This window comes from Agrobacterium sp. D14 (assembly GCF_001526505.1).
Classification (GTDB): domain Bacteria; phylum Pseudomonadota; class Alphaproteobacteria; order Rhizobiales; family Rhizobiaceae; genus Agrobacterium; species Agrobacterium leguminum.
Genome location: NZ_ASXX01000003.1, coordinates 1 through 186,808 on the forward strand (window position 1 = coordinate 1; position 186,808 = coordinate 186,808).

At 60.1% G+C, this 186,808-nt stretch carries 168 protein-coding genes, 1 tRNA gene, 5 pseudogenes and 1 riboswitch; of the genes and pseudogenes, 80 read left to right on the forward strand and 94 right to left on the reverse strand.

All coding sequences use genetic code 11. The annotated features are described in order from the left end of the window. Window positions 1-60 precede the first annotated feature (60 nt). Complete coding sequence (locus L901_RS03150; protein ID WP_003506856.1) at window positions 61-537, reverse strand: Lrp/AsnC family transcriptional regulator; 477 nt, start codon at window positions 535-537, stop codon at window positions 61-63. A gap of 230 nt (window positions 538-767) precedes the next feature. Here L901_RS03150 and L901_RS03155 point away from each other — a divergent pair, with 230 nt between their 5' ends. Further along, window positions 768-2,093: an FAD-binding oxidoreductase gene (locus L901_RS03155; RefSeq protein ID WP_059753390.1), complete on the forward strand. Its 1,326-nt coding sequence runs from the start codon at window positions 768-770 to the stop codon at window positions 2,091-2,093. Window positions 2,094-2,100: 7 nt separating this feature from the next. Here L901_RS03155 and L901_RS03160 read toward each other — a convergent pair whose 3' ends face one another. From L901_RS03160 to L901_RS03170, 3 genes are read right to left on the reverse strand one after another with little or no spacing between them, the layout of a single operon-like run. Beyond that, window positions 2,101-3,252 carry an FAD-binding oxidoreductase gene (locus tag L901_RS03160; RefSeq protein WP_059753392.1) on the reverse strand — a complete coding sequence of 384 codons (1,152 nt, stop codon included), beginning with the start codon at window positions 3,250-3,252 and terminating at the stop codon, window positions 2,101-2,103. After that, on the reverse strand, window positions 3,245-4,627 hold the full coding sequence (locus L901_RS03165; RefSeq protein WP_059753395.1) for an NAD(P)/FAD-dependent oxidoreductase: 1,383 nt from the start codon (window positions 4,625-4,627) through the stop codon (window positions 3,245-3,247). Before L901_RS03165 ends, L901_RS03160 begins: the two co-directional genes overlap by 8 nt. Beyond that, on the reverse strand, window positions 4,606-4,917 hold the full coding sequence (locus tag L901_RS03170) for a (2Fe-2S)-binding protein (protein WP_059753398.1): 312 nt from the start codon (window positions 4,915-4,917) through the stop codon (window positions 4,606-4,608). Before L901_RS03170 ends, L901_RS03165 begins: the two co-directional genes overlap by 22 nt. A 140-nt stretch (window positions 4,918-5,057) precedes the next feature. On the opposite strand from L901_RS03170, the gene L901_RS03175 reads away from it, so the two are divergent. After that, entirely contained in the window at window positions 5,058-5,981 is a 924-nt protein-coding gene (locus tag L901_RS03175) for a LysR family transcriptional regulator (protein ID WP_245289581.1), read from the forward strand. A 39-nt stretch (window positions 5,982-6,020) separates the two neighbouring features. Here L901_RS03175 and L901_RS03180 read toward each other — a convergent pair whose 3' ends face one another. From L901_RS03180 to L901_RS03215, 7 genes are all read right to left on the reverse strand, one after another. Next, window positions 6,021-6,956 (reverse strand): ABC transporter substrate-binding protein, encoded by a 936-nt coding sequence (locus tag L901_RS03180; RefSeq protein WP_059753403.1) that lies wholly within the window; start codon window positions 6,954-6,956, stop codon window positions 6,021-6,023. A 143-nt stretch (window positions 6,957-7,099) separates the two neighbouring features. Then, window positions 7,100-8,038, reverse strand: a complete 939-nt coding sequence (locus tag L901_RS03185) for an ABC transporter substrate-binding protein (RefSeq protein ID WP_059753404.1) — start codon at window positions 8,036-8,038, stop codon at window positions 7,100-7,102. Window positions 8,039-8,061: 23 nt separating this feature from the next. After that, window positions 8,062-9,867: an amino acid ABC transporter permease/ATP-binding protein gene (locus L901_RS27875; RefSeq protein ID WP_082710445.1), complete on the reverse strand. Its 1,806-nt coding sequence runs from the start codon at window positions 9,865-9,867 to the stop codon at window positions 8,062-8,064. A 13-nt stretch (window positions 9,868-9,880) separates the two neighbouring features. Continuing rightward, entirely contained in the window at window positions 9,881-10,435 is a 555-nt protein-coding gene (locus L901_RS03200) for a GNAT family N-acetyltransferase (RefSeq protein WP_059753407.1), read from the reverse strand. A gap of 21 nt (window positions 10,436-10,456) precedes the next feature. Next, window positions 10,457-11,644 carry a M20 aminoacylase family protein gene (locus L901_RS03205; RefSeq protein WP_020812197.1) on the reverse strand — a complete coding sequence of 396 codons (1,188 nt, stop codon included), beginning with the start codon at window positions 11,642-11,644 and terminating at the stop codon, window positions 10,457-10,459. Window positions 11,645-11,726: 82 nt separating this feature from the next. Then, window positions 11,727-13,067, reverse strand: coding sequence for an LLM class flavin-dependent oxidoreductase (locus tag L901_RS03210; protein WP_059753409.1), 1,341 nt, complete (start codon window positions 13,065-13,067; stop codon window positions 11,727-11,729). Between the two features lie 22 nt (window positions 13,068-13,089). Continuing rightward, a complete protein-coding gene (locus L901_RS03215; protein ID WP_059753412.1) occupies window positions 13,090-14,094 on the reverse strand; it encodes an LLM class flavin-dependent oxidoreductase in 1,005 nt (334 codons plus the stop codon). Between the two features lie 302 nt (window positions 14,095-14,396). Between L901_RS03215 and L901_RS03220 the strand changes: the two genes are divergently transcribed. Then, a complete protein-coding gene (locus L901_RS03220) occupies window positions 14,397-14,846 on the forward strand; it encodes an Rrf2 family transcriptional regulator (protein WP_059753414.1) in 450 nt (149 codons plus the stop codon). Window positions 14,847-14,877: 31 nt separating this feature from the next. Here the strand turns inward: L901_RS03220 and L901_RS03225 are convergent, their stop codons facing one another. From L901_RS03225 to L901_RS03255, 7 genes are all read right to left on the reverse strand, one after another. Then, complete coding sequence (locus L901_RS03225; protein WP_059753417.1) at window positions 14,878-15,822, reverse strand: acyl-CoA dehydrogenase family protein; 945 nt, start codon at window positions 15,820-15,822, stop codon at window positions 14,878-14,880. Window positions 15,823-15,872: 50 nt separating this feature from the next. Further along, window positions 15,873-16,418: a flavin reductase family protein gene (locus tag L901_RS03230; protein ID WP_003524682.1), complete on the reverse strand. Its 546-nt coding sequence runs from the start codon at window positions 16,416-16,418 to the stop codon at window positions 15,873-15,875. 189 nt (window positions 16,419-16,607) lie between these two features. After that, window positions 16,608-17,777 (reverse strand): FMNH2-dependent alkanesulfonate monooxygenase, encoded by a 1,170-nt coding sequence (gene ssuD / locus L901_RS03235; protein WP_059753420.1) that lies wholly within the window; start codon window positions 17,775-17,777, stop codon window positions 16,608-16,610. 167 nt (window positions 17,778-17,944) lie between these two features. Continuing rightward, on the reverse strand, window positions 17,945-18,142 hold the full coding sequence (locus tag L901_RS27315) for a hypothetical protein (protein ID WP_003524684.1): 198 nt from the start codon (window positions 18,140-18,142) through the stop codon (window positions 17,945-17,947). 207 nt (window positions 18,143-18,349) lie between these two features. Then, the gene (locus L901_RS03245; RefSeq protein ID WP_059753422.1) at window positions 18,350-19,531 is read right to left on the reverse strand and encodes a YeeE/YedE family protein; all 1,182 of its coding nucleotides are present in this window, start codon (window positions 19,529-19,531) and stop codon (window positions 18,350-18,352) included. 78 nt (window positions 19,532-19,609) lie between these two features. Beyond that, complete coding sequence (locus tag L901_RS03250; protein WP_059753424.1) at window positions 19,610-20,539, reverse strand: sulfurtransferase; 930 nt, start codon at window positions 20,537-20,539, stop codon at window positions 19,610-19,612. A gap of 262 nt (window positions 20,540-20,801) precedes the next feature. Beyond that, window positions 20,802-21,404 (reverse strand): alpha/beta hydrolase, encoded by a 603-nt coding sequence (locus tag L901_RS03255; protein ID WP_059753426.1) that lies wholly within the window; start codon window positions 21,402-21,404, stop codon window positions 20,802-20,804. Window positions 21,405-21,802: 398 nt separating this feature from the next. Here L901_RS03255 and L901_RS03260 point away from each other — a divergent pair, with 398 nt between their 5' ends. Continuing rightward, entirely contained in the window at window positions 21,803-22,873 is a 1,071-nt protein-coding gene (locus L901_RS03260; RefSeq protein ID WP_020808888.1) for an LLM class flavin-dependent oxidoreductase, read from the forward strand. Window positions 22,874-22,933: 60 nt separating this feature from the next. On the opposite strand, the gene L901_RS03265 is transcribed toward L901_RS03260, so the two are convergent. From L901_RS03265 to L901_RS03275, 3 genes are all read right to left on the reverse strand, one after another. After that, complete coding sequence (locus tag L901_RS03265) at window positions 22,934-24,112, reverse strand: acyl-CoA dehydrogenase family protein (RefSeq protein WP_059753428.1); 1,179 nt, start codon at window positions 24,110-24,112, stop codon at window positions 22,934-22,936. Then, window positions 24,109-25,140: an ABC transporter substrate-binding protein gene (locus L901_RS03270; RefSeq protein ID WP_059753431.1), complete on the reverse strand. Its 1,032-nt coding sequence runs from the start codon at window positions 25,138-25,140 to the stop codon at window positions 24,109-24,111. Before L901_RS03270 ends, L901_RS03265 begins: the two co-directional genes overlap by 4 nt. Before the next feature lie 69 nt (window positions 25,141-25,209). Continuing rightward, complete coding sequence (locus tag L901_RS03275) at window positions 25,210-26,817, reverse strand: ABC transporter substrate-binding protein (RefSeq protein ID WP_059753432.1); 1,608 nt, start codon at window positions 26,815-26,817, stop codon at window positions 25,210-25,212. 269 nt (window positions 26,818-27,086) lie between these two features. On the opposite strand from L901_RS03275, the gene L901_RS03280 reads away from it, so the two are divergent. The 7 genes and pseudogenes from L901_RS03280 (at window position 27,087) to L901_RS03310 (ending at window position 34,366) form a co-directional block, all read left to right on the forward strand. Beyond that, window positions 27,087-28,076 (forward strand): ABC transporter permease, encoded by a 990-nt coding sequence (locus L901_RS03280; protein ID WP_059753435.1) that lies wholly within the window; start codon window positions 27,087-27,089, stop codon window positions 28,074-28,076. Beyond that, the gene (locus L901_RS03285) at window positions 28,073-29,068 is read left to right on the forward strand and encodes an ABC transporter permease (protein ID WP_059753439.1); all 996 of its coding nucleotides are present in this window, start codon (window positions 28,073-28,075) and stop codon (window positions 29,066-29,068) included. The genes L901_RS03280 and L901_RS03285 overlap by 4 nt, the downstream gene beginning before the upstream one ends. Further along, entirely contained in the window at window positions 29,065-30,063 is a 999-nt protein-coding gene (locus tag L901_RS03290) for an ABC transporter ATP-binding protein (protein WP_059753442.1), read from the forward strand. The genes L901_RS03285 and L901_RS03290 overlap by 4 nt, the downstream gene beginning before the upstream one ends. Next, entirely contained in the window at window positions 30,041-30,976 is a 936-nt protein-coding gene (locus L901_RS03295) for an ABC transporter ATP-binding protein (protein WP_059753444.1), read from the forward strand. Before L901_RS03290 ends, L901_RS03295 begins: the two co-directional genes overlap by 23 nt. Before the next feature lie 18 nt (window positions 30,977-30,994). After that, window positions 30,995-32,050 carry an aldo/keto reductase gene (locus tag L901_RS03300; protein ID WP_003524705.1) on the forward strand — a complete coding sequence of 352 codons (1,056 nt, stop codon included), beginning with the start codon at window positions 30,995-30,997 and terminating at the stop codon, window positions 32,048-32,050. Window positions 32,051-32,119: 69 nt separating this feature from the next. Next, a pseudogene (locus L901_RS03305) lies at window positions 32,120-33,357 on the forward strand (acyl-CoA dehydrogenase family protein). A gap of 37 nt (window positions 33,358-33,394) precedes the next feature. Then, window positions 33,395-34,366: a LysR substrate-binding domain-containing protein gene (locus L901_RS03310; protein WP_059753447.1), complete on the forward strand. Its 972-nt coding sequence runs from the start codon at window positions 33,395-33,397 to the stop codon at window positions 34,364-34,366. Between the two features lie 16 nt (window positions 34,367-34,382). Here the strand turns inward: L901_RS03310 and L901_RS03315 are convergent, their stop codons facing one another. From L901_RS03315 to L901_RS03350, 9 genes are all read right to left on the reverse strand, one after another. Next, window positions 34,383-35,735, reverse strand: coding sequence for an LLM class flavin-dependent oxidoreductase (locus L901_RS03315; RefSeq protein WP_059753450.1), 1,353 nt, complete (start codon window positions 35,733-35,735; stop codon window positions 34,383-34,385). A 45-nt stretch (window positions 35,736-35,780) separates the two neighbouring features. Beyond that, a complete protein-coding gene (locus L901_RS03320; RefSeq protein ID WP_059753453.1) occupies window positions 35,781-37,376 on the reverse strand; it encodes an ABC transporter substrate-binding protein in 1,596 nt (531 codons plus the stop codon). Between the two features lie 38 nt (window positions 37,377-37,414). After that, entirely contained in the window at window positions 37,415-37,765 is a 351-nt protein-coding gene (locus L901_RS03325; protein ID WP_059753456.1) for a DUF3088 domain-containing protein, read from the reverse strand. Then, window positions 37,713-38,060, reverse strand: coding sequence for a hypothetical protein (locus L901_RS26835; protein ID WP_183044121.1), 348 nt, complete (start codon window positions 38,058-38,060; stop codon window positions 37,713-37,715). The genes L901_RS03325 and L901_RS26835 overlap by 53 nt, the downstream gene beginning before the upstream one ends. 135 nt (window positions 38,061-38,195) lie before the next feature. Continuing rightward, window positions 38,196-39,785 (reverse strand): ABC transporter substrate-binding protein, encoded by a 1,590-nt coding sequence (locus L901_RS03330; RefSeq protein ID WP_020813135.1) that lies wholly within the window; start codon window positions 39,783-39,785, stop codon window positions 38,196-38,198. A 34-nt stretch (window positions 39,786-39,819) separates the two neighbouring features. Continuing rightward, window positions 39,820-41,019: a M20 aminoacylase family protein gene (locus L901_RS03335; RefSeq protein ID WP_059753459.1), complete on the reverse strand. Its 1,200-nt coding sequence runs from the start codon at window positions 41,017-41,019 to the stop codon at window positions 39,820-39,822. Window positions 41,020-41,112: 93 nt separating this feature from the next. Continuing rightward, window positions 41,113-42,297 (reverse strand): LLM class flavin-dependent oxidoreductase, encoded by a 1,185-nt coding sequence (locus L901_RS03340; RefSeq protein WP_059753463.1) that lies wholly within the window; start codon window positions 42,295-42,297, stop codon window positions 41,113-41,115. Further along, window positions 42,288-43,178 carry an NmrA family NAD(P)-binding protein gene (locus tag L901_RS03345; RefSeq protein WP_059753465.1) on the reverse strand — a complete coding sequence of 297 codons (891 nt, stop codon included), beginning with the start codon at window positions 43,176-43,178 and terminating at the stop codon, window positions 42,288-42,290. Before L901_RS03345 ends, L901_RS03340 begins: the two co-directional genes overlap by 10 nt. A gap of 7 nt (window positions 43,179-43,185) precedes the next feature. After that, window positions 43,186-44,253: an ABC transporter substrate-binding protein gene (locus L901_RS03350; RefSeq protein WP_059753468.1), complete on the reverse strand. Its 1,068-nt coding sequence runs from the start codon at window positions 44,251-44,253 to the stop codon at window positions 43,186-43,188. A 358-nt stretch (window positions 44,254-44,611) separates the two neighbouring features. Here L901_RS03350 and L901_RS03355 point away from each other — a divergent pair, with 358 nt between their 5' ends. Further along, window positions 44,612-45,919 (forward strand): NtaA/DmoA family FMN-dependent monooxygenase, encoded by a 1,308-nt coding sequence (locus L901_RS03355; RefSeq protein WP_059753471.1) that lies wholly within the window; start codon window positions 44,612-44,614, stop codon window positions 45,917-45,919. A 75-nt stretch (window positions 45,920-45,994) separates the two neighbouring features. Here the strand turns inward: L901_RS03355 and L901_RS03360 are convergent, their stop codons facing one another. Continuing rightward, the gene (locus tag L901_RS03360) at window positions 45,995-47,023 is read right to left on the reverse strand and encodes an LLM class flavin-dependent oxidoreductase (RefSeq protein WP_059753473.1); all 1,029 of its coding nucleotides are present in this window, start codon (window positions 47,021-47,023) and stop codon (window positions 45,995-45,997) included. A gap of 438 nt (window positions 47,024-47,461) precedes the next feature. On the opposite strand from L901_RS03360, the gene L901_RS03365 reads away from it, so the two are divergent. The 3 genes from L901_RS03365 to L901_RS03375 all read left to right on the forward strand — a co-directional run bounded on the left by L901_RS03365 (window position 47,462) and on the right by L901_RS03375 (window position 50,926). Continuing rightward, window positions 47,462-48,610, forward strand: a complete 1,149-nt coding sequence (locus tag L901_RS03365) for a mandelate racemase family protein (RefSeq protein ID WP_059753476.1) — start codon at window positions 47,462-47,464, stop codon at window positions 48,608-48,610. Between the two features lie 6 nt (window positions 48,611-48,616). Next, window positions 48,617-49,246: an SGNH/GDSL hydrolase family protein gene (locus tag L901_RS03370; RefSeq protein WP_059753478.1), complete on the forward strand. Its 630-nt coding sequence runs from the start codon at window positions 48,617-48,619 to the stop codon at window positions 49,244-49,246. A gap of 81 nt (window positions 49,247-49,327) precedes the next feature. Further along, window positions 49,328-50,926 carry an ABC transporter substrate-binding protein gene (locus L901_RS03375; RefSeq protein WP_059753480.1) on the forward strand — a complete coding sequence of 533 codons (1,599 nt, stop codon included), beginning with the start codon at window positions 49,328-49,330 and terminating at the stop codon, window positions 50,924-50,926. 384 nt (window positions 50,927-51,310) lie between these two features. On the opposite strand, the gene L901_RS03380 is transcribed toward L901_RS03375, so the two are convergent. Genes L901_RS03380 through L901_RS03395 form a run of 4 tightly spaced genes read right to left on the reverse strand, consistent with a single transcriptional unit; the run spans window position 51,311 to window position 54,819 of the window. Beyond that, window positions 51,311-52,069 carry an ABC transporter ATP-binding protein gene (locus L901_RS03380; RefSeq protein ID WP_059753483.1) on the reverse strand — a complete coding sequence of 253 codons (759 nt, stop codon included), beginning with the start codon at window positions 52,067-52,069 and terminating at the stop codon, window positions 51,311-51,313. After that, complete coding sequence (locus L901_RS03385) at window positions 52,069-52,905, reverse strand: ABC transporter ATP-binding protein (RefSeq protein ID WP_059753486.1); 837 nt, start codon at window positions 52,903-52,905, stop codon at window positions 52,069-52,071. Before L901_RS03385 ends, L901_RS03380 begins: the two co-directional genes overlap by 1 nt. Before the next feature lie 4 nt (window positions 52,906-52,909). After that, entirely contained in the window at window positions 52,910-53,797 is an 888-nt protein-coding gene (locus tag L901_RS03390; protein ID WP_003524723.1) for an ABC transporter permease, read from the reverse strand. Next, entirely contained in the window at window positions 53,797-54,819 is a 1,023-nt protein-coding gene (locus L901_RS03395) for an ABC transporter permease (protein ID WP_020813122.1), read from the reverse strand. The genes L901_RS03390 and L901_RS03395 overlap by 1 nt, the downstream gene beginning before the upstream one ends. Before the next feature lie 314 nt (window positions 54,820-55,133). Between L901_RS03395 and L901_RS03400 the strand changes: the two genes are divergently transcribed. Continuing rightward, window positions 55,134-55,769, forward strand: coding sequence for a LysE family translocator (locus tag L901_RS03400; protein WP_059753490.1), 636 nt, complete (start codon window positions 55,134-55,136; stop codon window positions 55,767-55,769). 27 nt (window positions 55,770-55,796) lie between these two features. On the opposite strand, the gene L901_RS03405 is transcribed toward L901_RS03400, so the two are convergent. Together L901_RS03405 and L901_RS03410 are read right to left on the reverse strand one after the other, a co-directional pair. Beyond that, a complete protein-coding gene (locus L901_RS03405; protein ID WP_059753493.1) occupies window positions 55,797-56,528 on the reverse strand; it encodes a FadR/GntR family transcriptional regulator in 732 nt (243 codons plus the stop codon). A 96-nt stretch (window positions 56,529-56,624) separates the two neighbouring features. Beyond that, window positions 56,625-57,611 carry a GlxA family transcriptional regulator gene (locus L901_RS03410; RefSeq protein ID WP_059753697.1) on the reverse strand — a complete coding sequence of 329 codons (987 nt, stop codon included), beginning with the start codon at window positions 57,609-57,611 and terminating at the stop codon, window positions 56,625-56,627. A 130-nt stretch (window positions 57,612-57,741) separates the two neighbouring features. On the opposite strand from L901_RS03410, the gene L901_RS03415 reads away from it, so the two are divergent. The 7 genes from L901_RS03415 to L901_RS03445 all read left to right on the forward strand — a co-directional run bounded on the left by L901_RS03415 (window position 57,742) and on the right by L901_RS03445 (window position 62,633). Further along, window positions 57,742-58,569, forward strand: coding sequence for an alpha/beta fold hydrolase (locus L901_RS03415; RefSeq protein ID WP_059753495.1), 828 nt, complete (start codon window positions 57,742-57,744; stop codon window positions 58,567-58,569). Between the two features lie 26 nt (window positions 58,570-58,595). Further along, the gene (locus L901_RS03420; RefSeq protein ID WP_059753497.1) at window positions 58,596-59,387 is read left to right on the forward strand and encodes an SDR family oxidoreductase; all 792 of its coding nucleotides are present in this window, start codon (window positions 58,596-58,598) and stop codon (window positions 59,385-59,387) included. 13 nt (window positions 59,388-59,400) lie between these two features. Next, window positions 59,401-59,886 carry a hypothetical protein gene (locus L901_RS03425; protein WP_059753499.1) on the forward strand — a complete coding sequence of 162 codons (486 nt, stop codon included), beginning with the start codon at window positions 59,401-59,403 and terminating at the stop codon, window positions 59,884-59,886. A gap of 263 nt (window positions 59,887-60,149) precedes the next feature. Next, a complete protein-coding gene (blh, locus tag L901_RS03430; protein ID WP_059753501.1) occupies window positions 60,150-61,445 on the forward strand; it encodes a bifunctional sulfur transferase/dioxygenase Blh in 1,296 nt (431 codons plus the stop codon). Continuing rightward, complete coding sequence (gene bigR / locus L901_RS03435; protein ID WP_059753505.1) at window positions 61,439-61,795, forward strand: sulfite-sensing transcriptional repressor BigR; 357 nt, start codon at window positions 61,439-61,441, stop codon at window positions 61,793-61,795. Before blh ends, bigR begins: the two co-directional genes overlap by 7 nt. Beyond that, complete coding sequence (locus L901_RS03440) at window positions 61,792-62,199, forward strand: YeeE/YedE family protein (RefSeq protein WP_059753508.1); 408 nt, start codon at window positions 61,792-61,794, stop codon at window positions 62,197-62,199. Before bigR ends, L901_RS03440 begins: the two co-directional genes overlap by 4 nt. Continuing rightward, window positions 62,196-62,633, forward strand: a complete 438-nt coding sequence (locus L901_RS03445; protein WP_059753509.1) for a YeeE/YedE family protein — start codon at window positions 62,196-62,198, stop codon at window positions 62,631-62,633. The genes L901_RS03440 and L901_RS03445 overlap by 4 nt, the downstream gene beginning before the upstream one ends. Window positions 62,634-62,706: 73 nt before the next feature. Here L901_RS03445 and gpmI read toward each other — a convergent pair whose 3' ends face one another. From gpmI to L901_RS03475, 6 genes and pseudogenes are all read right to left on the reverse strand, one after another. Further along, window positions 62,707-64,224, reverse strand: coding sequence for a 2,3-bisphosphoglycerate-independent phosphoglycerate mutase (gene gpmI / locus L901_RS03450; protein WP_059753512.1), 1,518 nt, complete (start codon window positions 64,222-64,224; stop codon window positions 62,707-62,709). A gap of 347 nt (window positions 64,225-64,571) precedes the next feature. Further along, window positions 64,572-65,842, reverse strand: a pseudogene (locus L901_RS03455) (dihydrolipoamide acetyltransferase family protein). Between the two features lie 2 nt (window positions 65,843-65,844). Continuing rightward, a complete protein-coding gene (locus L901_RS03460; RefSeq protein ID WP_059753514.1) occupies window positions 65,845-66,858 on the reverse strand; it encodes an alpha-ketoacid dehydrogenase subunit beta in 1,014 nt (337 codons plus the stop codon). Between the two features lie 2 nt (window positions 66,859-66,860). Then, window positions 66,861-68,099 carry a 3-methyl-2-oxobutanoate dehydrogenase (2-methylpropanoyl-transferring) subunit alpha gene (locus L901_RS03465; RefSeq protein WP_059753516.1) on the reverse strand — a complete coding sequence of 413 codons (1,239 nt, stop codon included), beginning with the start codon at window positions 68,097-68,099 and terminating at the stop codon, window positions 66,861-66,863. A gap of 44 nt (window positions 68,100-68,143) precedes the next feature. After that, window positions 68,144-69,271, reverse strand: coding sequence for an acyl-CoA dehydrogenase family protein (locus L901_RS03470; RefSeq protein WP_059753519.1), 1,128 nt, complete (start codon window positions 69,269-69,271; stop codon window positions 68,144-68,146). A gap of 12 nt (window positions 69,272-69,283) precedes the next feature. Next, the gene (locus L901_RS03475; protein ID WP_059753521.1) at window positions 69,284-70,399 is read right to left on the reverse strand and encodes an acetyl-CoA C-acyltransferase; all 1,116 of its coding nucleotides are present in this window, start codon (window positions 70,397-70,399) and stop codon (window positions 69,284-69,286) included. A 232-nt stretch (window positions 70,400-70,631) separates the two neighbouring features. Between L901_RS03475 and L901_RS03480 the strand changes: the two genes are divergently transcribed. The 8 genes from L901_RS03480 (at window position 70,632) to panB (ending at window position 79,495) form a co-directional block, all read left to right on the forward strand. Next, on the forward strand, window positions 70,632-71,105 hold the full coding sequence (locus L901_RS03480; protein ID WP_035221263.1) for an Lrp/AsnC family transcriptional regulator: 474 nt from the start codon (window positions 70,632-70,634) through the stop codon (window positions 71,103-71,105). An 80-nt stretch (window positions 71,106-71,185) separates the two neighbouring features. After that, a complete protein-coding gene (locus L901_RS03485) occupies window positions 71,186-72,358 on the forward strand; it encodes an isovaleryl-CoA dehydrogenase (RefSeq protein ID WP_059753524.1) in 1,173 nt (390 codons plus the stop codon). Between the two features lie 9 nt (window positions 72,359-72,367). Beyond that, complete coding sequence (locus L901_RS03490; RefSeq protein ID WP_059753526.1) at window positions 72,368-73,969, forward strand: carboxyl transferase domain-containing protein; 1,602 nt, start codon at window positions 72,368-72,370, stop codon at window positions 73,967-73,969. Window positions 73,970-73,976: 7 nt separating this feature from the next. Continuing rightward, window positions 73,977-75,968, forward strand: a complete 1,992-nt coding sequence (locus L901_RS03495) for an acetyl/propionyl/methylcrotonyl-CoA carboxylase subunit alpha (RefSeq protein ID WP_059753529.1) — start codon at window positions 73,977-73,979, stop codon at window positions 75,966-75,968. A gap of 1 nt (window position 75,969) precedes the next feature. Next, window positions 75,970-76,896, forward strand: a complete 927-nt coding sequence (locus L901_RS03500) for a hydroxymethylglutaryl-CoA lyase (protein WP_059753532.1) — start codon at window positions 75,970-75,972, stop codon at window positions 76,894-76,896. Then, window positions 76,886-77,662 (forward strand): enoyl-CoA hydratase-related protein, encoded by a 777-nt coding sequence (locus L901_RS03505; protein ID WP_059753535.1) that lies wholly within the window; start codon window positions 76,886-76,888, stop codon window positions 77,660-77,662. Before L901_RS03500 ends, L901_RS03505 begins: the two co-directional genes overlap by 11 nt. A 118-nt stretch (window positions 77,663-77,780) precedes the next feature. Continuing rightward, complete coding sequence (gene panC, locus L901_RS03510; protein ID WP_059753537.1) at window positions 77,781-78,659, forward strand: pantoate--beta-alanine ligase; 879 nt, start codon at window positions 77,781-77,783, stop codon at window positions 78,657-78,659. Next, complete coding sequence (panB, locus tag L901_RS03515) at window positions 78,656-79,495, forward strand: 3-methyl-2-oxobutanoate hydroxymethyltransferase (protein WP_059753539.1); 840 nt, start codon at window positions 78,656-78,658, stop codon at window positions 79,493-79,495. Before panC ends, panB begins: the two co-directional genes overlap by 4 nt. A 156-nt stretch (window positions 79,496-79,651) precedes the next feature. Here panB and rhaI read toward each other — a convergent pair whose 3' ends face one another. Then, window positions 79,652-80,944, reverse strand: coding sequence for an L-rhamnose catabolism isomerase (gene rhaI / locus L901_RS03520; protein WP_059753541.1), 1,293 nt, complete (start codon window positions 80,942-80,944; stop codon window positions 79,652-79,654). 150 nt (window positions 80,945-81,094) lie between these two features. Further along, window positions 81,095-83,191: a bifunctional rhamnulose-1-phosphate aldolase/short-chain dehydrogenase gene (locus tag L901_RS03525; RefSeq protein WP_059753543.1), complete on the reverse strand. Its 2,097-nt coding sequence runs from the start codon at window positions 83,189-83,191 to the stop codon at window positions 81,095-81,097. A gap of 200 nt (window positions 83,192-83,391) precedes the next feature. Between L901_RS03525 and L901_RS03530 the strand changes: the two genes are divergently transcribed. The 7 genes from L901_RS03530 (at window position 83,392) to L901_RS03560 (ending at window position 90,783) form a co-directional block, all read left to right on the forward strand. Next, the gene (locus L901_RS03530) at window positions 83,392-84,222 is read left to right on the forward strand and encodes a DeoR/GlpR family DNA-binding transcription regulator (protein ID WP_003522575.1); all 831 of its coding nucleotides are present in this window, start codon (window positions 83,392-83,394) and stop codon (window positions 84,220-84,222) included. 47 nt (window positions 84,223-84,269) lie between these two features. After that, window positions 84,270-85,280 carry a rhamnose ABC transporter substrate-binding protein gene (rhaS, locus tag L901_RS03535; RefSeq protein ID WP_059753546.1) on the forward strand — a complete coding sequence of 337 codons (1,011 nt, stop codon included), beginning with the start codon at window positions 84,270-84,272 and terminating at the stop codon, window positions 85,278-85,280. Window positions 85,281-85,504: 224 nt separating this feature from the next. Further along, on the forward strand, window positions 85,505-87,040 hold the full coding sequence (locus L901_RS03540; protein WP_059753549.1) for a sugar ABC transporter ATP-binding protein: 1,536 nt from the start codon (window positions 85,505-85,507) through the stop codon (window positions 87,038-87,040). A 13-nt stretch (window positions 87,041-87,053) separates the two neighbouring features. Continuing rightward, a complete protein-coding gene (locus L901_RS03545) occupies window positions 87,054-88,055 on the forward strand; it encodes an ABC transporter permease (protein WP_059753699.1) in 1,002 nt (333 codons plus the stop codon). Next, complete coding sequence (locus tag L901_RS03550) at window positions 88,052-89,062, forward strand: ABC transporter permease (RefSeq protein ID WP_059753551.1); 1,011 nt, start codon at window positions 88,052-88,054, stop codon at window positions 89,060-89,062. The genes L901_RS03545 and L901_RS03550 overlap by 4 nt, the downstream gene beginning before the upstream one ends. 18 nt (window positions 89,063-89,080) lie before the next feature. Beyond that, complete coding sequence (gene rhaM, locus L901_RS03555; protein WP_059753553.1) at window positions 89,081-89,404, forward strand: L-rhamnose mutarotase; 324 nt, start codon at window positions 89,081-89,083, stop codon at window positions 89,402-89,404. Then, a complete protein-coding gene (locus L901_RS03560; protein WP_059753555.1) occupies window positions 89,401-90,783 on the forward strand; it encodes an FGGY-family carbohydrate kinase in 1,383 nt (460 codons plus the stop codon). The genes rhaM and L901_RS03560 overlap by 4 nt, the downstream gene beginning before the upstream one ends. Before the next feature lie 55 nt (window positions 90,784-90,838). Here L901_RS03560 and L901_RS03565 read toward each other — a convergent pair whose 3' ends face one another. The 4 genes from L901_RS03565 to L901_RS03580 all read right to left on the reverse strand — a co-directional run bounded on the left by L901_RS03565 (window position 90,839) and on the right by L901_RS03580 (window position 95,230). Continuing rightward, window positions 90,839-91,675 (reverse strand): alpha/beta fold hydrolase, encoded by an 837-nt coding sequence (locus L901_RS03565; RefSeq protein WP_003522568.1) that lies wholly within the window; start codon window positions 91,673-91,675, stop codon window positions 90,839-90,841. A gap of 247 nt (window positions 91,676-91,922) precedes the next feature. Further along, a complete protein-coding gene (locus L901_RS03570; protein WP_003522567.1) occupies window positions 91,923-92,618 on the reverse strand; it encodes an FkbM family methyltransferase in 696 nt (231 codons plus the stop codon). A 161-nt stretch (window positions 92,619-92,779) separates the two neighbouring features. After that, the gene (locus tag L901_RS03575; RefSeq protein ID WP_035262519.1) at window positions 92,780-94,714 is read right to left on the reverse strand and encodes a bifunctional diguanylate cyclase/phosphodiesterase; all 1,935 of its coding nucleotides are present in this window, start codon (window positions 94,712-94,714) and stop codon (window positions 92,780-92,782) included. A 9-nt stretch (window positions 94,715-94,723) separates the two neighbouring features. After that, the gene (locus L901_RS03580; protein WP_003522565.1) at window positions 94,724-95,230 is read right to left on the reverse strand and encodes a molybdopterin-dependent oxidoreductase; all 507 of its coding nucleotides are present in this window, start codon (window positions 95,228-95,230) and stop codon (window positions 94,724-94,726) included. Between the two features lie 617 nt (window positions 95,231-95,847). On the opposite strand from L901_RS03580, the gene L901_RS03590 reads away from it, so the two are divergent. Next, a complete protein-coding gene (locus tag L901_RS03590; protein WP_059753560.1) occupies window positions 95,848-97,284 on the forward strand; it encodes an NAD-dependent succinate-semialdehyde dehydrogenase in 1,437 nt (478 codons plus the stop codon). A 241-nt stretch (window positions 97,285-97,525) separates the two neighbouring features. Next, a pseudogene (locus tag L901_RS03595) lies at window positions 97,526-98,622 on the forward strand (DNA alkylation repair protein). Window positions 98,623-98,629: 7 nt separating this feature from the next. Here L901_RS03595 and L901_RS03600 read toward each other — a convergent pair. The 5 genes from L901_RS03600 to L901_RS03620 all read right to left on the reverse strand — a co-directional run bounded on the left by L901_RS03600 (window position 98,630) and on the right by L901_RS03620 (window position 103,674). Next, window positions 98,630-99,655, reverse strand: a complete 1,026-nt coding sequence (locus tag L901_RS03600; RefSeq protein WP_059753561.1) for a sulfate/molybdate ABC transporter ATP-binding protein — start codon at window positions 99,653-99,655, stop codon at window positions 98,630-98,632. 5 nt (window positions 99,656-99,660) lie between these two features. Then, on the reverse strand, window positions 99,661-100,548 hold the full coding sequence (gene cysW, locus L901_RS03605) for a sulfate ABC transporter permease subunit CysW (RefSeq protein WP_059753564.1): 888 nt from the start codon (window positions 100,546-100,548) through the stop codon (window positions 99,661-99,663). A gap of 3 nt (window positions 100,549-100,551) precedes the next feature. Further along, entirely contained in the window at window positions 100,552-101,373 is an 822-nt protein-coding gene (cysT, locus tag L901_RS03610) for a sulfate ABC transporter permease subunit CysT (RefSeq protein ID WP_003522560.1), read from the reverse strand. 74 nt (window positions 101,374-101,447) lie between these two features. Beyond that, window positions 101,448-102,434 (reverse strand): thiosulfate ABC transporter substrate-binding protein CysP, encoded by a 987-nt coding sequence (gene cysP, locus L901_RS03615; protein WP_035264351.1) that lies wholly within the window; start codon window positions 102,432-102,434, stop codon window positions 101,448-101,450. 169 nt (window positions 102,435-102,603) lie between these two features. Further along, window positions 102,604-103,674: an enoyl-CoA hydratase/isomerase family protein gene (locus tag L901_RS03620; RefSeq protein WP_059753701.1), complete on the reverse strand. Its 1,071-nt coding sequence runs from the start codon at window positions 103,672-103,674 to the stop codon at window positions 102,604-102,606. 284 nt (window positions 103,675-103,958) lie between these two features. Between L901_RS03620 and L901_RS03625 the strand changes: the two genes are divergently transcribed. Next, window positions 103,959-104,216, forward strand: a complete 258-nt coding sequence (locus L901_RS03625) for a DUF2934 domain-containing protein (RefSeq protein WP_059753567.1) — start codon at window positions 103,959-103,961, stop codon at window positions 104,214-104,216. A gap of 66 nt (window positions 104,217-104,282) precedes the next feature. On the opposite strand, the gene L901_RS03630 is transcribed toward L901_RS03625, so the two are convergent. Next, window positions 104,283-105,047: an SH3 domain-containing protein gene (locus L901_RS03630; RefSeq protein WP_031233675.1), complete on the reverse strand. Its 765-nt coding sequence runs from the start codon at window positions 105,045-105,047 to the stop codon at window positions 104,283-104,285. A gap of 257 nt (window positions 105,048-105,304) precedes the next feature. Between L901_RS03630 and ubiG the strand changes: the two genes are divergently transcribed. Then, window positions 105,305-106,057 carry a bifunctional 2-polyprenyl-6-hydroxyphenol methylase/3-demethylubiquinol 3-O-methyltransferase UbiG gene (ubiG, locus tag L901_RS03635; protein WP_059753571.1) on the forward strand — a complete coding sequence of 251 codons (753 nt, stop codon included), beginning with the start codon at window positions 105,305-105,307 and terminating at the stop codon, window positions 106,055-106,057. A gap of 37 nt (window positions 106,058-106,094) precedes the next feature. Here the strand turns inward: ubiG and L901_RS03640 are convergent, their stop codons facing one another. The 4 genes from L901_RS03640 to L901_RS03655 are packed head-to-tail and all read right to left on the reverse strand — an operon-like array spanning window position 106,095 to window position 108,519. Then, window positions 106,095-106,523 (reverse strand): DUF1178 family protein, encoded by a 429-nt coding sequence (locus L901_RS03640; protein ID WP_059753574.1) that lies wholly within the window; start codon window positions 106,521-106,523, stop codon window positions 106,095-106,097. Then, complete coding sequence (locus L901_RS03645; protein ID WP_003522553.1) at window positions 106,520-107,380, reverse strand: carbon-nitrogen hydrolase family protein; 861 nt, start codon at window positions 107,378-107,380, stop codon at window positions 106,520-106,522. The genes L901_RS03640 and L901_RS03645 overlap by 4 nt, the downstream gene beginning before the upstream one ends. Before the next feature lie 32 nt (window positions 107,381-107,412). Continuing rightward, window positions 107,413-107,667, reverse strand: a complete 255-nt coding sequence (gene grxC / locus L901_RS03650; RefSeq protein WP_003522552.1) for a glutaredoxin 3 — start codon at window positions 107,665-107,667, stop codon at window positions 107,413-107,415. A 60-nt stretch (window positions 107,668-107,727) separates the two neighbouring features. Further along, entirely contained in the window at window positions 107,728-108,519 is a 792-nt protein-coding gene (locus tag L901_RS03655; protein ID WP_059753576.1) for a ComF family protein, read from the reverse strand. Between the two features lie 143 nt (window positions 108,520-108,662). Between L901_RS03655 and L901_RS03660 the strand changes: the two genes are divergently transcribed. Beyond that, complete coding sequence (locus L901_RS03660; protein WP_059753578.1) at window positions 108,663-109,544, forward strand: methyltransferase domain-containing protein; 882 nt, start codon at window positions 108,663-108,665, stop codon at window positions 109,542-109,544. Window positions 109,545-109,548: 4 nt separating this feature from the next. Here the strand turns inward: L901_RS03660 and L901_RS03665 are convergent, their stop codons facing one another. The 6 genes from L901_RS03665 to L901_RS03690 form a co-directional block, all read right to left on the reverse strand. Continuing rightward, entirely contained in the window at window positions 109,549-109,752 is a 204-nt protein-coding gene (locus L901_RS03665) for a Flp family type IVb pilin (RefSeq protein WP_059753579.1), read from the reverse strand. 94 nt (window positions 109,753-109,846) lie between these two features. Then, window positions 109,847-110,161 carry a hypothetical protein gene (locus tag L901_RS03670; RefSeq protein ID WP_003522548.1) on the reverse strand — a complete coding sequence of 105 codons (315 nt, stop codon included), beginning with the start codon at window positions 110,159-110,161 and terminating at the stop codon, window positions 109,847-109,849. A 172-nt stretch (window positions 110,162-110,333) separates the two neighbouring features. Further along, window positions 110,334-110,747, reverse strand: a complete 414-nt coding sequence (gene mutT / locus L901_RS03675; RefSeq protein WP_059753582.1) for an 8-oxo-dGTP diphosphatase MutT — start codon at window positions 110,745-110,747, stop codon at window positions 110,334-110,336. Continuing rightward, a complete protein-coding gene (locus tag L901_RS03680) occupies window positions 110,744-111,520 on the reverse strand; it encodes a GNAT family N-acetyltransferase (RefSeq protein WP_059753585.1) in 777 nt (258 codons plus the stop codon). Before L901_RS03680 ends, mutT begins: the two co-directional genes overlap by 4 nt. Before the next feature lie 18 nt (window positions 111,521-111,538). Then, window positions 111,539-112,780, reverse strand: coding sequence for a bifunctional glutamate N-acetyltransferase/amino-acid acetyltransferase ArgJ (gene argJ / locus L901_RS03685; RefSeq protein ID WP_059753704.1), 1,242 nt, complete (start codon window positions 112,778-112,780; stop codon window positions 111,539-111,541). Window positions 112,781-112,865: 85 nt separating this feature from the next. Continuing rightward, on the reverse strand, window positions 112,866-113,729 hold the full coding sequence (locus tag L901_RS03690) for a peptidylprolyl isomerase (RefSeq protein ID WP_035237262.1): 864 nt from the start codon (window positions 113,727-113,729) through the stop codon (window positions 112,866-112,868). 242 nt (window positions 113,730-113,971) lie between these two features. On the opposite strand from L901_RS03690, the gene secA reads away from it, so the two are divergent. The 5 genes from secA (at window position 113,972) to L901_RS03715 (ending at window position 121,755) form a co-directional block, all read left to right on the forward strand. Next, on the forward strand, window positions 113,972-116,689 hold the full coding sequence (gene secA, locus L901_RS03695; RefSeq protein ID WP_059753586.1) for a preprotein translocase subunit SecA: 2,718 nt from the start codon (window positions 113,972-113,974) through the stop codon (window positions 116,687-116,689). A gap of 135 nt (window positions 116,690-116,824) precedes the next feature. Next, on the forward strand, window positions 116,825-117,718 hold the full coding sequence (locus L901_RS03700) for a DMT family transporter (RefSeq protein ID WP_035264346.1): 894 nt from the start codon (window positions 116,825-116,827) through the stop codon (window positions 117,716-117,718). An 81-nt stretch (window positions 117,719-117,799) separates the two neighbouring features. Further along, entirely contained in the window at window positions 117,800-119,002 is a 1,203-nt protein-coding gene (gene mdoC, locus L901_RS03705) for a glucans biosynthesis protein MdoC (RefSeq protein WP_082710449.1), read from the forward strand. 57 nt (window positions 119,003-119,059) lie between these two features. Continuing rightward, window positions 119,060-120,475 carry a Wzx-type polysaccharide biosynthesis protein UppV gene (gene uppV / locus L901_RS03710; RefSeq protein WP_059753591.1) on the forward strand — a complete coding sequence of 472 codons (1,416 nt, stop codon included), beginning with the start codon at window positions 119,060-119,062 and terminating at the stop codon, window positions 120,473-120,475. 8 nt (window positions 120,476-120,483) lie between these two features. Beyond that, window positions 120,484-121,755 (forward strand): GNAT family N-acetyltransferase, encoded by a 1,272-nt coding sequence (locus tag L901_RS03715; protein WP_059753593.1) that lies wholly within the window; start codon window positions 120,484-120,486, stop codon window positions 121,753-121,755. A gap of 54 nt (window positions 121,756-121,809) precedes the next feature. Here L901_RS03715 and uppQ read toward each other — a convergent pair whose 3' ends face one another. Continuing rightward, a complete protein-coding gene (gene uppQ / locus L901_RS03720; RefSeq protein ID WP_059753596.1) occupies window positions 121,810-122,445 on the reverse strand; it encodes a polysaccharide biosynthesis GNAT family N-acetyltransferase UppQ in 636 nt (211 codons plus the stop codon). 295 nt (window positions 122,446-122,740) lie between these two features. Between uppQ and L901_RS03725 the strand changes: the two genes are divergently transcribed. Further along, a tRNA-Leu gene (locus L901_RS03725) sits at window positions 122,741-122,825 on the forward strand. 117 nt (window positions 122,826-122,942) lie between these two features. Here the strand turns inward: L901_RS03725 and L901_RS03730 are convergent. Then, window positions 122,943-123,338, reverse strand: coding sequence for a hypothetical protein (locus L901_RS03730; protein WP_147401567.1), 396 nt, complete (start codon window positions 123,336-123,338; stop codon window positions 122,943-122,945). Further along, a complete protein-coding gene (locus tag L901_RS03735; protein WP_210178998.1) occupies window positions 123,322-124,461 on the reverse strand; it encodes an ImmA/IrrE family metallo-endopeptidase in 1,140 nt (379 codons plus the stop codon). Before L901_RS03735 ends, L901_RS03730 begins: the two co-directional genes overlap by 17 nt. Before the next feature lie 41 nt (window positions 124,462-124,502). On the opposite strand from L901_RS03735, the gene L901_RS03740 reads away from it, so the two are divergent. Both L901_RS03740 and L901_RS03745 read left to right on the forward strand, forming a co-directional pair. Further along, complete coding sequence (locus L901_RS03740; protein ID WP_059753603.1) at window positions 124,503-124,973, forward strand: hypothetical protein; 471 nt, start codon at window positions 124,503-124,505, stop codon at window positions 124,971-124,973. Between the two features lie 316 nt (window positions 124,974-125,289). Continuing rightward, a complete protein-coding gene (locus tag L901_RS03745) occupies window positions 125,290-125,805 on the forward strand; it encodes a disulfide bond formation protein B (protein ID WP_059753605.1) in 516 nt (171 codons plus the stop codon). A gap of 30 nt (window positions 125,806-125,835) precedes the next feature. On the opposite strand, the gene L901_RS03750 is transcribed toward L901_RS03745, so the two are convergent. Next, complete coding sequence (locus L901_RS03750; RefSeq protein WP_003585610.1) at window positions 125,836-126,393, reverse strand: HNH endonuclease; 558 nt, start codon at window positions 126,391-126,393, stop codon at window positions 125,836-125,838. Window positions 126,394-126,741: 348 nt separating this feature from the next. Here L901_RS03750 and L901_RS03755 point away from each other — a divergent pair, with 348 nt between their 5' ends. From L901_RS03755 to L901_RS03775, 5 genes are all read left to right on the forward strand, one after another. Further along, window positions 126,742-127,041: a hypothetical protein gene (locus tag L901_RS03755; RefSeq protein ID WP_059753706.1), complete on the forward strand. Its 300-nt coding sequence runs from the start codon at window positions 126,742-126,744 to the stop codon at window positions 127,039-127,041. Window positions 127,042-127,187: 146 nt separating this feature from the next. Next, window positions 127,188-127,793, forward strand: coding sequence for a transglutaminase-like cysteine peptidase (locus L901_RS03760; protein WP_059753608.1), 606 nt, complete (start codon window positions 127,188-127,190; stop codon window positions 127,791-127,793). Between the two features lie 195 nt (window positions 127,794-127,988). Continuing rightward, window positions 127,989-128,780, forward strand: a complete 792-nt coding sequence (locus L901_RS03765) for a metallophosphoesterase family protein (protein ID WP_059753611.1) — start codon at window positions 127,989-127,991, stop codon at window positions 128,778-128,780. Window positions 128,781-128,843: 63 nt separating this feature from the next. Then, window positions 128,844-129,098, forward strand: a complete 255-nt coding sequence (locus tag L901_RS03770; protein ID WP_059753613.1) for a BrnT family toxin — start codon at window positions 128,844-128,846, stop codon at window positions 129,096-129,098. After that, window positions 129,089-129,412, forward strand: a complete 324-nt coding sequence (locus tag L901_RS03775; RefSeq protein WP_059753616.1) for a BrnA antitoxin family protein — start codon at window positions 129,089-129,091, stop codon at window positions 129,410-129,412. The genes L901_RS03770 and L901_RS03775 overlap by 10 nt, the downstream gene beginning before the upstream one ends. A gap of 82 nt (window positions 129,413-129,494) precedes the next feature. Here the strand turns inward: L901_RS03775 and L901_RS03780 are convergent, their stop codons facing one another. From L901_RS03780 to L901_RS03795, 4 genes and pseudogenes are all read right to left on the reverse strand, one after another. Beyond that, window positions 129,495-130,721, reverse strand: a complete 1,227-nt coding sequence (locus L901_RS03780) for a glycosyltransferase family 4 protein (RefSeq protein ID WP_059753617.1) — start codon at window positions 130,719-130,721, stop codon at window positions 129,495-129,497. Continuing rightward, window positions 130,718-132,054 (reverse strand): annotated as a pseudogene (locus L901_RS03785) (polysaccharide pyruvyl transferase family protein). Before L901_RS03785 ends, L901_RS03780 begins: the two are co-directional and overlap by 4 nt. Beyond that, the gene (locus L901_RS03790) at window positions 132,047-133,525 is read right to left on the reverse strand and encodes a lipopolysaccharide biosynthesis protein (protein WP_059753620.1); all 1,479 of its coding nucleotides are present in this window, start codon (window positions 133,523-133,525) and stop codon (window positions 132,047-132,049) included. The pseudogene L901_RS03785 and the gene L901_RS03790 overlap by 8 nt, the downstream one beginning before the upstream one ends. A 152-nt stretch (window positions 133,526-133,677) precedes the next feature. Beyond that, the gene (locus tag L901_RS03795; RefSeq protein ID WP_020811771.1) at window positions 133,678-134,913 is read right to left on the reverse strand and encodes a glycosyltransferase family 4 protein; all 1,236 of its coding nucleotides are present in this window, start codon (window positions 134,911-134,913) and stop codon (window positions 133,678-133,680) included. Window positions 134,914-135,407: 494 nt separating this feature from the next. Between L901_RS03795 and L901_RS03800 the strand changes: the two genes are divergently transcribed. The 7 genes from L901_RS03800 (at window position 135,408) to L901_RS03830 (ending at window position 144,992) form a co-directional block, all read left to right on the forward strand. Next, window positions 135,408-136,736 (forward strand): hypothetical protein, encoded by a 1,329-nt coding sequence (locus tag L901_RS03800; protein ID WP_059753622.1) that lies wholly within the window; start codon window positions 135,408-135,410, stop codon window positions 136,734-136,736. A gap of 144 nt (window positions 136,737-136,880) precedes the next feature. Beyond that, complete coding sequence (locus L901_RS03805; RefSeq protein WP_059753708.1) at window positions 136,881-137,993, forward strand: acyltransferase; 1,113 nt, start codon at window positions 136,881-136,883, stop codon at window positions 137,991-137,993. A 181-nt stretch (window positions 137,994-138,174) separates the two neighbouring features. Beyond that, window positions 138,175-139,032 (forward strand): hypothetical protein, encoded by an 858-nt coding sequence (locus tag L901_RS03810; protein WP_059753625.1) that lies wholly within the window; start codon window positions 138,175-138,177, stop codon window positions 139,030-139,032. 130 nt (window positions 139,033-139,162) lie between these two features. Next, a complete protein-coding gene (locus L901_RS03815) occupies window positions 139,163-141,421 on the forward strand; it encodes a polysaccharide biosynthesis tyrosine autokinase (RefSeq protein WP_059753628.1) in 2,259 nt (752 codons plus the stop codon). Then, window positions 141,408-142,085: a hypothetical protein gene (locus tag L901_RS03820; RefSeq protein WP_020811766.1), complete on the forward strand. Its 678-nt coding sequence runs from the start codon at window positions 141,408-141,410 to the stop codon at window positions 142,083-142,085. Before L901_RS03815 ends, L901_RS03820 begins: the two co-directional genes overlap by 14 nt. 79 nt (window positions 142,086-142,164) lie before the next feature. Then, window positions 142,165-143,736, forward strand: a complete 1,572-nt coding sequence (locus L901_RS03825) for an O-antigen ligase family protein (protein ID WP_059753630.1) — start codon at window positions 142,165-142,167, stop codon at window positions 143,734-143,736. A 56-nt stretch (window positions 143,737-143,792) separates the two neighbouring features. Then, window positions 143,793-144,992 (forward strand): glycosyltransferase family 4 protein, encoded by a 1,200-nt coding sequence (locus tag L901_RS03830; protein ID WP_059753632.1) that lies wholly within the window; start codon window positions 143,793-143,795, stop codon window positions 144,990-144,992. Between the two features lie 21 nt (window positions 144,993-145,013). Here the strand turns inward: L901_RS03830 and L901_RS03835 are convergent, their stop codons facing one another. Both L901_RS03835 and L901_RS03840 read right to left on the reverse strand, forming a co-directional pair. After that, the gene (locus L901_RS03835) at window positions 145,014-146,114 is read right to left on the reverse strand and encodes a glycosyltransferase family 1 protein (RefSeq protein WP_059753635.1); all 1,101 of its coding nucleotides are present in this window, start codon (window positions 146,112-146,114) and stop codon (window positions 145,014-145,016) included. A gap of 55 nt (window positions 146,115-146,169) precedes the next feature. Then, a complete protein-coding gene (locus L901_RS03840) occupies window positions 146,170-147,318 on the reverse strand; it encodes a glycosyltransferase family 4 protein (protein ID WP_059753637.1) in 1,149 nt (382 codons plus the stop codon). A gap of 414 nt (window positions 147,319-147,732) precedes the next feature. On the opposite strand from L901_RS03840, the gene L901_RS03845 reads away from it, so the two are divergent. Further along, the gene (locus L901_RS03845; RefSeq protein ID WP_059753639.1) at window positions 147,733-149,070 is read left to right on the forward strand and encodes a hypothetical protein; all 1,338 of its coding nucleotides are present in this window, start codon (window positions 147,733-147,735) and stop codon (window positions 149,068-149,070) included. Between the two features lie 130 nt (window positions 149,071-149,200). Beyond that, a complete protein-coding gene (locus tag L901_RS27320; RefSeq protein ID WP_059753640.1) occupies window positions 149,201-150,619 on the forward strand; it encodes an O-antigen ligase family protein in 1,419 nt (472 codons plus the stop codon). Window positions 150,620-150,628: 9 nt separating this feature from the next. Here L901_RS27320 and greA read toward each other — a convergent pair whose 3' ends face one another. Next, on the reverse strand, window positions 150,629-151,111 hold the full coding sequence (greA, locus tag L901_RS03855) for a transcription elongation factor GreA (protein WP_059753643.1): 483 nt from the start codon (window positions 151,109-151,111) through the stop codon (window positions 150,629-150,631). A 277-nt stretch (window positions 151,112-151,388) separates the two neighbouring features. Between greA and L901_RS03860 the strand changes: the two genes are divergently transcribed. After that, window positions 151,389-152,786, forward strand: coding sequence for a family 16 glycosylhydrolase (locus tag L901_RS03860; protein ID WP_020811758.1), 1,398 nt, complete (start codon window positions 151,389-151,391; stop codon window positions 152,784-152,786). 78 nt (window positions 152,787-152,864) lie between these two features. Here L901_RS03860 and L901_RS03865 read toward each other — a convergent pair whose 3' ends face one another. The 3 genes from L901_RS03865 to L901_RS03875 form a co-directional block, all read right to left on the reverse strand. Continuing rightward, entirely contained in the window at window positions 152,865-153,779 is a 915-nt protein-coding gene (locus tag L901_RS03865) for a TIM barrel protein (protein ID WP_059753646.1), read from the reverse strand. A gap of 423 nt (window positions 153,780-154,202) precedes the next feature. Continuing rightward, window positions 154,203-154,544, reverse strand: a complete 342-nt coding sequence (locus tag L901_RS03870; RefSeq protein ID WP_059753710.1) for a hypothetical protein — start codon at window positions 154,542-154,544, stop codon at window positions 154,203-154,205. Window positions 154,545-154,673: 129 nt separating this feature from the next. Next, the gene (locus tag L901_RS03875) at window positions 154,674-155,165 is read right to left on the reverse strand and encodes a hypothetical protein (RefSeq protein WP_035261386.1); all 492 of its coding nucleotides are present in this window, start codon (window positions 155,163-155,165) and stop codon (window positions 154,674-154,676) included. A 172-nt stretch (window positions 155,166-155,337) separates the two neighbouring features. On the opposite strand from L901_RS03875, the gene L901_RS03880 reads away from it, so the two are divergent. The 7 genes from L901_RS03880 (at window position 155,338) to L901_RS03910 (ending at window position 161,705) form a co-directional block, all read left to right on the forward strand. Further along, on the forward strand, window positions 155,338-157,290 hold the full coding sequence (locus L901_RS03880) for a BTAD domain-containing putative transcriptional regulator (RefSeq protein ID WP_059753647.1): 1,953 nt from the start codon (window positions 155,338-155,340) through the stop codon (window positions 157,288-157,290). A gap of 8 nt (window positions 157,291-157,298) precedes the next feature. Further along, a complete protein-coding gene (locus tag L901_RS03885; protein WP_059753650.1) occupies window positions 157,299-157,727 on the forward strand; it encodes a hypothetical protein in 429 nt (142 codons plus the stop codon). Between the two features lie 37 nt (window positions 157,728-157,764). Next, complete coding sequence (locus tag L901_RS03890; protein ID WP_059753713.1) at window positions 157,765-158,961, forward strand: YcaO-like family protein; 1,197 nt, start codon at window positions 157,765-157,767, stop codon at window positions 158,959-158,961. Continuing rightward, window positions 158,958-159,671 carry a TfuA-like protein gene (locus tag L901_RS03895; RefSeq protein ID WP_059753653.1) on the forward strand — a complete coding sequence of 238 codons (714 nt, stop codon included), beginning with the start codon at window positions 158,958-158,960 and terminating at the stop codon, window positions 159,669-159,671. Before L901_RS03890 ends, L901_RS03895 begins: the two co-directional genes overlap by 4 nt. After that, the gene (locus tag L901_RS03900; protein WP_082710454.1) at window positions 159,668-160,813 is read left to right on the forward strand and encodes a hypothetical protein; all 1,146 of its coding nucleotides are present in this window, start codon (window positions 159,668-159,670) and stop codon (window positions 160,811-160,813) included. Before L901_RS03895 ends, L901_RS03900 begins: the two co-directional genes overlap by 4 nt. A gap of 126 nt (window positions 160,814-160,939) precedes the next feature. After that, window positions 160,940-161,377: a helix-turn-helix domain-containing protein gene (locus tag L901_RS03905; protein WP_003520859.1), complete on the forward strand. Its 438-nt coding sequence runs from the start codon at window positions 160,940-160,942 to the stop codon at window positions 161,375-161,377. 94 nt (window positions 161,378-161,471) lie between these two features. Continuing rightward, window positions 161,472-161,705, forward strand: a complete 234-nt coding sequence (locus tag L901_RS03910; protein WP_020811749.1) for a hypothetical protein — start codon at window positions 161,472-161,474, stop codon at window positions 161,703-161,705. Window positions 161,706-161,896: 191 nt separating this feature from the next. Here L901_RS03910 and metE read toward each other — a convergent pair. The 4 genes and pseudogenes from metE to xylF all read right to left on the reverse strand — a co-directional run bounded on the left by metE (window position 161,897) and on the right by xylF (window position 168,016). Continuing rightward, window positions 161,897-164,244: pseudogene (metE, locus tag L901_RS03915) on the reverse strand (5-methyltetrahydropteroyltriglutamate--homocysteine S-methyltransferase). Between the two features lie 99 nt (window positions 164,245-164,343). Then, a riboswitch (cobalamin riboswitch) is annotated at window positions 164,344-164,556 on the reverse strand. A gap of 61 nt (window positions 164,557-164,617) precedes the next feature. Further along, complete coding sequence (locus L901_RS03920; RefSeq protein ID WP_059753655.1) at window positions 164,618-165,400, reverse strand: ATP-binding cassette domain-containing protein; 783 nt, start codon at window positions 165,398-165,400, stop codon at window positions 164,618-164,620. A gap of 18 nt (window positions 165,401-165,418) precedes the next feature. Beyond that, window positions 165,419-166,732 (reverse strand): sugar ABC transporter permease, encoded by a 1,314-nt coding sequence (locus L901_RS03925; protein WP_059753657.1) that lies wholly within the window; start codon window positions 166,730-166,732, stop codon window positions 165,419-165,421. 243 nt (window positions 166,733-166,975) lie between these two features. Then, window positions 166,976-168,016, reverse strand: a complete 1,041-nt coding sequence (gene xylF / locus L901_RS03930) for a D-xylose ABC transporter substrate-binding protein (RefSeq protein ID WP_059753660.1) — start codon at window positions 168,014-168,016, stop codon at window positions 166,976-166,978. A 243-nt stretch (window positions 168,017-168,259) separates the two neighbouring features. On the opposite strand from xylF, the gene L901_RS03935 reads away from it, so the two are divergent. Beyond that, window positions 168,260-169,492, forward strand: coding sequence for an ROK family transcriptional regulator (locus L901_RS03935; RefSeq protein WP_059753663.1), 1,233 nt, complete (start codon window positions 168,260-168,262; stop codon window positions 169,490-169,492). 19 nt (window positions 169,493-169,511) lie between these two features. Here L901_RS03935 and L901_RS03940 read toward each other — a convergent pair whose 3' ends face one another. From L901_RS03940 to L901_RS03980, 9 genes are all read right to left on the reverse strand, one after another. Next, window positions 169,512-171,056: a glycerol-3-phosphate dehydrogenase gene (locus tag L901_RS03940; protein ID WP_059753665.1), complete on the reverse strand. Its 1,545-nt coding sequence runs from the start codon at window positions 171,054-171,056 to the stop codon at window positions 169,512-169,514. A gap of 172 nt (window positions 171,057-171,228) precedes the next feature. Next, window positions 171,229-171,645 (reverse strand): methylmalonyl-CoA epimerase, encoded by a 417-nt coding sequence (gene mce, locus L901_RS03945; RefSeq protein ID WP_059753668.1) that lies wholly within the window; start codon window positions 171,643-171,645, stop codon window positions 171,229-171,231. 13 nt (window positions 171,646-171,658) lie between these two features. Further along, the gene (gene scpA / locus L901_RS03950; protein ID WP_059753671.1) at window positions 171,659-173,800 is read right to left on the reverse strand and encodes a methylmalonyl-CoA mutase; all 2,142 of its coding nucleotides are present in this window, start codon (window positions 173,798-173,800) and stop codon (window positions 171,659-171,661) included. A 133-nt stretch (window positions 173,801-173,933) separates the two neighbouring features. After that, the gene (locus L901_RS03955; RefSeq protein ID WP_059753674.1) at window positions 173,934-175,937 is read right to left on the reverse strand and encodes an acetyl/propionyl/methylcrotonyl-CoA carboxylase subunit alpha; all 2,004 of its coding nucleotides are present in this window, start codon (window positions 175,935-175,937) and stop codon (window positions 173,934-173,936) included. A 4-nt stretch (window positions 175,938-175,941) separates the two neighbouring features. Continuing rightward, window positions 175,942-176,340: a hypothetical protein gene (locus tag L901_RS03960; protein WP_082710456.1), complete on the reverse strand. Its 399-nt coding sequence runs from the start codon at window positions 176,338-176,340 to the stop codon at window positions 175,942-175,944. A 35-nt stretch (window positions 176,341-176,375) separates the two neighbouring features. After that, window positions 176,376-176,936, reverse strand: coding sequence for an RNA 2'-phosphotransferase (locus tag L901_RS03965; RefSeq protein WP_059753676.1), 561 nt, complete (start codon window positions 176,934-176,936; stop codon window positions 176,376-176,378). Between the two features lie 35 nt (window positions 176,937-176,971). Continuing rightward, window positions 176,972-177,349 (reverse strand): hypothetical protein, encoded by a 378-nt coding sequence (locus L901_RS03970; RefSeq protein ID WP_003520841.1) that lies wholly within the window; start codon window positions 177,347-177,349, stop codon window positions 176,972-176,974. 103 nt (window positions 177,350-177,452) lie between these two features. After that, window positions 177,453-178,349, reverse strand: a complete 897-nt coding sequence (yghU, locus tag L901_RS03975) for a glutathione-dependent disulfide-bond oxidoreductase (protein WP_059753679.1) — start codon at window positions 178,347-178,349, stop codon at window positions 177,453-177,455. A 92-nt stretch (window positions 178,350-178,441) separates the two neighbouring features. Beyond that, the gene (locus tag L901_RS03980; RefSeq protein WP_059753681.1) at window positions 178,442-179,974 is read right to left on the reverse strand and encodes an acyl-CoA carboxylase subunit beta; all 1,533 of its coding nucleotides are present in this window, start codon (window positions 179,972-179,974) and stop codon (window positions 178,442-178,444) included. 118 nt (window positions 179,975-180,092) lie between these two features. Between L901_RS03980 and L901_RS03985 the strand changes: the two genes are divergently transcribed. Continuing rightward, window positions 180,093-181,511, forward strand: a complete 1,419-nt coding sequence (locus L901_RS03985) for a short-chain fatty acyl-CoA regulator family protein (RefSeq protein ID WP_059753684.1) — start codon at window positions 180,093-180,095, stop codon at window positions 181,509-181,511. A gap of 6 nt (window positions 181,512-181,517) precedes the next feature. Here the strand turns inward: L901_RS03985 and L901_RS03990 are convergent, their stop codons facing one another. Continuing rightward, window positions 181,518-182,174, reverse strand: coding sequence for a DNA-3-methyladenine glycosylase (locus L901_RS03990; RefSeq protein WP_183044122.1), 657 nt, complete (start codon window positions 182,172-182,174; stop codon window positions 181,518-181,520). Between the two features lie 38 nt (window positions 182,175-182,212). Between L901_RS03990 and gluQRS the strand changes: the two genes are divergently transcribed. After that, window positions 182,213-183,112, forward strand: coding sequence for a tRNA glutamyl-Q(34) synthetase GluQRS (gene gluQRS / locus L901_RS03995; RefSeq protein ID WP_059753687.1), 900 nt, complete (start codon window positions 182,213-182,215; stop codon window positions 183,110-183,112). On the opposite strand, the gene L901_RS04000 is transcribed toward gluQRS, so the two are convergent. Then, window positions 183,080-183,997 carry a YihY/virulence factor BrkB family protein gene (locus tag L901_RS04000; RefSeq protein ID WP_059753720.1) on the reverse strand — a complete coding sequence of 306 codons (918 nt, stop codon included), beginning with the start codon at window positions 183,995-183,997 and terminating at the stop codon, window positions 183,080-183,082. The two genes, gluQRS and L901_RS04000, sit on opposite strands and share 33 nt — an antisense overlap. Window positions 183,998-184,176: 179 nt before the next feature. On the opposite strand from L901_RS04000, the gene L901_RS04005 reads away from it, so the two are divergent. From L901_RS04005 to L901_RS04020, 4 genes are read left to right on the forward strand one after another with little or no spacing between them, the layout of a single operon-like run. After that, the gene (locus tag L901_RS04005; RefSeq protein ID WP_059753690.1) at window positions 184,177-185,010 is read left to right on the forward strand and encodes an SDR family oxidoreductase; all 834 of its coding nucleotides are present in this window, start codon (window positions 184,177-184,179) and stop codon (window positions 185,008-185,010) included. Between the two features lie 16 nt (window positions 185,011-185,026). Further along, a complete protein-coding gene (locus tag L901_RS04010; protein WP_003520830.1) occupies window positions 185,027-185,224 on the forward strand; it encodes a twin transmembrane helix small protein in 198 nt (65 codons plus the stop codon). A 1-nt stretch (window position 185,225) separates the two neighbouring features. Then, window positions 185,226-185,804, forward strand: a complete 579-nt coding sequence (locus tag L901_RS04015; protein WP_059753693.1) for a cob(I)yrinic acid a,c-diamide adenosyltransferase — start codon at window positions 185,226-185,228, stop codon at window positions 185,802-185,804. Window positions 185,805-185,836: 32 nt separating this feature from the next. After that, window positions 185,837-186,610, forward strand: coding sequence for a rhomboid family intramembrane serine protease (locus L901_RS04020; protein ID WP_059753723.1), 774 nt, complete (start codon window positions 185,837-185,839; stop codon window positions 186,608-186,610). The last annotated feature ends 198 nt before the right edge of the window (window positions 186,611-186,808 follow it).

Consider the following 186,808-nt stretch of genomic DNA (forward strand, 5'->3'; position numbering starts at 1 on the left):
GTGAATGCAACGCCTTCCCAAATCCATCGGTCTGCGGATGCCTGAGGCGCTCCCTCCATTTCACAGCGGAAACAGGCTGGTCAGCGGCATATGCGATTTGATGATCGGCGATTTCAGCACCACGAAGCTGAAATATTTGTCGATGCCCACGTCCATATCGGTCAGCCGCTCCATGATCGACTGGTATTCGACGATGCCAGAGGTGACGAATTTCAGCAGGTAATCGTAACCGCCCGAAACGAGGTGGCATTCCACCACCTGGTCGATCTTTTCGACAACGCCGAGGAAGCGGGCGAAATCGATCTGGCGATGGTTCTTGAGCGTGATTTCCGTAAACACCGTCAGCGTCTGGCCGAGCTTGTTGATGTTGATCTGCGCCGAATAGCCCTCGATATAACCTTCCGCCTGCAGCTTCTTCACCCGCATCAGGCAGGGGCTTGGCGACAGATTGACAAGCTCCGCCAGCTCGACATTGGTGATGCGACCGTTTTTCTGCAATTCGTAGAGGATCTTGATATCGATCCGGTCAAGTTTCATCACGTGCGGAACCCCTTTTTTGTTTTTGGAACACGCGGCATAAAATTCTGGCGCGGCAAAAGAAATCTTACCACATGGGCGAGCCCTGTCGACGTGGGGATATTTTTTTGATGCAGCATAAAGAGTTGCAGAGGCGTCGCCCAACAGCAGGAGATTCCGGCAAGAGGCCCAGTCTGGCAGCGTTTACACGCCGGCTGAGGTAAATTAGGACGAATACAAGGAGTCCGACCATGCCCGCCCCGCTGCAACAGATCACGACATCGCCGGAACTGCCCACATCCGCAGACGCCGTCATTATCGGCGGCGGCATCGTCGGTGTCTTCGCCGCCTATTATCTTGCGCGGCGCGGCCTGAAAGTGGCGCTGGTCGAGAAAGGCCTGATCGGAGCGGAGCAATCCAGCCGCAACTGGGGCTGGTGCCGCCAGCAGAACCGCGACGCCCGCGAATTGCCGATTTCCACCAAGAGCCTGGCGCTCTGGGAAGAGTTTGGCGCAGAGAGCGGTGAGGACACGGGTTTTCGCCGCTGCGGGCTGTTTTACCTGAGCGACAATGAGGCCGAACTTGCCGGCTGGGCGCGCTGGCGCGACTTTGCCATTACCGCAGGGGTGACGACCCATATGCTGAGCGCCGATGAGGCGAGCGAACGCGGCCGATCCACGGGAAAGCGCTGGAAGGGCGGCGTATTTTCGCCGACCGACGGCACGGCCGACCCCTCCATGGCGGCGCCCGCAGTGGCGCGCGCCATCATCAAGCTGGGCGGCACGGTGCATCAGAATTGCGCCGCACGCGGGCTTGAGACGGAAGGCGGCCGGGTCAGCGCCGTCGTCACCGAAAAAGGCACGATCCGCACCAAAACCGCCATCATGTCCGGTGGGGCCTGGGCGTCGTCCTTTTGCCGGCAGCTCGGCATTCGTTTCCCACAGGCCTCTGTCCGCTCTTCCATCCTCTCCGTCACTCCGGGTGCGGAAGGGCTGCCGGATGCGCTGCACACCGCCGCCGTTTCGGCAACGAAGAGAAAAGACGGCGGCTACACGCTCGCCATCAGCGGGCTGGGGCGCATCGACCCGACAGCGCAGCAGATGCGGTTTGCCCGTGAATTCATCCCGATGTTCCTCAAGCGCTGGCGAAGCCTGCGGCCAGGCGGGCTGGAAGGCATTCGCGGCGGCCACGAGACGCTGAAACGCTGGCGGCTCGATGCGCCGACACCGATGGAACGGGTTCGTATTCTCGACCCGAAACCCAACGCCGCCGCCATCCGCGAGACCCATAGAAGGGCGCTGGAGCTTCTGCCCGCCCTCGGCAAAACGCAGATTTCCGCCGCCTGGGCCGGTTTCATCGACAGCACGCCCGATGGTGTGCCCGCCATCGGCGAAACCAGCGAATTGCCCGGCTTCATCCTCGCCGCCGGCTTCAGCGGCCACGGTTTCGGCATAGGGCCGGGCGCCGGCCATCTGATCGCCGATATCGTGACGGGCTCGAACCCGATCGTCGATGCCGCCCCCTATCACCCCAGCCGTTTTCTTGATTCGTCCTGGGGCAAGGTCGCGGATTTCTGATCCTCCCTTAATGGGATGCGACAGGCCCACCGCGGCGGAAACGGCCAATGTGAAAATCCGCAATCGGCGTCGTGGTCTTTCCGGTCGCTATCAGCTCCGCCATCACGTCGCCGACACCCGGGCCGATCTGGAAACCGTGGCCGCTGAAGCCAAAGGCATAATAAAGGCCGGAGGTTGCGGCACTGTCTCCCATGACCGGCAGATCGTCGGCCATATAGCCTTCCACGCCGGACCAGGTGCGGATCAGCCGGGCATGGCGCAAGGCGGGTGCCAGCCGCAGAAGCTGACGCAGCTGGGCATCGAGCCCGGCGGGATCGTATTTCGCCCGGCGTTCGTCCAGCGCGGCGGCGCATCGTTTCACCCCGCCGAAAATGACGTTTCCGCGCGGGATTTGCCGCATATAGATCACTTCGCCGGGAATTTTGGTGGAGACGCCAACGACCGGGTGAATGAACCATGGCAAGGGTTCCGTCACGCCCATTTGCGGGCCGGCAACCTCCAGCGGCACCGCCTCCCCCAAAGCGCCGGCAAACCCGCCGCCCCATGCGCCGCTGGCGACCAGCACCACGGGCGCGCGATAATCCCCTTCCGCCGTCATCACCCGGAAATCCTCACCGGCCTTTTCGATGGTCAGAACCTCGCAATTTTCCACGATTGTTGCACCGTCCCGCCGCGCCGCACGGGCAAAGGCGGGCGCGACGAGGCGCGGATTGGCGTGACCGTCATGCGGCGACCATGATCCGGCAACCGCTTCCGGCCCGATGAAGGGAAATTTCTGCCGGATGACCTCGCGCGGGAGGATATGCAACTCCAGACCATATTGCGCGGCATCGTCGCGGTATTTCTCGACCGTGGCGATCTGTTCTTCCGTCCAGAGAAACCGGATATGGCCGACGGGCATGAATTCCACATCCGCACCGGTCAGTTGCGGGATACGGCTCCAGATATCCCGCGATCTGTTGGCGAGCGGAAGCTGCCCGAGGTAACGGCCCTGACGGCGGACATTGCCGAAATTGGTGCCGCTCGCCTGCTGACCGACAAGGAAACGCTCCAGCAGAATGACGCTGACGCCCCGTTGCCGCAGGAAAAACGCCGTGGCGGTTCCGACAATGCCGCCGCCGACAATAATGACATCCGCCTCCGCAAGCGTGTTACGCATCATCGTCTCCCCTCGCAATCGCCAGCGGCAAGGGTTTTACCGGCGCCTGCCCGCGCAACCGTCCCGCCGATTCCACCGGCAGACCACAGGCGGCGGCGACAATCTCCTGTCCCGCCTGCCCGCAGAATCGCCCCTGGCACCGGCCCATGCCAGCCCGCGAGAAGGCTTTCGAGCGATTGACTTCCGTTGCACCTTTGCCGGTGACGCTTGCGCGTAACTCGCCCGCCGTTACCACCTCACAGCGGCAGATGATCGTGTCGTCGGCAAGCGCCTGCGCCAACTGGTGCGGCCAGGGGAAGGCTCGGGCCATTCCCTGCGCAAAGCGTCTCGTCGCTTTCAATTGTTTCCGGCAGCGGCCGATCTCCACGCGGGATGGCTTCAAGCCTTGATCCTCAAGGAGCGCGAAGGCGGCAAGCCGACCGGAGGCTTCCGCACCATCTGCACCGAGAATACGCGCGCCATCGCCCGCCAGATAGACATTCGGCACAGAACTGCGTCCCATATCGTCCACATCCGGCAACCATTGCCGGATCAGCGGATGAAAGGAGAAGCGACAACCGGCAAGATCGGCAAGCTGGCTTTCCGCCCGCAGATGATAACCCATACCGACCGCATCGCAGGCGAGGCGTTTTTCCTCACCGGACGCATCCCGATAGCAGATACCGGTCACGCCGCTCTCGGCGTCACCGAGAATCTCTAACGGCACAATGCCTCGCTCGATCCTTACCCCGCCGGCCAACAGCGCCCCAACGAGCCGCATGCCCTTGAAGAGCTGCGCCGGCCGCGCCATCATCCCCGGCAGCCCCTTGATCTGCGTGGAAAACGGCGTGGTATCCAGCACCGCCACGGGGGCCGCACCCGCCTTCATATATTGATAAGCCACGAGATAAAGCAGCGGTCCCGTGCCCATAAAAACCACCCGCCGACCTATCGCACAGGCTTGCGCTTTCAGGGATATCTGCGCAGCGCCAAGCGAAAAACATCCCGGTCTCGTCCAGCCCGGCAAAGGCATGATGCGGTCGGTCGCACCCGATGCGATGATAAGGGCATCGAAATTGAGAGCTTCGGCTGTCTCGGCGCGCTGAATATGAATGCGATTGTCGCGGATTGCCCATGCCAGCGTCTGCGGCCGGTAATCGATGTGGTCTGAAAGCCCGTCGAATGCCTCGTGCAGAGCCTTCGCCTTATCCGCTTCCGTGCCGTAAAGGGCCGTATAGGAACGCCGGAAATTTTGCGGCTGGCGGCGATAGATCTGGCCGCCGCTGCGATCTCCCTCATCGATGACGACGGGGCGGAGCCCCGCCCGCACCAACGCCTCGGCGGCACGCGTACCGGCGGGGCCGGCGCCCACGATCACGATGCGCAAATCTGCCATAACCCCTCCGGAACCTCGGTTCTGATATCCATGCCCGGGAGTACGGCGGTGGAACAGGCGCGCAGCCGCTCGCCTTCACCCGTCCAGACCCAGCAATCCTGACAGGCGCCCATCAGGCAGAACCCCGCCCGCTCGCCATCGGCGAACTCGGACAAACGGGCAAAGCCGCGCGAGAGCATCAGCGCCGTCAGCACTGTGTCTCCCTCCAGCGCCTCGACAGGCATGCCGTCGATCAGGACAGGGCAAGCCGCGCGTCGCTCTTCGGCGATGCGCCTGAATCTGGCCAGCATCCGCGTTTCCTTTCCCGAAACCTTCGCAGGCACCTCTCCTGCACCCTCACAGATTTCCACGGCAGAAGGTTTGCCGCCAATCGCAAATGGTCGCTTGAACAGAACCTTGGGTTATGGAAGAGATGACGCTGGAGGTTTCCATGAACGCCCGACAGCTTGAAATTTTCCGCGCCATCATGCGCGACGGCTCCGTGACGGCGGCCGCCAATTCGCTTGCCGTTTCCCAGCCCGGCGTCAGCAAGGCGCTGCACCATCTGGAAAGCCAGCTGGGTTACAAGCTGTTCGAGCGCATCGGCGGGCGGCTGGTGCCGACGATGGAAGCGCATCTGATCTATGAGGATGCCGACCGGGTTTTTCGCGAACTTGAGGTTCTGAAAAAGCTGACGCGCACCATCGGCGAGCGCAAGCTCGGCCTTCTGCGCATCGGCGCAAGCCTGCCGGTCACCTATTCCGTGCTGCCCGAGGCGCTGCTTGCCTTCCGGCAGGCGCATCCGACCGTCAAAATCCACCTCAACGCCCTGCCCAAAAAAGAGATTGCCGAACAATTGCTGCTGGGCGACATCGATTTTGCGGTAACGCTCTCCACCATTCAGGCGCCGACGGTGCGCAGCGAAATCCTCGCCTCCGTACCGGTCGTGGCGGTGATGCGGCATGATGATGCCCTGGCCGAAATGATGACGGTGACGCCCCGCGACCTCGCCGGCAGGCCGCTGATTTCCTATGGCAACCATGCGGACGAGATCGGCCCGCAGCTGAACGAGGTCTTCGAACGCGACGGGCTTATACGGGACGTCTCGGTGCAGGTCACCTCATCGGTCGGTGCCGTGCCGCTGGTACGCGGCGGCATCGGCATCGCCCTTGTCGACGGTCTGGTGCGCTGGAACAGTTTCGAGGGGGTGACGGTGCGCCCTTTCATGCCTGAAGTGACGATGAATGTCGCCGTTTCCACCAACACGGCCCGGCCGCTCTCGCGCTTCTTCAAACCCTTCGTCGGTGAATTGCGAAAGCTCTTCGCGCCCTTCCCGCGCAGAATTGACGGACAAAACAATACCCGCAAGGCCTGAGCCTGCGGGTATTGCAGTCCGCCGCATGTGTTCGAACGGTCAGCTTTTCGGCAGGCCGGGCGGGTTGGTCCGCGATTCCGGCAGGGCTTCTTCCGATAGCTGCCAGCGATCCAGAATCTTCGCGTAGGCGCCGCTCTTGATCAGATCGTTGGTGGCAAGCGTCAGCGCATCTGCCAGTCCCGATCCCTTGCGGGTGGTGATGGCGACATCTGACCGCTCCGGCCAGCCGGCCGAGAGCGTTCCGACACGCTTGATGGTCTTGTCGCGCGCGGCGATGAAGACCAGCTGCGCATGCGGCTGAACGATCACATCCGCCCGCCCCGCTGAAAGCGCCACAAGCCGGGTCGCTTCATCATCGTAATATTGCAGCTCGATCGGCTTCAATCCAGCGGCGACGTTTTCGTCGCTCCATTTCAGCAGAATGCGCTCCTGATTGGTGCCGGCGCCGACGATGATCCTCAAGCCGGCCGCGTCCTTCGGCTCGCGGATGGCGGTTATGCCGCTGTCTGCCTTGACGAAAAATCCGTGCAGGCCCTGACGATAGGTGGAGAAATCGAACTTCTCCTTGCGCTGCTCGGTAACGCCCACATTCGAGATCACCGCATCGTATTTGCCGGAGGCGAGCCCCAGCGGCCAGTCCGCCCAGGCAACCGCCACCAGTTCCAGCTCCAAGCCGAGGCTGTCGGCCACCGCAAGCGCATAATCGGGATCTGCACCGACCACCGTTTTTGCATCCGTCGCATAGGTCGCGAGCGGCGGTCCGCCGGGTGCGACCGCGACGGTGAGTTTGCCCGGTGTGACGAATTTGAAATCCTTCGGAACGGCGGCAATTGCGCCGGGGTCTTTCTCAACCCGGATGCGGCCGGGCTGATCCGGCGACAGGTCGAAGACATCGGTTGCGAAAGCCGACCCAAGACCGACGATGGAGAGAAAGACGCCGAGCGTGGCCGTGGCGAGACGAGAGGTGAAGGTCATTGTGGTTTCCCGATAGGATGATTGCGGGACGGAGGTGGCGCGAGCGGGAGGATGCCCGCGCCACCGGCTGAGTGATGTCCCACCTTCAACTCAGCTTTTTGGCAACTCAGCTTTTGGCAACTCAACCTTTGGAAAATCTGGCCTCAGCTCTTGGGCAGGCCGGGCGGATTGGTGCGGGATTCGGTGATGGCTTCGGAACCGAGATTCCAGCGGGCAAGAACCTTGCCGTAATTGCCGTTCTTGATCTGGGCGTTCAGCGCGGCGGTGATGGCGTCCGCTATGCCTGCGTCCTTTTTCGAAGCGACGGCGATCTCGGCCGCTTCCGGCCAGCCGCCGGAGAAGGTGCCGACAAGCTTCGTCTTCTTCTGGCTTGCCGCCTGGAAGGCAGAGGTCGCATTAGGGCCGAGATAGGTATCCGCGCGGCCGGATTGCAGGGCGACGTCAAGCACGGCCTGATCGTCGTAATATTGCACCTCGGTATCGGCAAGCCCCTTCGCCTTGTTGTCCTTGATCCATTTCAGCAGGATCTGCTCCTGATTGGTGGCGGCTCCGACGATGACCTTCAGCCCTGCGACATCCTCCGGCTTGCCGATTGATGTGACCTTGCTGTTATTGCCGACATAGAAGCCGAGCAGATCGTTGCGGTAGCTGGAAAAATCGAACTTTTCCTTGCGAGCTTCCGTCACCGTGATGTTGGAAGTAACGGCGTCATATTTGCCGGATGCAAGACCGAGCGGCCAGTCTGCCCAGGCGATGGGCACAAGCTGCAGCTCAAGGCCAAGGCTGTCGGCGACCAGCTGGGCGATGTCCGGCTCCACGCCGATCGGCGTCTTTGTGTCGCTCGCATAATCCACCAGCGGCAGGCGGAAGGGAACGGTCGCGACCGTCAGCTTTCCGTCGGCAATGAACTTGTGGCCGGCGGGCAGAAGCTTGATTGCCTCTTCCACTTTTTCGGCGCGCACCCGCCCCTTCTGTTCGGGCGACAGGTCAACCTCCTGCGCATGCGCGGCCGGGATGAGCGCAGCGGTGGCGGTGAAAAGACCGCCGGCAAGCAGGGACAATAATTTCGATGAAAATGCCATGTGAGTGTTTCCTTTGTTGTTGATTAGAGAACTTTTGCGAGAAATTCGGCCGTGCGCGGGTGGTCCGGCTTGTTGAACACTTTCTCCGGCGTGCCCGTTTCGAGAATGCGGCCCTGTTCCATGAAGACGACCCTGTCGGAGACTTCGCGGGCAAAGCCGATTTCGTGGGTGACGATGATGAGAGTGACGCCGGAGCGGGACAGCTCCTCGATGACATCCAGCACCTCATTGACCAGCTCCGGGTCGAGCGCGGATGTCGGCTCGTCGAAGAGCAGCACCTTCGGCCGCAGCGCCAGAGCCCGAGCAATCGCCACGCGCTGCTGCTGCCCGCCGGAAAGCTGGCGGGGGTAAGCGCCTGCCTTTTCGGCAAGACCGACACGGGCCAGAAGATCGCGCGCCTCGGCTTCCGCCTGTTCTTTCGATATGCCGCGAACCACGACCGGCGCTTCGGCGATGTTTTCAAGCGCCGTCAGATGCGGAAACAGGTTGAAGCTCTGGAACACCATGCCCACTTCGACGCGGCGCTTCAGAATGTCCTTTTCCTTCAGCTCATAAAGCGTGTCGCCTTTCTGGCGATATCCGACCAGTTCACCGTCGATGGCGATGAAGCCGTCGTCGACACGCTCCAGATGGTTGATGGAGCGCAGCAAGGTGGATTTGCCGGAGCCGGACTGGCCGAGAATGGTGGTGACGCTGCCTGCCGGAATGGAGAGCGTGACATCGTCCAGCACCTTCAGTGTTCCGAAGGACTTGGAAACGCCGTGGATATTGACCGAACCGCCACGATTGCCGAGCTGGAAACTTCCCGTCCTGGCGGCGGCCGGTCGTTCAGGTCTTTCAATGGCGGGCGCTGGCGTCTCCACCGCTTCCGGCAAAGGCTTGCGCGGCAGGAATGTGCGATAGAGCGTGGCAAGCAGCGAGGGCGGCGGATTGCGCAACGCGCCGCGCGAGAAGTGCCGTTCGATGTGGTGCTGAACGATGGAAAGCGCGGTCAGGATCACCAGATACCAGACGGTGGCGACCATCAGCAGCGGGATCACTTCCAGATTGCGGCGATAGATGATCTGGATCGTATAGAACAGCTCCGGCAGCGCGAGGATATAGACCTGCGACGTGCCCTTTGCGAGCAGGATTATCTCGTTGAAACCATTTGGCAAAATGGTTCGCATCGCCTGCGGCAGCACGATCCGCGAAAACTGTCGGCGGCGCGGCAAGCCGAGGGAAGCGGCCGCTTCAAGCTGGCCCTGTTCCACCGAGAGGATGCCGCCACGCACGATTTCCGATGAGAAAGCCGCGGCATGCAATGTCAGCCCCAGAACCGCTGCGGCAAAGGGTGTCATGAGCTGCGTCGTATTCCAGCTGAAGAAATTGATGCCGGTATAGGGCACGCCGATCGTCACGGTCTCGTAGAGATAACCGAGATTGTTGAGGATCAGCAAAAGCACGATCAGCGGAATGGAACGGAATATCCAGATATAGGTCCAGGAGATCGCAACCAGCAGGGGCGAACCCGAAACACGGGCGAGCGCCAGAACCGTGCCGAGCACGAAACCCAGGAAAGCGCCAAGCACGGTCAGCAGCAGTGTGCGGCCGAGCCCCACAAGCACCGGTTCGGCAAAGAACCATTCCGCAAACACGTTCCAGCCCCAGCGGGGATTGCCGAAGACGGAATGCAGGATGGCAGCAATGATGAGAACCGCAAGCACGGTGCCCGCCGTGCGCAGCGGATAGCGGGCGGGGACGACGCGAAAATGCGCGTAGCCGTGCCTGGCCGGCTCACCCTTCTGTTCGCTCACCGCAACATGCGGAAAATCGGAGGCTATTGTCATCGGAGAAAGCCTTTCAGGGATGAACCGGAGAGAGTTGCGACCGGGCGGCCTTTATTGGCGCACCATCCGGGATGGAGGTGGCCGTGTCGGAAAGAAATTTTTCGAAGGGCAACGACCGGATCGTCTCGGGATCGGCCGCGGTATCGAACAAAGCGCGATAACCATTGGTGAGATAAAGACCGACCGCTTCCGGCTGACGGAAGCCGGTGGTCAGATAAACGCGGGCATAACCCTGCCGGATCGCCTGCTGCTCCAGTTCCCGGAGCACGATTTTCGCAAGCCCCTGCCGGCGGTGGGCCGAGTGGGTCCAGACGCGCTTGAATTCGGCCGTCTCGTGGTCGTAGCGCATGAAGGCGCCGCCGGCGATCGCCTTACCGTCACGCAAAAGCAGCAGGAAATTGCCCGATGGCGGGCTGAAGGCTTCCGGCGGATATTTGTTCAGCTCGGCCTTCGCCCCTTCCGCGTTGAAAAATGTGCCGTAACGGCTGTCATATTCAAACAGCAACTCCTCCAGAAGCGGCGTTGCGAGCGGATCCTTGACCGATGTGTAGAAAAAACTGTCGCTCATGTCCTTGTCCTAATTTTCGCGTCAGGAGAGATAGGCTTCCGCCAGCCGCACCCAGAAGCGTGCTGCCGGTGCGATGATCGCGTCGTTGAAATCATAGTGGGGGCTGTGCAGCGGCGCGCTGTCGCCATTGCCGACGAAGAGATAGGAGCCGGGCCGCTCCTGCAGCATGAAGGCAAAATCCTCGCTCGCAGTGCGCGGCTGGAACGCTTCGGCAATCTGCGCGGACGGGAAATGCCTTTTGGCAACCTCACGGGCGAAGACCGTCTGCGGGGCGTGATTGATGACCGGAGGGAAACCACGGGAATAGGAGACATCGGCCCTTGCGCCAAAACTCTCCGCCTGCGCTCTGGCCAGCGCCGGAAGCCGCTCCTCCAGCCTGTCACGCACGACGGGCGAAAAGGCCCGGGCGGTGATCTGCAGCTCAACGCTCTCGGGAATGACGTTGGAGGCGGTTCCGCCATGGATGGAGCCGACCGTCAGCACCGCCATCTCGCGCGGATCGACATTGCGCGAAACGATGCTTTGCAGGGCGGTGATGAAGCTTGCCGAGGCGAGAACCGGATCGACCGTCTCATGCGGCGCCGCCCCATGCCCGCCCCTGCCGATGATCTGCACCTTCGCCTTGTCGACGGAGGCCATGGCAGGACCTTCGACGAAGCCGAACTGCCCGGTTTCGACACCCGGCCAATTGTGCAGGCCGAAGACCGCATCGACCGGAAACCGCTCGAACAGCCCGTCCTTTATCATCGCCCTTGCACCCGCACCGATCTCCTCGGCCGGTTGGAAGATCAGTGTCAGCGTGCCGGAAAAATTCGATGTTTCGGCAAGATAACGGGCGGCTGAAAGCAGGATGGTGGTATGGCCATCATGACCGCAGGCATGCATGACGCCCGACGTCTGGCTGGCATAGGCAAGGCCGGTTTCCTCGATAATAGGCAGGGCGTCGATATCGGCGCGGATTCCGAGACGTTTTTCACCATGACCGCGCTTCAACGTGGCGACGACACCGTGACCACCGACACCCTCCGCCACCTCGTATCCGAAAGACAGGAGATAACGGGCAATGAGCGCCGCCGTGCGCGTCTCCTTGAGCGAAAGCTCCGGATGCCGGTGGAGATCATGCCGGATGGCGATGCTCTCTTCGATGAAGGCAAGGATTCCCCGTTCGGCGTCGTCCTGCGGACGCGCGCCGTCAATGCGGATATTCATGGTTCTGTCTCCTGCGCGGCTCGCTACGCGCCGCGTCTTGAAATCTGCACCGGGCGGCAATCGTCTCCGCCCGGCTGCAAGCTCAGGCGATGGCCTTGTCCGACCCGTTTTCGCGGCGGGAATAGACGCTTTCCCTGAAAGGCAGGCCGAGATGGTCGCGCAGCGTCGCCCCTTCCAGATGCGGATCGAAATAACCGCGCCGTTGCAGCACCGGAATGACGAGGCGGACGAAATCGTCCAGTCCCTCGGCAATCACCGGGAAGCCCAGAATGAAGCCATCGGCCGCATCGTGCTCCACCCAGCGGATGATTTCGTCAGCCACCTTGTCCGGCGTGCCGATAAAACCTTCACGCGGGGTCGCTGCCTCCAGCGCCGCCTCGCGCAGCGTCTGGTTCTTTTCCTTTGCCCGCCGCTTGATGCGGTCGGTCGTGGAGCGGAAACTGTTCTTGCCGATCTCGCCGAGTTCGGGGAAAGGCTCATCCAGCGGATAGACGCTGAAATCATGATGATCGAAGAAACGGCCGAGATAGGCCAGCGCATCCTCGATGGTGATGAGGTTGCGAATGACGTCGTATTTCGCCTCCGCTTCCTCCTGCGTCTCGCCGACAATCGGGCCGATGCCGGGGAAAATCTTCACATCGCCAGCGGACCGGCCCTGCGCGACGGCGCTCTGTTTCACACGCTTGAGGAAGGTCTGGTTTTCCTCCAGCGAAGCGGAATTGGTGAAGACGGCATCCGCATGTTTGCCCGCAAGACCGATGCCGGCATCGGAGGAGCCGGCCTGGAACACCACCGGCTGCCCCTGCGGCGAACGCTGGATATTGAGCGGGCCTTCCACCTGGAAGAAACGACCCTTATGGCCGAGTGTGTGGAGTTTGGCGCGGTCGAAGAACTGTCCCGTCTCGCGGTTGCGCAGGAAAGCGTCGTCGTCCCAGCTATCCCACAGGCCCTTGATCACTTCGAGATATTCGTCGGCAATCTCGTAACGCAGCGCATGTTCGGGGTGGTTGCGGCTGTAGTTCTTCGCCGTACCTTCAAGCGGTGTCGTGACCGCATTCCACCCGGCGCGGCCGCCACTCAGGAGGTCGAGCGAGGCGAACTGGCGGGCAATAGTGAAGGGGTCGCTATAGGAGGTCGAAACGGTGCCGGCGAGACCGATCTTCGAGGTCACGGAGGCCAGCGCCGAAAGGATCGTCAGCGGCTCGAACCGGTTGAGGAAATGCGGGATCGACTTGTCATTGATATAGAGCCCGTCCGCCACGAAAGCGAAGGCGATGCCCGCCGCTTCCGCCTTCAGCGCGGTCTTCCTGAAGAAGTCGAAATTGACGCTGGCATCCACCGGGCTTTTGGGGTGCCGCCAGGCATTCATGTGCCCGCCGGGGCCCTGAAGCATGATGCCGAAACGGATTTTCTTTCTCGTCATGTCATTCCCTCCTCAGAGAAAATTACGCCGCCCGGGAAAGGCGATGCGTGGCAAGCAGTTCTATCGAGGCAAGCCGCTGATCGGCCCCGACATGCGGCGGCTCGATGATGAATTCCTCGATGCCGTGCTCTTCGGAAAGCGCACGAAGCGCCTTGTGAATATCCTCCGGCCCGCCATGCAGGACGTTGGGCTTGCGCTCTTCGATGCGGTAATCGGTATCGCCGGACTGGCGGGCGAATTCCTCCGCCTGTTCTCGGCGGCCGAGGTTGAACGCCCGGCCGTCGCTGAGGAATACCCGGTAGATGCGCTGACCTTCCACCTGTCTCGCAGCATGGGCGGGGTCACTGGCCGCAAAAGCCGACAAAGCAAGGATCGGAGCGCTTCCGCCGCTTTCTTCCCGGAAAGCCGAGAGGCTGCGGCGAAGAACCTCCACATCGCCATTGAGATGGCCGGCAAAGACGAAATTCCACCCCCTTGAAGCCGCAAGCCTTGCGCTTTCCGGGCTGGCGCCGAGCAAAAATCGTTCCGCAGCGACCGGCGGTACAGGTGTTGCCCGCAGCCCGGCCTGTACGTGGTCCTGCGGCGCGGCGCCGGATAGAAACGTGGTGAGTTCACTGAAGGCCGTTTCGAAATCCGGTTTACGGGCAGGGTCATAGGCCTGCTGCAAGGCCGACGTCGCCAGCGGCAACCCGCCCGGTGTCTTGCCGACGCCAAGATCGACCCGGCCGGGCGCGAGCGACGACAGCACGTTGAAAACCTCGGCGACCTTGTAAGGGCTATAGTGCTGCAACATGACGCCGCCCGAGCCGACGCGGATGTGGGAGGTCTTCGCCAATATCCACGCAACCAGCGCTTCCGGTGCGGAACCAGCAAGCTCCGGCGAATTGTGATGTTCGGCCACCCAGAAACGGCGGTAACCCAGCTCTTCGGCGCGCCTGGCAAGATTGATCGTGTCGCGGAATGCACTCGCCGCGTCCTCACCCGTTGGAACCGGGCTCTTGTCCAGCAAACTGAGCGTATACATCATCACCTCGCGTGTCTTTGATGCATACTTTGTCTACCGATTTTATATTCTAATAAAGGATGATCGTTCCACGTTGCAGCGCGATCAGAGAAAATATTGTTTTCAGTGATGTTTTCGGAAGCCAGCCCCGACAAAGCCATCGGTAAAGCCGAAGGAATGGCCCAAAAAGGCTGCAACAAGCCGTTTTCCGCGCCAAACCCGGACGAAACGGGCTTGCGCCGGAATTCGCTAAAAACTACTTAGTAAGTTAGGAATAATATGGCCCGGCGCCGTAAAACGTGCCGACTCTCTTTTCGGATCATGCGATGTTGACCAAAAAAGGCAAATACGGATTAAAGGCTCTTGTCGATCTGGCGCGGTTGCCCCAGGGCGAGACCGCCTTCGTGACCGAAATTGCAACCCGCAACAATATCCCGAAAAAATTCCTGGATACTATTCTTCTGGAGCTGCGCAATAGCGGTATTCTGCGCTCCAAGAAGGGTCCGAATGGCGGTTATTCGCTGTCGAAAATGCCATCCGAAATCATGATCGGGCAAGTCATCCGCACGCTGGACGGACCTCTGGCCCCCATCCGCTGTGCAAGCCGCACGGCCTTTGAAGCCTGTGACGACTGCGATGATCCGGAGACCTGTCAGGTCAGGGTTTCGATGACGGACGTGCGTGACGCCATCGCAACCATTCTGGACAATATGACGCTTGCGCAATTCGTGGCGAAGGACGGGCAGAACGCCCGCTCCATTCCGGCCGGCGAATAGGATTCCGCACGGCCCTTCATTCGAGCTTTGCTTATTGCCTGCGCAGATCGTCGTCCAGCGACGCGATCAGCCCGGCTTCACTGACGCCTTCGACAAGACCGAGGCGTGCCATCAGGATTTCAAGCGTGATGGCATTGTTGCGAACCGAGCGAAAGGTGACGTTTTCCGCTCCCACCTGTGCCGCATCGATATTGGCCGCAAGGCTGGATATCTGCGCCTTCAGGAGTTCGATGGCGAGAAATATTTCGCCTATCACGGGTCGCGCCGCGCCATCGCCGGCCAGCCTGTCGATCAGCAGCGCCGAAAGTTCACGCTGCTTTTGCCCCAGAGCCACGGCGGCTTTCAAAAGGGTGGAAACGGAAACGGCCAGATTTCCGGCACCCTGAGCCAGAAACACCACCTGATCGGCGCGTAACAGACCTTCCCATGACGTATTGGGGCGGTTGCGCAGAACGACGAGCAAAGGCTGCCCGGCCGTGTTGACGGCCGGCACGACGATCCAGTCCGCGTCGCCCCTCACCGACCCCGCAACGTCATCGGGAAGCCGCAGGGCATAGTCGTCTTCCGTCACCGTAACCGCCTGATCCAGATCCGCGGCAGATATTGCCAGTGCGAAGGTCTCGCCAAGATTGAGACGGGCGAAGAGCGCCTTGCGCTGATCTTCGCTGCCCGCATTCCTGATGAATTCAAGCGCGGTGAAATGTTCGACGAGATCATGCGCCGCCGCCGCATCGGCTGCGGAAATGATGGCGAGCGCCTGCGAGAGAACATCATTGGTGATGTCCGCCCCGCCGAGTTCCGTTGGAACGGAAAGAGCAAGAAGACCGGAGCGGGCGATCCGCGCTTGGATTTGCCCGGGACTTTCAACGGCGCAGTTTTCGGCGATCGTCCGGGCAACGGTCAGCACATCGACATCCGCGCCGAGGCGTGGAGGAACGAAACGAAGTCTTTCGCCGAGAGGCGTGACGGATCCCATGCTCAACTCCCTCAAAGAATGACAAAGTGAAAGCGCCGAACGACCGACGCTCAGTCCAGAGAATGATAACGCCCGTTTTGATAGAGCAGCGAATGGCCGGAGCCGATGCGGATCGCCTCCACCTTGCCGATGACGATGACATGGCTGTGCCGTTCGATCGTCTCTTCAATGGTGCAATCGATCGCGGCAACAGCATCTTCGAGAATGGGCGCACCGCTCGACAGCCGTGTCCATTCCGCACCGCGATACCGGTCCGGACCCTTCAGGCCGCCGATGCCGGCAAACTGATTGGCGACAAACTGATGGTTCGCCCCAACGATGTTGACGGCGAGATGACCGAAACGCTGCACCACCGGCCATGTGGATGAGGATCGGTTGAGCGCCACCAGAATGCGCGGCGGATCGACCGACAAAGCGGTGGCCGAGGTCACGGTCGCGCCCGTTCGTTCGTCGCCCTCACCCGCCGTAATCACGCTGACACCGCCGCCCAGCGTTCTCAGCGCCGCCTTGAGGCTGTCGGCATCCGCCGCCTTGCCGGCGACCGGGTCGCGGAGGTTGATGAATTGTTGATCCTTGGCCGCATATTGCAATGTCATCGGGTTGCTCCTGAAAACAGCTGAATTGTTCAATAGCTAGCAGCGGCGGCGGGGGGTGAAATAGACATCGTTTTCCATAATGATAATATTCTATAGAAATAATGTTTTATGTGCCGTCGCCTGATTTCGTCCCGCCGCAAGGATATCTGCCGAAAAGGTGGGAGGCACAGGTGGCCTCCCGTCGATGGATCAGGATCCGGACACCAGCTTGACGTTGCCGCCATGACCGCCGCCACCGAAAACCTGTTTCGCGCCGAAAGAAGATCGTATCTGGTTGCGAGGCCCGCCAAGCCCGATTTCCGGAAACAGCAGTTCGGATAGCCGATAGGCTTCCTCCAGATGCGGATAACCCGAGGCGATGACGGTATCGATGCCCAGCGCCTGATATTCCCTGAGCCGCGTCGCCACCGTCTTCGGCGAACCGACCAGCGCCGTGCCCGCACCCGAACGGACGAGACCGATGCCCGCCCACAAATTCGGAGAGACTTCCAGCCGGTCGCGCCGGCCATTGTGCAGCGCCTGCATTCTCGCCTGTCCGACGGAATCCGAAGCCCTGGAGAAGACCTCCTGAGCGGATGCGATGGTTTCGTCGGAGAGCTTCGAGATCAGCCGCTCGGCATCGGCCCATGCTTCCTCGTCGGTTTCACGCACGATGAAATGCAGACGGATGCCGAAGGTAACCTTGCGCCCCTTTTTGGCGGCGGCGGCGCGCACCTTGGCGATTTTTTCCGCCACCTGCGCCGGCGGCTCGCCCCAGGTGAGATATTTGTCGGTGATACCGGCTGAAAACTCGATTCCGGCATCGGAAGAGCCGCCGAAATAAAGCGGCGGGCGCGGTTCCTGCACCGGCGGCAGCCCGAGTTTCGCGTCCACTGCCTTGATATATTTGCCGTCGAGGCTTCCCTTGCCGGTTTCGATCAGCGAATTGAACACCTGGAAGAACTCATCGGCGTGATCGTAACGCTCGTCATGCGGCAGGAAAATGCCGTCACCGGCCAATTCCTGCGCGCTGCCGCCAACCACGATGTTGAGAAGCAGCCGGCCATGGGAAACGCGATCGAGCGTCGAAGCAAGCCGCGCATAATAGGCAGGCGAAGCGACGCCCGGACGGATGGCGACGAGGAATTTCAGCTTTTCGGTATAGGCAGCGAGATTGGCCGCAAGGATGAAGGATTCTTCGCAGGCGACACCGGTGGGGATGAGCACGCCTGAATAGCCGAGCCGATCGGCGGCCTGGGCTATTTCCCGAAAATAGCCAGGATCGGCAGGACGCGAAAGATCATCCGAGCCGAGATAGCTGCCATCGCCTGAGGTGGGTATGAACCACAGAAAATCGAGTGGTTTATCGGATGTGCTCATCGGCAGGTCCTTTGCAATCTGCCCTCGGGCAATGCGCTTGATGATAAAAGGGTAGCCAATTCCCCGGCACGTTTAAGAAATTTTGTTCCAATTTCCATCCGGCGAGGAGAGTTTCTCTCCCGGATAAACCGCGCTTCGAAGGGAAAAGGAGCCCTCGCTGATGGTCGTCAGAAGACCGGATAAAGGCCGAGCATCGCAAAATTCATTTCGCAAATCTCTTCCCGTTCGAGTTCGAGATCGCTTTTCTCCTGCCTGATGCGTCCGGAATGATCCAGAGGATGAAGGCTGACCTGTTCCTCTTCCCGCGGCTGACGCCGGGTCAAACCGAATAGATCGAAAGTAAACGCATGAAGTCCCTGCGGCATGTGCGCCTCCTTTGCTCAACTCCCCTTATCCTCGGGCGACCGTCCGAAATCGTCAATATTTTCCATAAAATTACTATTCTATAATTGGAGGATCGCCGGCAAATGTGGACTAAGGTTGCGGCGGCGGAAAAAAATCCGTTTCCGGCCGCCGATATGGAGCCATCGCCGCTTCATCTGGCGACAGCGGTGATTTTCAGGTGTCCGGCCTCACGGCAAGGCAAACCGGCGCTTGAGAAAAAGGCCGGCAAATGCGCCCAAACCGCAAAAAACAAGAAATACCCAGCCGGAAAGCGCGCCCGCATGGATGCCCGACAGCAGCACGCCAATTGTGCAGCCAAGCGCGGTCATACCGCCCCAGCCCATCAGCACGCCACCGGCAAACCGTGTCGCCAACCCACCGGCGGAAGGCCATGCGGGCTGAAATTTTCCTGATGAAAGCGCAGACGCGAGACTTGCAAATATCAGTCCCGAAACGAAGAGGCCGTTCGGCGACAGGATCGTCGTTTTAACGGCACTGATGCATCCCCGCACCGTGTCGAGCCCCGCAAGCGTTTCCGGCACCCAACCCGCCGCAGCCCCTGCCGTTCTGACGATGCTGCCAAGTTCGGCCGTCACCCCGAGCGGTGCGACACGGAAATAGGAAAAGGCGCTGATGGCCGCGACGAGAACCCCTGTGACGACGGGCGGCCAGCGGTCGATGAAGACGCTTCGGAATGCCTGTTGCAGCCGGTTTTCCGGGGCCGCGGTCGCAGAAGCGGGGACGGTTTTATCGAAAAACAGAACGAGAAGGATCAGAACGGTCAACACAGTGCAGGCAATCAGCAGCGCCGGGCCGTATCCCAGATGATGCGGTAACCAGATGGGCAGATCGTCAAAAACGCTGACCGTATAGAGAAAATTCCAGCTGAGAAACGCCAGCAGGAAGCCGACCCCCGCTCCCACTATGGCAAGCACGGAACCGAAAGCCCCCTCGCCCAGCCGGTAAAAATGCCCTGACAGGCAGGAGCCGGAGAGCGCTGCGCCGAAACCGAAGACGGTCGCCGCCACCGCCAGAATCCAGCCGACGGGGCCGATATGCGCATTGGGCGGCAGGCGGCCGGGTTGCGGCACCGGCATCCACGCTGCGGTGACGATCTGGTAAAACACCACCCCCGCCAGCAGGGCGACGAGAATGGCCACAACACCGTCCGAACGCCTGCCGTCGATGAAGTCACGAAAATTGCAGAGAAAGCAGAACCGTCCGCGCTGCATCACGATGCCGAAAGCGGCCCCGGCCAGAAGGGAAAATGCAAGCGGCCTGCCGTTCTCAAGCAGCTCCACTCGATAAGCAGCAACCGTCACGGCACATAAGATGGCAAGCGCCACGAGGCGGGAAAGGGTCGAGCGCATGGAATACCGGCAATGTCGGAAAAAAGGATGCCGGCGCGCCACCCGACGCGCCGGCTCACGGATGAAGGCAGCTAAGGCTTATTTGCCCGTCCAGACCGTTCCCGTCGGATTGCTGATCGGCACACCGACCGCATTTCCGTACTCGGTCCAGGAACCGTCATAATTGCGGACGTCGTAACCGAGGATCTTTTTCAGCGCGAACCAGGTGTGGCTGGAACGCTCGCCGATGCGGCAATAGGTGATGATGGGAGCCGAGCCGTCGACGCCCTTCTCGGCATAGATCGCCTTGATCTCTTCGGCCGATTTGAAGGTTCCATCCTTATTGACGATTGTGCCCCACGGAACATTGACGGCGCCGGGGATGTGGCCGGCCCGGACGGACAGTTCCTTGACGCCATCCGGCGCGAAAATCTTGCCGGAATATTCATCCGCCGAGCGGATATCCACCAGCTTGATGTTGTGCTTGCCCTCGGCCACCGCAACCACGTCCACAAAGCGCGCCCGGACCGAGGTGTCGGGCTCGGCAAGCTTCAGTTTCGTTTCGGCCTTTGCGGGTGCGGATGTGTCGAAAGGCAGTCCCTGCGCTTCCCAGAGCTTGCGGCCGCCATCCAGCAATTTCACCCGGTCGCCCAGACCGTAGGTTTCGAAAATCCACGCCCCCCAGGCGGCAAACCAGTTGTTGTTATCGCCATATAGAACGATCGTCGTATCGTCACCCACGCCCGCCTTCTGCAGCAGGGACTGGAAATTGTCGCGCGCGGCAATGTCGCGTTTTTCCTTGTCGACGAGATCCGTATGCCAGTTGAGGTTCACCGCACCGGGAATATGCCCGCGCTCATAGACGCCCGTATCGACGCTGACTTCAAAGACCCGAACTTTCGGATTGTCGAGATTTTCCTTCAGCCAGTCGGCCGTCACCAGCGCTTCCGAAGCCCCAGCCGTGGCCAACGATACCGTCGACAAAAACAACCCGCCGAGAGCCGACGTTACAAGCTTGATCCTGGACATTTCCTTACCCCTTTCCCTAATTTGATGACCAATGAAAGGTGACGGCAAAACCGACCGGCGCGAAGAAATGCTTTTCTATATTTTTTATGGAAAATAAATGCGGCCACTCAAAAACAATCTTCAGGCGAAATTCAAAATTCCATCGGTAAAAATCGCCAATAAAGCGCCCAAAGGTTGTAAATGATGCCAAAAACAAAAGAAGCGATCAACCAACCCGCACTCATCCCATTCGGCAAGGAGGCTGGAAAGCCCCGGCCTTTCTCTAAAAATGCGCGTCGCCCAGGGCAGTCAATCTGCGCAGCCTCGATCCGGCCACCGCCTTTGCAGGCGCGTCCTCTGCCTTCAACCGTTGGAGAAGAGCATAACCCTCAGGCCATCGTCCGTAGCCGCTGGCAATATTGATATGTCCGACGGCGCCGAGATTGATGAGATCGCTCCCCCACAGGCTCGCACTGCGCGCGAGCTCTTCGCAATCCATATAGGGATCGTTCATGCTGCCCACGACGAGGCTGGGAAACGCAAGCGGTTGCTGCGGAAACGCGCCGAACCGGACGATACAGGGATGCATCGCCTCAACGCGGTCGAGATGGGCGGGTGCGACCAGAAGCGCGCCCTTGATTTTGGCGGCCGAGGGGCGAGAGGCCATATTCGCCACCAGCAGGCAACCGAGGCTGTGGGCGACGATATAAGCGCTTTCGACTGTCGCCAGCGCGACCTCGAGACGATCGAGCCAGTCCTCGAGAACCGGGCATTGCCAATTGTCCTGATCGACCAGCCGCGAGTCGGGATCATCCAGCAACCAGTGCCGTTGCCAATGTCCTTCATCCGAACCATTCAGGCCAGGGACAATCAAGGTGGTACACATGCCTGCTCCATGGGTTGTGGGCGGTATGTCGCAAGCATGGTGAATTTCGCGATTTCCGTCGACTATTGCCTTGCTCACCTTTCGAAGCCTCGCGAAAAATCGATCCAGACAATTTCGATCATGCAGAAAATGCGTTCTCAGCGATGCAGATAATGTCGACCAGAGGGAATCATTTCCTCAAATTTTTTATATAGAAAATATGTGCAATATAGTCTTTCCAGACGGAAAGCTTTTCCTCCGCCGCATGACAAAAGAAACGTCGCTGCTTCGCCGGGCCGCCGCCGCTTTGCCATTCTCGCACCTGCGGAGGTTTGCGCCTCCCGTAGGCCCAAGTGGTGAAGGCCAAACGTCAGCAGGGCCACCCACCGCACCATAAAACAAAAATTCAGGCGGATAATGTGAGCAGCACAAGCGAATTTCTCTGGTACATTCCCAACGACGTCAAACCCGGCCACCGGGGCGACGCCGTCAGCGAAGACCACAACAGTCTCGATACATTGACGAGCCATGCCAGGGCGCTTGAAACCCATGGCTGGAAAGGCGCGCTGATCGGCACCGGCTGGGGACGTCCGGATACATTTACGGTGGCGGCGGCGCTTGCGGCCCGCACCACCACATTCGAGCCGCTGATCGCTATTCGTCCCGGCTACTGGAAGCCTGCCAACCTCGCATCCGCCGCCGCCACGCTCGACCAGCTTTCCGGCGGTCGAGTTCGGATCAACATCGTTTCCGGCAGGGATGAGCTTGCCGCCTATGGCGATGAAGAAGGCGATCAGGCGCAGCGTTATGCCCGCACGAAAGAATTCATGCGGCTGGTGCGGCGGCTCTGGACCGAGGAGAACGTCACTTTTAATGGCGATCATTTCCGGGTCACGAACTCCACCGTTTCGCCGCGCATCGCCGTGCGCGAAGGCCGGCCGCATCCCAAACTCTATTTCGGCGGCGCTTCCGAAGCAGCCGAGCAGGTTGCCGCAACCGAGGCCGACGTGCAGCTTTTCTGGGGAGAACCGCTCGCCGGCGTGCGTGAAAGGATCGAGCGGCTGAGAAACTTCAGCGAAAAGCTCGGCCGCGATCTGCCGCCGCTGCAATTCGGCCTGCGGATCACCACGCTGGTGCGAGAAACCACGGCCGAGGCATGGCGCGATGCGGAAGCGAAAGTTGCCGAGATGGCCGCAAACAATGGCGTACGCTGGAACGACCATCTTCAGGCCGTGGCGGTCGGCCAGCGCCGCCTGCTGGATTTGCACCGTCAGAGCGACGTACTGGACGACAATCTCTATACCGCGCCGGGCAAATTCGGCGGCGGCGGGGCCGGAACCACATGGCTTGTCGGTTCGGCGGAAGATGTCGCCGCGTCACTGCGCAAATACCGCGCGCTGGGCATCAGCCATTTTGTGCTTTCCGACACGCCCTATCTCAAGGAAATCGAACGGCAGGGCGACAGCTTGCTGCCGCTGCTGCGGGATTGATGGGCGTGGCTTGAAGATGGGCGGCCCGCCTCGGACAAGGCCGCCCTTTTGCTTCATCGGTCAACCGCCCGCCGCCTTGATGCGCTGACGGCCGAGAATCGTTCGGATCATATGGCTCTGCGGCGCATGCGCCCTTGCCGTTATGGCATCGCGGTGATGGCGCTCAAGGTCGTAGTCCCGGCGCAGGCCGCGATTGCCGCCAAGCTCCAGCGCCAGATCCGTCACCGCCACCGCATTGTCGATGACCACATGGCGAACGGCCAGTGCATCGGTTCCCACCCTCTCCCCCGCATCGACATCGCGCGCGACGGAGAGAAGGAGGCGTCGGTTCGCCGCCAGCAGCACTTCGATCTGGCCGAGACCTTCCTGAATGCGAGGGATGGAGGACAGCGGTGCGCCAAGACTTGCCGGAACATGGCCATTCAGATGGCGCAACAGATCGTCCCGCGCCGAAAGCGCGACACCGTGATAGACGGAAGCCAGCAGCACGAAGAAATTATACCCGTCCGCTTCATCGCGCCGCAGCGGCTCATCCGCCGGCTGCTCGGCGACGATATCGGCAAGCGGCACCTTCACGTCTTCCAGCACCAGATCATGGCTGGCTGTGGCGTACATGCCGGTCGCCTCCCATGCTTTTTCCTGGGCGATGCCAGCCGCATCGAGAGGGACCAGAAGCTGGATGAGGCGCGGCGTCTCTTCCGTAGTCACTGCAAGCACGATCGCCCATTTCAGGCCCGGCAGGCCGGTGACGAAGCTCTTGCGGCCATTGACCACCCAGACATCGCCCTCGATCCGCGCTGTCGTTTCCGGCAGGCCGCCATGGGCCGGCGAACCGACACCCGGCTCCGCCTGAGCATTGTTCAGGAGCGCCGGTTCCCTGCTATTGGCGGCCAGTACCTTTGCAGCAAGTGCTGCCGGCCACTTGCCGCGCCGGATCGCGGCATGAACGCTGTAATGCATGGCAAGGATGAGGGCGGTCGATGGATCGCCCCTGGCAATGGCCGTAATGACGACATGGGCCGTTTCCATGCCCTCGCCCCAGCCGCCATCCTTTTCAGCCGTGACGAGACCCAGCAGGCCGGACTTGAAGAGCACCTCGAAATTACCGGCGGCGAATTCGCCGCTTTTGTCGTGGTCCGCAGCGGTCAGGCTGAAATCCCCGGCCAGCGCGGTTGCAACGGCGGCGGGATCTGGCCGCTGCGCCGGCTCGTTCGCAACGGCGGAAAGTGCAACGCTCATGCCACCGCCCTTTCATTTGCCGTGACGAAACGGTTATCGATCCAGTCGCCCAGATCAAAGTCGTTTTCAAGGAAGCCCCATTGATGCAGGAAGTCCTTGTAATGGCCGACGGCACCGACAAGATCGGTATCGAGGCCGAGGCCAAGATGGCGATGAACATCCGGCCCGTTGGCGGCTAGAACCTGCTCTTCGGTCGCACCCGCCTCGCGTGCGATGAAACGGCGGGTTTCTTCCGGATGCTGTTCGGCCCAGAGCGAGGCCCTGGCAATTGAAGCAACCAGCCGCGCCACCAGATCTGGGCGCTCATCGGCAAGCCGTCCATCAACCGTCAGCACGCGCGGAGAACCGGAATTGATGCGTATCTTCGGATCGGGATGAAAACCGAACTCCGCCACCTGCACCGCACCGATCAGGTTCGCGGCGGCAATGCCAGCCGTTCCCTTCACGAAAATCGCATCGACCTCACCCCGCAGCAGCGCAATGATTTCCTCGCCGAAGGATTGCCGGCGCTTCAGGCCGAACAACGACGGCCCTTCCTGCGAAGCCAGCACCGAATCCTTGATGACGATGTCCTTGAGTTCGACATCCTCGACCTTCAGCCCTTCCAGCGAAAGCGCCGAAACAATGCCTTTCAGCGCCGTCGCGCGCATGAAATCGACGATGCCTTCCGGTCTGCGCGGCACGCCAAAACGGCGGCCGACGAGATCGGCGAGCGAGCGGATACCGGTCTCCGGCAGGGTGATGATTGCCTGAAACTCATCCGTCCACGTCACCCCGATGAGGCGCGTATTGCGCCCTTCCGAACGGGCGCGGATGGGCGGCACATTGCCACCGTGGCGGAAGGACCATTCCAGCGTGTGGTTGAAATGGCTTTGGCGAACCGAGCGATCCGGCGAATCGATGATGGATTTCAACGCTATGCCGACCTCTTCGAAGGTCTGCTCGAGATAACCGAGTTGTGCCGCCAGCCCCACCGGCGTGGGCACCGGGCAGCGTGTGTACCAGATTTCAGAAAGTGTCGTGCTCATGGCTTTGGCCTCGATGAAAGGGAAAGGTCCCGGCCCGCCGCAAAGGGCGAGCCGGGTCTGGCGAGACGATCAGGATGCGGCGATATGCGCAAAGGCGAGGCTTCCCGCCACACCTTCCGCGCCGATGGTGTGATCGGCAATGCGCTTGTTGAAGATGGTGATCTCCGGCGCTGCGACGATATCGATAGCCGGCACGTCCTCGACGAGAATCTGCTGGATTTCCTTCCATTGCGCGACACGCTTGTCCGGATCGATCTCGATGGCGGCGGCCTCCAGCAGCGCATCCACCTTGGGATTGCTATAGGCAGCGCCGTTGGAGAAGGGCACGCCCTTCTTGAAGTTCTTCGACCAGTAGAGCCGCTGCACGCCGACAGTCGGATCGAAGAGATTGCTCATGCCCTCATAGGCAAAATCGAAATCGCGATCCGTGTAGATGCGCTTGGTATAGGTGGCGAAATCCTGCGTCCGCACCGTCACGTCCACGCCGACCTTTGCCAGCGCCTGACGAATATAATCCGCACCGCGCGGATAGGCCTCGGTGCTCGGCACATAGTCCAGATTGAGCTTGAAACGGATGCCATCCGCACCGCGCTTGTATCCGGCTTCATCCAGCAGCGCTTCCGCCGCCTTCAGATCGATCGGATAGGTCTTCAGATCGTCGACGAACCATTTCGTCAGCTTCGGATTGATCGGCCCGGTAATCGTCGCGCCATAACCGAAATTGACGGTGTTGAAGATGACGTTACGGTCAATCACATGCGCGAAGGCGCGGCGGACGCGGACATCCTTGAACACGTCCTTTTCGAGGTTGAATTCCACGCGGCTGATCGAATTGGTATATTGATAGCCATTGGTTTCGAAGCCGAGGCTCGGCAGTTCCTTCAGCCGGTCGAGATCGCTATAGGCGACCGGCGTGCTGGGCGCGAGATCGATCTCACCGGTTTCGATGGCAATCGCCCGGGCCGACGCATCAGGAATGAAGCGAACAATCAGCTTGTCGAGATAGGGACGCGGCGCATCCCAATAATCGGCATTGCGCTCAAAAACGATATGGCTGCCGCGCACCCACTCCTTGAACTTGAACGGACCGGTGCCGATGGGTGCGAGATTGACCGGATTTTCGGTCACCTTCGTACCCTCATAAAGATGTTTCGGCACGATGGGCGTTTCGGCGGCGGCGAGCGCCGTAATCAGATAGGGCGCGGGTTTGGAAAGAACCAGAACTGCCGTCAGCTCGTCCGGCGTCTCGACAGCAGTGAGGTTCAGGAATGTATTGCGGCCGCGCGGATGCACTTCCTTGATCGTATTGATGGAGAACGCCACGTCGGCGGATGTGAATGGCTTGCCGTCATGCCACTTCACGCCGGGCCTCAGCTTGAAGGTGTAACGCAGGCCATCCGCGCTCACTTCCCATGATTTGGCCAGCAGCGGCTTGGGATTGAGGTCAAAATCATAGGTCAACAGCCCTTCGGTGACCTTGGGCGATATATAGACGGAATTATAGGCTGTGTGTGCGATCGTCGTCAGCACCGGCGGCTCCGATGAGATGAGCAGGGTGGCCGTGCCACCGCTTGCCGGCTCCGCCGCGTTGAGCTTCAGCCCCGGCAGCGACACCACGCCAAGCGCCACGGACGCCAGCAGAAATCCACGCCGCGTCGTCTGGTTGAAAACAGTCATGCAATACCCTCTCCTTGATTGAACCGGCGAAAAACCGGCAAACTGAACGGTCGCGCTTATGAAGAAGTTTGTTCCGCAGACGAGAGCGAGCTTGGCATGAAGAACCAACCATTCTCATAAACAGGAATTATCTTTTCTTTATGGCGCATATTTCCGTAAATTTCAGAAAATAATTCTATTACTCTTTGACAAATTCCATAAAATTAGTCAACTAATACCAATGCCTTCAGGGGCCGATTTCATATTTCCACGCTTACGGACTGGAGCCGATGTCGAATTCGAAACGGATTTTATCGCAGGCAAGGCGGGTGGCCATTCAGGCCATTCCGACGGTTCTCGGTATCGTCATCCTGAACTTCTTCCTGCTGCAGCTGGCGCCCGGCGACGCCGCCGATGTGCTGGCCGCGGAAGCGGGTTCAGCGACCGTCGAGACCATGGCCGAAATCCGCAATCGCTTCGGGCTCGATCTGCCGGTTCTGCATCAGCTGATGAATTATCTCGGCAATCTCGCGCAATTCAGCCTCGGCTTTTCGCCGCGTTACGGCATGCCGGTGGCAGACCTCATCGGCCAGCGTCTGCCCGGCACACTCGCCCTGATGGGCGCGGCACTCGGCATTGCGATTTTTGTCGGTGTGTTTCTCGGCTCGATCATGGCGCTTTTCTCCGGCAAGCTGCCGGACCGGATCATTTCCATCGGTTCGCTGATCTTTTATTCCGTGCCGGGTTTCTGGATCGGCCTGATGTTGATCCTGACCTTCTCAGTGAAGCTCGGCTGGCTTCCCTCCGGCGGCGACAGCACCATCGGCAGCAGCCTCACCGGTTTCGACGCCCTGCTGGACCGGCTGCGTTATATCGTTCTCCCTGCCCTATCGCTGGCGCTTTATTTTCTGGCGATCTATGCCCGCCTTACCCGCGCGGCGATGCTGGAAGTGAAATCCCAGGACTATGTGCGCACGGCGCGCGCCAAGGGCGTTTCTCCGCTCCGGCTCACCACACGCCATATTCTGCGCAATGCGCTCATCCCCATCACCACCATGGCCGGCATGCATATCGGCGGCCTGCTCGGCGGCGCGGTCGTGGTCGAAACGGTCTTCAGCTGGCCGGGTCTTGGCCGTCTTGCTTTCGAAGCCGTCATGGCGCGGGATTTCAGCGTGTTGCTCGGCATTCTGCTTCTCTCCTCCCTCGTCGTCATCATCGTCAATGCAGCCGTGGACCTGTTGCAGGCATGGCTTGACCCTCGCATCGGAGAAAGCCGATGAATACCTCCCAGACCGCCGCTGTCCTCGACACGGCCGACCTTGGCGTCGAAGAAAACAATCCCAAACCGAAGAAACCGGAAGAAAAAGCCTGGCCCTATATCCATGCGCCGGATGCGCTTTCGGCCCGTTCCGTCTCCGTGCCACGGCGCGGCCTGCGGCGGGAACTGAAAATCTTCCTCACCAATCCCAACGCCATCGTCGGGCTGCTGTTTCTCGCAACCGTCATCGTCACCGCACTGATCGCCCCCTTGATCTATCCCGGTGATCCCCTGGAAATGGTGGCCCGCCCGTTCCTGTGGCCCGGCCAGAACGCAGCCTATCCGCTCGGCACCGATTCCATGGGCCGGGATGTTCTGGCCGGCATCGTGCATGGCGCGCGTATCTCGCTCACCGTTGGGGTCGTGGCGACGCTGATCGGGCTCACGATCGGCATCGCGGTTGGCGCCTTCGCCGGTTATTTCGGCGGCGTCATTGACGATATTCTCGTCAAGCTGATCGAAATCTTCCAGACCCTGCCGAATTTCGTGTTGCTCGTCGTGCTCGTCGCCATCGCCCAGCCGTCGGTCACCACGGTTACATCGGCCATCGGCATCATCACCTGGCCGCTCGTTGCACGACTTACCCGCGCCGAATTCCGCGCCATCCGCGAGAAGGACTATGTGCTCGCCGCCCGCAGCCTCGGTTACGGCCATGCGCGCATCGTCTTTCAGGAAATTCTGCCCAATGCGCTGCCGCCGATCATCGTCACCTCCTCGGTCATGGTGGCCGGCGCGATCCTCATGGAAGCAGCACTCTCCTTCATGGGGCTTGGCGATCCCAACCGTGTCTCCTGGGGGTCGATGATCGGTTCGGGCCGCGATGTCATCCGCACCGCCTGGTATCTGACAGCCCTTCCCGGCCTCGCCATCGTCTTCACCGTCATTTCGCTGAACCTCATCAGCGATGGCCTCAACGATGCGCTCAACCCCCGTTTTTCGGAGGAACGCCGATGAGCAAACTGATCGAAGTCCATGATCTCTCCGTCAGCTTCGGCTCCGCCCAGCCGGTCAAAGGCGTCAGTTTCGATGTCAGCCCCGGCGAAATGCTGGCCATCGTCGGCGAAAGCGGCTCCGGTAAATCCCTGACCGCACTCGGTCTCATTGGCCTCCTACCCTCCCACGCCAAGACCGGCGGGCGGGTTCTGCTCGAGGGCCGCGACCTGCTGCCGCTTTCCGAGCGACAATGGCGCGGCATTCGCGGCCGGGATATCGGCATGATCTTTCAGGAGCCGATGACCTCGCTGAACCCGGTTCTCACGGTTGGCGAACAGATCATCGAGGTGCTGCGCATCCACGAGAAGATCGACCGGCATCAGGCCCGCAAACGCGCGATCGCGCTTCTGGAACTGGTCAATATTCCAGACGCCGGCCGCCGGGTGGATGATTATCCCCACCAGCTTTCCGGCGGCATGCGCCAGCGCGTGATGATCGCCATCGGCGTCGCCTGCAATCCGAAACTGCTGATCGCCGACGAAGCGACGACGGCGCTCGACGTGACGATACAGGCACAAATCCTCCAGCTGCTCGACAATCTGCGCCGCGACCTCAACATGGCCGTCATCCTCATCACCCATGATCTCGGCATCGTGGCGCAATGGGCGGACCGGGTGATGGTCATGTATGCCGGCCGCAAGGTGGAAGAGGGATTGCCGGAACCGGTTTTCTCCAATCCCTACCATCCCTATACGCGCGGCCTGCTCGCCGCCTCGCCGCGCGCGGAAGACGGCCAGCATTATCGCGACGGGCCGCTCATCGAAATTCCCGGCTCCATCGTTTCCGCCACCGGGGAACGCGGCTGCGCCTTCCGTCCGCGCTGTCCGAGCGCCCGCGGTTTCTGCGGGCAGTTCGTACCGCCGCTGCGGCAAATCTCGCAAGGCCGTTACGCCGCCTGCCCCTTCGTTGCTCCCACTTCCCACGAGGTACCCGATGGCGCTCTTGTCAGTGCATAGTCTTTCCACCCATTATGCGGGCGGACGCGGCACCGTGCGCGCTGTCGACGATGTCTCCCTCGATATCGAGGCGGGCGAGACCGTGGCGCTGGTGGGTGAATCCGGCTGCGGCAAATCCTCGCTCGGCAAATCGCTGATGCGGCTGGTCGAGCCGTCTTCCGGCAAGATTACCTTCAAGGGCGCGGATGTCACGGCAATGACATCGTCCGAACTGCGCGGCATCCGCCGCCGCATCCAGATGATTTTTCAGGACCCCTTCGCTTCGCTCAATCCGCGCCAGACGGTACGAACCATCCTTACCGGGCCGTTGAAGGTGCACGGCATCGGCGACAGGGCGCACCAGCGCGAAATCGTCGAGGCCATCGTCGCGCAGGTGGGCCTGCCGCCGGATGCGCTCGACCGTTACCCGCATGAATTTTCCGGCGGCCAGCGCCAGCGCATCGGCATTGCCCGCGCTTTGGTTCTGGAGCCGGAACTGGTGGTCTGCGACGAGCCGGTCTCGGCGCTCGATCTCTCGATACAGGCGCAGATCCTCAATCTTCTGGTGGAGATGAAGAAGCGGCTTTCGCTCTCCTATCTCTTCGTGTCCCACGACCTGTCGGTCGTGCGCTATTTTTCCGACCGCGTGCTGGTCATGTATCTTGGCAAGATCGTGGAAAGCGCGCCGACATCGGAACTCTGGGCATCGCCAAAGCACCCCTATACGCGTGCGCTTCTCGCCGCCGTTCCCGATCCCGCGCGCCGCAAGCAGGCGGCACCCATTTCCGGCGACCTGCCGAGCCCGCATAACCCGCCATCCGGCTGCCGGTTTCACACCCGCTGTCCGCTCGCCACCGATCTCTGTCGCGAAAAAGCGCCGGATTACACCCTTTTCGGCAAGAACCACGCCGTGGCCTGCCACCATGCCCAATAAACTGAAGGAGCAACCATAATGGTCGATTATCGCTATCTCGGGCGCAGCGCGCTGAAAGTTTCACCGCTGAGCCTCGGCACGATGATGTTCGGAGGCCCGACGCCGGATGACGTGGCCTTCCGCATCATCGACAAGGCACGCGAGCAGGGCATCAATTTCATCGACACAGCCGATGTCTATCACGACGGCAAGTCGGAAGAAGTCGTCGGTCGCGGCATCAAGGCCAGTCGCGATCACTGGGTTCTGGCAACGAAATTCGTCAACTCCCATACCAAGGGCCCGAATCTCGGCGGCCATTCGCGCAAATGGGTGATCGAAACCGTCGAAAATTCACTTCGCCGTCTCAACACCGACTATATCGATATCCTCTATTTCCACCGCGCCGTCTTCGACGCGCCGCTGGAAGAGCCGGTGCGCGCCATCGCCGATCTCATCCGCGCCGGCAAGCTGCGTTATTTCGGCGTGTCGAACTTCCGTGGCTGGCGTATCGCCGAAATTTCGCATCTGGCCGACCAGCTCGGCATCGACCGGCCCGTTGCCAGCCAGCCTCTCTACAACATCGTCAACCGCACGGCCGAGGCCGAGCAGTTGCCTGCGGCCAATCATTATGGCCTTGGCGTGGTCTCCTATTCGCCGCTCGCACGCGGCGTACTGACCGGCAAATACCAGCCGGGCGAACAGCCGGGCGCCGATACCCGCGTCGGCCGTGGCGACAAGCGTGTTCTGGAAACGGAATGGCGTCCGGAATCTGTCGAAATCGCCCAGAAGGTTGCAGCCCATGCCGCTTCGAAGGGCGTTTCGGCGGCGGATTTCGCGCTCGCCTGGGTGCTGAACAACAAGTTCGTCACCGCCGCCATCACCGGCCCGCGTACCGAAGAGCACTGGGACGGATATATCCGCGCGCTCGATGTGAAGATCGATGCGGAAGATGAAGCGCTGGTCGACAGCCTCGTCACCACCGGCCACCCCTCCACACCCGGTTTCAACGATCCGAGCCATCCCGTCGAAGGCCGCGTGCCGCGCAATCTCGAGCCCGCACACCGCCCGGCGCTCAAGCCGCGCGCGGTCGCCTGATCGTCCAGAAGACCATGCCTGCGGCGCGCCCGTGCCGCAGGCTCTCACATCCGCTCAGGGAAAACCGCAATGTCCACTCCGAAACTGCAGACAACCACCACCGACAATTCCGGCGTACCGAGCCGTGACGAGATTCTGGCCCGGGCAAAGGACATTGCGGCCATCGCGGCCAAGGATGCCGCCCGCCGCGAACGCCAGCGGGAACTGCCCTTCGATATCTTCGCCCTTATCAAGGAGGCGAAGATCGGCACGCTGCGCGTTCCCGAAGCCAAGGGCGGACCGGGCGGTTCGATTGCCGACTATATCGAAGTGCTGATGATCCTCGGCGAAGCCGACAGCAATATTCCGCACGCGCTTCGCAGTCATTTCAATTTCACCGAAAACCTCGCCCTTGCACCCATCGAGCTGGAAGACCGGCGGCATCTCGAACATGTGCTTGCCGGCAAGCTCTTCGCAGGCGCCAGCACCGAACAGGGCACCAAGCGCCCCGGCGAAATCACCACGCGGCTGAGTGCCGATGGCGACCGCTACCGGCTGAACGGCCGCAAATGGTATGCGACAGGCACGGCCTTTGCCGATTTCGGCACCTTCAGCGCCATTGGCGATGACGAACAACCGATCGGCGTGCTCATTCCGCTCGATCGCGCCGGCATCACCATTCTCGACGACTGGGACAGCATGGGTCAGCGCATGACGGCGAGCGGCGGGGGCTGCTTGAGAATGTCGAGGTCCTGCCGCATGAGCTGACGACCCGCAAACTCGGCACCCAGATCGGTCGCCACAGCTCGGCCATGCGGCAGCTGCATCTCGCCGCCTCGGCCGCCGGCGCCGTTCAGGGTGCGCTGAAGGACGGCGTGGAGTATGTGTTGCGTCAGGCGCGCACCACACTTCACAGCAGCGCCGAAACCGCCAATCAGGACCCGTTCGTGCAGAAGATGCTCGGCGAAATCAGCGCCGGTGCTTTCGCCGTGCAGACCCTGATCCGCGAAGCGGCGAGAACGCTCGACCGCACCGCCGCCGCCTTCGCCACCGGGGACGAAGAGGCGATAGAGGCAGCCCTGCTGGAAGGTTCGCTCGCCACAGCCCGCACCCAGATCATCGCCTCGCAGCTTTCTTTGACGGTCGCCACCAATCTCTATGAACTCGGCGGCGGCTCGGCGACATCGAGCGAGCGGAATTTCGACCGCCACTGGCGCAATATCCGCACTGTCTACAATCACAATCCGCTCGCGCACAAGGCGCGGGTGATCGGTGATTATTATCTCAACGGCACAACGACGCATCTCAGGGAAGGCCGGGTGTTCTGACCATGCGGAAGATGCAGGCGGCAAAGGAGAAACAGCAATGAGAACGGAGTTTATCGCTCCCGCCGGGAGCCGGGCGGCTTTTCGCCTGCCCACACTTTCCCGGCTGCCACCGCTGACCGCCTTGCGCGCCTTTGTCGTCGCCGCCCGCCATGCGAGCTTTTCGCGGGCGGCGGAGGAGCTGCATGTCTCGACCGCCGCCATCGGACAGCAGGTGAGAATTCTCGAAACCCATCTCGGCCAGCCGCTCTTCAGCCGCCAGCGCGGTGAATTGCTGCTGACGGATGCCGGCAGCGCGCTTTATCCCGGCCTTGCCGATGCTTTCGAGACCATGATCGGCAGTCTTTCCGACCTGATGGTTTCGAACGCCCGACCGCAACTGAAGGTTCTGGCGGAAGGTTGCTTTGCCGCCCGCTGGTTAGCGCCGCGGCTTGGCAGCATCGTTCCGGCGCTCGGAGACGTGGAGCTTTCCATTGAATCCCTAGAGAGCGAAACCATCGATCTCACCCATTTCGATGCCGATTGCGCCATCGTCGCCACCCATGCGCAGATTCCCGGCTTCATTCATGAGCCGCTTTTCGCCGATACCGTCAGCGCCGTCTGCACCCCGGAATTCGCTACTCGCCATGGGCTTGCAGACGAACCGGAGCGCTTGCGGGATCTCGGTTTCGCGATGTTGCGTGGCAATGGCCTGGACCCGGCCTTCGAATGGGCGAACTGGCTTCGCGCCTGCCGCGTTCCGCTCAGGCTTTCGGCAACCGGCCCGCGTTTTTCACGCCAGAACGCGCTAATAGAGGCAATCTCATCCGGCCACGGTATCGGCCTCGTGCGCCATTCGCTGATTTCGGAAGAGCTGAAAAACGGCCGGCTGATCGCTCCCTTTGGCGCACCGCAGCCGACCGCCAGCCGTTATCACCTGCTGACCAGTCCTGACAGGCGGCGGCTGCCGGAGGTCGCATCTCTACTCGCCCTGTTGCGCGAGGATATGCGCTCTCTCGAGGCCGCCGCCTGAACACGCCCGTCCCACCTCAGGCGCGTTCCCTTTGCAACTCTCTCGCCGCATAGATATTTTCCGGCCGGGGCAGGCCGTAGTGATCTCGCAACGTGTCGCCCTCATAATCCTCACGGAACAGCCCTCGCTGTTTGAGGATCGGCACGACCCCGTCGACGAAGTTGTCGAACCCGCCATTCAACCATGGCGGCATGATATTGAAGCCATCGGCCGCGCCCTCGCGGAACCAAGTCTCTATCCAGTCCGCCACCTGCTCCGGCGTTCCAGAAATCACCTTGTGGCCGCGCCCGCCGGCAAGCCGGTGCAGCAATTGCCGGATCGTCGGATTTTCCCGGTCTATGACATCGAGAACCAGCTGATGGCGGCTGCTATCCGCCTGTGCCCGGGTCGCCTCCACGGCTTCGTGCGGCAGCGGCTGGTCGAGATCGGCCGATGAGAGATCGATGCCGGTGATGCGCTGCAGTTGGCCGAGAGAAAAGGCCGGCTGGATGAGATCGTTGAAAGAGGCCTCGAGCCTGCGCGCCTCCTCTTCGGTTGACGCGATGAAGGGGCTGATGCCCGGCAGGATTTTCACATGGGCGGGATTGCGCCCCGTGGCCGCGACGCGCCGCTTAATGTCGGAATAAAAAGACCGCGCACTCTCCAGAGTCTGGTGCGCGGTAAAGATTGCCTCGGCATAATGGGCGGCGAAACCACGCCCTTCCTCCGAGGAGCCGGCCTGCACATAGACCGGCCGGCCCTGCGGTGAACGCGGCACGTTCAGCGCGCCTCGCACCCGATAAAATTCGCCGTCGTGATTGGCCGGATGGATGCGGTCGGTATCGGCGAAAAGGCCGCTTTCCTTATCCGCAACAATGGCGTCATCTTCCCAGCTGTCCCAGAGCTTCGTCACCACATCGACGAATTCTATCGCCTGACGGTAACGATCGGCATGCGGCGGATGCTTCTGGAGATTGAAGTTGCCGGCGGCCGCATCGGCCGAAGTCGTGACGATGTTCCAGCCCACCCGGCCGCCGCTGATATGATCGACGGACGCGAAGAGCCGCGCAAGATTATACGGCTCGTAATAGGTGGTGGAGGCCGTGGCGATGAAGCCGATCTTTTCGGTGACGGCGGCGAGGGCCGCCAGCATGGTGATCGGCTCCAGCCGGTGGCGGGCGGCATAGCGGATATTGGCGTCCAGCACCGGCGCATCGGCAAAGAAGATGGCATCCAGCTTGGCCGCCTCGGCCTTGCGGGCGATATCCTGATAGAGCTTTATATCGGTGACGCGATGCGGCTCGGAGTCCGGATGCCGCCAGGCCGCCTCGTGATGTCCGCCCGGATAGATGAAGGCATTGAGAACCAGCTTCTCGGATTTTCTGCTCATGGAAATGACCTCTTATTCGCTCTGAACCGAAGGGTTGGGAGGCTCTCACGCCTCCTTCGTCACCCAGGCCTTGGCGAGATTGCCGCTCAGCCCCTCCGCCCCGGTCGCATAATCCTTGATGCGGACGCTGCCGACGACCGGCTGGATGGGAGAAACAAGATTGATGACGGGAAGATCTTTTGCGATAACGGCCTGAAATTCCTTGAAGAAGGCGGCGCGTTTTTCGATATCCGGCTCCACCGCCGCCGCTTCCAGCAGCCGGTCCACCTCCGGATTGGCGTAGTGGCTGGCATTGGAGAATGGCAGGCCGATCTTGAAATTCTTGCTCCAGTAGACGCGCTGAACGCCGGCTGTCGGATCGAAGGTATTGGAGAGGGATTCCACCGAAAGGTCCCAGGCACGGTCGGTATAGACCACCTTCACATAGGTGCCGAAATCGAATTTCTGGATATCCGCCTCAATGCCGATCTTCGAGAGCGCCTGCGCGATGAAATCCGAATAGGTCTGCGGATTGAACGGGTTGGTGGTAACCCGGAGCTTGAAGCGCTTGCCGCCATCCTTGCGCGGGAAACCAGCCTCATCCAGCAGCTTTTCAGCCTGTGCGACATCGAACTTGGCGAAACCGATATCCGGATTGTGGAACTTCGCAAGGCCGGGGCTGATCGGCGTCGGCGATGGCACGGCGTAGCCATAAAGCACGGTATCGATGAGCGCCGGAACATCGATGGCATGGGCAATGGCCTGCCGGACCTTCAATTCCTTGAGATATTCATTCTCAAGGTTGATCACCAGCTGGTTCTGCTGGCCGGCATAGGCATAGATGCGGTCATCCACCTTCAGTGTCGGAATGGATTTCAGCCGCTCCAGATCGGCAAGAGCCACCGGGTTGGGGCCGATGTCCCCTTCCCCGGTTTCCAGCGCCGCAGCGCGGGCGCCCGCATCGTTGATGAGGCGGATGATGACGCGGTCGAGATAAAGGCGCGGCGCATCCCAGTAATCGGCATTCTTCTCCAGAAGAATATGGCTGCCCGGCACCCATTCCTTGAGCACGAAGGGGCCACTGCCGATGATCTGGGCGGGTTTCGGATTATCGGTCGGCTTGAAGGTCTCGAAGATATGCTTCGGTACGATGGGCGATTCAGACGAGGCGAGCGCGGTGATCAGGCCCGGCGCCGGCTTGGAAAGCTTCACTTTCGCGACCAGCGGATCGGAGGCATCGACACTTTCAACATGCGAGAAAGTGGCGCGACCGCGCGGATGGGCTTCCTTCAGCCGCAGAATGGAAAATTCCACATCTGCCGATGTCACCGGTTTGCCGTCATGGAACTTCGCCTTCGGCTGCAGATGGAAGACATATTCCAGTCCGTCTGCCGAAACGCTCCATTCCCGGGCGAGGCTCGGCTTGGGCGAAAGCTCGTAATCATAGGTCAAAAGCCCATCGTAAATCTTCGAACCGATAAACTGCGGACCGCCCGCACTGGTATTGATCGCCACGAGCTGGGTCGGCTCTGGAAAATAAACTATCTTGAGCGTGCCGCCCGAAACCGGCTCTTCGGCAGCGGCAAAGGAACCGCCCGGAAGGGCGACGAAAGCGCCGGCGGCAAGTGCAATTTTGTGAAACTGGCGTCTGGAAATGGTCATGTCTGTCTCCGAAAAAATCCGATAGCGGGCGCGGCAACTCAGTGCAGCTGCGGGAAACCGTGGCGCTCGGCGAGGATTTGCAAAATGCGTTTGGTGTCCTGAATGAAATGCGTCTCGCCCTTGGCCGTCACGTCGCTGGGCGCGTCGCCGGCGAAGATGAACAGCGGCAGCGACTGGTTTTCCTCTCCCACGGCGGCGATGACAGCCTCACGCGGGCGCTGGAAACCGACACGGCGGATATCGATCCCGGCGGCAAGGTCCGGAAAGGCGGCAAGCAGGCCTTCGATCTGGTTGCAATGTGGGCAGACGAAGCGGACACCGGGGTGTTTTGGGTCTTCAAAACCGGGGGCGATCAAAAAAAGCGTATCCTTGGCCATGGCATCCATCATGTGAGGGTGAGATTTCCAGCTCACAGTGCAGGTGGCCAGAGTGCGGGTCCAGAAAGCAATTCTTGCTTTGAAACGAAGAATTCCTTTGCGCTAAATTATTGATGAAACTTATTTTTTTGAAATTTTCACGGCTGGCATCGCTGTTTCGCCCGACCTGTTTCATGCGCAAAGTTTTTCCCTGAAACGGGCGTGCCGCGCGAAGATGTAAAAAAGGATGGAAGGCGGATTTCGGCAATAAAAAACCCGGCAAAATTGCCGGGTTGATGTTGATGATCGCAGATCCCTCCTCCGTCATGCCGGGCTTGACCCGGCATCCAGCCACGGCGCGTCTGCGCCGTGAGAGGAGTCTCTCGCGATCAAGGACTTAATCGCGCTGGACCCCGGATCCAGTCCGGGGTGACGGAGCTTGGATACCCCTTTTGACAAACACTCACTCGCCTTTCCAGGCCGTCGCCAGATCGCCATAGGCAATGTCGATGGTCGTCACGAGCGATTTCAGGCTGGTATTGCGCAGAATGACGGTCGGCAAAGCGACGATGGAGAAATTCGGCAGGTCATCGCCGGTGATTTTCTGGATATCGTGGAACTGCTCCGCCCGTTTCGTTTCGTCCACTTCAATCGCGGCGGCACGGAAAAGATCATCCACCTTTGGATTGTTGTAGTGGGCGGCGTTGACATAGGGCGCGGGTTTCTTGATCCCGTCGGACCAATAGAGGCGCTGCACGCCCGCTGTCGGATCGAACAACCGGCTGATGCCGTTCACCGTCAGATCAAAACCGCGCTCCGTATAGACTCGCTTGATGAAGGTGGCGAGATCGCCTTCGACAATATCCACCTTCACGCCGAGTTTGCCGAAGGAAGAGCGGAGATATTCGGAGGTCTTACGGAAGACGTCGGAAGGCAGGAAGGCCAGCCGCAGCGAAAAACGGGTGCCATCCGCACCCTTCGGGTAGCCGGCCTTGTCCAGCAATTCGTTCGCTTTGGCGAGATCGAAGGGATAGGTGAAAGGCTTCTCGTCATTATAGGCGGTGAAGACCGCCGGGATGTTTGAACCGGCAGGTTTCGCCGTCCCGAAGAAGATGGCGTCGTTGATGAAATTGCGGTCAATGGCATGCGCCAGCGCGTGCCGGACCTCCTTTTTCGCAAGGATCGGGTTCTCCAGATTGAATTCGAAGACGGCAGCATTGTTGAGATAGGAGTCGGTATAGACCTCCACGGCAAGCTTCGGATTTTGCCGCAGACGCTCCAGATCGCTGTAGGACACATCGGCGGTATAATCCGCCTCGCCCGTCTCCACGGAAATGGTGGTGGAAGCCGAATCCGCGACGAAACGGGCCACGAAACCGTCGAGATAGGGAAGATCGGCCTGCCAGTAGTTCGGGTTCTTCTTCAGTTTCACATAGCTGCCGCGCTTCCATTCCTCGAAGACGAAGGGGCCGGTGCCGACTGGCGCGTTACCATTCGGGCTTTCGTTATAATTTTCCGAAGCATAGGCGTGGGCCGGCAGGATGGGTGTTTCGCCGCCGGTCAGCGCCCGCAGGAGATAGGGCGCTGGCTTGGAAAGCACCACCACGGCCGTCAGCGGATCGGGCGTTTCGATGTCGGCAACATTGGCGAAGGTGATGCGCCCACGTGGACCGACCTTCTTGAAGGCCAGCAGGGAAAATTTGACGTCCTGCGACGTGAAATCCTTGCCATCATGCCATTTGACGCCCTTGCGCAGCCTGAAAGTGTGGCGCAGCCCGTCGGCCGATGTTTCCCAGCTTTCAGCCAGAACCGGGTGCGGTTTGAACTCGCTGTCGAACCGCACCAGCCCTTCGAGGATTTTCGTGGAAATGGCGCGGGTGCGCGTATTGGAATCGGAAAGCGGCACCAGCGTCGTCGGCTCGCCGAGACCCGCAAGGGTGACGATCCCGCCCTTTTTCGGCGTTTCCGCCGCCAGAGCCGGCAGGGAGGGCAACAGCATTGCCCCGGTTAGCGCTGCGCTCAAAAGCAATGTCTTACGTCTCGTAATATCCATGGATGTTTCCTCTTGCAGGCTTGTTTTTAAATGTTCAGGCAGGTTTCAGCCGGGTTTCCACCAACCGGGCAAACAGGGTGGCGCCGACGGGCAGAATGGCGTCGTCGACGATGAAACCGGGATTATGGGCGGGCACCGTGCCGGAATGGCCGAGGGTGAAAAACGCGCCGGGCGCGTGCTTCAGGAGATCGGCAAAGTCCTCGCTGCCCATGAAACGGCCGGGCTCGGTGGAAACGCGCTCGTCCCCCAGAACCTCGCGCGCCACGCCGGCGACGATCTCCACCGATGCATCGTCATTGGTGAGAACCGAGAATATGTCGCGAATATCCACCTCGGCGGTGAGGCCGTGCGCTGCGGCAATGTGATCGGAAATCGTGCGGATGCGCTCCCTTATGGTTTCGCGCACGCTGTCGGAGAAAGCCCGAACCGTGCCTGCAATCGCGGCCGTTTCGGGAATGACGTTATAAGCTGATCCCGCCTCGATGCGGGTGATCGACAGGACGGCAGGATCGGTCGGCGGCACGTTGCGGCTGACGATGGTTTGCAGTGCCTGGATCAGTTCACCCGTCGCCGGCACCGGATCACGCGAAACATCGGGGTGAGCAGCGTGGGCACCCCTGCCCTTCAACCGGATATCGAAGAAATCCGCACCCGCCAGAATGGTGCCGGGTGAAACCTTCAGATGATTGGGCGCAGCATGGGAGGAATTGTGCAACCCGTAAATCTCATCGACGGGGAAATCCTTGAACAGCCCGTCAGCGATCATGGCGCGCGCGCCGCCGAGACCTTCCTCGGCCGGCTGGAAAATGAACACCACCATGCCTGCAAAATCGCGGGTTTCCGCCAGATAACGGGCGGTGCCGAGCAGGATGGCGGTGTGCACATCATGCCCGCAGCCATGAAACTTGCCGGGATAGACCGACGCGTAGGGCAGCCCGGTCTCCTCCGGCATCGGCAGGGCATCCATATCCGCCCGCAGCCCGATGGAGCGGTTGCCCGCATGGCTACCACGCAGCACGCCGACCACACCGGTCTTGCCATAACCGCGATGCACCTCGATGCCCCAGGAGGCGAGCTTTTCGGCGACGATGCCGGAGGTGCGCACTTCCTCGAAGCCGATTTCCGGATGCTGGTGCAGATCGTGGCGGATGGAGACGAGTTCGGGAACAAAGGTCCCGATCCGGTCTATGATTTTAGGTACGGGCGTTTTGACGGGATCGACGGCGATATTCACGGTATCTCCTCAGGGCAAAAAAATATCGTTCTCGCAATCTCGACGATTGCGAAGTGTAGGGTTCGGGACTGGAAAGCAGAGGCGGAAGAGGCGTCAGAGCCTCAGGCCCGCCTCTTTCATCAGCGGCAGAATGCGTTCGGCGAAATAGTCGAGGTCCTCGCGGAAATCGTAGAAATTCAGCTGAACCCCATCGATCCCGGCCTTTTTCAAACCGACAAGCTGCTCTACCACCTGCTCCGGCGAACCGATGATTTCGATATTGCCGCCAAGATTGCGCCCTTGCTTGTGGCGCGCATCGCCACGGCCGCGCCAGGCATGGGCGTCGCTGTCGTAATTATTGGTGGCGAAGGCCCGCGTGCCGGGCTGCGATTTTCCGGCCTCGATGGCATCCGCATAGGCGATCGCCTCCTTCTCCGTGTCGCGGCTGACGATGATCGGATTGATGATCGTCTTCACCTGCCGGCCATAGGCCTTTGCGCGGGTTTTAATGTTTGTGACATGATCGGGAAGCGTTTCCAGCGCGCTGTCTATATGCGCGCCGCCGGGCGAGGTGACGAAAACCAGATCGGAATGACGGGCGGCGAAATCGATGCCTGCGGGCGAACCTGTCGCCGTCACCAGCGGCGGACGTCCGAAAGCAGGCTTCGGCGTGATCCAGCCATTGTTGATCGCCCAGGGATTGAGCTTGCCTTCATAGGAAAAATTCTCGGTCTCACCCCAAAGGCGATGAAGAACATCGAACAATTCGCCGGCCATGTCGTAGCGCTTGTCGTGGTCGATACGCTGCCAGCCAAACATTTCATGCTCGATGGCGCGGTGGCCGGTGACGATATTGATGCCCCAGCGCCCCTTGGCGATATGATCCAGCGTCGCGCCATATTTGGCGAGATGCAGCGGATGCAGAGGTCCATAAAGCACATGGATGGTGGAGATCAGCAGAATGTTCTTCGTGACCGCCGCCATGGCGCCAAGCGCGATGAAGCTGTCGAGCGAGGATTCGCCGTCATAACCGCCCTTGGGCAGCCATTGCGTGCGACTGAAGGCGATTTCGAAACCAAGCTCTTCCGCGCGCTTCACCAGTTCGACATTATAATCGAAGGTCCAGCTGTTGCTGGTCGGCAGGCTGGAGAAATTGATGTCCTGCAGATTAAGGAACAGGCCCAGCATCAGCGGCTGCTTCACCGCCCGGCTGAGCGGGCTGTCTTCGAAATCGGCCGGGCTTTTCAGGTCGAGACCTTTCAGCTCGGAACCTTCAGGCAGCGGAACAGTCAACGCCATGTCTTTTCTCCCTCGGAATGATCCTGCGGGGTGGTTGCCAACCGGACACGCAGATAGTCCTCCACGCTGCGGGGCAACCGGCCGGTAATCTGCTGGACGGTATTGTTGACGGACGCCGCAAGGCCTTTGCGGATGAGTTGGCCGAATTCGCCGATCGCCTTCTGTTCAAACGTGCCTATATGTGGCGGCAAGGCCGGGGCGGCATTGTCCGAAATTCCCACGGGCCGATGCTGGATGCGCGCCGCGATGCGGGCGATTTCCAGCGCCGACAGGGCTTCGCCACCGGTCAGCACCAGAGTGCCGGAAACAGGTGCGCTTGTGGTGAGCGCATGAACCGCGACATCGGCAATATCGTCCGCATCGATGAAGGAGACAGCCGCGTCGCCAAAGCGGGCGGGCACATCCTCCCCCTTGCGCAGCGCGGCAACAACGGGCTCCAGCGCAACCTGCATCCAGGCATTCGGCCGCAGCACCGTATACGCGATACCGCTTGCGGCCAGATGCCGTTCCACCTCGGCATGCGCTGCCCCCGAAATGGAATGTACGGCGTTCTCAATGGTCCAGTCGGAGCCGGATATTTTCACGATCCGCGACGCACCGGCTGAGAGGGCGGCATCAATGACCGCCTTCTGGTCCGCTACCAGCGTTTCACCGATGGGGGAAAGCAGAAAGACGGTCTCGATACCGCGCGAGGCCTCCTTCAGGCTGGCCGGATCGGAGAAATTTCCCTCCGCAATCTCGACCCTATCGCCCCAGAGCTTGAGCGCTTCCTCGCGCCTGCGGGTCAGCACCCGAACGCCTACCTGTTTTTGCAAAAGACGGCTGACGACCCGTTGCCCGAGCTTGCCGGTTGCACCCGTTACAAGAATGGTGGCTACCATGACCTTCTCATCTCCCAGCGGTATGTTGCGCGGCATCCCGCAGCGCAGAAATGGCGCGTGGATCGGCCCAGTCCTGCACATCGAAATCTTCGGGGATGAATTTCCATTCCTGCAGGAAATCCTTGAAGTGGCTGAGCGCCTCCAGTTCCGCCGGATCGAGATCGAGCCGCAGATTGCGGTGTACATCCGGGCCATTCGCAGCCAGAACCGCCTCCTCGCTGACGCCGATCTCGCGGGCGATGAAACACACGGCTTCCGCCGGATTGTCATTTGCCCATTGGGCAACCCGCTGTACGGTGGCGACGAGTTCCGCCACCAGATCGGGCCGCTCATCGGCAAAGGTGGCGTCCACCGTCAAGGGGCGCGGCGTGCCGTTGTTGATGCGGATTTTCGGATCGGGGTGAAACCCCGTCGACACCACGACCTGCGCACCGATGAGATTGGCGACGGTGACGCCTTCCGCCCCCTTGACGAAAAACGCATCGATCTGGCCCCGATGCAACGCCGCAATCTCCTCGCCATAAGGAAACCGCCGGCGCAGACCATGGAACCTGTCGTCAGAAGGATCGAGCAACACCGGCTCTTTCGCCGTGAGATCGACAAGCTCGACATCCGCAACGGCGAGGCTCGAGACCGTCAGCGCCGAAACGATGCCCTTCAGGGATGTCGCACGCTGGAAATCGATGGTTTCATTCGGCCGTTTCGGCAGGCCGATGCGCCGTCCCTTTAGGTCGCTGCCCTTGCTTATTCCGCTTGCTGGCAAAGCGATGACGGCCTGAAACTCATCGGTCCTCGTCAACCCCACCAGCCGTGTTTTCCGGCCGCCTGATTTCGCCCAGATCGGCGGAATATTGCCGCCCTGACGGAAGGACCAGTCCAGACGATGATCGAAATGGCTCTGGCGAATGGCCGGATCGGCCGCGTCGCGAATGGAGGAAACAGAGATACCATGGACGCCGAAACTGTCCTCGATCCAGCCCAGTTGCGCCGCGATGGAAAGCGGCGTGGGCGCCGGGCAGCGTGTGTACCACACGGTTACGGGTTGGGTTATCTGGCGAAGGGCGGCATCAGCCATGGCGTTCGTCCTCGAAATTGCGATCTGGACGGCACGCTACACGCCATAAAATATTTTCTATAGATAAAGTGTACTATTTCAGGCGCGATTGGGGAAATTCGTTTCCATCTTGTGAGCGCTTCGCCAAGACGACGGAATATCCTTTGGAGAATGGCAAGATTTCGGGTCGGATTCCCCAGCCTGCCTCACCCATCTCTCACATTCGACCGCCGCTTGGGTGCTGCCACGGATGAAAGTTTTTCTTCTCCGAGCAGCAAGGATTTTTAACTCGCGACCGGACCCCCGGCTGTTACGCTTCCCGCAATTGCGCCGGTCATACGGGCCGGCAATCCAACAGACCTGAAAGAAACGTGGCAGCATGAGCAAGACCAAACGCCGGCTTAATCTCAATGTCGGCATCAACACCACCGGATACCTCGCCAATGCCTGGAAATACCGGAGCGGAGACCGGCACGACATCAACGACATAGGCTATTATCGCCGGCTGACGGAGCTGGCCCATAAGGGCCGGTTCGACGCCGTTTTCCTTTCCGACCACCCGGCATTGCTGACCGACCCGGCAAGCCGCCCGTTTCACACCATCGACCCGCTCATTCTCTCGACATCGCTTGCCGCACAGGTGCCGGATATCGGCTTTGTGGCAACGGTGTCCTCCACCTATAATTCGCCCTATAATTTCGCCAGACGAACCCAATCCATCGATCTCGTTACCGGCGGCCGGCTGATCGTCAATATCGTTTCTTCCTTCAATCCCAATGTCGCCGCCAATTTCGGCAACGATCCGCTGCCGCCGCGCAGCGAGAGATATGCCAAGGCCACCGAATTTCTCGACGTGGCGAAAAAACTCTGGTCGAGCTGGGATCCGCGCCGCGAAGGCGAAGTGCCGGAAGAGCGCTTCTGGGATGCGGCGACGGCCGAGACCATCGATCACGAGGGGCAATATTTCCATGTCAAAGGCCCGCTCAACGTTCCTCGCGGGCCGCAGGGGCATCCCGTCATCGCGCAGGCCGGCGCCTCCGAAGGCGGCATCGATCTGGCGGCACGCCATGGCGAGATCATCTATTGCAACATCCTGTCACGCCCGGCAGGTCAGGCCTTCGGCAAGAAGGTCCGCGACCGCGCCGTCTCCCTCGGCCGCGATCCATCCCGCATCCGCATCGTTCCCGGCCTCGTCGTTATTCTCGGCGAGACCCGGGAAGAAGCGTTACGCAAACACGAACTGTATAGCGGAACGGGCTCCGAAGACGGTCTGCTGGCGCGCTTCGCCAAGGAAAACGGCATCGATCCCCGCGATTTCAATCCCGATGTGAAACTCGATGCGGAACGTTTCATCCCGGACCAGAACCGGCAATGGGCGGTGGGCATGGGGCTTGGCCTTTCTGACCTGTTGAGCCATGAAAAACTCACCGCCCGCGAGGCCGTGCGCCGCTCGGAGGGGCACCACCGGCTGCTGCTTGGCACGCCGGAAGAGGTGGCGGATGGGATTATCGATCTCTGGCAGGACGGCACGGTGGATGGTTACACCCTGCAGCCGCCGCGAGCACCTGACGACATTGCTGAATTCGTCGAAAAGGTCGTGCCGGTGCTGCAGGATCGCGGTGTTTACCCGCGCGAATATGAAGGCGCGACAATACGTGACCGCTATGGCCTGCCTTATCCAGATTGAACGGCAGATACGGCGCTGTTGAAGGTGTCCTCCCGCTATTCCCGCTGGAGGCGGGAATAGCGGGAACGGGGCATTTTATTGGCCCGTCGCCACTTTCAAAACGGGCCGCCTGCCGGAAAGCTGCGGCAGGACGGAGGCGAAATCCGTGACGATCTGGCGATAATCTTCCGGCTGGAACTCATAGGGCAGTTCGAGGCGGAATTCCGAGACGTGCGGCAGAACGGGATCGCGCGACAGTTTCTCCAGAATCTCGTTGGTCGTCCCAACGATATCAGGCAGGAAAAGCGTGCGGCGCGCGCCATGCGGCGAGGTCGTGCGCCTGTCACGCTCGGCGGCGAATTCCTGATAACGGCGACGGGTCGCGGGGCTTGCGCTATCGGTCGGCAGGATCACGCGGCCAAGAGCGACACGCGGCTGGCGCTCATGCGCCCATTCCTGCCGGAAGCGGCTGACCAATGCCGCCTGCGCGGTCAGAAAATCATCGGTATTTTCGCCGCTGACGATATTCCCTGTCAGAAGATTGAACCCTGCCTTCCCCGCCCAGCGCGCGGAATTCTGCGATCCGCCGCCGTACCATAGCCGATCCGTCAGCCCCTCGGCGACTGGCCGCAGGCGTGGCACCTGTGCACCCGCCGCATTGCCCGCTTCCGTCTCGCTGGATAGCGGTTCCGATCTCAAGGCCCTCGCCAGCCTTTCGGCGCGGGCGTGGCTGTAATCCGCATCGGGAACCGTATCGACATAGTCCGAAATAAGATGGGCGAAGGGCGGCGCGCCCACCGAAACCCCGACATTCAATCGCCCACGCGACAGGACATCCACGGTGGCCAGATCTTCCGCCAGCCGGAAGGGATTTTCGTAACCAAGCTGAATGACAGCGGTGCCGAGGCCGATCCGTTTCGTGCGCTGCGATGCCGCCGCGAGGAAAGTAGCTGCCGATGACACGCCCCGTTCCAGATGGCGCTGGCGAACCCAGGCACTGTGATAACCCAGCGCCTCTCCGGCTTCGAAAAGCTGCAGGGTTTCTTCCAGCCCGTCGGCAGGATCATCATCGTGATAATTGCCGGGAACCAGAAAGGCGAAGTGGGAGATATGGGAAAGGGGCATGGCTGTAAGGTCCGGAAATGAGTGTTGAAGCTCAGCAGCGCAGATGCAGCCATCCCCGTTCCGGACAGCCGTTCAATGCGGCGCATACCCACGCAGAATGCATGATGACAGGCACGGCTGGCACGGCATGTTCGTTTATAGTCCCGGCCTTTGTTGAAAGATCATTGCGCGATTCAATAGTCTACTAAAATTATGGATTACCACCCCTCCTTTGGAATAGGCCGCGCTCACGCCTCCCGCTGGACCTTCTTCTCCGAATGGCAAGATATCCCTCAGTCGCCCTCTCACATTGAAGAGCTGTGCAACACGATGCGCAAATGGCCTTGATTTTCCGCACCAACATGTAATACAGATTACCATACATGTTGACAAATAACACATACATGTATGACATTGCAGCAATCACAAACGCTGCCATACCTGCATGAGGGAGGAATTATGATCATCACCGACGTCGAGGTCCGTGTTTTCCGCACGACGACCCGTCGCCACTCGGACAGCGCCGGTCACGCGCATCCGGGGCCGGCGCATCAGGTGGAACAGGCCATGCTGACCATCCGCACGGAAGATGGTCAGGAAGGTCACTCCTTCACCGCGCCGGAGATCGTTCGCCCGCATGTCATCGAAAAATTCGTCAAGAAAGTCCTGATCGGCGAGGACCATCGCGACCGCGAACGGCTATGGCAGGACCTTGCCCATTGGCAACGTGGATCGGCCGCGCAGCTGACCGACCGCACGCTGGCGGTGGTGGATTGCGCCCTGTGGGACCTTGCCGGCCGCTCGCTCAATCAACCTGTATACAAGTTGATCGGCAGCTATCGCGACAAGGTGCTCGCCTATGGCTCCATCATGTGCGGCGACGAGCTTGAAGGCGGGCTGGCGACGCCGGAAGATTACGGCCGCTTTGCCGAAACGCTGGTGAAACGCGGTTACAAGGGCATCAAGCTGCACACCTGGATGCCGCCCGTCAGCTGGGCACCGGATGTGAAAATGGACCTCAAGGCCTGCGCCGCCGTGCGCGAGGCGGTTGGCCCCGATATTCGCCTGATGATCGACGCTTTCCACTGGTATTCCCGCACCGATGCGCTGGCGCTGGGGCGTGGCCTCGAAAAACTCGGTTTCGACTGGATCGAGGAGCCGATGGATGAACAGTCGCTGTCCTCCTACAAATGGCTTTCCGACAATCTCGATATTCCGGTCGTCGGCCCGGAAAGCGCTGCCGGCAAGCATTGGCATCGCGCCGAATGGATCAAGGCCGGCGCCTGCGATATTCTGCGCACTGGCGTCAACGATGTCGGTGGCATCACTCCGGCGCTGAAGACCATGCATCTGGCCGAGGCCTTTGGTATGGAGTGCGAAGTCCATGGTAACACGGCCATGAACCTGCACGTTGTCGCCGCCACCAAGAATTGCCGCTGGTATGAGCGCGGCCTGTTGCACCCCTTCCTCGAATATGATGACGGCCACGATTATCTGAAATCGCTGTCCGACCCGATGGACCGCGACGGCTTCGTGCATGTCCCTGATCGGCCGGGCCTTGGCGAGGACATCGATTTTACCTTCATCGACAACAACCGGGTGAGGTAACGGGCGATGAAAACGGTGCTCGCCTTCGGAGACAGCCTCACCTGGGGCGCGGACCCGGCAACGGGTCTGCGGCACCCCGCCGAACACCGCTGGCCGGAGGTGCTGGAGGCCGCGCTTTCCGGAAAGGTGAAGGTTCACCCGGAAGGGCTTGGCGGGCGCACCACCTGTTACGACGACCATGCCGGCCCGGCCTGCCGCAATGGCGCGCGGGCGCTGGAAATCGCGCTGTCCTGCCACATGCCGCTCGATCTCGTCATCATCATGCTCGGCACCAACGACATCAAACCGGTGCATGGCGGGCGGGCGGAAGCCGCCGTTTCCGGCATGCGGCGGCTGGCGCAGATCGTCGAAACCTTCATTTACAAACCGCGCGAGGCCGTGCCGAAACTGCTGATTGTCTCCCCGCCGTCCTGTGTCGCAGGCCCGGGCGGAGAACCGGCGGGCGGGCGGGATATCGGGCAATCGCTGCGGCTTGCGCCGCTTTACCGCGAACTTGCCGGCGAACTCGGTCATGCCTTCTTTGATGCCGGATCGGTTGCCTGCGCCTCACCGGTCGATGGCGTGCATCTGGATGCGCCGGCAACGACGGCAATCGGCCGGGCGCTCGCAGCTCCGGTCAGAGAGATTCTTGGCTGATCCTGCAACGCCCGAGGAGGAACCGGGCGTGTGGATCAAAACGTGGAAAGGCCGTATGAACCGGCCGTATTGGGAGGAAAGATGAAACATTTTCTTGCAACCGTAGCGCTTGGCGCCCTGCTGATCGGCGCCATGCCGCTCAGCGCCTTTGCCGAAACGCCGAAGGACCAACTCATCGTCGCCACGACCATGAGCAATATCCTCACCCTCGATCCCGCCGCCATTACCGGCCGCGAAACCGTGCAGGTCTTGAACAACGTCTATGACACGCTGGTCGTGCTTTCCCCGGAAGATCGCAGCGTTCAACCACGCCTTGCCGAACGCTGGGAGATTGCCGAAGACCGGAAATCGATCCGTTTCCATCTGCGCGGCGATGCCAAATTCGCCTCCGGCAATGCCATAACGGCCAAGGACGTGGCGTGGAGCCTGAAGCGGCTGCTCGCCCGCAACCTGGCGCAATCGTCCTTCCTGAAAACTCGCGGCTTCAAGCTGGAAGAGGCCGACAAGCTCTTCGTCGCCGAAAACGACCAGACCTTCGTGCTGAATATCCCGAAGCCCGACGACCCCAACCTTCTCCTGATGATCCTTGCGCAGAACGGCCCCGGCTCGATCATCGACAGCAAGACGGCGCTTGAGAACGAAAAGGACGGCGATCTGGGCGGCGCTTGGCTGACGCTGAATTCCGCCGGCTCCGGCCCCTTCAAGCTCACCCAGTGGAAATCCAACGAATATATCATCCTCACCCGCAACGACGATTATTGGGGTGAGAAGGCCAAGATGAAGCGCATCCTGATGCGCCATCTGCCGGAATCGCAGTCGCAGCGGCTGATGCTGGAAAAAGGCGATATCGACGTTGCCTATTCCCTTCAGGCGCCGGACCTGAAATCGCTCGAGGCCGACAAGGCCGTCACCATCGAATCCACACCCGGCTCCGGTTTTTATTACCTCAGCGTTTCGATGAAGGATGAGAAATTCGCGAACAAGAAGGTGCGCGAGGCCCTGCGTTACCTGATCGATTACGACGGTCTCGACAAGGCCGTCATGCCCTATTACGGCAAGCTGCATCAGCGCTCCCTCAGCACCGGCGTCATGGGCGCACTGCCGGATCAGGGCTATAAGCTCGACATCGAAAAAGCCAAGGCGCTTCTGGCAGAAGCCGGTTATCCGAACGGTTTCAAGACGACACTGCGCGTGCTTTCAGAAGACCCCTTCATGAAGGCGGCAACGGCGATCCAGAACACGCTGGCGCAGGCCGGCATTCAGGCCGAACTGATCAGCGGCTCCGGCGACCAGATTTACGGCGCGATGCGCGAGCGGAATTTCGAACTGCTGCTCGGCCGCGGCGGCGGCGGCCAGCAGCCGCACCCGGACAATAACCTGCGCTCCATCGCCTATAATCCCAACAATGCCGATGACGCCAAGCTCACCAATTACCAGAGCTGGCGCACCAGCTTCTTCGATGAGAAGCTGAACAAGATGATCGAGGCGGCGCTGGTCGAGCGCGACGTGGCGAAACAGACGAAGCTTTATGAGGAGCTGCAGGGCTATATGGACGAGATCGTCATGTCCATTCAGCCCTTCTCCGAAGTCATCGACACCGCCGCCTTCCGCAGCGATATCAAGGGCATGATCGTCAGCCCCTGGCTTTCGCGGTTTGAAGAGGTGAGCAAGGAGCGGTAATTCGCCGACACAGCGGTTGCTCAGGAAAAGGCGCGGCTTACCCCCGCGCCTTTTTGTTTGCGGCAAGACTGCACAGAACGGCTCCGACTGGTGAAAACATATCGCTTCCGTCATTCCGGCCTTGAGCCGGAACCAGCCGACATGCGTCTGCACGGCGGAAAGAGGCCTTTCAGCCCAAGGACTTGGGCTGGCTGGATACCGGCTCAAGGCCGGTATGACGGAAGAGAGGTTTTTGCTTTGTCAGCAGCACGAGGCCCAATCACCACCCAGCCTTTTCTATTTTTGGCCTGCCCCAAAAAAATACCCGGCAGGGAGGCCGGGCAAGGAAGGAGGATGTTATTATCCGTGACGCCCCGGAGGAGGACGGTCACGTTCTTGGAGCCGTCACGCGCCTTCATATTCCAGCGAGGCGCCGATCAGTTCGCGCGCATAGGGATGCGTCGCGCCATTGCCGGCGATGGCGTCGCGCGGCAGGATTTCGGTGATTTCGCCACGCAGCATCACGGCGAAACGGTCGCACATGTGATCGACCACGGCGAGATCATGAGTCACCATGATATAGGTGAAACCGCGCTCTTCCCGCAGGCGCTGCAGCAGGTTGAGGATTTCCGCCTGCACCGAAACGTCGAGCGCAGACGTCGGCTCATCGAGCAATAACAGTGACGGTTCGAGGATCAGCGCCCGGGCAATCGCCACGCGCTGCCGCTGGCCGCCGGAAAGCTGGTGCGGGAAGCGATCCAGAAAGGCTACGGGCAGGCCGACATCCGTGATGACCTTGCGCATGCGCTCTTCGCGGTCGCCGAGCTTATGGATCGCAAGCGATTCCGAGAGCACGGTGCGCACCGACTGGCGCGGATGCAGCGACCCGTAGGGGTCCTGAAACACCATCTGCAGCATGCGGCAGCGCTCGATCAGCGGCATATCGCGCACCGACCTGCCATCGATGAGAATATCGCCGGTCCAGAAATCGTTGAGCATGGAGACGCAGCGAAGCACGGTGGATTTGCCCGATCCGCTTTCGCCGACCAGCCCGAAACACTCGCCCGGCTCCACCTTGAAGGAGACGGAGGGCAGCACCTTCAGTGCCGTATGGCCGCTGCCGAAGGTGATGGAAAGATCGCGGGTTTCAACGGAAACGGCCATTATACGTTCTCCTCCAGCCATTCGGGGCGGCGATCCAGCACCGCAAGCGGCGCACGCGTGCCGCCGATGCGCGGCTGCGCCGCCAGAAGGCCGCGCGTATAGGGGTGCTGCGCCTGATCGAGATCGCGGGCGGCGAGCGTTTCCACCACCCGGCCGGAATACATGATGAGCACCCGGTCGCAGAAATTGCGCACGAGATTGAGATCGTGGCTGATCATGATGAGGCCGATGCCGCGATCCCGCACCAGACCGTCGAGAATATTCAGCACCTGCAGCCGCACCGTCACATCGAGCGCCGAGGTCGGCTCATCGGCAATGACGAGATCGGGGTCGGCGAGCAGCATCATGGCGATCATGACACGCTGGCCCATGCCGCCGGAAATTTCATGCGGATATTGCTCGTAAACACGCGCGGCATCGCGGATTTTCACCGCATCGAGCATGGCCAGCGCCTTTTCCCGGGCCTCGGCTTTCGAGGCCTTGAAATGGCGCAGATAGGTTTCCGTCACCTGATCGCCGACCCGGCGGATGGGGTTGAGGGAGAATTTCGGATCCTGAAGGATCATCGACATGCGCCGACCGCGGACCTTCAGCATCTCCTTCTCATCGAGCGAAAGAAGATCGAGGCCATCGAAATCCAGCCTGTCGGCGGTGATTGTCGCCGATGGCAGAAGGCGCAGCAGGGCGCGGCCGACGGTGGACTTGCCCGAGCCGCTTTCGCCGACGATGCCGAGCCGTTCCCGGCCAAGGGTGAAGGAGATGCCGCGCACGGCCTCGGTGGGCGAGCCGCCATAACGGATGCGGAGATTTTCGACGTCGAGGATTGGTTTTTCCATGGCCCTATCTCCGGTTCATCTGCTTCGGATCGAGCGCATCCCGCAGGCCATCACCCAGAAGATTGAAGGCGAGGCTGACGGAGAGGATCGCAATGCCGGGGAAGGTGACGAGCCACCAGCTATCCAGCATGTAACGCCGGCCGGTGGCGATCATCGCTCCCCATTCCGGCAAGGGCGGCTGCGCACCGAGACCAAGAAAGCCGAGGCCAGCGGCGGTGAGAATGACGGTCGCCATGTTCAGCGTCAGGCGGATGAGGACCGAAGGCAGGCACATGGGCATGATCGACTTGACGATGATGCGTAGCGGCGATGCGCCCTGAAGCCGCGCGGCGGCAATGTAATCCGCCTTTCGAAAGGTCATGGCTTCGGCACGGGCAAGGCGCGCAATCGGCGGCCAGGAAGTGAGCGCAATCGCGATGATCGCATTGTTAAGGCTTGGCCCAAGTGCTGCGACAAAGGCGAGCGAGAGGATGAGGCTCGGAAACGACAGGAAGATATCCGTGATGCGCATCATCACCGTGTCGAACTTGCCGCCGAGATAACCGGAGGCCGTGCCGACCAGAAGGCCGACGGGGCCGACGATGATCGAGACCAGCGAGATGATGGTGAGTGTGATGCGTGCGCCCCAGAGAAGACGGCTATATATATCGCGTCCCAGCTCATCGGTACCGAAAACGTGGCCATTACCCGGCGCCTTCAGCGTGTTGGCGAGATCCTGCGCGTAGGGGTCATGCGTCGCAAGCCAGGGCGCGAAAATCGCGGCGATGACCAGAAGCAGCAGCACAGCCAGACCGAAGGCCGATGTCGGGCTTTTCAGGAGGAAAACCACGATGTTCTTCAGCGCGTTCAAGGGCACGGGAAGGCGGAAGGAGGTTTCTGTACGGGCCGTCATCAGCGGGTCCTCGGATCGAAAAAGCGGTAGAGAATGTCGGACAGGAGATTGAGCCCGATGAAGATGACGCCGACGATGAGAACGCAGGTCATCACCGCATTCATGTCGCCGATGATAAGATTGCTGGTGAGATATTGCCCGAAACCCGGCCAGGCGAAGACGGTCTCGATTAGAACCGCCCCTTCCAGCAGCGAACCATAGGCAAGCGCGATGATGGTGACGAGCTGCACGCGAATATTGCCAAAGGCATGCAGCCACACCGTCTGCCGCTGCGACAGGCCTTTAACCCGGGCGGTCGTCACATATTCCTGGCCCAGCTGGTCCAGCATGAAGCTGCGCGTCATGCGGGTGATGTAGGCCGAGGAGGAATAACCGAGCAGAGCGGCGGGAAGGATGAGGTGGTTGATGGCCGACCAGAAGACCTCCATGTCACCCGCCAGAAGACTGTCGATGAGCAGAAAGCCCGTCCGCTCCTCCACCAGACCGATATAGAACTGATCCATGCGACCGCCGCCGCCGACAAGGCCGAGATGGGCGTAAAAAACGATCAGCGCGATCATGCCGGTCCAGAAGATCGGCATGGAATGGCCGAACAGGCTGAGCACCCGCACCAGATGATCCTGCCAGCGATCCTTGTTGACGGCGGCATAAACGCCCATGGGAATGCCGAGGCCGGCGCCGATCAGTATAGCGAAGGTCGCCAGCTCCATCGTCGCCGGCATGACCCTTATGATATCCTCGATGACCGGACGCCCGGTGCGGATCGAGGTTCCGAAATCGCCGGTGAACACGTCTCCCAGATAATAGAAGAACTGTTGCCACAGCGGACGGTCGAAACCGAGCGCGTGATAGACCTGTTCATAGGTTTCGCGCGTCGCATCCTCGCCCACAATCGCGCGCACGGGATCGGCGGGCATCAGGCGGCCGATAAAAAAGGTCAGCAACAGCAATCCAAGCAGCGTAACCGCAATGCTTCCGATCTGGCCGGACAGGCCATACAGCGAAAGGCGTCTTTTTGACATGATTCCTCCCTTGCCAGAGATCGACCGCGCAAGTGACCAAGGCGCAATCCTGTCTGACAACTATCCGCAAGTTGTCACAGGTGTTGGAGGCTGTCAAGCGCATGCCAGCGAAATCCGTATTGGCCGAGGTTCCGAAATATGTGTCCGGGGTGGAAATTTCAGACCGGGCTCACCCGGCTTTCGTTTTTGTTTTGGAGAAAGGTGCCTGCGTTGCCGCAACCGCAAAAGCCTGTATTCTCCGCCTTGCGGAATGCGCGGATACCTGTCCCTGGCTACGATGCCGATGACGTCCGTGCCTTCAGGGTGAGGAAAATATGGCTGACATGACGCTTCTGGCATTTGCCGTCGTCGCCTTTATTGGCATTGCGACACCCGGCCCTACCGTTTTGCTGGCGCTTGCCAATGGCTCGAGATTCGGAATACGCCGCGCCATGATCGGCATGGCTGGCGCTGTTCTCTCGGATTTCGTCCTGATCGGCGCGGTTGCGCTGGGATTGGGCGCCCTGCTCGCCGCCTCCGAATTCTGGTTCGGCGTCGTCAAATGGGTGGGTGTGTGTTATCTTGCCTTTCTCGGCGTCATGCTTTTGCGCTCCAGAGGCACGCTCGATGGCGCCCCTCAATCGGCAGACGCCAGCGGTGCCGCCTCCGCCCGCTCGATTTTTCTCAAGAGCTTTCTCGTGGCGGTGACCAACCCCAAGGGATATCTGTTCTTTTCGGCTTTCCTGCCGCAATTCATCGATCCCTCAGCGCCGCAGCTCCAGCAATATGCAGCGCTTGCGCTGATCTTCGCCGGCATCGATTTCATCGTGATGTTCGGATATGCCCTGCTCGGCTCGCAGGCCGTCCGGCTGTTGCGAAAATCCGGAGCCTTATGGCTCGACCGGGTTTGCGGCGGCGCGCTTCTGACGCTCGCCGCCTCGCTGGCCTTCTATCGGCGGGCAACTGCATAAACCATTGGCCTATAGGCCATTTCCGGATCACTCCACCGCGGTGCGTGAGCGCAGAAGCACCTTGTAGCGCTCAAGGCTGCCGCGCAGATGCGCTGCCATATATTGACGGGCGGCATCGGCATCCCCTTCGATGATGGCGTCGACGATCTTCGCATGCTCCTCTTGGAGATGCAGGTTGTAGTCCTTCGGACGCGACCCGGGCGCCGCACCCTGCAATTCGCCGCGGGGAATGATGCCGGAGCGAATGAGCTGAAGAAACTCTGGAAACCGCCTGTTCTGCGTCGCCTGTGCAATGGCCAGATGGAACTCGAAATCGGCGTCCCGCGTCGGCAGGCCGGCGGCGAGACAATCGCCGACGCGCCGGTGCGCATCCACAATCGCCTCCACCTGCACGGCGGAACGGCGCGATGCCGCAAGCCCGGCGGATTCGACCTCGAAAACGGTGCGCAATTCCAGCAATTCGATCACCGAGGAAATTCGCCCCACGGCCAGATCATTAAAGGGCAACTCCTTGGCCGGTTTTACTTCGACGGCAAAAACGCCCGCGCCCTTGCGGGCTTCAACGAGACCATCGGCGCGCAGAATAGCGATGGCCTCGCGCACCACGGTTCGGCTGACGGAATATTCACGTGTCAGCTCGCTTTCGCTTGGAAGACGGTCGCCGGGGCGGAACACACCCTCCGACAGATCCCGCCGCAACGCCGAACTGATTTTCGCCGCGAGCGATACCCCCTGCTTCATGCTGCTCTCAACGTCCATTCCGGCCCACCTGTTTTAAACCTGTCTGGCATGTTAGCAAACACCCGCTACATTGCAAGGGCCGGGCCTCCGCACCGCCGGGACGGTTGGCCGCCTTCACGCCGCAGCGATGGCCGAACTGCTGGAAAAGCGGCTCCTATATTCACCCGGTGAGAGGCCAAGAATGCGGTGGAACACCCGGCGAAAGGCGGCGGCATCCTCATAACCCACCGACCATGCGATCTGATCGACCGAACGGCGGGTGAATTCCAGCAATTCGCGCGCCTTGCCGACGCGCAGGTGCTGGACATATTCGATGGGCTTCATGCCGGTGGCCGCCTTGAAGCGGCGTAGGAAGGTCCTCTCCTCCAGCCCGGCATGGCCGGCCATGTCGGTAACGCTCGTCGCCCGCCCGGCGCGGGCCTGCAACCAGTGCTGCACCTTCAGGATCGGCTCGTCGCCATGCGTCAGCCTCGGGGCGAAACTGCTATAATGGCGCTGTTCACGCCCCGAAGGATCGATCAGCAGAAATTTGCCAGTCTCTATCATCACCGAAGGCCCGAGCAGCCGGTCGACGATGCGCAGGCCAAGATCGGTCCACGCCATCAGCCCGCCAGCCGTGATGATATCTCCATCCTCGATGACGATCTTGTCGATCTCCAGCCGGATATCGGGAAAACGGTCGCGGAACCGCTCGGCAAACAGCCAGTGTGTGGTGGCCGGGCGGCCGGACAAAAGACCCGTCGCGGCGATGATGAAGGAGCCGCCGCAACTGGCGGCCAGCGTCGCCCCCTGCGCATGCCGATCCAGCAGCCAGCGGGCGTAGGGCTCCGCCTCGTCGATTTCAGCAGGCCCGGTCAACCGGCCGGGTACGACGAAAATGTCGGGATGTCCCGGCCTGTTGGGCTCGGTGTCATGACAGCGCGAAAACTCACCGCCCTCGCCCATGCTCCAGTGGCTGACCCGCAATTTCGGTCCGCCGCGATCCTGTGAAAATACCGACGCGATGGCGAAAAGATCGGTGATGCCATGTACCATGGCGATCTGACAGTCCCGATAGAGGACCAGCCCCACTTCCAGTGCGCTTCCCGTTACACCTGCCATGCGCTCCACACCCCGTTTTGTCAGTTTCGGCTCGTTTTCTGTCAGAAGCGCCAATCCAGCCCCGGCTGCGTCAAGAGTATCTCTATTCCCACGGGACGCAAGCAAGCTCCCTGCAACAGGAGAGAGAGCCATGACAACGATCACCACCAGAGACGGAACGCATATTTTCTACAAGGACTGGGGCCGCAAAGACGGCCAGCCCATCATCTTTTCCCATGGCTGGCCGCTCAGCGCCGATACATGGGATGCGCAGATGGTGTTCTTCGCCAATCACGGTTTCCGCACCATCGCCCATGACCGCCGCAGCCACGGCCGCTCCGATCAGGTCTGGCACAACAATACCATGGATCAATATGCCGACGATCTGGCCGAGCTGATCGAACAGCTCGATCTTCACGACATCATTCTGGTCGGCCATTCCACCGGCGGCGGCGAGGTGACACGCTATATCGGCCGCCACGGCACGGCCCGCGTCGCGAAAATCGCCCTCATCGGCGCGGTGCCGCCGCTGATGCTCAAGACGGAAAGCAATGCCATCGGCCTGCCGATCGATGTTTTCGACGGTATCCGCAAGGGCACCTATGACAATCGCAGCCAGTTCTTCAAAGACCTGACCATTCCCTTCTACGGCTACAACCGCGAAGGTGCCGTGATATCCGAAGGCATCCGCGAAGAATTCTGGCGGCAGGGCATGATGGGCGGCCTGAAAGGTCAGCTCGACAGCATTCGCGCCTTTTCGGAGAGCGATTTCCATCAGGACCTGAAGGCCTTCGACAAACCGACGCTGGTTCTGCACGGCGATGACGACCAGATCGTGCCGGTCGGCGCATCCGCGCTTTCCACGGTCAAAATCGTCAAACACGCGGTCCTCAAAATCTATGAGGGCGCCGACCATGGCCTGACACAGACCCATCAGGACCGCTTCAACACCGACCTTCTCGCCTTCATCAACGCCTGAAACCGCCAGACACAGGAGACACGGACATGACACAGAATACATTTCTCATCACCGGCGCATCGGATGGCATCGGCGCGGTCTATGCCGAACGTCTGGCAAAACGCGGCCATGATCTCATTCTCGTGGCACGGCGTGCCGAAAAGCTGAAGGCTCTGGCAGCACAGCTGGAAAAGGATCATCACATCGCAGTCGAGGTTCTCTCCGCAGATCTTTCCAGGGCGGAAGACCTCGAAAAGGTGGAGGCGCGGCTGCGTGAGGACCGGCGGATTACCGGCCTCGTCAACAATGCCGGCATTGCCGGTGAAGGCGCGATCACAGCGCTGGACCCGGCCTATGTGACGACGATGATCAATCTCAACATTCTTGCCGTCACCCGGCTTGCGGCGGCCATCGCACCGCGCCTTGCCGCCGATGGCAAGGGTACGATCATCAACATCACCTCGGTCACGGCGCTGATGCCGGCGGCATTCACCGCCGTCTACCCGGCCACCAAAGCCTTCGTGCTTGCCTTCACCGAGGCGCTGCAGGCGCAGCTTTCGCCCTCCGGCGTGCGGGTTCAGGCCGTCCTGCCGGGCATCACCCGCACGGCGATCTGGGAAGAGGAACGGCTCGATGCCATTCCGGCCGCCATGGTCATGGATGTTTACGAGATGGTGGATGCGGCCCTTGCCGGCCTCGACCTCGGCGAAGCGCTGACCATTCCTTCCCTGCCGGATACGGCCGATCTCGAAAATTTCCTTGCGGCGCGCGCGGCGTTAAGGCCCAATCTGTCGCATGCACTTGCCGCCAGCCGGTATCGTGCAGCCAAAACCGAATAGAGGGAGACGTATCATGATCCTCGGACTGACAATTCCCCAATTCACGGCATTGCATGTGGGCTTAAGCTTCATCGGCATTGCCACCGGACTGATCGCCCTGCCCGCTTATGCGGCGGGGCGGTGGATGCCCCGCATGATGGCTATTTTCCTCGTCACCACGCTCGCCACCACACTTACCGGCTTCCTGTTTCCAATCGGAAATTTCACACCGGCACTCGGCGTCGGCATCATCTCGACCCTCGTTCTGGCTATCGCACTGGTTGCGCTTTATGGATACGGTCTGAACGGCAGGGCGCGCATTATTTATACGATCACCGCCACGATCAGCCTTTATCTCAATATGTTCGTGTTGATCGTTCAGGCTTTTCTCAAAGTCGAAACACTCAACAGCCTGGCGCCGAACGGCAATGAACCGCCCTTCGTGGTCGCCCAGACGGTTCTGCTTGTTGCAGCCATCTGTCTTGGCTGGAAGGCGACACGCCGCAGGCTCGCCGTCTGAAGCGAGCCTGAATTCGAACCGGTTTTCGCGAACATGCCCTGTGCCCAATATTTCGGGCGCAAGGCATGTTTTTGCATGTCCGATACAGGCAATCTCCCCCCACCCGTCACAAAACGAAGAAATCCCGCCTCTAGGATTTCCCTCCGAACCTTTCCTGAAAATACGGCAGGAGACATTAGGAACAAGGGCCGTTCGCGCCCTTGCAAACATACAATATACATTATATAATAATATATATTAAATTATTACAACAGGAGGTGCCGATGAATGCCGTGAAGATCAACGAGCGTCTGACAGTTGCGGGCCAGCCGATGATCGCCGATTTCCCATCGCTCTCCGCCCAGGGTTATAAAAGCATCATCAACGCCCGGCCTGACGGTGAAGAACCCGGCCAGCCGGGCAATGCGCAGGAAAAAAGCGCCGCCAGCGCGGCGGGCATGGATTATGGTTTCATCCCGGTCAGCGGCCCTACCATTACCGAAGCCGATATCCGCGCCTTCCAGCAGAAAATGGCGGAAGCGGAAGGCCCCGTTTTTGCCCATTGCAAGGGCGGCACCCGCGCGCTCACGCTTCATGTTCTCGGGGAAGCGCTGGATGGACGCATCGAAAGAGACGATATCGAGGCTTTCGGCAAGGCGCATGGCTTTGACCTTTCCGGCGCCACCCGCTGGCTGGACGGGCGCGCTGCGGCGGTTCCGTACGTCAAGGCATTCTTCGATCCGCGCACATGGAGCGTGCAATATGTCGTGTCCGATCCCTCCACCGGGCGCTGCGCCATTATCGACCCGGTCTATGATTTCGATGAGAAATCCGGCGCGACCGGAACGATGAATGCCGACACCATTCTGGACTATGTAGAGAGCCAGGGCCTGTCGGTGGAATGGATTCTCGATACCCATCCGCATGCCGACCATTTCTCCGCTGCCCATTATCTGAAGCAGAAGACCGGCGCGCAGACGGCGATCGGCGCGAAAGTCACCGGCGTGCAGAAGCTCTGGCAGGAGAAATACAACTGGCCGGATTTCAAAACCGACGGCTCGCAATGGGACCGGCTGTTCGAGGCGGACGACAGGTTCAATATCGGCTCCCTTGAAGCGCGCGTGCTGTTTTCGCCCGGCCACACGCTCGCTTCCGTGACCTATGTGGTCGGTAATGCCGCCTTTGTGCACGATACGCTTTTCATGCCCGATTCCGGCACCGCGCGCGCCGATTTCCCCGGCGGTAGCGCCAGGGAACTCTGGGCGTCGATCCAGGACATTCTCGCCCTTCCCGACGAAACACGGCTTTTCACCGGCCACGATTATCAGCCCGGCGGCCGCGCGCCTAAATGGGAAAGCACGGTCGGCGAACAGAAACGCAGCAATCCGCATCTTGCCGGCATGACGGAGGAGGGCTTCATCCGCCTCAGAGAAGCGCGTGATCGCACATTGCCGATGCCGAAGCTCATTCTCCACGCCCTGCAGGTCAATATTCGCGGCGGCCGCCTGCCGGAGCCGGAAGCGAATGGCAAGCGTTACCTGAAATTCCCGCTCGACGTGCTGGAGGGCAGCATATGGTAAAGGAAAACGCGCTGGAAAAGCTCCGGCATATTGCAGAAATCCCTCTCCCCGCCATGGAGGAGCGGGCTGTCGAGGTCGCGCTGCTTCTGAAAACGCTTGCCCATCCCGCGCGGCTGATGCTCGCCTGCACGCTGGCGCAGGGGGAATTTTCCGTCGGCGAGCTGGAGGTGAAGCTGGATATTCGCCAGCCGACGCTTTCCCAGCAGCTGGGCGTCCTGCGGGAAGCCGGTGTGGTCGAAACCCGGCGCGATGCCAAGCAAATCTTCTACCAACTGAGCGAAGCGAAAGCGGCGCAACTGATCGAGGCCCTTTACACCATATTCTGCGCGCCGGAGGAGGAGACCCCGTGAGCCCCTATTGGCCCTCTCTTTTCGGCGGCATGCTGCTCGGTCTTGCCAGCATTCTGCTGTTTCTTTTCAACGGCCGCATTGCCGGCATCAGCGGGATAATGGGAAAAATGCTCGGCAGGGAGCGGCGTCTTGCCGATCTCGCCTTCGTCGCCGGCTTGCTGGCCGGGCCTTATATCCACGCCGCCGCATTCGGCCGGCTGCCTGCCGTCACCATAGTTTCACCATGGCCGCTCATCCTCATTGCCGGCCTGCTGGTGGGTTTTGGCACACGCATGGGCTCCGGCTGCACGTCCGGCCATGGCATCATGGGGCTGGCGCGATTTTCCCGGCGCTCCGTCGCCGCGACCGCCACCTTCCTGATCACCGGCATTTGCGCCGCGACGATAAAGGGAGCCCTGTCATGAAAAATCCAGCCGTGGCGCGTGTTGTCCTGGCATTGGTCGCCGGAGCCCTGTTCGGCTTCGGCCTCTCGCTCTCCGGCATGGTCGATCCGGCACGTGTTTCCGGTTTTCTCGACGTGGCGAGCGGCCATTGGGACCCGAGCCTGATGTTCGTTCTTGGCGGTGCCGTGATGGTCGCCGTGCCGGGTGTGCTGCTCAGCCGACGTCTCGCCACACCGGTCCTCGCAGAGGATTTCAGCCTTCCGGCAAAAAACCGTATCGACCGGCCGCTCATAACAGGCTCGGCCATTTTCGGCGTCGGTTGGGGGCTTGCCGGTTTCTGCCCCGGCCCGGCACTATCGGCTCTCGCCCTCGGGCTGATGCCGGTCGTTCTTTTCGTCGGCGCCATGATCGCCGGCATGCTGGTCCACGACCGCCTCTACGCAAAGCAGCCATAACGCAAACACTCGTTCGCGCGCGGGGAACGGGCAGTCGCGCGGGGCTGGAACGCTCCCGCGCGACGGCGTGTGATTAGAGGTCGATCAGGCTTTTGCCCGTCATTTCCGGCGGCAGCGGCACATTCATTAGTTGCAGCAGGGTTGGCGCGACATCGGCGAGAATGCCGTCATGCAGCTTCGCACCTTCCGGGCCACCGAAAAGGATCACCGGCACCGGATTGGTGGTGTGCGCCGTATGCGGGCCACCGGTCACCGGGTCAACCATGGTTTCGCAATTGCCGTGGTCGGCAATGACAAGCATCGCGCCACCCACTTTTTCGAGGGCGGCAACGACCGCACCAAGCCCACGATCCACGGCTTCACAGGCCTTGATTGCGGCCTGAAGGTCGCCGGTATGACCGACCATATCGGGGTTGGCGTAATTGGTGACGATCAGATCGTAACCCTTGCCGATCGCCTCGACGAATTTTTCCGTTACTTCCGGCGCGCTCATCTCCGGCTGCAGATCGTAGGTCGCAACCTTCGGGGATTTCGGCATGAAGCGGTCTTCGCCGACTTCCGGCTCTTCCTTGCCGCCATTCAGGAAGAAGGTGACATGCGGATATTTTTCCGTCTCGGCAAGGCGGAACTGCGTGAGCCCCTGCTTCGCCACCCATGCGCCCAGCGTATTGACGATATCGCGCTTGGGATAAGCCGTGGTCATGAAATCATTGTGCCGGGTGGAATATTCCACCATGCCGAGCAGCGCCGAAAGGACGGGCTTTTCGCGCGAAAAACCGTCGAAATCGTCCGCCCCTATGGCGAGCAGGATTTCACGGGCACGGTCGGCGCGGAAATTCAGGCAGAACAGGCCGTCACCTGCCTTGAAGCCATCATAGCCGTCGATCACCGTCGGCAGGATGAACTCGTCCGTGACTTTATTGGCGTAGCTCTGTGCAACGGCGCTCACTGCATCGCGCGCATGTTCGCCTTTCGCCAGAACCATGGCGTCATAGGCTTTCTCGACGCGCTCCCAGCGATTGTCGCGATCCATCGCATAATAGCGGCCGATTACCGTGCCGATGCTTGCCCCCTGCGGCAGGCTTGCCACCAGCGTCGCCACAAAATCTTCAGCCGATTGCGGCGCGACATCGCGGCCGTCGGTGATGGCATGTACCACCACCTTCAGGCCGTGGCTGATCATCAGCTTCACCGCCGCCTGACCGTGGAGGATATGGCCATGGACGCCGCCATCGGAAACGACGCACATCAGATGCGCCACACCACCCGCGGCCTTCACCGTGGCGGCGAAATCAAGCATCGCCGCATTGCGGAAAAAGCTGCCGTCCTCAATCGCCAGATCGATCTGGCCGAGATCCATGGCGACGATGCGGCCGGCGCCGATATTGGTGTGGCCAACTTCCGAATTGCCCATCTGCCCGGTGGGCAGGCCGACATTCGGGCCGAAAGTGGTGAGCCTCGCATTCGGGCAGGTGGCGAAAAGCCGGTCCATGGTGGGCGTATTCGCCAGCACCGGCGCATTGCTGGATGTGTCCTCGTTCAGCCCCCAGCCATCGAGAATAGTCAGGACAACGGGTTTGGGAGTGCTCATGGGAGGACCTTCTTCTTCATTCGGTTGCCGGCGGAGGGCGGACCGCCGGGCACCGGAGCGCCCTCTTCCGCCACTATGATCATGATGAGAAAACATGCTTCTCATTCTTCTCTTCTATACCCGAAGATGACGAACGCAAGCCTATACCGACAGCGAAACAGTTCCGTGAAGGTCGAAAACGCGAGCTAAGAAATGCGGTCATGACACGTATACGCCCTCATTCCTGTGCTCGTCACAGGAATCCAGCCGACGCGTGTCTGCGCGGTGGAGAGAGTCCTTTCAGCCCAAAGACTTGGGCTGGCTGGATCCCTGTGACGAGCACAGGGATGAGGGAGCACGAATCGCCTTCACTCGATGAAAATAAGCGCGGGCTTCTCCAGCAATGCCTTGATGGCCTGAATAAAGACCGCCGCATCCCACCCATCGACAACCCGGTGATCGAAGCTCGATGAGAGGTTCATCATCTTGCGCGGCACAAACCGCGTCCCGTCCCAGACCGGACGCGTCATGATCTTGTTGACGCCGATGATCGCCACTTCGGGGTGATTGATGATGGGTGTCGAGACCACACCGCCCAGGGCTCCCAGCGAACTGATGGTGATGGTGGAGCCCATCAGCTCTTCCCGATGCGCCGTGCCGGTGCGGGCGACTGCGGCGACGCGTGCGACTTCGTCCGCGCATTCCCAAAGACCGAGCGTTTCCGTGTGGCGCACGACCGGAACGGTGAGACCCGACGGCGTCTGCGTGGCGATGCCGATATGAACCGCTTCATAGTGGCTGACGACCCCTTTGTCGTCGTCGAAGGTGGCATTCATGCCGGGATGATCGGCAACGGCTTTCACCAGCGCGCGCATCAAAAACGGCAGGATCGTCAGCTTCGGTTGCCCGGAACGGCGATTGCCGTTCATGGTCGCGCGCAAATCCTCCAGATCGGTCACGTCGACTTCCTCGACATAGGTGATGTGGGGAATGCGGGAGGCGGAGAGCACCATCTTCTCGGCAATCTTGCGCCTGAGCCCGGTCACCTTCACCTCCTCGACAGCGCTATCGTGGGGCGCTATCGGCTCGGGGCGTTCCGGCCGTCCCCGCACGGTTAAAAACCCGTCGAGATCGGCATGGGTGATATGCCCGTCCGGCCCCGTTCCCTTGACCTTGGTGAGATCGATATCGAGATCGTCGGCGCGCTGGCGAACGGCGGGAGACGCCAACGGTTTATGATGCGGTTCGGCGGCGGGCGCCGGCGGCGCCTCCTCGGCGTCTCGCGCCGTCGGCTGGGCTTCAACGGGTGGCGGCGGTCCGTCATGTCGGCAGGCGCTTCCGTCATCTGGGTCGGCGCTTCCGCTTCCGGAACGCTGCCATTGGGAGCGACGGCGGCGACATCGGTTTCGATGCGCAGGAGCGGCGCCTTCACCGGCACGGTATTTCCAACCGTCACGGCGAGCCAGGTGACGACGCCCGCCACCGGGGATGGGATTTCCACCGTCGCCTTGTCGGTCATCACCGCGGCCAGCACCATGTCCTCATGGACGAGATCGCCCGGTTTGACGTTCCATTCCACCAGTTCGGCTTCCGCCACACCTTCACCGACATCGGGCATCGTGAGAACAAATTCCGCCATAATCAGGCCTCCATGACTTCGACAAGGGCGCGCCCGACACGGGCAGGTCCCGGAAAATAGTCCCACTCCTGCGCATGGGGATAAGGCGTATCCCAGCCCGCAACGCGGACAACGGGGGCCTCAAGGTGATAAAAACAATGTTCCTGCACCAGAGACACGACTTCGGCCCCGAAGCCGGAGGTCAACGTCGCCTCATGCACCATAACGCAGCGGCCGGTCTTGGAGACGGACTTCACGATGGTATCGAGATCGAGCGGCAGCAGGCTGCGAAGGTCGATGATCTCGGCATCCACACCCGTTTCTTCCGCCGCCGCCAGCGCCACATGCACCATGGTGCCATAAGCGATGACGGTGACAGCATTTCCGGGACGGCGTATCTCGGCCTTGCCGATGGGAATGGTGTAGTGCCCTTCCGGCACCTCCCCCATCTCGTGTTTGGACCAGGGCGTTACCGGCCGGTCATGGTGCCCGTCGAAGGGACCGTTATAAAGCCGCTTCGGCTCCAGAAACATCACCGGGTCGGGGTCTTCGATGGATGCGATCAGCAGTCCCTTGGCATCATAGGGATTGGAAGGAACCACCACCTTCAGCCCACAGACATGGGTGAAAAGCGCTTCCGGGCTCTGACTGTGCGTCTGCCCGCCGAAAATGCCGCCACCGGTCGGCATGCGAAGAACGATCGGGCAGGTGAAATCGCCATTGGAGCGATAACGGATACGCGCTGCCTCCTGGGTGATCTGGTCATAGGCGGGATACATGTAATCGGCGAACTGGATTTCGACACAGGGCCGCAGGCCATAAGCGGCCATACCGATGGCGGTGCCGACAATGCCGGATTCGCTGATCGGCGCATCGAAACAGCGGGTCTTGCCGTATTTTCCCTGTAGCCCCTGCGTGGCGCGGAAGACCCCGCCGAAATAACCCACATCCTCACCGAACACCACCACGTCGTCGCTGCGCTCCATGGACACGTCCATGGCGCTGCGGACGGCTTCGATCATCGTCATTCTTGCCATGGTTACCACCCTGCCTTCTGGCGCTGGCGGGCAAGATGCGGCGGCATCTCGGCGTAGACGCCTTCGAAAATATCCTTTTTCGGCGGTTTGCCGCCCTCATGCAGCGTGCCGTGGCTTTCTGCCTCGCGCTGCGCCTCAAGCACCTCATCGGCAATTTCCGCCTCCGTCTGCCGGTGCCTTTCCTCCGACCAGACGCCACGCAGGATGAGGTGTTTTTTGAGCCTCAGAACCGGATCGCCCAGAGGCCATGCCTCGGACTCCGTCTTGGGGCGGTAAGCGCTCGGGTCGTCGGAGGTGGAATGGGCGCCGACACGATAGGTCACATATTCAATGAGCGTCGGGCCGAGATTACGGCGCGCCCGTTCCACCGCCCAGCGCGCCACGGCATAAACGGCGAGATAATCATTGCCATCGACCCGGAGTGCGGGAATGCCGAAGCCCAGCCCGCGCGCCGCAAAGGTGCCGGAGCCACCGCGCGCAATGCCCTGAAAGGTGGAAATCGCCCATTGGTTATTGACGATATTGAGAACCACCGGAGCCTTGTAGGTGGAGGCAAAGACCATCGCCGAGTGAAAATCCGACTCCGCCGTCGAGCCGTCACCGATCCATGCTGCGGCGATCTTCGTATCGCCCTTGATGGCCGACGCCATCGCCCAGCCGACCGCCTGCACATATTGCGTGGCGAGATTGCCGGAGACGGTGAAGAAACCATGCTCCTTCGAGGAATAAAGCACCGGCAACTGCCGCCCATGCAGCGGATCCAGTTCGTTGGAATAGATCTGGTTCATCATGGTGACGAGCGGATAATCATCGGCGATCAGCAGCCCGGCCTGCCGGTAGGTCGGGAAATTCATGTCGCCTTTGGAAAGCGCCTTGCGGAAGGCGCAACTGACCGCCTCCTCGCCCAGATGCTGCATGTAGAAGGAGGTCTTGCCCTGCCGCTGCGCCATCAGCATGCGCGCATCGAAAGCCCGAAGCCGCATCATGTTTTTGAGGCCCACCAGCAAGTCTTCATCCGAGAGCAGCCCTGCCCATGGCCCGACGGCCTCGCCCTGGTGGTTGAGGACGCGGATGATCGAATAGGCGAGATCGCGCATGCTTTCCGGCGCGGCGTCAACCTCCGGGCGCGGCACGGAGCCGGCCTTGGGTATTTTCACATTGGAGAAATCCGGCTCCCCGCCGGGCCGCACCGCAGGTTCGGGAACATGCAGGCTGAGACGTGGCGTTTCGGTTATATCCATTCTACTCCTCCCGTCGCGGTCTCCTCCAGACCGCGAAACAACTCTCAAAGGTTCCGCGCGATCACCATCCGCTGGACATCGCTGGTCCCCTCGTAAATCTGGCAGATGCGCACATCGCGATAGATCCGCTCCACCGGATAATCCGCCATGTAGCCGTAACCGCCGTGAATCTGGATGGCGTCCGAGCAGACACGCTCGGCCATTTCGGACGCGAAGAGCTTCGCCATCGAGGCCTCCGAAAGACAGGGCTCACCCGCTTCCTTCAGCGCCGCCGCATGCAGCACCAGCTGCCGCGCCGCCTCAATGCGCGTCGCCATGTCCGCGAGGCGAAACGCCACCGCCTGATGCTCCACGATTGCCTGCCCGAAGGCCTTGCGCTCGCGCGCATAATCCCGTGCCGCCTCGAAGGCGGCCTGCGCCATGCCGACCGCCTGCGCGGCGATGCCGATGCGCCCGCCTTCCAGATTGGCAAGCGCGATGCGATACCCCTGCCCCTCTTCGCCCAGCCGCAATTCGGCCGGAACCGCCATGTCGGTAAAGGCAATCTGGCAGGTATCGGACGAATGCAGGCCGAGCTTTTCCTCGACCCGGATGACCTCGTAACCCGGCGTATCGGTCGGCACGATGAAGGCGCTGATGCCCTTCTTGCCCGCCGCCGCATCGGTGACGGCAAAGACGATGACGACATCGCCATTTTTGCCCGAGGTGATGAACTGCTTCGCCCCATCAAGAATATAGCGGTCGCCGACGCGCCGGGCGCGGGTCTTGAGGTTTGAGGCATCGGAACCGGCCTGTGGTTCGGTCAGCGCAAAACCACCGATCCATTCACCGGAGGCCAGTTTCGGCAGGAACCGCTGCTTCTGGTCTTCGGTCCCGAATTTGAGGATCGGCACGCAGCCGACCGAATTGTGAACGCTCATGATGGTGGAACAGGCGCCGTCGCCGGCAGCGATTTCCTCCAGCGCCAGGGCATAAGCGACGGCACCGGTTTCCGACCCACCATAGTCTTCTGAGACCAGCATTCCGAGGAAGCCGAGCGCGCCCATCTCCTTCAACTCGTCTTCCGGGAACCGGCTTTCCCGATCACGCGAAGCAGCCCCGGGGGCGAGCCGCTCGCGGGCGAAATCGCGGGCCATGTCCCTGATCTGCTGCTGGGCTTCGTTCAGGATCATCGCCGCCTCCCCTTAATATCGCTCTATGCCGAGCGCGGTTGCTTCACCGCCGCCGATGCAGACGGCGGCCACGCCGCGTTTCAGCCCGTGGCGCTGCAGGGCGGCCAGCAGGGTAACGACGATCCTCGCGCCGGAAGCGCCGATCGGATGGCCGAGCGCGCAGGCGCCGCCATGCACATTCACCTTGTCATGCGGCAGATCGAGATCGCGCATCGCCGCCATCGCCACCACGGCAAAGGCCTCGTTGATTTCGAAGAGATCGACATCCTTCGCCACCCAGCCGGTTTTTTCAAACAGCTTTTTCATCGCGCCGATGGGAGCCGTTGGATATCCGGCGGGTGCATCCGCATGGGAGGCCTGACCGATAATGGTCGCCAGCGGTGAAAGGCCCCGCCTTTCCGCTTCGGAGCGACGCATGAGAACGAGAGCGGCCGCACCATCGGAAATCGAACTGGAATTGGCCGCCGTCACCGTTCCGCCATCGCGAAAGGCGGATTTCAGTTGCGGGATTTTTTCCGGCTTCGCCTTGCCCGGCTGCTCGTCCACCGAGATATCCGCGACGGGCGCTATTTCCGCTTCGAACGCGCCTTCCGCTATCGCGCGTCGCGCCCGTTCCATTGAGGCAAGCGCAAAATCATCCTGCATGGCGCGGGTGAACTGGTAGGCTTCAGCACAATCTTCAGCGAAAGTACCCATCAGCCGGCCCTTGTCATAGGCGTCTTCGAGGCCATCCAGAAACATGTGGTCGGTGAGTTTGCCGTGGCCGAGACGATAGCCGTTGCGGGCGCGGTCCAGGAGATAGGGCGCATTGCTCATGCTTTCCATGCCGCCCGCAAGCACGATGGAAGAGCTACCCGCCGCAATCTGGTCATGCCCCAGCATGATCGCCTTCATGCCCGAGCCGCACATCTTGTTGATGGTCGTTGCGCCAACCGAGTTGGGAATCCCGGCGGCAATGGCCGCCTGTCTGGCCGGGGCCTGCCCTTGCCCGGCCGTAAGCACACAGCCCATCAGCACATCGTCAACATCAGAAGGCGGAACCGCAGCCCGCTCAATAGCCGCGCGGATCGCCGCCGCACCGAGATCGGGCGCCGATACCGATTTGAATTCGCCCTGGAACCCACCCATAGCAGTACGGGCGGCCCCGACGATCACGACAGGGTCATGCACAGCCAAATTCACCTCCCTTTGGCCGCACTCCGCTTGAGAGAACGACCAACAGCCACCATCTCCTCCAGACCGCGACTAATGTGAACGCTATCACTATCTCGAATTCATTTCAAAGCTATTTTGATTGACAGTTTTTTGATTGGCGATATCTTTGATCCAACAATTAGTCATATCATAGAGCAAATGATCCATGATTGAGCTCGACAGTTTCGACCGGAAGATTCTGCATGTGCTCGGCGATGACGGGCGGGTGAGCTGGCGCGATCTGGCGGCACGAATCGGCCTGTCTTTCACACCGACGCTGCGGCGCGTGCGCAAGCTGGAAGAGGAAGGCATCATTCGTGGTTATACTGCGGTGTTCGATGAGAACCGGCTGCTCGGCAATATGGGCGTCTTCATCTCCGTCACACTGGAACGGCAGATCAAGGAAGCGCTGACGACCTTCGAGCACCATGTCGCTTCCATTCCCGAAGTGGTGGGCGGTTACCAGACCAGCGGCAGTTCCGATTATCTGATCCACGCCATGGTGCGGGATCTGCCGCATTATCAGGAGCTTCTGGATTTCCTGACCACGGTTCCCGGCGTGTCGCGCATCCAGTCCAATTTCGCCATCAAGACATTCGTGCGCCGTTCCGCCGCCTTCACCGGGGGTGACGCGCCATAGTCAAGGGTTGCCGGCACGGAGGAGGTGTCGGCTGCTGACAAGAGGGACGGCGGCAAAGGCCGTCCGGAGGAGGAGACGCGATGAGTTTGAACCTCGCCGCCATTTTCGATGCCGATCTCGGCCCGGAAATCGCAGCATTGCGCGATAGCGCGAGCGCATTCGCAGACGATAAAATCGCCCCTTTGGCGGTGGAGATCGACCGCGACGACCGTTTTCCACGCAAGCTCTGGCCGGAAATGGGCCAGCTCGGTCTGCACGGCATCACGGTTTCAGAGGAGTTCGGCGGTGCCGACATGGGCTATCTCGCCCATTGCGTCGCGATGGAGGAGATAAGCCGCGCTTCCGCTTCCATCGGCCTTTCCTATGGTGCCCATTCCAACCTCTGCATCAACCAGATCCACCGCTGGGGAACGGATGAGCAGAAGCACAGATATCTGCCGAAACTCGTCTCCGGTGAACATGTCGGTTCGCTCGCCATGAGCGAGACGGAAGCCGGTTCGGATGTCGTGTCGATGCGGCTGAAGGCGGAACGCAGAGGCGACCGCTATGTGCTGAACGGCGCGAAAATGTGGATCACCAATGGCCATGAGGCCGATACGCTGGTGGTCTACGCCAAGACGGATATGTCCGCCGGCCCGCGCGGCATCACCGCCTTCCTGATCGAAAAGGGCTTCAAGGGGTTTCGCCCGGCCCAGAAACTAGACAAGCTCGGCATGCGCGGCTCACCCACCTCGGAACTGGTTTTCGAGGATTGCCAGGTGCCGGAGGAAAACATCCTCGGGCGCCTGAACGACGGCGTGACGGTGCTGATGAGCGGGCTGGATTACGAGCGCGCCGTGCTGGCCGCAGGCCCCGTCGGCATCATGCAGGCGGCTATCGATCTGGTTCTGCCCTATGCCCGCGAGCGCAAGCAATTCGGCAAACCCATCGGCGAATTCCAGCTGGTGCAGGGAAAGCTCGCGGATATTTATTCGTCCATGAATGCGTCGCGCGCCTATGTCTATGCCGTGGCGCGGGCCTGCGACAACGGCCGCATCACAAGACAGGATGCGGCGGGCGCAATCCTGTTCGCCGCCGAACGGGCGACGCAGGTGGCGCTGGATGCCATCCAGCTTCTCGGCGGCTCCGGTTATGTCACTGAAAGCCCGGCTGGACGGCTGCTGCGCGACGCCAAGCTTTATGAGATCGGTGCAGGCACCAGCGAAATCCGCCGGATGCTGATCGGCCGCGAACTGGTCAAGGGCAACGGGTGAGGACACGCGATGAAGCTTACATCCAGTCTGAACCGCGATCCAACCTTTGCCGCCAATGTGGAATTCATGTCGGGTCTGGTGGAGGACCTGCGGCAGCACGTCGAAAAAATCTCCAGAGGCGGCGGCGACAAGGCCCGTGAACGGCATCTTTCCCGCGGCAAATTGCTGGCGCGCGACCGGATCGAAGCGCTTCTCGATCCCGGCAGTCCATTCCTCGAATTTTCGCAATTTGCAGCTTACGAGGTCTATGACGAACCCGTTCCCGCCGCTGGCATCGTCACAGGCATCGGCCGCGTCTCGGGCCGCGAATGTGTGATCGTCGCCAATGATGCGACGGTGAAAGGCGGCACCTATTATCCGCTGACGGTGAAGAAACATCTGCGCGCGCAGGAAATCGCCACGGAGAACCGCCTGCCCTGCATCTATCTGGTGGATTCCGGCGGCGCGAACCTGCCCAATCAGGACGAGGTGTTTCCCGACCGCGATCATTTCGGCCGCATCTTCTACAATCAGGCGAATATGTCGGCGGAAGGCATCGCCCAGATTGCCGTGGTGATGGGCAGTTGCACGGCGGGCGGGGCCTATGTGCCCGCGATGAGCGACCAGTCCGTGATCGTCAAAAATCAGGGCACGATCTTCCTCGGCGGCCCGCCGCTGGTGAAGGCCGCGACCGGCGAGGTGGTGAGCGCGGAAGAACTTGGCGGCGCCGATGTGCACTCCCGCCAATCCGGCGTTACCGATCACTACGCCAATAACGACCGCCACGCGCTGGCGCTGACCCGGCGGATCGTTTCCACGCTGAACCGCCGCAAACAGGTGGAACTGGATATTCGCGAGCCGGCGGAGCCGCTTTATCCGGCTGAAGAACTTTATGGCATCGTACCCGCCGATACGCGAAAACCCTTCGAGGTGCGGGAGATCATCGCCCGTCTGGTGGATGGTTCCGAATTCGATGAGTTCAAGGCGCTTTACGGCACGACTTTGGTCTGCGGTTTCGCCCATATCCATGGCTATCCGGTTGGCATCGTCGCCAATAACGGCATATTGTTTTCGGAATCGGCGCTGAAGGGCGCGCATTTCATCGAACTCTGCTGCCAGCGCGGTATTCCCCTCGTTTTCCTGCAGAACATCACCGGCTTCATGGTCGGCAAGGCCTATGAGGCGGGCGGCATCGCCAAGGACGGCGCAAAGCTCGTTACCGCCGTCGCATCGGCTAAAGTGCCGAAATTCACCGTCATCATCGGCGGCTCCTTCGGGGCCGGCAATTACGGCATGTGCGGGCGGGCCTATTCACCGCGCTTTTTGTGGATGTGGCCCAATGCCCGCATTTCCGTGATGGGCGGCGAACAGGCGGCATCCGTCTTGGCGCAAATCCGGCGCGACGGCATCGAGGCCGATGGCCGCCACTGGTCGAAAGAAGGCGAAGAGGCGTTCAAACAGCCGATCCGGGAAAAATACGAGCGGGAGGGACATCCCTATTATGCCAGCGCCAGACTTTGGGACGATGGCATCATAGACCCGAAGGATACACGCCTCGTGCTCGGTCTCGGTCTTTCCGCCGCGCTCAACGCACCGATTGAACCCACCCGTTTCGGCATATTCAGGATGTGAGGCGACCATGTTCTCGAAAATACTGATCGCCAACAGGGGCGAAATCGCCTGCCGCATCATCCGCACCGCCGCCAAGATGGGTATCCGCACCGTCGCTGTCTATTCGGATGCCGACCGTGACGCCATGCATGTGGCGCTTGCCGACGAGGCCATCGCCATTGGCGCAGCACCCGCGCGGGCCTCCTATCTCGACGGCGAAAAAATCATCGCCGCCGCAAAATCCTGCGGCGCGCAAGCCATTCATCCGGGTTACGGTTTCCTTTCGGAAAACGCCGGTTTCGCCGAAGCCTGCGCCGCCGCCGGGCTCGTTTTCATTGGCCCACCGGCAGCGGCAATCCGCGCCATGGGTGGGAAAAGCGAGGCGAAGGCGCTGATGGCAAAAGCCGGCGTTCCCGTCGTTCCCGGCTATCACGGTAAGGATCAGGCGCAGGAACGGTTGGGCAACGAAGTGGAAGCCATAGGTTATCCCGTTCTGCTCAAGGCCTCAGCCGGCGGCGGCGGCAAGGGCATGCGTATCGTCCGGCAAAAGCGCAACTTCGCAGTGGAGCTTGCGGGCGCAAAACGTGAAGCGCTGGCCGCCTTCGGCAACGACCGCATGCTGATCGAAAAATACCTCGAACGGCCACGCCATGTGGAAGTGCAGGTCTTTGCCGATGGCCACGGCAATTGTGTTTCGCTTTTCGAGCGCGATTGCTCGATTCAGCGCCGGCACCAGAAGGTCATAGAGGAAGCCCCTGCCCCCGGCCTGCCCGATGCGCTTCGGCAGCGCATGTATGAAGCGGCGATCGCCGCCGCCCGCGCCATCGATTATCGCGGCGCGGGAACCGTAGAATTTCTGCTCGACCCTTCCGGCGACTTCTATTTCATGGAAATGAATACAAGGCTTCAGGTCGAACATCCGGTGACGGAATATATTACCGGTCTCGATCTGGTCGAATGGCAGATCCGCGTCGCCAACGGAGAGCCCCTGCCGGAAGACTGGACCGGTCTCAGCATAAACGGCCATGCCATCGAGGCGCGAATTTACGCCGAAGACCCGTCGCATGATTTCCTGCCGTCGATCGGCACCATCAGCCATCTCATCTTTCCCGATCAGGGCCCTCATGTCAGGATCGACAGCGGCATACGCGCCGGCGACGCCATCACCGTGCATTACGATCCGATGATCGCCAAGCTGATCGTCTGGGACCGTGATCGCCCATCGGCGGTACGGCGTCTGCGGTTGGCGCTCGAAAATCTGGCGATCTGTGGCGTCACCAGCAATGCCGCCTTTCTGACGCGGCTTGCGGGACTGGCGGCCTTCGCGAACGCCGATCTCGACACCGGTTTCATCGCCCGTAACGAAGCGGCGCTGTTTGCTCCGGCAGCAACGGACGGGAACGAGATAGCCATGGCCGCGCTTGGCCTGCTGCTTGCGCGGCAGAAAAACGGAAAGCCGGGTTCGCAGGTCGATCCCCATAGCCCGTGGAACATGACGGCCGCCTTCCGCCTCAACGCGCCGGCAAGGGAAACGCTGTATTTCGTGTTTGACAACCAGCCGCTTGGCGTCGGCGTCACGCATGAGGCGGACGGTTTTTCGCTGGAGATCGACGGACGGGCGATCCGCGCCCATGGCATCCTCTCGGATGACGGTAAATTCCGTGCGACCGTGGAAGGCAGGAAAAGACAGGGCCATTTCTTTGCGGAGGATGGCCATTACGCGCTGTTTCTGGCTGGCGAACACTATCGTGTCAGCCAGCCGGATCCCGTCGATATCGCGGATTCCGCTCCCCATACCGGCGGTCTGGAAGCACCCATGCCCGGCGTTATCCGCGCCTTGCTGAGCAGCAACGGTGCCGCAGTTGAGGCCGGCGAAGCGCTTGTGGTGATGGAGGCGATGAAAATGGAACACACGATCCGCGCGCCGGCGAAAGGCACCGTCACGGCCATCAATTGCATTGAGGGCGATATGGTCGCCGCCGGTGCGGTGCTGGTGGATTTCGAGTCGGAGGGCGGCTGAGATGAGCTGGCCCCGAAGGGTAAAAATCGTCGAAGTGGGCGCGCGTGACGGCTTGCAGAACGAAAGCGTCGAGGTTCCAGCCGCCATCAAGATCGAGCTGATCGAACGGCTGGCCGCAGCCGGATTGACAGCGGTGGAAGCGGGCGCTTTCGTTTCACCCAAAAAAGTGCCGCAAATGGCGGGTTCGAAAGAGGTGTTCCAGGGTCTCGAACGGCGACCCGGCACCGCCTATCCGGCGCTCGTTCCCAATATGAAAGGTTTCGAGGCCGCCCTTGATGCCGGCGTGACGGAAATCGCCGTTTTCGTCTCCGCATCCGAAGGGTTCAGCCAGCACAATATCGGCTGCTCGCGCGCCGAAAGCCTCGAGCGCCTGCACGATGTCGCATCAGCCGCGGCCGGCCGGAACATCCTCATGCGCGGTTACGTCTCCTGCATAGCCGGCTGCCCCTATGACGGTAAGGTTGCACCCGATGACGTGGCGGCGATGGCCGAAGCGCTCATCGCGCTTGGTTGTTACGAAATTTCGCTCGGCGATACGATCGGCGTCGGCACGGCGGACCAGATTCGTAGTCTCATCAAGCGGGTGTCTGCCCGCATCCCGCGTGAAAAACTCGCCATGCATTTCCACGATACCTATGGGCAGGGCGTCGCCAATGTGCTGGCCTCGCTGGATGAAGGTATCTCGGTCTTCGACAGCTCCGTCGCCGGGCTGGGCGGCTGCCCCTTCGCACCGGGGGCGAGCGGCAATGTCGCCACCGAAGATGTCGTTTACCTGCTGCACGGGCTTGGCATTAAAACTGGTATCGACCTGATGGCGGTGGCGAAAACCGGAGACTGGATCAGCCGGCATCTCGGCAGACCGAATGCGGCCCGCGCCGGCAAGGCGCTGCTTGCAGCAAGACAGGAGGGTGACGCACATGGCGGATGAACTGTTGAGCGAAAAGCGCAAGGACGTTCTGTGGCTGACGCTCAACCGGCCGGACGTCCACAACGCCATGAACGCCGCAATGACCGACGCCTTGACGGATGCGCTCCGCGCGGCCTCCGGCGATGGCAACCTTCGCGCCGTGGTGATAACGGCTGCGGGAGACCGCAGCTTCTGCTCCGGTGCTGACCTAAAGGAAAGTGCGGGCGGCATGTTCCTTTCCAGAGACGGAACGAACCCCATCGCCGATGTGATACGCGCCATCGAAATCTGCGACAAGATCGTGATTGCCCGCATCAATGGTCGGGTTCTGGCCGGTGGGCTCGGGCTCATCGCAGCCTGCGACCTTGCCTATGCCGCCGATCATGCCGAGTTCGGCCTGCCGGAAGTGCGCGTCGGGCTTTTCCCGGCTATGGTGGCGGCGAAACTTCTGGCCAGAATACCGCCGGGAAGGCTTCACGAAATGGCCTATCTCGGCCAGCCGTTCATCGCCGCGGAAGCCGAGCGCATGGGCCTTGTCAACCGCACTGCGCCATCCGCCGCACTCGATGCCGTGATAGAGGAGGTTCTTGCCCGCTTGCGGCAAAACGCGCCGGGCGCAATCGCAGCTGGAAAGGCGGCATTACTAGCGATGCGCGACATGCCGAGCGGTGACCGGCTCACTTTTGCCGAAAGCGTCATCGCCACAATCAGCACCGGTGAAGAAGCGCGCGAAGGAAGGAACGCCTTCGCTGAAAAGCGCCCGCCAATCTGGGTTGCTGGGTCCTGAACCGCCCCTCAAGGTGTTAATCGATATAATGCTCAAAGCCGCGTTGACCCCGTTCGGCAAATCGAGTTCTATCCAGCACCTTTCGCCGGAGGGCGATCGGGGAGCCGGAGGAGAGCCCATGCGCCTTGTAAAAACCGTCGCCGAATTGCGCGGCCTGACCGCCACATTTCGCCGCGATGGAAAGACTGTCGGCTTCGTGCCGACCATGGGCTTTCTCCATATTGGCCATTTGACGCTCGTTGCCAAAGCGAAGGCTGAAAACGACGTGACAGTGGTGTCGATCTTCGTCAATCCGCTTCAGTTCGGGGCCAATGAAGATCTTGCCCGTTACCCCCGCGATCTCGCCCGCGACAGCGCGCTTCTGGAGGAGGCAGGTGTCGACATTCTTTTCGCGCCGGAGGTGACGGAAATGTATCCGCGCCCGATGCAGACCGTCGTGGATGTGCCGGAACTAGGCCGCGAGCTCGAAGGCGCGGTGCGTCCGGGGCATTTCGCAGGTGTTACGACGGTCGTGACCAAGCTTTTTAACCTCGTCCAGCCGGACGCCGCCTATTTCGGCGAGAAGGATTATCAGCAGGTAACGCTGATCCGCCGCATGGTCGAGGACCTTGCCCAGCCGGTCAGGGTCGTTCCCGTCGCCACCGTGCGTGAGCCGGATGGGCTGGCCTGCTCCTCGCGTAACGTCTATCTGAGCCACGCGGAACGCGCCGCCGCGGTGATCGTGCCGCAGGCACTCGATGAGGCGGAACGGCTTTATGGCGAGGGCTTCGACGACCCCGCCGCGTTCGAAGCCGCGATAGAAAAATTCATCGCCGCCGAGCCGCTGGCCTCGCCGGAAGTCGTCGCGGTGCGCGATCCCGATACGCTCGCCCCCGTTGCTTCATTGCAGGCGGGGCCGGTGCTGGTGGCGCTGTTCGTCAGGCTTGGCAGCACGAAGCTCCTCGACAACCGCGTTATCGGGCGCGACAGGATCAATCGACGGGAGGCTGCCGAATGAGCGCTCATGGAAAACACAAGCGGCTGACGACGGCCTCCATCCGGCAGATGAAAGGCGAGGCGCGCATTGTCTGCCTGACCGCCTATACCACGCCGATTGCCCGCCTGCTGGATCCGCATTGCGATCTGCTTCTGGTCGGCGATTCCCTCGGCATGGTGCTTTACGGCATGGACACGACGGTCGGCGTCACGCTGGATATGATGATCGCCCATGGCCGCGCCGTCATGCGCGGCGTCGAACATGCCTGCGTCATCGTCGATCTTCCCTTCGGAACCTATCAGGAATCCAAGGAACAGGCGTTCCGCAATGCCGTGCGGCTGATGCAGGAAACCGGCTGCGACGGCGTGAAGCTGGAAGGCGGCGAGGAAATGGCCGAGACCATCGCCTTTCTGGTGGCGCGCGGCATTCCGGTGTTCGGCCATGTCGGGCTGATGCCGCAGCTCGTGCACACCGCCGGCGGCTTCCGCTCGCTCGGACATTCGGATGCGGAAACGCAAAAAATCTGGCGCGATGCGATTGCGGTGGATCAGGCAGGCGCCTTCGCCATCGTCGTGGAAGGCACCGTCGAGCCGCTCGCCCGCGAACTGACCGAAAAGCTTACCGCACCCACGGTTGGCATCGGCGCATCGCCGGCCTGCGATGGGCAGGTGCTAGTTTCCGACGACATGCTTGGCCTTTTCACCGATTTCAAACCGAAATTCGTTAAGCGTTTCGCCGATCTGGGCCCGGCGGTCTCGGAAGCAGCGGCGGCCTATGCCGATGAAGTTCGCTCGGGAGCGTTTCCCGGGCCGGAGCACACGTTTCAGGTGCGCCGGCAATCGCCTTCGGGGAAGTGACACTATATTTCCGTCATGCCGGACTCGATCCGGCATCCAGCCACGGCGCGTCTGCGCCGTGAAAGACTCTTGCGCGATCAAGGACTTGACCGCACTGGACCCCGGATCAAGTCCGGGGTGACGGGTGTGGGGAACGTCCCCCAAAAAACAACGCCCCTATACAATCCCGCCGCTGCCACCAACCGAAGCCGGGCGCTTCGCCGCGACCTGCTTGCGATAGCCGCTCGCACGATAAGTCGCCACCGGATCGATTGCGCCGCCCGCCAATTGCCGCGCCTGGGCAAGAATCGGTTCCACATCGGTGCGATAGGCCCGCTTCAGCATATCGGAAGCCATCAGCGCATCATTGTCCTGCTGAAAGCCGTCGAGAGCCGCGCGATCCACCAGCAGCGCCTGCGCATAGGCGCGGCGGATTTCGTTGGCGCTGGAGATCAGGCTTTCGATCGGGTCCGTCACATTGTGTGACTGATCGATCATATGGGAGGGATGGAAACCCTTCACGCCGCGATACTCGGCATCCAGCAGCTCGTTGAAGACGAGGAACAGGCGGTAGGGCTCGATCGAGCCGGCATCGAGATCATCGTCGCCATATTTGCTGTCGTTGAAGTGGAAACCGCCAAGCTTGCCGAACTGGATGAGCCGGGCGACGATCATCTCGATATTGGTGTTCGGCGCATGGTGGCCGAGATCGACGAGGCAGAAGGCCTTTTCGCCGAGCGTATTGGCGATGAGATAATTGGTGCCCCAGTCCTGCACGACGGTCGAATAGAAGGCCGGCTCGTACATCTTGTGTTCGGAAAAGATGCGCCAGTCATCCGGCAGCGCCTTGTAGATATCGGCCATGGCGGCAAGATAGCGCTCGAAACTTCTGGTGAAATTGCTCTGGCCGGGGAAGTTCGAACCATCGCCCACCCACACCGTCAGCGCCTTCGAGCCGATGGCATTGCCTATCTCGATACATTCGATGTTGTGCTCTACGGCCTGCCGGCGCGTGGCGGCGTCCGTGTGGCTGAGCGAACCGTATTTGTAGGAATGGCTCTGGCCGGGCGCATCCGAAAACGTGTTGGAATTCATGGCGTCGAAGCCGAGACCCAGCGCATCGGCATGGGCCTTCAATCGCTTCGGGTCTTCCTTGTCCCACGGAATATGCAGGGAAACATTGGGCGTCGCCCGCGTCAGCTGGTTGATGACGGCGCAATCATCCAGCTTGTCGAAAATGCCGCGCGGCTCGCCCGTGCCGGGAAACCGGGCAAAGCGGGTGCCGCCGGTGCCAACGCCCCAGGAGGGCACGGCGACGAAAAATTCCGCGACCTTGACCGTGACGGCCTCGATATCGATATTGCGGCGCGCAAGCTGGTTGCCCAGCGCCTGATAATCGTCCTTCAGCGCCGCGGCGCGTTTGTCGTTTTCCGCCGCGATCACATCGGCGGCGATTTTCGTCTCGGTCATTTTTTCCTCCCGGGCAATGAACACAACAGGTGCTTCGGCCTGCGACGCCACCACCCCGTCATTCCGGCCTTGAGCCGGAATGACGGAGGTGGGACTTTCGCCACTTCTCAAAGCATCGTGTCTTTTTATATGTCGGTATCCACCGACACCCTACCGCGTAAAACTCTGGGCATTACCGGCATCGACATTGATGATATTGCCGGTCGACTTGGCGGAGGCGTCGGACGCCAGGAAGTAGATCGCCTCGGCGATATCTTCCGGGAAGACATTGAGCTTCAGCATCGAGCGCTTGCGGTAATGTTCCTCCAGATCGGTCACTTCGATCTTGGAAGAGGCCGCGCGCTGCTCGCGCCACTCGCCGCTCCAGATTTTCGAACCGCGCAGCACGGCATCGGGATTGACGGTGTTGACGCGAATACCCGCCTCCGCCCCTTCGAGGGCGAGGCAACGGGCCAGATGAATTTCCGCAGCCTTCGCCGTGCAATAGGCAGAGGCATTGGGCGAGGAAGCGAGACCATTTTTCGAGGCGACGAACACCACGTTGCCTCCAAGATTCTGACGCCGCAGCAGCCGGAACGCTTCCCGCGAAACGAGGAAATAGCCGGTGGCGAGAATGTCGATATTCTTGTTCCACATGGCAAGCGTCGTGTCTTCCACCGGCGCGGAGGAAGCGATGCCAGCATTGGAGACGAGAATATCCACGCCGCCGAATTCGACGCTTGCTTCCGCGAAGGCTGCGATGACGGCATCCTCTTTCGTCACGTCAAGCTTAACGGTACGCACCGCGTCCGTGCTGTAGCGCTTGACGAAATCGCCCTTGGCGGCTTCCAGCGCCGCTTCGTCAATATCCGCCAGAACCACGCAGGCGCCCTCGCCCGCCAGCCGTTCCGCCGTCGCCCGGCCGATACCGCCAGCACCGCCGGTGACGAAGGCCACCCGGCCGGCAAGGCTCTTCGGCTTCGGCATGCGCTGAAGTTTTGCCTCTTCCAGCAGCCAATATTCGATATCGAAGGCCTCCTGCTCCGGCAGGCCCTGATATTCGGACACGGTGGAAGCACCACGCATGACGTTGATGGCGTTGACGTAAAATTCGCCGGCGATGCGGGCAGTGGCCTTGTCCTTGGCGAAGGACAACATGCCAACGCCGGGGATCAGGAAAATCACCGGATTCGGATCGCGCATCTTCGGCGAATTGTCGTGGCGGCAGGCCTCGTAGTAGCGGGTATAATCGGCGCGGTAAGCTTCAAGCGCCTTGTCGAGACCGGCCGTCAACGCATCCACATCGGGATTGGCCGTATCGAGATCGAGGATCAGCGGGCGGATTTTCGTGCGCAGGAAGTGATCCGGGCAGGATGTGCCGAGCGCGCCGAGCGGCTTCAGGTCTTTCGAGTTGACGAATTCCAGAACCGCATCCTGATCGTCGAAATGGCCGAGCTTACGCTCCTCACGGCCGATGCGGCCACGGATTTCCGGCATCAACCGGGCGGCGATGGCGCGGCGTTCAGCAACGGGCAGGCTCTTCGCCACCGCGCCGCCAAAAATCGTCTTGCCTTCGGTCTTGGCCGCAAACCATTCGATGGCCTTGTTGATGATGGCGAGCGTCAGCTCGTAACACGCCTTGGCGTCATTATCCCATGTGAAGAGACCATGGCTTTCCAGCACGACGCCCTTGGCCTTCGGGTTGGCCTTGACGAAAGCTTCGAGATCGAGACCGAGTTGGAAACCGGGGCGACGCCAGGGCAGCCAGCCGATATCATCGCCGAAAATCTGCTGCGTCAGCTCTTTCGAATTCTTCGAGGCGGCAATGGCGATGATCGCGTCCGGATGCATATGGTCGACATGATCGTAAGGCACGAAACCGTGCAGCGGCGTATCGATGGAAGCCGCGCGCGGATTGAGGTTGAAGGTGCAATGCGGCAGGAAGCCGACCATGCGGTCTTCATCCGCAACGCCCTTGTAAATGCCCTTCAGCGCTTCCAGCTTGTCGAGATAAAGCGTCGCAAAACCATCGAGCTTGATGGTGCCGACGTCACCGCCGGAGCCTTTTACCCACATGACGCGGACCTTCTCGTCCGTCAGGGGATCGGTCTCAAGCACTTTTGCCGATGTGTTGCCGCCACCATAATTGGTGATGCGCTTGTCTGCACCGAGCAGATTGGAGCGATAAAGCAGCTTGCCCGGCTCATCGAGCGTTTTGGCATAGGCATCGTCCCAACGGCTTTCGAGAAGGCGGGATTTTCCCGTCATGTCTTCCTCCCAATATCTGTCTGCATTCGCGGAGCCGATACCGGCCCGCCTCCTTTGATGGCAGATATCGCGCATCCAAAAGCATAATGTCAATCAAAAACGATCATAAATTTTCATGTTGCAACGCGATATTGATTAATTTGATCGTTCTTGATTGACAACGTAAAGAGATTGCGAATAATCACAATCAGGAGGACCCCATGCACGAACGCGAACGCCATCGCATCATCTTGAGTGCCACGCAGGAAAAAGCTGTCGTGACGGTGCAGGATATTGCCGAACTGACGGATGCGTCGGAAGCGACGATCCGCCGGGATATCGCGTCTCTGCATGTTCAGGGCAAGTTGCGCCGCGTGCGCGGCGGGGCGGAAGCGGTGCATCCGCCGCAGCTCGGCAATCTCGCCGCCCGGCCGTTCCGCGTGTCCGAATCGGTCAATATCGACAAGAAACGCGCAATTGCGCGCAAAGCGGTCGATCTCTGCAACGATGGCGACGCAATCATCCTGAATGGCGGCACGACGACATTCCAGATGGTGCACTACATGGCGGCGCGCCGCCTGCAGGTCATGACCAATTCTTTCGCCATCGCCGAGCATCTGGTCAAGCATTCCAAATGCAATGTCAGCGTGCCGGGCGGCGCGATCTATCGCGACCAGAGCCTTATCCTGTCGCCTTTCGAGAACGATGCGATCCGCAATTTTTATGCGCGGCGTATTTTTCTCGGTGCGCAGGGCGTGGGCGCGCTCGGCATCATGGAATCCGACGCGCTGGTTATTCAGAGCGAACAGAAGCTGATGCGGCAGGCGGAAGAGCTGATCGTGATGGTCGATTCTTCGAAATTCAGAAAGCGATCCAGCCTCATTTTATGCCCGCTCGAAAATGTCTCGACCATCATCACCGATGACGGGATTTCCGATGAGGCGGCGAGGATGGTGGAAGACGCCGGCGTGGAATTGCTGGTCGTCGGCGCGGTGAGGGATGGCAAGACAGCCGCCCCACCGGATGAAGAGGATTCTTCTTCGGTCGCCTGAGGAGCACCGGAGGAAGGAAAAAGGTTCAAAACGGGAGGAAAAGGGACATGAAACTTACACGCAGAACATTGACGAGCGCTCTCGCGCTTGGCGCGGCGCTCTCCGTCGCAGGGCTGGGCGGCGTTGCCCAGGCCGCCGATGTGAAGATCGCACTGGTGGTTAAATCGCTCGGCAACGGCTTTTTCGAAGCCGCGAACAAGGGCGCGCAGGAGGCAGCAAAGGATCTCGGCGGCGTCGAGATCATCTATACCGGTCCGACCAGCACCACGGCGGAAGGCCAGATCGAAGTCATCAATTCGCTGATCGCGCAGGGCGTCGATGCCATCGCCATCTCCGCCAATGACCCCGACGCCGTGGTTCCGGCGCTGAAAAAAGCGGCCCAACGCGGCATCAAGGTCATCTCCTGGGATTCCGGTGTTGCGCCGGAAGGCCGCATTCTCCAGCTCAACCCTTCGTCCAACGCGCTGATCGGCAAGATGTGCCTGCAGCTCGCCGCATCGCATCTGGAAGGCGGCAAGGGCGATTTCGCCATTCTTTCGGCCACCACCACCTCCACGAACCAGAATATCTGGATCGACGAGATGAAAAAGCAGCTGAAGGATTTCCCCGGCCTCAACCTCGTCACCACGGTTTACGGCGACGACTTGGCCGACAAGAGCTACCGCGAAGCGCAGGGCCTGCTCTCCTCGCAGCCGAATGTGAAGGTCATCGTTGCACCGACAACGGTTGGCGTTCTCGCCGCCTCGCAGGCCGTAAAGGATGCGGGCAAGATCGGTCAGGTCTATGTGACCGGCCTTGGCCTGCCGTCCGAAATGGCCGGCGCGATTAAGTCGGGCGCCACCAAGGAATTCGCCATCTGGAACCCGATCGACCTCGGTTACTCCGCCACCCAGATCGCCTATCGCCTGGTGAAGGGCGAAACCGATGGCAAGCCGGGCTCGGAAATCGAAGCCGGCCGCATGGGCAAGATCAAGGTTGGCGAAAACAGCGAAGCGGCGATGGCCGATCCGTTTGTTTATGATGCGAAGAATATCGATCAGTTTTCGAAGATTTTTTGATCTGAGTAGTTCCTGACGGCGGGTGGAGGGTTACCCCCCTCTGCCCTGCCGGGCATCTCCCCCTCAAGGGGGGAGATCAGCCAGACGATAACACTCGCTCACTCTCAACTTTAGTGATGGCCTCAACGGTGCCGCATATCGATCTCCCCCCTTGAGGGGGAGATGCCCGGCAGGGCAGAGGGGGGTGCCCTTCACCGCTTCAATCAAACTGACCGGTAAGACGGATGATGCGTATCGAAACGAAAATTTTAGATGTCGTCGAGGCTTCAAATTCAACGCCCATTCTCGAAATGCGCGGCATCAGCCAGATATTTCCCGGCGTCAAAGCGCTGGATGGCGTCGATATCGCGCTTTATCCCGGCAAGGTCACCGCGCTGATCGGTGAAAACGGCGCGGGAAAATCCACGCTCGTCAAAATCCTCACCGGCATCTATCGCCCGAACGAAGGCGAAATCCTTCTCGATGGTCAGCCTGTCCATTTTCACAGCGCACAGGACGCCATCGATGCCGGCGTCACCGCCATTCATCAGGAAACCGTGCTGTTCGACGAGCTTTCCGTCGGTGAAAACATCTTCCTCGGCCATGCGCCGAAGGGTCGTTTCGGCCTGATCGACTGGAAGACCATCAACACGCGCGCCAGAACCCTGCTGGAACAGCTCGAAAGCACCATCGATCCGACGATCCGGCTGAAGGACCTGTCCATCGCCCAGCGCCATCTCGTCGCCATCGCCCGGGCGCTTTCGGTCGAGGCGCGCATCGTCATCATGGACGAGCCGACGGCCGCCCTTTCCCGCAAGGAAATCGACGATCTCTTTCACATCGTCGAAAACCTGAAGCGGCAGGGCAAGGCGATCCTCTTCATCAGCCACAAGTTCGACGAGGTCTATGAGATCGCCGAGAACTACGCCGTGTTCCGCGACGGCAGGATGGTTGGAGCGGGCAATCTCGCCGCCACGCCGCAGGACGAGATTGTGCGGCTGATGGTCGGCCGTGACGTGACGAACGCCTTTCCCAAGCAGGCCGTGACCCTTGGCCCGACGGTTCTTTCGGTGCGCGATTATTCGCATCAGACGGAATTCCGCGATATTTCGCTCGAACTGCGCAAGGGCGAGATTCTCGGCCTTTACGGGCTGATCGGCGCCGGCCGCTCCGAACTCTGCCAGTCGCTGTTCGGCATTACCCGGCCGGCTTCAGGGCAGGTATCGCTGGAAGGCCAGCCGCTCACCATCCGCTCGCCGGAAGACGCGATCCGCGCCGGCATCGTTTATGTGCCGGAAGAGCGCGGCCGCCACGGGCTGGCGCTGGATATGCCGATCTACCAGAACATGTCGCTGCCATCGCTCACGCGCACCTCGCGCAAGGGGTTTCTCGCCGCCGCCAATGAATTCGCGCTGGCGCGCAAATATGCCTCGCGGCTCGATCTGCGCGCGGCCGCCCTTTCGGTGCCGGTTGGCACGCTTTCCGGCGGCAACCAGCAGAAGGTGGTGATCGGCAAGTGGCTCGCCACCCAGCCCAAGGTCATCATTCTCGATGAACCGACCAAGGGCATCGATATCGGCTCCAAGGCCGCCGTGCACGGTTTCATCAGCGAGCTTGCCGCCGAGGGGCTTTCCATCATCATGATTTCATCTGAACTTCCCGAAATCCTCGGCATGTCCGACCGCGCCATCGTGATGCGCGAAGGCCTGATGGCGGGCCAGTTCGAACGCACCGATTTTTCTCCGGAAAAGCTGGTGCGCGCCGCCACCGGCAATGCCTGAGAGGGGCAACCATATGCAACGTCTACTTAAAAATCGCGAATGGCTGCTGGCGGGCATCATCCTCATCATGATCGCCGGTTTCGCGCTGCGCGCGCCCGGTTTCAGCCGGCCCGGCAATCTCGTCAATATCTTCAACGATACCTCCATCCTCATCATTCTGGCGCTTGGTCAGATGGCGGTCATTCTCACCAAGTCCATCGATCTTTCCGTTGCCGCCAATCTCGCCTTCACCGGCATGGCGGTGGCGATGACCAATGCCGCCTTCCCGGGAATTCCCCTGCCGCTTCTCATCGTCATGGCGGTCGGCATCGGCGCATTTCTCGGCTCGCTCAACGGCGTGCTGGTCTGGTGGCTCGGCATTCCGCCCATCGTCGTCACGCTTGGCACGCTCACCATCTATCGTGGTATGGCTTTTGTGCTGTCCGGCGGCGGCTGGGTGAATGCGCACCAGCTTTCCCCCACCTTCCTCAACGTGCCGCGCACCATGATCCTCGGTATGCCCGTACTTTCATGGGTGGCGGTCCTCATCATCGCCGGCGCTTGGCTGGTGCTTAGCCGCACCTCCTTCGGCCGTTCGGCCTATGCGTCGGGCGGTAATCCGAGTGCGGCCGTCTATGCGGGCATCGATGTCGGCCGTACGCGCTTCTTCGCCTTCGTACTCTCGGGCGCACTCGCCGGTCTCGCCAGCTATCTCTGGGTATCGCGTTATGCGGTTGCCTATGTCGACATCGCCGCCGGTTTCGAACTGGACAGCGTGGCGGCGAATGTGATCGGCGGCATCTCGATTGCCGGCGGCATCGGCTCGGTGGCGGGTGCGGTGCTCGGCGCGCTGTTCCTCGGCGTCATCAAGAACGCCCTGCCCGTCATCGGCATTTCGCCCTTTGCACAGATGGCGATTTCCGGCGTGGTGATCGTGCTCGCCGTCGTCTTCAACGCCCGCGCCGAAGCCAGAAAAGGCCGTATCATCCTGCGTGACCGCGCAGCAAGCGATCAGGCCAGGGAGGCCGCAGCATGAGCACGCCATCTCAACCGGCACAGAGCCCACGTATGATTCCAGACAAGCTCGGCACGCCGTTACGCCGCATCATGGCCAGCTGGGAGGTGCTGCTGCTTGGCGTTGCGATCCTGATCTTCATCGCCAATTCGCTGGCCTCGCCCTATTTCCTCAATGCGTGGAACCTGTCGGATGCGACCTTCAATTTCACGGAAAAGGCGATCATCGCCTTCGCCATGGCGCTGCTGATCATCGCCGGTGAAATTGATCTTTCCGTCGCCGCCATCATCGCGCTCGCCTCCACCGCCATGGGTGCGGCAGTGCAGATGGGGGTCGGCACGCCCGGCCTCGTCGCCATCGGCATCGGCACCGGGCTTTTGTGCGGGGCCTTCAACGGTTTTCTGGTCGCAGGGCTGAAGCTGCCGTCCATCGTCGTCACCATCGGCACGATGAGCCTGTTTCGCGGCATTTCCTACATGGTGCTGGGCGATCAGGCCTATGGCAAATATCCCGCCGATTTTGCCTATTTCGGTCAGGGTTACGTTTTCTGGGTGATTTCTTTCGAATTCGTGCTGTTCATCGCCATGGCCATTCTCTTCGCCATTCTGCTGCACGCCACCAATTTCGGCCGGCAGGTCTATGTGATCGGCAACAACCCCTTCGCCGCCCGTTTCTCCGGCATTCCGGTCGAGCGGGTGAAGTTCATCCTGTTCCTGCTCACCGGCCTGATGAGCGGCATCGCCGCCGTCTGCCTCACTTCGCGGTTGGGCTCCACACGCCCGTCCATTGCTCAAGGATGGGAGCTTGAGGTGGTGACCATGGTGGTGCTCGGCGGTGTCTCCATTCTTGGCGGCTCCGGCACCATCGCAGGCGTGGTCATCGCCGCTTTCGTCATGGGCCTCGTCACCTTCGGGCTCGGTCTTCTGAATGTGCCTGGTATCGTCATGTCGATCTTCGTTGGTCTTCTGCTCATCGTCACCATAGCCATCCCCATCGTTGTCCGTCGCCTTCGGGCTCTCAGAAACTGAACAATGAGAGGTTGAGCCATGCCGGAATTTGAAAAACACGCCTTCAAGATGAAACTCTTTGCCGGAAAAGAGGCCGAATATAAAAAGCGCCATGACGAGATATGGCCGGAACTGGTGGCGCTGCTGCACGAGGCGGGTGTGAGCGATTACTCCATTCATCTCGACCCGGAAACCAACATCCTGTTCGGGCTGCTGACGCGCCCGAAGAACCACGGCATGGCGGCACTGCCCGACCATCCAGTGATGAAGAAGTGGTGGGCGCATATGGCTGATATCATGGAGAGCAATCCCGATCATTCGCCAGTCGCAAAAGATCTGGTGACGGTGTTCCATCTGCCATGAGCGAGAGCATCAAACCGGGCCGCGTCGCGGTCATCGATATCGGCAAGACCAATGCCAAGGTCGTCGTCATCGACACCGGCAGCGGCGAAGAGATTGCCGGCGAGAAACAGGCGAACCCCGTCCTTCGCGATGGAATTTATCCGCATTACGATGTGGAGATGCTTTGGCGCTTCATTCTCTCCGCGCTTCAGCGGTTCGGCCAGAAGCCCGGTTTCGATGCGATTTCCATCACCACCCATGGCGCTTCGGCAGCACTTCTCGATGGCAACGGCGATCTCGCCATGCCGGTGCTCGATTATGAACACGGCTATCCCGCAGAAATTGAGGCAGCCTATCGCGGCATCAGGCCCGATTTTGCCGAGACCGGCTCACCGCAGCTTCCCGTCGGGCTGAACCTTGGCGCGCAAATCCATTTCCAGAAAGCGGCCTTTCCGGACGATTTCTCCAGAGTGCGCAGCATCGTCACCTATGCGCAATATTGGGCGGGACGGCTGACGGGCATTCAGGCCACGGAAACGACCTCACTCGGCTGCCATACCGATCTATGGAACCCGCGGCGGAAAAGTTTCTCCTCGCTCGTCGCGCGTCTCGGCATCGAGCAGTTGATGGCGCCGGTTCGCTCCGCTTTCGATGTGCTGGGAACAATCCGCCCGTCGCTGGCCGTCGAAACTGGACTGTCTCCCGATATGCCGGTCTATTGTGGCATCCACGATTCCAACGCGTCGCTCCTGCCGCATCTTCTGCGCCGGGACGGAGATTTTTCGGTCGTCTCCACCGGCACCTGGGTGGTGAATTTCGCCATCGGCGGCGCGGCGGGCGCACTCGACCCCACCCGTGACACACTCCTGAATGTCGATGCTTTCGGCCGTCCCGTTCCCTCCTCCCGCTTCATGGGCGGCAGGGAATATGAAATGCTGGCGCAGCAATTCGGGGCGGCGGAAAATGAAGCGATAGACGCGGCCCTCGGCAGCGTGGTTGCTAGGGGCATGATGCTGTTGCCGAGCGTCGTCAGCGGCTCCGGCCCATTTCCGGACAAGGCGGCGCGCTGGATTGGCGATGAAAATGCAACGGCGGCGGAACGGCACGCAGCAGCGTCGCTTTATCTTGCCCTAATGACGGAATGCAGCCTCTCGCTCATCGGGCGGAAAGGTCCTATCCTTGTGGAAGGCCCCTTCGCCAGCAACACCCTTTATCTGAAAGCGCTGGCCGGCTTTGCAGAGACCGAAGTAACGGCGGTCGAAGGGTCCACGGGCACCAGCGCCGGTGCGGCCCTGCTCACCGGCATCAAACCGCTTGCCGGTCGCGAGCGCCATTTCACGCCGCACGACATTCCCGGTCTCGCTTCTTACCGCAATGCCTGGCGAGGCCACATGGCCTGATGCGAAACGCAAAATGCGGCCGAATGGTCGGCCGCATTTTGCTTTTGCGGAAGGATCAGCCCTTGATGAAAGCCAGAAGATCGGCGTTCAGCACATCGGCATTGACGGTGAGCATACCGTGCGAGAAGCCGGGATAGGTCTTCAGCGTGCCGTTTTTCAACAGCTTCACCGATTTCAGCGCGGAGTCGGCAATCGGCACGATCTGGTCGTCTTCGCCATGCAGCACCAGCGTCGGAACGCTGATATTCTTCAGGTCTTCGGTCTGGTCGGTTTCCGAGAAGGCTTTGATGCCGTCATAATGGGCCTTTGCGCCGCCCATCATGCCCTGACGCCACCAGTTCTGGATAACGCCTTCATGAACGGTCGCGCCATCGCGGTTGAAGCCATAGAAGGGACCGGCGGGCACATCGCGGAAGAACTGCGCGCGGTTTGCGGCGAGCGACGAGCGGAAGCCGTCAAAAACCTCCATCGGCAGACCTTCCGGATTGGCCTCGGTCTTGAGCATCAGCGGCGGCACGGCGGAAACGAGAACCGCCTTGGCGACACGGCCGGCGGGTTCGCCATGTTTTGCGACATAACGGGCGACTTCGCCGCCACCGGTGGAATGGCCGATATGGACGGCGTTCTTTAGATCAAGGGCCTCAACAACGGCAAAGGCGTCGGCGGCGTAGTGATCCATGTCGTGACCGTCGGCGACCTGGGCGGAACGGCCATGGCCACGGCGGTCATGGGCAACGACGCGAAAACCCTTGGAAACGAAGAACAGCATCTGCGCATCCCAGTCATCGGACGAGAGCGGCCAGCCATGGTGGAACATGATCGGCTGGGCATCCTTCGGGCCCCAGTCCTTGTAGAAGATTTCGGTTCCGTCTGTCGTCTTAACAAAGCCCATGATCGTTACTCCTTCGGTTGCGTTGGCATCTCCGGCGCAGCCTGTTGTGCGCCGGTTTGATGGAGGGATGATGACGCAGGATAACGGTTGCAACAATTGCAACAATAATTGGGAATGAATTGCTGTTTATGAAATTATCTTCTCGACCCGCATACCATTGCGGCACACGTGTCGACCCGCTCCGCGCCCTCATGCAAGTGTGAGAACGGGGATGACCGGCGGAGGGTTCCGTGAATTCGACGCGGCCTCAGTCTACCTCGGGATCGTATTCCCTCGGGCTCTCGTCCTTGGAGAACAGGACACAGGGCCCGCGTGAACCGCGCGGATCATAGGCATATCCCTTGGCGGTCAGCGCCTGCATGATATCGCGAACCCCCGCGAGACCGTAAAGATGGTCATGCAGTTCCACGAATATCCGCTCCACGCCGGTCAGATCGGCCCTGCCGAGCAGATCGCGTTCCGCGCCCTCGATATCCATCACGAGCGCGGTGATGCCCCGGCTGGCGATAAATTCATCGATATTGGCGGAGGAAATTTCGATGCGTTTTTCATAGGGGCCCTGATTTTCGTCCATGGACGACATCCAGAGATCCCTGCGGACGTAAAAAGGATAGGAGCTCGGCTCGTCGGCGGTGAGAAGCCCCTGCGAAAACACGACATTGCCACGGCAATTGGCCTTGATTACCCGCTCTGCCAGCGCCGCGGTGGAGGGGTTGGCCTCGAAGGCCCAGACGGAAACATCCTCGATGCCGGCGATGATCGAGGTGATGATCCCGATACCGGAGCCCAGCTCCAGCACCCGATCGCCGGGCTTGATGGCTTTCAGGACGCTGCGGGCCTCTTTCGCCTCATAGCTGCCGTCGGTCAGCGCCTGCCAGATGACCGGCGACACCTCATCGGAAGAGAGGGGAAGGGCAACTCCATGCACGTCCAGTATTTCCATGTCTCAAGCCTTCTCGCAAAACCCGGCCGCTTTGTCGCAATGATCCCATATCGACCGGGAATGCTCTACAGCATCGTTGCGGCAACCGGTATCGGTTTTCGCAAGCAACGCTATGACGTGGTAAAAATTCAAGATACGACCGCCGCCGAAACAGGCGCGTCTCAGACGGAACTCCAGGCCACAAGCTCCTTGGCCGGCAACGGTCTGCTGATCAGATATCCCTGAACCTGATCGCAGCCCAGACGCCTGACGCATTCATATTGCTCTTCCGTCTCGATACCTTCCGCAATCGTCGTCATCCGCAGACTGCGGCCGACGCCGACCACGAATTCCACGATCGCCAGCGCGTCACGGTCGCTGGTGATATCGCGCAGGAACGAGCGGTCGATCTTGATCTTGTCGAAGGGCACGCCGCGCAAATTGGCGAGCGATGAATAACCTGTCCCGAAATCATCCATGGCGATCTGGATGCCGACGGCCTTCAGGCGCGACAGCGTGTTGATCGTCTGGTCGCTCTTGTTGAGCAGGATCGATTCGGTGATTTCAAGCTCGAGCCGGCTGGGTTCCAGCCCGCTTTTCTCAAGCGCGCCCATGACGTTCTGGATGAGACTGGTACTGTGGAACTGAACCGGCGACAGATTGACCGCCACCTTCATGTCCTCGTCCCAGCCCATCGCCTCGCGGCAGGCGGTCTCCATCACCCATTTTCCGAGCGAATGGATGAGACCGGTTCTTTCCGCCACGGGAATGAACACGCTGGGCGGCACATCGCCCCGCACCGGATGTTTCCAGCGCAGCAGCGCCTCGAAACCGCAAAGCTTGCGTGTCTGCGTCGCCACCTGCGGCTGGTAATAGACTTCCATCTCGTCGTTCTGCAATGCGGTCTGCAGGTCGGCCTCGAAGGATTTCTTCTCGGTCAGCTGCTTCTGCATACGGACCTTGAAAACGCTCGCCCGGCCGGGGCCGATGGCTTTCGCCTCATAAAGCGCCAGATCCGCGCGCTTGAACAATTCATCCGCATCGACGGCGCCGTGCGATATGGCGATGCCGATGCAGGTGCCGATTTTGACCTCCTGCTCGCCCAGCTGGTAGGTGCGGCTGATCTGGTCGATGAGCTTGGTGGCAAGGCGGCGAGCGGCATCCTCGTTCAGATCGTCGGAAACGACGGCAAATTCGTCGCCGCCCAGACGGCAGACCATGTCGTAATCGCCGCCGATGCCCGAGAGGCGCTGCGCCACGGCCTGAAGCAGCGCATCGCCGGCATCGTGGCCGAGCGTGTCGTTGACGTCCTTGAACCCGTCGAGATCGAGCAGGAGGATGGCCGTCGTTCCCGTCCCGCCGAAGGATCGGCGCAACCTCTCGATCAGTTCCTGCCGGAACAGCGCGCGGTTCGGCAGTCCCGTCAGCGCGTCATGATAGGCGTCGTGTTCGAGCCGAACATTCTTCGCCTGCAATTCCAGCGTTGCGGCACGCAGATCGTCCGTCAGGCCGCGCATGCTTTTCTGCGCACGGTTCAGGAGATCGTTCTGGCGAAGCAGCAATATGACAAGCGCGATACCGCACAGGATCAGGCCGCCGGCCAGCGCGGTATAAACGATATGCAGCTTGCGCACATCCTCATGGGCCGTATCGATCAGATTGACGTCATAAGCGACGGAAGACGAGGCAAGCGTCGTCATCGGCGCGTCGAGCGCGCTCATCGTCGCCAGCAGATCCGGAACCTCGGCCGGATTGAGGTTGTTCACCTGCTGCTCCAGACGGGCCAGAACGGCATCGAGGCGGGTTACGAGATCCCGCCACTGCTGTTTTTCATTGATGAAGGCCCCGAGATTGCCCTGCTTCAAAAGCTCAAGCCGGCTCAGCATGATGTCCAGACGCAGTTGCAGCTCATCCCGGTCGATCTTGCCGGGATTGAGCGCGAACACGGCCAGCTTGTTCTGGAGGCGCAGATATTCGGCTACGGTCTGGCTGACGGCCCAGGAATCATTGTAGCGGGCAAATTTCTGCAGAGCGGTCTGCCGCTCGGCAATGACGAAAGCGATATAGCCCGTTGCCAGGACGAAGCAACAGATGATCACCGCCACAAGTTTTCGCAAACGGCACCTTTATTCCACTATCAGTTTGGCAACTTGCCATGCGGACCGCGAATAATAGGTCTGCTTCTGCAGCTCCGGATCGCTGTCATAGGGATAGATGACGAACAACGGGCCTTTTTCGCGAACTGTCATGTAATTGCCATCCAGCTTGATCGCCAGAATAACGTTAAATTTCTTAAAATCTTCAATCGGTATCGTGCTGACATAATCGTTGAGAGCGACTGCCGTGACGCTGGTGCCCTTTGCGCCGACGACATCCATCAATTTCGCCAGCGAAACACCATCGAAACGGACGCGGCCATCATGCCAAGGCGTCGTCGTCTCCACCGTCACCATGCCGAGCGCTTCCAGCATGTCACGATCAAATACCGCCGCACCCTCGCCATTCGTATTGGCGATGTTTCCGGATATGGTTAATATCGGCTTTCCTTGCGGTTTGGCAATTTCGCCGGCTTCGGCACAGGAAAGCCACGCGAGCGACAAGAACGCACTGAGAAGTACCCGGGCGAAACTCATACTTTTTCTCCATCGATAACGTTCAGGTCGAGGGTTTTCACCAACCTTTGAAGGTCAAGGGAACCGACGCTAGCAATATATATCAGGAATGGATGTTATATCCTCAGTGAGATTTTATCCGTATTTTCTCTAGGTTTTGAGTAAACCCTTTGGATAAGTTTTCCGTCTTATTGTATTTTTTCAGGCCACGCGTCCCATTATGACACAAGTGACAAGCTCCGGAGACCCCTCCCGATAATTCGTCAGGTGCGACAAAGGCCGAATTGTGGCGAGAGCCTTTCCGTCGTCGCGCAGCTGCATCTGATTCGCCTGAGGCAGCCGGATAAGCAACGCCCCGTCCGCGTGCCAGATTGAAATGACGAATGGCAAATTCTGCGTCACGGAAAAATCATGGCGATTGCCGGAGCGCACGGTTGAAACATACCGCCCGGGCCTTAATATAAAGGCTGTCGTTTCCGTTTCCGACAATTCCAGAAGCCCCCGTCGGAAATATCCAGACACATGTTCCGCGCAGCGAAAGCCGCGATGCCGGATATCGTCCGGCCAGGAAAATTCTGTTCACGTCTCCGGGCCGGACGGCATTTCGCCGTATCGGCCGCATCATGAAGGTAGCCCCTATGCACACCTATCCCGACATCAAACTTCTCATTGATGGCGAATGGCGAGACGCCGTTTCCGGCAAGACGATCGCCGTGTCCGATCCGGCAACCGACGAGATCATCGGCGCGATTGCGCATGCCGAGAAGGAAGACCTCGATCTGGCGCTTGCTGCCGCCGAGCGCGGTTTCAAGGTGTGGCGCGACACCTCGCCCTTTGAGCGTTCGAAGATCATGCGCAGGGCGGCCGACCTCCTGCGCGAGCGCAAGGACAAGATCGCCTACATCATGACCCGCGAACAGGGCAAGCCGCTGGCGCAATCGGGCACCGAGATCATGGGCGCCGCCGACACCATCGACTGGTTCGCGGAAGAAGCACGCCGCACCTATGGGCAGGTCATTCCAGCGCGCGCAACCGGCGTTTCGCAGCTTGCCATCAAGCTGCCGGTCGGTCCCGTCGCGGCGTTTACGCCGTGGAACTTCCCGATCAACCAGATCGTCCGGAAGCTTTCCGCAGCACTTGCCACCGGCTGCTCCATCATCGTCAAGGCGCCGGAGGAAACACCCGCATCGCCGGCCGAACTGATCCGCGCCTTCGTGGATGCGGGCGTGCCGGCGGGCGTCATCGGCCTCGTTTACGGCGTTCCCTCCGAGATTTCGGAATATCTGATCCCGCATCCGGTTATCCGCAAGATTTCCTTCACCGGCTCCACTCCCATCGGCAAACATCTGGCCGCACTTGCCGGCAAGCACATGAAGCGCGCCACGATGGAGCTCGGCGGCCATGCGCCGGTGATGATCTTTAACGACGCCGATATCGACAAGGCAATCGAAGTCACCTCGCTCGCCAAGTTCCGCAATGCCGGTCAGGTCTGTGTCGCCCCCACCCGCTTCCTCGTGCAGGACGGCGTGGCCGACCGTTTCCTTGAAGGTTTCGTGGAAGCGACGAAGGCCATCAAGGTCGGCAACGGGCTGGAAGACGGCGTCATCATGGGACCGCTCGCCAATGAGCGCCGCATTCCGGCGCTGGAAGGCCTCATCAACGACGCCGTTTCCCATGGCGCGGAATTGAAGACCGGCGGCCGCCGCATCGGCAACAAGGGCAATTTCTTCGAGCCGACGGTTCTCGCCAATGTGCCGACCACCGCCAAAATCATGAATGACGAACCCTTCGGCCCGGTCGCCATCATCAACCGCTTCTCGAGCTTCGATGACGCCATCACCGAGGCGAACCGCCTGCCCTTCGGCCTTGCATCCTATGCCTTCACCGGCTCGGTCAAAACCGCCCACGCGCTCGGCCAACAGGTCGAGGCCGGCATGCTGACCATCAACCACAACGGCCTTGCGCTTCCGGAAGTCCCCTTCGGCGGCATCAAGGATTCCGGTTATGGCACGGAAGGCGGCTCGGAAGCGGTTCAGGCCTATCTGGAGACCAAATTCGTCAGCCAGATGAGCTGAGTTGCGCAGAAACTTCTTCTCCCCGCCGGGGAGAAGATGCCCGAAGGGCAGATGAGGGGGCGAGCTCTCCGCATATCGCTACGCTCGCCCTCATCCCGCTGCCGCGACCTTCTCCCCGACGGGGAGAAGGCGAAACCGCAATCGCTCGATCCATTGTCACTCCCTGAAAGTTGCTCAGCACTATCTTGCCTCCAGCCCCTTCCTGCCCTAAAAGAACAAAAAGTGAACTTTGAGGGGCGATATGAGCGACGCGGCGGCACCGGCATTGAAGGAAATCTTCAACCGCGAGAAACTGCGGCATATCGCCGATGAGACCAAGGCCGTTCATCCGCCATTTGACGTTTCCGCCTTCATGGCGCTCGCCACCGAAAACCTTGAAGCGCTGGGCATCATGCAGCGCATGCGGCAGGTGGCGACGAGCCTGCATGCGACACTTCCCGGCGACTATGCCCGCAACATCGAAATCCTGACCGCCGCAGCGTCCGGCATCGGCAACGGTTTCGCCTCCATTTCGCTACCGGAATATGTGGCGCTCTACGGCCTCGATGATTTCGACCTGTCCATGGAAGCGCTGCATTATTTCACCCGCTTCGGCTCCTCGGAATTCGCCATCCGTCATTTTTTGCAAAAGGACTTAGGCGCCACCCTCGCCGTGATGGAAACGTGGTCGCGGCACGAGAACGAACATGTGCGGCGGCTGGCGAGCGAAGGCTGCCGGCCCCGTCTGCCATGGTCGTTCCAGCTCAAACCCCTGATCGACGATCCCTCGCCGGTCACCGCAATCCTCGACGCCATGAAAGCCGACGAGGCGCTTTATGTGCGCAAATCCGTCGCCAATCATCTGAACGACATCACCAAGGACAATCCCGCTTTCGTGCTGGGGCTGATCGATAGATGGCCGAAGGACAATCAGCATACACGCTGGATCACACGGCAGGCCCTGCGCACATTGATCAAGAAGGGCGATGCCGCAGCACTTGCCCATCTCGGCGCCATGAGGAGGCGGCAATTTCCCTTTCGGCATTTCAGGTTACGCCGGACAAGGTTGCGCTCGGCAATCCGGTGCGGATTGCAGCCTCCTTCACCTCGACGGCGAAACGGCCTCAGAAACTGGTGATCGACTACGCTGTGCACTACGTGAAGAAGAGCGGCGACGCCTCCGCGAAAGTCTTCAAGTGGAAAGAGATCGAACTTCAGCCCGGCGAGACATGCGCGCTGTCGATCAGCCGCGCCATACGCGATTTCACGACCCGCAAGCACTATCCCGGCATCCACAGGGTCGACCTGACGATCAACGGCAAGCTTGTGGCAGAAAGCGCCTTCGAGCTTCTGGGCTGATAGCGCCTCACACCGCCGGGAAAATTTTTGCCCGGCGGATGATGACGGAACCGCGGTCTCCGGCGGCGACATCGTTTTCCGGCGGCACGTCGAATTCCAGAAGGTCGCCGCCATCGGTGCTGGCGATCACCCGGCGCTCGCCCGCGCGGTCGAGAACCCGCGCCACAGAGGCCGGAATGCCCTCATGCAGATCTTCCCACTCCAGATCGCCGGGGCGGGCATAGATGTCCACCGCGCCGTCGCCTTGAGCATAGGAGAAAGGCAGCTCGTTATCGCCGACATAGACCTTGCCGCCACGCGCCACGCCGGACACCCGGTTGGTATCGCCGAGAAAGCGCATGACGAAGGCGCTGTTCGGCTGGCGGCAGACCTCCTTCGGCGTGCCCTGCTGTACGATCTCGCCCTGATTGAGAATGACGACACGGTCGGCAAGATCGAGCGCCTCTTCCTGGTCATGCGTCACGAAAATCGTGGTGATGCCGAGCGAATCGTGAATCTCGCGCAGCCAGCGGCGCAGGTCGCGGCGCACATTGGCGTCCAGCGCCCCGAAGGGTTCATCGAGCAGAAGCACCTTCGGATCGACCGAAAGCGCACGCGCCAGCGCAACGCGCTGCCGCTGGCCGCCGGAAATCTGCGCCGGAAAACGGTCGCCCAGCCCATCGAGCTTCACCAGCCGCAGAAGCTCTTCGACGCGGGCATCGATTGCCGCCTTGTCCCGCTTCACCTTCGAGACCTTCATGCCGAAAGCGATGTTTTGATGCAGGGTCATATGCGGAAAGAGCGCGTAGTGCTGGAACACGAAACCGACGCCGCGATCCCGCACCGGAATATTGGTGGCGTCCTCGTCGCCGAAAAAAATACGGCCGCCATCGCTATATTCGAGACCGGCAACCATGCGCAAAATCGTGGTCTTGCCGGAGCCTGAGGGACCGAGCAGCGCCAGAAGCTCACCGCTTTCGATATCCAGAGAAACATCGCGCACGGCGCGGAAGGTATCGAAGGTCTTCACCACATTTTCGAGGCGGATTTTCATGGGAATCAGGTCTCCGTGGCGATGGCGGCATCGCCGTTGGTCTTCTTGGCCCCGCGCCCGGCACCGCGCCGTTCCAGCGCCACCTTGGCGATGATGGTGACGACGGCGAGGGTGGCGAGGATCGAGGCCGAGGCAAAAGCGCCGGCCGTCTGGTAGTCGTGGTAAAGCAGCTCGATATGCAGCGGCAGCGTATTGGTCTGGCCACGAATATTGCCCGATACGACCGATACCGCGCCGAATTCACCCATCACGCGGGCGTTGCACAGCACGACGCCGTAAAGCAGCGCCCATTTGATGTTCGGCAAGGTGACCGAAAAGAAAGTGCGCCAGCCGGATGCGCCAAGCGACGTCGCCGCCTCTTCCAGATCGCGGCCCTGCGCCTGCATCAGCGGGATAAGTTCCCGCGCCACGAAAGGTGCGGTGACGAACATCGAGGCAATGACGATGCCGGGCAGCGCAAAAAGTATCTTGATGTCATGCGCATCGAGGAACGGGCCGAAAAGCCCCTGCAGGCCGTAAACAAAGAGATAGGCGACACCGGCGACGATGGGCGAAATCGAGAAGGGTATTTCGATCAGCACCAGCAGGAAGCGTCGACCGGGGAAATCGAACTTGGTGATCGCCCATGCGGCCGCAACACCGAAGGCCGTATTGACCGGCACGGCGATCAGCGCCGTCAGCACCGTCAGCATGATGGCGTGGCGGGTATCGGGATGGGTGATGGTGGCCGTATAGGCCTTCCAGCCCTGCGAAAAGGCCTCGACGCCGATGATGATAAGCGGCGCCAGGACCAACAGGGCGCCGATGACCAGCACAAAAGAAATCAGGCTGCGGCGAACGAGAGGCGAGTCGCCGACGCGTGGCGGTTTGCGATGTGAAGAAACGGCGCTCATCTCTCAGCCCCTCACCGTATAACGAAGCGCGCGCGCCTGCAGATAATTGGTCACCGCCAGCATCACGAAGGCGGTGATGAGCAGCACGGAGGCGATGGCGGCGGCCGCCTGATAATCATATTCCTCCAGCCGGATGAAGATCAGCAGCGCCGTGATTTCCGTCGAAAACGGCTGGTTACCGGCGATGAAGATGATCGCCCCGAATTCGCCGAGGCTGCGGGCGAAGGACAGCGACAGACCCGCCAAAAGCGCCGGCGTCAACAGCGGCAGGATGATCTTGCGGAAAATTTCGAGATCGGAACCGCCGAGCGACTGCGCCGCTTCCTCAAGCGCCGGATCGAGGTCTTCCAGCACCGGCTGCACGGTACGCACGATGAAGGGCAGGCTGGTAAAGGCCATCGCCACCATGATGCCGAGCGGCGTGTAAGCCACCTTGATGCCGAATTGCGAAAGCACCGAGCCGAACCAGCCATTGCCCGCAAACAGTGTCGTCAGCGCAATGCCGGCAACGGCGGTCGGAAGCGCAAAAGGCAGATCGACGATGGCGTCGACGATGCGCCAGCCGGGAAAGCGGTAACGCGTCAGCACCCAGGCGAGCGCCAGCCCGAAGATGACGTTGAACAGCGTGGCGGCGAGCGCGCAAAGCACGGTAACACGATAACTGGCCACGGCGCGCGGCGAGGAGATGATCGACCAATATTCGGCAGGGCCAAGGCTTGCCGCCTTGAACACCAATGCCGAGAGCGGCAGAAGCACGATGATGGCAACGTAAGTCAGGGTAACGCCAAGGGACAATTTCAGCCCCGGCAGAACATTCCGCTTCAAACCCCGCCCCCATTCATCAAAAAGCGACCCGGCGGTTTCCCGCCGGGTCTTTTACCTGTTGCGTATCGCTGTGATTAACGGCTGCCGTAAAGCGTATCAAGCGTCGCGCCGGATGCAAAATGCTCTTTCTGGATTTTGTCCCAGCCGCCGAAGACATCATCGACGTTGACGAGGCGAATGGCCGGGAACTTGTCCTTGAATTCGCCGACGACCTTTTCATTGTGAACGCGGTGGCCGAATTCGGCGGCGATGCGCTGGCCTTCCTCGGTATAGAGGAAGTCGAGATAGCTTTTCGCCAAATCGCGCGAGCCACGCTTGTCGACGACCTTGTCCACCACGGCCACCGGGAATTCCGCCAGCAGGCTGACGGAGGGCACGACGCCTTCCACCTTGTCTGCGCCATATTGCTTGGCGATGCCGCGGGTCTCGGCTTCGAAGGTGATCAGCACGTCGCCGATTTCACGCTCAACGAAAGTGGTGGTGGCGGCGCGGCCTCCGGTGTCGAACACCGGCGTATTGTCGAAGATTTTCTTGACGAATGCCTGAACCTTCGCGTCGTCGCCGTTGAACTTCTCCTTGGCGTAAGCCGTGGCGGCGAGATAGGTGTAACGGGCGTTACCCGAGGTCTTCGGATTGGGGAAAACGATCTTCACATCGTCGCGGGCAAGATCGTCCCAGTCCTTGATACCCTTGGGATTGCCGGCGCGCACGAGGAAGGACGGGAAGGAATAAAAGGGCGATGCGTCGTTCGCAAAATCCTTCTTCCAGTCGGCGGAAACGAAGCCCTGCTTCACCAGAAAATCGACATCGGTGACCTGATTGAAGGTGACGACATCGGCTTCCAGACCCTCGACGATGGCGCGCGCCTGCTTGGAGGTGCCGGCATGCGACTGGTCGACCGTGACGCCCGGATGCAGCTTGATGAACGCCTCGTTCTCGGCCGCGAAAACTTCGCGGGCGACATCGTAGGATGCGTTGAGAATGGTGGTCGGAGACTGCGCCTGCGCCGCACCTGCAAAAAGAGCGGCAATGGCAGTACCGATAATGAGAAGACGTTTCATGAATACCCCCGGCAATTCGAATGGTGCTCAACATAGCGGGCGGCAGCAACACCCGCGAGAAACAGCCATGCTTTCCGGGCGCGCGGATTGGAAATTTCACCCAAAGAATATCGGTTCCAAAGGCGATGATTTCATATACGGCAAGAAGCCGGATTTCTTTTGCGTCGACCTAAAGACGATGATCGGGAAACAGATTGCCGGAATGCGCAGCAAAATAAGGCGCAATGTCCTCCTCCCTCACCTCCTCCAGCCGTGCCGGTTGCCAGCGGGGATTGCGGTCCTTGTCGACCAGCGCCGCGCGCACGCCTTCGTAAAAATCATGCTGGCGCAATATTTCCGTGCCGGCGGCAAATTCCCGCTCCAGGCATTCGATGAGGCTCGCGCTTTCCCGGCCGAGACGCAGCAGCTTCAGGGTCAGTTTCAGACTGGTGGGGGAGCGTTTTTGCAGGACCTCGAGGGTTTCGCGCGAAAACGCATCCTGGCGCGCCGAAAGCGCAGCGAAAATCTCCTCGACCGTGTCGAAACGGAATGTCGCATCGATGATATCCCGATTTATGGATAAAACGCCTTCACCGGCCTCGACGGCGTGCGCCGCGATCGCTGTCTCGATGCTATCTGTATCCGCCGCTTGCGACAGATATTGGACCAGCCCCTCGAGACGGTCCGAAGGAACAAGATAGTCGGCAAAGCCGGCATAGATGGCATCGGCAGCGGTAACGGCATTGCCCGTCAACCCCAGCCAGGTGCCGCATTCGCCCGGCGCCCGTGGCAAAAGCCAGGAGCCGCCGACGTCAGGGAAATAACCGATGCCGGTTTCCGGCATGGCGAGTTTTGTGCGTTCCGTGACGATGCGGTGGCTGCCATGGGCTGAAATGCCGACACCGCCGCCCATGACGATGCCGTCCATCAGCGCGATATAGGGTTTGCCGAAGCGGGCGATGCGATAGTTGAGCGGAAATTCTTCCCGCCAGAAATCAAGCACCTGCGGGTCGCCCGCCTTGCCGAGATCGTGAATGATGCGGACATCGCCCCCGGCGCAAAGCCCCCTGTCGCCTTCTCCGGTCAGCACCACACAGGAAACACCGGCATCCTCTTCGAAACGCTGAAGCGCCTGAAACAGGTCGCGCACCATCGGCAAGGTCAGGCTGTTGATGGCCTTCGGGCGGTTGAGGCGAATGATGCCTGCCCCTCCCCGTTTTTCGACGATGACCTGCGCATCCGCTTCCGTTCTCTGTTCCAAGACCGCCTCCTCCGCTGCCCATTCATCCGGCCATCTTGGCGGCCCGGGCGCGATCACGCAACGTTGATCTTGTTCTGCGGGAACGTCTTTCGCTCAAACCGCTTTAACGGGCAGAAAATGCCAGAAATCCGTTTTCGCAATGCAGCATGTTTGCTTGACGCCCGGAAAATCATGGCATGTAATGGGTTCTGGAAATGCCGGCATTGATTCCTGTCGAGCGTGTGCCGGACCAAAGCGGAATGTCGCCTTCTCATAGGCGCTGTAAACAGCAACGGGAGACGAGCATGCAGGTTTCGGAACACGACTGGATCAGTAAACGGGCATATACACTCTGGGAAAAGGAAGGCCACCCCCATGGGCGCGACGCGCACCATTGGGAACAGGCCAAGCATGAATTTTCGCTGCTGAAGACATCGGAAGCGACGAAACCCGCAACGCGTAAGAAGGCCGCTCCCAAGGCCGCCGCTGTAGAAGCCGCACCGGATGCGGAAGCCCCGGCAAAACCCAAGGCCCGAGTGCGCAAGGCTGCCGCCGCGAAGTAGCGGCTCGTAAAGCCAAGTTGAAGCCATAAATGAAAAAGCCCGACAATCGTGCCGGGCTTTGTCTGTTTAGCGCGGGTCACAACCCGGATCGCCGATCCGGCAGCCATCGCGGAAATTTTCCGAAGCAGGCGCACGGCGCGGGTCATCCCATTGGCGACGCTCTGGGCGACGCTGGCCTTCATCCTGGTTCTGCTGGCCATCGCGATTGCGGTCGCGGTTTTCATCTTCGAAGCGGCGGCGGTCGTCGTCGCGACGCGGCCTGTCCTGATTTCTGTCACCCTGGTTCCAGTCGCCGTAACGACGTTCCCAGCGCCCGTCATTCGGGCCACCACCCTGGCGGGGGTCACGCCACTCGTCACGCGGACGCGGGCGATCCCAGTCGGCGCGGGGCGGCGGAGGCGCGGCGTTCCAGTAACCGCCGGACGGCGGCGGACGGCGCCAGCGGTCACGCTCGCGGTAAAAGTCGCGGTCGCGATAATAACGGTCCCAATAACGGCCGACTTCGAAGGTGATCACCGGCACGCCGAGATCGCGGTAATAACGCGGTTCGACATAGACCCGGTTCTGCCGGTAGGTCGTGGCGATGTAACGCCCGGCCACCCAGCCGCGACCGCCCACGAAGGAAACATCGCACCACGGCGTATCGGAAAGGCAACCGTGCACGGTGAGCGGCGCGCCATTCGGGATAACCACGACGGCCGGATAGGCCGTGCTCGGGCCGGAGCGCATATTCACATTCGCGGTGGCGAAACCCCGCGTCGCAGCTTCGGCAAGTGCCGGTGCGGCGAGCATGGCCACCAGCGCAATTGCGCCAAACAGTTTTTTCTTCACTTCTTTCTCCTCAAGCAAAGGCCCGCTTTGCCCTTGTCAGCATCCACCATGTTCGATGGACGAGTATGCGTTCCGCATACTGCCACGACCGGAAAATACGCGGTTCTGCATGAACGCAGCATGAAACAAATGAGGCATCCAATCAGTTCCACCTGCGGCAATCAGCGCCCGATAAATCACCGCCGGAATGGACCGCCGGTCTTGACTTCGGGGGTCAATCATCCGACTTCAATGCAACAGCAATATGGAGCAGAACCATGAGCGAAACCGCACAGACGACCGTCGACCAGAGCGAGGTGGATCGCTTCTCCGCGATGGCTGCGGAGTGGTGGAGCCCGACCGGCAAGTTCCGCCCGCTGCACAAGTTCAATCCGGTGCGACTCGAATATATCCGCAACCGCATCTGCGAAAATTTCGGCCGCGACCCGAAGGCGCACCGCCCGCTGGAAGGGCTGCGCATATTGGATATCGGCTGCGGCGGCGGCCTTCTCTCCGAACCCGTTGCACGCATGGGCGCGGATGTGGTGGGTGCCGATCCCTCGGAAAAGAATATCGGCATCGCCTCCACCCATGCCCGCGAAAGCGGGGTCAGTGTCGACTACCGCGCCGTGACTGCGGAGCAGTTGCAGGAAGCCGGCGAAACCTTCGACGTCATCCTCAACATGGAGGTGGTCGAGCATGTGGCCAATGTCGATCTCTTCGTCACCACCTGCGCGAAAATGGTGCGCCCCGGCGGCCTGATGTTCGCCGCCACCATCAACCGCACGCTCAAAGCCCGGGCACTGGCGATCTTTGCCGCCGAAAACGTGCTGCGCTGGCTGCCACGTGGCACGCACCAGTATGAAAAGCTCGTTCGCCCGGAAGAGCTCGAGCGGCCGCTGGTGGCAAGCGGCATGGATATCGTCCACCGCACCGGCGTCTTTTACAACGTGCTGCAGGATCGCTGGAATCTTTCGCCGGATATGGATGTCAACTACATGATGCTGGCGAAGCGGCCGGCGCAGGGGTAACGCATGGCGCTATTTGCGCGATGTCGTCTAAAAGAGTTCAGTTGACGTCGTCGGGCAGCACCGGCAGCGGCGCGATCTCGATACCCTCGTCCAGCAGGGCCTTGGCGTCCTGCGCCGAGGCATTGCCGATGATGCCGCGCTCATCCGCTTCGCCATAGTGGATCTTGCGGGCTTCTTCCGGAAATTTATCGCCGACATCTTCCGCATTGGCGCGGATATTGGCAACGGCCTCGCGGATTTTCGCAAGCGCCTCTTTTCGGGCGCTATCCATGGCGAGCGTCTGGCGTTCGTCTTTCTTGCGGGCGGTGGAAACCGAAGGCGCCATCAACAGCTTGGAGACCTGCACGGAATTGCAGACCGGACAGGACAGGAAACCGCGCTGCAACTGATCGTCGAAATCGTCGCTGCCGGCAAACCAGCCTTCGAACTCATGGCCCTTTTCACAGGCCAGCGCATAACGGATCACGCCGCTTCACCTCCGGCAGGTTTCAGGGGAATAACCGTGTCCAGACCAAACTCGCGGGCATTGCGGAGATTGGGAATTTTTCCGCGCGCGGCAGCCACCAGCGAGGTATCGATCTCGGCGAAGATGATCTCTTCGCCAGCGCCGCCGGCAACGGCCAGAACCTTGCCCCATGGGTCGATGATGATGGAATGGCCGAAGGTCTCCCGCCCGTCCTCATGCACGCCGGCCTGCGCGGCGGCGATGACGAAAGCGCCATTTTCGATGGCGCGGGCGCGCAGCAGGATTTCCCAATGGGCCTCCCCCGTCTGCCGGGTGAAAGCCGCCGGAACGGTCAGAACCTCCGCACCTGCCAGCGCCTCCGCGCGGAAAAGCTGCGGAAAACGGACGTCATAGCAGATTGCGAAGCCGAATTTCCCCAGTGGAAGTTCGGCGATACGCGCCACTTCGCCGGGTTGATAGGCAGCGCTTTCACGCCAGCTTTCACCATTGTCGAGATCGACATCGAACATATGGATCTTGTCATAGCTGCAGATGCGCGAACCATCCGGCGCGAAGAGAAAACCGCGATTGGCGATCTTGCCATCCGGGCGGGCAATGGCCGTGGAGCCGACATGGACATGAATGCCGAGTTCGCGGGCAAGACGGGCGGCCGTCGCAACGATGATATCGCCGTCGTCATCCCGCAGTTGCGCACGCAGCGCCTGCCTGTCCTTCTGGATTGCGCCCGTCATTTCCGGGGTCTGCACATAGACGGCGCCCTCGGCCGCAGCCGCACGCACCAGCCGTTCCATATCGGCGGCGTTTCTTGCCGGATCGACGCCGGAGCGCATCTGAATGGCGGCAGCCTTGAAACTCATCACATCCTCCATACCCGCAAGATCGCGGCCGATCAGGCGGCCAGTAGCGCATCCAGTTTACCGGCGCGCTCAAGCGCGTGCAGATCGTCGCAGCCGCCCACATGCTGGCCGTTGATGAAGATTTGCGGGAACGTCGTTCCGCCGGACTTCTCGATCATTTCCTGCCGGTATTCCGGCGTCGTCGTGGCGTTATACTCGGCATAATCCACGCCCTTGCTGTCCAGCAGCGCCTTGGCGCGCGCGCAATAACCACAAAAATCCCGCGTATAGATCGTCACCGGTGCCATGTTTTCAAAGCCCTCGCAAACGTGCGGTAAAACGCACGATAAAGTCATGTCATTCAGGTTTCATATAGGCCCGGAAATGGCCATTGCAAAGGTCAAAACCGTCACATCCGCGGCACCGGCCCTGCGCAGGGCGCGGCTTGCCGCACCCACCGTGGCGCCGGTGGTGTAGACGTCGTCCACCAGCACCACGCGCTTGCCATGGACATCGGTTTCCCGGCCGGGCGCGAGCGCGAAAGCGCCGCGCACATTGTCCCGCCGGGCGAGTGCGGAAAGCCCCACCTGCCGCTCTGTCGGCTTCACGCGCAGCAGCGTGCCGGCAAGCAAGGGCTTACCGGAGGCCCTGGCCAGATGCCGCGCCAGCTCGGCGGATTGATTGAAGCGGCGGCGCAGGAAACGGTTGCGATGCAATGGAACGGGCACGATGCAATCGCAGGCATCCACCGTTCCGTCACTTGCCCTCAGCATCCACAGCGCCATCAGGCGGGCGAGATCGGTCCGATCCTGATATTTCAGCCGGTGCACCAGCTTGCGGGCGGTTCCCTCGTGGCTTGCGACGACGCGCAGCCGGTCAAAAGGCGGTGGTTCGGCAATCGCCTGCGCGCTCACGAAACCGTCTCCGTGATCCCGCGCGAAGGGAATGCCCAGAACCTCGCAAAAAGGGCGATCGATAAAGGCCACATCGCGCCAGCAATCCGCACATAAGGCGCCCTCGCCGCCGGTCATGCGGGTGCAGCCCGCGCAGGTTGGCGGGTAGACCATACGAAAGACCGCACGCCACATGTCTCCCGCCGCCGCCGGCACGGCCGCAGACTTCGACAGCAAACCCGAAAACAGACTTTCACCAGCGCCCATGAGGTTGACTTTACCGCCGAACGGGTGCCTTTGCGAGAGCGATAGTTCCCTCCCGACACCGGGAAAACGATGCCCCAGGCGGCATGAGACCAACGATACGGCCCGCCGATCCCGAAGGCGTTTGAGGCCGAGCAGGCAAGACGATGGATATTCTCTTTGACCAGGCCCTGATCGAACAAAACCGTCGCCGGGCGTGGAACCAGCGCGACGACAAGGCCCTGTTTCTTCTCGATATGGCAGCCGAAGAGCTGGCCGACAGACTTGCCATCGTCGAGCGCCAGTTCGAGACCGCAATCGAACTTCACGGCGGAACCGGCGTCACCGCCCGACGGCTGGCGGAAACCGGCAAGGTGGATACCATTCGCCGTATCGAAACCGAAAGCTGTTTTGCGACGGATGCGAATATTCCCGAAGCCGCTTCCATGGAGCATCTGCCGCTCGAGGAGGCCTCCGCCAACCTCATCGTTTCACCGCTTGCCCTGCATCTGACCAACGATACGCCCGGCGCGCTGATCCAGATCCGCCGGGCATTGAAACCGGACGGCCTGTTTCTCGGCGCCATTCCCGGCAGCGGCACCCTGCAGGAACTGCGCGACGTGCTGCTGACCGCCGAGGCGGAGCTGACAGGAGGCGCCAGCCCGCGTGTCATTCCCTTCGCCGATGTGCGCGATGTCGGTGCGCTTTTGCAGCGCGCCGGCTTTGCGCTCCCCGTGACCGATGCGGAAAGCTACACCGTGCGTTACGATTCGATTTTCCCGCTGATGCGCGACCTGCGCGCCATGGGCATGGCCAATCCGCTGGCAAGCCGCAGCAGAAAACCGCTCAACCGCGCCTTTTTCCTGCGCGCGGCGGAGCTTTACGCCGAGCGATATTCCGATCCTGACGGGCGGATAAGGGCGACATTTTCCATCATCTATGTATCAGGCTGGGCGCCGCATGAAAGCCAGCAGAAACCGCTGAAACCCGGCTCCGCCAAGGTGCGGCTTGCCGATGCCTTAAAGACAACCGAGGTGAAGCTGTCCTGAGCGATCAGCCAAAAGGCTTCAACTCGACCAAAGTGTCTACGATGAACTGAAACACGGCATTGATATTGCTGCTGATGCTGCCTGCGCCAGCGATGAGGGCGGCGGAAATCAGCCCGACGATCAAGCCGTATTCAACCGCTGTGGCACCGTCTTCGCTTTTGCAAAAATTGATAAAAAAATGCAGCACAGGATATTCCCCATCCGCCATCCGGTGCGTTGCGACAACCGGCTTCTGCCCTGTTGAAATCAACTCTATCCTAGGTCGGCGATGTGAGGAATCCGTTACCGTTGATGGTAAACGATCAGCAACCGCTCTCGTTGCTATAACCCGTGACCACGCAGGGCATTTCCGGCATTGGCTGGGTGATGCTGCGACGGATGGAATAGGTCTTGCCCACATCGGTCTTCTTGATGGAGCCGGTGCTGATCATGTCGTAATTGTCGGGAAACTGCGCCACCCGCGTGGAGGATTTTCCGGCAAGCATGGGAGTGACGATGAGCGAGAGCGCGATAACCGCCGTGCCGAAAAGCAGCGCCACATTGAGCACGCCGGTACGACGGGATTTGTCGGAATACAAGTGACGACCTTCCACCGTCTTCCAGAAATCCTCGTTCATGACCAACCTCGTCTCGCGCAGTTTACCGCTTCTTTAGCTTAACAATCTGCCAGAGGGTGCTGAACGATCTCTTAACACAGCCCCGTTTTGGCACGGCAAAGCGCTGCAAACGGGGCATTTTCACGAAGCTGTGACGGGATAACACGCGAGGACCTCGGGGGGCTTCCCGATTTTATAGCAGATCCTGCAGGAAGGGGATGAGCGGCTCGTCGGCCGGCGGCATGGGGTAATCGCGCAGGGCCTGCGGCTTCACCCATTTAATCGCCTGTCCTTCCCGGCCATGTGCAATGCCCTCATAACGGCGGCACACGTAAAGCGGCATCAGGAGGTGAAAGGTCTCATAGGTGTGGCTGGCAAATGTCAGCGGTGCGAGGCAGGCGACCTTGGTTTTGATACCCAGCTCCTCGTCCAGTTCACGGACAAGGGTTTCCTCCGGCGTCTCGCCATGCTCCACCTTGCCGCCCGGAAATTCCCACAGGCCCGCAAGCGACTTGCCTTGCGGACGCTGCGCCAGAAGAATGCGGCCATCCTGATCGAGAAGGGCGCAGGCGGCGACCAGCAGGATTTTTTTGCCAGCCTCGCTCATTCGCCGGTTCCCTTGCGCCAGTAGCGATAACGATAGGCCTCCGAGAAGCCGAATTTCTCATAAAGGGCGATCGCCGGCGCATTGGTGGAAACCACCTGCAGCCAGGCGGTTTTTGCGCCGCTGATTCTCGCCCAGCGCAGTGCCGACGACAAAACCTGCGTACCGAGGCCCTTTTTACGCTGCGACTTTTCGACATCGAGGGAGATGATGCCGGCAAGGTCGTTATCCTGCACACAGATCACGGTCGCGAGCGGATTGCCTTCCACTTCCTCATTGATGAAGAGGCCGAGCGCCGGCTTGATGGAGCTGACGATTTCCGCAATCGCCGGACGGAGCGCCGGGTCGCTATCGCTGACCTTGATGCTCGCCTCGACAAAACGGCCGATATCGTGGCTCGGCAGGCTGACCAGCGTTTCGGGCAGCTCCATGCCGGAGAGATCGGCCGTCATGACCATCACCTCTTCGAACACGGACCAGCCGTCATTCGAGAGAAATTCTCTCAGCTGCGGCGGCATCAGCGTCGTTTCGCGCACCACCAGCGGTCGGCCGAAATCTTCGAAACGCTTGCGCGCCTTTTCCAGCCGCACCGCGCTATTTCCGTAATCGGACGGGTCCAGCGGCACCACGCAGTTGATGCGCTTGGAGGGGTGCGAACCCGTCAGGCGGATTTGCCAGCTGCCGTCATAAATCACCGACGAGGCAGGCCATGCCCGGAAGCTGACGGCTTCCAGACGGCGAACCAGCGGCAGATTGACGGCTTTATTGTCCTGCATTCTCTTCGGCTCCAACGGTCAGCTCCGATAGTCGCCGTTGATCGCAACATATTCTTTCGTCAGGTCACAGGTCCAGACGGTGGCCGTTCCCTGACCGAGACCGATATCCACCTTCACCGGAATGTCTTCGAGACGCATCACCGCGCTGGTTTCCGCCTCCGAATAATCCGGGTCGCGCTCGCCGTTGACGGCCACGCGCACGCCGCCGAACCAGATGGCGAGGCGGTCACGGTCGGCCATTTCGCCGGACTTGCCGACGGCCATGACGACGCGGCCCCAATTGGCGTCTTCGCCGGCAACCGCGGTCTTCACCAGCGGCGAATTGGCGATGGAAAGGGCAATCTTCTTGGCGGCGGCATCGTTTTCCGCGCCAGTTACGGTGACTTCCACCATCTTGCGCGCGCCTTCGCCGTCACGAACCACCTGCAGGGCAAGGTCCTTGAGGAGATCGTTCAGCGCGATGCGGAAGCCGGCAAGGCGCTCGTCATCGGCGCTCGTTACCTTCACCTGGCCGTCTTCAGCGGCAGCACCTGTCGCAAACAGCATCAACGTATCGGAGGTGGAAGTGTCGCTATCGACCGTCACGGAATTGAATGTCGGGCCAACACCGGCAGACAGAAGCGACTGCAGGGCGGCGGGCTCGATATCCGCATCCGTCACCACGAAAGAGAGCATCGTCGCCATGTCGGGCGCAATCATGCCAGCACCCTTGGAAATGCCGTTGATCGTCACGATCACGCCGCCGATCTCGGCGGTGCGGGTCGAAACCTTGGGATAGGTGTCGGTCGTCATGATCGCCTTGGCGGCTTCCTGCCAGAAATCGGCTTCCGCCCTGACATTCATGTCGCCGAGAACGCCGGCAAATTTCGTCGCATCCAGCGGCTCGCCGATCACGCCCGTCGATGCCAGGAAGACCTCGCTCTCGGAGCAGCCAACGGCGGCAGCGGCGGATTTCGCCGTCAATTCGGTCGCGGCCTTGCCCTTGACGCCGGTAAAGGCATTGGCATTGCCGGAATTGACCACCACGGCGCGCGCCACGCCGCCGCCGAGATTGGCGCGGCAGAAATCGACCGGGGCGGAAGGGCATTTCGATTTGGTGAAGACGCCGGCGACGCTTGCCGGCTTGTCGAACACCATCAGCAGAACGTCGGTGCGGTTCTTGTACTTGATGCCGGCGGCAGCCGTCGCCATGCGAACGCCGCGCAGCGCAGGCATGTCAGGATAGGATTTCGGAGCGAGCGGGGAAACGGCAACGGACATGGGAAGCGCCTGAAATTCTGGAAAAGGGGTCTGGAATGCCTGAGATGAAACGGGGCGGCCCATAGCCGCCCCGTAACATTTGTTTTTACTGCTGCGGCTGAGCCTGCTGTTCCTTCGTGGCTTCGTCGTAGCCCTTCTTCAGCGTCTCATCCATGATTTCGATCTTCTGATCGGCCTTTGCCTTCTCGATGAGGGCAACATACTTGTCACGCATGACAAGCTGACGAACCTGCGGTTCGACCTGCTCGAAAGCCGGCGGCGGCGCGATGCGCTTGTCTTCCAGCTTGATGACGTGGAAGCCGAACTGGGTCTTCACCGGAGCCTTGGTATAGGCGCCCTTTTCGAGGCCGAAAGCGGCTTCTTCGAATTCCGGCACCATGCGGCCCTTGCCGAACCAGCCGAGATCGCCGCCGTCATCCTTGTTGGAATCGGTCGACTTTTCCTTGGCGAGCGCGGCGAAATCCTTGCCCGAATCAAGCTGCTTGATGATGTCCTTGGCTTCGTCCTCGCTGGCGACGAGAATATGCGCGGCCTTGATTTCCTCTTCCTGCGGCAGCGCTGCGACTTCCTTGTCGTAGCGGGCCTTTACTTCGTCAGCGGTAACGGCATCGACCACGTGCTTGCGGAAATAGGCGTTGTGCAGCTCACGGTCCTGGATGAATTCCATGCGCTTCTTGAAATCTTCAGTCTTTTCCAGACCTTCGGCGCTGGCGTTCTTCACCAGAAGCTTGACGTCGATCGCGCCGGAAAGGGCTGCGACCTTCTTCTGCTCATCGGGAAGCTGCGCGAGCTGCGGGTCGAGGTTGCTCATGGCGAGGTCGAGTTCGGACTGGTGGATTTCCAGATCGCCGACCTTGGCGACAACCTTGTCTTCCTGTGCGAAAGCCGGAAGCTGGAGGCCGAGCGTGGCCACAATCACCGCAGCCGCAATTTTATTATAGCGCAACATTTTGAACCTTTCGGGGACAATGCCGGCTCCAGACATGGTTTCCGGCTCTGAAAAAACTTCCAAACACCGGATTGTGGCCATTCTGTAACGGGCAGAACCGTTGACATCATTTGCCCCCCCTCTTATCTGTCACGCAACCTCGCGTCCAGATACGTTGAAGGGCGAAGTCCGTCATTTATGCTGAAATCGGCGTGACGGAGAAAAGCGCCCGGCAAAACGGAATTTCAGAAAGGGCCAGTAAGATGGTCAGTCTCGGCGGAATAGCCCGCAAGTTGTTCGGTTCGGCAAATGACCGCCGCGTCCGCTCCTATAAAAGCAAGATCGCAGCCATCAATGCGCTGGAAGAAGCCACCAAGGCGCTCTCCAATGAGGCGCTGGCGGCCAAGACCGCCGAGTTCCGCCAGCAGCTTGCCGATGGCAAGACACTGGACGACCTGTTGATCCCGGCTTTCGCCGTCGCCCGCGAAGCGTCGCGTCGCGTTCTGCATATGCGCCCCTTCGACGTGCAGCTGACCGGCGGCATGATTCTGCATGGCGGCGCCATCGCCGAAATGAAGACCGGTGAAGGCAAGACCCTGGTGGCGACCCTTGCGGTCTACCTCAACGCCCTTGCCGGCAAGGGCGTGCATGTCGTCACCGTCAACGACTATCTTGCCAAGCGCGACGCGGCCACGATGAGCAGGCTCTACGGTTTCCTCGGCCTGACGACCGGCGTCATCGTCCACGGGCTGGACGATGACCAGCGCCGCGAGGCCTATGCCTGCGACATCACCTACGCCACGAATAACGAACTCGGTTTCGACTATCTGCGCGACAACATGAAATATGACCGCGCCCAGATGGTTCAGCGCGGCCACAACTACGCGATCGTCGACGAAGTCGACTCGATCCTGGTCGACGAGGCGCGCACGCCGCTCATCATTTCCGGCCCGCTGGACGACCGTTCCGACCTTTACAACACCATCGACGCCTTCATTCCGCTGCTGACGCCGGAAGATTACGAAATCGATGAAAAGCAGCGCTCGGCCAACTTCTCCGAAGACGGCACCGAAAAGCTCGAGAACCTGCTGCGGCAGGCGGGGCTGCTGAAGGGCGAATCGCTTTACGACGTCGAAAACGTCGCCATCGTCCATCACATCAACAATGCGCTGAAGGCCCACAAGCTCTTCACCCGCGACAAGGACTATATTGTCCGCAACGACGAAATCGTCATCATCGACGAGTTTACCGGCCGCATGATGCCGGGCCGCCGTTATTCCGAAGGTCAGCATCAGGCTCTCGAAGCCAAGGAAAAGGTGCAGATCCAGCCGGAAAACCAGACGCTTTCCTCCGTCACCTTCCAGAATTATTTCCGCATGTACGAAAAGCTGGCCGGCATGACCGGTACGGCTGCGACGGAAGCGGAAGAATTCGGCAACATCTACGGCCTCGACGTCATCGAAGTGCCGACCAACCTGCCGATCCAGCGTATCGACGAGGACGACGAGGTTTACCGCACCGGCGAGGAGAAATTCCAGGCGATCATCACCGAGATCAAGGCGGCGCATGAACGCGGCCAGCCGGTTCTTGTCGGTACCACGTCTATCGAAAAATCCGAGCTTCTCGCTCATATGCTGCGCCAGTCCGGCTTTACCGATTTCCAGGTCCTGAACGCCCGCTATCACGAGCAGGAAGCCTATATCGTTTCGCAGGCCGGCGTTCCCGGCGCCGTGACCATCGCCACCAACATGGCCGGCCGCGGTACCGACATCCAGCTCGGCGGCAACGTCGACATGCGCCTCGAGCGCGAGCTGGAAGGCATGGAGCCGGGTCCTGAGCTTGATGCGAAGGAAGAGGCAGTCCGCGCCGAGATCAAGGTGCTGAAGGAAAAGGCGCTCGCCGCCGGCGGTCTTTACGTCATCGCCACCGAACGCCACGAAAGCCGACGCATCGACAATCAGCTGCGCGGCCGTTCCGGCCGTCAGGGCGACCCCGGCCGTTCGAAATTCTACCTGTCGCTTCAGGATGACCTGATGCGCATTTTCGGTTCCGAGCGCATGGACTCGATGCTGCAGAAGCTCGGCCTGAAGGAAGGCGAGGCAATCGTCCATCCGTGGATCAACAAGGCGCTGGAGCGCGCCCAGAAGAAGGTCGAAGCCCGCAACTTCGAGACCCGCAAGAACCTTCTGAAATATGACGACGTGCTGAACGACCAGCGCAAGGTGATCTTCGAGCAGCGTCTCGAGCTGATGGAAGCCGACAATATCGGCGAAACCGCAGCCGATATGCGCCATGAAGTGATCGAAACGCTCGTCACCAAGCATATTCCGGAAAATGCCTATGCCGAACAGTGGGATATTGCAGGCCTGAAGGCCGGCATCGCCCAGTTCCTCAACCTCGACCTGCCGGTGGAGGAATGGGCCAAGGAAGAAGGCATCGCCGAGGACGATATTCTTCACCGCGTCACCGAGGCCGCCGACAAATACGCCGCCGAGCGCGCCGAACGTTTCGGTCCCGAGATCATGACCTATGTGGAACGCTCGGTCATTCTCCAGACGATCGACCATCTGTGGCGCGAACATATCGTCAACCTCGACCATCTCCGCTCGGTCGTCGGTTTCCGCGGTTATGCCCAGCGCGACCCGCTGCAGGAATACAAGGCGGAAGCCTTCGAACTGTTCCAGGCGCTGCTCGCCAATCTGCGCGAGGCCGTTACCGCCCAGCTGATGCGCGTGGAACTGGTGCAGCAGGAACCGCAGCAGCCGGAACTGCCGGAAATGACGGCGCATCATCTCGACCCCAATACGGGCGAAGACGAAATGGCGCAGGGCCAACAGGCCGCGCCCGCCGCCTTCGTGCCGGCCGAGGATCGCGATCCGGAAAACCCCGCCACCTGGGGCCGTATCGGCCGCAACGAAATGTGCCCCTGCGGCTCCGGCAAGAAATACAAGCACTGCCACGGCGTTTACGAACAGGCCTGAGGCAGTTCCTGACAGACAAACGAAATCGCCCGCACCTTCGGTTGCGGGCGATTTTCGTTACACCCCTCGATCGCTGTTGACGGATATCGGCAATTTCCAATATGGGAGCCGGATCGTCTTCCGGAAAACGCTTTCATGTCCCCTCGCGACTTTGCCGCTTATGTTTTTCTCGCACTCGCGTGGGGAATGTCCTTTCTGCTGCTTTTGCACGTCGTGGAGGCCTTCGGATGGATCGGCGCGGTCACGCTCCGCTCGCTGGTCACCGCCATCACCCTGTTTCTGATCGCGATTGCGGTGCGCCGAAAGCTTGCATTTTCCGCGAGCTGGCGCGCCTTCGCCGTCGTCGGCGCAACAACGGTCGCGGGACAGTTGATCGGCCTCTCCTATGCGACGCCGCTGGTCGGCACCGCCATGGCCGCGATATTGGTGGCCACCATCCCGCTCTTTTCCATGCTCATCGCTCAGGTCTGGGGTATCGAGCGTCTGACGCGTCAGGGCATTGCCGGTCTCGTCATCGGTCTTGCCGGCATCGTCCTGCTTGTCGGCTTTCCCGCCGTTCCCGTTACAACGGGTTTCATCATCGGCTGCGCGGCCGCTGTCGCCGCGTGCATCTGCGCGGCCTATGGCAGCAATTTTGCCAGCCGCCACCTGAAGGGCGTGGGTTCCTGGGAAATCACCATAGGCTCATTCCTGACAGGCGGCCTGATGACCCTGCCGCTTCTCTTCGCGGTCCCATTGCCGAGAACACCGGATCTCATCGATTACGGTTATCTTCTGGTGCAGGCGGTGGTCATGAGCGGCCTCACCTACATCACCTATTTCAAGCTTGTCTCCTCAATCGGCGCAACCAGGGCGATCAGCGTGGAATTCGCCGTGACCGTCGTGGCGGTCCTCGTCGGCGCTCTGGTGCTGGATGAGCCACTTTCGCTTCCCCAGCTTTTCGGCGCCGGCATCATCATTCTGGGCTGTGCGCTGGTCCTCGATCTCATGCCCAGAAAAAAGGCTCCGCCTACACCCTCTGGGGCGTGAAGGGTTTATTAGCGTTTTCCACCAATAGTCGTGCTGGTCATTGCTGATCACACGGGATCGCGCTTGCGGCGCGAGGGAAAAATGCAACCGGGCAAATCTGACTACGAGCACTACTGGGACCCGCTAAGGGCGCTCCTCATGCTGCTTGGCATTCCCTATCACGCCTCCCTCCTCTACAGCCATGCCCTGCCATGGGACATCAAGGATTTCGACACCAGCCCGCTTCTGAGCGCGCTAGGTGCTGCGCTCTCCACCTTCCGCATGCCGGCATTCTTTCTGGTGGCCGGCTATTTTTCCACCATGGTCATCGGCAAAAAGGGCAAGATGCGCTGGCTGAGGCAGCGTTTTCTGCGCCTCGGCGTGCCCTTCATCGTCGCGGTCCTTCTGCTCGGGCCATCACAGCTTTTCCTGCTGCAACTGGCCGGCGTCGCCAAAGGCGATATCCCGGCCGACCGGCTGCTTGAGAGCCTGCCCGGCCTGCTGCACCCGAGCGAACAGTGGATCATGCATCTATGGTTCCTGCCGGCCCTTGTCTTCTATTCGATCCTGCTTGCCGGCCTGCTGTTTCTCGCGGAACGTCCGCCAGTGGCATATATCAGAGACTGGTTAGGCAGCCTGCGGCAGCGGCATACCACCCTGTTTTTCGCGGCACTCTGCACCCTGCCTGTTTTGTGGGAATTGATGATCTACGGATCCGGCCAGCTCGCGGCAAAGAGCGGAAGCGGCCTCTTTCTTCTCTATGAACGCGCTTCCGATCCCTATGCGCGTTACCTGCCATTCTTCCTCATCGGCGCGCTGCTGCACCGTGACCGCACCCTCTTTCACCGCTTTCGCCAGACGGGCCTTCTCACCGGCGTCATCGCGGCGGGCGCCATCGCGACGGCGGTGACCCTGCGCCTGCAATATCCCTTTTCGAATTCGGCCCTGCTGGTGCTGGTGTCGGCAATTGCGGCCGTGGCCGCAAGCCGTCTATTGATCGACCTCGCCTGCCGCTATTTCGATAGGCCGAACCGGCTAGCCAGACGCATGACGGATGCGTCCTTCACCATCTACCTGTTTCATCATCCGCTGATCTACGCCTTCGGAACGCTGTTCATCCTCATTGCGCTGCCGCCCGTCCTGGAGTTTACCATCATCGTCGTGGCCACCACGGCGGCGGCCTATATGCTGCATCAAGCGATACGCCTCAGCCCGCTCGCCCTTTTCCTGTTCAACGGCATTCGCAAGCCACGCGTGGCGGACGATATTGGCACACAGGCCGGCGCGTCCCAAACCCTTCGTTAAGGATGAAGCGCGTATGATCGGCCTGCCTATTCAACTGGAAATGATGGCGTGTGGATCATGGCTATCCTCAACACGGCGGAAAAAGCCTTACCCGCAGGCCTGCGCGCGAAGCTTTCGCCGCTGGTAGCGAAAGTCGCCGTTGTTCTTTCCGGCGGAGATGAGGTCTCCCGTGCGCAGCGCATGGCGCTGGTTGCGTTTGCGGTGCGTATCGTCAGCGCCGGTATAGCCTTCATTTCCCAGATCATCCTTGCCCGCCTGATGGGCGAATTCGAATATGGCCTGTTCGCCTTCGTCTGGGTTCTGGTGATCCTGTTCGGCAATCTTTCCTGTCTCGGTTTTCACACCACCGTCATCCGATTTTTACCCGGCTATCGTCTGGAAGATGCCCATGACAAGATCATGGGGCTAACCTCGACGGCGCGGGTCTTCGCCATGCTTTCGGCCAGCGCGCTTGCGATTTTCGGTTTCGTTTTCCTGTATTTCTTCGGCGAACGCATCGCCTCCTATTATCTCATTCCCGTTTCGCTGGCGCTTTTCACCCTGCCGATGGTGGCGCTGGGCGATGTGCTGAACGGCACCGCGCGCGCCAATGGCTGGGCGGTCTCCGCACTCAGCCCCACCTATATCGTTCGCCCGGTGCTGATCCTGCTGTTCATGCTGGTAGCAATCGGTCTCGGCGCGGAAAAAACCGCAACGACGGCCATGCTGACGGCCCTTCTTGCCACCTATGTCACCACGCTTTTCCATTTCGCCTTCATGAACCGCCGGCTCAACCGGCATTTCCGCAGCACGGCCCGCAGGGTGCATTTCCGCCACTGGATAAGGTTCGCCTTCCCGATGTTCCTGATCGACGGCATCGGTTTTTTGATGACCAATTCCGATGTGGTGATTGTCGGGCTTTATCTGCCGCCGGATCAGGTGGGCATCTATTTTGCCGCGGCAAAGACTATCGTGCTGATGCAATTCGTGTTTTTCTCGGTGCAGGCGGCCGCCGCCCCGCGCCTGGCAGCCCTCATGTCGGCCAACGACCGGCAGGGGCTTGCCGGTTTCGCCAGCCAGGCCGCGCGCTGGGCCTTCTGGCCGTCGCTCGCCGTCGGCAGCGTGGTGCTTCTGGCCGGCCCGTTCCTGCTGTCGCTGTTCGGTCCCGGCTTCGTTCAGGGCTACGAGCTGATGTTCTTCCTTTTCGCCGGTTTCCTCGCCAAGGCGCTGATCGGCCCGGGGGAAACATTGCTGAACATGGCCAACAAACAAAAATTGTGCGTCGTCCTTTATATTATTATCTTCGGTTGCAACATTGCACTCAACATGGCGCTCATTCCGGTCTATGGTCTGGCAGGGGCAGCGGCAGCGGTGGCGATAGCCATGTGCATAGAAGCTGTGCTATTGCATATTGCCATTCGCCGCACACTCGGGATCGTCCTTTTTGCCTTCAACGATCCCCGGGCGGGTCAAAACACTGGGAAGGCGGTGTAACGATAAGCATGTCCAGCGATCCAAAGAATCCGGATTTTCAGGACCCGCGCATCGCGGCGCTGATGGCGTCTGCGGAGCGTGATCGCCCCGTGGCCGACAGCAGCCGACGCGTGGGCCGCGATGGCCGGGAATTCTGCATCTATCCGGGTCAGCTCGGTTATGACATGCAGGAAGAACTCGACTTTCTGTCCAACCGCGTCATGGAGGCGAATGTCTTCTTCACCGGAAGGCTTCTCGCGCCCGCCATGCCGCGCATCGAGGACAAGTCCGTGCGCTTCGCCCTCATTCGCGATGAGAACGGCGCCAGAAGCCGCATGCGCTTCCTGATGCCCTTTACCGTGGAAAAGCCGGGCTTTTCCATCGGTCCCTCCATCATTCGCGTCTGGGCCAATCCATTCGGGCCGCTCGGCACGCCGCTGGTCGACACCGAAGGCGCTGCCGAAACCCTCGACAATCTTTTCGACGCGCTTTCCGACAGCAACATGCGTCTGCCGAATGTTCTGGTTCTGCCGGATGTCCGGCTGGAAGGGCCGTTTGCCCGCATGTTCAAAGCCATCGCGCTCAGCCGCAACCTGCCGGTGACGACGACGGGCAATTATTACCGGCCGATGCTGGAAAGTCTTCTCGATGGCAAGGCCTATCTGCGAAACGCCCTTGCGCCGCACCATTTGCGCGAAATGAACAGGCAGTGGCGTCAGCTCGAAAAACTTGGGCCCCTCTCCTATACCGTTACCCGGCAACCAGCGGACGTGCGTTACCGCATGGAGGAGTTTCTGGCACTGGAGGCGAGCGGCTGGAAAGGCCGCAAACGCACCGCGCTGGTCAACGACCGTTATCGTGCCGCCTTCGCCCGCGAGGCGATCACCAATCTGGCCGAAGCGGATGCGGTGCGTATCCACACCATCGATCTCAATGGCAGCGCCATCGCCTCCATGGTCGTCTTCATCACGGCGGGCGAGGCCTATACGTGGAAGACCGCTTTCGACGAGAGCTATGCGCAATTTTCCCCTGGCAAGCTGCTGGTGCAGAAACTGACCGACTGGCATCTGGACGACGCCAATATTCTGCGCAGCGACAGCTGCGCCGTGCCCGATCATCCGATCATGAGCCGTTTCTGGCAGGAGCGTCAGGAAATGGGCACGCTGGTCGTCGGGCTTGCCCAGAACAGCGACCGGGACGTGCGGCAGGTTTCCACGCAGGTGGACATGTACCGCAACACCCGCAACCTCGCCCGCAGCCTGCGACAGAAGATCCTGTCGTTCGGACGCAAGGGCAATTGATCCGAAGGGCGCCGGTGGCGCCCTTCGAAGTTTCTGACACGGGCAAAGCCTGCTTCAGCGCGAGGCCGTCCGGATCATCTTGCACAGTTGCGTCAGCGCCGCATCGTATCCGCCGCCCAGAATATCGACACAACGGCGGGCGAGCTTGATCTGCTCGGTTCGCGACATGTCGTTATAGGCTTGCAGGGCATTGCGCATCGCGCCGGGAGACACCGTGCCCGAGCCGGCGGGATTGGTGGTGCTGCCGCCGGGGTTTCCGGGCGTGCCGGTCGAACCGGAGCCGCCGATACCAACGCCGACACCGAGACCGACACCGCTCGAGCCGCCCACATTGGCCCCGACATTGGCATTGATGCCGTCCGAACCGCCAACGGAAGCGTTCACGCCCGCATTGACGCCGCTGGAACCGCCGACGGATGCATTGACATCCGCATTGACCCCATTGCTGCCGCCGACCGATGCGTTGACATCCGCACCCAGCCCGCCGCCGCTCCTGCCGCCGACATCCGCACTGGCGTTAACGCCACTGCTGCCGCCAACGGAGGCATCGACCCCGAGTCCGCCGCTGCCATTGTCGCCAACACTGGCGTTAACCCCATTCTCGCCACCGATCCCGATATCCAGCGCATGGGCGTTGATCGGCAGGATCAGGCAGGCGGACAGTAATAAATTGCGAGAAAAAGCCCTCATAATTTCCTCCCTATGAGTTTGGCCATTCCCGCCCCGCGTGGAAACTCCACCCTGACATCATAATTCAATTAGTAATTGCGTATATTCTAATTTATTAGAGGTGCCTAATATTACCCTAATACTGCAACTGCAGGTGTCGCGATCCGGCACAGCCGCCCTCCGCAACATTTTGATCGGCGGCCCGGCAAAGACGGAAAACCGCGCGCGCAAACACGCGCAATTCAAAAGGATAAGTCAGCTTTGGGGTTGCACGCATGGCCTTGAGCATGATAGACGCCGTGGCATTACCACCGTTGCCCCAATGGCGGAATTGGTAGACGCGCCGCACTCAAAATGCGGTTCCGAAAGGAGTGCTGGTTCGATCCCGGCTTGGGGTACCATTTCCTAGAAATCACGTTGATTTTCCCGGATTCCACCAATCCTAACGGCGTCCGAAAATTTAAAAAATTTTACCGCAACGGATTAGCAAGCATCCAAAAATTTAAAGAATTTCTATGTTAGAGGACATGATAATTATTCCCAAATGCGACACACACCTTCTCTAAGGTATGCTTATCAGGTGCAGATTCTGCAATCAGAAGGTCTCGTTGTAGGCGAAGCGCTATAGCATGTTTATATAACTTCTTACTGGTGCGCTTATCGAACACGTTGATTACGGGGATGTGGTAGAGTTGCCCAATCTGCTCCAAATCTTCAATTTCCAAATCGTGAACAGTGACACCGTATGCACTGAGTTTTTGATAAGCCTCAGGATCATAACGGTGCAAATCGTCTGCTTCCGGCTGAGCAAGCCCAAGCGGCGTATGAGCAAGACATTTGTGTGAACACTGTCCAGAACTATCTATGGATGACGCAGTTTCTTCAGCGACCGTTATTTCAAGTATTGATGCCATCTATTCTATGCTCTTCATAAATCTTCTTTGCAGCGCAAACTTCAACAAGACCCTCAATTCTTTTCTTTGATAGCCCTGTATTTTCAAATATTTCGTATTTCGACGTTACCCCTTTTTCCAATGCGAGTACTAGAACCATGGTGGCCCGTGCACCTAAATGAGCTAAATCAATAACTCCGGGCTTAGGGCCCGTTTTGGGTCCATATGCCTGCGGCTTCTCAGCATCGGGAAAGTTCTTTTTAGAGAATCCGGATAAGAATTGAGAGGTGTAAGACACTTTAACAAACCCCAAACGGTTGAGGCGCACCATCATCGCGCTAACACTGCACTTAAATATCTCCGACAGCTTTATTGCGCTTCTTTTCGAAAAATCATAATCTGCAAAAGAATACTTTCCATTACCTATCTCCTCGAGTAGATCCTCCCTGGGTATTATAAGAGACGCAGCAAATTCATTTGCATAAGCCTCAACCTCATTATCATATTCATAATTGTTGCTAATAGCCGACCTTTTACCAAATATGTGAGATAGCTCGTGCGCGAGCGTAAAGCATTTAGCCGCGGCGTTTCGATTTCCCGAGTTTACGAAAATCATATTAGAAGTAAAATTCTCATGGTAAAGCGCAAAACCATCTATGCCAAGAGATATATTGTGATCTTGAATTACATATACACCAAGACTCTCAATTGATTTTCTAAATTTTCGGTAGAAATCATTTTTATCTTGTGCAGATTCGCGTATTTCTTTCAGCCCAATCAAGCCTTCAACTGACTTCGCAAATTGCTCTGGATTCTCATCAGTCTCGGCAGAGTAGATTTTGTCGGGCGCATCCAAGTCTAACCGAGTGTAAAGCAGAGAAAGAAAATCCTGAAGATGGAATAGGTATTCAAATTTACTAGAATCCTTTCCATATTGTAGAGATACGGGTTTAGACGCTCGGAAATCGATTATTTTCGAAGGCGGAAGTTTAAAATTTTCTACAAAGAAAGCGTATGGAGGCACAGCGAGACGTTCAGCGAGCTTCAATATTTGATTTTTCGTTGGAGTGTTCTCACCCTCAAAAGTCTGCATAAGTTTTTTTAAACTCATGCCCGCTATGCTTGCAGCCTGATCATTCGACAAGCCACGCTCATTGATTACGCCTTTAAAGGTTGCAGGACTAAATGGCATTTTCTACCGCTGATGTATCGCTAACTACCATGCAAAACATCCTCTCAACAAGCGTAGGGGTTGCGTTTGCGTATCCGATTCTATCTCAGATAATAGACATTAAAAATGAGAAAATCTTAAAAGAATGCGACAGGGTCATAAAAATCATCAAAATGAAAGGTGACCAGATAGGTTTTTTGGATTTAGCTAGTGATCAAATCGAATTCAAGCATTATGCATTTAGGTCTTCCAAGATTGCGAGTTACCTAACCGGCTTCTCGGCTCTGGTAGGCACAATAGCATTTTTTGTTCTTTTTCTATCTACGATCAATCAGAAGCTCAGTCTTTCATTGGTGGAGGCCACTTTGTTTAGCTTGCTTCTTTCAAGTCCGTTTTTCCTGGCAGGATTGCAAGTAATAAGGTGGTGGGATGGTTATGCGAAATTCTCTACAGCAATTGGGTACTACCGTGGAGACAATATGTAACCTGCCAGAATATAATTATTCAAAATTATAATTATTAAAATAGCGATCGGTAAGCGTTTGAAAAGTCTCTAATTTCATTGTTAATTCGGGCGCATCAAAAAAAATTTGATGGCGATATAAAACGTAGCCACTCACGAAACTTTGCTTATGCACTCCCCGAGTATTACCGGGCTTTCATTTGCCAGATGCGGCGGACTCGATTAGACGAATCCCGTTACACCCCGTGAGGACCGGCGACTTAATTTCGCCATCACGCCCGCCTTTTTGAAAGCCCGTCCGGGATATCTGCTTCTTCGCGAAGTTTGAGGAAAACAACATGGCCAATGCGACCACCGCCGACAATAGCCGCACGCTCGCCGCTCTCGGCGTCACGGCGGGAATGATCTTCACCGTCGGCTCCGCCCTCGGTTTCCAGCATATTGGCGGTTATACGCCCTGCGCGCTGTGCCTGCTGCAGCGCGATCCCTATTATTACGCCATTCCGGCGGGCATATTGGCCATTGCGACCAGCATCTTCAAATTGCCGGTTCAGATCACCCGGCTGCTGCTTGCCCTTATCGGCGTGGCGATGTTGATCGGCGCCGGGCTCGGCGTTTATCATGCCGGTGTGGAATGGGGTTTCTGGGAAGGGCCGATCACCTGCGCCACCGGGGCGCCTTCCATCACCACCAATGCCGGCGATCTGCTGGGCAATCTGAACGCCATCAAGGCGCCTTCCTGCAACGACGCCGCCTTGCGGGTGCTCGGCCTTTCCTTCGCGGGCTGGAATGTCATCGCAAGCGTTGCACTTGCGGCAGTCGCCTTTTTTGGCGCGAGCCGTAAAAGCCGGTAAGCGGAAAACCGCGTTGCAGTCCTCGAAAGATCAGGGCTGCAGTTCGGTATCCCAGTAAAGATAGTCCATCCAGCTTTCGTGCAGATAATTGGGCGGGAACAGCCGCCCGTTATTGTGCAAATCCTGAACCGTGGGCTGGAAGGGCTTCTGCGCCGGGAACATGCCCGCCTGTTTGGGAAGCTTGCTGCCTTTTTTAAGGTTGCAGGGAGAGCACGCCGCAACGACATTGTGCCAGGTGGTTTCACCGCCATGCGCGCGGGGAATCACATGGTCGAAGGTCAATTCGTCCCGCGTGCCGCAATACTGGCATTCGAACTTGTCCCGAAGGAAAACGTTGAAGCGGGTGAAGGCGGGGTTGCGGGTGGGCTGCACATAGGTCTTGAGGCTGACGACGCTCGGCAGCCGCATGGAAAAGCTGGGGGACGACACCGCGTGATCATATTCTGCAATGATGTTCACACGGTCTAGAAAGACGGCCTTGATCGCGTCCTGCCAGGACCATAACGACAAGGGATAATAACTCAGTGGCCTGTAGTCTGCGTTCAGAACGAGCGCCGGCAGGGCCTGTGGTGAAACTGCAATCGTCAAGGGCTTCTCCTGAGCGATTCGGCATCTGCACTTGTATATTAGGTCCGTTGTTACAGGATTGTGAAGCCTATAAATGCAGCGGCGAAGAGCTTAATTTTTGAGCCGTAAAATGGCCTTTTTCGCATTCCTGACGATCGAACGGCACGGTAACACTTCCGGCGTTGTGACACCGCTGGCCGATGCGGCAGGAAGGCGATTCGGGCCTTTGCCAGGCACAAATCCTTCTCACACCGGATGCACTATCGGTGATATGATTACCCCCGACGGACGACTGGAAAATCAATGCGCGCCGGGCATGGCAAATGTGCGGCGGCGCCATTCATCATTTCCGTCAATGGAGGAACGGTCATGAGGTTGGGCAGGCAGCAAGCGGCAGCATTGCGGGGCGGCCTGGCGGCCGGCGTCCTGAGCGCCATGATCTGCCTCTCCGCGGGCGCCCATGCCCAGCAGTATCAGAATTTCGAAGTAACGCCGGATGGCCGCGGCGGGGCGCAGGGAACGATCGGCGGGCGCAATTTCGAAGTTTACCGAAATTACGACCGGCCACCGGCAAGCCGCGCCTCCCCCGAGACCCGGCGTGAACTCAGGCGGGCTGTCCCGCAGCAAACCTGTATTGTCGACACCGAAGGGCGAACCCGCTGCAGGTGAGCGCGAACCCGGCTTCCCCGCTGTTTTCAGCGCGCTGTCACAAAATTAGATTTCGTTAAAATGCAATCTATCGACTTAAACGGCCCGCAAGAATGGGTCGCTATGGTGCCAGGCACAAGACAAGACAATTGTGCAGGGGCAAGGACATGGCGAAGAGAACAATCCGTCTGGCAAAGTTTTTTGCCGTCGCTGCCGGCGTGGCGGCAAGCGTTGCGACAACGGCATCGGCCGTCCAGCTCGGTGGCCTTGCCCAGAAGCCCGGCGCCTCGCGGCCCGGCCAGTTCATGGCCACGAGCCGTCCCACCATCGCACCCATTGCCTTCGCGAAATTCTGTGAAAGCGCCGCCGACCAGTGCCTCCGGATTGGCGACCGCGATACGGTGGAACTGAGCAAGCAGAAGCGCACGGAACTCCAGCGCATCAACGCCGAGATCAACACCTCGATAATCTATGCCAGCGAACAGGATGGCGAAGACGACTGGAAACTGAACCCGGCAAGCGGCGACTGCGAAGATTTTGCGGTGACCAAGCGGCAACGCCTCCTGCGCGCCGGCTGGCCCTCGGGCGCCCTGCGCATCGCCACAGCCCGCACAACGGATGGCATAGGACATGCCGTTCTGGTCGTCAGCACTAGCCAGGGCGATCTGGTGCTGGATAACCGCACCAATGTCGTCAAGCCGTGGAAAGCGGTGGATCTGAAATGGATCAAGATCCAGTCGCACGAGGACCCGCGTGTCTGGCTGAAACTCTAGAACACGGTTTCAGGCTAAAGCCGCCCTTTCGGACGGCAGGCATTTCGATTGCCGGTTTAAGGCAACGTATCTTTCCACCCTCAAAGCGGGTATTCTTTCCCCACAGAATCGGCGCGTCAACGCAGCTTTGGCGGGCGATGCGGCAGCCGCCTTCAACGCTCTTGACCTTGTGCGGGAGAGACAGTATCGGCAGCTATGCCCAAGGTGCTCAACTGGATTCGCGGTCGTAAACAACCAGCCTCCCGCGACGACCGGAGGCGGCGCAGAATTGACCTTGGCGACAAGCCGGCTTCCTTCCCGATCTATGCCATTGGCGACGTGCATGGCAGCCTCGACCTGCTGTTGCAGGCGGAGCGGAAAATTCTTGCCGATCTGGGACCCGATCCCTCACCCGCGCTGGTCGTTCTCCTCGGCGACTATGTCGATCGCGGGCGCGATTCCCGTGGCGTTCTCGAACATTTGCTGCAGCCGCCGCCCGCGCCGCTGCGCCGTATTGCGCTTTGCGGCAACCATGAGCAGCTCTTCCATGACTTTCTCGAAAATCCGCAGCAGAATATGCACTGGCTGGACTTCGGCGGCCGCCAGACGCTTTTATCCTACGGCGTCGATATCGACTATTTCCTGCAAAAGGGCCGCCTGAGACTGCAACCATTCAGGGACGCCCTGCTCGGCGCAATTCCGCAGACCCACCGCCAGCTTTTATCCAGCCTGCCGATCTACGCCCGTATAGGACCCTATATTTTCGTGCATGCCGGCTTGAGACCGGGATTGCCGCTGGAGGCGCAGACGGATGAGGACATGCTCTGGATCCGGGAACCGTTCCTGTCGCAGGGGGCCGGGCTGGATCTCGTCGTCATCCACGGCCACACGCCGGTAACCGAGCCGGAAACCGGCCCGCAACGAATCGGCATCGACACGGGTGCATTCACCACGGGCAGGCTTACCGTTCTCAGGCTTTCGGATGCGGGCTTGCACCTGATAGACTAACCCAGGCATTTCTGTACTTACAAAAATCTTGCATATGTCGCCCATTTATTGTACGTACAAAATATGAAAATCACTTATGACGAAACGAAGCGGCTGACGAATATCGAGAAACATGGCCTCGATTTTGCCGATCTGACGATAGAGTTCTTTGCAGGCTCTATCGTTCTTCCCGCCAAGGAAGACCGCTTTATGGCTATAGGTGAGTTTCAGGGTCGCATCATCATTGCGGTGGTGTTCAGCCCGCTAGGTTCGCAGGCCCTGTCCGTCATTTCCATGCGGCCAACCAGCACCAGGGAAAGGAGGCTCTCATGCCCGTAAAGTTTTCTTCGAAACGCCCGCTTACCAATAAGGAAGAAGCGGAGATTCAGAAAATGATAGCGTCCGATCCGGACGCCCCCGAAGCCACCGATAAAGAGATGGCGCAAGCCAAACCGTTCGGGGCGGTTTTCCCTGACCTTGCCAAGAGCATTGATCGGGAGATTGCCCGCCGTGGCAGGCCAAAGGCGGATGCGCCGAAAACGCCGGTTACGATCCGTCTCGATCCTGATTTAGTGGAGCACTACAAAGCCATGGGCAAGGGCTGGCAGTCACGCATCAATAGCGACCTGAGAAAGCTATCCGGTCTTCCCTGATCACTCCAACGCCCAAAGCCGCCCCGCCGGCGTTAGACAGCACGCCCAAGAGAAGGCTCGAAAGCGGCATCAAGGCCTGGCTTCAACTAACTCGCCTGCCGCTCAGAATATCATCGAGGACCGCCATTTGCTGGCGATTCCATTCAACGGCGTCCTCAAACGCCCTGTTTCCCAGTTCCCACCGCTGATCGCGGCTGGAGGCGAGCTGCAGGATCGCGTCGGCGAAAGCCCGATGGTCATTATCCTCCACAATGACCACGCCGCGCCGGTATCGCTCCGAAAGTCCCCTCACGCCTGTCCGGGTGCTGATCGTGGGAACACCGGCAGCCAGGGCATCGAGCAGTTTTATATTGATGCCTGTTCCGAGCGTGATGGGATTGATGGAGAGCGGCGCGCGCGCGAAGGCGTCCTTCAGATTATCCACGCGACCGAGCTTGAGAATGCCCTCTCCGTCTTCGATCTTGCCGCATATGCCGCCCGCCAGAACCAGACGAATATCCGGCCGGGCCACCCTGACCAGCGGCATGACGCTCTGCACGAACCCCTTCAGGGAAATGATGTTGGCGTCGTTGCCGGAACCGAGGAACAAGAAGTCGCTCGGTGTGAAGTCTTCCACTCTTCCACCGAGATCGAGAATATGGCTGACGGTCGCAACAACCGGCGGCTCTGCCCCCAGCCGCTGCCTGAACGTCCGCTCCTCTTCCTCCTGAATGGCGACCACCACATCCGCACGGCGGAAAGCCCTGCTCTCCGCGGCCGGCGGAACGGAGAACCAGTATCCATATTTGTTCGCGGTGTTGACGAAAGCCTTGTGTCGGTCCGCGAAGGAATCATGGGTGTCGAGAATGCGCAGCACAGCCTTCGGCAACCCCAGGAACGCCCGCGAATGAAAGGCATATTCGACAATGACAGCATCGAGACCAAGCCGGCGCTGAAGGTCCCGAACCTGCCGGCCGATTTCGGGATAATAGAACTCGTCGAGGTGATTATAAAAACCGCTGTCGCGACCGAGAAGGCGGTGGACCTTTCGAATCGCTCGAAACGCTATGACTTCAGCTTCGAAACCCAAATCCCCGATAAGCCGTGTTTTAAAACGATTCCGCTGCCGTGATACGAAATGCAGGCGTCCGGAACCGAATTCCGCTTCATGCACGACCGGATCGAAATCGGCGGCAATCGGGGTATCAACATAGACGAAATGCACCTCATGTCCCAGGCTGCGAACGGCACGCGTCAGCTGGAGAATCCGGCTGCGATTACCCTCGGACGCAGGAACGGCGGGAATGGCTGAGACGAAAGCGACTTTCATGAGAACGATTGATTCTGTTTTGGAAAGGACTCGAAAATCTGAAAATTGTTTTTTGACAGGCTGAGAACATCAGGCAATTTCCGCTTGACCTGCTCGCGAAGGTCATCAGCATTATCGACGAACTCCATCAAGGCATTCCTTATTCCGTCATCGCTATAGAAGGCGGAGGGAGCGAGCAGTTCCGACGAAGATAGGGCGAAATGCTGGTATAGCCCTTCGAATTTCCCCTGATAGGCGATACATATGACCGGAACGCCTTTACCCAGCCCTGCTATTGCGAGATGCATGCGCCCACTGACAATTCCATCCAGTTGCCTGCAATGCCCTTGAGAACGGATGCGGACCACTTGCCGTTCAGATATCGAACCCTATCTGCCAGCGAATCAGGAACCTGCCCGGCAATCGCCTGAAGGCAAAATTGGTCACCGAAACCCTCCCGGTAATCATGCGGCATAAGAAGCCAGCAGACGGGTCGTGCATCCGCCACGAAGTGCAATGCCTCAGCTCCACGCTTGATGATGGTATCGACCTGGCTGCGGTCAGCATTTTTGAACAGCATGGGATGCAGGTTGAAGCCCATCACCCTGTATCCCTCGTCACGTTTCCGTTTGATCCAGGAGACGGTGTCTTGATCCGGTTCTGAGGCAACAAGGCTGAACGCCGAATCGGCAACCAGTACCGCGTTTGTCCTGGCGAAGGATTGCAGGCGGCTGAGGGAAACCGGATCGCGCACATTAATCGAAACGTCGGGATGCAGGGCGCTATAAAACATAGCCAGAGCGGGATGAGGCGCTTGATTGAAACTGAAACCGAGGATGACATTTTTTATCCCGGCAGCCGCAGCCAAATCAGCACTTGCCAGGAGTTTTGCGCTGACCAACGGATGGTAATATCCATCCATCACATCCGCTCCAACCACCACGACGCAATCGTATCGCCGCGCTTCAAAGTGATTTAGAAGTGCTTCGGAAAAATCAATTTCGCCAAAGAGATCGACGGGATTAAATCCCCTCTGGCGAACCAGGTCCGCGGCACCTGTTCCCTCGACCAGTATATCGACTTCGACATCAGGATTTCTTGCGCGAGCATGCTGAACTGTCGCGGTGATCATGGCATCATCACCGATAGAGCCAAAAACGGAATAGGGATCGCAGGCGACAATCAAAACCCGATTTATATGATCCCCACCGGGGAGTTTTTTTATACGTCGCTTCTGCTCCTGCAGCGCGTGAAAGAAGTGACGAATGGCAACATCCTGATTGCGGCGTTCATTGTACTTCACCCATTCACGATGCAGCGGCGCGGGAATGATTTTTTTTATGAGCTTACGCATTCACTTCCTTCCGTGGGAGTACCTTGCTCGTGACGAAAAGAAGGGCCGACCGCGCCTGCGTTCGGGCAACCAGCGCTATGAGCAAAAAATAAATTAAGACGAAAATAGATCCGAGCAGTATTGCAGACATGAAATCGCCCAAACCCAGCACGGAAACTTCAGGGCGCATCCATTGAACGATGACAAAGCAGAGACCGCTGGTGGCAAAACTCGGCAGAAGCAGAGACATTATTCTTCGGAGCGACACGCCCAATTCGCGCGAAACATAAAAGAACGTAAAGGGCGTGGAAGCAAGCTGGCCAAATACGTAAACAATGACGAGTTCATCGATACCGCTTGTCGGTATGAAGACAATCATCAGAATTGTGGCAATCGATTTGACGGCGCCGGCAATCAATACCTTGTTCGGGCTGCCGCGTGCGGAGAGAAACGGGCCGTTTTGAAATTGTACACATTGTAAAGCACCGAGAAGCAGCAGGGGTCTCGCGATCTCATCTGCCCCTTGCCACTGCGCCCCAAACAAAACGCGGCAAATCTCCGGCGTCAGTGCCGCAAAAAGCACGAAGGCTGGTGTCGAGACAATTGCGGATATTGCGATCAACTGCTTGTAAAGTTCCGCCATGCGTTCGCGCTCGTGCGAGACGCGCGAAAGCACCGTCAGCGACACGTCATAAAGTGCCGACTGAAGCAATTGCATGAGAAGTTGATAAAGGCGGCTGCCGACGGTGTAGAGACCGAAGAGCGCGACCCCGTAACGCCCCAGGATCATGAAATCGATCAGGCGCGTGGCCGCGAAATCGACAATACGAAGGCCGAGCGCCGACGAACCGAAGCGAAGCAGTTCGACGAAGGTGCCGGGGTTGAGAGTGGTGCCCGGCAGCCAGTGCGGTTTTCGCCAGAGCCAGATCAGCGTGACGATGGTGGCGACATAGGTCTGCACGACGAGGCTCCAGACGCCCATGCCCATGATCGCGAAAACAATCGCCACGCCGCCGCCGACGATGTTCGATATGAAGGTTCTGATTGCCAGCGGCTTGAAAGCCAGTGCGCGGCGATAATTCACCTCCTGAAACATCGATGCCGTGTTCAGCGGCAGCAATATGCAGATAGCCACGATGACCGGCGCCAGACCTTCGACCTCGAACCAGCGTTCCAGTTCCGGTGAAAACACACAGACGGCAATGGCCAGCAGCGTCGCGACCGCAACCGAGGCATAAAATGGCAGATTGACGTCGCCGGGTTCCAGGTTGCGTTTCTGCACGATCGCATCTGCGAATCCGAACTCCGACACCATCTGGATCAGCATCAGCACCAGCCCGGCGGTGGCGACCATGCCGTAGTCGGTAGGACTGAGGAAACGGGCCAGAACGATGAAGAGAATGGAGGTGAAAAGCTTGCCGCCCCAGTTCTGGACGATGGACCAGAACACGCCTTTCAGGGCAGCATTGCCTATCGACGTAGCTTCGGACATCAATTCACCACCCGTAAAGCCGGCCGCGTTGACGCAACATGCGCAGCGACCTCGACGCCCAGGCCGTGAAAGCGGAGGCTGCCCTTATTGCTTCCCACCATATGCTCTCTCCTTCGAAGAAAACCGCAGCAACAGACCGGGTCCGTTGCCGGTTAAGATGCACGCAGGGTTCGGCTTTGCCTGTAGCGCGTCAGGACGTCCTCATAGAGTTTCACATAATTTTCGCCGACCCGACGCGAGGTGGATTCCTCGACGATGTTTCCGAAATCCGCCTCCGTCGGCAATTCTTCGCGCGAGAGCGTCAGCACCCGGCGGATACGGGCGGCAAGGTCGCTGGCGTTGCCTGGCTCAAACAGCCAGTCATGGTTGGTCTCGCCAATCAGTTCCGGAATGCCACCGGAGGCTGCGCCGATGACCGGCACGCCCATGGCATAAGCTTCGTAGATCGTGCGTGGCGAAGGCTCCGCCCAGAAGGAAGGAACGATGAGCACGTCGATCTCTTCGAGAAACTCCTTCGGTTTCGCCCAGCCGACGAATTCGATCGGCAGATCGCCGGCCTGAGCTGTGAAACGTTCGATCGAATCGTCCATCGCATGGCCGGCGACCAGACAGCGCCAGTTGCCGTGACCGATTTCCTTGAAAGCATCGACCATGTTGCCGACGCCTTTTTCCGTATTGATGCGGCCGATATAACCAAAGGTCAGCGGCCGGCCAGTGCGGTCGATCTGCCGGCGTGCGACGGGATCGCCCTCGGGAACCGTGCAGGAATAAAAGATGACGCGGCGCAGGCTTTCCGGAATGTGGTGGAAAAGCCCGTGATTGACATGCGTCTTGAGGATTTCCGTGCCGACGCTTGCGACAGCGCCGATATAACGCTGGGTGAATTTCTTGGTGAAATTCACCGCCTGACAGCCGAGATGGATGTGCTCGCAGGGCTTGCCGCCCTTGAACATGGCGGCGTTGCCGCACAGGAGATCATATTCGCAGATCGTGTGAACGATCGGAATGCCGCGCTTATGCGCCGCCCGCCACACCAGCGTCGTCACATCCAGAAGCGAGTGGGTGTTGAGAACGTCAGGCTTGAAATCGTCGAGAACGGCCTCGAACTGCTTTTCGACGTCGAAATTCCACTGCTGCTTGAGCTTCTGCATGCGCCGCTGCTGCGGCGAATATTGCGGCCAGTCCTCGAGCCAGAAATCGTTATTATGGAACATGCGGTAGACGGAGACGCCGTTGCGCATGGTTTTCGGTTCGGCCTGCCGCTCGATACAAGCGGCGCCGACCGTATGTCCCATGGAAACGAGTTCCTCGGCGAGATGTTCGACCGAGCGTTCGCATCCACCAACGATATGCGGCGGATAAAGGCTGCTAAGATGGAGAATTCTCATGCGGATACGCTCTGTTTTCCTTCATCGAAAATCTATGGCGTCCATCCCGGGCTCGTTCGTCTCCCTTCATTCCAGGAGACCAGTGAGACATCTGCAAAAATAAAAGAGCCGGAGCAGAACTAATGTTTGAAAATATGAATTACCAAAATCTACTTTTCAAAAAGCACGGGAATCGACGCTATTTCAAGTGATTTTTTTCGCGACGCGGCAAAAGCCATGCGGTGTTGCGAAAAGAACCGGTCTCGTGTTACGGTTTAGCCACTTTAAAGTGCAGGCAATCGGAAGAAATCGGTTGCGTTGCAGCTGATGATCATATTCCAGTTGATAATATCTGTTTTATTTCAAACACCTGGATTTAAGGGCGATTGTAGATGCCGAAAACTTCCAGGACATTCTGATCTCGACGTGTTGAGAGGCATCATCGCCATTTAAACGGCGACGTCCATGTGTTGACGTCTGGCTTATATTTTCTCCGGACACACCAGGAGGCGCAGATGAATGGAAAAACGCCGATAGCCATGGGCAGCCTGACACGGCGCAACCTGCTTTCAGCCGCGCCGCTTGCATTGGTCGCCGCCTCCGGTTTGCAAGCCATTCCCGCACGGGCGCAGACGGTTGCTTCAGCCAGTACCGAAGCCTTTCTGGACAGCGTAGGGGTGTGCGGTCACTTCACCCGTCCCACGGGCATCTATCCGGAACAGTTCGAGCGGATCGTGCCCGAACTCGAAGCACTGGGCGTCCGGCATCTGCGCGATGACGGGCTGATCACCGCGAGAGACAGTCGCGACAGCCCCGTCTTTCGGCGGCTGCGCCGGATCGTGGCGGCGGGCGTTCGCCTCACCGTCATCTGTTACGACAATCTCAACCCTTACGTTTCCACGCCGCTCGACAGGCTGGCGGATTTCTACGACTGGTGCGACGCGGGTATCGATATTTTCGAGGGCAGCAATGAACCGAACCTGACGAAGGATCCGCAAAATGCTCCGCGTATTTCGGCGGAGCATCAGGCGGCGCTGCACGACACCATCCGTTCGGTTCCGCGCCTGAGTGCGGTGCCAGTTGCGGCGCCAAGTTATGTCCTGTCGAACAGAGCGCTGGCGCTGGACCTGAAAAATGCCTGCGATTACGGCAATATCCACGCTTACGCCGGGATGGAACATCCCGAAACGACCGGTCCGGGGGCACTCTCGAAATCCATCGCCGCCTCGGCGCATATAGCGGCCGGCAGGCCGGTGCTCGCCACGGAAATGGGCTACCATACCTCGCTGCAAACCAAGACATTTCATTTCCCCGTCACCGAAGGCATCAAGGCGCGCTATATGCCGCGCATGCTGCTCTGGTGCTTCATCAGCGGTATCCGCCGGTCCTACATCTATGAAATGGTTTCAAGCTTCGCCGCCGATGAGACAAACCCGGAATCCTCCTTCGGCCTCCTGCGCCACGATCTCAGCCGCACCCCGGCCTACGGGGCCGTTCGCGCCCTTCTTTCCCTCTGCAGGGCAGAACGGCAAACCGGACCGGAGGAACGACAGCTCGATTTCCTCACCGCCGATTCCCAAAGATTATCCCTTCACCTTACAAGGACGGACGGTGCTTTGCTCGTGCCTGTCTGGCTGGGAATTTCCGGCTGGCAATGGCCGGCCCGCATCGAAAACCCGCCCGCCGAACGGGTTGCGACATTTTCGGTGGCCGGCCAGCATAGTCATGTTATCGCACACCGTTTCCGCGATGACGGCTCCGTGAGCCAGCAGACAATCACGCAGGAAAGTGGGCAATACCGGCTTTCGGTCAGCGACCAGCTTACGGTTCTGGAAGTTTTCTGAATGGCGCCGACGAAATGCCGCATCGCAAAATTGTGTGTATCGCGCCTGTCCATTGCATGATAACCTGCTTGAATACTGGACTTCCGCCCCGCGAAAGCGGCCGCAATATAATACTAAATATATCTTTATTTTTATAGATTGACGATGATGAAAAACTTTAAAGAAGCGCCCGCTGCCGGGGCGCAGCGTCTTGATGTTCTTCAGGTGATGCGCGCCGTCGCGGCAACCATGATTGTTGCGCTGCACGCGGACGTGAACTGGCAATTCACGCTTTTCCCACTGCATCTGCTGCGGCTGGGCGGCGGTGTCGACCTGTTTTTCGTCATTTCCGGCTTTGTCATCGTTTATGCGTCCCGGCCCTATTTCGCCGCGACAGGCGGTCGTTCCGCGTTCCTGCTGCGCCGGTTTCTCCGCATCGTTCCGCTTTACTGGTTTGTGCTGACCCTGCGGCTTGCCATGGCCGCCAGCGTGACCCTTATCAGTGCGAAGGCCTTTCCGCCGTTACAGTCGATCCTCACCTCCTACCTGTTTATTCCCTATGACAGCATGGGTTATGGCGACGCCTATCCGTTTCCGCTGATCGATCTCGGCTGGACGCTGAATTACGAGATGTTCTTTTATATCGTTTTCGCAGCGTTCATCTTCCTGCCGCTGGAGCGCGCGGTATTCACGACAGCCGGCGTGCTGTTTGCCGCCGTCGTGATCGGCTCCGCCTTCGATCTCGGCCTGCCGTTCAGCTTCTGGTTTCAGCCGATCATTCTCGAATTTGTCGCAGGCATGTTCCTGGCAGTCCTCTTCCTGCGAGGCGTTCGCCTGCCGCCCCTGCTCGGGCTCGCAACGGCCCTGTGCGGCCTGGCGCTCTGGATGCTGACCGATCTGAACAGGATAGGATTCAAGTGCGATCCGGGCTGTTATTCCTTTTCGCGGCTGCTGGTTTTCGGCGGCGGCGCGATTCTGCTGATGGCAGCGGCGACCTTGACCCGAAACATCTCCCTGCCCCGTTTCGCACGGCCGCTGGCAAAACTCGGCGATTCATCCTATGCGCTTTACCTGCTGCACCCGTTTATTTTCCGGGGCTTCAAAATTGCGCTCGGCGGCGTCACGTTCCCGCCCGAGTGGAGCAACCTCGTTTATCTCGTCATCGTCGTCAGCACCGTCGCCATAGCCCACACCTTCCACGTTTTTGTCGAAACGCCGGCCAATATCTGGCTGCGTGACCGGCTAATAACATCGCCACGGAAAGTCGCCGTGTCATGAACAAACCGGAGAAAGGCAAGGGCAGCCGTTAACAATAGCTGAGGGTTTCCGCCGCAGGTTTATTTTAGCGCTTGATCCTTTGCTTGGGCTGTGCGATTTAAAAAGAAATTTTAAATGTTGGGTAACCTTGCCCAGCATTGGATGTATTTAAAGTCGTATTTTAAAAGATTTGGAGAGTTGGATGCCCCGCATTCGTAACGGCTCGATGTTCGTTGGTGCGATGTTTATTGCCAGCATGGGTCTCTTTTCCGCTGTCGCCAACGCACAGAACGTGGAAACCGCACCGCCGGCCGCACCGCAACAGGCGCCCTCGGCCGAGAGCGCTGCAACAGGCGCACCCGTCAAGGCCGCCGATGAAACCACCGCTGCATTTCTGAGCCGCGTCAACACCACCAATCCGGACACGGTTTCGATTGCCGCAGCGGAACTGTTCAAGCAGTCTCCGACGCAGGGGATGATCAGGGATCTGGTCACCATCGCGTCCAGCACGGATGCGGCGACGGCCGACGTAACCGGAAAAGTGACGAGCGGGTTTCCGATCATCGCCGTTTCCACCAGCGCGGCACAATTCTCCGAACAGCTCTCCGGCCTCATCCTGAGTGACTCCGGCCAGTTGCCCACCATCGTCGCACTGGCCCAGAAGGTTGGCAACAAGGACTTCTCCGAAGTCGTCGGCGAAGGCCTGGCGCTTGCCCACGCCACCGCGATGAGAAACGGCAATACGATACTCGCAGCCGCCATCCAGTTGCAGACAAAGGGCGCAAACGTACCCGCCGATCTGCTGATCGCCTTTAGCGAAAATATCGAAGGAACGGCTGCCGGTCCGGCCGCCCCTGCGGCAGCGGCAGCGGCAGCGGCGGCCTCGCCGATCGGCGGCGCCGGTTCCTCGCCGGCAAGCGCCAACAGCGTCGGCGGTTCGGGAACGGCAGGTGCCGCAGGCGGCACCGCACAGGCGGGTGGCGGAAGCCCGCCGGCTGGCCGCGGCAGATCGCTTTCAACCGGCAGCACCAGCACGACGACGAGCACAAGTCCCGTTTGAGTTTGGCTTTGTCGCCTTTCCCGAGAGGAAGGCTGCCGCCAGTTCTGTGATGCAACCGTGACTTGGCGGGCCCTGCGCCCGCCGAAAAGAGCGAGGCAGACAGTTGTTACAAAGGCACGATCCCCTGACGATGGCTGACTACGATAAAAACGGACTGACGGCCGAATTTATCGATATCGACGCCGTTCTTGCGATGATCCGCCGGCAGTGGCGCATCGTGCTTGCCGCCGTCGCAGTCGCCGGGGCAATCGGCCTCGCTTTTGCCGCAACGGCCGTTCCGATCTATTCGGCGACGGCGACGCTGTTGATCGACCGCAACAACAGCCAGATTGTCGAACAGCTTTCGACGATCGGCGGCGTTATAGAGGATGAGGCTTCCATTCTCAGCCAGGTCGAGGTTCTGCAATCGGAAACCATCGGGCTTGCCGTTGTCGATAGTCTCAACCTCACGGAAAATCAGGAATTCAGGGCAACACGCGCATCGCTTCTGAGCTCGATATTCGGCACCATCCGCTCACTCGTCAATGTTTCGCAATGGTTCTCGCCAGCGAAGAAAAAAGAGGCGGTGGTTGACGATGGAACCCTGAAGAGATCGCTGTCGGACCAGCTGCTCAACGGCCTCAGCGTCAAGCGCATCGGCCGGACATATGCGCTGGAACTCACCTATAATTCGACATCGCCGGTTCTCGCCGCGCAGATCGTCAATGCCGTGGCCTCGGCCTATCTGGTGGACAAGCTGAATTCCAAATACGAGGCGACGCGGCGGGCCAGCGACTGGTTGTCCGACCGTATTGCCGAGTTGCGCCAGCGGGCGCTCGAAACCGATCTGGCCGTGCAGAAGTTTCGCGCCGAACATAATCTGATCTCGACCGGCAATGACGGCCTGCTCTCCGATCAGCAGCTGGCGGAATCCAACAGCGCGCTGATTTTGGCGCAGTCGGAAACGGCCAGGGCGCGGGCGCGGGTGCAACGCATCGAACATATTCTCGCCACCGACGATGTCGATGCGGTGGTTACCGATATTCTCGACAGCTCGGTCGCCAACGATCTGCGCAAAAAATATCTCGAAGCCTCCAAGACTGAGGCGGAAATTACCAGCAGGCTCAGCAGCAACCACATTCAGGCGGTGCGTCTGCGCAATGAAATGCAGGAATACCGACGGTTGATGTTCCAGGAAATCAGCCGCATCGCGCAAAGTTACAAAAGCGATCTGGAAGTCTCCGAAGCAAGGGAAAAATCGCTCGCCGAAAGTGTCGCCAAGGCGACCGACATCAGCAACTCCGCCAGCGAGACACAGGTTCAGCTGCGCGAACTACAGCGCGAGGCCGAAACCTACAAGAACATGTACCAGACCTTCCTGCAGCGATATCAGGAAGCGATGCAGCAGCAATCCTTCCCCGTAACGGAAGCGCGCGTGATTTCCAAGGCGATGCCGCCCAGAATTCCGAGCAAGCCGAACAAGCCCATCATTTTGGCCCTGTTCATGATCATGGGTGCCGCGGCGGGTGGCGGTATCGCCATGTTCCGCGAATTCCGCGACCGGTTTTTCCGCACCGGGGAACAGGTTCGTGACGTTCTCGGGCTGGAGTTCCTCGGCAATACCCCGCTCATCCAGAACAAGGCCGTAATAGAAGATCAGGAAGGCGGCCATCCGGCCCTGACGCGCCCCACCAGCGTCGCGCGCTACGCGGTCGACCATCCGCTCTCCTCCTTCGCCGAAACCCTGCGCAGCACCAGGCTTGCCATCGATCTCGGTATTCCCGCCAAAAGCGGAGCGCGGATTGTCGGTGTCGTCTCGGCCTTGCCGAGTGAAGGGAAATCCACGATTTCCATCAACCTGGCGCAGTTGCTTGCCGGGCAGGGTGCGCGGGTCCTGTTGCTGGATGCCGATATTCGCAATCCCGGCGCCACGCGCGCCATGGCGCGTCACGCGAGCGAGGGCCTGCTCGAAGTATTGTTGGAAGGCCGCAGCGTGCAGGATGTGCTGCTTCGTGACGAAAAGACGCGGCTCGCTTTCCTGCCCACGGTGGTCAAACAGCGTGTCCCTCATTCCTCGGAACTGCTGACCTCGGCGCAGATGCACAAGCTGCTGGCCGAAGCGAGCAATGCTTTCGACTATATCATCGTCGACCTGCCCCCGCTCGGGCCGGTGGTCGATGCCCGCGCCATGGCGGGGCGGATCGACGGTTTTATCTTCGTCACCGAATGGGGCAAAACCGCCCGCAGGGCAGTGCGGAACACGGTGGAGAATGAGGTTCATATCCGCAAGAAGTGTCTCGGCGTCGTCCTCAACAAGGTGGACACCGAAAAGCTGAAGCTTTATCGCGCCTATGGTTCGAGCGAATATTATCATTCGCGCTATACACGATATTACCATGACCAGGCGTGACGGCGTGATGCGCCTGCGGAAAATCCTCGCGGTCGTACCGGTCCTCGTCATTTCCATCTTTGTCCTGTCCGTCGCGGCGCAGGCCTTTTCGCAAAGCCGGCGTTTTTCCGATATTGTCGCATTGGCGCGGATCGCCGACGACAATAATGGCCTCGCGCCTGATCTCCTTGCGGAAACGGTCCCTGAACTTCAGCCCATCGTTAGCGAAAAAATCTGCCGTTCGGATATCGTCAAAGCCGGACTGAGGCTCGTTCTGGCTGATCTCGATGCGAATGGCATCGATCCGACATCCGATTCCGGCGCGGCGCGTCTCGGTTTCGCCGAGACCTTTATTCGCCATTCGCTCTCTTGTTTTCCCGCAAATGGCGATGTCTGGCTGCGTCTTGCCATGGTTCGCTCGCTGCGCAACGCCTCGCCCATGGAAGTCGCCGTGCTGATGAACTTCTCCCAGCTCTATGGGCCTGCCGATGCCAATCTGATCCGTGGGCGTTTCGTGATGTGGCAGCAGTTTCCGAAGAACACCTTGCCCGAGGCCGAGGCGGCCCGCGAGGCGGATACGGCCGTCGTCTGCGGCAGGCAGGGAGAAATCCTGCGATGGACCCTGGCGGAAGTCTGCCCAAAGCCACCGCCGGCAGACACAAAACGCTCCGCGCCGCTGTCATGATCTGAAACGATGAAACGGCTGAGCCTCGTCCATATTCGCGGCATAGCCATCACAAACAATTCCGACAAAGCCCAAAGATATGTCGCTCACCGATGCCCGATCAGAACCGCTCTCCTCCTCGCAGCCCCCACTGGTGGCGGTTCGGGACTATGTCCGGCCGGTCGCAATAGTCGCATTCTGGGCAATATTTCTGCTGGCGCTTCTCAATAGGGGCGCAACGGAAATCGAAAGTCGCATCGTCGTCACGGCCGCGATCTATCTCCTGCTGGTGCCAGCAATCCTCCTGTTCGGACCTCCGAAGGCCGGTGCAGGCAAGGTATTCGCGGCAGCCTGCCTTTTATTGGGAGCGCTCATCGTTCAGGTGCTGTTGCAGGCATCCTCCATACCCGGCATCGCGCGCGCCAATCCGGCATGGTCCACCGCCGCCATGTTCATGCAGACTGCGCCAGCCGCCACAATCTCACTGACACCTGCGGATGACCGGCTCGGCCTCTTGAGCGCCGCCCTGCCCTTCGGCGCCTTCATGACCGGCCTCGTACTTTTCGATAGCGACGAGCGTGCGGCAAAGACGCTGCGATGGTTCGCAATTGCCGGTGGCTGGCTTGCGCTGTTTTCCATCGTGCAATTCGCGCTTTTCCCCGAAGCTCTCGGCTTCATCCAGAAGCGTTTTTATCTCGGCAGCCTTACGGGCCTTTTTGTCAACCGCAATACCGCCGCGACCTTCTTCGGTCTCATCCTTCTCACGCTCGCCGCATTATTGCACAAAAGCCTCCTCGCTCCGGATTGGGCGAGAGTAAAGGCGCTCGTGGCAAATCGCCTCACCGTGCCGGCGGAGCAGAAACAGCTCATCCGCAGAGCCGCTTTTCTCGGCGTCCTCGCGGGCTTTTGTTTCATCGCATTGATGCTGACGGGATCGCGCGCCGGCATTGGCTCAAGCCTCGCAGCGCTGATTGTCCTGATCCTGCTGATTGTGTTCAACTCCCCCGCCAGAACCGGCCGCAATGGGGCCTCCAGCCGGCGCAGGCAGCGCGGGACGAGACGTCGTGCCGCGCTCCTGATCGCAATCGCTATCGCCCTCTTCGCGCTTTTCGCCAACCGGGTGGCGCTTCGCATGGAAACGCGTTTGGAAGATGACATGCGCTTTTGTTATATGCCGGGTATCGCGCGCGCCATCGCCGACAATTGGCCGCAGGGGTCGGGCCTTGCAAGCTTTACGGAAATCTATGCGCCATATCATGTGGCGCGGTGCGGGGTGGACGCCGTCGTCACCCATGCCCACAATGTCTACGCCGAAGGGCTGCTGACACTCGGTGCGGCCTTCCCGTTTTATCTCGCTTTTTTTGTGCTCATCCAACTGGTGATTTTCATTCGTGGGGCACTGAAACGCAGAAATTATCGTTATGCCTCTCATCTCGGCCTTGCCGCGCTGCTGCTTGTCCTGCTGCATTCGACACTTGATTTTTCGCTGCAGATTCCGGGCTTTGCCATGGCCTATGCCGTTTTCCTCGCCCCGGTCGTCACGCTTTGCCTGAACCCGCCCGGAATGGAGCGGGAAGGCCGCAAACGGCGGAAACAATTTCCGGAAGACGCTGCAATGCCGGCGCCGGGCCATTCAGACCAGACAGTACAAACGCCGCTTCGTCTGCAATAACGGATCTCGCGGATGCAAAACAGGTTTCGTGATCTTAAAGGCGCAGGAATTTGAGCATGCGGATATTGCAAGTAACCTCGCTGTTTTCTCCGGATCGGGTGGGCGGTGCGGAAATATTTGTAGAAGACCTTGCGTGTGGACTTGCGGATAAGAGGCACACGGTCGCAGTAGCCGCCATCTCGCGTGAAGCGCAGGCAGCGGAACAACGCGATGGTTTCACTATTCACCGTCTCGGCCATACCACACCGTTCTTTATTGGCAACTGGGGGCAACAACCGGAATGGAAGCGAAAATATTACAAAATCGCCGTGCAACTGGATCCGCGCCTCGTTCGCCGGCTTGCGCGTGTGATCGATGATTTCCGGCCGGACGTGGTCAATACCCATTCGCTATCGGAACTGACGCCGCTGATCTGGCCGATGATCCGCAAGCGCGGCGTTCCGCTGGTTCATTCCCTGCATGATTTCACGAGCATGTGCACCAATGGCTCCCTGTTCCATGATGGGCATATCTGCGATGGCAGCAGCAAAAAATGCCGTGCCTTTTCCTATCTCCACCGGCGTTGCCAATGCGCGGTCGATGCTGTCGCCGGCGTCGGTCGCGATATCGTCGAACGCCACGTGCGGGCCGGCTTTTTCACCCATGTTCCCGAAAACCGCCGCACGGTGATCTGGAACGCCATCTCACCGCCAGATTCGCCAGAACCGCGTATTGCCCGCGCGCCCGGCGAGCCGCTGGTTTTCGGCTATCTGGGCCGCATCGAAGCGGCGAAAGGGGCTGACTTGCTGATTGAAGCGTTGCGGCTTTTGCCGCCGCAGGGCTGGCGGGCGGTCATGGCAGGCCGCGCGCCGGATGGCATCGAGACCTATCAGCAAAAGGCAGCCGGCCTGCCGGTCGAATTTCCGGGCTATGTGGAGGCCGATCGTTTCTTCGCCGGCATAGATTGCCTCATCGTGCCGCCCCTATGGCCGGAGGCCTTCGGCCGCACAGTCGCTGAAGCCATTCTGCGCGGCGTACCCGTCATCGGCGCAAATCTTGCGGGTGTTGCCGAACAGATCGGCGCGGACAGGCCGGAACGCCTGTTCGCCCCGGGCAATGCCATCGAACTGGCCGCGCGCATGGCAGAGGCGATACGCAATCCCGCCATGCTTGCGGAAACACCTGAAACCCGGGAGCGAATTCGCCAAGGCGTTGAGCCTGAAGGGGTCGTCGCGGCCTATGAAAAGCTCTATGCAGATGTTTGCAAAACCGCATGACCGTGACGACAGCGTCCCTCCTCAGGCTGCGGCTCCTTGCTTGAAAAGCCGCGCGTAGCTCTCCGCCGCCTTCCGCCACGAATATAATTTGCGGTTTTCATAACCCGCCTGGCGGAGATTTTCAGCCAGTTCCGGATTATCCAAAAGTCGCTCAAGCGCGATGACGAGGCTTTGAGTGTCAGCGGGATCGAAAGTCAGGGCGCCTTCGCCGGCAATCTCCGGTGTTGCCGAACGATTGGAGCAGACCACCGGGCATCCCAGCTGCTGCGCTTCCAGCACCGGCAGGCAGAAGCCTTCATAGGTGGAGGGGACGCAAAGGCAGGCTGCATGACGGTAAAGTTCGGCCAGTTGCCGGTCATCTATGCCGGAAAGCCGGATCAGCCGGGCCTTCAATTCCGGATCATCCAGCGCGCCGGCGATTTCCTCCGCCTCGTCGCGGCCAACATGCACGATGCGCAAATCCGGCCATTTTTTACCGAGTATGGCAAAGGCTTTGCCCAGGAGAGCGAAATTCTTATTGGACGTCGCGTTTCCGACCGCCAGTATGTAACGTCCGGGAACAGGCGGCACCGTGTCGAAAGCCCCGGGATCGACATTCAGCGTGCTGTCGGAATGAATGGTAAGGCTCTTATCGGCAGCGGCTGGATAAAAACGCCCCAGATCCTTCCGCGTCGCTTCGGATACGCAGATGACCCGATCCGAACCGGCCATCATCAGCTTGAAGATGAAATCGGTCGTCAGGGTCGCCCGCCAGCCGATCTGTTCGGGAATGGTTTTGAAATAAAGATCATGAACAAGGGTGAGACGCCGTTTGCCGCCGAGGGGACTTCCGAAAGGATCGGCATTAAATAGCACATCGATGCCATGCCGGCGGCAGAGCGCGGGCAGCATCGCGGCCTGACGCACCACATCGAAAACCATGACGCGTGGCCGCGGAGTCTCGATGAGCTGCAACCGGCTGTCGCGCAGGTTTTCAGGCAGTTGCGCCCGCGTCCAGGGAGAGCGCAGAACATAGTCATCGGTCGTCTGTTCCAGCAGCCGCTCCAGCAGGCTGAAGGTCACGCGGGCCACACCGGAGGCCTTGCCGCCATATTGGCTCGGCATGTTCACGAGAATGCGCATCCTGGCCCTTCCGCCTGTCGGCATTGCCTGTTCCTGTCGATCGCCGGGCGAAACCTCACGCCGCCTCCGTCAGCAGAGCGGAAACGGAGCGGCAGGTTTCCTCCAGTGAGAAACGCTGGCTCACTTCCTCCCGCCCCTTTTGCGCCAGCCTTTCCGCCAGAGCCGGTTGCGACAGGACACAGCCGATCGCCGCCGCCAGCGCCGATGCATCCCCCGGCGGCACGAGAAGGCCGGTTTCGCCATCACGGATGATCTCGGTAACACCGCCGCCGCGCGTGGCGACAACCGGACGCCCGCACATCATGGCCTCCACCACCACCCGGCCGAAGGGCTCGGCAACAATCGAGGTATGAGCAACCACATCCATCGCCGCCATCAGTTCCGGCACATCCGGGCGGAAACCGAGGAAACGGACGCGACCGTCGAGACCGAGACGGGATGCCTGTTCGCGGATGCGCGCCTCATAGGCCTCCTGCCCGAAAAGCGCACCGCCGACGATGACCGCCTGCACGCCCTCCATCGCCGCAATCGCGTCCAGAAACACATGTTGTCCCTTCCATTCGCTCAGCCGGCCAAAAAGGCCGACAAGCGGTTGCGGGCCAAGGCCCAGTTCCGCACGCAGCCGCGCGGCCGTGCCGGGCTCGTAAACCCTTGCTTTCGCAGGGTCGAAGCCATTGTAAACGATGCGAACCTTATCCGCCTCGCCGCCGGCCTCAATGAAAGCCCGGCCCGTCTCTTCGGAATTGACAGCCACCAGCCTGGCGAAAAGGCGCGCAAATGCCAGCGAGGCGCGGCGGTTGGCGGCGCTGAAAGCCGGATCGGTGACGATATCGTGTAAAATCCAGACGAGCGGCCGGCGGCTGAGCTTCGCGGCCAAGGCACAGACGAAAAGCGCTTTTTGCGAATTGGCGCAGATCACATCATAGCGCCTCGCCTCCCGGCTCAATTGCCAGGCGACCGCCATCACGTCGGCCGCTCCGCGCAACAGGGCGCCGAAGGACGCATTGCGGCGGATTGACAGCATTTTTTCTCCGGCGGACAGCATGATCGGAGCTCGCCCCGCATCAACGAGATCGTCTGCGGCCGCACCGCCACTGAGAAAACAGGCACGCCAGGAGTGCGGACCCGCCTTGACGAGGTCCGTCAGAAAAAGTTCGGCGCCGCCCTTCTCTCCGGTATGGCTGACGAAAAGAGCGGATGTCATGGCGTCTCCCCTGCCGGATGAGAGGACCGACGATGCATCTGTCTGTGATTGCGGGCATGAGCAGCCGACCGGCAAAAACAACGAACCTGCCCGAAAGCGACAGGAATATCTTCACCGAAAGCTGCGTGGAAACGCATATCGCTAGATAAAAACACCAGCATCAAAACCTTTATTCGCAATAAAATTCAACAATAACAATAATAATTAGAATAGTATTCTATTTTTACGCTTCAAGCGAGATCAAAGAAAAATTCATGACGCTCGTTTTCATGCGCTGTTTTCTGTTTCGCTCCCGGCATTTTTTCCCCGGTCCTCGTGGCGGAATTATTCTGAAGCCAGACCAGGAGAACGAACGATGACACCGCCCGAACACAACATATGCATATATACGGCGCGAACGGAAGAGGTGGTCGCATGATCGGCTTAACGCTCGGCATACGTCCCCGAAACATGGGTGACATCGGTTTTTCCCTGACCGCGTTCTCGCCCCTGCGGGCCCGTCTGGCGGCCGGGCAGAATGCCACGATCTTCGTGAACGGCGACAGCACCGCCCATGCCGAAGCCGGACCATTTCAGCAATTTGCGATGATGCTCGGCGATCTGCACGATACGACGGTGGTGTTATACCGCTGGGCGGAATGGGAGACGAGCGCCGCCACCGGGCCGAAAACCTATGCGCCCCCACTCACGCTGCGCGCCGGCAAAGGAGCGACGCTGACGCTTTATCTTGCGACGCTGCCCGGCGGCATGGCGGGTTACATGCTTGCGGAACAGCGCGCAGCGGCGCTGAAGATTCCCCGCCCCGATCTCTGCATCATGCATCATGGCCACAATATGCAGACCTTCGAAGCGCCCGGCGGCATTTTAAGCTCCGGACGGTCCACCCTGCTCGGACCGCTGGGAATGACCGAATGGCAATGGCCAAATGCTCCGCAACTCATCACCACGCAGAATCCGTGGCGGGATGGGACGGGTTACGACAAGGTCTATCAGGCGATCCTCGACCTGGCCCGATCCTATCCGAACCTCACGCTGGTGGATACGCATGCCGCATTTCTGGCGAAAGGCAAGGACGCCGCGCTTTATCGGGACAATGTTCACCCGAACGATGCGGGCTCCCGGCTGATTGCCCGGACCCTGTTCGGTTCCTATCTAGGATCGGCAGGCGATAACAACTTCCAGACACCTTGCTGGCCAAAGCTGCCTGCCGCCAATCTCATCGGCAATGGCGATTTCTCCGATTGGACCGGTTCCGTTCCGACGGGCTGGGGAATGACTTCACCAGGCTCCGCCACCAAAGCCACCGACATCATCTTCTCCCCGTCCTTCGCAAGCAGCCTCGCCCTCTCTCCAAATGGCAGCCAGATCGCCGGGCTTACGCGCAATTTCCGCAATGCGGAAGCCATAGCGATGATAGGCAGGACCGTTTCTTTCGCTGTGCTTTACAAGAACAACGAGAAGCAGCGTCTGCCCTACATAACGCTGGTTACGAAAAGCGGCGGCTCAGTCCGGACAATCGCTTGTTTCGCCCTGCAATTCGGAGGTGCCAACATCGCCGGCAATAGCGGTTGGATGTGGGCGATAGCCAACGGGGTCGCCATAGACCCCGATATCAACCCGGCGGGGTATAATTTCTATCTGCGAATCCTTCCGGCATTCGGGACCAGCGCGCCCACCTCGAATGAACCGATTCACATTCAGCGCGTCATCGCCGTCGAAGGGGATTTACCGAGAGGCAATCTGATCTCGTGACGAAACGATAAAATATCTTGCGCGGTGACGTCATCGAGCTCACTAATGGTCGCCATATTATATTGATTGCCACGCGGTACCGCTCTCCTATGGACAGTCGAAATCCGCTCACAAAAGATAGAGACTGCGGATGAAAAGACCAGCAAATCATGTGGCATTGCGCCAGCCCGCTATACCGGGTTTTGTTTTGGCAATGCCGCTTTACCCTTCAAAAACAATCAATATTCCCGGCCTCTTTCTCGCGATATTCGTTTTTGCCATTGGTTTCTTCATTCAATGCAATGTGGCGACCAGCAATATTGGCCTGCGTTTCCTCAATATTACCGACATGCTGGTGCTGATGACGCTGCCCGTCATCGCGCTGCTTTACATTCGCTGCCTGACGCCGTCGATTATCCTGTTTTATCTTCTTCCGCTGACGGTGCTGTTTATCCTCACGACGCTCTTTGCCGACGCGCGCGGCGATGGCGAATTTTATACAACGGCGATGACCTATTTTTATGCGATCTATTTTCTGTTCTTTGCCTATCTGCTGTTCAAGGAAAACCTGCTCGAACTGTTCTGCTGGGGCATATTTGCGGGCTTCATAGCGGTGACGATCCTGCTTTTCCTGGACATCGTCATTCATGACCAGCTCGCCTCCCTCGGATTGTCCTTCATGTTCGATGAGGCGGGCGTGCTGGAGCTTGCGGCGAAAGGTGAGATAACCCCGCTGCTTTTGCGCGTCGAAAAGGCAGGCGGCATCTGGCCCGTGGGTAACACGGCTGGACCGGCCTTCGCGCTGGCCGGAGCAGCGGCGGCCTATGTCGCCGAACGCCACAAACGCCCCGCGCTGTTTGCCGTGTTTCTACTTGTATATCTTGCGAGCTTTACCCTTACGCTTAACCGCTCGGGGGTGTTTGCCGTCCTCGCCATCGGGCTCTATTTCTACGTCCGGAATTTTTCGATCAAAATGCTGCTCAGCACCTATTTCGGTTTTGCCTTGAGCGCCCTCGTCATCGCCGCCGTTTTGCCGCTCGGCGCTTTCGATTTTGCGGAACAGGCCTTTTCGAAACGTTTTCTCGAGGACAGCAATAGCAGCAACAACTTGCATGAGCGGTGGGAGACGATCACCGGCGGTTTTCAGGTCATGTTCCAGCATCCTTTGGGCATAGGATTTACCGCACGATACGAAGAGCTTGCGCAGATATCGAGGATCGGGACGCCACATAATGGTTTTATGGCCACCGCCTATGCGTCCGGGTTGGGATTTTGCATCATGAGCGCCTTCGCGCTTTTTTATGCAATTTTCCGGAAACGGAAAATCGGCTTTTTCGCCTATTCTGCAATCGGCGTCATCATCGGCTATCAATTCGAAGAGCTGAATTTCAACCCCGTCTTCATGGCCCATGTGGGACTTGCGCTTGCCTATGCCGCCATTGATCTGGACTTCAGGCTTTTCCTGAAAAACACGATGATGCGGATGCTGGGAACGGCAGACAGTGCCCGTAACAGGGAAGAAGGAAGCCTCATCGGGAACAGGCCGGGTCTAAGTCCGCCTATGTTCTGACCGAACGCTTCAGGCGACGTCGACGATCTCGATCTCCCTCCCGCCCAAACTGACGAGATCGCCGGCCGCTTTTCCCATCAGCACCCTTGCAATCGGGGAAACATAGGACATCGTTCCCGCAGCGGGATCGGCTTCATCTTCGCCGACGATCCGGAACCGTTGCGTTCGCCCGTCATCGCGGCTGAACGTCACCAGGCTGCCGAAAGCGACGACGCCATCCGCTGGCGGATCAGGCATCAATTGCGCGGTGCGGACCCGCTCGGAGAAATATCGCAAATCGCGTAGCGGGCTGGCGGAAATGCGCCGTCTTTCATTGATGTCTTCAATGGCATTGGCCGCCTCACAGGCTTCGCGCGCCAGCCGCAACTGCTCTTCCAGCGCCTTCAGCCCGGACTGCGTTACCAGATTGGGATGAGGCGAGATTACCCGATCCGGCAGAACGGTTTCGGCTGCGGTTTCCGCACTGTCTTCCTTGGTGAAGGCTACGCTCAATCCTGACACTCCATTCCCGAGATGCCCCGCGACATATCTGCGATCCGCCCCAATCCTGCCATCGCGCGCAGGGGCACCGCAAGACCGCGCTGCGCCGGTTCAAAAACGAATATGTAACAGGCGGAAGCGGGTCATGACAACGCGTCCCGTTCAACAGCTGAATGCAACCGCAACGGAACATACCCCTCATATTTCGGCCTAACAGGAGGCTTTTTGCCCTGTTAGGGTGTGCAGCAGGAGGAGTGAGACACCAACGCTAACGGACAGGAGACGGTTCATGGCCCGAACAGTAGTGAATGCGCTTGGAGACACACTCTATTACAGCGGCAGTTCCACGGGATTTTTCTCCGCCACGGGTTCCGGCCCGCTGCTTACCGGCACCGCAGGCAATGATTCCATGTGGGGCGACAGTTCCGTCAACGTGACCATGGCGGGCGGCACGGGCGACGATATTTATTATCTCTATTCGAGCATCAATCGCGCCGCCGAAAATGCCGGGGAAGGTATCGACACCATCGATACCTGGATGAGTTACACCCTGCCCGACAATTTCGAGAATCTGCGGGTAACGGGTGACGGGCGTTATGCCTTCGGCAATTCGCTCGACAATATCATCACCGGCGGGTCGGGCAGCCAGACGATCGATGGCGGGGCCGGCAACGACGTGCTGATCGGTGGCGGCGGGGCCGACACCTTTGTTTTCACGAGCGGCAACGGCACCGATCTCATCACGGATTTCAGCGCCAATGACACGATCCGGCTCAATGGCTACGGCATCACATCTTTCGATCAGCTTGTCGGCAGCGCCACGCAGCAAGGCAGCGACCTGTGGCTCAATTTTTCGAATGGCGAGGCCATCGTTCTTGCTGGAACGACCATAGACGACCTTCAGGCCGACCAATTCGAACTCAGCCTCGACCGATCGTCCCTCACCCAGACCTTTGCCGATGAATTCGATACGCTCTCGTTGCGCAGCGGCGATCAGGGCACCTGGGACGCCAAATATTGGTGGGCGCCGGAAAAGGGAAGCTCGCTGACGACGAATGGCGAGGCGCAATGGTACATCAACCCGGCCTATGCCGGCACGTCGGAGGTCAACCCTTTCAGCGTCGAAAACGGCGTCCTGACCATTACCGCCGAGGAGACCCCGCAGTCGATTGCCGACGAGGTCGAAGGTTATGATTATACCTCGGGGATGCTGAACACCTATTCCTCCTTCAGCCAGACCTATGGCTATTTCGAAATCCGCGCCGATATGCCGACCGACCGGGGCGCCTGGCCTGCCTTCTGGCTCCTGCCCGAAGACGGCTCCTGGCCGCCTGAACTCGATGTCATCGAAATGCGCGGTCAGAACCCCAATACGCTCATCATGTCCGCCCATTCCAACGCCACCGGTGAACAGACCTCGGTCATCAACAATGTCAGCGTGCCGAGCACCGAAGGGTTTCACACTTACGGCCTGTTGTGGGATGCCGAGCACATAACCTGGTATTTCGACGATGTCGCCGTGGCGCAGACGGATACGCCTGACGATATGCATGACCCCATGTATATGGTCGTCAACCTTGCCGTTGGCGGCACGGCAGGAACGCCATCGGACGCTGATTTCAGCGACGGCTCGCAGATGATGATCGATTATATCAGGGCCTATTCGCTCTCCGACTGGGCAGCATGAATTAAAACACCGGCAGTCGCATCGGGACTGCCGGTGTTTCAAACATCAGCCTCTCGGCTTACACCCTGTTCAGGCCAATCACTCGGCCGCGAGCTGCATGCGGGCGCTATTTAGCGAAATCAGATGCCGCGCCGTTTCGAGGCTTGCCGGCTGTTCGGCGCGATAACGGCGGCCGATTTCCATCATCAGCACGGTATCGGGCAGGAAGGAAAGTTCCGAGAAGATATCCTGCCAGTCGATATCGCCCCAGCCGAGCGGCATGTGCAGATCGCCGATGCCGAGTGCTGTGTTTTCCTGCGGGAAATAGGGCTGATAGAAGCCCTGCGGGCGGCCGAAGGAATCGTGCACATGCAGATGGCCGGCAACCGGCGCCATGGCGCGAAGCTCATCGCGGAAATCGAGACCACGATAGGTGGATTCGAGATAGGCATGGCTGAAGTCGATCAGCGCAACGAGATTGTCGTGACCGACAGCCTTCACGGTCGCTGCCACTTCGGCCGGCGTCTGGCGATATTGGCCGGGTTCGGTGGAGAAGATATTCTCAAGGGCGATTCGCACGCCATAGGGCCGGCAGAATTCCGCCAGTTCGAAAAGCGCGTCCCGCTCGCGGCTGTCGGCATCGGCCCGTTCGGCGATCTGGTCGGCACGCAGCGCGCCGCTATGCTGGACGAGAATGCCCGCACCGATACGGTCGCATAGAACGGCAAGCGCCTTGGCCGCATCGATCTGGTAACGGCATGTCACCGGATCCATGAAATTCGAAGAGACGAGACCGTGCACGGTGTAGCGGAAGTCGAACTGCTTTGCGAGCGACACAAAACGGTCGGCGCGCTCCTCGATGATCCGGCCGCCGGCGATCATGTCGAGGCTTGTTGCGGCGATTTCCACGGTATCGCAGCCAATTTCGGCAAGCGCGCGCAGATCGTTTTCGAGGGTGGCCAACTCGCCATCATCCGAGCCGGCGTTGAAGCCGGTACCTATAAGATTGCTCACTTCGTCATCTCCAGGGCTAGAAAGGTCATGGGAGTTCGGGTGCCGCACATGCGACGCCACTTCAAACAGGTCCGGGCGGTCGATATTGACGTCGCCTATCCCGGGCGATGCGATGTCGTAAAAAAGTCCGAGGCCGCCGCCGTTTTGGTAAAAAGCGACCGGGACATGGTGATCCGTTTCCGTTGAAACCGATCACTCAATTAAGTTTCTTCATTTACAGCTTTATGACATTTCCGCAGGCGAACAGCAGGGAGAGCGGGCCTTCGTGGCTGGACAGGCGGCAGCATGAAGAAGTGCGCGGGAGGCCGTCGGAAGGTCAGGTTATGGACACTCGGGTCCGCTCAAACGGCGAAATAGCCGCAAAATGCGGCGATGGGCCTGCGCGCCAGAACGTCGAAGCCGGATGTCTTCCGGCGGGAGGTGCTAACCGAGATTGTGAACCATGAAATAAATCAGCCAGCAATGCGCGATGGCCAATATCGCCCAGGCCCATTTTGCGGCCCTGATATCGGCATCGACAACCCTGTTTCGAATCTCGGTCCTGCCCGACGCCTCTTTTCCGGCTCGATCGTCGCCGACGGTGGATGCGGGCAATGTCTGGGAAACGGGCTCGCTGACAACGTAGAGCCTGTCGCTGCGCAGAAGCGGGCGCGGCTCGTCCTCGACGCTCTCCGCATCGGAAAGCGTATCGTCGCCGGAAGCGCAATTCACCGCCACAAGCTGCGATGACATCCCCCTGTTACGCACTTTACCTCTATTGGGCATCATAATGTTCCACACAATAAAAATAAAAATATTCTCGGGTGACTTCCGATAAAGCCGTGCTTTACCGGACATGCCGCAATACGCGCATCCATGCCTTCCGCCCGTTGTCCCAAAGGGCGCCTCCCGCGATCAGGCCACCGGAACTCCCGGCAGACCACGCTTGCCCGCATAAGGTTTTGCCTCCCGCTGGATCAGGAAGACGGATTTTTCCACCGGCAGCGGCTCAATCGTCCGGTAACGCTGAAACCGCCTGGAATATTCGAACCGGATGAGCCTGTCGTCGAACTTGCCCGCCAGAACGCGATAGCCGTTGACGAATTCATTCAGGATTTCCAGTTCTTCTCCCCAAACCCAGCCGCCGTAGGACGTCCCTTCATTCGAACGCAGCACGATCTCGAAAAAGTGCCCGCCCGCCACCAGCGGCATGCGAAAGAGAATATCGAGATTATCCTCGTCCTCGTCGTCGCCCTTTTCCGCCGACAGCCTGGCATGCGCGACCTTCGCATGGACCAGCGCCGAGACCGGATAGAACGGACGGCCCTTGAACCACATGAATTCACTGACCGCATATCCGACATCGTCGGCACGCTGGTAAGGCTCGATACGCGGCTCGAAGGCCATGTAGCTTCCGTTAAACGCTATCACTGTCGAAAATTCCCGATGCCTGCCCGTCGCATGTCCGCTGTTTTCCACCCGTCATTCATGCTTCTGTCTGCGACAATAGGCAGGCCGCGTCACACCAGCGTCAAATGGAACGCTATGATGACTTTCAATTTCCCGGACACGTTGTTAGATGATGATTCATGAGGGGACGAAAGTGGCTGGGAACGCTGAACTGATACCGATCCGGCTTTTTGGCACCCCGCGCTGTGACGCGGTGCGGGAGGCATTTTTTCCGTCCAAGGGCTTCGCCCTTACCGCCGCCCTCATCCTTGCGCCGAACCAGTCCCTTTCCCGCCAGCATGCCGCATCGCTTTTGTGGGAAAATGTCGAGCAGAAAAGGGCTCTCGGCAATTTGCGGCAGCTCATTCTCCGCCTGCAGAAACTGCCTAATGAGGACGATGCCATCCTTCTGACCGAAGGAAACGACCTGAAGGCCGGTAAGCTGGCGCAGCGCACCGACCTTGCCATCTTCCTGGCCGGCGCAAGGGCGGAAGACCCGATGCGGCGGCTCAATGCGCTGCTCGAATTCGGCGGCGAGTTGCTGGAGGGGCTGGAGGCCGGGCAGGACCATCTTTATCTCTGGCTGCTTTCGGAGCGCCGCCGTCTCAGGGACCTGTTCTTTTCGAGCTACACCCAGCTTCTGGAGGAATTGACGCGGTTCGGTCGCGCCAGCTCGAACGACATCGCCAGACTTGCCGAATGCGCCTGCAAGATCGAACCGGAGCGCGAAGAAACCTACCGCGCCGCCATGGCGGCCTATGCGCGGATCGGAAATATCAGCGCCTGCGAGGGCATGTACCAGCTTCTGATGGAGCAGCTTCGTCAGGAGGGTCGTTCGCCGGAAGCGGAAACCGTGGCGCTGAGGCGGAGAATACAAAGTCTGGCCGCCACGATAACGGCCCCCGCCGAGCCGGAAGAAGGCAGTCGCCGAAAATCAATGGCAAAACCGCGTGTCGCATTCGTCCGCCCGGCACGGGTCGACGGGCAGCCGGTCTCGCCGGTCATGCACGCCTTCGTCGAGGATGTCGCCAACAGCCTTGTCCGATACCGCACCTTCACCGTCCTTTCGCCGCACAGCACCTTTGCGCTGGCGCATGACCGGGCCGATGACGGCTACGCCATGCTGCGGGCGGATTACCGCATCATTTCGACCGTGTTCGACGAAACCCGCATGTCGGTTGCGCTGATCGAGGATGCAAGCGGTGAAATCGTCTGGTCACTGGAGGCGGTCCTGACCGAACGGCATATCCACGCTGCCTTCCGGCTGCTCTCCAAACAGGTGGCGGCGGCGCTTGCCCGCGAAATCGAGCGGCTTCAGGTGGAGCCCGACCGCAACCACAGCGGCGAGGCCTACCGGCAATTGCTGGAAGGCCAGCAGCTTCTGCGCGGCAAATGCGATCTGCCGCTTCTCAGAAGAGCCCGTTCGATGTTCCGCAAGGCCGTCGATCTCGACCACAGCATGGCGGTTGCCCGCGCCCGCGTGGCACAGAGCCTGCAACTCGAATGGCTGATGCTGGGCGGCAACGACCCCCATCTCCTGCACCGCGCCAAAGCGGAGGCCGATTCTTCCGTCGAGATCGACCCCGCCCTTGGTGTGGGCCACTGGATGTGCGCGGTGGTGGCGCTCTACCAGCGGGACTTCGATATCTCTGCCGAAAAATTCTTCGAGGCGGAGGCGCTGGCGCCCAACTCGGCCGACCTCCTGCTCCAGCATGCCGATGCGCTCGCTCATTTCGGCGATGCGGAAATCGCCTGGGAGAAGTTTCAGCAGGCCATTGACCTCAATCCGCTGGCGCCCGACATCTACTGGTGGGCCGGCGCCAGCATCGCTTTCAAGCGCGAGGATTACGGCACGGCGGTGGAACTGTGCGGGCGGATGGAAAATGACGAGCCTGCGCTGCGCGTCCTTACCGCAAGCCACGCGCTGCATGGCGATCTGGCCTCCGCCCGGGAATCCGGCAACAGGCTTCAGGAAAACTATCCGGGTATGACGGCGAGGGAGATCAGCAGCCTGTCTCCAGACCGGGACCCGATAGCGAATGAAAAATTCTATCACGCACTTCGATTAGCTGGGATCAAATAGGAGATACTATGTCCTCGCATTTCTTCATTGTCGGAAAAAAGGGTTTCGGCGTTCTCTTCATTCGCACGGCGCCGCTCAGGGTTGCGTCCGTGTCGCATGAGACGATTGCCGCCTATGAAGCCAGCCATCCCGGCGTGGATGGCTATGCCCGCGTGGCAGCCGCCGCAAAGTCCATGCTCGTTCGCCAGAACGGCCAGCCGGAAGCGGAACTGGACCAGGTTCAGATTCAGGGCATCGAAGCCCTCGTCTCCGGCGGCGCGGTCGTTTCCGAAGCCGATTTCGCCTTCATCGGCGAAGTGAACGACGCCGGCTGGGATTTCAACCGCATGGTACAGGCACCGATCGAAGCGGCCCTGAAGGCTGTCGGCCCGGCCGGCTCCGTCACCGGCGAGCTGTTCGACGCCATCCTTGCCGACGACAGCCACACGGCGCCCTGATCGCGGTCTCGCAGCCTTGACCGGCGCCGATGCTCCCATATCAGCGACAGCGGCTTCAAGGCATGTCGACGCTTCGTTCTTCGATCCCGGACTGCTTCGGCGGTTCGGGATTACCCGTGTCGGCGACGTGACCGGCCTCGATATTATCGGCATTCCCGTCTGGTTCGCGGCCCGGCCCAATTCGCGCGGGCTGTCGGTCTCGCAGGGCAAGGGGCTTGTCGCGGAACAGGCCCGGCTATCGGCGATCATGGAGGCGATCGAAGGCGCGGTCGCGGAAGAAACCCGCAAACATATCGCCGCCTTCAGCTCCGTTCAGGAGATGCGGGACAAAGGGGTTCCTCTCATTCCCTTCGAAACCGTCGGTAGGGTCGATTGCGACGCGCTCGATCCGCGAAAAGAACGCGCCTGGGTGAAGGGCACATCCATTCGCCGGCAGGGGGAGGTTTTTGCGCCTTACGAACTTGTCGGCATGGATTTCCGGGTGGATTTCCCATGGGACCGGCAGGCCTTCCGCATGAGTTCCCAAGGGCTCGCGGCGGGGTTCGACCACGACCATGCGGTCCTCCATGCCCTGCTCGAACTCATTGAAAACGATGCCTGCTTTCTCGTCGACACTTTCGAGACGCGCGCCATCGCACCGCGACCGGTCCTCATTCCGGCGGGCGTCGATCCTTCCTTCGACGGTCTTGTTCAGCACCTGTCGAATATCGGCCTGCCGCCATCCTTCTTCGACCTGACGAATGGGCTTGGCGTGCCGGTTATGATGGCGAGCCTGCCCCGGTCGCTTCAGGCGCAGGACGGGCCAGCCACCCGCAGCGCCGCGGGCGCTGCCTGCCGGCCGGATATCCATGGCGCTGCGATTGCAGCCTTGCTGGAGGCGATCCAGTCGCGATTGACCGATATCAGCGGCGCGAGGGACGATCTTTCCCCTCTCCGCTACCAGCGGGATATGGTTGCGGCCGGGTCTTCGGCCCCCGGCGTGCAGCCGATGGAAAGGGTGCCGGCCAATCTTGATTTTATACATGACGCGTCTTCGCCGCCATGGCACCAGCTTGCGACGCACCTGTTCGCCGGCAGCATCGAGGATATCTATGTCTTTCCGATGGAAACGGAGGTATCCGGCCTGCATGTGGTGCGGGTTCTGGCAAGCGGCCTTGCCCCGGCCGGCGGCGGCCTGCAACACATCTCGCAGCGCACCCTCGATCACCTGCTGACCGTCGGAGGCCTCGGATGAAGCCGGTGGTTTTTGCAGGGCCGTCCATCCACGGCATCGCAGCCGAGCATATATCCGGTCTCGATCTTCGCGGTCCGGCCGCCTGCGGCGATATTTTCGATGCGGTTCGGCAAGGCGTCGGAACAATCGGGCTGATCGACGGGCTCTATGGCGATTGCGCCGCCGTCTGGCACAAGGAAATCCTGTTTGCACTGTCGAGCGGCGTCACCGTTTTCGGCGCCGCCAGCATGGGGGCGCTCAGGGCGGCGGAATGCGCCCCCTTCGGCATGATCGGCATCGGCGAGATTTTCGAGGCCTATCGGGATGGGCGGCGTTTTTCCGATGCCGATGTGGCGGTGAGCCACGCACCCGGCGCGCTCGATTACCGCCCGCTGACAGTCGCGCTGGTCGATGCCGAGGCGACGCTTGCCGCCTGCCGCGATACGGTCGCTCCAGAGGAATATGACGCGCTCACCCGCGCAGCCAACAATCTGCATTTTACCCGCAGGACATGGCGCGCCATCGCCGCGGAAGCCGGCCTCGGCTCCGAGACGGCAAATCTGCTCGCGGCCAATGCCGTTTCCGTCAAAAGAAACGATGCGGCAAGGCTTCTGACAACGCTCGCTGGCGAAACCTTGCCATCCCCCCCGCCGCCATCATGGAAACTCCAGAATACGATGTTTTTCCAGCAATTGGCGGCAAGGCAGGCGGCAGGGGACAAAAGGTCTTGAGCGCCATCCGACCCCTGCCTCTGATGCCCGATTGCGGCGGGCTGATCCGCACGATTGCGCTCGCACTACCCGCCTCTTTTTTTGCGGAAAACAGGGCCGCTGACACTGTTTCACCGCTCGTTCCAATTGGAAACCTGCTCTCGGCCCTGCCTGCAGATATCACCGCCGTTATCGTGACCGATCGAGCCCGTCTCGGGTCAGCACGAGACTGGCTCGGCAGCCTGCTAACCCCCTGCGGCACCGAGCTGATACCCCTTGCCGGAAACGACGGCATTTCGCATCCATGGATACAGGACATACTCCATGTGCGTGCGGTTGATGCTGCGGCGGAATTCGTCCTGGTGGCGGAGAAGGCCATCGGTGTCAGCCTGGCCGAATATCTGGGAGCGGCAACCACGCATTCGGATGTCGCCTTGGCAGGGGGCAACCAGCTTGTCGGCCCGGATTTTCGACTGGTGGGCCATTCCAGCCTGCAGGATGACAGGGGGATCGGAAGGAATGCGGCCATCCCTTCGCTTCGGTGGCAAAAAATTCAGGCTCTCGACGGCGGAAGCATCTTCAGTTTCGGATATCGGCCGGAAGATCTCGGCAAAGTCCCGGTCTCTTCCGATTTTTCCGCGATGGAAACTTGCGGAGCGGAGATTGCCGGCAAAAAAATGCACCAATGCGGCTTCCACGTTGACCAGTTCGTTTCCGTCACCGGTCTGAGAAGCGGCGGCCGGCCGCTATTGCTCGTTGCCGACCCTGTCGCGCATGGCGGATGCAATGCCCGCGCCGCAACCGAGCTGAAAAGAAAACTGGACGCCTCGGCACTTTGGCTCGCGCGGCAGGGCTTTGCGATAGAACGAAATCCCATCCCGCTTTCGCCGGCCATCGACACCAACAAATGCCTGCCCAGACTTTACAACAATGTCATTCTTGAAAATGTCATACGTTCCGGTCAGAAACGGCCATTCGTCTGGATTCCGCATTTCGGCGATACCGAGTCGCTTGAGGAATTCGATGCAATGAACCGAGAAATTTGGGACAGAATCGGCTTTCAGACCATCGGCGTGGCCGGATGGAGCCATCTTTCCAGCCGCAACGGTGCGTTGCGTTGTGCAACAAAAATAATAAATCGCGGTCCAGACACGCGATTATGAACGAAAAATCGTGCAATTTCGTCAATAAAGCGTCATAATACCCGTGGAAATTGTGTTGAATGTATACCTTCAACAATATTAATTGATAATCATCGGATTTAAGAACCTCAACCGGAGGAATTTGTAATGCACGCCAAGCTACCCAGCCCGATCGACGTCCATGTCGGCGCACAAATCAGAATGCGCCGCAAGTCGCTCGGCATGAGCCAGAGTGCGCTGGCCGGGCGATTGGGCATCACCTTCCAGCAGGTCCAGAAGTATGAAAAGGGCGCCAATCGTGTCGGCGCGTCCCGTCTGCAGGCCATTGCGTCGATTCTCGGCGTTGAGGTCAGCTCCCTGTTCGCCAATGCCACGCCCGATGGCGACCCGGCCAATCCGGCCCTTGGCACGATCAATGCCATGCAGACCTTCGTGGCCTCGAATGAAGGCTTTTCGCTCAACCAGGCCTTTTCGCGCATCAAGAGCGCCGCCGTGCGCAGAAGCATCGTCGCTCTCGTGACATCGCTCGCCGCCACTGAAGCGGCGGAAAATGCCGCCGCGCCGGCGGACAAAAACGACGATTGACGCAGGTGTGACGCTCGCGTGACGCTCGATGTGGTCGAAAATGAACAACGCAACATTATCGCGTTTTCATACTGTCGACTGTCGAGAGGGAATCATGGCGGCGTCTACCACAGCTATACTTGAACAGGACAATGCAGACGAGATTCTGGCGCTCGGGCGGATGGTTTCCTATCTTTGCCAGCGCTCGAAATCTCTGGAACTGGGCATGTCGACCTATTTCCTGGAGATGGCATTGTTGTCGCTGGCCCAGGACATCAATCAGCAGGGTCTGCCGCCGGTAAGCGCAGAGCTGAATGTCGGCGCCTTCGCACAGGCCGACCTGCATTGAACGCTTTCGCAACGGCGTAAATCCGCCGGGATTGAGCGTTTCCACATCGATCTCCAGTCGTAGGCCCGGAAACGTTCATCTGCCTGTCCGGCTGGCTCCATCCTCCCGGAGAGGCTTTCATATGCCCTCCCCCACATTTTCCCGGCGGAAGCCATGATGGAGGCCCGGTTCTCGCCGGGCCTCCATTCATATCAGAGCACCGCACGGCGAAGCTCGGCAGCGGCAGCAACCATGTTGACCAGTGCCGGCCTGACCTCTTCCCATTTACGCGTCTTCAGGCCGCAATCCGGATTGATCCAGAGCTGCCGGTCGTCAAGCCGCTCTCGCGCCAGCGCCAGAAGATCGACCATTTCTCCAACCGCCGGCACACGCGGGGAATGGATGTCGTAAACGCCGGGACCGATCTGGTTCGGGTATTTGTAGGTCCGAAACGCATCCAGCAATTCCATCTTCGAACGCGAGGTCTCGATGGAGATCACGTCGGCGTCCATGGCAGCAATGGCATCGATGATCTGGTTGAATTCGGAATAGCACATATGGGTGTGAACCTGTGTGCGGTCGCCCACACCGCTGGAGCAAATGCGGAAGCATTCCACCGCCCAGCCGAGATAATCCTGCCAATGCCGGTGCCGAAGCGGCAGTCCTTCGCGAAGAGCTGCCTCATCGATCTGGATCATCTGCGCACCGGCCGCTTCGAGATCATTGACCTCATCGCGGATGGCGAGCGCGATCTGGCGGCATGTCAGGCTTCTGGCGATATCGTCGCGGACGAAGGACCAGTTGAGGATCGTCACCGGCCCGGTCAGCATGCCCTTGACGGGTTTGTCGGTGAGCGACTGCGAATATTCCCACCAGCGAACCGTCATCGCTTTCGGACGCGACACGTCGCCGAAAATAATGGGTGGACGCACATAACGCGAGCCGTAACTCTGCACCCATGCATGCTGGGTGAAAGCGAAACCGGAAAGCTGTTCGCCGAAATATTGCACCATGTCATTGCGCTCGAACTCGCCATGCACGAGAACGTCGAGACCGATTTCCTCCTGCCAGCGAATGGTTGCTTCGGTTTCCTTCTGCAGGAATTTTTCATATTGCGCATCGGTCAGCGCGCCCTTCGAATGCGCCGATCGGGCCTTGCGCACCTCCGGCGTCTGCGGGAAGGAGCCGATGGTCGTCGTCGGGAAAAGCGGCAGCGCAATGGCCTGCGATTGCACTTTCTGCCGCTCGGCAAACGGGCTCACCCGCTTCCTGTCAGCCTCGCCAATCGTCGCAATACGCTTCTGCACGGCGACGTCCGTCACCTTCGGCGAGGATGCACGCGCGGCAACGGCCTTAGAGGCAGCCTCCAGTTCCGTCGCAATAGCAGCCTTGCCCTCACCGAGAGCTCTGCCAAGCGTGGCAAGTTCGCCGAGCTTCTGGGTGGCGAAGGAAAGCCAGCTTTTCAGATCGGCATCGAGGCCGGTTTCCAGTTCGAGATCGACCGAGACATGCAGCAGCGAGCAGGACGGCGCGATCTGAAACGCCGCCGCACCGCGTGCCGCGATCACCGGTTCCAATCGGGTAATGATTGCAGCGAGATCAGCGCGCCAGATGTTGCGGCCGTCTATGACACCCAGCGACAGGACGCGATTTTCCGGCAACGTCTTCAACACCGTCTCCAGCGCATCGGGCGCTCGCACCAGATCGATATGAAGGCCCGCGACCGGCAGCGATGCGACGGCTTCGAGATTGTCCTCAAGCCCACCGAAATAGGTGGCGAGCAGGATTTTCAGATCCGGCGCGGCCTTCGACAAAGCCCGATAGGCCACAGCCAGCGCGTGCCGCTCCCCCTCGGAAAGATCGAGCACGGCGACCGGCTCATCGATCTGCACCCAGTCCGCACCGGCCGCGCGCAGGCGACGCAGCAGCTCTTCATAGACGGGCAGCAACCTTGCCAGCAGATCGAGAGGCTTGAAGGCTGCCTCGCGCGCCTTGGCAAGCTTCAGGAACGTGACCGGGCCGAGAATGACCGGACGCGTATGGATGCCGAGCGCCTTCGCCTCAAGGAAGTGGTCGACCGGCTTTTGCGAGGTCAGCACGAAATGCTGATCTCTGAAACCTCCGGCACCATGTAGTGATAGTTGGTGTCGAACCATTTGGTCATTTCCAGCGCCGGAACGCCCTGACCATGATGCGAGTGTCCTTCATGCCCATGGCCGCAGCCTGCATGGCCTTCGCTCTGGCTGCCGCGCACCATGGCGAAATAGGTGGAGAGGGAAACATCTCCACCCGCCCATCCATAGAGGGATGGAATGGCGCCCACCATCACGGCCGTATCGAGAACGTGATCGTAAAGGGAGAAATCGTTGGACGGGATATGGGTAATCCCCTTCTCAAGCTGGAGCGCCCAGTTTGCGGCACGCAACCTAGCTGCGGTTTCGAGCAGTTCCGTCTCGGAAATCTTGCCGGACCAGAAGCCTTCAAGCGCGAACTTCAGTTCGCGATGGCGTCCGATCCTCGGAAAACCGAGCGATGCGACTGGAATGGTCTTGTCTGGCATTGTCATACCCCATTTGGTTGTGGGGGCATGGGTAAAGCGGACGCGTGCAGGCCCGGCCTTTGCCGGACCATTGCAGCAACCACCGGGACACCCCGCCCGTGGACGTTATTTTGTCCTGGCAGGTCTCCTGGCTTACGGGTCGTCGCCTTTGTCCGTCTTCCCGGGGTTTACTCCAGTGACGTGTTGGACAAAGGCTCGCCGCTTACAGTTGCGGGGGCAGCTCCGGTCTTGCCGATCATCGGCGCACCGGATTCCCTCTTAGCTCCGGGATCGAACAAACAAGCCCGGAGAACCATGACACCCGCATTTCTCACCACGGGCGTCACGATGTCAATAGACATAAAGAAATCTTTATATCTTTATTTCACTGAGTTCAGAGCGCGACCGCACCCGGCCCCGGCACCGCACCGGCCGGCACCTTGCCCAGAATGATCATGCCAAGCACCTCGTCCTTGGTGACATCCTGCGTGCGGGCATGGCCTACCACCTTGCCGTTCTTCATCACGAAGACCCGGTCGGCCAGATCGAAGACATCGTGAATATCGTGGCTGATGAGGAAGATGCCGATGCCCTGCCGTTTCAGCTCCTTGACGAGATCGCCCACCTGCGCCGTTTCCTGCGGCCCGAGTGCTGCCGTCGGCTCGTCCATAATGAGGATGCGGGCATCGAACAGAATGGCGCGGGCAATGGCGACGGACTGCCGCTGGCCGCCCGAAAGCGCCTTCACCGGTTCCTTGAACCGCCGGAAATTGGGGTTGAGACGCCCCATCACCTCGCGGGCCGAGGCTTCCATGGCGACATCGTCAAGCGTGCCCCATTTCGTCTTCAACTCGCGGCCGAGATAAAGATTGGCGGCCGCATCGACATTGTCGGCCACGGCCAGTGTCTGGTAGATGGTCTCGATGCCGTATTTCTTGGCGTCGCGGGGATTGCGGATATCGGCATCCTCGCCATTGATGAGGATATCGCCGCCATCGCGCCGGTAAGCGCCGGAAAGGATCTTGATGAGGGTCGATTTGCCCGCGCCATTGTGGCCGAGAAGGGCGACCACCTCACCGGGGAAAAGATCGACAGAGGCGTTTTCCACCGCATGGATACCGCCGAAGGAAATGGAAATATTGCGCATTTCCACGAGGGGCGTGACTTGGTCCGTCATAGGAGTTCTCCTCGGTTCTTACTTGGCGCGGGCGCGGTAGATGGTGTCGAGCCAGACGGCGACGACCAGGACCACACCGACGACGATGCGCTGGAAGGGCGTATCGATGCCCACCAGCACCATGCCGGATTGCAGCGACTGCATGACGAGCGCGCCGAGCATCGCGCCCGCTATGGTTCCGACACCGCCGGCAAGCGAAGTGCCGCCGATGACGGCCGCCGCGATGGTGTAAAGCTCGTCCAGCTCGCCCTGGGCATTGGTCGCCGCATTGAGGCGGGCAGTCGAAATCGCCGCGGCGATGGCGCACAGAACGCCCATCAACGTGAAGATCTTCACCGTCACCCAGCGGGTCTTGATGCCGGCGAGTTCGGCTGCTTCCGGATTGCCGCCGATGGCGAAGACATAACGTCCGAAGCGCAGCCTTGTGGCGATGAAGGTCATGACCGCACCGACGGCAAGCGCCATCAACACCGGAATGGCGATGCCGTGCGAAATGAACAGACCGCCTTCAGGCCAGGCGATGCCATTAGCGTCGGCATAGTTGCGGGCGATGTTGACCGGCCATGGATAGCTGTTGACCACCGCCACGAAACCGACAACGACAAGGCAGCCGAGCGCGGCCAGAAAATATTCCGCCCAGACGGGCCGCAACGGGAAGCCGAAACGGCGGCGCTGATGGCGGGAATTCAGGATGGCCGCGATGATGGCGACGCAGGCGATGACGGCGGCGATCCAGCTCCATGTCGCACCAATCGAACCGCTGGTGCCGCCGCCCATCAGGCGGAAGGTGGAATCCATCGGCGCCACGGTGCGGCCGCTGGTGATGAACCAGGTGCCGCCGCGCCAGACGAGCAGACCGCCGAGCGTGACGATGAAGGACGGCACGTTGAGGAAGGCGATGATGGAGCCCTGCAACATGCCGATGGCGCCGCCGACGAGAATGCCGACCATAAGCGTGACGATCCATGTCGCCCAATGTTCGAAGCCGAGGATCTGCGGCAGGATTTCCGCCTGCATGACACCCATGATCATGCCGGAAAAACCGAGGATCGACCCGACCGAAAGGTCGATATTGCGGGTGACGATGACGAGCACCATGCCGGTCGCCATGACGGCCACGGACGCGGTCTGCACGGAAAGGTTCCAGAGGTTTCGCGGCGTCAGGAACAGCCCGCCGGACAGGATATGAAATCCGATCCAGATCAGAAGAAGCGCACCGACCATGCCGAGCAGCCTGGTATCCAGCTCGGTGGCGTTGATGAAGCGCGTTATCGAGCCTGTTTTTTCCGTCTTTTGCGACGTTGTGGAATTGGATTGGGTCATATCGGCCATGAACTGCCGGTGCTCCTTACATCTTAGAGCGTTTTCGCTTTTCCCTGAATCGCGAAAACGCTCCAACGCTTTGTTCTGGCACATTTCCGGACGGAAAACCGGGCTCCACTTTTCCTGGAAATGCTCTAACTCTTTGTTTTGCGCATTTCCGCACGGAAAACCGGGGCCCACTTTTCCTGGAAATGCTCTAAAAGGCGCCGCGCCATGAACCATGGCGCAGCGCCCGAACCGGGACCTATTCGATCAATCGCAGGCTTTGACGGTTCCGGCCTTCACACCCTGGCAGGCCGTTTCCTTCTTGATCCAGCCGGCATCGATGACGACGTTCAGATTGTCCTTGGTGATGGCGATCGGCTTCAGGAAGACCGACTGCATCGTGACCTTCTTCGGGCCGCCATCAAAGGCCGTGACGCCCTTGATCTCCGTCATCTTCTTGCCGCCGGCCAGTTCCAGCGCGATGCCTGCCGCTTCCTTGCCGAGTTCACGGCTGTCCTTCCAGACCGACACCGTCTGCGTGCCGAGCGCGACGCGGTTCAGCGCGGCGAAATCGGCATCCTGACCGGAAACGGGAACCGAACCGGCCATGCCCTGCGCGGCGAGAGCGGCGATTGCACCGCCGGCCGTGCCGTCATTCGAGGCGACGACCGCATCGACCTTGTTGTTATTCTTGGTCAGGAACTGTTCCATGTTCTTCTGGGCATTTTCCGGCTTCCAGCCATCGGTATAGGCTTCGCCGACATTCTTGATCTTGCCGCCGTCAATGGCCGCCTTCAGCACTTCCTGCTGACCGGCGAACAGGAAGTCCGCATTCGGGTCGGAAGAAGAGCCCTTGATGAAGACGTAATTGCCTTCGGGCTTCACCTTGAAGACTTCGGCAGCCTGCAGACGGCCGACTTCCTTGTTATCGAAGGTGATGTAGAAGGCATTCTGGTTTTCGATCAGGCGGTCGTAACCAACGACCGGAATGCCCTCGGCAACGGCCTTTTCAACGGCCGGGCCAATCGCGTCGCTGTCCTGCGCCAGAATGATCAGCGCGTTGGCGCCCTGCGAGATCAGCGATTCCACATCGGTCAGCTGCTTTGCGGCGGATGATTGCGCATCGGCGGAGATGTATTTCGCGCCGGCCTTGTCGAGCGCCGCCTTGATGGCCGCCTCATCCGTTTTCCAGCGTTCTTCCTGGAAATTCGACCAGGAAACGCCGACGACGAGATCGGCCGCGATAGCAGCGGTATGCAGTGAGACGAGTACGGCTGTACCCGCCAAAAGCTTGGCAAAAGAATTCATGATGTCCTCCCGGTAAGGGCGAAGCCCCACACCTCCATGCAGGAAAAACGCCCGGAAAAAGCTGCCGGTCTCTGTGGTTTCACAATTTTCTCGACAGTCGAGAAAATTAATGTCAGAGATTCCCCATGCTGTCAACAACGGCTGCGGGCAGCATCCGGGTGCCTTGATCTTCGCTCTGGCATGCGCCATCAGAGTGGATCAGCACGACAGGAAAAAGGCCGTTCAGGGAGCATGCCCCAGCCCATGTCCGCCATTGCAAGTACGGAACTGGTGCGCCAGAAAAACAGCCTGTCGGTGATGGCGGCGCTGCGCCTGCACGGCAGCCTTTCCCATACCGACATGTCGTCTTTCACCGGGCTTGCCTCCGCAACCGTGTCCGCCATCACAACCGAGCTTGAGCGGGCCGGGCTCATTCTGCGGAAAGAGCAGCTCGCCACCGCCGGCCGCGGCCGGCCGCGCATTCTCTTCGGCCCGCGCGGCGCTTTCTGTCATGTCGCCATCGTCATCATCTCTTCCGACAGCGTGCAATATTCGCTGGTCGATTATGCCGGCAAGCTGGTGGACCGCTTTACCGAACAGAGGATTGCGGCTGAGAAAGGCACATTCGGCAGCGCGATCCTCGCCGGTCTCGCAAGACTTGCCGATCGCTCGCGCATCGACCGGCACGATATCCTCCAGGTCTCGATCAGCAGCAAGGGGCTGGTGGATGCGGCCGCGGCAACGCTCGTCTGGTCGCCGGTTCTCGGTGACGAAAGGATCGATTTCCAGCGGCTCGTTTCCGGGGACGGGCGCATTCGCGTGACGCTGAACAACGAGACGCTGCTGGCCGCAAAAGCCATTTGGATGCGGGAACAGGCACGGGAAAACCCGGCGCCGGAAGCCCTCGTCACCCTGTCGCTCGGCCACAGCATCGGCCTTGGCATCGCCCGCTCGACGGGCGGCGCAATCGAGGTCAGCGCCCCCAATTTCGGCCATATGCTGCATCTGGCCGACGGCGCGCTGTGCCGTTGCGGCACCAAAGGCTGCATTGAGGCCTATTGCGGGTTTTACGCCATCCTGCGTTCTGCTTTCGAAGCCCCGCCGCAGGCGGAACCGGCGAAATTCGTGCCGATCGCCGAGGTGGACAAGATCGCCGCCTCGGCCCGCACCGGCGCCCGCATGGCGCGGTTCGCCTTCCGCACCGCCGGACTTGCGCTCGGCAACGGCCTTTCACGCCTCTTCAGCCTGCATGGCCATATGCCGGTCTTCATCACCGGCCCCGGCACCCGCTATTTCGATCTTCTGGAAAGCGGCCTGCGCGACGGTCTGGCGCAATCGCAGGCGGTGCGTTTCGGCGGCATGCCGAAAATTGCGATAGCGCCCAACGAACCGGAACTGGTGTTTGAAGGGCATATGGAACACGCGCTTTCAGCCGCAGACGACTATATCCTGAGCGCCGACGGCCCGGAGAGGCCGGCGAAGAGTTCCGGGAGCTGACGGGGCGACCGGCGGATTTTCAGGCCCGCTCCGCCACGACTTCGGCCTTTTGCCCGCCACCCATCAGCACAGCCACGAATTCATCGAGACCGGCAGCCTCGTCCTTGTTCAGGCGCAGGCCCTGTTTCGTGCGCCGCCAGAGAATGTCCTCGGCCGCGCAGGCCCATTCGTGCTCAACCAGCCAGCGCACCTCGCATTCATAAAGCGTGCCGCCGAAATGCCGGCCGAGGCCGGAGACATCGGTGGTGCTGCCCAACAGTTCCGCCGCCTTGGTGCCGTAGTTTCTGACAAGTCGCTCCGCATGGCGTCCGTCAAGGAAGGGATAACGGGAGACGAGCGCCCGCACCTGCGCCTCATATCTCTCAGCGCCGAAATCGCCGCCCGGCAGGTGGGAGCCCGCCGTCCACGGCTTGCCCTTTTCACCAATCGCCGCACCGATCTTTTCCAGCGCATGTTCCGCCAGCCGCCGATAGGTGGTGAGCTTGCCACCGAAAATATTGAGGAGTGGCGCCTCACCCTCTGTCTCTTCAACCTTCAGCACATAATCACGCGTCGCCTCCTGCGCTTTCGAAGCGCCGTCGTCAAAGAGCGGCCGCACGCCGGAATAGGTCCAGACGATATCTTCCGGCCGGACCGGTTCGCTGAAATAGTCGCTGGCCGCGTTGCAGAGATAGGAAATCTCGTCTTCGGAGATGCGAACGCTGGCCGGATCGCCCTTGTAATCGCGGTCCGTGGTGCCGATCAGCGTAAAATCGCGCTGATAGGGAATGGCGAAGATGATGCGGTTATCAGGGTTCTGGAAGAAATAGGCGCGCGGGTCGAAAAACTTCTTGCGCACGATGATATGGCTGCCCTGCACGAGCCGGACGTTGTGCACGTCGTTGCGGCCGAAGACGCCGGAAAGCACCTTGTCCACCCAGGGACCGGCGGCATTCACCAGCATGCGTGCTTTATGTGTCTCCGCACGTCCAGTTTTTTCGTCGAGCGTCTCGATGTGCCACAACCCGCCTTCGCGCCGTGCGGAAACGACGCGTGTGCGGTTCATGATCGTCGCGCCGCGATTGGCCGCGTCGCGCGCGTTGAGGACCACGAAACGGGCATCATCCACCCAGCCATCGGAATATTCGAAAGCTCTGGCAAATGTCGGCTTCAACGGCTTGCCCGCCGGGTCCTTGCGAAGATCGAGCGTGCGGGTCGCCGGCAGAAGCTTGCGGCCGCCGAGATTGTCATAAAGAAACAGGCCGAGCCGGACCATCCAGGCCGGGCGCACGCCGCCTTTCTGGATGGGCAGGACGAAACGCATGGGCCAGATGACATGCGGCGCCATGGCCCAGAGGATTTCACGCTCCATCAGAGCTTCGCGCACCAGACGAAACTCGTAATGTTCGAGATAACGCAGGCCGCCATGGATGAGCTTGGTGGCGGCGGAAGACGTGCCGGAAGCGAAATCACCCTTTTCCGCAAGCGCCACGGAATAGCCCCTGCCCACGGCATCGCGGGCAATGCCGCAGCCATTGATGCCGCCACCGATGACAAAAAGATCGAAAATATTCTCGCCGGACATAGAGCCTCCACGACAGCGTCGGGGGATCGCGTCCCCATCGTTGAAAGACAATTGCCATAAAAACGAAAACAAAACGAATGTCAAAAGAAAACAAACGAAACACGTTCCGGCAAAGGCGAACGGCCGCTGTGCGCCGTTCACCGTATGGCCAGCCTCTTACGGGGTCTGTGTTTCAGCCGTATGTCTGGGAAACCTGCTCAAGCTCATAGAGCACGCCGCCCATATCCTTCGGATGCAGGAAAAGAACGGGATTGCCATGCGCGCCGATTTTCGGCTCTCCGTCCCCCAGAATTCGAACGCCCTTTTTGACGAGATCGTCGCGCGCCCCGACAATGTCAGGCACTTCGAAGCAGAGATGATGCGTGCCGCCGCCCGGATTTCTTTCTAGAAAAGCGGCAATCGGCGAATTTTCGCCGAGCGGATAAAGAAGCTCGATCTTGGTATTGTCAGCCTGAATAAAAACCACCGTCACGCCGTGTTCCGGCAGGGATTGCGGTTCCGAGACATCTGCGCCCAACAGCCTGTAGCGGGCAATTGCGGCATTAAGATCGGGCACCGCGATGGCGACGTGATTCAATCTTCCGAACATGGCCGTCTTCCCCTCACGCGTTGCGCCTGACGCCTTCGAGCAGGTCGAGCACCTTGTTGGCGGCATCCATGACATTGGTGCCGGGTCCGAAGATCGCCGAAACGCCATGGTCGAGCAGGAACTGGTAATCCTGACGCGGAATGACGCCGCCAACGACGACGATGATATCTTCCGCGCCCTTCTGTTTCAGCGCCTCGACCAGCTGCGGCGCCAGCGTCTTGTGGCCGGCGGCGAGCGACGACATGCCGACCACATGCACCCTGTTCTGGACGGCGAGATCGGCCGCTTCAACGGGTGTCTGAAACAGGGGCCCGGCCAGCACATCGAAACCGATATCGCCAAAGGCGGAGGCGATGACCTTCGCGCCGCGATCATGCCCGTCCTGCCCAAGCTTGGCGACCATGATGCGCGGCTTGGTGCCGATCCTCTCAGCCACACCGGAAAGCCGGGCGGCGAGCGTGGCAAGTTCCGGCTCGTCCTTATAGGCCTCGCCGTAAATATCGCTCACCACCTCCGGCACGGCGGCATGGTCGCCGAAGGCCGCACGCAGCGCATCGGAAATCTCCCCCACCGTCGCGCGGGCGCGGGCGGCGACAACGGCGGCTTCGAGAATATTGCCCTTGCCGCTGCGGGCGATCTCGGAAAGTGCTGCCAAAGCGGCGGTCACGTCCTTGCCATCGCGGCGGCGGCGCGTCTCTTCGATGCGGCGGATCTGCGCGGCGCGCACGGCGGCGTTGTCGATATCGAGAACATCGATATCCTCTTCATTTTCGAGACGGTAACGGTTGACTCCGACGATGACCTCCTCGCCCTTGTCCACCGCCGCCTGCCGTCGCGTTGCCGCCTCTTCGATCAGCCGTTTCGGCAGGCCTTCCGCCACCGCCTTGGTCATGCCGCCAAGCGCCTCGACCTCCTCGATCAGCGCCCAGGCCTTCTCGGCCAGTTCGCCCGTCAGGCTCTCGACATAATAGGAACCGGCGAGCGGATCGACGACCCTGGTGACGCCGGTCTCATGCTGGAGGATCAGCTGGGTATTGCGGGCGATGCGGGCGGAAAACTCCGTCGGCAGGGCAATCGCCTCATCGAAAGAATTGGTGTGCAGCGACTGCGTGCCGCCAAGCACGGCGGACATGGCCTCAAACGCGGTGCGGACGATGTTGTTATAGGGGTCCTGCTCCTGCAGCGAGACACCCGAGGTCTGGCAATGGGTGCGCAGCATCAGCGACGAGGCCTTCTGCGGCTTGAACTCCTCCATGATGCGCGACCAGAGCAGGCGGGCGGCACGCAGCTTGGCCGTCTCCATGAAGAAATTCATGCCGATGGCGAAAAAGAACGACAGGCGCCCGGCGAAATCATCGACATTCAGCCCCTTGGCCAGCGCCGCCCGCACATATTCGCGGCCATCCGCCAGCGTGAAGGCCAGTTCCTGCACCAGCGTCGCGCCCGCTTCCTGCATGTGATAGCCGGAAATGGAGATGGAGTTGAATTTCGGCATCTCCTTCGCCGTATATTCGATGATATCGGCAATGATCCGCATCGATGGTTCCGGCGGATAGATATAGGTGTTGCGGACCATGAACTCCTTGAGGATATCGTTCTGGATGGTGCCGGAAAGGGCGGCGCGGGGCACACCCTGTTCTTCCCCCGCAACGATGAAACTGGCGAGCACCGGAATGACCGCGCCGTTCATGGTCATCGACACCGAGACTTTTTCGAGCGGGATGCCATCGAACAGAATTTTCATGTCCTCGACGCTGTCGATCGCCACGCCGGCCTTGCCGACATCGCCCTCCACACGCGGATGATCGCTGTCATAACCGCGATGGGTGGCGAGATCGAAGGCAACCGAAACGCCCTGCTGGCCGGCGGCGAGCGCCTTGCGATAAAAGGCGTTCGAGGCTTCGGCCGTGGAAAAACCGGCATATTGGCGGATGGTCCAGGGCCGGCCGGCATACATGGTGGCGCGCGGGCCGCGCGTGAAAGGGGCAAAGCCCGGCAGGCTGTCCAGATGGGAAATCTTTTGCAGATCGTCAGCCGTATAGAGCGGCTTCACCTCGATGCCTTCGGGCGTGTGCCAGACGAGCGTTTCCGGTGAACGCTTCAGCTCTTTCTCGGCAAGCTGCAGCCAATCCCGCGCCGTTTTTTCACCCGACATGCATCTCTCCCCTTCTGCATTTCATTTTAGCACTGTGGCCGGTGATCGTGACGAAAATCGAACGATCCGCCCGCAGGTCCGACCCCGTAAACCGCTCCGACCCACATGCGTTCCGGAAAAACGGCAGCGGCCATCACTCGAATTCGAGGATCACTTCATCCACCGCGAGGCTGTCGCCCGGTTTTGCCGCCACTCTGGCAACGCGGCCGCGTTTTTCCGCGCGCAGAATGTTTTCCATCTTCATGGCTTCCACCGTCGCCAGCGCCTGCCCGGCCTCCACCTCATCGCCCTCACCCACGGAAATACCGGTGATGACGCCCGGCATGGGGCAGAGCAGCAGTTTCGATGTATCCGGCGGCAGTTTTTCCGGCATCAGCAGCGCCAGTTCCGCCACACGCGGGCTGCGCACATGGGCGCGAATATCCATGCCGCGCCAGCGCAGGCGGATCGCAGCACCTGCGAGATCGACCTTGGCGGCGATAACCTCACCCGCGACCGTGAACAGGCCAAGGCTCTGGCCGGGAAGCCAGCCGGTATCGACGCTAAGCGCTGCCCCGTCTTCAAAACGGACCGCCGTACCATCCGTGCCGGTTTCAACGCTGACCCTGTGGCGGGATGCGCCGAACGACACCACCCAGTCCTGACCGACGATGCGACGGTGATTGCCGATGGTGCCGGAAATTTCGACTGCGCGGCTCTGCAGCCGCTGATGGATGATGGCGGCGATGGCGGAAAGCTGGCGCGCCGTGGCCTCATCCGGTTCCACGCCGGAAAACCCTTCAGGAAATTCTTCCGCGATAAAGCCCGTCGTCAGCCTTCCGGCCCGGAAACGCTGATGCTGCATGACGGCCGACAGGAAGGACAGATTGTGGCCGATGCCCTCCACCTCGAAACGATCCAGCGCCTGCCCCATGGCATCGATGGCCGTCTCGCGATCCTTGCCTAGAGCGCACAGCTTGGCGATCATCGGATCGTAATACATCGAAATCTCGCCGCCTTCGAAGACGCCGGTATCGTTGCGGATGACGGTGCCGTTTTCCTGTTCGCCCTCCTGCGGCGGGCGATATCGCGTCAGCCGGCCGATGGAGGGCAGGAAGTTGCGATATGGATCTTCGGCATAAAGCCGGCTTTCGATGGCCCAGCCGTTCAGCTTCACATCCGCCTGCCCGAAGGATAGCTTTTCTCCTGATGCGACACGGATCATCTGTTCGACCAGATCGATGCCGGTGATGAGTTCCGTTACCGGATGCTCCACCTGCAGGCGGGTGTTCATTTCCAGAAAGTAGAAATTCCTCTCGCCATCGACGATGAATTCCACCGTGCCGGCCGAATGATAACCGACCGCTCTCGCCAGCGCCACGGCCTGCTCGCCCATGGCTTTGCGGGTGGCTTCATCCAGAAAGGGCGATGGGGCTTCCTCGATGACCTTCTGGTTACGGCGCTGGATCGAGCATTCACGTTCACCCAGATAAAGCGTGTTGCCGTGCTTATCGCCCAGCACCTGAATTTCAATGTGACGCGGCTGGGTGACGAACTTTTCGATGAAAATGCGGTCATCGCCAAAGGAGGATTTCGCCTCGTTTTTCGAAGACTGGAAACCCTCGCGCGCCTCGGCATCGTTGAAAGCGATGCGCATGCCCTTGCCGCCGCCGCCGGCCGACGCCTTGATCATGACGGGATAACCGATCTGCGATGCGATCCTCACCGCCTCATCCGCATCCTCGATCAATCCCATATGGCCGGGGACGGTGGAAACGCCCGCTTTTGCGGCCAGTTTCTTGGAGGTGATCTTGTCACCCATGGCCTTGATGGCGCCAACAGGCGGACCGATGAAGACGACGCCCGCCTTTTCCAGCGCCTCGGCAAAGACAGCATTTTCCGACAGGAAACCGTAGCCGGGATGGACAGCATCCGCCCCGGTCTTCGCGATTGCCTCAAGAATCCTGTCGATGACGATATAGGACTGCGACGAGGGGGCCGGGCCGATATGAACGGCCTCATCCGCTTGTCTTACATGCAGCGCATTGGCATCCGCATCCGAATAGACCGCGATGGTGGCGATGCCCATCTTCTTCGCCGTCTTGATGACCCGACAGGCGATCTCGCCGCGATTGGCGATGAGGATTTTCTTGATCATGCGGTTATTCTCCCCTCGCATCGTCATCATCGTCGCGGAATTTCTTTTCATAGGGCATCATCAGGATCGCCGAGGCGGTGGCGGCCGCGCCGAACAGAGATGCGATGGGCATGACGACCAGCAGCACGGGCACGAGCGGATTTGCGGCGCGGCCGATGCGCGCGCCCAAACCGCCAATGTCGAGAAAGATCAGCGCTGCACCGACGCAGACGCCGATCAGCACGCCGACCGCCGCATTGAGCGCCATGAACCTCAACATCTGCCGGTGATCGAGGCGGGCGGCTTCCGGCGTCATTCTGGGTTTGAGGTTGCGGTTGCCGGGCTTACGGGCACCGCCGCCACGCCGCTGCCTTAGCCAGCGATGCAGCCAATCCATATCGATCTGAAATATGCCGACACCCATTTCGCCTCCCTCCTCCGTTACCAAACGTCAGCCCGTCACCCGTCGCTCTCCGCTGAGGAATCCTCGAACGGGGTCAGATAGGCAAATGGCACGGCGTCCGTCAGCCAAACGCCGTTGTCGGCTTGGTAGAAATTGCAACCGTCCGCAAACATCCGGCCGGCATCGACAATCAGGACCACGGGCTTTCCATGCCGTTGTCCGACGGCAATCGCAGTCTTCCGGTCAGCGGAAAGATGAACCTGCTGCCTTTCCCCCGGACGCAAGCCTTCCCGCAGAATGGAATCGAGAAAGCGGGTCGCCGTACCGTGAAACAATTGCGGCGGCGGCTCGACTGGCGGCTGGCCAAGATCGACCTTAACGGAGTGACCCTGCGCCGCGCGGATGCGGCGGCCGTCTTCCGACAACGTGAAGCGCTTCTTGTCGCTTTCTGCGACGACCGAAAAGAGGCCTGCCTCATCGAGCGGCGTGCCGCTCGCATTCGCTTTTGCCAACAGATCTGCGACGTCCGCCCAACCCTGAGCATCCAGCGTCAGGCCGATACTCTCCGGTGCATGGCGCAGAACGTAACTCAGAAATTTGCTGGTCGCTGTCGACATCGAATTTCATTCCCCGTTGGCGGATGACAGCACACTCAAATCTCGAAGAAATTCTCGAAGGATTCCGGGAAGTTCTGCCGCGCGACGCGCTCATCAATCACCAGCATCGCCTGATAGGAAAGCGGATCGAAATTCTTCTCCGCCGGTACGACCTCGCGGCCGAAGAGCAGGTTGAGGCGGGCGGCGTCGAGATTGCCGCGCTCGAAGGGCTCGGCACCGAAATGGTGCCAGAGCGAGTGCAGGAAAGCGGCATCGATGCGATGCTCCTTGGTGTCGTTGCGCGCCCGGCGGGGTATCATCTTGATAGGTGTTACCCCTTTGGGGTTGGCGCGGCGGATGGTGAACTGGACACCCGTGCTCGGCATGCCGGAGGGAAATCCCTTGTGTTTGGTCATTTCGGGCAGGTTCGCCATCTTTTGTCCTTCCAGAACATTTCCAGTAAAAGCTGCCTTGCTTTTACGTCCGAAAATGCGCCAATTCAAATAGTTAGAGCGCTTTTGGCGCTCTAATCTTTCCTTACGCCCTGCCGATCTTATCCTGCGTCTTCGTCTCGAAGTCGGAGGCATCGTGGCGTTCATGCAATTGTTCAGACGGATCGCCCGAGGTCTTGTTGACGATCACGCCGCGCTTGACCGCCGGGCGTTCGCCGATTTCGAGCGTCCAGCGCATGACGTGTCTGTAACCGTCGGCTTCAAGGAAAGCACCGGCATCGCCATAGGCCTGACCCAGCGCGATCTTGCCGTACCACGGCCAGACGGCCATGTCGGCGATCGTATATTCCGAACCAGCGAGATAGCGGTTTTCAGCCAGATGCCGGTCCAGCACGTCGAGCTGGCGTTTGACTTCCATGGCGTAGCGGTCGATGGCATATTTGATCTTCACCGGCGCATAGGCATAAAAATGGCCGAAACCGCCGCCGAGGAAGGGGGCGGAGCCCATCTGCCAGAACAGCCAGTTCAGCGCCTGCGTGCGCGCATTGCCCTCTTTCGGCAGGAAGGCGCCGAATTTTTCCGCGAGATAAACGAGAATCGAGCCGCTTTCGAAAACGCGCGTCGGCTCAGACGTCGAGTAATCCATCAGCGCCGGGATCTTGGAATTCGGATTGACGCCGACAAAACCGGAGCCGAACTGGTCGCCTTCGCCGATCTTGATCAGCCACGCATCATAGTCTGCGCCCTTGTGACCGGCGGCCAGCAATTCTTCCAGCATGATGGTGACCTTCTGGCCGTTCGGCGTCGCCAGCGAATAAAGCTGCAGCGGGTGCTTGCCGACGGGCAGTTCCTTTTCATGGGTGGGACCGGCAATCGGACGGTTGATATTGGCGAACTGGCCGCCATTGCCCTTGTCCCAGGTCCAGACCTTGGGCACCTCATATCCGGCGGGGAAATTATCTGCGGAGGAATTTTCGGCCATGAAAATGTGTCCTTGTGCGTTTCGGGAGGACATCCGGACATCCGGGCGCCTGAACAAACATATAGTAAGGTGGCCGAAGCATTTTTCCAGTCTCAGAGCGGAATAGTGTCGTGTTTCTTCCAGCGGGTTTCCACGCTCTTGTTACGCAGCGACGCGAAGGCGCGGGCGATGCGGCGGCGCGAGGAATGCGGCATGATGACCTCATCGATGAAACCGCGTTCCGCCGCCACAAAGGGGTTGGCGAAACGCTCCTCATATTCCTTCGTGCGCGCGGCGATCTTTTCCGGGTCGGAAAGCTCGGAACGATAGAGGATTTCCGCCGCCCCCTTCGCGCCCATCACGGCGATTTCCGCCGTCGGCCAGGCGTAATTCACATCCGCGCCGATATGTTTGGACGCCATCACGTCATAAGCGCCGCCGTAAGCCTTGCGGGTGATCAGCGTCACCATCGGCACCGTCGCTTCCGAATAGGCGAAGAGAAGTTTCGCACCGTGCTTGATGACGCCGCCATATTCCTGCGCGGTTCCCGGCAGGAAACCCGGCACATCCACCAGCGTCAGCAGCGGAATATTGAAGGCATCGCAAAAACGCACGAAACGCGCCGCCTTGCGCGAACTGTCGATATCGAGGCAGCCGGCCAGCACCATCGGCTGGTTGGCGACAACCCCCACCGTCTGGCCTTCGAGACGGATGAAACCGGTGATGATGTTGCGGGCGAAAGCCTCCTGCAACTCGAAGAAATCGCCTTCGTCGGCCAGCGCGTGGATCAGCTCCTTCATGTCATAGGGCTTGTTGGAACTATCAGGGATCAGCGTATCGAGCCGCGCTTCCAGCCGCGCCGGATCGTCATGGAACGGGCGCACCGGCGGCTTTTCGCGATTGTTCAGCGGCAGGAAATCGAACAGCAGCCGCACATGTTCCAGCGTTTCGATGTCGTTTTCATAAGCGCCGTCGGCGACAGAGGATTTTTTCGTGTGGGTGGAGGCCCCGCCCAGCTCTTCGGCCGTAACGATCTCGTTGGTGACAGTCTTCACCACATCCGGCCCGGTCACGAACATGTAGGAGGTATCACGCACCATGAAGATGAAATCGGTCATAGCAGGCGAATAGACGGCACCGCCCGCACAGGGCCCCATGATGACGGAGATTTGCGGCACGACGCCGGAGGCGACGACATTGCGCTTGAACACATCGGCATAACCGCCGAGCGAGGCCACGCCTTCCTGAATACGCGCGCCGCCGGAATCATTGAGACCGATCACCGGCGCGCCGTTGCGCACCGCCATATCCATGATCTTGCAGATTTTCTGGGCATGGGTTTCCGACAGCGACCCCCCGAGCACGGTGAAATCCTGCGAAAACACATAGACCTGCCGGCCATTGATGGTGCCCCAGCCGGTGACGACACCGTCGCCCGCCACCTTCTGCTCCGCCATGCCGAAATCCACCGCCCGGTGGGTGACGTACATGTCATACTCTTCGAAGGAACCTTCATCCAGGAGCACGTCGATACGCTCGCGCGCCGTCAGCTTGCCCTTGCCATGCTGCGCTTCGATGCGTTTGACGCCGCCGCCGAGCCGCGCTTCGTCGCGGCGCGTCTGCAATTGCTCCAAAATGCTGGGCATGTTTCCTCCATGCGTTTCCCCAAAATCAATAGCTTAGAAAACATTCGCCTAGAAGCCTTGATCGTGCGCGTATGCGTGCCATAAATATTTGCAATGTATAATTTTGCAAAGTTGCAACATGGCGACGGAAAAACTCTTCATCGGCCGCAAGGTTCGCGGCCTTCGCGAAAACGCCCGCGCCACGCAGGCGCAATTCGCCGAACGGCTCGGCATTTCCGCGAGTTACCTGAACCAGATCGAAAACAATCAACGCCCGGTTTCGGCCAGCGTTCTGGTGACGCTGGTGGAAAAATTCCAGCTCGACATGGCGGAACTGGCGACCGGTGAAAGCGATCGGCTGGTTTCCGCCGTGCGCGAGGCGCTGAAAGACCCGCTGTTCCTGAATTACGAGCCGGGGCTTCAGGAGTTGAAGCTGATTGCCCAGAACGCGCCGGGTTTTGCCCATGCGCTGCTGCGCGCCCATCAGGCCTATCGCCAGAACAGCGAACAACTGGTGCAGCTGGATGACCGGCTGGGCCGCGGCACCGCGCAGGTGGAAAGAACCCCCTATGAGGAGGTGCGCGACTTCTTCCACTTCGTCGACAATTACGTTGCCGAGATCGATCTTCTGGCCGAGGAGCTGGCGGAAGAGCTGGAGATAGAAGGCGGCGAGACCTATGGCATTCTGGCGACGCATCTGAAGAGCCGTTACGGCATCCATATCACCCGAACCGAGGCGGCCGGCGGTCTGATCCGGCACTTCGATCCTGCTGGCAAGACCCTCGCCCTCAGCTCCTACATGGCCGCGCCGACCCGCTGTTTTCAGCTTGCATTGCAGATCGCCCAGCTTCACGCCGGCCCAACCGTGGACAGGGTGCTGGCGGGCGCCGGTTTCCGCAATGCGGAAGCTGCCGAAATCTGTCGTATCGGGCTGCACAATTATTTCGCCGCAGCCCTCATCCTGCCCTATGGCCGCTTTCACCGGGCGGCTCAGGAACTGCGCCACGATCTCGAGCTTCTCGCCGTGCGTTTCGGCGCGAGCCTTGAGCAAGTGGCCCACCGGCTGAGCACCTTGCAACGGCCGGGCATGAAAGGCGTGCCGATCTTTTTTGCCAAGATCGACCGCGCCGGCAACATCACCAAGCGCCACAGCGCCACGCGGCTGCAATTTGCCCGTTTCGGCGCGGCTTGTCCGCTGTGGAATATCCACCAAGCCTTCGAAAGCTCCGACAGGATCGTGCGGCAACTGGCCGAAACGCCTGACGGCGTACGCTATCTTTCCATTGCCACGCAGATCGAAAAGGCCGGCGCCGGTTTCAACACGGAGAGACCGCGTTATGCCATCGCGCTCGGCTGCGAAATTTCCCATGCGCAGAATTTCGTTTATGCCGATACGCTAGATCTCGGCAATGCGGCCTCCTTCAAACCCATCGGCATTTCCTGTCGGGTCTGCGAGAGGGTGGATTGCGTGCAGCGCGCCGTACCGCCGCTGAAACGCAGGCTGCATTTCGATCATCTCTCGCGCGGAGCGCTGCCCTACAGTATCGCCGATTTTTAACCCCGCTCAGGGCAGCGGCACCATGGCGCGCCGCATGATGTTGGCATAATAGCCCCAGAAAAGCCGGGCGGCCACGGAGCGCCATGGCGACCAGATTGTTGCCCGCTCCGCCAGCCATTTCGCTTCCGGCCTCACCTCCAGGGCAAGCGCATGCGCCACCGCCGATCTCAGCGCCACATCGCCGACCGGAAAAATATCCGGGTGCCCGCCGCAGAACATCAGATAGACCTCCGCCGTCCACGGGCCGATGCCGCGAAGCGCAACCAGCTCGGAAAGGGCCGCACGCCCCTCCTTGCGCACCACGCCGTCAAGATCGACCTGCCCTTCCGTGACGGCGCGCGCCAGCCCTTCCAGCGTCGTCGCCTTGGCCCGCGAAAGGCCGAAAGTGGCGCGCAATTCCTCGGGTACGCCGAGATAATTTTCCGCCGTGACCACGCCGCCGGTGCCGGCAAGAATACGCGCCCATATAGCATTGGCGCTGGCGCGCGACACCATTTGCGAGACGACGATATGGGCAAGGCCGGAAAAGCCCGGTTCATGAATGCGCAGTTCCAGCGGACCGGCTTTTTCGATGACGAGGCCGAGAGCCGGATCGAGTTGGGTGAGATGCTCCAGCCCTTCGCTGATGTCATCCATCCCGGTAATGATTTTCATGTCCGTCATTCCATATGCCGCCAGCCGCTGGCGGGGTGCTTTAAAACATGGCAGAAGAAACCATGCCTTCGCCTCTCCGTCAAAAACCGGTTTACCGTTTCGCACCAAGCCCCAATGGACTGCTGCATCTCGGCCACGCGCTTTCCGCCTTCCTGAACCACGATATGGCGCGAGACAATGACGGCCGCTTTCTGCTGCGCATCGAGGATATCGATCAGACACGCTGCACACCGGAGCTGGAACAGGCGATCTATGACGATCTTGGCTGGCTGGGTCTCGACTGGGAGAAACCGGTGCGGCGGCAATCGGAGCATTTCGATGCGTACCGTGTGGCGCTGGAAAGTCTGATCGAGGCAGAACTTGCTTACCCTGCCTTTCTGAGCCGTGGAGAAACCAAGGCAATCGTTCGTACTTTCGAGGCGGAGGGCGGGCTCTGGCCACGCGATCCCGATGGCGCGCCACTTTACCCGGCCATCGACCGGGAGAGGCCAAGGGCGGAGCGGGATGCGCTGCTCGCCTCCGGCCGTCCGCACGCCTGGCGGCTCGACATGGAAAAGGCGATCCGCGCGGCCGGTAGCCCCCTGTTCTGGCAGGAGAGTGGCGATGGCGAGACGGGGCAGATCGAGGCCCTGCCCGCGCTTTGGGGCGATGTGGTGCTGTCGCGTTCCGACGCGCCTTCGAGCTATCATCTTTCCGTTGTGGTGGATGACGCGCTGCAAGGCATCACCCATGTGGTGCGCGGTATGGATCTCTATCACGCCACCGCCATTCACCGGCTGTTGCAACACCTGCTGGACCTGCCGCAACCGGCCTATCGCCATCACCGGCTGATCTTGGGCGCGGACGGGCGCAAGCTCTCGAAAAGCGAAGATAGCACCGGGCTTTCCGCCCTTCGTTCGGAAGGTGCTGCGCCCTCAGATATCCGCCGGCTTGTCGGTCTCCTCTAGCGCCTGCCCGCGGCGCGCGCTGTTGCCGCCGATATTGCGGCGGATGATCTGGCGGACCTTGTATTTCATCAGCGCGGCATTCACCTCCGCGCCGAGCATGAAGATGACGCCGACCATATAAAGAAACACCAGCACCACCATCACCGAGGCAAGACCGGCATAGGTGGCGGCATAATTGGCGAAGGTGGAGAGATAATAGGCGAAGATCGCCGCACCGATGACCCAGAAGATCATCGTAAGAAGAATGCCCGGCCAGACATCCCAGATGCGGCGCTTGCCGGCCGGAAGCCACAGATGCGCCGCCACCAGCCCCGCCGTCAGCACGACGATGGTGCCGTAAAGACCGAGGCTGGAGATGGTGTTCAGCACATCCGTCAGCCACGGAAACCGCTGCTCGGCAAAAGATGTGGCGACCGGCACGGCAACCAGCACGATGCTGATGCCGGCAAAGACCACGACGGCGATCAGCACATAAAGCAGGCTGAGCAGGCGGGTGACATACCACCAGCGCGTCTCGGTGACTCGATAGGCGCGGTTCAACGATATGCGCAGCGCTTCCACACCATTGGACGCAAAATAGGCGGCCGCCAGCACCGAAATCGTCAGCAGCCCGCCGCGCGGAATGGTCAGCACCTGCTGCACCTGCGCCGCCAGCGGCCCGGCAATCGCCTCCGGCCAGGTGTCGAAAATCAGATGCACCGCGGTTTCGGAAAACTGGTCGGCCCCCAGAAAACCGGCGAGGGCCGTGCCGAAGATCAGGAACGGAAACAGGGCCAGCAGGATCGACAGCGCCATATGGCTCGCCATCGCCCAGCCGTCATCCTCGGCGAAATGGGAATAGGCATCGAAGGCAACCTTGCCTGCCAGGCGCACTGCGGCAACCATGTCACCTCCATTCATCGGCATTTCATTTGTAACTTCGAGCCGAATATGGGAAATCAGCTTCGCTTTGTACAGCGCGCAAGCTGGCCTTTCGGTTCCAGAAGGGCACGGATTTCGCGCGATAGGATTTTAACGGGCCGGGTAATCGGGCCAGAGCAACAGTCGGTTTCCCGGAGCGGCAAATGTCTGAAAAACCCGTCATCATCATCACCGGATGTTCCTCGGGCATCGGCGCCCATTGCGCCGGCGCGCTCCACCGGGACGGCTGGCGGGTTTTCGCCACCGTGCGGCGCATCGCCGACATGGCCGCACTCGAAAACCAGGGCATCGAGACCCTGATCATGGATTATACCAAGCCGGAGACGATTGCCGCGCTGGTGGACACCGTCGCAGCCCGGACCGGCGGCCGCATCGATGCGCTTTTCAACAACGGCGCCTATGGCCAGCCGGGCGCGGTGGAGGATTTGCCGGTCGAGGCGCTGCGGGCACAGTTCGAAACCAATGTCTTCGGCTGGCACGATCTGACGCGGCGGGTCATTCCTTTCATGCGCGCCTGGGGTGCGGGGCGCATCGTGCATTGCTCCTCCATCCTCGGTCTCGTTCCCTATCGCTATCGCGGCGCTTACACCGCCTCGAAATTCGCCCTCGAGGGGCTGGGCGTCACGCTGCGCATGGAGCTTCAGGGCAGCGGCATCCATGTCAGCCTGATCGAACCGGGGCCGATCACCTCCAAATTCACCGCAACGGCGCTTGCTCATATCAACGAGCACATCGATCTCGAAAATTCCGCCCATGCGGCGGAATATAAACGCCAGCTGGCGCGCATGGATGGTTCCGGCCCCGTCAACCGCCACAAGCTCGGCCCGGACGCCGTTTATGCCGTGTTGAAACATGCCCTGACGGCCAAAAGGCCGAAACCGCATTATCCCGTTACCGTGCCGGCCAAACAGGGGCTTGTGCTGAAACGGCTCTTGCCTGCCGGACTTTTCTATCGTCTGCTGCGCAGATTCGATTGAGGAGGAGTAATATCGCATGTCCGGCTTCACCACCGTTCTGGCCCTTATCGTCATGGGCCTCGTCGTCATCGTGCTGATACGCGGCCTCTTCAACATGCTGAAGGGACAGGACGCCAACCGCTCCAACAAGCTGATGCAGCTTCGCCTGCTTTTGCAGGCTGTGGCGATCGTGCTGATCATGTTCACCCTCTGGCTCACCGGCGGTGGCCGCTGACATGGTGAAGCTGAACAAGATCTATACCCGTACCGGCGACAAGGGCACCACGGCGCTGGTTTCCGGCCCGCGCCGCCTGAAGCACGATCTTCGCGTCGAGGCCTATGGCACGGTGGACGAAGCCAATTCGGCCATCGGCGTCGCGCGGCTTCATACGGGCGGGATTGAAAAGCTGGATGCCATGCTCTTCCGCATTCAGAACGATCTTTTCGATCTCGGCGCCGATCTCGCCACGCCGGACAGCGGCGAACCGCTTTCCTATGAGCCGCTGCGCATCGTCGAAAGCCAGGTCACGCGGCTGGAAAACGAAATCGACGATCTCAATGCCGCCCTTGAACCGCTGACCTCTTTCGTGCTGCCGGGCGGCAGTGCGGCGGCGGCCAGCCTGCATATGGCGCGCACCGTCTGCCGGCGCGCGGAAAGACTGATGGTGGAACTTTCCGTCACTGAGAATGAGATCGTCAGCCCGGCGGCGCTGAAATATGCCAACCGCCTGTCCGACTTCCTGTTCGTCGCCGCCCGCTTCGCCAATGATGCGGGCAAGGCCGATATATTGTGGGTTCCCGGCAAGAACCGCTAAAGCGTTTCAATGACGCAACCAAAGGGCGTTCGATGTTCATACCGCTGCACGATGCGAATTCCCTCAAACATATCCGGCTGCAATATGTCACCATCGGCCTGATCGTGGTCAATGTGCTGGTCTGGTTGTTTACCGGGGTGCTGGCCAGCGACACGCAGGCCAATGCCGCAGCCCTCGGCCTCGGCTTCATTCCGGCAGTGGTGTTCGACTACGCCTATCTGGAACCCGCCCTGCAGGTCGTGCCCGATGACCTGACCGTTGTCACCTATGCCTTCCTGCATCTCGATTTCTGGCATCTGGCCGGCAACATGCTGTTTCTCTGGGTCTTCGGCGACAATGTCGAGGATGCGCTCGGCCATTTCCGTTTCCTGATTTTCTACATCGCCTGCGCCATCGCCGGCGCGTTGTTTCACGGTTTCGTCGCCCCCACTTCGGAGGGGCCGCTGATCGGCGCTTCGGGTGCGGTTTCCGGCGTCGTCGCGGCCTATTTCCTGCTGCATCCCAGGGTGCGCGTCTGGGTGCTGGTTCTCATGCGCATTCCGCTTCCTTTGCCCGCCTTCATTCCGCTGGCGCTGTGGATCGGCCAGCAGTTCCTGATGCTGGCGCTCGGGCTAGAGGAAAACGTTTCCTGGGGCGCGCATGTGGGTGGCATCATGGCGGGCGCAATCATGGTGATCTTCATGCGCAGGCGGGGCGTTCCCCTGTTTGACCGCACCATTGTTCCGCCGAGGGCGGCACAGTTCAAGAATCCGTCGCAAACGGCGGGGTTGTCGCAAATCGAACGGGGCTATGACGGGAGCAGATGAGCTCTTGCGAAAGAGATAGAGTATTTACGTGAACGTCAACGTAAGATATGCCTTACGTGCATGTGATAATGAAGATTGCTCCGTTGTAATTGCGGGAAAAATGCTTATCCATGTCGCCAACCTGTTTTTGGAGGTCCGCGCGGTCAACTGGCCAAAGCGGACAGGAGTTTGAGGAAAGCCGCCGATGAAGATCCTTGT

Bases quoted from the DNA above. Each gene is read 5' to 3' on its own strand.
- L901_RS03150 (WP_003506856.1), bottom strand. From the start codon at position 537: ATGAAACTTGACCGGATCGATATCAAGATCCTCTACGAATTGCAGAAA.
- L901_RS03155 (WP_059753390.1), top strand. From the start codon at position 768: ATGCCCGCCCCGCTGCAACAGATCACGACATCGCCGGAACTGCCCACA.
- L901_RS03160 (WP_059753392.1), bottom strand. From the start codon at position 3,252: ATGCGTAACACGCTTGCGGAGGCGGATGTCATTATTGTCGGCGGCGGC.
- L901_RS03165 (WP_059753395.1), bottom strand. From the start codon at position 4,627: ATGGCAGATTTGCGCATCGTGATCGTGGGCGCCGGCCCCGCCGGTACG.
- L901_RS03170 (WP_059753398.1), bottom strand. From the start codon at position 4,917: ATGCTGGCCAGATTCAGGCGCATCGCCGAAGAGCGACGCGCGGCTTGC.
- L901_RS03175 (WP_245289581.1), top strand. From the start codon at position 5,058: ATGAACGCCCGACAGCTTGAAATTTTCCGCGCCATCATGCGCGACGGC.
- L901_RS03180 (WP_059753403.1), bottom strand. From the start codon at position 6,956: ATGACCTTCACCTCTCGTCTCGCCACGGCCACGCTCGGCGTCTTTCTC.
- L901_RS03185 (WP_059753404.1), bottom strand. From the start codon at position 8,038: ATGGCATTTTCATCGAAATTATTGTCCCTGCTTGCCGGCGGTCTTTTC.
- L901_RS27875 (WP_082710445.1), bottom strand. From the start codon at position 9,867: ATGACAATAGCCTCCGATTTTCCGCATGTTGCGGTGAGCGAACAGAAG.
- L901_RS03200 (WP_059753407.1), bottom strand. From the start codon at position 10,435: ATGAGCGACAGTTTTTTCTACACATCGGTCAAGGATCCGCTCGCAACG.
- L901_RS03205 (WP_020812197.1), bottom strand. From the start codon at position 11,644: ATGAATATCCGCATTGACGGCGCGCGTCCGCAGGACGACGCCGAACGG.
- L901_RS03210 (WP_059753409.1), bottom strand. From the start codon at position 13,067: ATGACGAGAAAGAAAATCCGTTTCGGCATCATGCTTCAGGGCCCCGGC.
- L901_RS03215 (WP_059753412.1), bottom strand. From the start codon at position 14,094: ATGATGTATACGCTCAGTTTGCTGGACAAGAGCCCGGTTCCAACGGGT.
- L901_RS03220 (WP_059753414.1), top strand. From the start codon at position 14,397: ATGTTGACCAAAAAAGGCAAATACGGATTAAAGGCTCTTGTCGATCTG.
- L901_RS03225 (WP_059753417.1), bottom strand. From the start codon at position 15,822: ATGGGATCCGTCACGCCTCTCGGCGAAAGACTTCGTTTCGTTCCTCCA.
- L901_RS03230 (WP_003524682.1), bottom strand. From the start codon at position 16,418: ATGACATTGCAATATGCGGCCAAGGATCAACAATTCATCAACCTCCGC.
- ssuD (WP_059753420.1), bottom strand. From the start codon at position 17,777: ATGAGCACATCCGATAAACCACTCGATTTTCTGTGGTTCATACCCACC.
- L901_RS27315 (WP_003524684.1), bottom strand. From the start codon at position 18,142: ATGCCGCAGGGACTTCATGCGTTTACTTTCGATCTATTCGGTTTGACC.
- L901_RS03245 (WP_059753422.1), bottom strand. From the start codon at position 19,531: ATGCGCTCGACCCTTTCCCGCCTCGTGGCGCTTGCCATCTTATGTGCC.
- L901_RS03250 (WP_059753424.1), bottom strand. From the start codon at position 20,539: ATGTCCAGGATCAAGCTTGTAACGTCGGCTCTCGGCGGGTTGTTTTTG.
- L901_RS03255 (WP_059753426.1), bottom strand. From the start codon at position 21,404: ATGTGTACCACCTTGATTGTCCCTGGCCTGAATGGTTCGGATGAAGGA.
- L901_RS03265 (WP_059753428.1), bottom strand. From the start codon at position 24,112: ATGAGCGTTGCACTTTCCGCCGTTGCGAACGAGCCGGCGCAGCGGCCA.
- L901_RS03270 (WP_059753431.1), bottom strand. From the start codon at position 25,140: ATGAGCACGACACTTTCTGAAATCTGGTACACACGCTGCCCGGTGCCC.
- L901_RS03275 (WP_059753432.1), bottom strand. From the start codon at position 26,817: ATGACTGTTTTCAACCAGACGACGCGGCGTGGATTTCTGCTGGCGTCC.
- L901_RS03280 (WP_059753435.1), top strand. From the start codon at position 27,087: ATGTCGAATTCGAAACGGATTTTATCGCAGGCAAGGCGGGTGGCCATT.
- L901_RS03285 (WP_059753439.1), top strand. From the start codon at position 28,073: ATGAATACCTCCCAGACCGCCGCTGTCCTCGACACGGCCGACCTTGGC.
- L901_RS03290 (WP_059753442.1), top strand. From the start codon at position 29,065: ATGAGCAAACTGATCGAAGTCCATGATCTCTCCGTCAGCTTCGGCTCC.
- L901_RS03295 (WP_059753444.1), top strand. From the start codon at position 30,041: ATGGCGCTCTTGTCAGTGCATAGTCTTTCCACCCATTATGCGGGCGGA.
- L901_RS03300 (WP_003524705.1), top strand. From the start codon at position 30,995: ATGGTCGATTATCGCTATCTCGGGCGCAGCGCGCTGAAAGTTTCACCG.
- L901_RS03310 (WP_059753447.1), top strand. From the start codon at position 33,395: ATGAGAACGGAGTTTATCGCTCCCGCCGGGAGCCGGGCGGCTTTTCGC.
- L901_RS03315 (WP_059753450.1), bottom strand. From the start codon at position 35,735: ATGAGCAGAAAATCCGAGAAGCTGGTTCTCAATGCCTTCATCTATCCG.
- L901_RS03320 (WP_059753453.1), bottom strand. From the start codon at position 37,376: ATGACCATTTCCAGACGCCAGTTTCACAAAATTGCACTTGCCGCCGGC.
- L901_RS03325 (WP_059753456.1), bottom strand. From the start codon at position 37,765: ATGATGGATGCCATGGCCAAGGATACGCTTTTTTTGATCGCCCCCGGT.
- L901_RS26835 (WP_183044121.1), bottom strand. From the start codon at position 38,060: ATGACGGAGGAGGGATCTGCGATCATCAACATCAACCCGGCAATTTTG.
- L901_RS03330 (WP_020813135.1), bottom strand. From the start codon at position 39,785: ATGGATATTACGAGACGTAAGACATTGCTTTTGAGCGCAGCGCTAACC.
- L901_RS03340 (WP_059753463.1), bottom strand. From the start codon at position 42,297: ATGGCGTTGACTGTTCCGCTGCCTGAAGGTTCCGAGCTGAAAGGTCTC.
- L901_RS03345 (WP_059753465.1), bottom strand. From the start codon at position 43,178: ATGGTAGCCACCATTCTTGTAACGGGTGCAACCGGCAAGCTCGGGCAA.
- L901_RS03350 (WP_059753468.1), bottom strand. From the start codon at position 44,253: ATGGCTGATGCCGCCCTTCGCCAGATAACCCAACCCGTAACCGTGTGG.
- L901_RS03355 (WP_059753471.1), top strand. From the start codon at position 44,612: ATGAGCAAGACCAAACGCCGGCTTAATCTCAATGTCGGCATCAACACC.
- L901_RS03360 (WP_059753473.1), bottom strand. From the start codon at position 47,023: ATGCCCCTTTCCCATATCTCCCACTTCGCCTTTCTGGTTCCCGGCAAT.
- L901_RS03365 (WP_059753476.1), top strand. From the start codon at position 47,462: ATGATCATCACCGACGTCGAGGTCCGTGTTTTCCGCACGACGACCCGT.
- L901_RS03370 (WP_059753478.1), top strand. From the start codon at position 48,617: ATGAAAACGGTGCTCGCCTTCGGAGACAGCCTCACCTGGGGCGCGGAC.
- L901_RS03375 (WP_059753480.1), top strand. From the start codon at position 49,328: ATGAAACATTTTCTTGCAACCGTAGCGCTTGGCGCCCTGCTGATCGGC.
- L901_RS03380 (WP_059753483.1), bottom strand. From the start codon at position 52,069: ATGGCCGTTTCCGTTGAAACCCGCGATCTTTCCATCACCTTCGGCAGC.
- L901_RS03385 (WP_059753486.1), bottom strand. From the start codon at position 52,905: ATGGAAAAACCAATCCTCGACGTCGAAAATCTCCGCATCCGTTATGGC.
- L901_RS03390 (WP_003524723.1), bottom strand. From the start codon at position 53,797: ATGACGGCCCGTACAGAAACCTCCTTCCGCCTTCCCGTGCCCTTGAAC.
- L901_RS03395 (WP_020813122.1), bottom strand. From the start codon at position 54,819: ATGTCAAAAAGACGCCTTTCGCTGTATGGCCTGTCCGGCCAGATCGGA.
- L901_RS03400 (WP_059753490.1), top strand. From the start codon at position 55,134: ATGGCTGACATGACGCTTCTGGCATTTGCCGTCGTCGCCTTTATTGGC.
- L901_RS03405 (WP_059753493.1), bottom strand. From the start codon at position 56,528: ATGGACGTTGAGAGCAGCATGAAGCAGGGGGTATCGCTCGCGGCGAAA.
- L901_RS03410 (WP_059753697.1), bottom strand. From the start codon at position 57,611: ATGGCAGGTGTAACGGGAAGCGCACTGGAAGTGGGGCTGGTCCTCTAT.
- L901_RS03415 (WP_059753495.1), top strand. From the start codon at position 57,742: ATGACAACGATCACCACCAGAGACGGAACGCATATTTTCTACAAGGAC.
- L901_RS03420 (WP_059753497.1), top strand. From the start codon at position 58,596: ATGACACAGAATACATTTCTCATCACCGGCGCATCGGATGGCATCGGC.
- L901_RS03425 (WP_059753499.1), top strand. From the start codon at position 59,401: ATGATCCTCGGACTGACAATTCCCCAATTCACGGCATTGCATGTGGGC.
- blh (WP_059753501.1), top strand. From the start codon at position 60,150: ATGAATGCCGTGAAGATCAACGAGCGTCTGACAGTTGCGGGCCAGCCG.
- bigR (WP_059753505.1), top strand. From the start codon at position 61,439: ATGGTAAAGGAAAACGCGCTGGAAAAGCTCCGGCATATTGCAGAAATC.
- L901_RS03445 (WP_059753509.1), top strand. From the start codon at position 62,196: ATGAAAAATCCAGCCGTGGCGCGTGTTGTCCTGGCATTGGTCGCCGGA.
- gpmI (WP_059753512.1), bottom strand. From the start codon at position 64,224: ATGAGCACTCCCAAACCCGTTGTCCTGACTATTCTCGATGGCTGGGGG.
- L901_RS03460 (WP_059753514.1), bottom strand. From the start codon at position 66,858: ATGGCAAGAATGACGATGATCGAAGCCGTCCGCAGCGCCATGGACGTG.
- L901_RS03465 (WP_059753516.1), bottom strand. From the start codon at position 68,099: ATGGATATAACCGAAACGCCACGTCTCAGCCTGCATGTTCCCGAACCT.
- L901_RS03470 (WP_059753519.1), bottom strand. From the start codon at position 69,271: ATGATCCTGAACGAAGCCCAGCAGCAGATCAGGGACATGGCCCGCGAT.
- L901_RS03475 (WP_059753521.1), bottom strand. From the start codon at position 70,399: ATGGGTGGGTTCCAGGGCGAATTCAAATCGGTATCGGCGCCCGATCTC.
- L901_RS03480 (WP_035221263.1), top strand. From the start codon at position 70,632: ATGATTGAGCTCGACAGTTTCGACCGGAAGATTCTGCATGTGCTCGGC.
- L901_RS03485 (WP_059753524.1), top strand. From the start codon at position 71,186: ATGAGTTTGAACCTCGCCGCCATTTTCGATGCCGATCTCGGCCCGGAA.
- L901_RS03490 (WP_059753526.1), top strand. From the start codon at position 72,368: ATGAAGCTTACATCCAGTCTGAACCGCGATCCAACCTTTGCCGCCAAT.
- L901_RS03495 (WP_059753529.1), top strand. From the start codon at position 73,977: ATGTTCTCGAAAATACTGATCGCCAACAGGGGCGAAATCGCCTGCCGC.
- L901_RS03500 (WP_059753532.1), top strand. From the start codon at position 75,970: ATGAGCTGGCCCCGAAGGGTAAAAATCGTCGAAGTGGGCGCGCGTGAC.
- L901_RS03505 (WP_059753535.1), top strand. From the start codon at position 76,886: ATGGCGGATGAACTGTTGAGCGAAAAGCGCAAGGACGTTCTGTGGCTG.
- panC (WP_059753537.1), top strand. From the start codon at position 77,781: ATGCGCCTTGTAAAAACCGTCGCCGAATTGCGCGGCCTGACCGCCACA.
- panB (WP_059753539.1), top strand. From the start codon at position 78,656: ATGAGCGCTCATGGAAAACACAAGCGGCTGACGACGGCCTCCATCCGG.
- rhaI (WP_059753541.1), bottom strand. From the start codon at position 80,944: ATGACCGAGACGAAAATCGCCGCCGATGTGATCGCGGCGGAAAACGAC.
- L901_RS03525 (WP_059753543.1), bottom strand. From the start codon at position 83,191: ATGACGGGAAAATCCCGCCTTCTCGAAAGCCGTTGGGACGATGCCTAT.
- L901_RS03530 (WP_003522575.1), top strand. From the start codon at position 83,392: ATGCACGAACGCGAACGCCATCGCATCATCTTGAGTGCCACGCAGGAA.
- rhaS (WP_059753546.1), top strand. From the start codon at position 84,270: ATGAAACTTACACGCAGAACATTGACGAGCGCTCTCGCGCTTGGCGCG.
- L901_RS03540 (WP_059753549.1), top strand. From the start codon at position 85,505: ATGATGCGTATCGAAACGAAAATTTTAGATGTCGTCGAGGCTTCAAAT.
- L901_RS03545 (WP_059753699.1), top strand. From the start codon at position 87,054: ATGCAACGTCTACTTAAAAATCGCGAATGGCTGCTGGCGGGCATCATC.
- L901_RS03550 (WP_059753551.1), top strand. From the start codon at position 88,052: ATGAGCACGCCATCTCAACCGGCACAGAGCCCACGTATGATTCCAGAC.
- rhaM (WP_059753553.1), top strand. From the start codon at position 89,081: ATGCCGGAATTTGAAAAACACGCCTTCAAGATGAAACTCTTTGCCGGA.
- L901_RS03560 (WP_059753555.1), top strand. From the start codon at position 89,401: ATGAGCGAGAGCATCAAACCGGGCCGCGTCGCGGTCATCGATATCGGC.
- L901_RS03565 (WP_003522568.1), bottom strand. From the start codon at position 91,675: ATGGGCTTTGTTAAGACGACAGACGGAACCGAAATCTTCTACAAGGAC.
- L901_RS03570 (WP_003522567.1), bottom strand. From the start codon at position 92,618: ATGGAAATACTGGACGTGCATGGAGTTGCCCTTCCCCTCTCTTCCGAT.
- L901_RS03580 (WP_003522565.1), bottom strand. From the start codon at position 95,230: ATGAGTTTCGCCCGGGTACTTCTCAGTGCGTTCTTGTCGCTCGCGTGG.
- L901_RS03590 (WP_059753560.1), top strand. From the start codon at position 95,848: ATGCACACCTATCCCGACATCAAACTTCTCATTGATGGCGAATGGCGA.
- L901_RS03600 (WP_059753561.1), bottom strand. From the start codon at position 99,655: ATGAAAATCCGCCTCGAAAATGTGGTGAAGACCTTCGATACCTTCCGC.
- cysW (WP_059753564.1), bottom strand. From the start codon at position 100,548: ATGAGCGCCGTTTCTTCACATCGCAAACCGCCACGCGTCGGCGACTCG.
- cysP (WP_035264351.1), bottom strand. From the start codon at position 102,434: ATGAAACGTCTTCTCATTATCGGTACTGCCATTGCCGCTCTTTTTGCA.
- L901_RS03625 (WP_059753567.1), top strand. From the start codon at position 103,959: ATGCAGGTTTCGGAACACGACTGGATCAGTAAACGGGCATATACACTC.
- ubiG (WP_059753571.1), top strand. From the start codon at position 105,305: ATGAGCGAAACCGCACAGACGACCGTCGACCAGAGCGAGGTGGATCGC.
- L901_RS03645 (WP_003522553.1), bottom strand. From the start codon at position 107,380: ATGAGTTTCAAGGCTGCCGCCATTCAGATGCGCTCCGGCGTCGATCCG.
- grxC (WP_003522552.1), bottom strand. From the start codon at position 107,667: ATGGCACCGGTGACGATCTATACGCGGGATTTTTGTGGTTATTGCGCG.
- L901_RS03655 (WP_059753576.1), bottom strand. From the start codon at position 108,519: ATGGGCGCTGGTGAAAGTCTGTTTTCGGGTTTGCTGTCGAAGTCTGCG.
- L901_RS03660 (WP_059753578.1), top strand. From the start codon at position 108,663: ATGGATATTCTCTTTGACCAGGCCCTGATCGAACAAAACCGTCGCCGG.
- L901_RS03665 (WP_059753579.1), bottom strand. From the start codon at position 109,752: ATGGCGGATGGGGAATATCCTGTGCTGCATTTTTTTATCAATTTTTGC.
- L901_RS03670 (WP_003522548.1), bottom strand. From the start codon at position 110,161: ATGAACGAGGATTTCTGGAAGACGGTGGAAGGTCGTCACTTGTATTCC.
- mutT (WP_059753582.1), bottom strand. From the start codon at position 110,747: ATGAGCGAGGCTGGCAAAAAAATCCTGCTGGTCGCCGCCTGCGCCCTT.
- L901_RS03680 (WP_059753585.1), bottom strand. From the start codon at position 111,520: ATGCAGGACAATAAAGCCGTCAATCTGCCGCTGGTTCGCCGTCTGGAA.
- argJ (WP_059753704.1), bottom strand. From the start codon at position 112,780: ATGTCCGTTGCCGTTTCCCCGCTCGCTCCGAAATCCTATCCTGACATG.
- L901_RS03690 (WP_035237262.1), bottom strand. From the start codon at position 113,729: ATGTTGCGCTATAATAAAATTGCGGCTGCGGTGATTGTGGCCACGCTC.
- secA (WP_059753586.1), top strand. From the start codon at position 113,972: ATGGTCAGTCTCGGCGGAATAGCCCGCAAGTTGTTCGGTTCGGCAAAT.
- L901_RS03700 (WP_035264346.1), top strand. From the start codon at position 116,825: ATGTCCCCTCGCGACTTTGCCGCTTATGTTTTTCTCGCACTCGCGTGG.
- mdoC (WP_082710449.1), top strand. From the start codon at position 117,800: ATGCAACCGGGCAAATCTGACTACGAGCACTACTGGGACCCGCTAAGG.
- uppV (WP_059753591.1), top strand. From the start codon at position 119,060: ATGGCTATCCTCAACACGGCGGAAAAAGCCTTACCCGCAGGCCTGCGC.
- L901_RS03715 (WP_059753593.1), top strand. From the start codon at position 120,484: ATGTCCAGCGATCCAAAGAATCCGGATTTTCAGGACCCGCGCATCGCG.
- uppQ (WP_059753596.1), bottom strand. From the start codon at position 122,445: ATGAGGGCTTTTTCTCGCAATTTATTACTGTCCGCCTGCCTGATCCTG.
- L901_RS03730 (WP_147401567.1), bottom strand. From the start codon at position 123,338: ATGGCATCAATACTTGAAATAACGGTCGCTGAAGAAACTGCGTCATCC.
- L901_RS03740 (WP_059753603.1), top strand. From the start codon at position 124,503: ATGGCATTTTCTACCGCTGATGTATCGCTAACTACCATGCAAAACATC.
- L901_RS03745 (WP_059753605.1), top strand. From the start codon at position 125,290: ATGGCCAATGCGACCACCGCCGACAATAGCCGCACGCTCGCCGCTCTC.
- L901_RS03755 (WP_059753706.1), top strand. From the start codon at position 126,742: ATGAGGTTGGGCAGGCAGCAAGCGGCAGCATTGCGGGGCGGCCTGGCG.
- L901_RS03760 (WP_059753608.1), top strand. From the start codon at position 127,188: ATGGCGAAGAGAACAATCCGTCTGGCAAAGTTTTTTGCCGTCGCTGCC.
- L901_RS03765 (WP_059753611.1), top strand. From the start codon at position 127,989: ATGCCCAAGGTGCTCAACTGGATTCGCGGTCGTAAACAACCAGCCTCC.
- L901_RS03770 (WP_059753613.1), top strand. From the start codon at position 128,844: ATGAAAATCACTTATGACGAAACGAAGCGGCTGACGAATATCGAGAAA.
- L901_RS03775 (WP_059753616.1), top strand. From the start codon at position 129,089: ATGCCCGTAAAGTTTTCTTCGAAACGCCCGCTTACCAATAAGGAAGAA.
- L901_RS03780 (WP_059753617.1), bottom strand. From the start codon at position 130,721: ATGAAAGTCGCTTTCGTCTCAGCCATTCCCGCCGTTCCTGCGTCCGAG.
- L901_RS03790 (WP_059753620.1), bottom strand. From the start codon at position 133,525: ATGTCCGAAGCTACGTCGATAGGCAATGCTGCCCTGAAAGGCGTGTTC.
- L901_RS03795 (WP_020811771.1), bottom strand. From the start codon at position 134,913: ATGAGAATTCTCCATCTTAGCAGCCTTTATCCGCCGCATATCGTTGGT.
- L901_RS03800 (WP_059753622.1), top strand. From the start codon at position 135,408: ATGAATGGAAAAACGCCGATAGCCATGGGCAGCCTGACACGGCGCAAC.
- L901_RS03805 (WP_059753708.1), top strand. From the start codon at position 136,881: ATGATGAAAAACTTTAAAGAAGCGCCCGCTGCCGGGGCGCAGCGTCTT.
- L901_RS03810 (WP_059753625.1), top strand. From the start codon at position 138,175: ATGCCCCGCATTCGTAACGGCTCGATGTTCGTTGGTGCGATGTTTATT.
- L901_RS03815 (WP_059753628.1), top strand. From the start codon at position 139,163: ATGGCTGACTACGATAAAAACGGACTGACGGCCGAATTTATCGATATC.
- L901_RS03820 (WP_020811766.1), top strand. From the start codon at position 141,408: ATGACCAGGCGTGACGGCGTGATGCGCCTGCGGAAAATCCTCGCGGTC.
- L901_RS03825 (WP_059753630.1), top strand. From the start codon at position 142,165: ATGTCGCTCACCGATGCCCGATCAGAACCGCTCTCCTCCTCGCAGCCC.
- L901_RS03830 (WP_059753632.1), top strand. From the start codon at position 143,793: ATGCGGATATTGCAAGTAACCTCGCTGTTTTCTCCGGATCGGGTGGGC.
- L901_RS03835 (WP_059753635.1), bottom strand. From the start codon at position 146,114: ATGCGCATTCTCGTGAACATGCCGAGCCAATATGGCGGCAAGGCCTCC.
- L901_RS03840 (WP_059753637.1), bottom strand. From the start codon at position 147,318: ATGACATCCGCTCTTTTCGTCAGCCATACCGGAGAGAAGGGCGGCGCC.
- L901_RS03845 (WP_059753639.1), top strand. From the start codon at position 147,733: ATGATCGGCTTAACGCTCGGCATACGTCCCCGAAACATGGGTGACATC.
- L901_RS27320 (WP_059753640.1), top strand. From the start codon at position 149,201: ATGAAAAGACCAGCAAATCATGTGGCATTGCGCCAGCCCGCTATACCG.
- L901_RS03860 (WP_020811758.1), top strand. From the start codon at position 151,389: ATGGCCCGAACAGTAGTGAATGCGCTTGGAGACACACTCTATTACAGC.
- L901_RS03870 (WP_059753710.1), bottom strand. From the start codon at position 154,544: ATGCCCAATAGAGGTAAAGTGCGTAACAGGGGGATGTCATCGCAGCTT.
- L901_RS03875 (WP_035261386.1), bottom strand. From the start codon at position 155,165: ATGGCCTTCGAGCCGCGTATCGAGCCTTACCAGCGTGCCGACGATGTC.
- L901_RS03880 (WP_059753647.1), top strand. From the start codon at position 155,338: ATGATGATTCATGAGGGGACGAAAGTGGCTGGGAACGCTGAACTGATA.
- L901_RS03885 (WP_059753650.1), top strand. From the start codon at position 157,299: ATGTCCTCGCATTTCTTCATTGTCGGAAAAAAGGGTTTCGGCGTTCTC.
- L901_RS03895 (WP_059753653.1), top strand. From the start codon at position 158,958: ATGAAGCCGGTGGTTTTTGCAGGGCCGTCCATCCACGGCATCGCAGCC.
- L901_RS03905 (WP_003520859.1), top strand. From the start codon at position 160,940: ATGCACGCCAAGCTACCCAGCCCGATCGACGTCCATGTCGGCGCACAA.
- L901_RS03910 (WP_020811749.1), top strand. From the start codon at position 161,472: ATGGCGGCGTCTACCACAGCTATACTTGAACAGGACAATGCAGACGAG.
- L901_RS03920 (WP_059753655.1), bottom strand. From the start codon at position 165,400: ATGACGGACCAAGTCACGCCCCTCGTGGAAATGCGCAATATTTCCATT.
- L901_RS03925 (WP_059753657.1), bottom strand. From the start codon at position 166,732: ATGGCCGATATGACCCAATCCAATTCCACAACGTCGCAAAAGACGGAA.
- xylF (WP_059753660.1), bottom strand. From the start codon at position 168,016: ATGAATTCTTTTGCCAAGCTTTTGGCGGGTACAGCCGTACTCGTCTCA.
- L901_RS03935 (WP_059753663.1), top strand. From the start codon at position 168,260: ATGTCCGCCATTGCAAGTACGGAACTGGTGCGCCAGAAAAACAGCCTG.
- L901_RS03940 (WP_059753665.1), bottom strand. From the start codon at position 171,056: ATGTCCGGCGAGAATATTTTCGATCTTTTTGTCATCGGTGGCGGCATC.
- mce (WP_059753668.1), bottom strand. From the start codon at position 171,645: ATGTTCGGAAGATTGAATCACGTCGCCATCGCGGTGCCCGATCTTAAT.
- scpA (WP_059753671.1), bottom strand. From the start codon at position 173,800: ATGTCGGGTGAAAAAACGGCGCGGGATTGGCTGCAGCTTGCCGAGAAA.
- L901_RS03955 (WP_059753674.1), bottom strand. From the start codon at position 175,937: ATGATCAAGAAAATCCTCATCGCCAATCGCGGCGAGATCGCCTGTCGG.
- L901_RS03960 (WP_082710456.1), bottom strand. From the start codon at position 176,340: ATGGGTGTCGGCATATTTCAGATCGATATGGATTGGCTGCATCGCTGG.
- L901_RS03965 (WP_059753676.1), bottom strand. From the start codon at position 176,936: ATGTCGACAGCGACCAGCAAATTTCTGAGTTACGTTCTGCGCCATGCA.
- L901_RS03970 (WP_003520841.1), bottom strand. From the start codon at position 177,349: ATGGCGAACCTGCCCGAAATGACCAAACACAAGGGATTTCCCTCCGGC.
- yghU (WP_059753679.1), bottom strand. From the start codon at position 178,349: ATGGCCGAAAATTCCTCCGCAGATAATTTCCCCGCCGGATATGAGGTG.
- L901_RS03980 (WP_059753681.1), bottom strand. From the start codon at position 179,974: ATGCCCAGCATTTTGGAGCAATTGCAGACGCGCCGCGACGAAGCGCGG.
- L901_RS03985 (WP_059753684.1), top strand. From the start codon at position 180,093: ATGGCGACGGAAAAACTCTTCATCGGCCGCAAGGTTCGCGGCCTTCGC.
- L901_RS03990 (WP_183044122.1), bottom strand. From the start codon at position 182,174: ATGACGGACATGAAAATCATTACCGGGATGGATGACATCAGCGAAGGG.
- gluQRS (WP_059753687.1), top strand. From the start codon at position 182,213: ATGGCAGAAGAAACCATGCCTTCGCCTCTCCGTCAAAAACCGGTTTAC.
- L901_RS04000 (WP_059753720.1), bottom strand. From the start codon at position 183,997: ATGGTTGCCGCAGTGCGCCTGGCAGGCAAGGTTGCCTTCGATGCCTAT.
- L901_RS04005 (WP_059753690.1), top strand. From the start codon at position 184,177: ATGTCTGAAAAACCCGTCATCATCATCACCGGATGTTCCTCGGGCATC.
- L901_RS04010 (WP_003520830.1), top strand. From the start codon at position 185,027: ATGTCCGGCTTCACCACCGTTCTGGCCCTTATCGTCATGGGCCTCGTC.
- L901_RS04015 (WP_059753693.1), top strand. From the start codon at position 185,226: ATGGTGAAGCTGAACAAGATCTATACCCGTACCGGCGACAAGGGCACC.
- L901_RS04020 (WP_059753723.1), top strand. From the start codon at position 185,837: ATGTTCATACCGCTGCACGATGCGAATTCCCTCAAACATATCCGGCTG.